Raw genomic sequence first — 184,592 nt, forward strand, 5'->3', positions numbered from 1 at the left:
TGTTCATTTATTTAATCGTTTGTCAGACAATTAAATATAATCATTTAATTGATAATGAACAACTTCTTTTTTATTTAGCTAAATGCACCACGGGTGGTTTTAATATAATTGTACTCTCCGATTACCGGAACCATCATAAACTCAACACGGATTTACCAGAGGTTAGAGAACTACGCCTGTCAGTTATTTAACATTATTTGTGAATTTCTTTTTATTTATTTCCTAAGGAATTATTTTCTATTGGAATATATATGTATCTTTGTAATACAAAATATAGCAGTAAATAAATATGAAAATTATAAAAGACAATTGGACATATCTACTGGGTGCTTTACTGGGAGCAGTGGGCGGATATCTATATTGGAGATTTATTGGATGCAGTACCGGTACTTGCCCGATAACTTCATCTCCCACCATAAGTACCTTATATGGTGTATTACTGGGAGGTTTACTGGGAGGAATTTTCAAGAAGAGTAAAGTAAAAACAAATAATAAAAATGAATAATATGATAGGTTTTTTTAGCCGGTTGTTTGGATTGGGAAATAAAGTTGATTTTAAAGCTCTTTTGGAGAATGGCGCTATACTTCTGGATGTTCGCACAAAAGAGGAATATAAACAGGGGGCGGCAGTTAATTCAATTAATATACCGTTAGATAGATTGAATAGTAATCTATCAAAACTGGAGATGGGTAAACCTATTATTGCCGTATGTACCAGTGGTATACGTAGCCGGGACGCGGTAACGATATTGAAGAATAATGGATTTAAGGAGATATACAATGGCAGAAGTTGGACTAGTTTTAAATGAGGGGCAAAATGGATAGCATATTAAAAAATTGGAATCTAATCCGGATAGTTCGTTTGTTATTGGGAATAGCAGCCATTATCTATTCTATAACTTCTAAAAATTATATTTTTCTGTTTCTGGGAGGGATGCTCCTTTTCCAGGCAATTATGAATATTTCCTGCTGTGGCTCCGAAAGATGCCATACCGGCAATAAACAAAAAGAGAATATCTATGGCGACCAGATAAAAAAATATAAACCGGATTAAAATGAAATATACAATATTATTATTTCCATTAGCCGTATTATTACTATTATCCTGTAATAATAAAGCAGAATTAAGTAATCAGATAAAAGAAACGATTAAAAAAGAGAATAAAATGACAACAATACATTTAACAAAAGCTGAATTCTTAACAAAAGTTGCTAATTTTGAAACAAATCCCGCCCAGTGGAAGTATCTGGGGGATAAACCGGCATTGATTGATTTCTATGCAGACTGGTGCGGTCCCTGTAAAGCTATAGCTCCGGTACTGGATGAGCTAGCTACAGAATATGGCGACCGTATATATATTTATAAAATCAATACGGAGACAGAGCCTGAGCTTGCCGCGGCCTTTGGGATAAGAAGTATTCCGTCACTACTGTTTGTGCCGAAGACTGGAGAGCCTCAGATGGCTACGGGAGCACTGTCTAAACAGCAGTTAAAGGAAGTTATCGATAATATGTTATTAAAGGAATAACAGGTATAAATATAAGTTTATGTTATATGGCAGATAAGATGAATAACCCACAAATAAGTACATTATGCCAGATCCGGGATGTGTACAGGGAAATATATGAATTTGAATTAACTTTTCAGCAATTATATAATCTTGGGCTGAATGAGGGGATGCTACTATGCTCCCTGAACACTCAGAAATATTCTTCAAATGAATTAGCAGGCATACTGGGACTTAGTAACTCAAATACATCGAAAGTGATAAAGTCGATAGAAAAAAAAGGGCTTATCAAACGTATTGTCGGGAAAGATGATAAACGTCAGATGTATTTTGCTCTAACTCAAGCAGGACAAAAAAAGCTGGAATCGATAAAATGTGCCGAATTTGAGATTCCAGAAACCCTAAGAACTATAATCAAACCAATGTAACACAGGTTGGTAAGATAATAAAACAATAACATTAAGGAAAATAATTAAATAAAGATAATAATCATATCATATAAATCAGGATGATTAAAGGGGATTCGTTCCAAAAGATTACCAGGAAATAACAGATTGGAATTTAACACTTCAAATACTGTCTTAATTTTATGAATATGCAACTCAAGGGCACTTGCAACCAGATGTATTTTATTTTTCTTATCCTGGAAATTCGGGAAAATTCTATATTGATTATCGAACAGGAGAAATCCATCAGTAAAAAAAAAGAGAAACCAATTAAATATAACTATAATTGGACAAACGACTCATGGACTATAACGGATGAAACAGGGATTATATATAATTTTACACTAGTGTCCACTAAAAAAACAGATTCTTAATAATTGAATGAATTGGAATTATGAGTACTATTGATTTTCAGTATTTTAAAAAATTGAAATATTCAATTTTGACAATTAAGTACTAAGTGTAAATTCAAATCCGTTTACTCTAAAATAAATAATAAATTACTTATTATCAATCAAATACAGATGTTTGTGCGATTCTTAGTGGACACTAATGATAATTTTTTTGGCAACATACGCCATTGACAGCCGGTTTTTACTAAGTAAAATAGGGCGTTCCATATTTCTTTCAAATCATGCTTTCGTTTTCGCTCTTCGAATAACAAAACTTTTTTCATATATTGCCATTGGGTATCGGTTATATCGGTCGGATAAATTTTATTCATTGTAATTTTAATGACTTGGTAATCTTAAAGTTACGAATAAATATCTACTTAAACAACTGATACCCAATATATTTTACTGCGATTTGTCCATTTTTAAACAGGTTCTTAATATTTTGGTAAAATTTAAACAGACTCTAAGAGATTGCGGAAAATGTTGGGTCTGCCTCAGAAAAAACTGACATCCAAAGATTCTGTTCCGGCATCGGGCATCTTAGAGCAAGATATTAATTTGCTGTGTAATTCCTAAAAAGAATCGCCTGCGATACAATAAATTTCTATAACTTTACCTTGGATTAACATAATGACATATTTTTATAATTGTTCTTATTGTCAAATATAATAATATCAGCCATGCATCCCTTTTAGGTAATTTCTAGAATGGGACGCAGGCCATTCGTTTTTATTTATCTATCACATGTTTATTCTAACTATGAGGTTATTCTTGAAATATGTTATTATTATAATGTTATGGATAATCAGCATAACAGTCAAGGCTGAATTAACCAACAACATGTTTGATATCAGGCATATTGGTTACTCAGAAGGCCTTAGTAGTCAACGTGTGTTTTCTATTGTTGAAGATAATCATGGCGTAATATGGATTGCGACCAAAGTGGGTATAGACCGCTATAATGGTCAGACTGTAAAAAGCTATACCTTGCCGGGAGACTTTCATTATGGCGATATGGCCGGGCGCAGGCTTCGCTTGCTATACAATGAGCGTTACGGAGGGCTGTGGGCATACGACCATACCGGAAGGATATATCGTTACTCTGTCTCGAACGACTGTTTTGAACAAGATTTATTTCTAGGAGAGTACATTAGTGGAGAAATTATTCTCAATAAATTATGTTTGGATCATAACGGGACATTATGGTTCGGACTAAGCAAAGGGCTGTATAAGAAAGAGGCAGATGGGCGTATCAGTTCTATTGTCCCCGAACAGTATGTAAATGATATTATTTCTACAGGTAAATCGCTCTTTGTCGGTACTTCTAAGGGGGTAATGAAACTTTCACATTCCGGATTGAGTCAGCCGTACTGGCTGATAGAAGGAAAAGACATACAGACTTTGTTCTGCGACGTTGCTAAAGATGAACTCTGGGTAGGGACTTTCAACAATGGCTTGTGGGTAATGAACCTGACCACTTCCAGTCTGCTCTTTCTGGAAGGACAAGGTTCCGGTTTTCTTAATCCCATACGAGACATCACCATTTACGACACTCATACAGTATTGGTAGGAATAGACGGAGGAGGAGTGTACACAGTGGACAGAGACTCGAAGAAGACTCATCTGCTGATGAGTACCGAAGACAGTACCGACATTTTCTTACGGGGCAATGGTATTTATGCCGTCACCAAAGACCGTCAGGGAAATATCTGGATAGGCAGTTATTCCGGAGGTGTATCTGTCGCTATCTTATCAAGATACCCTATCACAATATTAGCACATGAAAGGGGAAACCCTCAGTCGCTGGCAAACAATAATGTCGATGATATAGAAGAAAACTCTAATGGGGACTTGTGGTTCGCAACCGATGACGGAATCAGCATCCGGAACGCCTCCTCGTACAGGTGGAATCATACGCTGAAAGGTAACGTAATAATTACTTTATGTAAAGATGAAAAAGGCTCGGTATGGGCAGGAACCTATGGTGATGGCATCTATCTTCTGAATAGCGGGGGGCAAGTCATACGGCATCTCACTAAACAGGGAGGGGAACTGACGACAAATTACATATTTTCCATCAGGCAGGATATAGATGGCGACTTATGGGTCGGAGGTCTGGATGGAGATCTGCTAATAATGGACAAAGAGGGACAGCACAAAAAGTCATACAATATAAAATGGGTTCACTCTATACAGGTACTGGATCACGACCAGATAGCGGTAGCTACCGTAAATGGTTTTTGTCTGGTGAACAAACGCAGCGGAGATATACAACGCTACGCTACTTTTCAGGAATTTCTGAATCAAAATGCCAGCGCTTATATCATTTCTATGCTTTTCAATGATGACGGTACCGTTTGGCTGGGTACCGAAGGTGGTGGATTAAACCTGTACGACATGCATACCCGCAAGGCAAGGACATTCACCACACAGGAGGGGCTTCCATCCGACGATGTATATAGTCTGCAAAAGGATTCCAGAGGGCGTTTGTGGGTAAGCACAGGAAAAGGGCTCGCACTGATCGAAAACTTTCAGGTATCGAACCTCAATTACTTAGGAGACATAGATAAGGAATATAACAAGTCGTCATTTGTCCGGCTGGCAGACGGAAAATTTGCCTATGGGAGTACAAATGGTGTTGTCTGTATTACGCCCAATGCCATTGCTGCCACAAACTATCAGGCTCCATTGCGATTTACCGGCCTGACGATAGAATACTTAGACACTGACCAAGAAAAACGTTTACGTCCTGTTATATACGACATGCTGACTAACGGTACTGTCCGGCTTGATTACAGCCACAACTCATTTGCCATTACATTCGAATCAATCAACCACCGTTTCCAGCGCGACATTGCCTACCAGTATATCCTCGACGGATACGAGAAGTCATGGAGTAATTTATCACCCAATGGCATGGTACGATATACAAACGTCTCACCGGGTTCCTATCTCCTCAAGGTACGTAGCCTGCGCCAAAGTAATAAGGAAATAATATCGGAGCGAACACTTATACTGGAAGTGTCGCAACCCTGGTGGAATTCATGGTGGGCCTGGATGTTTTACATTTGCATCGCAGCGATCATTTTTTACTTTATTTTACGATACAACAGCAATCGGCTTCAGAAAAAGTACGATGAAGATAAAATAAGGTTCTTCATCGATACCGCACATGATATCCGCACACCGGTAACACTTATTATGGCACCGCTGGAAGACCTCAGCAAAGAAGAAGGACTTCCCGATAAACTACAGTATTTCCTGGAACTGGCGCGCAACAACACTCACAAGCTGTATACACTCGTCACACAACTACTCGAATTTGAGAAAGTGGATACTCATAAAAAGCAGCTTATATTAACCCCGCTAAACCTCAACGATATTCTTGCAGAAGAGATTGCCAGTTTTCAGCCATTTTGTGATAAAAAACAATTACATCTAAGTCTTTCCTTACCCGATGAAGATGTTTACATTATGGCAGACAAGCATATGGTAGAGATTATGTTGGATAATCTGGTATCCAATGCCTGCAAATACACAATGCCTCAGGGTGAGGTCTGCTTAAGTTTGAACTCTACCAAACGAAAAGCGATTATAGAAATTAAAGACAGCGGTATAGGTATTCCCAAAAAGGATAGAAAATACTTATTTACTGATGTTTACAGAGCAGAAAACGCACGAAGATCGCAGGAAGGGGGAACCGGATTCGGTCTTTTGCAAGTGCATCGCATAATAAAGATGCTACAGGGAAAAATCAGCTTCCGGTCGGAAGAGAATAAAGGAAGTATATTTACGATAACGCTGAAAAGGACGGATTCCGTTCCCCAGCCAGTAAGTAAGCCGACCGTCACTTCGAAGGAATCCTTGCCTGCCGAAATTACCGATATTACGGAACGTGAAAGCAGCGAAACAATAAATATAAGCAGGCAGGGAGAAATGAATACATTGCTTATCGTAGAGGATAACGAGGCTCTTCGCTATTATTTGCGCAAAACTTTCGAATACGATTACCGGGTAGTTGATGTTTCTGACGGACAAGAAGCACTTTCCTACCTCACAAATGAATATCCCGACCTGATACTGTCCGATGTTATGATGCCCGGCATACAAGGCGATGAACTTTGCAAACTAGTGAAAGACAATCCCGATACATCGGGGATACCTTTCGTCCTCCTTACAGCAAAGGTCAGTCACGATGCAACAGTTGAAGGACTAAAGAAAGGTGCAGACGATTATATTCCCAAGCCTTTCAGTACCGAGATACTGAAACTAAAAGTACATACCCTCATCCAAAACAGAAACAGGCAAAGAGACTTCTTTATGCGGCAAGTTATAAAACAAGTTGAAGCAGACAAGCCCTCCACAGATAGTCAACAAAGCCGGATAGAAATAGAAACTACAGAAGCCTCTGACAGTAAGACGGACGAATTGTCCATAAATATTCAGTCGGAAAGTGACCGTAAATTTGTTATACAAGCCACTCAGCTTGTCATCGAAAATATAAGCGATACCGATTTTAATATTAACACCTTGTGCCGCGAAATGGCTATGAGCCGAACCCTTTTTTACAGCCGGCTCAAGTCATTGACAGGAAATGGCCCCCAAGAATTTATTCGGATTATCCGGCTTCAAAAAGCAGCCGAATTATTAAAGGAGGATAGAAACGTGACGGAAGTTGCTCTTGAGACTGGATTTGTAAATACTAAATATTTTAGTTCTTTATTCAAGAAACAATTCGGTGTTCAGCCCAGCAAATATTCAGAATAAAATCTATGCACACAAAACCGGACTATTTCCTATTTTAGTATAAGGCTAAACATAAAAATTGTCAGCAATCAAACCTTATATGTCAGCAATCAACCCATCATTTTGCTGCATAATTTCAATCTTTGCATCAAGCTTTCAAGAAAAAACAGAATAAAGCAATGTCTGAAGAATGTAAGGACACATTTTATTACTGACTATACTTCAACAGCTATGAAAAATAAGTTTAACCCTAACTATCTGTAATATGAGAAAGGTAATAATCTTACTACTATTATCAATGTGTTCAATGCAGCAAGCCTGCTCCTCCAATGATGGGTATATAGAATCCGAAGAACCTGAAAAATCTCTCTTCAAAGACGATTTTGACTCCTTCAATGAAAATGTGTGGACAAAAGAAACTCATGAAGCTGGATGGGTCAACAACGAACTGCAAGCCTACGATCCGGCATATGTATCAGTCGGTATGGACGAAGGCAAATCAGTACTGATTCTGACAGCCGAACGTAAAGGAAACAAGATTTTCTCCGGACGGGTAAATTCGCAAGGAAAGAAGAGTTTCAAGTATGGAAAAATAGAGGCAAGCATAAAACTGCCAAAAACAGCCAACGGCTTATGGCCTGCATTCTGGATGATGGGAGATAATAATAAACACTGGCCACAATGCGGAGAAATAGATATTTTGGAAATGGGTGAGCGCAATGGAATAGCTTCGGGTACCTCCGAAAGATTTGTAAATACAGCCATCCATTTTGGGGAGAATGTCGAAACCCACCGGCAAGAATATCATGCCGCAAATGTTGCTAATAGCTTACAAGACGGTAAATATCACACCTACACATTAGATTGGGACGAAAACAGCCTCACAATAACTATTGATAATGTCAAATTCCACTCTTTTGACATAAGCAAGGTCAGCGGACGCTATGGATATTTCCAAGACAACTTCTATATCTTATTCAATCTTGCCGTAGGGGGCGACTTCCCCGGAATCCACAATATAAACGATATTACGGCACTGAAAGATGGAGAAAAAACACACATGTATATCGATTGGGTAAAAGTATATTAATCTTAATTATATATTCTATGAAAGTAAGAAATTGCAAGTATGCATTACTCTGTGGAACATTGTTTCTCTGCCTGTTGGGAAGCGTTCCACAAATGAAAGCAGCAAAACCGGATCATTCCGAAATTACACAAAAAGACAATAAAGTCACAGGAACAGTAAAAGATGATCTTGGGCCTATAGTCGGAGCCTCTGTTGTCGAAAAAGGAACTACCAACGGAACTATGACCGACACAGACGGTAAGTTCAGCTTGAATGTTCAGTCTGGTGCCACTCTTGTCATCAGCTACATAGGCTTTAAGACCCAGGAAGTGAAAGCTGGTAATACTCCTTTAGATATTACTTTGGAAGAAGACAGCAAAATGCTTGACGATGTAGTGGTTACTGCATTAGGTATAAAGAGGGAGCGTAAAGCATTAGGCTATGGCGTAGATGAAGTAAAGGGTGATGCCCTAACAAAAGCGAAAGAAACCAATGTCATCAATTCTATGGCAGGGCGTGTAGCAGGACTGGTAGTCAGCCAGACTGCGGGCGGGCCATCCGGTTCTACGCGTGTCATCCTGCGTGGTAGCACCGAAATGACAGGTAACAATCAGCCTTTATATGTTATTGATGGTGTGCCTCTTGACAATACTAATTATGGCAGTGCCGGAACAGCAGGAGGCTTCGACCTTGGAGATGGTATCTCAAGCATTAATGCCGATGATATTGAAAATATGTCTGTACTGAAAGGCCCTGCCGCCTCTGCACTGTACGGTAGCCGTGCCAGCCACGGGGTTATCCTTATCACTACTAAAAAAGCCGGTGAGAAAGACAAATACAGTATAGAATATAACGGAACATTGACTTTCGACACACAGTTAGCCAAATGGAACGATATACAGCAAACATATGGTATGGGTAGCAATGGAACCTATAGCATCGATGCCGTATCGAATACGAATAAGAGTTGGGGTCCTAAAGCGGATGGAAGTAATATGCTAAGGTATTTTGACGGCGTAGAGCGTCCTTACCTCATCATACCTGACAATACTTCAGATTTCTTCCGTACAGGACTTACAGCCACTAATACAGCCATTGTCAATACAAATAGCGGCAATACGGGTGTACGCTTTACTTATACTGATATGCGTAACAAAGATATCGTACCAAAGACCCACATGAGCCGCGACATCTTCAATCTGCGTACCAACACTACCCTATCTAAAGTAGATCTCGACTTCAGCGCTAACTATACGCGTGAAGATGTGAAGAACCGTCCTGCACTGGGCGACAGCAAGTCGAATATCGGTAAAAACCTGATGACCCTCGCTACTACTTATGACCAGGAGTGGTTGAAAACCTATCAGGACGCAAATGGAGAATATTCGAACTGGAACGGTATGGACCCTTACAACGTGAATCCGTACTGGGATGTATATAAGAATTCCAATAGTTCTAAAAAAGACCAGTTCCGCTTCAATGGTAAAGTACTCTGGAACATCAATAAGCACCTGAAATTGCAAGGTACGGCAGGTACTGAGCTTAACTGGTTTGCCTTTGAAGATTACAAGGCTCCTACTACACCGGGATTCGAAGCCGGACGCTTACAAATCAGCAACTTCCGAAACCGTATGTACAATTTTGAAGTACTGGCTCTTTACAACAACAGATGGGGTGATTTTGACCTCAACGCTACCCTTGGTGGTAATGTTTATAAAGTGAATAACCAGACCACTGTAACCACAGCACAAGACATGCAGATACGAGATGTAGTGACGCTGATGAGCTTCAATGAAATAAGTGTTGAGCCAAACAGCTATCGCAAGCAGATCAACTCTGCTTACGGAGCAGTTAATGTAGGATGGAAACATATGCTCTACCTTGACGCTACCCTACGTGGCGACCAGTCGTCAACCCTGCCTATAGGAAACAATGTGTATGTTTATCCGTCATTCTCTGGTAGTTTCGTATTTTCCGAACTGACCAAAATGGACAATATCATGCCTTATGGAAAGCTCCGTATGTCTTGGGCACAAGTAGGTAGCGATACTGACCCTTATCAATTAGGCTTGGTGTACACAAAATCAAAATATGCTTATCCCGGTTACACCATTGGTTATATCAACAATAATACAATTCCTAATCAGAAGCTGAAACCGACAAAGACCAATTCTTTTGAAATAGGTTTGGAAACGAAATTTCTGAAAAATCGAGTTGGCCTTGACTTCACTTACTATACACAGAACAGTAAAAACCAGATTATGGGTATGGCCAGTTCATGGACAACAGGTTATACCAGCCGTCTGATCAATGCCGGTGAAATAGAAAATAGAGGTATAGAGATTGTGCTCAATACACGCCCTGTAGAAGTAAAAGACTTCTCTTGGGATTTGAACCTGAATTTCTCTAAGAATAGCAACAAGGTAAAAAAACTTGTTGACGATATGGATATGTTCGAACTGGAAAAAGCTGCTTGGCTAGATGTACAGGTGGCAGCAAAAGTGGGCGAAAACTTCGGTTCTATCATTGGTCCTGATTTTAAGCGTAACGACAATGGAGACATCCTTATCGATCCGCAAACAGGTTTGCCTCAGTATGACAAAAGCAACCATGTTTTGGGTAATGCTTCGTGGGACTGGACAGGAGGCCTCCTTACTACCTTCACTTACAAGAATCTATCGCTCTCCGCAGTCTTCGACGTAAAAGTGGGTGCCGACCTCTATTCTATGTCAGCTCGGGCTTCTTATGAGTCGGGTAAGAGCAAAGAAACGCTTGAAGGGCGTGAGGGATGGTATAAATCAGAAGAACAGCGTCAGGCTGCCGGCATAGCCAAAGGCTCTTCTTCATGGAATCCGACAGGTGGTTTTATTGCTCCCGGTGTCATTGATAATGGTGATGGTACCTATCGTGAAAACAATATCTATATTAACCCCGAAGACTACTGGATGAGCGTCAGCAGAAATGCTCCGTCAATGTTTATCTATGACAACTCGTATGTGAAGTGTCGTGAAATAACGATGAGTTACAACGTGCCAAAACCATGGTTGAAGAATGTTGTTAAGGGACTTACCCTCTCATTTGTTGCACGTAACCCGTTCATCGTATGGAAGAATATCCCTAATATTGACCCGGATTCCAACTATAATAATACGACAGGAATGGGACTGGAATATGGTTCGTTGCCATCGCGCAAGAGCTATGGATTCAACGTCAATGTAAAATTCTAAAAGGATATCAAATTTTAATTCATCGATAAAGAATATATACAATGAAATACAATAAATATATTACAATAATATTGGCCGCATGTGCCATGCTCTTTACTGCATGTAGTGACGAGTATATGGAAAACATGAATACCGATCCATCGAAGGCAGCCTCTATTGACCCTAATGCACAGCTCACTACTGCGCAACTACAGACTTATGGCAGCCTCGATATGGAGGAAATTCATCGCAATTATCTCTATGCGTTCAATCAGCAGCTTATGGGATGCTGGAATACTACAAATTATGGAGGGCGTCATACACAAGATAATTCAGAAATGAGCCGCGTATGGACATTCTTTTATGCTAATGCCATTAAGAACATCACAGATGCACAATACCGCACAGCTGATGATCCGAATAAAGTAAATATCAATTCAGCCCTGAGTATATACAAGGTTTATCTTATCTCAATCATTACCGACATTTATGGAGATGCTCCATACAGTGAGGCAGGCAAAGGCTTACTTGAAGATATATACACCCCTCGCTATGACAAACAGGAGGATATATATAACGATTTCTTCCTTGAGTTGAGTGCTGCTACTGCTAACCTCGATGCAAGTAAAGATAAGATTACGGGTGATGTGATTTTCAATGGAGATGTAACAAAATGGAAAAAGCTGGCCAATTCGCTTCGCTTGCGCTTTGCGATGAGAATCTCTGATGTTGCTCCGCAAAAAGGGCAGGAAGAATTTGAGCGCGCACTGCAAGCCGATGGTGGTATTTTAGAAAATGCATCAGACGACGCACTTATCAAATATATGAATATATCGTTCAGCTTTGGACAAGAGGCATATTCCGATTATCGCGGCAATGCCATGTCACAGTTGTTATTTGGCAATGACCCTGCTAATAATCCAAGCTATTTGTGTTCTACGTTCTTCAATCAGCTATACAATACTAACGACCCTCGTACTTTCAGAATTGCACGCTGCTACTATGACGGACTTATGAGTTCTACAAGCCCTGACAACCGCATCGATTTGACAGATGAAATGATAGAGAAGAACATCCCGTTCCAACCGCGCGATCCGGGAGCTTATTCTTGGGAACCATGGCCATCAGGTTATGATAGTGACATATTGAAAGAACTGGCCGAAAATGATCCTTCGATCTCTGCCAGCGTTGCTCGTGAGACTGAGCCAAAACTCGCCAACAATTTCCTCAAAGGAGACAATCCGGGTGTAGTGATGACTTCGGCTGAAGTGAAATTCTTATTGGCAGAGGCTGCATTGAAAGGATGGAATGTTGGTAGTGCTTCTGTTAATGACCTCTATAAGCAGGGAGTACGCGCAGCAATGGACTTTCTGTCTGACAATTACGGTTGTGAAGTAGTCTCTAATGATGATTTTGAAACGTTTTTCCCGAATATAGGTATAGGCTATACCAATGAGCAGAAAAAGGAAGCCATTAACACACAAGCATGGATTCTGCATTTCACTAACCCTTCCGAATGTTGGGCTAATGTTCGCCGTTCGGGCTATCCCAAACTGAAATCGCCGGCAGATTACGGCTTCGGTCAGTTCCTTACCGGCGGTTCTGAAATTCCTGTGCGCCTTTGTTACCCTGTACTTGAATCGTCTTACAACAAAGCGAGCTATGATGAGGCATTGAGCCGTATGGGCGGCACTAACAGCTGGAACACACCTGTATGGTGGGATATTGCGAAGTAATTATAAAAAAAATAAAAGTCAAATATGAAAAAGATATATTATATACTGCTTGCTATGCTTGCGATGGGGTTTGCATTCACAGCCTGTAGTGACGAAGATCCGTTCTCAACTGCTACAGCAGATGATGAACCACGTATACTCGACCCTATCTTCCCCGACCGTGAAAACGGAAATCTACCTGTTATCGCCAATATTAGCCGCGATGCAAATCTTACGATGAAACTGACAGTTACGCCGGCCGACCATACCACTATCTCGTGGCTAATCGACGGCCATGAAGTTCAGACTGGTACGGAACTCGACATTAATCTCAAAGCCGGTACATATCAATTCAAGGTAGTAGTCTCCACCGAATCGGGTAAATCGACTTATCGCGAAGGTGTCGTACAAGTTAATCCTCTGTCTGATGATCCGTGGGCAACAGAAGTTGGATTCGAAAGAATCATTGCACCTGGTACAACAGCTCGTCTCTATGGCAATAATCTCGACAAGGTGAAAAGCATAGTTATCGACGGAAAAACCATCACTGACATTACTTATATCGAATCCGAAAGCGGGAACTATATAGAATATACCGTACCAACCGACCTGACAGAAGGAGAACATCGTGTGATTCTGGTAGATACCGGTGGTAGCGAGTTTGGCGGCAATGTGGTTACAGTTTCCAAGGCGGCACTCATCACATCAGGAGCCGACCGAACCAATGCCAACAGAGAGTGGGTTATGACCGGTATTAACCTTGATCAGATCGCTTCTCTCGCATTTGCAGGACAAGACATCACTGAATTCATTCGCCAGACAGCAACAGAAATTGCAATTATTTGCCCGTCTCTTGCAGATGGAGAATATAAACTGACAGGAAAGACAACAAATGGAGATAACATTCAATTCTATAGTGCTCAAGGTGCTACCACAGAAAAAACAGTTACTGTATCTTCAGAAACAGTTCTTTGGCAAGGGCATCACTATGTATCATGGGATCTTCCTGATGGTAATCCTAATAAAACCTTCAACCTGATCGGGAAAGACGTATTTGCTACAATAACAGCTGGTGCCATCTTAAAGATTCATTATTCAGCAGCCTCCGGTGATGAGTATCATCAGTTACGTACAACCAGTGGCTGGTGGGACGATCTGCCGGGTACTTCTGTGATAGAATTCTCAGAGGATGGCATGAAGGAAGTACAACTTACACAGGAAGTCTTGAATAAGATACAGGCAGAAGACGGATTCCTCTGCGTAGGGCATGGCTACTATGTGGATATGATAACTGTACAGTAATAACTGTTAAAAGAATAATATTTTCGGATATGATACTAAAAAAAATACTGTTAGTCCCGGTATTGGTAGCGATGGCTGCCTGCTCTAAGCAGGCAGTATCTCCTGCCATCCCTGAAGATTCCCAGATAGAAAAGCAGGTAGAGGAAGTCCTCTCAAAAATGACACTTGACGAAAAAATAGGTCAAATGACAGAACTGGCCATTGACGTATTGGGTGATTTTGAGAATGGTGAATTCAAGTTAGATGATGCCAAACTTCATAAAGCTATTGCGGAATTTAAGGTCGGCTCATTCCTAAATGCTCCGGGTCCCGTTGCACAAAGCAGGGAGAAATGGCAGGAAATTATCGGTAAGATACAAGCTGTATCGATGAAAGAAATTGGTATTCCATGTATCTATGGACTGGACCAGACTCATGGCACTACCTATACATTAGATGGCACGTTGTTCCCACAAAACATCAATATCGCTGCTTCGTTCAATCCCGAGCTGGCATACGAGGCGGCGCGTGTCACTGCTTATGAAACTCGTGCTGCCAATTGTCCTTGGACTTATTCACCTACTGTGGATATGGCTCGTGATCCGCGATGGTCACGTGTTTGGGAAAATTTTGGCGAAGACTGTTTGGTTAATTCCATAATGGGAGGCGCTGCTGTTCGCGGTTATCAGGGAGATGACCCTAATCATATTCCTGCCGACCGTATTGCTACATCAGTAAAGCACTATATGGGCTATAGTATGGCGCGCACAGGTAAAGACCGTACACCGGCTTACATATCCGTTTCTGACCTGCGCGAAAAGTGCTTCGCTCCTTTCAAGGAGTGTGTCGAAGCCGGAGCTTTGACTATTATGGTCAACAGCGGTTCTGTTAACGGAGTGCCGGTACATGCCGACTATGAGTTGCTTACGAAGTGGCTGAAAGAAGATCTCAACTGGGATGGCATGCTACTAACCGACTGGGCCGATATCAATAATCTTTATACACGCGAACACATTGCAGCAGACAAGAAAGAAGCCATTCAAATAGCTATTAATGCAGGCATAGATATGGCAATGGAACCTTACGACCTCAGTTTCTGCACACTGTTGAAAGAACTGGTACAAGAAAACAAAGTGCCGATGAGCCGTATTGACGACGCTGTTCGCCGTATCCTCCGTCTCAAGTTTCGTTTGAACCTCTTCGAACGCCCCAATACCTTATCTGAAGATTATCCGCTTTTCGGTGGTAGTGAACATGCAGAATTGGCACTTCATGCAGCTGAAGAATCACAAATCTTACTTAAAAATAAAGATAATATATTGCCTTTAGTGAAAGGTAAAAAACTTCTCATAACTGGTCCTAATGCCAATTCGATGCGCTGCTTGAATGGTGGATGGAGTTATTCATGGCAAGGACATCTGACAGATAGATTCGCCGGCAAATATAATACTATCTACAAGGCTTTGTGCAATAAATTCGGAACAGACAACGTTCGTCTGGAGCAAGGGGTAACCTATAAGCCAGAAGGCAGCTATACAGAAGAAAATGAACCGGAAATAGAAAAGGCTGTTGCTGCTGCTCGCAACGCGGATATCATCATCGCTTGTATTGGTGAAAACTCTTACTGCGAAACGCCAGGTAACCTCTCTGATCTTGCTATCTCAGCTAACCAAAGCAAGCTTGTAAAAGCACTGGCCTCTACGGGAAAACCTATGATCCTGATACTTAATGAAGGTAGGCCTCGTATCATCAATGACCTGGAACCACTGGCAAGCGGTATCGTAAACATTCTACTACCCGGAAATTATGGTGGTGATGCATTAGCCAATATTTTAGCCGGTGATGCCAACCCCAGTGGCAAGATGCCTTACACATATCCGCGCAACCAAGCGGAACTTACTACCTATGACTACAGGGTAAGCGAAGAAATGGACAAGATGGAAGGTGCATATGACTACGATGCGGTGATTTCTGTACAGTGGCCTTTTGGTTACGGACTCAGTTACACTACGTTTGAGTATAGTAATTTTCAAACAAATGCAACTTCATTTACCGCAGAAGATGAACTGAACTTCTCCATAGATGTTACTAATAGCGGTACACGTATCGGAAAAGAGGTTGTTATGCTGTTCAGTCGCGACTTAGTGGCATCTCTTACCCCGGAGAGTCGCAGGCTACGAGCTTTCCAAAAAGTGGAATTACAACCGGGTGAGACTAAAACAGTCACAATGCTCATCAAAGGTAGTGACCTGGCTTTTGTCGGTGCTGATGGAAAATGGATTCTGGAACAAGGAGATTTTCGTTTGCAAAGTGGTAATCAGACACTAAATATTACATGCAACAAAACACATAAATGGGATACTCCAAATAAATAAAGTATCATTTAAAAGCTTTATTGTTGAACAAGTCAACTGACAAAACGAAGAAGGTGTCTCACAAGGATGCCTTCTCCGTTATATAAGTTATCTTGATTTTTTAATATTAAGCCCATAGAGTTTCGGTATTAATAATCAGCCGCTATTTACAATCTATAACGACTGATTAATTCTATAATTTGGTGTTACAATAATAATTTCACAGGATTCACCTGAAGCTATTCACAAAATATTTTCCTGTAATATTTATCCGCTTCGAGTTGGTACAGGATGCCCGAACCCATTTGTCTTGCTGTCATTTTCTTTATACAGCTACATCTTTGCATCAATTATGTCTTTTTCCAATAATATTTCGATTGGAGCATCTTCATCACCGAAGTTTACCAATGCAATTGTATTTCCTAAATCTGTTTGGGAAGCTACTGCCTTCACATGTTTGGGCATATTACTTCCAGGCATAAGTGATAATCATTGATTTTTGTTTAAGGAATATCATTATATCTCTAAATCAATCAAGACTTTTTACTCTTTTCTGGGGGGCACTTTCCGTTAGAAGGGCGGAACGGTTTACTTTGGATTTAACGGGACAGTTTCAAAAGGATTTCCCAACTACACAAATGATCCAAAAAGTACTTTTTTAACAAATTCGCGTATATTAATTGGATATCTGATAAACATTTTTAGAACCTGATGGTTTATCATTATAGAAAACTAAACTTATGAAAGAAGGATTGAGCGAAAAGTTGATAACGGCAATACTGGACTATTTGCCAAGCAATAAAAAACTTGTATCTTTTCTGACAGATTTGCTTGATCTAAGCAGAGAATCAGCATATCGCAGAATTCGAGGAGAAATATCTTTTTCTTTAGAAGAAGCAGTAACAATTTCAACTAAGCTAGGGCTATCGTTGGATGAACTAATCGGACAAAGCAATAAGAAAAGGGCTTTTTTTGATTTAAATTTGGCAAATGAAAGAGATGAAACTGAAAAATACTCCAATATACTAAACAGTATAAATAATATATATGTAAGAATGTCTAAGGCCCAAAATGCCCAGATTATTATTTCGAATAACAGAATCCCGATTCCCCTTACCTTAAATTATGAATACACAAAAAAATTCAGATATTACAAATGGGTACATCAAACACATAATGTTCCCATCAACTTCTACTTCTCAGATTTAGAAATACCCAGACAGTTAAATGAGGATTACAAAAAATACATATACAATTATATGAATGTCAAAAATATTACGATCATTTTTGACAAAAATGTATTTATTAGTTTTATCGAAGAAATCTTATACTATTATGATCGCAATCTTATCAAGAAAGAAGAGCTGAAGGCTATTCAAAGTGAACTGTTTCAAATACTCGACGATCTGGAAAGAATGCTTCTGACAGGAAAATATAAGGGTGATACAAATATTCATATTTATTTATCTTCTCTCAATATAAGCTCTAACTGTACTTATCTCGAGTATGACAATAGTGCCTGTGCTCAGTTCTGGATATATACGGTAAGTCCTATTATCGTATATAATAACGAAGTTTGCCAATTACAAAAAAAATGGTTGGAATCGCTTATGAAATACTCTTCGCTGATTACAAAATCGAATGAGAGTTTACAAGCAGATTTCTTAAATGAACAAAGAGACCTGATTAAGAGTATGGAGCGATAATCATAATTTATACCGACAACTCCTTATTATTCAGATGAAGTTGCTCCAGAAAGCCCCGTTGTCTGATAAAAAAATCTGTACGTACTATTTCATTCGACAATGATATCAGTGTAGAATACTTCAATATAGACCTTGTCCATAATTTTTGCTCTTCAAAAACATTTTTACTATGAATGATAACAGGATTTATCCCTGATGACCAAAAAAGCGTAGACTCCTTTCCGTCATATTCAAAAAGTACATAGTTAGATTCTATATCCAGAGCCGACACATAGATTGAAATATCCGTCCCCTTTTCGCTTCTGCCTGTATGTGACAAATATTCAAGTCGGTCAAGCATAGCCTGCAAATCTTTTTTCAGTTCTAGCAGTTCGTCTTCGGTGAGCAAATTTCTCCGGTAATAGAACAGAATTGTTTTCACTGTAGCTTGAATAATATTATCGTCGAAAATAATCGTCAGGTCTTTTACCAGTTCGGTAGTACGTGCATACTCCTTATGTATATCTATCACCTTTGCTGGAATAACCAGATCCGAGAATTTAGAATTGATAGCTAAATTCTTAGTTTGATGAACCCACTTGAAATAATTTAGTTTAGACAGTTTTTCGAATTGCATTAAAAGAGCGATCGGTAATTTATTTCCTACAACCGTAGCCTTTGAATGGTTTGCCTCAAATATATTACTATATGTATTGATAGTGTTCTCTAGCATTGTCACATAACTATCTGTCGGAGACTGAAAATTAGTCTTATTAATATAGAAAGACGCTTTATCTTTATTCATGAAACCAAATACATCGTCTATCGAAATATCTAGTTTTGATGATATCAACGCTGCTTCTTCTAACGTATACGATATTTCATTCCTGACTCTGCGATATGCAGATTCTCTACTGGTATTCAATATCTCCATCAGGAAAGGAACCACTCTCTTACCTTTCGGCACATGGCTCTCTATTATAGCGTTAAGCCGTTCATTAATTGGGGTCTTCATAGAATTGTTTTGTATACAGAAGTTGAGTAATCTTAATAAGATAAATTTTGAAACAGCTATAATCCGACAAATTATGTAGATCAATTACCTCTAAAGGGAAATATATCTTAATTCCCTTCCATTATTCAATTAATGAAATCGCACCCTAGCACTTCATGCTTATTGAGAGCATTGAATTCTACAAAAGGGTTAGTTCATCACTATTAATCCCACAAGTTGTCACTTTATGCAAAGAAAAGATTATACTTAGAGTCTGTTTAAATTTTATTCGTTCAGATTTTTAGAGCCATTTTGGGAATAATTTATTCTTTTTTGAGGTGATAATAGCGGGCTATTTAAGCCGATAAAAGGGATAAATTAAACCAAAAGAGCCTAAAAATGAATGAAAAAGAATCTATAATAAAATATTTTGGTAAAATTTAAACAGGCTCTAATTATTTTAAAACAAAGTTATGTTTTTCGAACAATGCCAATATTGCACTTCATGAAACAAAAATAAATAAATTTCCCATTAACACACATATAAAAAATATTAATTATCGATAATGACAATAATAGCAAACACACAAACAACTATCAAACGAAATAGACATCATTTTATACACTATTCCCACATATGAACAATTCATGAAATTAAAACAAGGGATCCTTACCATTAACGATTAAAGAAACATAAGCAATTGTCATTAAGCGCAAAATATTAAATAAAATATTAATTATAAATATGTTATATCGACTAATATAATATAAAAACACAATCATCCTTAAGTTTAAACTATTCACTTATCAGCGCTTTAAAGACAAATAAGAAAGTAATTAACAAACTAGTAATAAACAGATTATATAAAAAGATTGTTAATTATTATATGAATGCGAAGAAGAAAAATATGTAGTTTAAAAGCAAGTCATAAAATGCAAATAAACAAGCAACATAACACTAAATACGACAATAGAAAACAAAATAATGTCAATATATGAACCATTTGACCAAACTAAAGATAATACTTTTGTACTAATCTATTTAGCAGAAGACAATAACGTTTAAAAATAGAAGACTAAGAAGACAATAGTATTTTAAAGAAGACAAATATCATTAAATTTTGAAACAATCAAAAGACAAATTACAGTTTTTTCTCATAATCATGCATCACTATAGCACATAGTGGTAGTTATCACCGTTAAATAAATGTATTAAAAAAACAGAAATAAACATACATAGCTCAATGCCTGAAGAGAAACGAGGGTGTATTACCATACTGACAACCAAATAGTTGTCATAATTTTCAATATTTATCTATCCTTCATTACCCTACCTTCTGCTTGCGAAGCTAGAAGTCAGAAACTTCAGCGCTTTGAATTCACAAAAAAGACAAAAATAAATAACTATATGAATTTTAATACTTAACTAAACTAGTAAAAAGAAAATGAAGACAAAACTATCGGTCTTATTATTAAATGCTTTTTTAATAATCAGTAGTTTGGGCGGGATGAAAGCTCAGGTAACTATCGGTCACTCCGAAGCACCGGAAAAACATGCTACTTTACAAATTAAAGACCAGACGGCGACCAGTACGGGCGGTGTTACAGCCAAAAATGGGGGACTTTTACTTCCGCGTGTAGAATTGGAGAATAAGTACCAGTTACTACCATTTTATCAGGGAGATACAACAGACACAGATTACAAAACAGTAACTAAACCGGCACACACAGGACTGATCGTTTACAATCTGAAAGAAAGCGATGAAGACGAATTATGTCTTGGATTTAACCAATGGGACGGTGGACAGTGGAATTGTTTCCAGTCTAAAATGGGAAATGCAATGGCTACGCTGGGTAGTTGCGACTCGCTGCAATTCGAAGGTTTATATCAAAACGAAGTACCATTGGATGGCGGAAACTATATGACTATTGCACTACATGTATCAAAAGCAGGTGCATATACCGTTACTGCAACTACAGAATCCGACAACGGATACTATTTCACAGCAACAGGCGTATTCATGGCTACCGGATATTACTTTATTTCGATACCGGGTGCAGGAACACCAAAAAATCATACCGAAGATAAGCCTACCGGTGACAAAATGAAAATAACTTTCAACGGTAAGGTTATGGATAAGTGTGACAAGTATGTAGATGTGAAAGACTCTTCGAAAAAACCATTATATACGATGGATTGTGCTACTGCTAAGGCAAATGGTATATATACACTAAATAAACCGTTGGACAAGGCAACGAACACAATTACATTGTTTCTGGATGTGGATATAACCGCTGTAGGTGCAACCTATGTTATCGAAACAGATGTTGTAGATGGTATATCCTTCAAAGGATCAGGACAGTTAAACTCTGTGCGTCAGGAAGTAACGCTTTATCCGGCGGACGGTTCTGTACCGACAACTACTGATGACAAAACTTTGATAATCAAATCGAATAGTACACGATCTGTTGCAACCTGTAAGGTAAAAGTAACCACTGTAATACCTAAAAAGAAAGTATTTGTTATAGGCGATACATCCGCATACGGCTACAACTTCACTGTACCGGGCGCACGGTCGAACCAGATAGTAACAAGTACAGCAAACTTTGGTGTGCTTCCTACCAGTACGTTCAAAGCAGAAGGTTTCGAATTTGTATTGCCAAATACATCTCACAATACAACGCTCAATGCAACAGAATTGGAAACAGTAAGAACTCAGCTATTAACGAACAAAGTAGACATCTGTGTACTTACACACAATGTATATATGACTCAGGAACTTTCCAATATAGTTGTAGAATATCTGAGAAAAGGAGGAGTTGTGATTGCATACAAACAACATAACTATGACCTGACTCCATTCTTTAAAACTCTTTTCAGCGATGAAGATGGAGCAATAAGCACAGGTACTATCAACGGAGCCGGTGCCGTATATCAGATGACAACAGCTGTGAACGATATGATTACAAATGGCCCTTTCGGTGATGTACGCGGCGAGTACTGGGGAGAAGACTCTTCGGTAACAGCCCGAGCTTCCGGCCTTCCAGGCTCAGCAATAGATGTGTACACTGCCGGTTACGACTGGTCGAATAATACAGCCAATACCGGTACAGTAACAGGTTTCAAACATAAAACACTCAACTTTGTTTGGTTTGGCGACTGTGGATTCCTTTCGGGAGATGGTGGAACGAGCACAACCGCCTGTCCTCTCAAAAACTCAGGAGCGCCGGACTACAAGCCTGCAACAAAGACTGGATTCGGACGTGGAACAGCAGCAAACAGAAAAACAGTAAGTAACGCCATCATTTTTGCCAACACACTGGCATGGGCACTTACTCAGGCTGAATTTAACGGAATAAATACAGTGAAATAAATCTAATCCAGTTAAGATTATAAGCAGAAGAGGCGGAAAGAAAATTCTTTTCGCTTCTTTTTTTGTTATCAGACTATATCAAATTAATCTCTATTTTTTCTTAACAAATTATAATTTTAAAGAATCAATGAGTACATTTAATACCTGATAACTGTTATCTAATAAATTCAATGAAAAACAATTTTTAGATCATGAAAAAAATCACATCAATTTTACTGAGTTTATTTACTGCAGGGACATTGGCTTTATCGGCACAAGGTCTGATAAAAACTCCTACCCCTGTCCGCCCTGCCGGACAGACAGATGTACTCGAACTAAAAACCGCCCCTATCTCCACTGTACGTGTAGCCTTCATCGGACTGGGCATGCGTGGACCCGGTGCCGTGCAACGAATGACGCACATCCCGGGAGTAGAAGTAGTAGCATTGTGCGATGTCCTCGAAAAAAACACAAAGAAAGTAAATGACATGCTCGAAAAAAGAGGTTTCCCTAAAGCTCAGGAGTTTTACGGAGACACATCGGTTTGGCGCAAAGTAACAAAACTGCCCGATGTAGACCTTATATATGTAGCCACCGACTGGAAATCGCACGCGACTATAGGCATACAGGCGATGAAAGACGGCAAACATGTAGCTATAGAAGTACCATCGGCTATGACTATGGACGAAATATGGGGTCTGATAAATACTTCAGAGCAAACGCGTAAGCATTGTATGCAACTGGAAAACTGTGTATATGATTTCTTTGAACTCACCACACTGAATATGGTACAACAAGGACTGCTTGGTGAGGTAATGCACGGCGAAGGAGCATATATACACGGCCTGCAACCATTCTGGGATGAGTACTGGAACGACTGGCGCATGGACTTCAACAAAAAACATCGTGGCGATGTGTACCCGACACATGGCTTAGGCCCTGTATGTCAGGCTATGAATATACATCGCGGCGATAAGATGAACTACCTTGTGTCGATGGATACAAAAGCGGTGAGCAATCCTGCCTTCCTCAAAAAAGACAGAAAAGAAAATATAGATGCCAAAAATTTCCGCAACGGCGACCACACCATGACAATGATACGTACCGAAAAAGGCAAAACGATCATGATTCAACACGATGTCACATCTCCGCGCCCATACAATCGTATGTACCAGATATCGGGGACTAAAGGGTTTGCAAACAAATACCCCGTACAAGGATTTGCTCTGGGTGGAGACGAGATAGGTTCTGACATTGCCCCTAACCACGAAGACCTCAACGCACACAGTTTTGTGTCGCCTGAGGTAAGAAAAGCATTGATGGAGAAATACAAACATCCTATTGCAAAAGATATCGAAGAGCAAGCTAAGAAAGTAGGCGGACACGGTGGTATGGACTTTATCATGGATTACCGCCTTATCTACTGCCTGCAAAAAGGGCTTCCACTCGATATGGATGTATATGACCTCGCCGAATGGTGCTGTCTGATACCGTTGACCGAAATATCCCTCGATAATAACTCCGCACCTGTAGAGATTCCTGATTTCACACGAGGAGGATGGAACAGATTGCAAGGATTGAAGTTCGCAGAATAAGATATGCAGAAACTCAGGCGAAAAGTGCCTGAGTTTCTATATTTAACCGGCTCTACCTTGCTACCAATACCGTAACACTTACCGAAGTAGTACTCGATAAGGTAGCTACTACATGGGAAGTTATCAACTTTTCTACTGAAGAATCTTCCGAAGAAGGCTCTAATGGTAGAGCTGCACAGGCTATCGATAACGATGAGTCTACATTCTGGCATTCTAACTAGACTAGTGGTTCCTCGCTACCTCAACACCTCGCATTCGATCTTATGCAGGAAGTAGTACCTACAACTCTTATATACTATGACCGCTTAAATGATACCAGAGGTACTACACTGGCCAAAGTGGAAGGTAGTCTCGACAATGTTACATGCACGATTTTGGCACATTCCCAGCCGAAGCGTCTAATAACGGCGCTAAGACTTGTCCTTTGTATAATGTAACCAAAGTACGCTATATCCGTTTTACTGTAACGACCTCTAACTCGGGACATGCTATGATACGTAATATCTAAATCAGAGCATTGGTACAAGAACAGACGGTATTGTAGTACAGAACAAATACAGACCGGAATATATGGCTGCTTCATCATTGGGGCAGCCATATTTGTTTAGAGAAAGAGGAATCCCTACCGGAAACAGGATACGAATAATCATAATAAATGGCTTCATTATTTGGAGAATATCTGCTATTTTTGTTTCGCAATCGATATATTTCATATTAGAACAGCAAACCGGCACAAAAATGAGAGAATACATCGACCTATTGTTTCCATCGCTCAACGATGAACTGATTTCCGTAATACTCCTTATTACAGGTTTACTTGCCGTAGTATCTCTGGGCTTGTTTATTACGGGGAAAGTCTATCCGCAAATGAATCTGGGCGAACTCAAATCACGTACAAAGTCATGGTGGATCATGTCGGCCATACTGTTTGCAGCTATATTTATAAGCTACAAGCTATCTTATCTGTTCTTTGCATTCCTGTCCTTTGTGGCATTCAGGGAATTGTATTCGGTACTCGGTTTTCGCAATTCAGACCGCAGGGCAATCTTCTGGGCTATTCTGGCAATACCCATCCAGTACTATCTGGCATATATAGCATGGTACGGTGCATTTATCATATTCATTCCGGTTGTCATGTTTCTGCTGTTGCCTATACCAATGGTACTCAAAGGAGAAGTACGGGGAATCACCAAGTCTATGGCATTGCTGCAATGGATACTCATGCTGTCGGTATTCGGTATCAGCCATCTTGCCTACCTGCTATCCCTACCCGATCTGCCCGGATTCAATGCCGGGGGTCGCGGGCTGCTTATGTTTCTTATCTTTCTCACCGAGATAAACGACATCATGCAGTTTGTATGGGGAAAACTTCTGGGTAAACACAAGATAGTACCGAATGTCAGTCCTAACAAGACATGGGAAGGCTTTATCGGCGGTGTTGTAAGCACCATTGCCATCGGTTATTTCCTTGCCTTTCTTACACCGCTATCCATACCACAGGTATTACTCATAAGTGCCCTTATTGCTATCGGCGGATTTGCCGGCGATATAGTGATCTCAGCCATAAAGCGAGACAAAGGCATAAAGGACATGAGCGATACCATACCCGGACACGGAGGTATATTCGACCGTATAGATTCCCTTGCATATACGGCACCTATCTTCTTCCACTTTGTTTATTATGTAGCTTACTGATACCGGCATGAAGAAACGTTTCCTACAATCATTCTTTCTACGCATTATATATAAAGGTTTCTTCCTGTGGTTTCTGAGATTGATAATAGGTGTACGTTTTGGTGATAACAAATGCCTGAAAAACGAAGAACAGTTCATTATACTGGCAAATCACAGCAGCCATCTGGATACGCTAAGCCTGCTGGCATCGCTGCCGGGTAAAACAATATGGAAGGTAAAACCTGTTGCCGCCGAAGACTATTTTGGCAACACCAGGCTTAAAGCCGCATTCAGCAACTACTTTATCAACACACTGCTCATCAGCCGAAAAGGAAACAAAGAAGGAGATAACAACCCCATAAAAAAAATGCTCGACACATTAGACGAAGGCTACTCGCTCATACTATTCCCCGAAGGTACACGCGGCACTTCCGGCCATATGGACGAAATGAAACCGGGAATTGCACGCATCCTTTCCGTCCGCCCACACATCAAATATATACCTGTCTATCTGACGGGCATGGGACGTTCGCTGCCCAAAGGTGAAATATTGGTGTTGCCCTACGAGGCATCGGTTAACTACGGTAAACCTACATTAGCCAACAGTAGCGATATAGATGAAATCATGCGACAAATAGCTTCAGACTTCAGAGAGATGGAAGACAGATACCGCATGCCTGTTGACGAAGATGAAGACTGAATGTCGTATCCGATGAGGGCGATATACATAATTATTTCTTACATTTGCCATACTGACTAACGAACCCTGATATGAAGAAAGGAAGCATCCTCATTGTCGACGATAACAAGAACGTGCTGAGCGCTCTGCGCATACTGCTCAACAATTACTTTGAAGAAGTACACCTGTTGTCGTCCCCCAATATGCTAGTCTCCATGCTCAGGGAAAAGAGTCCCGACATCGTATTGCTCGACATGAACTACTCTGCCGGCATAAATACAGGCAATGAAGGCCTGTACTGGTTGTCGGAAGTGAAAAAGATAGACGCCGAACTTCCTGTCGTATTGTTCACAGCATACGCCGATATAGAGCTGGCAGTGAAAGCACTGAAAGAAGGTGCCAGTGACTTTGTGGTCAAACCCTGGGACAATGCCAAACTGCTGGCTACACTGCAATCGGCTCTGGCTCTGCGCCAGTCGAGGAAAGAGGTGCAGAAGCTGAAAGAGAAGCAAAATATTCTCAACTCGGAGCTGAACAAGGAGAACGATGTCTGCTGGGGCAAGTCTGAAGTCATGCAGAATCTGCTGTCTATCATAGAAAAGGTAGCCCGTACCGATGCCAATGTGTTGATAACCGGAGAGAACGGTACAGGAAAGGAGGTTATCGCCCGTAAGATACACAGCATGTCGCTGCGTTCATCCGAAACGTTGGTGAGTGTAGACATGGGAGCCATTACCGAGACCCTGTTCGAAAGTGAACTCTTTGGGCATGTGAAAGGTGCATTTACAGATGCGCGCGCCGACAGAGCAGGAAAATTTGAAGCGGCTGACAAAGGCACGCTCTTTCTGGACGAGATAGGTAACCTGAGCTATACGCTACAAGCTAAACTACTTACTGCCCTGCAATCGAGGCAGATAGTACGAGTGGGTAGCAATAAACCGATCCCTGTAGATATACGCCTCATAAGTGCGACTAACCGCAACCTGTTCGAATCTGTCAACAATAATGAATTCAGAGAAGACCTACTATATAGGATCAACACTATCCAGATAGAAGTGCCGCCACTGCGCAACCGCAAGGAAGATGTATCGCTGCTTGCCGGATTCTTTCTCAGACAGTTCTCCAGAAAGTATAACAAACCGGGACTGTACCTGAGCGATGATACTATAGCCAAGCTCGAAAGCTACTCGTGGCCGGGAAATGTACGTGAGCTGCAACATGCCATCGAAAAAGCCGTTATACTGAGCGATGGTACAGAACTGCGACCATCAGACTTCTATATGCGGGACACAGGTGATCAGCAAGTTATGATAGAGTCCATTACGTTGGACGAAATGGAAAAGATACTGATAGAGAAGGCGTTGAAACGATATGATGGAAACATATCCGCTATTGCTTCCGAACTGGGGATAACCCGCCCTACCCTATACAACAAGATGAAAAAGTACGGACTTTCATAAAACATACATGTTCAAGTCGATAGAATATAAGCTCTTCCTGTACGTCTGTCTGCTCATAGCAGCAGTTGCAGCAGCGACCTATCTCTTCATCAAGGCAGAATATGTATATGCCATAAGTTCAGTTTTTGTGGTCTTGCTATCTCTCTACAAGCTGTACAGGCACTATCTTAGGTTCAACCAGAATATACTGTTCCTGCTCAATGCGCTCGACAACGGCGATTATTCCTTCAACTTTACCGAAGACCGCTTATCGCAAAGAGAGAAAGAACTCAACCGGATGATGAACCGGATCAAGGATATACTGAGTCGTGCGCGCAAAGAGGTTATCGAAAACGAAAAGTACCTGAGCATCATTGTAGAAAGTGTATCTACAGGTATTATTATATTGAATGAAGACAATAATATAATGACTACCAACAGTGCTGTAAACCAGATACTCGGACTGCCTGTCTTTACCCACCTCAATCAACTGAACGTAATAGATAAGAACCTACCTGACACATTCCGCTCGATAGAACCGGGTAACACCGCATCGCTAAAGATAACTAACGAACGCGAAGAGAAGCAGATAAGCATACAGGCATCTAAAATAACAATGAAGAAGGGCGTGATGAAAATAATCACCCTCAGCAACATAGGTAATGAGCTGGAGGCCAAAGAGATGGAGTCATGGATACGGCTTATCCGCGTGATGACTCACGAAATAATGAACTCCATAGCCCCTATCACCTCGCTTAGCGAAACGCTACTCTTCTCCTACAAGGCAAAGCAAAATGTAACGCAAGACGAGTCTGTACAAAATACGATAGAAGCCCTCGATACGATCAATACCACAGCAAAAGGACTTATAACGTTCGTAGAATCGTACCGCAAGTTCACCGGAATACCTAAACCGCAATTGCAGGATATAGACCTGATACCATTGCTGGAAAAAACAGTATTACTGTCGTCATACGAAATCAAGAACAAAGACATAGAAATAGAGATTCGCCCGCACGCTCCGTCTTATATGCTGAGCGCCGACGAGGCACAGATTACCCAGATACTCGTCAACCTGATAAAGAACGGTATAGAAGCTATCCATCAGGATAAAAAAGGCACAATCGTCATAAAGACAACCGAAACGGACAACCGTCTAAGTATCGACATCAGCAACAACGGTGAACCGATAGCCGACGATATAGCACCTCATATTTTCATTCCTTTCTTCACCACTAAAGAATCGGGTAATGGCATCGGACTGAGTGTATCACGCTACATAATGAGGCTGCATGGCGGCAATCTGAAACATTATACCAAAGACGGGTGGACTGTTTTCAGTATGACATTCTGATCCGGTTATCTTTTTTAACTAAAAGCTGACAATCTTTACTAGTTTACTAGTTTTTAGTGTACTAGAAAAAAGGCATTTGAACTAGCAAGCTAGAAGGCTAAAAAACTAGTAAACTCCATTTTAACTAAAACCTTACAAGAGTTACAAGTTTGACTCGCCTTCGCTTCGTCGATTTTGACTCCGTCGATTTTCAATTCAATTCAATTCATCGCCCTACGGGTAGTTACAAGTATTTAACTTTGCATCTTCGCGTCTTTGCGTGAGACAATTTTAACTAAAACCTTACAAAGCTTGCATACTTTCCTTTATTTCTCACCTATTTGGCTCTGCCGATTTATCAATTCAAAGATCGCTTTCCAATGTTAACTATTGACTGATCACTGTTAACTGAATATATCCTATAGATAAACTTATTCCCTGAAAATAAGAAGGGGAGCAAAAGAATATTCAATATGAAATTCTAATGCTTCCCCACTCTCCAATCAACCTTAAAAGGAAAGTATATTATTCATTATGTATTGCATCCACAGGGTTCTGATTAGCTGCTTTCCATGTCATCCAGCTTATCGAAAGTAATGTCAGAAGCAACACCATACATCCTGCTAAGAGGAATACCCACCAGTCGAGACTGATCTTATATGCGAAATTCTCGAGCCATTTATTCATTGCATAGTAAGCTATAGGTGAAGCTATTGCCAATGCTATCGCTACATAGATCAGCGATCCGGTATTGAGGTTCAACAATATCTCACCTACAGTAGCACCATTCACTTTACGGATGGCTACTTCTTTGCGCTTTTGTCGTACAATGTAGAGCGACATGGCAAATACTCCCATGACCATGATAATGATGGTAAGTGCTGCAAAAGCAGACATAATGGCTACTGCTTTTTGTTCTTTCTGATAATTGTCACTGATAATATCGTCTGTAAACTTCGCACCGCCCAACATCTCTCCACCACTGTAGTTCTTATATTCGTTCTCTACCAGTTCGGCTGTTTTATACCGGTCTGCACCTGCCGATATTTTTACAATAATATTCCATGCCCTTTCATTCTCTCTAAGCATACGAATACGAAGAAGCCCTGTTTCGTGGTGCAAAGTTTTGACTTTGAAATCGCTGAGAATACCGGCAATCAGGAATTTTTCCTCACCACGTACTGATCCGAATATAGCCTCCTGCGTAGCCGGGTCTGGGCGAAGGGCATTGTAAGCTTTACGATTTACCCAATATGTATTTTCGGTAGGTTGCACATCGGTAGGGTCGATAGTAATGCCATAAATTTTAAAAAAAGCAGAGTCTACATACAATTCCTGAAAGCTGAATTGTTCACCATCCCTTTCGTACGACATGTTATTGCCTCCATCGAGAGGTGTTCCGCACGTATAAGAGACCAACTCTACACCGGGTATAGAATTCAGCTTTGCTTTGAAGCCGTTCAGTTGTTCCTGATTCAGATCATTGTTAGCCATTTCCAGAATGCCTTCTTTATTGAAACCCAGATCGTAAGTCAACAAAAAATCGGACTGCTTCTGCATAAAGAAACAGCATGTCAGCAGAATTATAGAGACTGTATATTGGAAGATTATCAACACCTTAGAGTAATTGGATTTCACCTTTCGGCTCAGTGTACCTTTCACCACTTCTATAGGATTGAATCCCGATATTACAAGTGCCGGAATCAGTCCGGATATGATAGAAATAGACAGAATAAAGATCAAAGAGAAACCGATAAATGACGGTGTTATTTTCTGTGCCAGTTCCAGTTTTGTATTCAGGCTATTGTCGAAAAACGGCTCGGTAAGAAAAGCCAATGCAAGCCCAATAAAAAACGTAATAAAGGTTATGACAAAAGATTCGGCAAGCAGCTGCACTATCAGATCGCGACGCTCACAGCCCAGTAGTTTTTTTATAGCAGTTTCTTTTCCTCTGAATCCCGACTGGGCAACCGTAAGATTTACATAATTGAGTAAAGCTATGATAAGGATAAGAAAGACTATGCCGATATATACATTTATAAGGGTACCGCTATTCAGGCGCAGGTCGCCATAGCCCGATCGTTTAACATTCAGATAGACATCCTTTAGTGGTATAAGTTTCAGATCATTGGTAAATCCGTCTCTATAGAACCAGATATCTTTTTTCAGCAAGTCTAGTATCATCGGTATTTTAGGCTGTATATCAGCACCCTCTTTTGTTAAGAGGAAAATAGAGAATCCAAAATTACCGGAGGTTTCAAGTACCCAATTTCCCCAATAATTAGTAATGGAATTATAGTTCACTACAAAGTCGGCATCGGGTAAAGTAGTATTTTGGGGAATATTCTCCATAATGCCGGTAACCGTATGTTCCAGCCCGTCGATCACCATTGTTTTTCCGACAGGACTAGTACCGGCAAATGCTTTGTTGGCAAAATCACGAGTCAGTACGACCGATTTGCGGGCTGCCAATACCTGTGAAGGGGTTCCCTCTATCAGATCGAAAGTGAACACACTGAAAAATGTGGAATCGGCAAACAAACCTGTTGCGTTAATTATGCTCTCACCCTTCTTGCCTACCGACACCGGACGCCCATGAGTGCGGACATATGATTCTACTTCGGGACACTGATCTTTGACAAGCTGAGCTACGGTATTGCCAAAATTATATTCATCATCGTGTGTCATCAGAAATATGCGATCCCTGTTTTTCTGAAAATTGTCGTATGATCTTTCCTGCTGTACATAGATACCCAGTATGATCACAAACATAAGTGATACTGAAAAACCAAACATGGATACAAATGTGTACAGTTTGTTTTGTAACAAAAACTTCGCGTATATTTTCAAATCTGCAAACCTCATCATTTTTTATTTTGTGTATAAAATACAAAAGGGGCAAAAAACACACTTAAAAACGCAAAGTATATCTTATGCGCCCTTTTGTAGAGAAAATATGGAAACTATTATAAATAACTACATTCTGCTTTCGACCTCCGTTACTATCTGTCCGTCGAACAGATTTATAGTACGGTGGGCGAACGAAGCATCGTGCTGCGAGTGGGTTACCATCACGATGGTAGCACCCTCTCTGTTCAGTTCGGTGAGCAAGTCCATCACATCTTTTCCGTTCTTCGAGTCCAGATTACCGGTAGGCTCATCGGCAAGTATCAACTTCGGATTGGCTATTACGGCACGGGCTATGGCTACACGCTGCTGCTGTCCGCCCGATAGCTGATTGGGAAAATGCCCCGAGCGGTGTCCAATACTCATCCGCTTCAGTGTTTCTTCGACTCTTTGTTTTCGTTCCGATGCTTTTACTTTCAGGTAGGTAAGCGGAAGTTCTACATTCTCGAAAACGGTCATTTCCTCTATCAGGTTAAAGCTCTGGAACACAAAGCCTATATTTCCTTTTCGGGTGAGTGTGCGGTCTTTCTCTTTGAGGTTGCCCACTTCGGTTCCGTCCAGAAGGTAATTGCCCGAAGTCGGATTATCCAGCAATCCGAGTATGTTCAGCAATGTAGACTTGCCACAACCCGATGGCCCCATGATAGTGATAAATTCACCTTTGCGAACGTGCATCGATATGCTGTTCAATGCCATAGTTTCAATCTCTTCCGTACGGAATACCTTTCTTAAATCTTTAATCTGTATCATAACATTTATTTTAAATTTTTTTATTTATTATTCGTTTTTCAGTGAATCTACCGGATTGGCTGTTGCCGCGCGCCAGCTTTGCCAACTGACGGTAACCATCAAAATGATGAGGACTACCATCCCGCTCAGCAGGAATACCCACCAGTCTATGGAAGTTTTGTATGCAAAATTATCGAGCCAGCGATTGATAATGTAATAAGCGACAGGCACCGCAATGACAAAGCATATAGCAAAAATCTGCATATACGTTTTGTTGAAGAGCAACAGCACCTCCTTCACAGATGAGCCTAGTACCTTACGGATACTTATTTCTTTCTGTCTGTATTCGCACTCAAAAACAACCAGACCGAATACTCCTGCAACAGACAAGATTATAGCCAACAGGCAAAACAATGTAATAGCAAACTCCGATTCCTTCTCCCGTTTATATAAGTGATTGAACACCTCATCGTAGAATTCCACTTTTGCAGGATAGGCCGAATCTATCTCTGCAATCGTTTTCTCTACAAAAGTTGCAATCTGTGCTATATTAGCTCCGGCTTTTATCTTTACATAAGAATACATCTGCTGATTGTGATCATTAAAAACAAAAACCATATCATCTACCTGTCGTCTGAGTGAAGCAAACTTAATATCATCTATCACCCCCAAAACCTGTCCGTCCCCATCTTCTCGCATCCATTCCACATCAATAAAATCGCCGGGACTGATATTATATTTTTTATGTAATGTTTTATTTATCAGATATGATACCTTATAGCTGTCAGCTTTTTCTACATTTTCATCAGGCAGCTGACCTTCAAGTACTTTTATACCCATCACTTCCGGAAAATTCCACGATACGGATATAGAATAGAACCCGATATGATTATCACCATATTTTGCTCCCCATGTACGGTAGTTGTCGCTCGCTCCAAATCGTTCCTGAGCAAAGGCGACATCAACGATATCGGGATTTTCTTTCAGTTTGTTCACATAGGTGTTTTTGTTTTTTCCGGCTAAATTCTGGTTTAGCTCTACTATGGCTACCCTTTCGGTATCATAACCAAGCGTATATTGCTGCATATATTTGTTCTGCTTGTAGATAAATGCCGAAGCTATAATCAGGACAATGGATATAAAGAACTGAATCCCTACCAGTGTACTCCTCAGCTTTTTGCCTGAAGCAGATAATCCGAAAGAACCTTTCAGCACCAGAGCCGGAGATTGTGAAGTCATATAATATGCGGGGTGTATAGCTGCCAGAATGCCTACTGCGACAGCCACCACGCCAACAAGAATTATCAGAATCAGATTGTCGCCAAACGAAATATTATCGGAGTTGATAAGATGGCTCGATCGTGTAGTGTACAGAACGTACACTATCAAAATAGCCATAACATAAGAGATCAGAGCTGCAATGACGCCCTCACCCAGCAATCCCATGCGTAGCGAAGCATCTGTACTGCCAAGCACTTTTCGCGTATTGATACTCTTTATGCGCATCGGTGCCAGAGCCATATTGAAATTCATATAATTGATAGCTGCAATAAAGATTATAAGTATGCCGATACATATAAGAATAACCGGAGTGAGAGGATTCCCGCTTTTTACAACTAACCCATCCTGAAATTCGTTTCTAAAATATATCGATTCCAACGGTGTAAGCTCTGCTGATAGGTCTGTCAAATCAACCTTACTAAAATCAAAATGTTTATTGAAATTTTCTGCAACATCAGCCGCATCAACACCCTTATCAAGCATTACATAGCAAATATTATTCTGACTCTGATAGTCATTAACAGCATAATTATCAGACATCTTCGTATATATAGCATTGTGTAACTGTGTGTTTTCAGGAAAATCTTTATATACACCGGCAATCGTAAGTGATCCTCCCTTTTGCTTACCCCACAGCTGGCCGGTTAATAATATCTGTTTCCCTATGGCTGATTTATCTCCGAATATCCGTTTTGCCATCGATACAGGTATAATTACATTCTCGGGAGCATTCAGGCAATCGGCCTGTCCTTCAGTCATTACGAAATTGAACATCTCCGTAATCTGAGGATAACAGGTTACAAATTCTTCCTTAAAACCTTTCTGAACCCCGTTTTCCTCTATCATAAAATAATTCACACCCAGATAAGGAACAAGGATAGTTGCGGCTTTGATATGCGGAGACGATTGTATAAAGTCATCGATAAACCCGCGCGAATGAATTATGGCAAACTGGTCACCTACTTTAAGGTTTCCTTTATCCAGCCTGTATATCTGCGATGCATTCGGGTGGCACTTTTCGTAGCTATATTCAAAGTTTACCTTCATTATTATGATGAGAAAGGCGGCAAAGGCTACTGTAAGTCCCAGTATATTTAATACCGAAGAAGTTTTAAACTTCCTCAGAGTGTATAAGAAATTATTTAATAATGCTCTCATAATTATTCGTTTTTCAGTGAATCTACAGGGTTCTGGTTCGCTATTTTGAGGCAGTTTATTACTACAATTAGTTCGATAAAAAGCAGGATAATCAAACCGCAAAGAGCAATCAACAATGGTGATATGGAAACCTTCTCGCTAAAATTCTCCATCCATTTGTTGCTGATAACCACTGCCGTTATACCACCAATAACAATGGCCAGCGGAGCTATATAGAGGATATCTTTTACGAATAGTTTCAGTATGTCGGCAAGGGTAGCTCCGTTTATCTTGCGCACAGCTATTTCGGATGTACGGCGTACAATCTCGTTGTTGATGTAACCGATCAACCCGATGAGAGTAATCAGTATGGTTATAATACCGCCTATAGTTATAGCATTACGGAAACGCTTCTCTCCGGAATACATCTTTACCATATTTTCGCTGTAAGGCGATAATACGACTTCACGTTCGGGCAATGCTGTTTTCAACACCTCATATGCTGCTTTTATGTTTTCGCTGTTTATTGTATTCAGCTTTACTAATAAGGTAGAGGCCGGAATTTCGGCATAAAGCAATATAGAAGGTCGCATATCCTGATTACTTATCGCCCCCAGACGGATATCGGGAAATACGCCTACAATACGACACAAGCCATGTTCCGATACATTTACATCCTTACCTACCACTTCGTCCCAACCGGCAAGGGCTTTCATTTTGTCTTTGAATAATTTGCTGACCAGGATGTCGTTCTTTGTACTGTTTTTATCAAATCCTACTCCTTCGATAATCGGGATTTCCATCAACGGGAAATAGTTTTCATCAGCCCTGTACATATCGGCTATATTAAACAAGTCTTCGTTTCCGCCCGGCAAGCTAATATTATTACCCGACATACTATTAAAGGGTAAATTGCTTGCTGTGGCAACTGTTGTTACCTGTGGCAATTGGCTCAATTCATCAACCATAGCCTGCACTTTAGCTTTCGGTACGCCAAAGGCATCCATATACATCGTATTCTGATAAGTATATCCCGGATTGTCGTTGATCATTACCTGATATTGCCTGCTGACAACGACAAGGAGCAGAAACAGGAAAGAAGCAGCCACGAACTGCACAAACAACAGGACGAGCTTCCAACCTCTACGAGACTGTGTAAAATTGCGAAAGACTGTTGCTACCGGAATCCTCGATAGTATATATGATGGTACAATAGCTGCAATAAGGAATATGAATACGCAAACAAACAACAGGAACAGAGATGAACGCAGATTGAACAGTGCACCCAATGAAGCTGATAACAGATCTGTTATCACCCCCCTGAAAAAGGATACAAGCAAAACAGCCAACAGCAGGGAGAGAAAGAAGTGAAGCAAGGTTTCGGCAAATATCAGCTTGGATACATCTTTTTCGGTTGCCCCATAGCATTTGTAAACGGCAATCTCCTTCGAGCGCCCTACCAGTGCGGTGATCACGATAAGTATATAATTGAGTACAGCCGTAACGATCAAAGCAAAGGCTATAATAGAAAGTAACAGGATCAGCCGTTTTACGTCAGGCGAATCGCTGTGCAGCGATGTCAGGGGGAACAACAGGTATTTCATCGAAAAATTATGCTCTTTCTCGAGCCGTTCTATATCCTGATATTTTTCCTGCATCTTCCGCATTGCCGGATACAGGCTTTCGCGCTGTACATCATGACGCAGTTTTACATAGGCTATATAACGGTCGTTTCCAATCCAGTTCTCACGCCCGTCCCTGCTAAAATTAGGCAATGAATTTAAAGACACAATTATATCGTAACGTGCATGTGAATTTTCAGGTACATCTTCAAATACACCTCCAATCGTAATTGCTTTTCCGGGACGCGACTCCAGTTCAATCTGACGATTTACGACATTACCTCCCATCTTTTTTGCCACCGATTCAGAAACCATTGCATACAATGGGCGCGACAGGATTTCTTTGGCATTACCTGCTATCATGGGACGAGGCAATACCTCGAAGAAACAACTGTCAGCCATAATAAAACTGGCTTTATAACGGTTTTTATCATTATCGGAAAAAACGGCATCGTCCCAAGCCAGCCAGGTAAAGCGTGTGGCTGCTTCTATCTCCGGCATTTCTGCTTTCATACCCGGAGCAACAGCTCCACTTACCTGTCCCCATTCCTGTGGTCCCGATTCGCGGCTTTCCATAGCAGACCACACCTGACAGATACGATCGGCATCGGGATAGAAATCATCGAAGTTGCGCTCGAAACTTACCTTTGCCAGAAGAATAAGACCGACAGCCAATCCTGTACCCAGCGTTATTATCTTGATTATATTACTATTTCCCTTCTTGAAAAACGAGCGTAAGGCTAATGTCAGATTTTTCATAGCGTGTGTGTTACTCTTTTCCTTATTTCAATATAAGTTCCTGTACATCACCATAGGTATCGTAAGACGAAGTAATTACTTTTTCACCCGGTTCCAGACCACTGGTTACTTCATAATAGTTAGGATTCTGGCGTCCGATCGTGATGTTGCGTCTCACAGCTTTATCTCCGTCTGCTGTTACTACAAATATCCACTGTCCTCCTGTTGTCTGATAGAAAGGCCCTCGCGGTATCAAAACAGCTTCTGCCGGCTGTCCGAGTTGCAGATTGATGTAATAAGTCTGTCCGGCACGTATATTATCGGGGCGTTCGCCTTCGAATACAAAATCAGTCTTAAACTGCTTATCCCTCACTTCGGGATATACCTTCCTGACACGAAGTGCAAAGTTTTTATCCTGACGCTCAAATGTAGCATCCAGTCCGGCTTTTACGCGGTCGATGTAATGCTCATCGATCGTTGCTTCCACTTTGTAGTCAGACAATACGCTGATTTGCCCGATACGTTCACCTGACGATACAGTCTGTCCGATTTCTACATCGAGTATTCCCAACTGCCCGTCAACAGGTGCTTTTACATTCAGATTATCGACACGCTGGCGTACCAGTACCAGATTCTGACGGATATTGTGCAGACTTTCCTCCATCTGGGAGATCTGAATACCACGATAAATTGAATCCTGCTTCTGACGTTCCACGACAAGCTTACGATCGTTTACGGCATATTCATAGTCTTCCTTTGCCTGCAAATATTCTTCTTTAGAGGTAAGGTTTTCGGAATAAAGTTGTTTGTACTGTTCGTACTTCCTTTTTTTCCTGTCCACTTCCATATCCAGTTTCAGTTTTTCTTTCCGCAGATTCAGTTTTTCCTGTTCCATAGCCACCTGTGTGTTTCGCAAGAAATTCTGTTTCTCAGCTAACTGGGCTTCACTATCGAGTATATTCAAGCTAAGCATAGGGTTTGTCAGGCTAATAATAGTTTGACCTCTGCTCACTTCAGAACCTTCCTCTACAAGTTTTTCGGCAACCATTCCTCCTTCTATTGCACTCAGATGGATCGTATTTATAGGTAATACTTGTCCATTGATGCGCACATAGTCGTTGAACATACCTTTCGACACATCCTGCACCGTTACTTTCTCTTTTTCCACATTGAGCTTCGAGGCATGGTTTCCGAATATAATCCATCCGATAATCAACAGAATCACAGCACCTCCGGCGATAAATGGAATATGTTTTTTTGTTAGTCCTTTTTTCTTTTCTATGATCTTATCCATAGTATTTAGTTTTTATATATTTATAAAGATTTGTTTCTGTCTTATTGTACAATAAAAGGGATGCCTCTGTAATAATTGACAAGCCTGTGTTTTAGTTCATATTTCAGGCGTGCGTTCACTTCATCCACCCTTGCCTGCAACAGGCGGTTGGCACTGGTGTGCAAGTCGATTGCGCTTATCAGTCCTTCGGTATATTTGCGCTGGTTTACATTGTGTGCTATCGTCATGGCATCGGTCTGTTTTTTTGCCTGATAATATTCATCGGCCTGTCCGTTCATATCGGCTATAGCTTGTTCTATCTCGCTGTACACTGCTCGCAACGTTTCGTCTCTCTCATTCTCGGCAATAACCAACTCCGCTTTACTCTTTTTCACCTGAGCCGAGCGTGAGAAACCTGAGAAAATTGGGATGGACAGATTGAAGCCGACATAATGTCCGCGTCTATCCTTTATCTGATTTTTAAAAGATGAATATTCACTACCGTCCATGTAGCGGGAAAAGTTAGTGCTAATCCCTGCCCCAACAGAGATAACAGGAAATAAACCGCCCTTGGCTACCTTGTACGATAATTTCTGTGTTTGCAGGGAAGATTCTGCCGCCATTACTTTGGGATTGTAATACTTTGCTTTTTCGAAAAGAGACAAAGCCGAATCTTCCGATTTGGTTATCAGTTCATCCATCGACATTCCGGCTATCATCAGATCTTCATCTATAGGGAAGTTCATTTTTTCTTTCAACTTTATAATGCCTATTACCAATATGTTTTTCTGGCGGGTAAGGTTATAATTATCACTTGCCTCTTTCGCTACCAGTTCTGCTACATCGGCGGCACCTTTCATACCCAATTCTTCCATACGCTTTATGCGTTTTACATTCGATGTGCTTTCTTCGAGTTGTTGCTCAGCCAACGTTACCATTTCCATGTAGTACGACACATTGATAAATTCTTCCATTGTTTCGTATGCCAAAATATCTATGGTTTCCTGCAACTTCTGTTTTCCCATCAACTTATTCATTTTCTGCAACTTTACGCGTGTGATGCCAGACAGTCCGTCAAACAATGTCATAGACGAATTTAAACTGTAACCGTTACTGAACGAGTTTCTATCGATATAGGCATTAGTCTCCGAATCGAGTCCTCTACCAAACTGGAAAGAGGCATCTGCTTCAGCTTTAAGTGAAGGCAACAGCTTACCTACAGCTTCGAGATAGTTCTGATGATAAATGCTATTTTCAGCATCTTTTTTATTCTTTTTCGGACTATTTTCGATTGCATAACGCATGCACTGCTCTAAAGTCCATTTCTCCTGACTGTTAATAGTAAGGCTTAAAATAATAGCGACAGTTAATAATAAGTATTTCATAAGTCTTTGCTTAGTTTCATTTTACTAATATTGAAACCAAATCCGTGCCAAAACAGATAAAATACACATTATCAAACAATTGATTTCTCACAAAAGAACAGGGAGTGTAAAAATATTTTACACTCCCTGTTTAATTCTGTTACATTTTTATGATTCAATTTCATTAATTAAGGTTTGCTGTACTGATTTATATACATAATAAAGGAGATTCGCCACGAAGTGGCAGGTTAGTTCAGCCCAATATGAAGCGTTGGGTCAGGTAATAGTAGATGTGTTTGCAGGCTGTAAGCCCAAGTTATATTCAAGACAAATTAACCTGCGCCTTCAGCGCGCCTATTTAAACCGTTTTGTGATCCCAACGCTTCGCATTGGGCTGAAGTAAGGCAGGCTTTCAGCCCTGACATATCAGTTCTTTCAATAAGGCTCTGCTTATTTTACCCGTTTCGGTCAATGGAATGGCATCTATCTGAATTACTTTCTTTGGCATATAGTATGCGGGCAGTTTATCAGCAAACAGGGATTCATCAACCCTTTCTTGTGTAACCAGCACTACTATTTCACCAAACTTAATATCGGGCAATGAAGTAATGGCAAACGGACTTTTTATATACGGTTTTAATGAAGCTTCCACTTCTTCGGCCTGTATTTTTACACCTCCACTGTTTATAACATTATCCTTACGTCCCAAGATACGAAAACTACCGTTCTCGTGTATCTCGGCAATATCATTAGTGTACAGCCGCTCGGCTGAAACTAACGGTGCATCTATAATCAAAGCATTATCGTCCGAAAGGGACAGTGCTACATTATCGAATGGGATATAATTACCGGAAGTGTCAGTTCCGTTCAGTTTTTTAAGGGCAATGTGCGAAAGGGTCTCGGTCATGCCGTATGTGGAATACACATTGTTAGGAAACGATTTTAATTGCGTCTCCATTTGAGCGTCTACCGCACCGCCACCTATTATCAGATTCTTTATTTTCATCAAACGGGCGCGTTCAATATCATCTTGCAAGCTATTATAGACCTGCATGGGAATCATTGCCGCAAAGTCGAAAACCGTATCTGTGTCTCTCAACGGATTGCCCGATGGAGGTACAGGATAAAGATCGAGTCCGGCAATAAGGGAGCGCACCACCATCATCTTTCCGGCTATGTAATCGAGCGACATACACAACAAAGCTTTATCGCCATCCTTTAGTCCTAGAAACGAACAGGTAAGCTTCGCGCTCTGCATCATACGCGATTTTTCCACAAGTATTTCTTTCGGCGCACCTGTAGAACCTGATGTTTGTACTTTAAGAAACGGAGAGCGCGAAAACCAATCTTTCAGAAACAAATACAACTGATTGTGAAAGTCCGATTTGAGAGCAAAAGCGGGAACTCCTTTACTCCTGAAAGTATCGGGCAGATACACCCCGCCCTCGATCGTTATCGTTTGGCGTTTTATATAGAGTTGATACATTATTATTCTATGTCTTTTACCGAAAACACCCTGCCATCGGGATCGTACCACAGGCAATCACCTTTTATATGCAAAGGCATTTCCACATTATTCGTATAAAGCGCACCCGTACCCAGTCCTTGCGGCATAGGATTATCGAATGTTGCGCACCACTGAGCTATGGCATTCAGTCCTATATTCGATTCCAGTGCTGACGTTATCCACCAATGGATGTCCATTTTCTCTGCCAACGCTATCCACTCGTTGCAACCGCTGATCCCGCCATGTAGGGTGGGTTTCAGTATTATATACTGCGGACGGATAGTTTCCAGCAACCGCTTTTTTTCGTTGGGATCATTCACTCCGATCAGTTCTTCGTCCAGTGCTATGGGCAGAGGTGTTGAAGCTGTGAGCCGCGCCATTTCGTCCCATTGTCCTGCCCTGATAGGTTGCTCTATTGAATGCAGGTCGAGTTCGGCAAGGCGTTTCAGCTTATCTAAAGCATCTGACGGAGAAAAAGCCCCATTGGCATCTACCCGCAAAGTCAACCGGCGAATGCTCACATGCTGACGTATATAACGAAGTAAATCCAGTTCTTGTTCAAAATCTATTGCTCCTATCTTTAGCTTTATACAGCGAAAACCCTGTTCCAGCTTCGATTCTATCTGTTCCAGCATATAGCTGTAATCGCCCATCCATATCAGACCATTGATGGGAATGCCTTTCTCTCCTTTGGCAAATGCAGTATCCCATAACTTAAAACTACCTTGCTCTAATTGCCGCAAAGCTGTTTCCAATCCAAAAAGGATAGATGGAAACGGGCGCAGGGCTTCGGTATCGAGCTTTCCCTCTTCTTCAAGCTTGCGACAAAAATGCTTTAAGTTCCGTTCGTAATCTTCATTATAATCGCAACTCAGATCGAACAAAGGGGCGCACTCTCCTACTCCCCACCGTTCGGGAGAGAAAACGGAAGTAACTACTACATACCATACCTTATGGTCGTGATACACTCCGCGCGAAGTTCCTGCCGGACGTTTAAATTGGAGTGTATAGGGAATGATTCGGGTTTTCATAGGCCCCTCCTAGCCTCCCCAAAGGGGAGGTATCTATTAAAACAATATTTCATTCTATAAAAAGTCCCCCAACGGGGGATTTAGGGGGCTCACGGAAATTTAGGGAACTTTTTGAAATCAGGTTTACGCTTTTCAAGGAATGCGTGTTTGCCTTCCTGCGCCTCATCTGTGAGGTAATACAACAGTGTGGCATTTCCTGCCAGCTCCTGAATACCCGCCTGTCCGTCGAGTTCGGCATTAAGCCCCATTTTGATCATGCGCAATGCCATCGGACTGTGCTGCATCATCTCGTGCGCCCATTTCACAGTCTCATCTTCAAGTTGGTCGAATGGAACGACAGTATTCACAAGTCCCATTTCCAATGCTTCCTGTGCTGAATACTGACGGCAAAGGAACCATATTTCGCGGGCTTTCTTTTGTCCTACGATACGTGCCAGATAGGATGAACCGAATCCTGCATCGAAGCTGCCTACACGTGGGCCTGTCTGTCCGAATATAGCATTTTCGGATGCAATGGACAGGTCGCAAACCACATGAAGAACATGACCGCCACCAATGGCATAACCGTTTACCATAGCGATAACGGGCTTAGGCAGCGAACGTATTTGTTTTTGTACCTCAAGTACCTGCAAACGCGGAACTCCGTCTTTACCAACATATCCCCCTTTACCTTTTACGTTCTGGTCGCCGCCTGCACAGAAAGCTTTATCGCCCGCTCCGGTAAGCACTACGACATAGATGTCCTGGTTTTCGTGGCAGATGCGCAGTGCATCGCTTATCTCCATTGTTGTAGTCGGCGTGAACGCATTGCGGTAGCGTGGACGGTTGATAGTTATACGACCTATACCTTCGAAATAATCGAACAGTATATCTTCATATTCTTTTATGGTTTCCCATTTTCTTGTTGCCATGTTATTTTAATTTGAAAATTTAACTACACTTTGTTCCGTTGAACGTTGTTTGAAAATTCGGAAATTAGCAAATAATTCTTCAATTCTCGAATCTGCTAATTTACTAAATTAGTTTATGATAATACTCTTTAAACACCTGCTTACTAACCTCCATATCGGTAGTTACTTCCAGTATCATAGATTTGTTGATCGTTTCATCTGTCAGTATAGCCAGATTAGTGTTCAATTCTTCCTTGTTGTTTGCCGACAGATATTCAAATCCTGTTGCTTCTGTCCATTTACGGGCATCACCTGTATGGGTTGCCGCTACATATCGTGTGAGAGACGGAGCCTTATTCAGTCCGGGTAGCAGATGGAAAATCCCACCTCCTCCATTGTTAATGAGCAGAATACGCAGATTCTGAATATGGCTGATATTCCACAATGAACCTATAGCATAGAAGAAACTCAGATCGCCTATCATCAGATATGTAATACCTTTGGACACTGAAGCAAAGCCAACAGCCGTCGGCAATGAGCTTTCGATACCGTTAGTGCCACGATTACAGAAAACCTCTATAGATGGGTCTTGTGTGTAAAGTTGCACATTACGCACTGTAGAACTATTGGCAAGATGAAGCATTGCACCCTGCGGCAAAGCTTTTATAAAAGCCCCTGCTACCTGCAAATCCGAAAAAGGTGTATTCGCTGATGGTTCTGTTACAGCATCCGAAGCCTTTTTCCATAAGTTGAAGTATGGCTTTTCCGCATCTTCCGTAATAGCAACACACAAGTCATTCAGAAACTTTTCATTATCTGTCTCTATCAGATCGGTCAGCGACTGAAACAAATCCGCGACCTCGCCCGATTGTGTCAGATGCCAATGAGTTTTTGGTTTATTCGCTCTGAGATATTGTTTCAGGCGTTTCGATACGATATGTCCACCCAATGTAATTACCAGATCGGGCGCATAATCAGCTTTCTCATCTTCGGGCATGGCATACAGCCACGCATCGAAATCAGATACAAGTAATGGTGAAACACAGTTTGACAGATACTCAGTAAAGACTACACAGCCGCCACGTTTTACCAGATTCTCCAATGTCTTTACCAGCTCTGGCGACTTGAATAATTGCCCTACAACGATCATTCGCTTAGACGATGTAGACCATTTCGCCGCAAAAGGGTTTATATCTACAGACTTATTGGTGCGAGCATAGTGGATGCGTCTTACTTGCGGCAGTACTTCTACCGAATAGTCGAATAAGGGTTCGGATATAGGTACGTTAATCTGTACAGGCCCTGCCGCATCGGCAGTACAGGCTATCAGTGCTTCGTTGATCAGGCGATTGCAAAACCATTCGTCCTGCGCAGTGTTTATTTCCGGCAGATTGACGGCCTTTTTCACCATTGACCCGAAAGCTCCCGGCTGTGGCAATGTCTGCCCGTCCATCTGTCCGATCCACTCGGAAGAACGGTCTGCCGACACTACTATAAGCGGTAATTGCTGATAATATGCTTCTGCAACTGCAGGTGCAAAATTGAGCAGTGCCGTACCCGATGTACAACAAACAACAACAGGTGCTTTGACACACTGGATTATACCTAAAGCGTGAAATGCAGCGTTGCGCTCATCTACTATCACATGGCACTCAAAAAAACGGTTCTGCGAAAAGGTTTGCAACAGAGGAGCATTGCGCGAACCGGGCGACATCACCACATGCTTTACTCCGTATTCTTTGAGTAAAGCTACTGTTTGTAGTACATTTTTCTTTATTGAAAAAGACATATCAAAAATATTTGGCCCCCTAAATCCCCCAAGGGGGAATTAAACCAACGGAGGCATTTATATTATTCGTCCACAAAAGTCCCCTTTGGGGGATTTAGGGGGCTTATTATACTTTTTATCGTCTGCAATTTATTTTCTGTCTCTTCCCATTCCGATCTCATCTCAGAGGATGGCATCATCCCTCCTCCTGCATAGAGACGAAGCTGTTCTCTACCGATCTGCATACATCTCAGATTTACATACAGCCGGCTTTTGCCCTCGATATCCAATGGCCCTATAAAACCGGAATAGTATCTACGGCCGTACGATTCATTTCTCAGAATGAAATCGAAAGCTCTCTTCTTTGGGAAACCGCACACAGCCGGACTCGGATGCAGCAGATCCAGCAAGTCTCCTATCTTGCAACCCTCTTTCAGTCTGAAGGAGAACTTCGTTTTCAGATGTTCTATATTACCGGCACGAGCCGTAAAAGGGCCGTTCTTTACAATCTCACCGCTTACTTTATCCAGTTGCTGCTGCATATAGTCGACAACGATCTGCTGTTCTTTCCTGTTCTTATCATCCCAATCCTCTGTCGAAAGCACTTTAGTTCCTGCCAATGCTACGGTCTTATACGTATCGTCTTGCTCCGACACGAGCAACTCCGGCGATACGCCCATCCACGCTCCGGTTTCGGGTGTATTGCACAGGAAGACGAAATTGTCGGGATATTTGTTGCACGCTTTTCGGAATGATGTTCCTGCCGAAAATCCATCGGTGCGCTTTACATCGAAAGTACGAGACAGAACTATTTTCTGGAATTCACCATTCTCCAATGCTGTATGAAATGTCTTATAAATAGAACTATATTGATCGAATGAGTCAACAGAGGATTGGTTACTTATATCTATCTGAGAAGTATTATTATCAAAGCTTTCGGTCGTAAGATACTTATAGATATTACGTTCTCCGTTGATGCACTTATCGGGGCGAATGAGTATTACAGGCGTATCTGCCGAAATATGAAAAGGTGCTATAACAAAACCTTTCTCCGGATTCAGTTCTGGCAGCGTATTTAATTTTGCCGCAGGCACCGATGTTTGTAATACAAGGTTAAGTTCCTGCTCACGAGCAAGCCTGTATATGGCAAAGCGTATATTTTTTTCTATCAAAGTGTCAAAAATTCGATAATCGAAGTCTTGATTTAATTCCATTATTACATCATTTATATCAAATAACAAAAGTACAAAATAGAAGACTGTTTATCCATATCAATCCAACTTTTTTATTGTCTAAGTGTTATTTCTATAAGATAGCTATATTTCGCATTCTGCCGGTATTGAATAAACAGTTCACGACTTAGCTATAATATATTACCATTTTTCTATCTGTAACAAACAAAAACAATACATTTTCTATTTTACGATCTATTATACAGATTTTATCTTTCGGAACGAAGCCCACACAAAACACATAAAAATAATCTACAAGCAATAATTAAAATCTATGAAACTAAACACCTCATATATTTGTTTTATTTACAAAAGCAATTTGTATTTCACACAATTAAATTGTGCGATTTTAATTTTAAAAGATGACCATGGAATTTGACTTAGCGATTATCGGTGGTGGACCGGCCGGTTACAATGCAGCAGAAAAAGCTGCCTCAAACGGACTAAAGACAGTACTTTTTGAAAAAAAATACATTGGAGGTGTATGTCTCAATGAGGGATGTATTCCTACAAAAACACTTTTGTATTCAGCTAAAACACTTGACAATATTAAGGCTGCCGGCAAATACGGCATCACTGTAGAAGGTGATCCGGCATTCGATATGGATAAGATTATCAGTCGCAAAAACAAGGTTGTAAAAAAACTAACGGCAGGCGTAAGCTATAAACTATCAGCTAATGGCGTAATGGTAGTTAGCGACACAGCCCTTATAGAAGGCGAAAAAGACGGGCTGATCAATATATCGAGTGGAAAAGAAAGCTATCAGGTAAAATATCTATTGCTTTGTACTGGATCGGAAACAGTTATTCCTCCTATCAAAGGATTATCAGATATAGAATACTGGACTTCAAAAGAGGCTCTGGAGTCGAAAGAATTGCCGAAATCTCTTGCCATCATAGGTGGAGGGGTTATCGGTATCGAGTTCGCTTCTTTCTTCAACAGTATGGGTGTAGATGTGAACGTGATAGAAATGATGCCGGAAATACTCGGGGCTATGGACAAAGAAACATCGGCCATGCTTCGCAAAGAGTATGAGAAGAAAGGTGTAAAGTTCCACCTGAACACCAAAGTGACCGAAGTGACCAAAGACGGCGTAGTGGTAGAAAAGAAAGGTAAAACCGAAACCATTGCTGCCGACAAAATACTGGTCAGTGTTGGGCGTAGAGCTATCACTAAAGACTTCGGACTGGAAAAACTGAATATTGAACTCGACAGGGGCGGTGTTAAAGTAGATGAATACATGCGTACAAATCACCCGAAAGTATATGCTGCCGGAGACGTAACCGGATTTTCGCTGCTGGCACATACTGCTATTCGCGAAGGGGAAGTAGCTATCAGCCACATTGTGGGTGAAGACGATAAAATGAGCTACAAAGCCATTCCGGGTGTAGTGTACACCAATCCTGAGATAGCAGGCGTGGGTAAAACAGAAGAAGAACTAGCTGCAAACGGCGAATCGTTCCGTGTGCTGAAACTGCCAATGGCTTATGCCGGACGCTTTGTTGCAGAGAACGAAACAGGAAACGGCCTCTGCAAAGTTATAGTAGACGACGGCGACCGCATCATCGGATGCCACATGCTGGGTAATCCAGTATCGGAACTAATAGTAATAGCAGGCATCGCCATCGAGAACGGCGACACCATAGAAGAATTCCGCAAGCATGTATATCCTCACCCTACCGTAAGCGAGATCATACATGAGGTACTATTCTCTTAAATAATATTTCAAGATTATGCTTTGTATCGACAACACATATACCGACGCCTATTTCAATCTGGCCTCAGAAGAATACCTGCTAAAGAATTTCTCTGAGGACATATTCATGCTATGGCAGAATGAGCCGTCAGTAATAGTGGGTAAATACCAGAATGTGTTGGCAGAGATCAATCTCGATTTTGTAGAAAAAAACAATATAAAGGTAGTCAGACGATTTTCGGGCGGAGGAACCGTATTTCATGATCCGGGCAATCTTAATCTCACTTTTATAGAGAATAACAGGAATGTGAATTTTGATCGCTTTACCGAGAGGATCATAGATATTTTGTCCAAACTGGGCATACACGCCGAATCGGACGCACGAAGAGCAATAAATATCAACGGACTTAAGATATCGGGAAGCGCGCAATGCGTACACAAAGACAGAGTCATGTTTCATGCTACTCTACTTTTCTCATCCGACCTCAGTAGCCTGATTACCACATTGAAAAGTGATCCTAAGCAACTAGAAAACAAGCAGGATAACAGAGTGTACGTAAAATCGGTGAAAAGCCCTGTTACCAATATCCTCGAACATCTTGACAAACCGCTGGATATTACTTTTTTCAAGAAGTATATAATGAACTACTTCCTCAACGAGAACCCTGACAATAAAGGCTATAAGCTCAATGAGAATGATATATCAGCAATCCGTACCCTTGAAAAGAATAAATATGCAAATCCTGAATGGAACTTTCATGGAAACTATAGCCCCCTAAATCCCCCGAGGGGGACTTCGGTTGAACAAAGAATTATTAACAAAAGCGTCTCTACTCCTCCCTTAGGAGAGGTCGGGAGGGGCCAATAACTAAAATATAAACCATGTCAAAATTTGAAATTAAAATGCCCAAACTGGGCGAAAGTATTACAGAAGGAACCATCATATCGTGGTCGGTAAAAGTAGGCGATACGATAGAAGAAGATGATGTGTTGTTCGAAGTGAATACGGCTAAGGTAAGTGCGGAGATACCGTCGCCTGTTGCCGGAAAAATACTCGATATTTTATTCAAAGAAGGCGACACTGTTGCCGTAGGCGTAGTAGTAGCCATTGTACAACTCGAAGGTGAAGACGGTGACACTGCCGAAGAACCGGCTGCACCTGCCAAACAGGAAGAAGCTCCGGCTGCTGCTCCTGCATCCGTATCGGATGAAAAAGTTACCAAAAAGTCGGAAGACAGATGGTACTCTCCTGTCGTACTGCAAAAAGCAAAAGAAGCAGGAATCGGCCAGGACGAACTCGACTCCGTAGCAGGAACAGGATTTGAAGGCCGCCTGAGCAAACGCGATATCGAACGCTACATAGACAATAAGAAGAAAGGCATTTCTACCCCTGCTCCTGCTGCTAAACCGGCAAAAGCGGAGAAACCTGTCACTGCACCTGCACCTCAACAGGAGAGTGCACCGAAAGCTGTACCTGTAGCAGTATCGGATGGTGATGAAGTAATCGCAATGGATCCTATACGCCGCATCATTGCAGACCGCATGGTGGCATCCAAGAAAATATCTCCGCACGTAACCAATGTTATCGAAGTGGACGTAACCAAACTGGTACGCTGGCGCGAAGCGAACAAAGACGCATTCAAGAAACGCGAAGGTATCAGCCTTACTTACATGCCTGCCATAGTGGAAGCTACAGCCAAAGCGCTGAAAGATTTCCCGCGTGTAAACTCATCAGTAGACGGCTACAACATTGTAGAGAAGAAACATATCAATGTCGGTTTTGCCGTATCGCTTAACGATGGTAACCTGATAGTACCTGTAATAAAAGATTCAGACAAACTCAGTCTGAGCGGACTGGCATCTTCGATAGATGCTCTGGCTAAAAAAGCCCGTGCCAACAAGCTAATGCCGGACGAAATACAGGGCGGTACATTCACTATTACCAACTTCGGTTCGTTCAAAAGTATTTTCGGCACGCCGATTATCAATCAACCCGAAGTAGCCATATTGGGTGTAGGTATCATCGAAAAGAAACCATCTGTAGTGGAAACTCCCGAAGGCGATGTAATAGCCATACGCCATAAGATGTATTTGTCACTGTCTTACGACCACCGTGTGATAGACGGTATGCTTGGAGGTAACTTCCTGTATAGCATCGCCCAATATCTGGAAAATTGGAATAAATAATAATACCGGCCCCTCCTTACCTCCCCAAGGGGGAGGAATAAGCCCCTCCTTGGAGGGGTTGGGGAGGCCTAACTTAAAGAAATATGAAAAAATACAATATAAAGACAACAGATAAAGAAACGCTGAAAAAGTGGTATCACCTGATGACGCTCGGGCGGGCTATCGACGAAAAAGCCCCTGCTTACCTCCTGCAATCGCTGGGATGGTCATACCATGCACCTTATGCCGGACACGATGGCATACAGCTCGCTATGGGACAGGCATTCACCAAAGGTGAGGACTTTATGTTCCCTTATTACAGGGATATGCTCACAGCCCTTTCGGCAGGAATTACTGCAGAAGAACTGATACTGAACGGCATATCGAAAGCTACCGATCCGGCAAGTGGAGGACGACACATGTCTAACCACTTTGCCAAGCCCGAATGGCATATAGAGAATGTATCTTCTGCCACAGGTAACCACGACCTGCACGCAGTAGGTGTTGCCCGTGCAATCAAATATTACAAGCATACAGGTGTAGCCATTACTTCACATGGCGAATCGGCCATGTCCGAAGGTTATGTGTATGAGGCTATCAACGGCGCATCACGCGAACAGTTGCCTGTAATATTCGTCATTCAGGATAACGGATACGGAATATCCGTTCCGAAAAAAGACCAGACAGCCAACCGTAAAGCCGTAGATAACTACTCAGGGTTGAAGAATCTAAAGATTGTACACTGTAACGGTAAAGACGTATTCGACTCGATGAATACAATGGCCGAAGCCCGCGAATATGCAATAAAGAATCAGGCTCCTGTACTTGTACACGCTAACTGTGTGCGTATCGGCTCACACTCCAACTCGGACAAGCATACGCTCTATCGTGACGAAAACGAATTGAAGTATGTAAAAGATGCTGACCCGTTGATGAAGTTCCGCCGTATGCTACTGCGTTACAATCGCTTTACAGAAGAGGAGCTGAAAGAGATAGAAGCCGCAGCCAAGAAAGACCTCAGTGCAGCAAACAAAAAAGCGCTGGCCGCACCCGATCCCGATCCGGCATCTATCTTCAAATTTGTTACTCCCGAACCATATCAGCCTAAAAAATATGTAGACGGCACACACAACGAAGACGGAGAGAAGAAAAATCTGGTAACAGCTATAAACGAAACACTGAAAGCCGAATTCCGTCACAATCCCGATACTTTCCTTTGGGGACAGGACGTTGCCAATAAAGATAAAGGAGGTGTATTCAACGTATCGAAAGGCATGCAGCAGGAATTTGGGGAGGGACGTGTATTCAATGCACCTATTGCCGAAGACTTCATTGTAGGTACAGCCAATGGTATGAGCCGCTTCGATCCTAAAATACGTATTGTGATCGAAGGAGCCGAGTTTGCCGACTATTTCTGGCCTGCGATGGAACAATATATAGAATGTACACACGACTACTGGCGCAGCAATGGTAAATTTGCCCCTAACATTACGCTCCGTCTGGCTTCGGGCGGATATATAGGCGGAGGTATGTACCACTCGCAAAACCTCGAAGGTGTATTAGCCGGACTGCCGGGTGCGCGTATCGTCTATCCATCGTTTGCCGATGATGCAGCAGGACTGCTTCGTACGAGTATGCGTTCCGAAGGTTTCACCGTATTTATGGAACCTAAAGCTCTTTACAACTCTGTAGATGCTGCAACGGCTATACCCGACGATTTCGAAGTTCCGTTCGGAAAAGCGCGTATCCGTCGTGCAGGAAAAGACCTGAGCATTATAACATACGGGAATACAGTGCTTTTTAGTCTGGGCGTAGCCGAAAAACTGGCCAAAGATGGATGGGATGTAGAGGTTATAGACCTTCGCTCTCTCGTTCCGCTTGACAAAGAAACGATTGCCGAATCGGTAAAGAAAACCAGCAAGGCACTGATAGTGCACGAAGACAAGGTATTCTCAGGTTTCGGAGCCGAGATAGCAGCAATGATAGGAACCGAGTTGTTCCAGCATCTCGATGCACCGGTTCAGCGTGTAGGTTCTACTTTTACTCCGGTAGGTTTCAACCCAATATTGGAAAAAGCCGTTTTGCCGGGTGAAGACCGCATCTATGAGGCAGCTAAGAAGTTATTGGAATTCTAAATAGTGTACTAGTTTGCAGTTTACTAGTATACAAGCCTTATATTTTTGATAATATAAATTGTATAAACTAGTACACTTTAATACTTACTAAACTTATATACAATGAAAAAAATCGGATTATTTTACGGAACAAGTACAACTAAAACAGCAACCATAGCAAAAAAAGTGAAGGCGGCGTTCGGAGATATCCAAATAGATATTATCCCTGTAGAAGATGCTTGGAACAAAGACTTCGAGGGCTATGACAATATCATCGTAGGCGTTTCCACATGGTTCGACGGCGAACTGCCAACCTACTGGGACGAAATAAGCCCCGAACTGGAATCACTAAAAATGAAGGGAAAGAAGATTGCCATCTTCGGACTGGGCGATCAGGTGAAATATCCCGAAAACTTTGTAGACGGAATAGGTTTGCTTGCTCAGACTTTCGAGTCGGCAGGAGCAAAAATAGTTGGTCTCACTTCAACAGAGGGATACCAGTTTGAAGGCTCTCTGGCACTAAGAGACAACAAATTCTTAGGGCTGGCCATAGACTTTGAGAATCAGCATGACCAAACAGACAAGCGCGTCCAAAACTGGGTGAAACAGTTGGAGAAAGAGTTTAATTAAAATCCTTCCTCAATTCTTCTATACGGGCAATCTTTGAGGTTGTCCGTTTTTTTTATCGCCTTTGAGTGAATACAAAAGGGTTACTTTTTTAACTAAAACCTGACAATGCTTACAAGTTTGACTCGCCTTCGCTTCGGCAATTCTTAATTGGCTAACGCCGAACGTTGTTTCTTCGCCCTACGGGTAGTTACGAGTATTTTTCTTTGCGCCTTCGCGTCTTTGCGTGAGACAATTTTAACTAAAACCTGACAAAGCTTGCATATTTTTCTTTATTTCTTACTTATATCAAAGATCGCTATCATTCGTACACTGGTACATTGATACTCTATAGATAAACTTTTTCGGTTCTCTTCATCTTCCCTATTTATCTCATATTATTTTGATATTCAAAAGAATCTAATCCGTTTCTTCCAAAAAGAATATATCTTCCAAAGGCTTACCAAAAACGCGTGCAATTTTCAGTGCCAATACAGTAGAAGGCACATATTTATTTGATTCCATTGCATTGATTGTCTGCCTGCTTACCGAGACTTTTTTTGCTAACTCTTCCTGCGTAAGATTATTTATAGCCCTTTCTACTTTTATATTATTTTTCATCCGGAAGTGTTCTTGAATACCTAAAAAATAAATAATTGAACCTTACAATAAATATCAGGAGAATAGTAACCGTATTAAACATCAGAACATTTATAAAATTAAGACCGTATATGAATAAAACAGCAAGCAACAAGATGACATAATTTATAAAGACAGCCCACATCAAAGAGGATAACCGTAGGCTCGATACAAATTCATCCTCTATCTTTTCTTTAGAGAAAGCCGCTAATAAACCGCCAACAATCAATAAAAACAGAGTAATTGTCAAAGTCATATCTACACTGCTAAAAGAAGCCGGATTCCCAGACTTCATCCATGTAAGGAACTTTACATCTACAATCCAGAAACCATCAAAATAATTATTGAATATTATTCCAAACAGGAATGCAGCCAGCAGAATGATAAATCCTATCATTTTGCATCTGTGGGGAAATAAAAATTTTGTAGCCATACTCATGCATATTTAAAAGTTAACACCACAAATGTAAAGTAAATTTTACATAAAGACAAATATTTTTTACATATTTTGCAATAATATTTTTTAGTGGCCCATGCAACTAAACTGCCCGAAATTGCATCTATCTTCACAACAGAACATTTACAAGCACAATAACGTTATATAAATAAAAAAGAACTTATGAAATTTCTAAAATTACTTACACTGGCAGTTATTGCCACATTCGCACTACAAAGCTGCAACTCGGTTAAAACCTTAACTAAAGAACAATTAGCCGATAAATGGATATTGAAATCGATAAACGGACAAGATGCAAAAGAAGCATTCCCGAATAAAACGCCTCATGTCACTTTCGACTTTGCCGAAGGAAGAATGTCGGGTAATGGAGGTTGCAACGGATTTGGTGGAACTTTCTCTCTTGATAAAGATGAATTTACCGGATCGAAAATGATTTCGACCATGATGTTCTGCGGAAACGAAGAATCTACTTTATTCAAATTGCTAGACGGGAAATCCAAGCTGGCAATAAAAGGCGATGAACTTACATTCTCACAAGATGGTAAAACAACATTGGTATTCTCGCGCGCTCAACCGTTAGGCGTAGCCGATCTGGCCGGAGTATGGAAACTGCAATCGTTGAACGGAAAAAGCGAGGCCGAAACAGATACGAAGAAAATGCCAACGATGGAATTAAACTTTGCTGAGAAAAGAGTTTCGGGAACTACCGGTTGCAACAGGTATAACGGCACATTTACATTAGAAAACGATGTACTGACTGTAAACCCTCTTGCAACTACACGTATGGCCTGTATTAACAACATGGAAATGGAAGCCGAGTTTGTAAAAACATTTACAGGCAAAATAAACTTAGTAAAAGAAAGTGACAACCAACTTATAATGAAGAAAGATGGTAAAACCATCATTATATTCGGAAGAGAATAAAATATATCTATAATAAAGCAACAGCCCGCATATTCTGTAATATCCGGGCTGTTTGCATTTTGTTATCCCCTTTATACCATCTGGCAATACGATGCCCTTACTACCCAATACTGAGCCTTAGAATCCATATCGAACGGATATTCGACCCACTCGTTAAGCGATAAGGTTACCTTTCCCTCCTTCTCTATATATACGCCTAGCTTCATGCCTTCGGGGTCTACCATCACTCCCAGTTTATCTATAATCCTGTGTACATTCTCCTTCACTACATTTTCCAGTACAAGGATATCCCCGTTGTGATAATTAAATCCGGACGGAAGTATATCCTGATTATCGATCTCAAATGCCAGCAATCTGAATTTTGAACTATTGGGTACTATGATATACGGCAAATGATAGAAGAATTCTTCATCCGTATATTGATTTATATAATCGTTAATATATAACGCAGGAATATAAGAAACTTTTTGCAACTGCTGGGCTATTTTAAGCTTCTCTGTTTCCAGTACCAATTCTGCATTATAGTGCAAAAGTTCATTCACCGACAGGTCTTTTTCAATGATATCAGCCAATGGAATGCCAAAATATTTAGCAATCCGTATTATTACTTCTATCTTAGGCTCAGCACGAAACTCTTCGTATGAGGATATATTACCTCTGGTAAGCTGGAACAGATCAGCAAAAGCCTGCTGACTAAGTCCCCTTACATTTCGTATCTTTTTAATATTTTTTCCTATTTGCGACATTTTTTGCTAAAAATATTTGCACATTAAAAATTTATTAGTAATTTAGCTAAAAATATTTGCAAACATAAGAAAATAAATGAAGAATAGAAAATGAAAAGCGAAAAATTAATTTTTCAATAAAATTATTCTCAAATTTGAAAACACCAATTTATAACTCATAATTCATAACTTATAACTTTATAAATATGTATTTCAAGAAAATAGAATCGTACATTTCCAAGCTCGGCTATTCTGTATCTTACCAGAATGAGAAGGAAGGCATATTTCTCATCGAGAGTGAAGCTGACGGAATCAAAAACCTGATTATCGGGGTTGCGCCTCCCATCCTGATAGTGGAACAATTTATCTTCAAACTGAAAAGCGATGATAAAGATATCTATAAAGCCTTACTCAAGAAGAACAGGGACATTATACACGGGGCATTCGTTCTCGATGAAGAAGGCAAAAAAGTCATATTCAGATACACATTGCAGATAGAGAATCTGGACATGAACGAATTTGAAGGGGCACTAAACTCACTGGGATTATTACTAAGCGAATACTACGAACAGATTATTGAATTTTCTAAAAGATAAAATTATGAATATTTTTAAAAGACTTTTGAGAATCGGACAGGCAGAAATACATTCTGCAGTCGACAAAATGGAAGATCCGATCCGCATGACGGAACAAGGGATAAGAGAAATGCGTGAAGACCTCGATAAGGCACTGGAAGCACTGGCACAAATAAGAGCTATGGCTATCCGTACCAAAAACGATAAAGCCAAAAAGCAAACAGGCGCTCAGGACTACGAAAACAAAGCCGTATTGCTGCTCACCAAAGCCCAAAAAGGCGAACTGGAACTCGAAACAGCAGAGAAACTTGCCAAAGAAGCACTGGCACTGAAAGAAAGCCTTCTGGCAGAAGCTGCTACACTGGCCGAACAACAGGTGGTACACGAAAATTCGGCTGATGAGATTCAGAAGAATGTGGAAATTCTCAAATTCAATATCACCAAATGGGAGAATGAACTGAAAACGTTGAAGTCGAGAATAAAAGTGAGCCGCGCCACGAAGGAAGTGAACAAACAGATGGCACAGATAGACAGCAACAGCACTATAAGCATGCTCGAGCGCATGAAAGAGAAAGTGGAAGAAGAAGAAGCGCTGGCTCAGGCTTACGGTGATATAGCCAAGAAAAGAACGTCTGTAGATGAAGAAATAGACAAGGCTATAGGCGAAGACGCCGGAAAAGTGAACGAAGAACTCGACGAAATAAAACGTAAACTGGGGATGCTGTAAACCAATGGCATAATGAGCTAATGTGCCGATATGCCAATAAAAATAATGTATCAATTTTAAAATTATTTGAATGTTAGATTTTTCAATTAATTTATTGGCATATTGGCATATTTAATAAAAACATTTACTTTTGACCTTTATATACTATGACCGAATTTTTACATAACTTGATGCACCCTCTACCCAACGCTGTAATGACAGTCATAATGGGTATTATAGTCGTCTTCTGGCTGTTCACATTTCTCAGCGGAGCCGGATTCGATGCTCTCGATGTTGATTTTGATCTGGACGTAGACGCCGATGTTGATGTAGACGTGCCCGAAGTCAATATATATCCCGGCACCGAGATCGATACCGACGTAGATGTAGACGCCGATGCTGACACAGATGCAGATGTTGCAACAGATAAAGAACCCGGATTCTTTATGAAGTTCCTCAACTTCATGAATGTAGGAAAAGTTCCGTTCATGCTCATCATATCCACGCTGAAGCTGTTCATGTGGATCGGTTCACTCATAACAACATCATTCATTAATGTAACAGGTTGGGGACTATGGTCATTGCTTATATTATTGCCGATAGGATTTATCGGGCTGTTTTGCACAAAACTGGCAACAAACCCTATGGTAAAGATGTTTAAAGCAATCGGGTATAAAGGCGAAGAAGCAATTGATTTTCTAGGGCGTTCGGGCAAAATGCTATCCAACATAAAAGATCAGAAAATAGGCACTGCCGAGTTTATCGTAGACCAGAACCCGATAAAACTGAATGTGATAAGTATCGACGGCGAAGAGCTCAGATATGGCGACTATGTACTGATAGCTGACGAATCGAACGATAAGAAGATATACTATGTAAGTAAAGAAATAAGCCTAAGAAACTTATAGGAACTACATACATATTTGTGAGAGACACAATATTAAACTTTTAGTAATGTTATTCTTATTGATTACAGCCATTATCGGCTTGTTAATGTACCTTTTTGGGCTAAAATTATCAATTTAAACAAATAAAAAATAATTAACTCATAAACAAAACTATAAAACTAAAAAAACACTATGGAACAAATCATTATTATTGTTGTTGCTGCTGTAGTCTGTATTCTACTGATTATTTTCGGACTTCTGGCATCCTTTTACAAAAAAATTCCACAAGGGAAAGCCATTGTCCGCACCGGAGTAGGCGGCTCGCATGTTGCTTTCAACAAGGGAATGTATGTAATTCCTGTATTCCACAAAATGGAGATTATGGATATCTCCCTCAAAAAAGTACAGATAGAAAGAATGCAGCACGACGGACTGATCTGTAAGGACAACATCCGCGCCGACATCAAAGTAGCATTCTTCGTGCGGGTAAACAAGTCGGTAAACGATGTTATCAACGTAGCACAATCTATCGGTTGCGAAAGAGCCAGCGATATATCTACGCTGAAAGACATTTTCGAAGCTAAATTCTCGGAAGCGCTGAAAACCGTAGGTAAGAAATTCGACTTCATAGAACTGTACGAAGCACGCCGCGAATTTCGTGACGAAATCATCAACATCATCGGAACTGACCTTAATGGCTATGTACTCGACGACTGTGCAATCGACTATCTGGAACAGACAGAGTTACAATTTCTGAGCCCTGAAAACATCCTCGACTCGGAAGGTATCAAGAAAATCACCGACCTGACAGCTGCTCAGAACATCAAAGCCAATCTGATACGCAGAGAAGAAGAAAAGGTAATCAAAAAACAAAACGTAGAAGCACGCGAAGCCATTCTCGAACTGGAAAGACAACTTGCCGAGAAAGAAGAAAAGCAAAAACGTGAAATAGATAACGTAAAAGCACGCGAAGGCGCCGAAATACAGAAAGTACGTGAAGAAGAGCGTCTGAAATCGGAAACTGTACGCATCAGTACCGAAGAGAGCCTTGCCGTACAGGAAGAAAATAAACTTCGCCAGATCATCATCGCTGAGAAGAACAAGCAACGTACCGAAGCAGTTGAATTTGAGCGCGTAGAAAAAGATCGTGCACTGGAACAAACAGAACGCGAGCGCATCGTTACCCTTGCTCAGATAGACAAAGAACGCGTGATAGAGGTGGAAAGAAAGAACATTCAGGACGTGATCAAAGAACGCGTACAACTCGAAAAAGGCGTTGTAGAAGAACAACAGAACATGAAGGACATCGAAGCCTTCCGTACTGTAGACCGCCAGAAACAAGTAGGTATCACTACCGCAGCACAGGAAGCCGAACAAAGATTGATAGAAACAGTAAAAGCTGCCGAAGCAAAAAAACTGGCCGCCGAACAAAAAGCAAAAGAATTGCTTATCGATGCAGAAGCACAGAAAGAAGCATCTAATAAACAAGCCGAAGCGCGTAAAACGCTTGCCGATGCTAAAGCTCGCGAAGATGCTACTTACGGACTTGCTGAAGCTGAAGTGATCAAAGCAAAAGCTGAAGCCCTTGAACAACAAGGTACTGTAGAAGCTACTATCATCGAGAAAAAAGCGAAAGCCGAAGCTGTTGGCATCGAAGCAAAAGCCGAAGCCAAGAAGAAAGAAGGACTGGTAGAAGCCGAAGTAACTAAAGAAAAAGCCCTTGCATCTGCAACCGGAGAAGCGAGCATCATAGAGAAAACTTCACTGGCAGAAGCTACCGGTATAGAAGCTAAGGCTGAAGCTAAACGCAAAGAGGGATTGATGGAAGCCGAAGTGATTAAAGAAAAAGCACTGGCGGAAGCAGCCGGAATCGACGAAAAAGCAGCAGCCATGAAAAAACTGGATGGCGCAGGAAAAGAACACGAAGAGTTCAAACTTGCCCTACAGAAAGAAAAAGACGTGGAACTGGCTCAGATCAGAATACAAAAAGACATTGCAGACGCACAGGCACTTGTATTGTCAGAAGCGCTTAAAAACGCCGATATCGACATCGTGGGTGGTGAAACAATGTTCTTCGACAACATTGTTAAACAGATATCCAATGCCAAAGGCTTTGACCGCTTAGTGAACGAAAGCGAAAACGCTACGCAGATCAAGAGAGCCCTTATCGGCAACGGAACATCGGAAGGCGACCTCATCGAACGCATCAGATACTTTGCCAAACAAATGGGTATATCTACCGAAGATGTGAAGAACCTGAGCATTGCCGGACTTATCCTGAAAATGCAGGCACAGGCTACAACTGAGGATGACAAAGGATTCCTTAGCAACCTGATGAGCATGGCCAAATCGATGGGTATTTCCAACAAGAAATTAAGCTGATAAATTATATTTAGTCCTGCATCGTGCAGATGTATGATGCAGGGCTTATAAATATGGAAAATTTAATATTGCTTTTCTTTTGGATATTGTTTCCGATAGTAGCTATAGCTGTTTTTTCAAGTGGTACGCAAAAGGCAAAAAGAGTTTTGTTGTACATAACCGTAATTGGCTGTGTCACGTATATTCTATGCAATGTTTTCGATATTAAATCGAAATACGAGATGATCAATATCGGCTTCGGGATGTTTTTCTATCTGCTTATACTTATCCTGATAGCCTATATACTTGAATTAATAGAAAACAAAACGGCAAAAACAGTCTACACAGTATTGGTTATTGTTCCTGCCGCCATAATCATACTAATCGGTAGTTTCCTTATACTGCTATGGAGTACAGATTCTAGTGATATCGAACTAAAAAAATCGTTTATCACAGGTGATTATACAACATATAGAAAGGTAGAAGCATGGGAATACACGACGGAAGAAGTTTCTATTAATATCTACAAAGATATGCCTGTTCTCAGTTTTCTGCACCGTAAGGTATATGAAATGGATGATGTAAACATAGAACTCGACACAGTGATACTCACATCAGAAAAGAATATTTTATCATTAACGCTCTCAAGAGACAGTATAAAAACAATACGTCTCGTTGACTTAAAGTAAGTAGAATTTATATAGTTTAATTATATGCAAGATTTGGAACAAAACAAAGCTGCTGAATCACTGGAAGCAGGCACTTATGAAATCATAAGAAAACGCCTGCAAACCCAGAAAGACGCGTTATCTACCCGTCTCAATTCACTGAATGAGGCGCGCAAAGACGTGTTCACTTCATCAGACCTCACCCTGATAGCAAACCAACGCATAAATACGGAAAACAACTGTGTTTCGAGGGGCATTATGGCTCTGGGAAACCTCTATATATTCGGGTACAATGTCCATTTCGGATTGCGCACCGATATACAGCTGAGTGATGTTTTCAGCATCTATACACTCGAAAACAATCAGTTTGTTCCGCAGACTTTGGAGTTGATAGACGATCCTGTATTCATTACCGACTATAAAAATCTGTATAAATACTACAGGGATTCGATCTTTTCCAAATTCAGGCGTACAGAGAACTATCTTTACATGGTTTTCCAGACCAGCAAAAGCATAGATGGCCTCAAAGCCTTCAAGTGGCTGATAAAAGGAAACAAGCTGATCTATCAGGACGACCGTAGCATACACGAAGTAGTAAAAGCGCCACAGTTTGAGTTCAAGTGGATAAAGACTACCCTCGAAGACCGTCGTCTGGGTGTCTATCCGCACGTATCTATCCTCGATAAAGTCTTCATCGAAGCTGTAGGCGGTGACATTACTTTCAAAATAGAAGATAATACACAGACGGGAAAAGGCATATATTCCGAAAAGGTAGAGAATAAAGACCAGCAACTCGACGATGCCGAATACTACTATGCCGATCTGGGAAATCTCATTCTGGTAAGGATAAAACCGTATCAGGAAGATTTCAGGACATTTGTATTCAACACACGCACCAAAGAGGTACTCAATATAAAGATGCTCAACGATGCAGGAATACTCCTGCCCGACAATCATGGTATCATATTTCCCAACGGGTATTATCTCCAAAATGGCGACCACAAGATATTTGAAAGCGAACTGAATAATCTGGAATTTTTCCGTAAAGTGGCATCACCTAACGGCGAAGACTTCCTTTACATATTCTACCAGAACGAGCGGAATATTTACGTCATCATGTCGTACAACATCATCCGTCAACAGGTAGAGACACCGATTATCTGCAACGGATTCACCCTGTCTCACGATGGTACGCTGATATTCTTCCGTAGCGAACAAGAGGCCTCCAGGCATCATCAGGTACAGATATGGCAAACCCCCTACTCTGCCCGCCTGATAGAAAATTATGAGAAGAAGGACAACATTCTTTACAAAATCGGCAACAAGGACATTGTAAAGGCAATGGCTGAATGTCAGGAAGTCATTCACCTGATCAACAAGGAAGATACCTACGAAGGTCTTTATGAAGACATTGTAAAGAAATCGAATGATATTGTCGATGCTTACTTCTGGGTATCGGACGAAGCTACGTATAAACTGGCTGAACCACTGGTAGAAATAAAAGAGATTGCCAACACAGCCATCGACGAGTTCGAGAAGGTCAAAGCACAGAAGAAATACGCAGCAGATATACTGGAAGCAACAGTTAACAAAGTAGATGCACTGCTATTCTCTATCAAAAATGCAAAATTTGATTCGCTCGATAAGCTGGTTAAACTATTGGCCGAAACCCGCAGAATGCAGGGTGAAGTCATAGAACTTAATAATCAGAAATACATAGACACCGGCAAAATAGAAGAGCTGAAAGAAACGCTGATAGCCACAGCCGGCAAACTGTCGGACAAAACTGTCGAATTCCTGTTGCGCGATGAAGCTTTGATTCCGTACGAAACAAAAGTAGCAGATCAGAAAAAAGAAGTCGAAAGCGTCCTGAAAGTAATAGATGCCAACAAGATAGAAGAGAACTGCAAGTTGATATCTTCCGAACTGGAATTGCTTATAGACATACTCAACAGCCTGAAAATAGACGATACTACCCAAACCACTAAGATCATCGAAAAAATATCACTGATATTTGCATCGCTGAACGAGGTCAGGGCGCAACTGAAAAAGAAAGTAGATTCGCTGAAAAACAAGGAAGCCGCCGGAGAATTCCGTGCTCAGCTTACCTTGCTCGAACAGAGCATCGTCAACTATCTGGAACTGGCTACATCACCCGAAAAGAGTGATGAATATTTCACAAAGGTTAGTGTACAGATAGAAGAACTGGAAAGTAAATTTGCCGACTTCGACGATTTCATTGTTATTATATCCGACAAGCGGAACGAGGTAGTAAAAGTATTCGATGCGCGGAAAGCACAGTTGATAGAACAAATCAACAGACGCACTTCTTCTCTCGAACAAATCGGTCTGCGTGTACTGAAAAATGTAGAAAATAAGGCACAGTCTTTCAAATCGAAAGAAGAAATACAAGCTTTCTACTCTACCGACCTCATGGTCGACAAAGTACATAAGCTGGTTGAAGACCTGAAAAATCTGGGAGACGTATCGAAAGCCGAAAATCTGGAGAACAGCCTCAAGACTTCCCTCGAAGATGCGCTGCGTATATTGAAAGATAAGTCGGAGCTGTTTGTAGACGGTGAGAATATCATTGCACTGGGTAATCATAAGTTTGCCGTAAACAAGCAATCACTCGATCTTACAGTGGTAAGACGCGACGACAGGCTGCTCTATCACCTTACAGGGACTAACTTCTACCACGAAATGCAGGATGGCGATATAAACCGCTATCGCGATATATGGGAGCAGGAAGTAGTTTCCGAAAACAATCTGGTTTACAGAGCCGAATACCTTGCTTATCTGGCATTCAACGAAAGTCTGAAATCAAAAGACTTCAATCTGCAACAGTTTATTTCGGGGCGGGTAGAACAGAGCTATTCCGAATCGTATATGAAAGGCGTACACGATGCTGATGCGATTACGATCTTCGAAAAACTTACTTCGATACATCAACAGTTGGGACTGTTATCGTTCCGTCCGCAGGAACGTGTCGCTGCACAGTTGTTCTGGCACAGCGTAGATCCTGAGGATAAGAAACTACTGAACGGACTGATTGTCTCTGCTAACAATGTATTGAAGGCATTCCCTGCATCAGGAAATTATCAGTATGTTATCAGAGAGATACAGGAAATGTTTGTGAAATGGAACACGCGCTTCAATTTCTCTAGAATGAGTCCTGAACAAATAGCAATATATCTGTTCTGTGAATTTGCCGAAAATCCTGAATTTACAGTGAGTGAACAGGCACAGGAGCTGGAAAAAGAGTTTACAGCTTACTTGAAAAAACAGAAGTTGACCGAGAACTTCAAAACTGATCTTGCCGAAGATTCGTTCAGCGATGTAGAGCGTTTCTATCTGGTACGCAACTGGTTGCTATCATTCATCGACCTATCGGAGAAATACAACAAGTATAAAAAATACGTGGGCGAAACATCTTGCCTGCTATTATTGACCGATTTCCGCTACGAGTTGAGGCGCAGTCCCGACCAGATCGAGATTGCCGACCTCAGAGGTAGTCATCCGGTGATCGTAAACAATTTGTATTCGATAGATTATCACGACTTTATTCAGAAATTGACTCATTTCTACGAAATCAGTGTACCTACATTCAATGAATTTACACAACTGAAAGACAAGATGATAGCATCTTACAGGAAGTCTCTGAAAATAAACGAACTGAAACCACGTGTACTTACATCTTTTGTCCGCAACAAGCTCATCAACCAGACGTATCTGCCGTTGATAGGTGCTAACTTGGCTAAACAGCTCGGCGTGGCGGGAGACAACAAACGTACGGCACGCATGGGTATGTTGTTGCTGATATCGCCTCCGGGATATGGTAAAACCACCCTGATGGAATATCTGGCAAACATAATGGGGCTGAACTTCGTGAAGATCAACGGGCCTACCATCGGTCATTCCATCACATCCATCGATCCTGCCGAAGCCAAGACTTCGGGAGCGCGCGAAGAACTGAAAAAGATAAATCTCGCTTTCGAGATGGCTGATAATGTAATGCTCTACGTAGACGACATCCAGCACTGTAGCTCGGAGTTCCTGCAAAAGTTCATTTCGCTTGCCGACGGGCAACGCAAAATGGACGGTATATTTGAAGGAGACAGTAAGACCTACGATTTGCGCGGCAAACGCTTCTGTGTGATCATGGCGGGTAACCCGTACACCGAAAGCGGCGAGAAGTTCCAGATACCGGACATGTTAGCCAACCGTGCCGATGTGTACAATCTGGGTGATGTGATCGGAGGCTCCGATACATTGTTCAAACTCAGTTTGCTGGAAAATGCAATTGTGGAAAATCCGTATATGCAGAAGATAGCAAGCAAAAGCTTTACAGACTTCTACAATCTGGTAGACTATGTGGAAACGAAAAGCGAAATGATGCCCGATCTCGAAGGCAACCATATGCAGCAGGATGTAGACGACTTCATTGCAGTAGTGAAAAACAGCCTGTCGATAAGAGATATAGTATTGAAAGTGAATCAGAACTATATTGCCAGTGCAGCCATGCAGGATACTTATCGTACCGAGCCTTCTTTCAAACTGCAAGGATCGTACAGGGATATGAATAAGCTGGTAAGCCAGATTGTTCCGCTAATGAACAAGAAGGAGATAAGCGAACTGATTCTTACCCACTACGAAAGCGAATCGCAAACACTGACAGCAGACAGCGAAGCAAATATACTGAAACTAAAAGAGATAGCAGGTCTATTATCAGGTAGTGACAGCGAACGCTGGATACACATCAAAGAGATATTCAACAAAAATAATAAATTTGGAAGTATCGACCAGAATAACCAGACAGGACTGGTTATTGCCCAACTGGCAGAGTTTAACGACAATCTGGAAGGTATCAAAAAAGCTATTACAAAAAAGTGAATCATTTTTAACTAACTTCACAAACAAGGAAAGGCTGCCCCTATTGGAGCAGCCTCACCTTTTCAATAATACATGAATAACCTCCCTATCATTCAGCAGGGCTATTAAGTTCTTATATTGCCACGCCTTTTAAGGCGTGGATAAAGGATTATCTAAAAAAAGGACTTTAGTCAAAATTTGGCTAAAGCCAGTTCCAAATTCTCAATCCTGTTCCTCCACTTAAAAGTGGAGGCAATTAAAGATAAAAAACTTAACAGCCCTTCCTATTCAGGGTTTCATACCTAAAGCCTCTGTATAACCTTTATTTTTTGTGCAATTAGCAAACTTCATGTTGTCAAGGAGGTCTGTCATTGCTTTTTTCACCACCTCAGTATCAGGGCGCACCTCACGTATCTTTGCAAAACTACTCCGGTCTGCCTTTGTGTATTCCACAATCACATCCCAGTTTTCGGGTGTAGGAATAATAGCCATACATGCCCGCTCAGCCATCTTCTTATACGGCCAGAAATGCCAGCCTATATTATTATTTTCGAGCATACGCCTCATACCTCCAACCCATTCGTCCGTATTTTCACCTGTTTCACCCATATACATCGGCAGGTTAACGCTGTCGCGGAAATTTATCAGATCCCCTATATGAGAAGCCAATGTATCGCACTTGTAGCGATGACAGGTGTACATCAGATTATCATCGAACTTAGAGTCTTTAAACACCTTAAAGTTGTTGTTCCACTGCGCACCACCGAGCAAGACGATATGATTCTTATCTACTGTGCGTATAGAATCTACACACCTTTTGTAAAGCGGCTCTAACTCTGTATTCAGTTTATCATAGTCGGGTCTGAAATAATGGGCAATAGGCTCATTTACCAGATCATAACCCAAAATGATAGGTTCATTGGCATAACGTGCAGCTATCTGTTTCCAGATATCACAGAACAGCTTTTTGCTCTCTTCGTTGACAAACAGCCAAGGATAACCGTAACTATCGTCGATATTATCTCCTGTTTGCCCACCGGGTGCTACGTGCATATCCAGAATCACATAAAGCTCTTCCTGACGGCACCATTCCAGCAGTTGATCGAGTATCTCAAATCCGATCTGCCCTTTATCTTTTCCCATATAGTTGTCATCGGTAAACAACTTATAGTGAAAAGGCACACGAACCGAATTCATACCTGTTCCCCTGATGTATTTTATGTCTTCATGCGTTATATAATTCTTTCTGAATTCCTGCCAGAACCAGTTTGTAAAATCGGGTCCGGTCAGTTCACTGAACGCATCATTTATCAGCCTGTAGGAATTTACATCCTTAAAGAATAACATATATCCTTCGGGATTAAGCCAGTTACCGAGATTAATACCTTGTATCAGAAATTTCTCTCCATTAGGCTTAATCAGATTCTTACCCTCTACCCTGATATATTTATTTTCCTTTACATCTGACTTTTTAGAAATAAAACTCAAAAAAAGAAGAGGCAATAGCAGATATATTAACTTTTTCATTTCAAATATCAGATAATTGTTTTCCTGAGAAAAAAGTAGCAGATTTGTACAATCTTCACAAAAATTAATCTGCTACTCTTTCACCAACCCTAAATAATTACTTTTTCTTGAACCACTCCTGAAGCACGTAGAAAGCCAGCTTACGGTCGCCACGATCGGAGATAACACCCTTCCTGTTAAATCCGTCCTGAACGTTAGGCAACAAGCGTCTCGATGATCGGAAATCTTTCAATATCCAAGGAGAGATACCTGATACATAAGGCATACGCTCATCTATCATTCTCAGTGTTTTACGATACAGTTCTGCCTGATATTCTTCTGTCCATATCTGGCTTACATCACCATGATGACCGAAGACTGCCTCGCCGCCAAACTCGCTTATCATCAACGGCTTTTCGTAATCTACTTCCCATTTCACACGATCGAGTTTTTCGTTTGTGCCGTCATACCAGCCAACATACTGGTTTACACTGATAATATCAACATACTCACTCATATTGTCGTTAATAGAAAGAATCTCCTTCGATTTGTCCTTACGTTCCATTGCCATACTGATAAGACGTGTATTGTCTTTTTCGCGGGCATATTTTGCCAACGATGACAGGAATTTGTCGCGAGGATCGCTATGAGGAGTTTCGTTTGCTATAGACCATACGAAGATATTAGCACGATTCTGATCGCGTTCTATCATTTCGTCCAATTGGTTCAGTGCATTTGCATACACATAGTCTTTCTCCCAATGGATAGTCCAGTACACCGGAATTTCCGACCATACCAGTAAGCCCATCTTTTCAGCCAGACGTACCATTTGTTCGTTGTGCGGATAGTGAGCCAGACGCACATAGTTGCAACCCAGATCTTTTGCCCAGTTCAGCAGTGTGCGGTCTTCGTCCTCACTGAATATTCTGCCATTGCGGAAAGCCGCTTCTTCGTGAATGCTTATGCCTTTCATGAAAATTTGTTTTCCATTCAGGAATATCTCACGACCACGCGTTTCTATTGTTCTGAATCCTATCTCATCATTTACCTTATCGGTAGCTGACGATACTAAAACGTCATACAACTTAGGCGACTCTGGCGACCACAGGCTAGGTGTAGCCTTCACTTCTACAGAAGCCATACCCGAAGCATCGGTAGTCAGAGTTTGTTTTATTTTCAGTTCAGGAATCTCAATAGTCACTGTCTGTCCGGCTGTTTTAGCTGACATACGGGCTTTCAGTTCCAATGTATTTGTTGTACCTTTCTTCAACTGAACTTTGTACGACTGAATAAAAGTCTGAGGCAGTTCTACCAGCATCACATCGCGAGTAATACCTCCATAGTTGAACCAGTCAAAATTGTTTGTAGGTACGGCATCAGCACGACGCTTATTGTCTACTTTCACGACCAGCTTGTTATTACCTGATTTTACAATATCGGTAACATCGAAATTGAACGGTGTGTAACCACCTTCGTGTTCTCCTACCTTCGTTCCGTTAAGGTATATCTTCGTATCGTAGTTAGATGCTCCGAAGTACAGATATACTTTATTGCCCGACTTGGGTGTGTACAGGAACTGCTGTCTGAACCAGATTGTTCCCTCATAAAGGAAAAGATTGTCGGAATGAGTATTCCAGTCTCCCGGAACGGGCATTACCGGCGCCGTATCGAAGTCGTACTCCTTCCATGTGCTAACATTATCTACCTGATGGTCTTTGAAGAATCCATCGGGATTCGGCATACGCCGATAATCATAGTACCCTGTTTCGAGTGGGTCTACTACATAGTGCCAATAGCCGTTGAGACTGATTCGGTGCCTGTTGTAAACGTTTTGCACAAGCGGATCGAGCCCTTGTGTAGTCTGACCGAAAGCCAGCAGATTACAGAACAAGACAGCGAACACCAATAATTTACTTTTTAGTCGCATTGTATTATATTTTTTAGTTAATTAATTCAATGTTGTCGAAATAGAATATTCCCGGACTAGCCTGTACATTTGAGGCATACGACCCTCCGAATTGTATCACCCATGTATCGAAGGTGGTAATGGCTGCGCTGCCTGAGAAATCGAATACCAATTCTACCCATTTACCAAAGTCTGTAGATGTCAGTGTCTTAGTAACGATTGCAGTCTCCGATGTTTTCTTACTGTTTACCAAACGTACTTCTACTGTCGGTTTCAGATTCACCCCGTCATAGTTGTTGGTAGTTGGCAGATAAACGTGCATTTTCAGTTTATTCTTATTTTCCAGATCGAATGTATAATTGCGTGTCAATGTAAGCTGTTCGTTGCTGCCCGTTCCGCGTACTATACGTACAATAGAATCTGACGGATTCGGGTTTGTCATGCTTACATTACGTACAACTGAGTAGGATGGAAGCCCCCATGTATTATTACCCATACCGGACAATACAAATGTCAGGGATTTAGAGACTTCTTCAAATCCTTCGTCTATCGTTTCTTCTTTCGGAGGATCTACTTCTGCCGGTTTCTCAGGTTCAATAGGGTAACCTTTCGGTACAAGCAGATAGTGGTCTTCCCACTTAGCGGTAGCACGCGATGCAGGGTACGATTCTTCGTGAACTACGCGCAGATAGTTTTCACCGATAGAGTCTATTCTATATTCGATATCGGATGGTTGATTTCCTCTATAGAAGAACATATAAGCTCCGCCTGTAAGTTTCAGATAATAAACATCTTTTCCGCTCTGTTCGCGTTTTGTTATCGACCATTTTTGTGGCTGCGTACCCGGTGTATAGTTTACAATAAAGTCTCCTTTTGGCGATGATGCCACTCCCGTTACCGTACCCATTTCTTTCAGTTGGTTAATGCGGTATTGTGCAACGCCGTCAATAGTACCTCCATGAGAGTATGATTGTCCATGATTTTCGTAAACGCATTCTGCGCCCAATAGTTTGAATGTTATTTCATCGTCATACATTCCTGTTCCTGCATAGAAAAGCGGTGCTTTCTTGTCGTCAGATTCCTGTCCGGTCTGACGTTTCCACAGACGCACATGACCTGTGCGAAGCGAATCGAGTACCCATGTTTTACCATTCAGAGCTGCAACTCCACCTGTTAAGAAATCATATACGGGATCGCTTACCAGTGCCATATTGTCCTGTGTGATTTTGATATCACGGGATACAGTTACTTCTTTTGCTCCATCGTAATATGTCATTTTCACTGTGTATGTACCTGTGAAAGCATAGCCTGCATATACAGTGTCTCCTACTGCCGACTGCCCGTTTCCTAAGTCCCATTTAGGAGGCAGTACATCTCCTAACAGGCCGTTTATAAACATAAAGGAATTGTCGTCGGCCATATCTACAACCTTGATACGTCCATCGTCCGGAATTGGTTCAAAATCCATTGCCGGATTATCGGGTGAACATGCCCACATACATGAAAGGGCTATGATGACAAGTGATATTATTTTTTTCATATCATTTTATATTTAATCAGTTACGGATTAATAACCCGGATTTTGCTGCAATTTATAATTACTATTGATAATCTCGGATGTAGGTATCGGCAATAAACCTTTAGCCGCATAATTGAACTTCTGTGTATATACATCATTTCCGGAAGGATCTGTTTCGTCGATCTGCTGTTTTGCATAATCTATACCTCGACGCATCAAATCCCAGTAGCGAAGTCCTTCACAGGCAAATTCAAGATCGCGTTCTGCATAGATAAGATCTAAACTAACCGAAGGTACACTTGTTGCATTACCCATAGAACGTTGACGAACTTTGGTATAATAATTCAATGCTTTACCAGTGTCACCTCCTTTAAGATTAAGTTCTGCTGCCATCAGCAGAATATCCGAGAAGCGGATAACAGGATTGTTGTACGGATAATTTACACGCACATCGCCTTTGTTTGACTGAAATTCTTTCAGAGCTGCCCATTTGCGTGGGAATATACCTGAATCCTGATAACCTGCTTTATAGCTCACACCTTCTTCTTTCGGTACCACAAAAGATGCTGCTTTGCGTGCATCGGCATCGCTGAACGTTTCGTAGTAAGCTTTAGATATAGGTGCAAACGACCAACCATCAGCATAGTGGGATTTGTCGCCTGCATTGAGGCGCATAGACCACAACAGTACCGAAAGGTTACCGTCCGCTACTTCGCGGTTCGAATTGTCCCATCCCTGATATGATTTTTCAGAGTGTTGAATTTCAAATACAGATTCTGCATTATTTGCATTCTTCGGAGAGAATAAATCACCGTATTTAGGCAATAGTCCGTGACCACTGTTGTTGATAAGGTCTTCGCTGATGCTGATTATATTTTGCAATGTGATATCACCCATCTGAGTTTGATTATAATAACCGGTGTAGTATAACCACGAGCGTATCAGTAATCCCTGTGCGGCGCTCTTTGTCACTCGTCCCAATTCTGTTGCAGGAAGATTTTTGTATGGCTTCAATACCTGCATAGCCTCTTGCAAATCGGCTGCTATTTGTCCGTAAACGGCCTCGGGAGAAGCTTGCTCCTGAGTGTATTCTTTACTTGACAACGTTTTGGTTATCAGTGGCACATTACCGAACAGGCGTACCAGATCGAAATAGAAATAAGCACGCAGGAACTTAGCTTCGGCAGCATAGCGGGCACGATTTTCTTCCTTATCGAACTGTGCATCCGGCAATTTCTCAAGAAGCAGATTGGCACGATAGATACCCGAATAGTATTTTTTCCACAGTGAGCGCACATTGGTAACATCGCCATTAAGCGTACCTCTGTTGAATCGCTCCATAGTAGCTCCGTCAGTGGCATTGTCGCCTCCGGCATAACAACGGTCACCCATAACTTCGCTGATCCATTCGAACGGAATACTACCCGCTCCTGTGCCCGGTGTATTTACAGCACCCCATTGCAGTACATCATATACCGATACCAGCCCCGAGAAGCATTCCGAATCGTTCTTATAATAATTTGTTTCCAGTTCTTCTGTTATCGGCTTCAGATCGAGTATGTCGCCGCAAGCCGTCATAGACAGGAATCCTGCCAAAATGATAATATATTTTAATCGAGTTTTCATATTCTTGTATTATTTAGAGTTCGGGTTAGAATGATAGATTTAAACCAACTGTAAACGTCTTAGGCTGAGGATATACACCCCTGTCGAGTCCCTGAGACATTACTCCGCCTGTCACCTCTGGCTCGTAACCTGTGTATTTAGTGAACGTGAGCAGATTGAGTGCCGAAACATATACCCTGCACTGTCTGATATGGAATTTTTCCAATTGCTTGAATGTATATCCCAACTGTATATCTTTCAGGCGAAGGAACGATCCGTTTTCGAGGAAGAAATCGGACGCGGTAGTAAAGTTCCCGTTCTGATCGTCGGAAGTAATACGCGGGTACGAATTTGAAGTTCCTTCACCATGCCAGCGATCCATTACAGTTGTCTGATAATTACTTGTCTGCAAATCCCAGCGGCGTAGTCCGTTAAATATCTTATGACCGGCAAGTCCTGTCCAGAACATATTGAAATCGAAACCTTTATATCTGGTAGAGAAACTAAACCCGAAGTTGAACTTAGGATGCGGGCTTCCGCAATATTCGCGGTCGAGCACATCTATTACTCCATCGTCGTTTTTATCTTTAAAGATCAGGTCTCCCGGTTTTGCCTTAGGCTGGATAACTGTTCCGTCAGAACTCTTATAGTTATCTATCTGCGCCTGATTCTGGAATATTCCCAATGTCTTGTTCAGATAGAAATATCCGATCGGTTGTCCGGGTTCCATCATCAGCAGGTTTTGCATCTGTATTACACTACCGCCTGTGATATATCCGCTTTCGTTACCTACTTCCAGTACCTTATTCTGGTTGTAAGAAATATTTCCGGTAACATCTATCGACCAGTCTTTTTTCAAGTCTTTACGATATCCCAAGCTAAACTCTATACCCTGATTGCGTACACTACCGGCATTGCCCCAAGGAGCAAGGTTACCAATATACATAGGTGCAGGGATGATCACCAACAGGTCTTTTGTAGTCTTACGATATAAGTCTATAGTGGTTGTAAAATCGCGCAGGAAACGGGCATCGAAACCGATATTGAACTGCTCTGATGTTTCCCATTTCAGGTCAGGGTTTGCCGTACGTCCCGGTGCTGCACCGATAGCCTGCTCATCGTCTCCGAAGTAATAGTTTTTACCCCATGTGCTGATAGTAGATACATATTGCCAGTCATCCAAAGCATCGTTACCTGTTTGTCCCCAACTAACGCGGGCTTTCAGCATATCGAGCCATTTTACGTTTTCCATGAATTTTTCGTTCGTCACATTCCATCCTGCCGATATGGAAGGGAAATGTCCGTAACGGTTGTTAGGCCCGAAGCGGTACGAACCGTCGATACGATAGGTAGCTGTCATCATATAGCGGTTGTCGAAGTCGTAGCTTATACGTCCGAAGTATGAAAGGAAAGCTTTTTTGAAGGCTCCGCCACCTGCTCCGTCACTACCTTGCTTCTTAGCCAATGCGATATATGCATATGCAGGATCATCGTATAAAAGACCTTGTTTGCTTGCCGATACATCAGTACCATTCTCTTTACGGACAGAATTACCTACCATTGCCGAGAAATTATGCTTATCTATCTTATTCATATAAGACAAAGTATTATCATTATTAAAGCCAAAGATTTGATTCATGGACTTACTCACGCCCGTATCATTAGTAAAGTTGGAACTGTTGAGACGATAAAGTGGTGTATAACCTCTCGATTCGTTGTATGTAATAATCTGATTAAGATTTGATCTCAGTGTAAATCCTTTGTAAGCCAACTGAGCGAATCCGGTCAGATTGATACGTGTATAGCTGGATGAACCGTGCGTATAATAGATACGTGCAACCGGATTCACTACTTCGGTAGCTACATAAGGCGACACGCCAAAGTCCCTCATATCGTCGTACACCGGAGTGATAGGGTCTATATTGATAGCTGAAGATATCGGTCCTGAATTACCCTGATTGGATGCAATAGATTGTCTTTTTACATGGGATACGTCAGAGTTTGTACCTATTTTCAACAAACCATTGAAATAATTGCTTTCAAAATTCAGACGTGCAGTATAACGCTCATACTTCGATTTGCCGGGTGCAAATATACCTTCCTGCATAAAGTACGACATGGATGTATTATAGAGAGATTTTTGGTTACCACCCATCAAGGATAGTTGATGATTGGTTATAGGTGCATTTTTATTGGCTATTTCACGCTGCCAGTCAGTACCTTTACCCATAGCGGATATTTGCTCTTCGGTATATGGTAATGCCTTACCCGAATTGTATGCAGATTCGTTCATTATGCGCGCATAAGCAGTCGCATCGAGCAGGTCGAGATAACGGCGAGGATTTTGTATACCATACGAACCACTGTATTCAATGCGGTTTTCGCCCTCTTTCCCTTTTTTCGTTGTTATCAATACGACTCCATTCGCACCCTGTGCTCCGTAAATGGCGGCAGAAGCAGCATCTTTCAATACTTCCATCGATTCGATATCTGAAGGGTTAAGAGATTCTATACCTCCCACAGTAACATCGTTTATCTTATTGGTGGTCATAATAAATCCATCTACAACATAAAGCGGCTCAGTACTGTTATTCGTACCTGCACCACGTATGCGGATACTGACTGCTGCGCCGGGCTGTCCGCTATTGTTCATTACCGTTACTCCGGGTACGCGCCCCTGCATTGCCTGATCGGCACGCATCAGTCCGGTCTGAGCCAGATCTTTAGACGAGATGGATGTAATAGCTCCGGTTACAAGGCTTTTCTTTTGCACTCCGTAACCGATAACAACGACTTCATCGAGTTCGTTATTTTCTTTCAACTGTACATTGAGTTCTCCGGCAGCAGTTATTCTGATTTCCTGCGGCGAATAAGCCACATAACTGAAAACCAGCGTACTATTGAGCGGAACATTCATTGTATATGCACCGTCGATATCTGTTATCGTACCTACGGCTGCTCCTTTCTGTACCACAGACACACCTATAAGGGTTTCTCCTGTTTGTGAGTCTGTTACGACACCTTTTACGGTTACCATCGCTCCTGTATTTGTGGCTTGTTGCTGAGCAAAAAGGCTACAACATGAGCAGATCAGTAGTAATACCGACAAAACAAAAATTCTGTTCATAATATTAGTATCTAATTGATTATTAATTTCTTTCGTTTAAAATTGAGCTAAAATTGTCGTTTGCTTCCAAGTTTAATTTTTTTCGTAGTCTGTATTTTGCCATTTCTACGCTGCGGAACGAGATATTGAGCAAATTGGCTATTTCTTTGTTGCTTAGATTTAATTTGAGATAGGCTAACAATTTAAGATCGCCCTGCGATAGTTGGGGATATTTTACAGCCAGCCGTTCGAGCAGTCCGCCGAAAACCACATTGAAGTATTTTTCAAATATTTCCCAGTCTTCGTTATTGTCGAGCTCTCCCTCTATTTTCTTTATTACTTTTTTTATGGTTTGCTTAGCTTCTTTACTTTGTTCATATTTTTCTGCTTCCTGTATTTCCTGTTTCAGTTCATTCATCAAGTTGTTGCGTTTTACACCGTTCATGGTGATAAAGGCAAGCCGCTTGTCTTTTTCCTGCAATTCTATTTCCAGCTTATCTTTTTCCAGTTCGAGTATCAGTTGCGACTGAATCAGGTTTTCTTTTTCCAACTTGTCTACCTGCGCCTGTTTGATCCGCTCGATACGTCTTTTCTCTTTATCGGTTTTGCGTTTGTAAAAGAGAGAGATAAGCAGTATAATAAATCCTAAGATAAAAGCATATACAAAAATCATCGGGGTACTTATATACCAAGGCACATCTATCTTTACGGAAACCTGTGCCGGCTGACCATCCAGATCGTTCGCATTACGCAACTGAATAGTATATGAGCCCGATTCGAGGTGTGTGAGTGTCAAGTAATTATCGACAGTCTCTTTTACCCAGACCGAATCTATTTCAACTATGCGATATTCTATCACACGGTCGGCATTCAGATTTACAGGATATATGTTGATAATCTTCTTATTGTTAGGAAGTTCAAACTGTTTCTCATCAAAGCCGTAATACACAGGGCTGCCTACACCATAAGCTTCCATCATTCTTATTTCCAAACGATTGGATTGATTTTTGCTTAATTGTGAGAATGCTATTCCACTCTGATAGCCTACAGCGTATGTATTCATATCCAACTTGTTGACAGCAGGCGAAATACGTTTGTTGTAGATGTGAGAGAATATACCGGCACTTTTCTCCAGTTTGTCTCCTTTTCGTACTACATAACCTATATCGCTCGGGGTCTGATACCAGAATACATTATCGAACTGAGTTAGCGATAACAAATCGGAACCCGAAATACGGAACAATTCTGACAAGCCTTTATCCACTGCCAGCTCCTGATCCTGCACATTGTACATAAGAGGGGAAGAACCGTCGTAGTACACAATGTGGTCGTCAAGCATTGTCATCAGCATAAATTCCTTGTTCTCAGACGAGGCTACATGATATTGCCTTATATCTTCTACCGAAGTCATGTCTTTGGATAAAGTAAGGCGTACAAATCCATCGCGTGGAATCATCAACCACAGATAGCCGTACTTGTCGAACAGAATATGACGCGAAGCTCCTTCATAGTTTTTTATTTTACTGACGTAATTGAGCTTACCGTCGACCATCCGGTACAAGCTAAGGCCATAATAGTCGCTCCCGACAAAACAAGTCGGGTCAATGAATGACTGAGTCAGTGCCGTTGTTCCACCTTCCTTAATCCGTACAGGCGTGTCTCCGCTGAGTCTGAATAGTCCTAAGTCGTGATTATAAATCAGTTCGCCACCGATATTATACATAGCCCATACCGATCCCGAAGTGCCATCTATCTTATAAAAATCGCCTTTGGATGTAAGTTTGAATACTCCCTGATTGGAACCGATATAAATATCGTTTTGCAGAGGCACTACGCTTCTGACAATACCGATAGATGGCTTCGGTGTATAATAGCTTTCTTTTCCTTCCATATCCAACGTGGCTACTCCTGCATCGAGCCCCATCCATATGTTTTCGTAGTTATCTATTCCTACGCTCAACACTGTAGATGTAGGCAGTCCGTTGCCTTCTCCTGCATTCTTTATAATATTTCCGCTCTCGTCAAGAATATACAAACCACCACTGGTAGTACCTACAAGATACTGTCCTTTAGGGGTTTCTCTGGCTGTAAATATTTTAGCCTTACCCAATATGGCATTTGCCTGCACATTGAGTGGCGTCAGTTTAGTATAATCGTCGGAAAGTACAAATACGCCTTTGTGTTCGAGAAAAAGCAGTATCTTTTTATCAGATGCCCTTCTTACAGCATATATGATACGGTCGTCTACAGATGTTATTTTCTGAAACTTCTTATCTGCATCCATCCTGTAAAGAAGATCTTTGGACTGTACCCATACATCACCCGAAACAATGTGCATATAGCTGAAATTGTCAAGCCCTTTGATCGTGTCTACTTCCTGTGTGTTGATATTATAGCGAATGATCATCTGATGCGACTGTGCATAGACATTACCGCCATTGTTGACAGGAGAATCGACACGCCAGAATTCGACTGACAGATTCTTAGCCGTATTTATCCATAAAGGGGTGTATTGGAATTTTCCAAATTTATCCTGTGTCCATTTCCCGAACTGGTTAACCGAACCGCTGTATAGCGTATTTGTCTTGGAATCGAAATACAGGCTTCTCATAATGCTGCCTGTACCGGGATTGCAAACTTCCCAGCGTACTCCGTCGTAAACGCCCAAACCATTGTTCGATGCAAAAAAAACATACCTTCCATTTCCGGGCGCAATGCTCCATATCTGCGACTTCTCAAGACTTCCGCATTTGTCCTGAAATGTCTCCAGATATGTATTACCCTTATCTATGGGTAATTGCGCCATTCCGTTGATGAAAGGAATAGCTAGTAATAAAAACAATATGAAGCTTTTTTTACCAACCATTTTGTTTATTCTTTATTCTGATTCTGCTACTGCTATTTTAGTATTCGGATGTAAAGTGCTGTAATATTCTCCTACAACGGTAGGCAGACCATTGGCATCTATCAGTGCACAAGGCCACAATCCCGACATGGTAGGCGATGCATTGAACCACGCATAACGGTCTACACCTTCCATTGCTTCGATCTGTGGAAGAAGTGTCTGTGTGAAAGACAGCATTTGTGCGGGTGTATAGCGGTTCTTGGCAGGATCGCCCCCTGTATTATCATCTCTTACACCAAATTCGGTAATCCATATCTTTTTGCCCCAACGCTCATAAACGGCTTTTAACGGATCGGTAAATAATGTAGCTGTATTCGGCTGATAGATATGTACTGCGATATAATCTACACGTAGGTTCTGCTCTGCCACTCCGTCCATAAACTGCACCATCCAACTGGTTTCGGACAATGACGGATAAGATGTAGCAGGACTGATCAGCTTTATACCCGGATTGAGGTTATCGCATATAAATTTCCATTTCGTCAGCGCCTCGCTAACCGACATATTTGCTTCTCCTGTCAGGTCGGGTTCATTAAATCCGAGTACATAATGTATCTTTCCTTCTTCGTAGAGTGCATTCAGTTTGTCTATGTTTGCCTGAGTTGCCGTCGCTCCGTTCCAGAACATCGGTACGAATTCGCAATTCTGGGGCATATCTGCCATCTGGTCTTCGGGGATAAATGTCCCCCATGTATAAAACCAATGGGCTTTCATGTTGATGACATTTTTCCACCATACGCCTACTGTCGTATTGGTGCTCATACCCATTCCTTTTTTTACAGAGGTGTCTTCTGCCGGAACTTCGGGAGTCTCATCTTCTGCCGGAGCTTTTACCGGAGGGGTAATTTCCGAACTGTCGCAAGCTACCATAAAGAATACCATACATAATACCATCAGTTTGAGACCGATCTGATACGGTAATGTGTGTGTTCGATTATTTTTCATATTATTTCTGTTATTTCTTATTATTTCAGGTTTAGAAAGCTTCTTCCCCCTTTCCGAAGAAAGAAGCTTCTCTTTATTTTTTTAATATGCTATGCTACCCTTGTAGCCTACATTTACGAGAACCGGTTTATCTGTATCCCAACGCCACACGTTAGCCATATCGAAATCGCGGGCGCGGTAAAATCTTTCGTACAGGTCGGCGGCTTTCTTTACAGCTCCGTCCAATCCGCTCTTATTGTCTACAGGCACATACGAGCTTAGTGCTCCTCCTTCGAAATATTGCATTTCAGACACATAGTTGTCTGCATTCGCTCCTGTGCCATTGGCTGCCGTACCTGCTACCGCATGAACCGTAGTTCCGTTAAGTAGAACATTGCTCACGATACTCTTCGATACATAACCATTATTCTGGAAAGTGGACGATATACCAGCAATAGGTAAAGCTGTAGTAGTAACACCTGATAATGCCGCGTTGCGAACAACACAATTCTCTATAACGCCTTTTCCTGTTCCGCAAATACCGCCTCCGCTAGATGTATTGATGGTTCCTCCAACAGTGATCATTGGTGACGACATATCTGCGCCTTGTCCTTCTACCAGACAATTACGGATATTTGCTCCAACTCCTGCAATACCACCACACATAAATACATTATTGAGTCGTCCGGTGAACATACATTCGTCAATACTCATATTATCGTTATTGTTTGCGCCGAAGATACCTCCTACTCCATTCACTCCGCCTACTGTAGCGCTAATGCTCATGGTAGACAGACAGTTTCTGATAGCCACTGCCGATTCTCCGCGTCCTACTATGCCTGCAATGCGGGTTTTAAGAGCTCTTACTGAGATGCTTCCTTCTGTCGTACAATTTGCAATTACAGATGCTCCTGTTTTGGCACGTCCTGCTATTCCGCCAACCATTCCGCAAGTAGTTTCTATAGTCAGATTAGCATATACATTCGATATTTGTCCACCCGTAATTTCGGCTGCAATACCACCCAGCAGGTCTCCGGTATTGGTAGATTTCAATGTACCTTTTACAACGATGTTGTCGATAATACCCACACTATGGTCGCCCACGATAACACCGAATGCCGATGTGGCTGTGATGTCTACATCAGGGAATGAAATATTTTTAATATTTCCCGTATTGGTTGTGATCAATCCGCCTTTGGTCGCGATAGATCCATATTTAAGCCCTTTTATCTGACGATTGTTACCATCTATATTTCCTGAGAATGACGGAATCGGTGTCCATGCAGGAACCAATGTGCTTAGATTTACATCTGCGATCAGTTTATAGCTTTTGCTAACTTCCTCGCGAATACGATTAAACTGGCTTGCATTAGCTATCAGATAAGGATTGTTTACTGAACCGTCTCCACCTGCAAATTCAGAATTTTCTACCATTCCGAAATTACTGTAATATTGTCCGTTTATAGTAAGACTTCCATCTGCATTGATCAGTCCGCAAGGCCATAGTCCTGCCATTGTTGGCGAGGCGCTAAACCATGCATAACGCTCTACAGCTTCCATACTTTCGAGCTGAGGGATAAGGACTTCCATGAATGCCAATATCTGCTCACGTGTGTAACGGTTTTTAGTTGGATCACCTCCTGTATTTTCATCTCTCACCCCAAATTCGGTAAGCCATACTTTCTTACCCCAACGGGCGTATATATTGCTGATAGGATTGGTAAACAATGAAGCTGTATTCGGCTGATAGATGTGTACGCCTACATAGTCGACACGCAGACCGCGAGCTATTGCTGCATCCATGAACTGTACCATCCAACTGGTTTCTTTCAGCGATGGGTAAGATGTCACCGGACTTACCAGTTTTATACCGGGATTGAGGTTCTGACACAGATATGCCCATTTTTCAAGAGCTACTTCTACTGTCATATTTGCCTCCTCTTTCAGGTCGGGTTCATTGAATCCAAGCACATATTTTATTTTACCTTGCTCATATAGTGTATTCAGCTTAGCAATGTTAGCATCTGTAACAGCACTGCCACTCCACAGCATAGGTACAAATTCGCTGTCAGGCGCATTTGCCTGTTGCGCATCGGGAATAAATGTACCCCAAGTGTAATACCAGTTTGAATTAAGGTTGCTTACATTCTGATACCATACGCCATTTGTCGTACTGGTACTCATTCCAACACCTTTTTTAGAAGAGCTGTTAACGGCAACTTTCAGTGTTGCAACTCCATCTGTATTATCTTTTGCTGTCCGCAGGTCTGAATTTTCACATGAAGAAAGCGCGATGGCCAGAACCAATATGAATGCGATGTGATTCCATAAGGAAAAAGCATTCTCAGCATAATTTCTGATTATATTTCTCATGATAAATTTTTTGTATTAGAAAAGCCGGGACTTCTCCTTAATATTACCTCTATAAACAGAAGTCCCGACCGGTTAAATTATCTTTTTCTGACTAAACTTAGAGTTGTCGGTGAAATAGTTCCATTGTATCCTACATTTCTTAGTACAGGTTTACCTGCATCCCATTTCCAGATAGTCGTAAAGTCGAATCCTAAAGACTGATAGAATGCCTGTGTGAGTTCAGCTGATGTCTTAGGCGCTCCGTCAAGACCGGCTGCATCATTATCAGGAGTATATCCGCTGGCTACACCACCTTCGTAGTACAATACACCCGAAGAATAGTTATTAGCATTAGTTCCTCCGCCATTGGCAGCCGTTCCGGCTACACCATGTACTGTAGTACCATTGAGTAATACATTGCTGACTACGGAATTTTTAATGAATCCATCATTCTGGAAGGTCGACACGATGCCCGATATAGGTAATGAAGTAGTTGTGACTCCTGTAAATGCAGCATCGCGAACGATACAGTTTTCCATTGTTTTCTTACCTGTTCCGGCGATACCTCCCGTACTTGATGTGTTTATAGAACCTCCTACAGTAATCATAGCCGAAGCTATGGTTGCACCTTGTCCTTCTACCACACAGTTACGGATATTGGCTGCTACACCAGCTATACCACCACACATAAATACATTGGTTATTTTTCCGGTAAACATACATTCGTCGATGCGCATATCGTTATTGTTGTTTGCTCCGAAGATACCTCCAACACCGTTAGTGCCACTGGCTGTATTATTTATACTCATAGAAGACAAACAGTTTTTAATTACTACACCAGTTTGTCCACGACCTAATATACCTGCAATTTGTCTTCTGGATGCTGTTATAGTTAATGTACCTTCTGATGTGCAATTCGAAATTGTACTTGGAGCTGTTATTGCCCTTCCAACAATGCCTCCAGACATATTACACGATGTAACTATTTCCAGATTTGCATATACGTTCGTTATCTGTCCTCCGGTAATTTCACCAACAACACCTCCAAGTATATCTCCTGTGTGTGTTGAGGTCACAGCACCTTTTACTACCACGTTTTCGATAGTTCCTGTATTATGGTCTCCTACAATAACGCCAAACGCTGCTGTAGCTTTGATATCGATACCTGTAAATGCTATATTCTTGATATTACCTGTATTATTGGTTATAATACCTCCCTTAGTAGCGATAGAAGCATAAGTTAGATTTTTCACCTGATAGCCACCTCCATCAATCGTACCGGAGAATGTACCTATTGGTGCCCATTTATTTTCTTCCGGTAACGTTGCCAGATCGACATCGGCTGTCATCTTGAAGTTCTTATCTGCGTAATCACGTATTTTGCTAAACTGTGTAGCTTTAGATATCAGGAATGGATTTGCAGCTGTACCGTCTCCACCATCGAATTGTTCTTCAGCAAACAGTTTGATTGCTTTCTCTACTGACGCAACTTTACCCAACGTTACTTTCACGCTCATATCAGCACTTATAAATCCTGTCTGAGGTGTAAGAACTAACGAAGCTCCCGATATAGAGGCTGTTACGTTTTCCGGTTGCTGTACGATTGTAGCCACAGCTGTAGCCGGAGTATAATTCAGCGGTTTGGTAACAGTAGTTGTTATTTCAGATATAAGAGATGGGAAATTGGTAAATACCAATATATCGGCAGGAGTGGAAGACGTGATCGTTCCTGTATTCTTCGCTGCGATAGCCGACAGATAATTTTCGCCTGTAACGTTCATATCAGCAGCATTACAGTTGGTTATTGTTCCTGCATTTACAGCAACAAGACCTGCTACATATTCAGTACCTGTAACCGAACCTGAGATAGTAAGATTGCTGATCTTAGCAGCAGCAGTCGTGTAACCAAACAATGCTACATTTGTAGTCCCTGTAATATTAATACCCGAAATTGTTTTTCCATTACCGTCAAACGAACCTGCAAACGGAGCAGCTTCTGTACCCAGAGGTTGCCATGAAGCACCGTCAAGATTGATATTCTCAGTTAGTTTAAAGTTCTTATTTGACAGGTATTGTACTTTTTTCAGCAATTCTACACTGTTTATTTCATAAGGAGCTTCGGCAGTTCCGTCTCCATTTACAAACGGTGAAACAGTAATAGATACAGGTACTTCAGTACGGACACCAAAAGTTACAATAAGGTCGAGAACTCCACCGATAAAGCTGTCACCCGGCGTCAGCGTAAGTACGCCATTTCCGGTTTTCTTATCTATTGTTATTTTTACATTCAGTCCTTCAACCGGATTTTCAACTACAATACTGGACATAAACGGATCTACTGTGAACGGAATATCTACAGCTTCGGTCAGTCCATTTATACTATTGTATTTTTCATCCATTGTGAAAGTGATAGGCGCATTCGGGTCTGTATCTTCAGCCACCGTAAAAATCTGGCTGCAATAGTAAGATTTTCCGTTTATCTGCACATCTATCTTTAATGTAAAGTCACCCAATTCGATAGGCTTTCCTTCGATCGGGATTTTTACAGAACCATCGGCAACCAGTTCTACCGACTGTTCAGATATATATACACCATTTATTTCCTTTGCTCTCACTTTGGCAGAAGCTCCGCCACCCTGATAATGCAAATTGAAAGTATTGTGAGAAGACATCTGTGCGTTCTGCACAAAGCTTCCCTCAATAGAAGAGTTTTCGCAATCGATTTCAAATCTCACCGATTCGGTTTCATCGTCCTTTTCGCAACTGGCAAAGGCCAATAACAGAAAAAGACAACAAACTAGCGAGTGTAATTTGAGAAGTGTCATTTTTTTCATAGGTATTTGATTTAAATTTTAAAAGTTTTGTTTAGACTTAAAAATCTAAATGCAAATATTGTCAGAGATGCTGTTTTTTAAAAGAAATACACCCCTACAAATGCCCTACAAATATAAATATATAACCCTACAAAACAACAACAAGAGATGAAAATATAAACATAAACACCCCATATTAAACACTTTAACTAAAAGCAAAGGCACAACACTATGCTCTACAACACAAAAGAAGATGTTCTAAAAGCATTCATCTGCTTCATTGCTTGCTTCATCAGTCGTAGGTCACATACTTTAGTATGCTCCCGTCCTCCTGAGAACCAGCGGCTTCGCATCTAAACACTAGTAAAACACCTTTGATTTAAATAGCAAAAGAGACTACCCCTTTTACTTTCGGGATAGTCTCTTGAAAAAATTTATGCTTTAGAACAATCTTTACTTATTATATAATGTATAGGCTATTCCCATTTCGAGTCCACGCAATTCTGCCAATCCTCTGAGGCGGCCGATACATGAATATCCCGGATTAGTTTTCTTATGCAGGTCGTCTATCATCTGATGTCCATGATCGGGACGGAAAGGAATCGAGATATTACGTTTTTGTTGCACTTCCAGCAGTCCTTTCATTACGCCGTACATATCTACATCTCCTTCGAGGTGATTGGCTTCATAAAAGTTGCCTTCTGCATCGCGCTGCGTCGCACGCAGGTGAACGAAGTTTACACGATCGCCCAGACGTTTTATCATATTCGGCAGATCGTTGTCAGCTCTTACACCAAACGAACCTGTACAGAAACACAATCCGTTAGACATATTAGGTACGGCTTCCACCAACTTGTTAAAATCACTCTCGGTACTCAATATACGAGGCAAACCGAGTATAGCATAAGGCGGATCATCGGGGTGAATAGCAAGCTTCACTCCCACCTCATCGGCTACAGGAGCTATTTCGCGTACAAATTCTATCAGATTTTTGCGCAGTGTTTCGGCATCTACATCCTTATATCTGTCGAGCTGCGCCTGAAACTCCTGTAATGTAAAGCTTTCTTCTGCACCGGGCAGTCCTGCTATCATATTGCGTACAAGCAAGTCTTTATCAGCCTGCGACATGCTTTCGTAACGGGCTTTTGCTTTTGCTATTTCTTCTGCTGAATAATCTTTTTCGGCTCCGGGACGTTTCAGTATAAAAAGTTCGAATGCCATAAATGCTGCACGTTCGAAACGCAGTGCTTTTGATCCGTCCGGCATTGTGTATGCAAGATCGGTGCGCGTCCAGTCCAGTACAGGCATGAAGTTGTATGTAACGATCATCACTCCGCATTTAGCCAGATTGCGGATGCTTTCTTTATAATTTTCAATATACTGTTTGTAGTTGCCTTCCTGCGTTTTTATATGTTCGTGTACAGGAATACTTTCTACTACAGACCATGTAAGTCCTGCTTTTTTAACTTCATCTACACGTTTTTGTATTTCTTCTACTGTCCATACTTCACCGTTTTTGATGTGATGCAGAGCAGTTACTATACCTGTTGCTCCGGCTTGTCTTATATCGGCAAGAGATACGGGATCGTTTGGTCCGTACCAGCGCCATGTTTGTTCACTTAATATCATGATTTGAATTATAAGTTATGAATTATAAATTATGAATGAAAAAGTTAGATGGAGAATGCATCGAAACCTCCGTCGATAACGAGGATAGTCCCCGATACAAATTTAGAAGCGTCACTGATCAGATAGTGAAGAGAGCCAAGTAGTTCGTCAGCTTCACCGAAACGGCCGTATGGCGTGTGTGCCAGAATGGTTTTGGAACGGTCAGTATATGATCCGTCAGGATTCAGGAGCAGCGCTCTGTTCTGATCTGTGATAAAGAAACCGGGAGCCAATGCATTCACACGAAAATTTTCTCCAAATTTGAGGGCAAGCTCACCTGCCATGTATTTTGTAAAGTTAGCTACTGCTGCTTTTGCCGCACCATAACCTGCTACACGAGTCAACGGACGCAATGCCGACTCGGATGCGATATTGATAATATTACCTGCTCCACTGTCAACCATTGCTTTGGCAAATACGATGGTAGGTATTACTGTACCGAAAAGGTTTAGGTCAACTACTTTTTTGAAAGCATCTATTTCCAGATCGAAGATTGTCTTATCCGGCGGGATAGTTGCACCCGGCATATTTCCTCCGGCAGCATTTACCAGAATATCAATTCTACCGTAAGCTTTTACAATATCTTCACGGTTTTGCTCCAGTATTTCTTTTTTAAGTACATCGGTTACTAAAAACATGGCCTCTCCGCCGTCTGCTTTTATTTTGGCCACGAGTTCATTTCCTTTATCTTCTACCCTGTCGAGTATTACTACTTTGCATCCTTGTTTTGCGAGATACTGAGCCATATCGGAACCCAGAATACCGCATCCTCCGGTAATCAGCACTACTTTGCCTTTTACACAGAATAAATTGTCGTTCATAATCAGATAGTTTTTAGAGTTTATAATTGTTATAGAAATCTACATTTTCTTTTATCAGTATGTCGATAGGCATATAATTGACCTTTTCGGGTATCTGCTTGAACAGGAAATAATTTCCCATTGCTTTCACCGCATCGTAGCCTTGCAGTTCGGGACGCTGCGAAAGGATGAATGATACCTGGCTATTGCGTAAGGCTTCCATGTTCTGTTCTATGGCATCGTGCCCTATCAGCCTGATTTTTTCGCACAGTGATTTATCCATTTCCGCCAGCAATCCAATCAGCTCATATATACGTGAATTCAAAACAATACCACCGACCAGACCGGAGCTGTTTTTAATTATATTTTCCAGTTCTTTGAGGCTCTGGGTATGATTGTCGGGATCAACTTCTATGTGATGTATGCGTCCTTTATAATTATTTTTTTGCAGATAGTCCATAAAGCCCTGCTCGCGGGTCTTCATCTGTACCGATATTTCTTTGTACTTGAAGCGTATGTGTGCAAAGAAAACATCGGCATCGAACCCAACCTGCCCCAAAAGCAATTTAGCCGCAATAGTACCACTTGCAAACGAATCGCCTCCAAAATAAGACAGGTCATTCTGCCCCGAAATTCCGGAATCTATATAGATATATGGTATTTCCCTTTCGTCCAGTTCCTGCGATAGTTTGATAACATGCTCGCCAAACAGAGTGGCAATGAGAACACCATCGAATTTTTTTTGTTTAAACGCTTTCAATGCCTTGTTGAATGAACTGCGGTCGTATTGGTCGAATTGAAAAAATTCGGTACTGATATTGAACTTCCGCAACTCGACAGTAGCTCTTTCTATACCATCGCATACCAGCTCCCAATAGCTACCTTCCGAGTATGAGGGAGTAATGGCGGCAAAACGGTAACTACGTTTAGATGCCAGAAAGCGAGCCACCATATTGGGCTCGTAGTTGATCTCTTTCAGTACTTTCTCTACCTTAGCTTTCTTTTCGGGCGACACCTTACCTCTGCCATGCAGTACTCTGTCGACTGTGCCGGGTGATACTTCAGCCAGTTTGGCTATATCTATTATGCGTATATTTTTGTTATCTTTCATTCGGTTTAATCTAAAATAATAGTACTGTGTGCGCACACACCATATATTATTACAAATGTATCACTAATAATTATTTAAACAATATGTGTGCGCACACAGAAAAAGCATAAACATATATATATCATTGATAATAAAACAATTATAAAAATATTAAAAATTTAAAAATGTTATAGAACATATTAGATGTTCAATTATTTGCTGCGCGCAATCACAGATTGCTTGCCATACTTTGCCCAAAGCGGCAAAGTATGCAAAACGCTTTTGCGCCACGCTTCATAGGACGACCCGTTAAAGGGCTCAAAGGCTAAACAAAAAAACTCGCTCATGGTTTTTGCATAATACGAACCAACGGCTAAGCTCAAACACGTTTTTGTTTTACGCCTTTCTCTCCCTACGGGTACCCCGTCCATAAAGCTAACGGCGCGGGCTGACGCTCGATTGGGGGAGACGATAGCCCTGCTTTGTCAGCGCGTCCCGACTTTGTGCATTAGCTACGCAAGCGGGCACCTGTCCGGTGAAGGCGGCGTAGGAGGGGATGGGGCGATAGCCCGTTCGTCCCTTTCAGCCGACAAGCCGTTGACAGGTCGCTGAGGAGCGAAGCACTAGAGTTTTGTTTACTTTTGGGCGATGCAAAAGTAAAAACAAGCACGGGAGTGCGCGTTAGTAATAAACTGGTCTTATAAAGATTAAATGAAGATGGAGGTTATGCGTAGAAAAAAGGAACGTTTATTCAATACAATATCAAATACGTATCTGACATAAATATTTATGAAAAAAAATAACAAAGGGGCTGATCCATCGCGGATTCGCCCCCTTCTGAGTGTGTTAACCTATAATACAAACAAATCTAATCAAAGTCGTATATAAAGAATATTCCTGCCGGAAAATGAGTGTGATGCTTATAATTATTCACCAACACAGGTTCAGGCTTGCTAAAGTTGAAAACGCTGATGTTGTTAAGCAGGAAATTTGTTCCATATCCTTTTATCGTAGTCTGATATACCTCGCCACTGACAGGATGAACAGCCAGATTGTTGTAGGCCATACCTGCATCATTCATATGTTCTTTGGCATCGGTCAGATATTCAGATGTTCCTGTACTGAAAATATGACGATATATCTTTGTAGAAGCATTGCTATAATAGATAGTATCACCTTTGGCACTGATGCCCGGAGTAGCCCCAAAGCCTGCACCTACTTTCCCTTCCGTTACTTCATTGGTCTTGATTACGGAATAGTCTTTTGCGTTTATTTTCAAAATCTTATTCGGTGTTCCGGTTGTAGATACATAGAGATTACCGTCAGCTGTTTTAATTACACCCGAAACGGCGGCATCGAGTTCTATCTTGTGAGAAACTACAGTTTTTCCGGCTTCCAGTACAAGGATCGATCTACTCGCAGGAACAAATACTTTATTCTCGACTACTGCCATCCTGTTTTTCAGAGCGCCCTTAGTTCCGTCTACAAATTTTATCGTGCCGGTAGTGGTATTGAATAAATAAACACCGTTGCCATCCCTGATAAAGATATTATCAGTGCCTAATACTGCGATATGTGTCGGCCAGCTGAGAACAGATATTTTATCGTTGTATGCCACTTCTTTTTTCAATGTTTCGGCATTGGCAATAATCAACATACCATCGCTGTCATACTTACCAATATTGCTTTTTCCATTTTGCGAAATAATATACATTTTCCCATTCCCAATAAAAAGATCCTCTGCACCGTTACCAAGTTCTGTTCCATTAGCCTTCCAGTACACACTGTCAGTAATTTCGCCGTTAGGAGAGATAAATGTAAGAAAACTGTTCTCCTGAAAAGCACTACCTTCATTGAGTATAAATGTTCCGTTGCGATACTTTCCGTAAACAGTAAGATTGACTTTTGTAGACGATTCTCCGTTCGGATTTATACAGGTCAGCGTCACGATATAGTTGCCCGGCTCTTTTTTCACAAATTTGAAAAGGGAATCGGTAGCCAAAGATTCCGATGTAGATTTAAGGTCGTCATTTACAGACCATACGAATTTGCTTTTCGAATCACTTGTCACATTTGCCTTGAGGTAAATAGTATCTCCCTGTGCAACAGACGTTATACCGGAAAGATTGACGATAGCGGTCTCAGGCTTAGCCGTATCAGGTGTTGTAACAATATCATCATCGTCTGAACATGAAGCAAATCCAAGAAATAATGCAAATGCAGTGTAATAAAGTAATTTTTTCATTTTAGTTTTTATAATACTATTTATATTTAACAATCACATATAGCTTATTATCTAATCTTAATTGCCTCCTGCTTTAGCTGGAGGATAGGATAATAATCGGAGAAAAGGCTTCAGCCAAAGCAGCTTCGACTAAAGTCGTTTTCTACTCGCTTAATTATCCACGACTTAAAAGTCGTGGCAACTAATATGCTTAATAATAAAATTTCACATTTTCTCTGTAAATAAAGTGTTACTATCAATTTCTTGTAGGGATTGATTTTCCTAACAGATGCAGGTCTTCGGCTCCGGCTACTTCGGTAGATACTTCGCCAAGCCATCCGGCCTCCTGATTTACGCCTGTATATACTTTCACAAAGTCGATACCGGGCAAGTGTACCTTGTTTCCGTTTTTGTCTACTGCCCAGCTGATGTCGATAGCCGATTCATCATCACTGTTAGGTGCATTATCGGCATAGCCCCAGTCGTAAGCATAGAGTACCCAGTATGAACCCTGCCCGCTTTCGTCTATGGCATTATTAGGAAGCAATGTACCTTTAAAGGTGATCTTATCTTCCGTTATCCAGCTTGGATAATAGCTTTGGCGATGAAACATATTTTTGGCTTTATAACCCGAATTACCCTGATTGTCTTCCCACATTATATACTCATCTGTGGCCTCTTCGGTTTCATTTTGTGGTTTATAGTAGGTAATCTCATAGTTTTTTATCGTTGCAGGTTTATTATATTCACTACCCGCTATTTCGTACCATTCGTCATCATCCGGCTTTCCATTACCATTTTTATCATAAGCTACCATGATAATACCCGGCTCGCAGTTACCTCCTCTGCCCGGCGCTTCGGGATTCGGATTTGCAGCTGACCAGAATGCATTACCTTTTACACGAAAATCACGTTTACCCGGTACATTTACTATTGTATGGTCGAAGCCGAAAGTTACATATCCGCCAAAGCCGCCAAGATGTATCATCGATGAGTTTGGTCCTTTAATAGCGTCTTCGGCTTTTTTTCTAATTGTCTCTTTTGTGTCGCCATCTTCGCATGAAGGCAATTCGTTCACAAATTGTCCTACAGCAGGCAGATAATCAAAGACTGTAGCGATGTAAGCACTATATTCGGTCGCTTCTTTGCTTACTGTTATTTTAGTTTCTGCTTTTTTCTCTATTGAGCCGCTCTTGGCTGTTAGTGTAAACAGATAATCTCCTGTTTCGAGTGCCAGAAATTGCAGGTCTTTAGTCTGGCTTACAACTGAATCTTTTATGTTCAATGCGGTATTACTCATTGTCCATGTAAATGTCCCATTAGTAAAACCTTCGATTACAGGCTCTACTGTCTGTATTTTACATCTGTCTGTACCATACTGCGCCTCAACCCCTTTTATTTCGTTGATTGCAGCAGGTGGTGTAACAGGCGGTGTGATATCATCATCGCTACAAGCGGCAAAGCCGGTAAATAAGGCCGTAAACAATACGAGCCGTACATACTTTTTTAAATCATTCCTTTTCATTTCTCAGATAATATTTTAATAATTAATGCAAATTCTTATTTATAGACAAAGGCAAAGTGTGCCGGTATATTTCCTGCCAATACACGCCATTTCATTTTTCCTTCGGGAGAGAAGCAATAGACATAGCCTGTAACCACATAATTTTGTGCATCGGTAATGTATATCTCCTTCGTTTCGGGATGAACGGTCAGCCCGTATGGTATCACAATCCGTTTGTCGGTACCGTCCGTAATTATCCTATCAGAGATAATCTCCTTCGTGCGGGTGTCTAATATGCCGTATGTCACTGTGTTCTGTCCTGTATTGTAGCTGAAAGCCACACTGTAATAATAAAGGGAATCACCACTCATATACATTCCGCCGACAGGTATATCCAGTTTTTGTTTCACTTTGTTTGTTTTACTGTCGATAACATACAGATTGGGTGGCACATTGTAGTAATCGCCGCGTGAACTCACATAGATATCGCCGCGTTTGTCGATCTGCATGCGGTGAGGGTTGATACCTACCTCTATCTTTTCTATCTCGGTAAATGTATTCAGATCAACTACCGATACTGTACGGTCATAATTAGGTACGCGATAGCCTCCCGAATTGGCGACATACAATTTTCCGTCATTTATCACTATCTCTTCAGGCTGATAGCCGACCGTCACCTTGCGGGTGATTTCAAGGGTTGTAGTATCTATTTCGGCTACAAATCCGATCTCGGCATTCGGATTAACTTCTACTTTTCCTGCATAGGAACTGATATATGCCTTGCCATCGTGAAATGCCATATAACGGCAGTTAGGCACACTGATGCGTTTAATATGCTTGGCAGATTTTACATCCATTACTTCTATAAAGTTGGAGCAGTTGATAACAGAGTACAGCTTACTACCGTAAATCTTTATATCATTGCCCACATCACCCAACTCCTTCACAATCTCCGGATTGCGTGCCGAAAATATGTCGCGATGATACACGCCCGTAGCATAATCGAAATAGTCGATAGATGCGCGGTTCATCCCCATATTGCCCTCATTGAGCACATAGAAGCCTTGTATATTACCTTCGAGTATAGAATCGGCGGATGGTGGTGTCACCTGTTCTTTTTCTTCTTCGAAAATATAGATATCGTCCCTACATGAGGCGTATTGCAGCATCAGCACAGCAATGGCTGCGAATATCAATAGTTTTCTGTTCATATTTCCACGCTTATTATAAATTTAAAATTGCGGCCGGGCATCGGATAATTGAGAACAACTTCATACTGCTGATCGAAAATATTATTTATCTCAACAGCCCCTTTGAATTTGTAGCCTTTGTATCTGATCATTTTCTGTAACGACATATCGTGTGTGTACCAAGGTTCTATATGATTTTTAGGTATGTTATTTATAGCACCGTTGTAGCGTTCGCCGATGTATATAAAGCTGTAATTAAGCCCCCAGTCGTTATATTGCGCATTGAATATCGCTGAACCACTGTGCCAAGGGGTATAGGGTATCTGGTCACCGTACGAGCTTAAGGGTTCTCCATTGATGGCTTTCTGAAAATCCTGCATTTTCGAATAAGAATATGTCAGGTTCAGATTGGTTTTCACTTTCCCTATATGCGCTTGTACGCCGCCGACCACGTCTATACCTTTGCCTTTCATCTTTCCCATGTTCGTCATCATCCAACGAAACTGGCTTCCGGTAGGCGCAGCAATGATTTTGTCGGTCACATTCAGATAATAGGCATCGACCTGTAGTGACAATCCGTCGAGAATCGCATTTTTCCGAAAAGGTTTGTTATAGCTGAATCCGACATTATACTGATTGGTGTATTCGGGCTTCAGGTTGCTGTAGCCGACCTGTGTATAGTACAGATCGTTGAAAGTAGGCATACGGAATATACGCTTGGCAAAAGCCCTGAAATTGAGATCGTGCCGGCTGAAAGGCTTATAGCCTAAAAACACAGCGGGTGTAAACACATGCTTGTCGGGCGACTTGGTATTATAGCGTACTTTCTCCTGCACAAAAGAACCGACAATGCTTGCCTGTGCTTTCAGTTTCCCCAGATTGAGGGACGATGCCAGTGAAGCAAGTGTAGTATAGCGTTGTGGATAGGTAAATTTAGTACCCACGCCTTTCATCGTGCCATTCAGCTTGTTGTACTGAAAATCGACCGACAGGGAAACATCCCAAATGGGGAGGATATTATACATATTCACAACGGACAGATAGGCTTCCTGCTGATAATATTTATTATCTACCTGTGCTTTCTCCGTTACATTCTCGTTCAGAAATTCCACACTATCGCGTGCTATGTAGTGTGTGTAGTCGTAAGCAAATTTAGCACGTGCCTGAAACTTGTATTTATCGGTAAATTCTTTGTTGAAACTAGCCTGTGCAAAGAAGTTTTTGTCACGCAGACGCTCTCCGTTAGACCATTCCGTATCTGTAGCTACACTTTTTATATATCCCGGTAATCCTCTGTCGGAATCGTAATAGTAAAGCTTGGCTTCCCAATAGCCTCTGTCTACAAGCCCGTACAATCCTGTCTCGACACGCAATGCTTCTATGTCGCTATTCTGGCGGACAGCAGTGGTATCGTAAGCAGTTGAGCCATCGAGATTCTTGCGTTTGTAGCGAAATTTATATTCTCCATTGGATTTGATAAATTCAGAACTAAGGCTTAGATTTATCTTATTGGTAAGCTTCTGTTCCCATCGCACCGATGGATTAATCAGGTTTATAGATCCGGCTTTGTAACGAACCAGCAGGTTAGTCTTCTTGCCATCCGCAAATTGCGGCTTTCGGGTTTTCATATATACAGATGCGGCTGAAGCAAAGTCTTTTGCAGGTTGGAAAATTTCGCTCTTTTGTCCGTTATACAGCGATATCTCTTCCATATCGTCGAGTGAAAATTTGCCCAGATCGACAGTTCCGTTCTGCGCATTGCCCAGTTGTATGCCATCGTAGAATACACCCACATGCTGAGACCCCATATTGCGGACATTCACAGTCTTGAGTCCGCCCATACCACCGTAATCCTTTATCTGTACTCCGGCAAAGTAGCGTAGGGCATCGGCTACATTGTGACTATTAAGCTGTTCGAGTTGGACTCCCGACAGCTTCTGAGAAGGTATGACTTCCTGAAAAGGTTTGGCAACAATCACTATCTCGTTGAGATGTTGTAAACTATCCAACTTGTGTTGTGCCGACGCAGACAAAAACAGATTCAACAGCAGGGCTGCGAAACCAAATTTTTTAAAATACATTTTTAAGCCGATTGAACATTATCAATAGCTTACAGAAAAAATATTGAAGATTGAGTGAGTAAGAAACAGGAGTAAGTCCCGATTGATATTCTTATCAGTGTTCTTCAGCTCCATTTCCCCGAAAGCTTTAAACTATATATCAATCTTGGCAGGTCTTCTGACTTACTCTATCTCCGAACGTCCTTCCCAATATTCAGTGAACAGTGAGCAGTTAACAGTTAACAAAAGAATGATAACTATAACTGACGACTGATGACTGTCAATCAGTGGAATTTGGTTTTGTTCGAAGACTTTTTTCAATTGCTTGTTAACTGATGACTGTTAACTGCTCACTGAAAAGAGCTTACAGCAGCGGGTCTGTTCAGGATTTTCACCTGATTCCCTTTTCATCACTTTTCCGAAGAAGCGGAAATTGTGACACCAAAATCTGGGTACAAAGGTAGTGGTTTATTTACGAATTAAACAAGTATTTTTTCGTATTAAATTTTTGTTTTTTTGTATACATGTGAGGTACAAATATTTATTACTTTAATTTGTAGTTGAAGTAACATGTTCAATTATTTACTGCGCGCAATCACTGATTGCTTGCATTCCTTTTGGCCTAAGCCCCAAAAGGAATCAAAAAGTCTTTTATGCCACGCTTCATAGGACGACCTGTAAAACGGTTTAGGAACTGTTTAAATTTGACCGAAAATATTTCATTTAACCCTGATTGTTTACAAACCACGCAAATAGCGCCAATGCAATAAGACCTGCAATAACAGCCAGTGTAATCTTAACCTTACTATACGGTCTGTCGCCGGTGACACGCCCCGTACGTCCGTTCACAAAGAAGTGATATAGCTTGTTGCCATACGTGTAAGACGACATATAGACAGGCAACAGTATGAGCTTGAACTTAATGTTGCTGAAACGTGTCTTTTTAGAATCTACACGCTGACTATCGCCACCGATATCGCGCCGGATCGCATAATCGATCTCCGCTTCCATCCTTCGGCGTGCATACTCGTATCCGGTAGTCATGTTCATCACATACTTTTCGGTAACAAAGCCACTGAGAAAACGGTTATCGGCATCCACCATATTCATCGTATCCCAGTTTTGTATCTTGCTCATCACATCGGACGGTATCATTCCCGAAGCAGGAACCATCACATCGTCGAAAAACAGCGATATATGCCCGCTGCGGTACGACCATCGTGTGCGGACTACGGTCTGCCTGTTCTTACCGCTTCCTACAGTCGTTGTATAACTGTCGCCACGCTGACCTGAATAGTCGGTATTGGTCTGCGCATCGTATGTCCAGCAAGGAATATATACACCTTGAAGCTTATTGGAATAAAGAGCTCTCTGCTTTAGTTTATTGGGGGCAAACCACAGGCTTTTGATCCACGTTTGCATATGACTCTGCATCTCGTTATCCGCCACCTTAAACGGCAACAGATACGACGGACGGATCAGACGCTCCATGTGTACGTCCGATTCGATGAAGGGCATGCTGCAATAGGGACACTCAGCCGACTTCATACTTTCATCGAATGTGGATTCTGCACCGCACTTGCGACAACAGATCACTTTGGTTGCCTGCGTATCGAGCAGCTCAATGTCCTTTGCATATTGCTCGAAATCGAGTTCTTCAACTTCGTCTACAACTTTGGCATTGATGGGCGTATCCGCCCCGCAGTAATCGCAATGAAGAAAAGTAGTACCCGGCTTATATTTCAGGGCAGCGCCACAATGTATGCACTGATAGGTGTCGCTGCCCAGTGATATATTTTCGGTTATATCTGACATGTTTTTTTAGTCTTGTTTTGGAAGCGGTGGAGGTGTTGTTGCCCACAGGTCTTGCAGGTCGGGTTGTCCACCTGCCGGCACCCAGTCGGCCAGTCCTTGTTTCCACACAAGAGTTTCACGCGTAATCACCTGTTTTTGGGCAAGCTCGGTCAGGCTGCTTTTATTGAAAGGCCCCGACTGCTTACCGTCTACCGCCACATAATATGCTACTGTGCCGGGTATTGGCGGAGGCGTAGCCTGTGTATTTTGTGCATTCTGATTGTTCTGCATCTGGTTAGACATTGCCTGTGTCATCTGGTTGGCCATAGCCATACCAGCACCTAGTCCGATACCCATACCGGCCGTACCTGAAGGATTTTCAGCAGCGGCTTCCATAGACTTGGCAGCTTTCAGTTTCATCAGTTTATCGAGGTCTATCTTGTCAAGACGGCTCAGTTCGAATATTTCTTTTTTCACCTCTTCCGGCATCGAAACGTTTTCGATGAGGAATTTAGTAACGTCCATACCATAAGCTGTGAAATCGTCTTTCATGTAGCCATAAATGGCCTCCGACAATTCGTTGAGGTTGGCAGCATAAGTCTCTACCGGAAGTTCTGCTTCTCCGGCTGCATCCGTAAAACGGGTTACGATAATGCTTTTAAGCTGTTCTTTGATATGTTCGGTGGTGAATGTCTGGTTTGTACCTACTATTTCGCGGATGAACACAGGAGCATCGGTCACCTTGAACGAATACAACCCGAATGCTCTGATCTCGACCATACCGAAACGGTTATCGTTAAGGATTATAGCATTCTTGGTACCCCATTTCTGGTCGATGAAGTTTTTTGTACTCACAAAATACACTTCTGCCTTGAACGGACTGTTGAATCCGTATTTCCAACCTTTCAGCGTGGTCAGGATAGGCAGGTTCTGGGTATTAAGGGTATATGTTCCGGGAGAGAATGTGTCGGCAATCTGTCCTTCATTAACAAATACCGCCATTTGCCCTTCGCGGACAATCAGCTTCGCATTGTTTTTGATCTCATTGTTATACCTCTCGAAACGATAAACGATCGTATCCTGTGTATTGTCAAGGAACTCAATTATGTCTATAAGTTCGTTTTTCAGTCTGTCAAAAATACCCATGTGATATAAGTTTTTGTGTTAGTATTATTTTTCTTCAAATATAAGTGATTTTTTGCCTTGTGGGGAAATTATAGTGATGGTTTTAATTTTTATTTTAAGATTATATTCAATGAATAATTCTGAAATAGTTTATCTATAAGATATCAATGTACTAATGATAGCGATCTTTGAAGAAGTGAAATAGTGTACCCAAAAGGAGGTAAAGGTTATGAAAAGTAAAAACTATATAAATTCGTTACTTTTTAGTTAAAATTATATCACGCAAAGACGCGAAGGCGCAAAGAAAAAATACTTGTAACTTGTAACTACCAATAGGATGCAGAAACAGCGTTCGGAGTTAGCCAATTGCATTCGCCCCTACAGGAGAAAAGTAATGGAACAAAAAAACAATGTAGATCCGTTACATTCGTTACTTTTTAGTTAAAATTATCTCACGCAAAGACGCGAAGGCGCAAAGAAAAATGTACGATTCTTTGAACAGAATACAGAAGGAATGTCTATGCCAGTAAGAGATGAAAAGTAATGGAACAAAAAACAATGCAAATCCGTTACATTCGTTACATTTTAGTTAAAATAAAAGAGAATTGAAGATTAATCTGCTTACTATCAATAAAAAAATGTAATGTTTATCACCTTTTAGGTTGTAAAGTATGAAAAAGAATTATAACTTTGTTAGGATTAGATTAATACCTCATATATGAAATTCTTAACACTTCTTTTTGTTCTGTTCTTTTTATCCGGTTGTTCCAATATGCTGCCCGAACCCGACCTTCATCTGAGGCTGAAAGGTCAGAAGCAGACAATCAACAGTATTATCTCGAATGGGGAAGTACTCCCCCACTCTGTGGCTGCACTCAACAAGGATCAGGAAATAGATTCGTTTTACCAGTTGTACCAGAATGGAGAGAACAGTTTGCTAAAAGTATCGGAAACTCATTTATGGAACAGTGAGCCTAGCGACACTACGTTTGTGTACTATTTTGACAAATATGAAAATCTGTTTGCTTTTCAGGTAAAGGTCACTTTATCGAACGACAGCCTGTACAATTCGGCAACTGCCTTTTATGACAACTATATGGAAATAGTATCGCAGGAATATGCCACTATAGACAACTGCGACATACCAATGGATGGTACAGATACATTGTATGTCGATTTTTCCAAATACCGTCTTCCTACCGATGTAAAGACTTTCGCAAAGGAGAAAAAGATTATTCTGCGGAACCGGTAGACAGGGAGTTCTGTAAAGGGGCTATAATATTCAGAATATTGGCGGTTTTAGCCAAATCAATTCGACTAAAGTCTATTATATCCAGAATCTTAATCCACGCCTTAAAAGGCGTGGCAACTATGAGTTTAAAAGTCACAGCATAAGAGAGTTTTAATTCCTATCTTTCAGCAACCAATTGCACCAGTTGTCCATGCCTGTGCCTTTTGTAGCAGAGACTTCAAAGAAGCATAGTTTATGGTTTACTTTCAAGGCATTTTCGCGTAGCTTGTTTATATCCGTATCCAGATAAGGAGCTAAGTCTATCTTGTTGATAACACAGATATCGGCTTCCTGAAACATATACGGGTACTTCAACGGTTTGTCGTCTCCTTCGGTAGTGCTGATAATCACCACTTTCTTGTCCTCGCCCAGATCGTACATGGCAGGACAAACCAGATTGCCGACATTTTCGATGAAGACCAGTGCATTATCGTCCGGATTCAACTTTTGTAATGCCTGCTTGATCATATCGGCCTCCAAGTGGCAACCCATACCAGTATTTACCTGATAGGCAGACACTTCAAGAGCAGCTATACGGTCGGCATCGTTTGTGGTTTGTTGGTCGCCTTCTATCACATACACAGGTACTTGCCCCTTGATGCGACGGATAGTTTCTTCCAACAGGGAAGTCTTACCCGAACCGGGCGAACTCATAAGGTTGAGGCAAAAGATGTTCTTTGAGTTGAAATAACCCTTGTTCTCATCGGCGATTATATTGTTGCGCGACAGGATATCTTCTTCTACGGCTATGATCATCTTTTCGTCTACCGTATATTTCTGTTCATTGGTTTTGTCTTGTTGGCTCATATCAGTCTTTGGTTTTATTTTTTACGACTATCGACTTTATCCTCAGCTCTTTGCCTTTGAGTATGCTTACACAATACGATCCGCAATGCGGACATGGTGAAAACAGGACATCGACAGGGAAGACTGCTTCGCAATCGCCGCATCGGCCTTCACCCGCTATATCGTGGCGTACGATACGGGCATTGTTGAGCATAGTGCCTTTTACAGAGCTTTCGAGGGCAAACTCGAGTGTATGAAGCTCTACTCCGGCAAGGCTGCCGATCTCGAGTTCGAGTTCTTCTATCTCTGTAGCCTGATGCTTTCGCGCCTGTTGTTCGGCTAGTTGTACAATGCTTTGAGCTATAGATAATTCGTGCATAATGGTTTATAATCTTCTCGATGCGGCTACAGCCAGTTGTCCGGCAGCTATACCGCTATCGTTGCATGGTATCTTACAGGGAATGTATAACGGGATTCCCTCTTGCGAAAATAGTAAATGTAATTGTTCCGTCAAACGTTTATTCTGAAAACATCCGCCCGACAACACAACTTTGGTCGTACCGGTCTGGCTGAGAAGGAGTTTCGATTTTTCCAAGATAAGGTATGCCAATGAGTTATGCACCTTAGCTGAAATTTGCCCTGTATCAACACCATCGGCCAAATCGCGTAATACCCCTTCAAACAAGGAGCGTGACGAAATGACAGGGTTTTGATAGTCAACTGTATATCGGCTAACCATATCGTTATTTGCTGACTGTTCCAACAAAACAGGAGCTTCTGCCTGACGAGTAGCTACATCGCACAGACCAAGCAGAGAAGACAGAGCATCGAACAAACGCCCTGCTCCGGAGGTCAGAGGTACATTTATACCCTTATCTATCATAGTTTTGAGCATATCTATCTTTGTATGTCCTAACCGCTCGATAAAGGATTGAGGTATGTCAAGTCCGTAATGATAGAGATAAGAAACCGCCATGCGCCATGCCTCATCCGAAGCCTTGTCTCCACCGGGCATAGGGACATATTCCAGATGTGAAAGACGGGTATATTCCTTCTTGTCGCATAGGAAGAACTCGCCGCCCCATATTTTGCCGTCGTCACCCAATCCTGTTCCGTCCCACACGACAGCTATTACGGATTCATGGATTCCGTATTCGAGCATACAGGCAGCAGCATGGGCGTGGTGATGCTGTACCCTCTGCAATGGTATGGAATGAGCCAAAGCCATTTCTTCGGCTTCGCGGCTCGACATATAGTCGGGATGCAGGTCGCAAGCCAGTTGCTTCGGACTGAAACGGAAAAGATGGCGGAACCGCTCCAAAGATTCTTTATAGAAACTGAGTGTCTCCCAGCTTTTGAGATCGCCTATGTATTGGCTTTGTATAACAGTATCGCCTTTACCCAATGCAAAAGTGTTTACTTTCTCTGCACCGAATGCCAGTATACCGTCAGCATTCACGTCTGCAAAGAACGGTTCGGGTACATAGCCGCGCGAACGCCTTATCAGACATGGCTTATCAGCACAGACATGAAGTATAGAATCGTCTATACGATTGTGTATAATGCGATTGTGATGTAATATAAGGTCTACCTTTTCGCCGAACTGCCCTTCAGCCTCATCGGGTGATATGACAATGGGCAATTCGCTCAGATTACCACTTGTCATTACCAGTGCAGGAGAGCTTAAATGCTTGAACCAGTCGTAATGTAGCGGCATATATGGAAGCATACAACCCAAAGTATTCATGCCGGGATTGATTCCCGAAGCCAGTGCTTTGTGTTGCTTCAGCAATACGATAGGTCTACGCCACGACATGATGCTTTCTCGCTCCACATCGTTAAGTTGTGTATATTGTCGAAGATACTCCTCATCGCGGAACATCACTGCAAAGGGCTTGGTATCTCTGTGCTTCACTTCTCTCAGGCGATTTACAGCCTGTTCGTTCGTCGCATCGCAGATAAGGTGATAACCGCCTATACCTTTAGCTGCTATCACTTTACCTGATGACAGTAGTTTTACTGACAAGGCGAGTAATTCTTCATAGCCTGTATATTCTACACCATCATACGTTGCATAATAAACAGGGCCGCAATAGTTACAAGCTACAGGCTGTGCATGGAAGCGCCGATCGTATATATCGGTATATTCCTTTTGACAGTCGGGACACATAATGAATTCAGCCATTGTCGTATTCTTCCTGTCGTAGGGTAAGTCTTTGATAATGGAGAATCTGGGCCCACAATGCGTACAGTTGATAAAGGGGTAACCTATCCTGTGAGCTTGTGCCTGCCTGTCGTGCAAACAATCGGCGCATACAGCTATGTCGGGAGCTACCTGTGTAACTTCGTCCGACAGTGATTGACTTGGAATGATCTCAAAGTCTTTATAACCGACATTATCCTCTATTTCAGTGATATGGATATGATGAATAGCCGCAACTACAGGATGCTCTTCCTGTATACGCTGTACGAACCTATTACAAGCTTCTTCTGTTGTTTCGAGACGAATAACAACACCATCGTTGGTATTGGCAACCGTACCTTTCAGCCCCATCTGTTTTGCCAGCAGATAGATAAAGGGACGGAAACCCACCCCTTGTACAAGGCCTTGTATGTGTATTTGTGTTATCACTATTTGGCTTTTACCAGCTTTGACGAGATGAAGAACAGAAGCATGAAGATGAAGGACACAAAGAATAAGAAGCCGTATAACTCCATAGTATGCTCATGGTATACAATTCCGGATTCACTATCGTAATGATTTCCGAAATCATTATACTCCATCTGCGAACGGCTATAGAACATGATCCCAAAGAAGATAGTGAACAGAGAAAGCAGCCCACCCAGAAAATACAGTATATACTTTGTCGGCTTCATCGATAGGAATCTATTTTATCTCGAAAATCTCATCTCTATCCAGTTCGTACCAATAGCGAATAGCCAGTTCACGCACATATTCCCAATACATCGGCGCATGCCCCCATCGCTTGACAGCTCCGGTTATCTCTGTTCTTATCATATTTAAAACCTCGTCCTTTATCTTGACATGAACAGACCTGTCATTTGTATGGAAAACAGCTTCGGGGAGCGGGCTATCAGTTGCTTGGGAAACAATCAGTCCATGCCCGAATGTTGCACTGGTACTTACCTGCAAACCATCGTTGAGACAACTTACCGGAGGCTTGTTGCCAGCCAAAGATGTAATACTTACACCACCTGCTTCGGCACTCAATCTGCTAAGGGCATAAATACCCATCTTAACTCCTATAATTGCATAAATACCCAGATGCCCATGCAACTCGTTTGTTAACACTCCGGCTCGCCATTCTTCAACTCCATAGCGTTCTATGGTTTTAGCTACCATAGGCCTCATGTCTGTAGAATATACAGCGGGTTCCAACGGGAAGGATTCAAATATCATAGATATAGATTTTATTTATGGTTCATCTTTTATTGTTATCAAACAAGATCTGGACTATGGTTAAGCGCCCTCCGGCAGAAAATGTTGTCTAACTAACCGATTTACTGATACATATTACATTACGCATATATAGAAAAGGGCTTGCAGAACAATTTTCGCCAACAACAAAGTTAAACAAATAATCGGTTTTTGTAATCCATATGACTATTTCTTAAAAATATAATTGTTATATTTGAGATTGTATTTATCTCACACTAAAACCTTTAATGCTATGTGCCTAGCCGTACCAGGAAAAATCATAAGTATAGATAATTCTATCCCCGACCTTACGATGGCTAAAGTGGATTTTGGCGGTATGCTGAAAGATATCTGCATACAATGGGTAGAAGCATCCGTCGGCAGTTACATACTTGCACATGCAGGAATGGCCATATCGGTGGTTGATGAAGAACATGCCGAAGAAACGCTCGCCGACTTCGAGGCTATCGCACGATCTTTAGAAAATCCCGCAACATGAAGTATCTGGATGAATATAGGGACAAGGAGCAGGTAAAAATGCTTGTAAATGCAATACGGAAAACCGTAACACGCTCATGGTCTGTCATGGAAATATGTGGCGGACAAACTCACTCCATAGCCCGCTATCGCATCGAAGATATGTTACCACCCGAGATAAAATTATTACATGGACCCGGTTGCCCGGTATGTGTAACCCCGATAGAAACCATAGACCTTGCACTGGATATTGCCAGACGCCCGGAAGTTATTTTCACTTCGTTCGGCGATATGATGCGTGTACCCGGAACTATGGAAGATCTGCTGAGTGTGAAAGCTAAAGGTGCGGACGTCAGGATGCTATATTCCTCATTAGATGCGGTAGAGCTGGCAGAAAAAAATCCTGATAAGGAAGTGGTCTTCTTTGCCGTAGGTTTTGAGACTACTATTCCGGTACATCTTACAGCCGTAAGAGAAGCGCAGCGCAGAGGCTTGACAAATTTCTCCATCCTGGCATCGTTCTTTACAGTGCCTGCTGCAATAGACACCATATTGTCCGATCCTGAAAACAAGGTGGACGGATTTCTTACAGCAGGGCATGTATGTGCTATAATGGGAAATAAAGATTACTATCCGTTGGCTGAAAAGTATAATCGCCCGATGGTAGTTACAGGATTCGAACCGATCGACTTATTATATGGTATATACAGGTGTATCCTCCAACTAGAAGCAGGAACGGCAAATGTAGAGAATGCTTACAAACGGATAGTACCAGAAAATGGTAATTCCGCATTCCAAAAGCTTATGAGCGAAATGCTGGAACCATTCGATCAGGAATGGCGCGGAATCGGGCAAATACCACTAAGCGGGTTAAGGCTGAAACCCAACTATAAGCAATATGATGCCGCAAAGAAATTTTCGACGGCAGATAAAATAAATAATATAAAGGTAAACAAAGCCTCTCTGGAATGTATAGCCGGAGATATAATGAAAGGGAATAAACAGGCTGCCGATTGTCCGTATTTCGGAAAAGACTGTAATCCGGAGCATCCGGTAGGTGCACCGATGGTATCGTCCGAAGGTGTTTGTGCAGCATACTATAACTATAAATAATATGGAGTTGAACTGTCCTCTACCCATCAGCGACAACGATCGCATACTGCTTGGTCATGGCAGCGGAGGGCGACTTACGCACCGACTGATATCCGACATATTCTATCCTGCATTCCGCAATCCGTTGCTGGAACAGGATCACGATGGCAGTATATTTACCGTAGAGGGTGGTAAGATGGCTATATCTACCGACTCCTTTGTGGTAGACCCGATATTTTTTCCCGGTGGCGACATCGGCGATCTGGCTATAAACGGCACAGTGAATGATCTGGCTTGTTGCGGGGCAAAACCATTGTATCTTACAGCCGGATTTATTCTCGAAGAAGGTTTCCCTATGACTGATTTGCAACGCATTGTAAACTCAATGAAGGAAGCTGCCGACAAGGCCGGAATATACATTGTGTCGGGTGACACCAAAGTAGTAGAGCATGGTAAATGCGATAAGATATACATTAATACTACCGGTATAGGAATTGTAGACAGCAATACAAATATATCACCCAAGAATGCTGCCGAAGGCGATGTGATCATTTGTAGCGCGCCGATAGGTGTACATGGCATTACTATACTTTCTACACGCGAAAGTCTTGGCTTCGAAACCAATCTGAAAAGTGATACGGCAGCACTTAACAAGATGATAGCCGGATTATGTACCGGAATAAATGAAATACATGTATTGCGTGACCCTACCAGAGGCGGACTCAGCAGCACGCTGAACGAAATAGCACAAGCCGCCAATGTAGAAATAGAACTGGACGAAGCGTCGCTCCCTATTCCCGATGCTGTACGTGCCGCATCCGAAATACTGGGATTAGACCCTTTGTATATAGCCAATGAAGGCGTTGTTCTGATCATACTCCCCAGAAAGTATGCTGCCGATGCGCTGAATATCATGCACCGCTTTTCTGAAGGCAAATCAGCTGCTGTTATAGGACAGGTGACTACCAGAGGTAAAGCCGGAGTAAAAATGAAAAACCTGTATGGCGGTCATCGCATTATTACCATGTTAAACGGTGACCAATTACCACGAATATGCTAAAGACAAAAACACATAATACAAATAAGATCAACTAACTTAAATACTTTGTAAATATGGAAAACAAGAAACTATCCGTTTATGAAGAATGTCAAAAGAAAGGAGTCTCGCGCCGCGATTTCCTTAAATTTTGTACAATGATGGGAGCTTTACTCGGGCTAGAATCTACCGGTGTTGCCCAAATAGTGGAAGCTATGGAGAAAAAGGCACGACTACCGATTATCTGGCTACATTTGCAGGAATGTACCTGTTGCAGCGAATCATTTATCCGTACCGCCCACCCTATTCTGGCCGACCTCTTGTTCGACCAGATATCGCTGGACTATACCGAGACACTGATGGCTGCTGCGGGCGATCAGGCAGAAAAGAGTATGCATGATACAATGACCAAGTATAAAGGTGAATATATACTGATGATCGAGGGTTCTATCCCTACCAAAGACGAAGCGTACTGCTGTATAGGCGGACGCAGCGCCAAGCAGATAGTGGAAGAGGCTGCCGAAGGGGCAAAAGCCGTTGTAGCATGGGGCAACTGTGCATCGGCAGGATGCGTACAGGCTGCTAATCCGAATCCGACCGGGGCACGTCCGGCACACCGTATTATTAAAGGTAAGACAGTAATGAATGTGCAGGGTTGCCCTCCTATAGCAGAGGTCATGGCGGGAATAGTTGTGCATCTGCTTACATTCGGCACAATACCACAACTCGACAGTTTAGGACGTCCTAAAGCATTCTATTCGCGCCGTGTACACGACACCTGCTATCGCCGCGCTAATTTTGATGCAGGGCTATTTGTAGAAAATTTCGATGATGAGAATGCTAAACGTGGCTACTGTCTGTACAAAGTAGGTTGTAAAGGGCCTAACACATATAATGCCTGCGGTATCATCAAGTGGAACGAAGGTACAAGCTATCCTATACAGAGCGGACATCCTTGTATCGGTTGCAGCGAAGAAGGATTCTGGGACAAAAGTCCATTCTACAAACGTAACCCTACAACTCATGGCTTCGGCATAGAAGCAACAGCCGATCAGGTAGGGCTGGCTTTGGGAGTAGCTACCGTTGCAGGAGCAACCGCACACGCCATAGCTACCAATATACGCAAGAAAAAACTCATCGATAACGAAGAGCCTGTAAATGAGAGCAGCGAACACAGTGATAACCAATAAACACAAAAAACTATGGCAGAAAGAATAGTCGTTGACCCGATCACCCGTATCGAAGGTCACTTAAGAATAGAAGCAGAAATAGAAAACGGCGTAATCAAGGATGCTTTCAGTTCGGGCACAATGGTTCGCGGTATAGAGACCATCGTTAAAGACCGCGACCCGCGCGATGTATGGGCTTTCGTTGGACGTATTTGCGGTGTATGTACATCTACACATTCCCTTACTTCGGTGCGTGCAGTAGAAAACGCACTGGACATCGTGATACCACCGAATGCCGAGATGGTACGCAACATTATGGCAAATGTACTTTTCATGCACGACCATGTAGTGCATTTCTACCATCTGCATGCCCTCGACTGGGTAGATGTGGTAAATGCCTTGAAAGCTGATCCTGCCGCAGCTGCGGCGGCTGCTCAAAAGTTATCGACATGGCCTAAAAGCTCGGAAGGGTATTTCAAAGGAATACAAGACAGAATTAAGAAATTTGTCGACAGCGGACAACTCGGTATCTTCGCAAACGGTTACTGGGGACACCCTGCATATAAACTCACTCCCGAACAAAACCTGATTGCCACAGCTCACTATCTGGAAGCATTGGAATGGCAAAAGGAAATAGTAAAAGTACATGCTGTATTCGGAGGAAAGAATCCGCACCCTAACTATCTTGTAGGCGGTATGCCGGCCAGCATCAACCTGAATGAAGCCAATGCAATTAATGCCGAAAGGCTTGCATTTGTAAGGGAAAAACTGGAAGAAGCCAAACGCTTCATCGATCAGGTATATATTCCAGATATACTGCTCATCGGCAGTGTATATAAAGACGATTGGGGTAAAATAGGCGGAGGTGTGCATAATCATCTTGCCTTCGGCGACTTCCCTATGAATGGTTCCGACCCTGAAAGCTATAAAATACCACGCGGTATTATCCTCGACAGGGATCTGACAAAGGTGCATCCGGTAGACGCTACTTCACCCGAAGAAATACAGGAATATATATACCACTCATGGTACAAATATACCAAAGGTGACAGCGCAGGACTGCATCCGTTCGATGGAGAAACTGAACTCGAATACACAGGCCCTCGTCCGCCATACAAACATCTGGACGTAACGGACAAGTACAGCTGGATAAAAACTCCACGCTGGAAAGACAAACCAATGGAAGTAGGTCCATTGTCGCGAATGCTGGTTGCTTATGCCTCTGGAAAAGAGCCGCAAAAATCGCTGATAGACGACACATTGAAAGCGCTCGACCTGCCTGCCGAAGCACTATTCTCCACACTGGGCAGAACTGCTGCCCGCGCATTGGAATCGAAACTGAATGCCGACTGGGCACTTGAATGCTACGATCAGTTGATAGCCAATCTGAAAGGTGGTGACGATCGCATGGTAAACAATGAGAAATGGGAAGAAAGTTCATGGCCTAAAGAAGCAAAAGGCGTGGGACTAACCGAAGCTCCGCGCGGTGCTCTGGCTCACTTTGCCATAATAGAGAACAGCCGCATAAAGAACTATCAGATGGTGGTGCCTACAACGTGGAATGCTTCGCCTCGCGACGAAAAAGGGCAGTTATCGGCTTACGAGTCTGCTTTGGTAGGAACTCCTGTCCACGATCCTAAACTGCCGTTGGAAATATTACGCACTATACACTCTTTCGACCCTTGTCTGGCTTGTGCAGTCCATCTGTACGATGAAGACGGTGACTATGTACATCAAATGGATACATTCTAAACAGATTCAACTATGAGAAGTCGTAGAGAAAAACTAAGAGAAGTATATGTCTGGGAACTGCCTGTACGAATCTATCACTGGGTAAACGCATTATGTATCGTTATCCTGTGTATTACGGGATTCCTTATTGCCGATCCGCCGTCACTGATGAGTGAGACAGAAGCCAATTTCAGGTACTGGTTCGGTACGGTACGCTTTATTCACTTTGTTACGGCATTTGTATTCTTCTTCAATTTTATGTTTCGCATTTACTGGGGATTTGTAGGGAATAAGTATGCCAGCTGGAAGAACTTTATCCCATTGAAGAAATCGCAATGGAAAGAGCTGATAGAAGTGATAAAGGTGGATGTATTCATGATCAAAAACAAGCCTGTAGACAGTATCGGACACAATCAGGTTGCCAGCAGCACTTACTTTATCATGTTTCTGGCATTCCTTATACAATGTATCACCGGATTCGGATTATACGCCCAGATGAGCAAAGCCGCATTGCCGAAGCTTTTCGGATGGATGGTGCCGCTTATGGGAGGCGATCTGATGGTACGCCATATTCATCATTATGCTATGTGGTTCTTTATTCTCTTTGCTATAGGGCATATTTACCTCGTATTCTATCACGATTATATCGAGCGGCGTGGTGTGACTTCGTCCATGATAGGCGGCTGGAAATTTGTTGAAGAAGAAGTAGCGGAAGCGGAAGAAAAGAAAGAAGCAGAAGAAAGAGCAAAGAAGATGGAAAAACAAGCATCTGCTAAAATAGCTGTGGAAGAATGAATACACTGATACTTGGCGTAGGAAATTTATTACTGAAAGACGAAGGTGTGGGAATCCATGTGATTCGCGCACTGGAACAAGAAAATTTACCCTCCGGCGTCCATCTTATGGATGGCGGAACCGGAGGGTTTCACCTCATCAGTTGGATAGAGAAGTACGACCGCATCATAATGATAGATGCTACACTGGACAAGAATCCGCCCGGAACAGTACGTGTGTTAAGACCGAAATATTCATCGGAGTTTCCCCCATTGATGAGTGCCCATGAAATAGGTCTGCGCGATATGATGTCTATCATGGAACTGACCGAAACGATGCCCCTGATAGATCTGATTGTAATATCTGTTGAAGATATCAGTGAAGTGGGTATGGAGCTGACACCGGCGGTAAAAAAAGTTATACCCGAAGTTGTGGAAAAGATAAAGCAGATGACTCTATAAGAGAAAATAGAGTCATCATGAAACAAATCATAACCATTTCATTATTTTTCCTTTTCTCTTTACAAGGATTTTCAACAAATCAGGTGAAAGATTATCTGATCCTGGATAATGATACATTGTATCTTTACAATTCTCCTTTAGAACAGATCAGTAATATATCAAGTGATATTTTCGAACTGGAACAACCCGAAATTTTAACATCCAGTTGTTGGAGGGGGTATTATGCGGAATGGAGAATCATAAATAACACACTATACTTATCGAAGCTTTTTGCCTGTTACACCGACAAGGTAATAAATAAAACCATTGAGAAAATCCTAAAACGAAAGTTCACCAACGGATTGCTTAAAGCCGATTGGGTGAATAGTCCGTTATGGTGTGGAAAAGACTTAGTAGGAGAAAAAACACTGTACCTCTCCATTTACAGATATGAACGCAGGCTTCTGATGGAAAACGGAAAAGTAATAGACATAAAGGAATATAACTACCTTCCATGTGATTATGAAAATAAAAATGAGCGATTGAATTTCGTATTGAAGTCTATCAATTGGAAAGAGTTCCCAGCAGGCTCTTATCTCAGCTTTGAAGCCGAACTAAAGATAGATTATTCGGGTAGAATAAAAGATATCAAGATAATGCGATCGAATATCCCAAGCTTCGACTACGAGATCATAAAAGCATTGGGGGCACTCCCTTGCTGGCCTGTATATTATAGAGAAGGTAGAATATACAATCCTGTGGATTGGATAAGGATAGAGGTAAAGTATGATGAGATTAAGAAATACATCCAATAAACAAATAGCAGCCATGTTCCGGTAATTTCATTCCAATACAATAAATTATCAGAATCTACTTTTTAGAACTTCCTCTAACCCCCTCAATCACATTCATTAATCTATCTAAAGAGTTGATATCGTATCGCAGCTGATTTCGGATATGATTAAAATCCAGTTTATTGACAACACGTGTAGTTGCATGATACTTCTTAGTGTACGACTTACCAACCAGCCTGTAAATATTATCAAGGTCTTTTGCCGGATGAACCCTTGATTCGGGATCGATCGAATAAGGATCGAAACCCAGCCTATCCTTTATAAATTTACCACTGGCAAGGCGCTTATCTATTTTCTGAAAATGGCGTGTCTCTGCCATAAACCATGCTTCGATCTCATGGATGGCTATAATAATATCGAAGTAAGGAGCTTCTTTCTTAAATTTGTGAGGTAAATACCGTAGCCCTTTCTCCAACCGCTCCAAATCTTCTACCGGAATTGGATAAAGATCCCTTACGCCAATGATCTTTTCATAACCCTTTTCGCGCAGATTGACTATGTTATCCATAATTTCCGATTTCACCCTGTTGTCGGCACCACAATCGAAAATAAGCACCTCGAATTTTGGATTACGCGAAAATGACATATTCCTTACAATTTCCTGTTTGGGAATATTCGTTCCCCCACGAAACTGTTTCTGAATAATATTTATAGACTGTGTCCCGAGTATTTCTTTAATCAGGCGATTTATAAAAATTTGCTCGGTCTGTCCCTCAACAAAAAAGGCAATTCGTTTCATCAATCGTTATCTTCTTCATCTATTGAACCAAAACCATTTTTATAAAAATCGGTAGTCAGGAAATCAAAATTATTAAGCCCTGTGTATTTGAAGTCTTCAAAGTTATCTTTTGCATTTATATGATTGTAATATACCGACCGCGACGACTCCACCCTGTCTATTACCGTCCAGTATTTCAACGGAATCTGATTCATCACATAGCGGTCGTTGGTAGTCATAAAGAATTGCAGGTTAGAGTTATCAATCCTTCTGACAACTATATCCATCATCCTTCGGGAAGTATCGAAGTCCAGCCCTTCACCCATATCGTCTATAAGCATGCACAGCGATAAATCGCTCAAACGTGCATAACTGAGCATAATCAGCAATGCCAGCGAGCGAAACATGCCTTGCGACATATCGTGTTGCGTAACCATGTATTCACCCTCTTCTTCGATACAGATTCCATACAAGCCGTTTTTTTCCAAGATATCAATACCTGTTACGGAATACCCCAGATCGCGCATGCCTGACATTATATCATTAACGAAGCTTTCGCCATACGTTTCGCGGCCTCTGTAAAAAGTGTAAATAAGGACTTCCGTACCTTCAATACCCGGATCTCCCCCATCTATGCGTGTATAGTCTTTTACCTGTTTATTTTTTTCAAACTGATTAGCAAACAGATAGTTTCTCAGCGACAACCCCCATTTAACAAATTCCCTGAAATACGGCTTTCTATCTGCATCTTGTGCACATATTACCAATCGGTGATCTTCAGCCGCGAACGGAATATTTTGTCCTTCGGCACTCAGTAGCACTCCTTTATCCCTGTCTAATAAGACTTTATCATTCATGGATAATATCTCGTTAGATACTTTACGGTCTTTAAATTCAAGAATATATTTATATCTGATATCTTTTTCCGTAAAAAGGACTTCAAAATTCTCAGATGGACTTATTGCATTCCTCAGGTCAGTTTTCCCCGACAGCAGGTTGGCTAACTCACGAATAACGTTTAGTGTACGGCTTTTACCGGAGGCATTTTTACCCACCAGCAGATTTATATTATCGAAATAAGCATATGTGTTTCCCGTACCTATAATATGCCATTCGCGCGGTTCCCCCGCATAGCGGGTATATTTCAGAGCGTTTAGTATCATACTAATTCAGATTTTTACAAAAATACCAATTCTTAAGTGACAAATATCATTTTTCCAGCCAAATATGATATTCCTCGCTTATTTTCAGTTCAAATATACACGATTTAACTTACATACCCTCATATCGGATTGTCATATTAAAATTGTATCTTTGCAGCAAAAAGCTAAGGATAGGGCATAAATGGCGGATTGAATTTGATGAAAAAATATAAAAATCTAATATTCTATATTTCTATAATCGGAATCTTTGTTGCATTGGTTTACCTGATGTTAAGGCTTGGCAGGCTAAATCTGGAAGCACAACTGAATGTATATGGACTAGCTCCTAAAAGTACAGCCTGGAAAGATTTCTTACGGCATCTGACCGATGATCTGGCTGCACCGATGGCTATCCTGCTACTCCAGATAGTCGTTATCCTGCTTGCAGTAAGGATTTTCGGGTGGATATGCCAGAAAATAGGGCAACCCACCGTTGTCGGTGAAATCCTTGCCGGAGTTGTGCTTGGCCCTTCGTTGCTCGGATTATATTTTCCGCAAGTATCCCATTTCCTTTTCCCCGAATCTTCGCTCGACACCATACGTTTTCTGAGTCACATAGGGCTTATCCTGTTCATGTTCATTGTGGGCATGGAGCTGAATCTGAAAACGATAAAGAACAAAGCCAATGATGCTCTGCTGATAAGCCATACGAGTATTGCCGTATGTTTTGCTCTGGGGGTAGCAATAGCCTATTACCTGTTCGGAAAGTTCACCCACGAAACTACAATTTTTCTTCCTTTTGCCCTCTTTATGGGAATAGCAATGAGTATTGCGGCATTTCCGGTGATGGCACGTATAATACATGAAAAAGAGATCAACAAAACACCACTGGGTGCTACTATCATAACCTGTGCCGCCATAGACGACATTACGGCTTGGTGCCTGTTGGCTGCTGTAATAGCCATTGTTAAGGCCGGGTCATTTGTCAGTTCTTTATTCATCATCCTGCTTGCCGTCGTATATGTTGTCTTTATGTTCAGGGTGGTACGCCCATTTCTGAAAAAGATTGCCGATATGCAATCCTCCAACAGGGTTATAAGCCGTTCGGCTATCGGTATATTTTTCCTTATTTTATTCCTTTCGGCGTATGCTACCGAAGTGATCGGAATACATGCCCTCTTCGGGGCATTTCTGGCAGGTGTAATTATGCCGCCGAATGTCAATTTCAGAAACCTGTTCACCGAAAAAATAGAGGATGTCTCTTTGGTGCTGCTGCTGCCATTGTTCTTCGTATATACCGGATTGCGCACTCATATAGGCTTGCTGAACGAACCCGGATTGTGGATGATTTGCGGCGCTATCGTATTCCTTGCCATCATGGGTAAGTCGATGGGGAGCGCGTTAGCTGCCCGGTTTGTCGGAAACAGTTGGAAAGACAGCCTCACTATAGGTGCACTGATGAATACCCGAGGATTGATGGAACTTGTGGTACTCAATATCGGGCTCGATCTGGGAATACTCACACCGGAAGTTTTTGCAATGATGGTTGTAATGGCACTGACTACCACATTTATGACATCTCCATTGCTCAACCTTATAGATAAGGTGTTTAAGCGGAAACAAAAAAATCCGGAGGTTAAGGAAGAGAAAAAATATAAAGTACTCGTTTCATTCGAAAATTCGGAAATGGGACGTAAACTACTATTCGTAGCCAACAGTTTTATACGAAAAAAGCAAACAGGTTCAGAACTTACAATGCTACACCCGTCGGAGGGTAACCTGCTCTACCAATATGGTATAGAAGAAGAAGAGAAAGACCTTTTCAGACCGGTATGGGAAGAAGCCCACAGCCTGCAACAAAACTTTATTCCCATGTTTAAAGTTGTAGGAGATGTAAGTACCGGAGTTGTGAAAATTGCAAACAAAGGCGATTACGACCTGCTACTGATAGGATATAAAGATTCTCTGTTTTCGGATAATGTTTTTGGTCGCTTTCTCGGATTTTCGAACAGGTTGATACACATACCGAATTATTTTCTGACAAAATTCGGCAACCAGAAAAAGTGGAGCCGTATGTTGATGGCACCCCTCGATGAGAGTACCCGTACCATAGTTTCCAAAAGCGATATGCAGGTTGGCATATTTATTGATAAAGGATTAGTAAGTATGCGGAATATTTTTATTCCGGTATTCGACGAAGACGATATCTTTGTAGGAGACTTCATGCAGCGGCTTGCTGAAAATTCATATGTAAGGATTACACTATGGGATGCAATAGGACTGATGGACACGTCGATGGAATTTATAAAATCGGTACGGGAGATCAAAGCTATAAATCCTTATCTGTTCCAGCTTTGGAACAACAATATTCCGGTAGACAGCGACATACTGAAAAAACAGGATTTGATAATGATCAGCCTGAACAGTTGGATAGAACTGGAAGACCGAAATCCGAAACTGATGAAAGACGCTCCTTCTACACTGGTATTGACCGACTAAAAAATGCAGGTAGGAATTAACAGGAAAATTAAAGAATGAACAGCCGGGAGATAATATCACTTAAAAAAAACATATTACTTAATCTGTCAAAAAGGCAGTTAAAAGACGCTTTTGGATCGTTAGCAAAACTAACTGTCAGTACACAGGACTGGAAAATATCGGAAACATTGAGCGAACTGGAGACGAATTATAAGTATATGCTTCATTATCTCTTCGAAGGTGTGGAAGATCCCGAAAGAGAAAATGTATATAAAAATTTGCTCCGGTCATTGTATGAACTGACTGATGATGCATCTGAAGAGCTACTGAGAATAGAATCTACAAATATCTTCTACGAAAAGTACCGGATAAACTCGTTAAGGGATAATTCTTTGACCGATTATCCTAATCAACTGAAAGACATTGCAGATTCACTTTCATTAGTCGATCTGCTGGAAGAAGGTGACGAGAAAAGAAACAGGAAACAGGAACTTGCCATACGACGCGAGCGTATCGGCTCCGATATGTTCAACACGATATTTGTATCTCCGCGAGCTGATGAAAAGGAATTACAGGCTTATCTGGCTTTCGTGTCCAACAACGAACTGCCTATGCGTGAAAAAAGCCTGTTTGTATCAGCACTTACTCTGAATCTGTTTCACCGCTTCGATGCCCGCAAAGTACAGGTTTTGATGCAAGCTGCTTCGTCCGACAACATGCAGTTGCGCGAAAGAGCTATTGTAGGATTGGTAGTAGTCATGCAAATGTATGATATACGCTGGTCTCTGTATCCCGAACTACAAAGCCAACTGGATATAATGTCTGAAAACCCGCAATTCAAAAAAGCTGTCCTTCGCATTATTATACAACTGATACGCTCACGCGAAACCGAACAGATCAGTAAAAAGATAAGAGAAGAGATTCTGCCCGAAATGATGAAATTCAACAATCTGGCAGGAAGGAAACTCAACATGGAAGAACTTATGGGCGGCGATTCGGACTTTTCGGAGAAAAACCCTGAATGGCAAAAAGAACTGGAAGAATCGGGGCTGGGTAAGAAACTACAAGAATATTCCAACCTGCAAATGGAAGGTGCAGACGTTTTCCACTCTACATTTTCAGGGCTGAAAAGCTTTCCTTTCTTCTCCGAAATGGGAAATTGGTTCCTACCTTTCGAGCCGTCATATTCCGAAATCGCCATGCTCTTTCCGGATGACAACAAAAATAATTTGCTAAAGACAGCTGTACTAGACTCAGGGCACATGTGCAATTCCGATAAGTACTCGTTTTGCCTCAGCCTTGCGCAGATATCTCAGTCGCAGCGCGAAATGATGATGGGACGTATGGGTGCCGAATCGGAAGAGATAAAACAGTTGCAAAAAGAAGCGCAGGCATTGAATCCGACTATAGATGACGAAGTGGTTTCCAACCAATATATACAGGATTTATACCGCTTCTTCAAACTGAATCCGTACCGTAGCAGTTTTTTCGATATATTCAAGCTCAGTCTTAATTTCTACGAGAAGAAGTCGATAGCACCGCTTATATCGGATATTGACAGTATGAAGAAAATAGCGCATTACTGTTTCGATAAAAACAATTTCAGCGAAGCACTGGACATTTTTCAGAGACTGGCTGCATTGGATGACCGCAACGATGACCTGTGGCAGAAGATCGGTTATTGCAAGCAGATGCTCAACGATCAGGAGGGAGCTTTGGATGCTTACCTGAAAGCCGATTTCTTAAGACCGAACAATTCGTGGATCATCAGACGAATAGCACAGCTTTACCGCAGCCTGAAGAAACCAGACTTGTCGCTGGACTACTATAAAAAGGCTTCGAAACTCAATCCGGACAATATCAGTACCGAACTGAATATCGGACACTGTTATCTGGAAATGGGCAATTATGAGGAAGCTCTCAACACCTACTTTAAAGTAGAATTGCTCGATTCGAAAGGGACTAAGGCACAGCGTCCACTTGCATGGACTGCATTTCTGCTGCGCAAATATGACGTATCGCAAAGATATTATAAACAAATACTGGCAGGTAAACCTACCGAGCACGACTATCTGAATGCAGGGCATGTGGAACTATGTATGGGAAACAAAAAGGAAGCAATAGAACACTACAAGCAGATCATATACAAAACAAATGATTTCGAACTATTCGAATTGCTGTTCGATGCTGATCAAGACACCTTGAAAGAGCATGGTGTGAATGACAGTATATTCCCGTTCCTGTTCGACCAGATAAAGTATAGTGCAAGTTAATCAGTCTCCCCGACCGAATAAATTTTGTAATAAAAAAATGCAAAGAAAACGATTGCATCATCTTTTACCTATATTTATCCACTTACTTAACCCGACAACGGCAAAAAATTATTATTTTTGTTACTTACATTTTGATTTTGATACTACAATAAGAAACTAAAATAAAAACAAAGAGAAGCATGGAAAACAATGATTTGCTATTGCAAGTAACGGCTAAAGCCAAAACATGGCTGTCTGACAAATACGATGCCGACACAAGAAAAGAAGTACAGGCATTATTGGACAAAGAGGATAAAACAGAGCTGATAGAAGCTTTTTATAAAGACTTAGAATTCGGTACAGGTGGTCTTCGCGGCATTATGGGCGTAGGCACCAACCGCGTTAATATATATACTATAGGTGGTGCTACACAAGGATTGTCGAACTACCTGCTGAAAGAATTCTCAGCCCTTAAACAAATAAAAGTAGTTATCGGGCACGATTGCCGCAACAATAGCCGCAAATATGCAGAAATTTCTGCTGAAATATTGTCAGCAAACGGCATTAAAGCATATCTTTTCGAAGACTTGCGCCCTACCCCTGAGGTTTCTTATGCCATCCGCAAACTGGGAGCTCAGAGTGGTATTATGATCACAGCTTCGCATAACCCTAAAGTATATAATGGCTACAAAGCATATTGGGACGATGGTGCACAGGTAACCCCTCCACACGATAAAAATATAATTGCAGAAGTAAATCGCGTAAATGTAGAAAACATCAAATTTAAAGGCAATAAAGACCTGATAGAAGTGTTGAAAAAAGACATGGATGATGCCTACATTGCCGATCTGAAAACACTTATGCTATCCCCTGAGTCTGTAAAAAGACATGGTGGTATAGGCATCGTGTACACTCCGCTACATGGAACAGGACTTACCATTATACCGAAAGCAATGAAAGCATGCGGGTTTACCAATATTATTAATGTGCCCGAACAAGATGTATTGAGCGGTGAGTTCCCTACTGTAGTATCTCCTAACCCGGAAGATCCGGCTGCTATGGCAATGGCTCTGAAAAAAGGTGAGGAAACAAATGCAGAACTTGTATTTGCTACCGACCCCGATGCCGACCGCTTTGGTGCTGCTATCCGTAACGATAAGGGGGAGTTTATCCTGTTGAACGGAAACCAGACAATGCTCGTACTTATATATTATATAATTACCCGCAAAAAAGAACTGGGGCAACTTACCGGTAAAGAATATACAGTACGCACTATTGTTACCAGTGCCCTTGTACAAACCGTATCGGAAAAGAACGGCGTAGAAATGTTTGAATGCTATACAGGCTTCAAATGGATTGCCTCCGTAATGCGCGACCTTGAAGGTAAACGCAAATACATAGGCGGCGGTGAAGAAAGCTACGGATTCCTTGCCGAAGATTTCGTCCGCGACAAAGACTCTGTTTCGGCCGCAATACTCTTCGGAGAAATAGCTGCATGGGCTAAGGACAATGGAAAAACTCTGTACGAAATGTTGCAGGATATCTATGTAGAGTACGGTTTCTCGAAAGAGAAAGGTATCTCTGTAGTAAAGGAAGGCCGTACAGGAGCAGAAGAGATAGAAGCAATGATGAAGAACTTCAGAGAAAACCCGATCAAGCAGATTGCCGGTTCTAAAGTAACCCTCATCAAAGACTTCGTTACCCTGAAAGCCAATGATCTGGAACTGAACGAAGAATATACACTCGAAATGCCGACAACATCTAACGTACTGCAATACATGACCGAAGATAAGACTAAAGTTTCAATCCGTCCTTCGGGTACAGAACCTAAAATTAAGTTCTACATTGAGGTACACAGCAAACTAAAATCAAGAGCTGAGTTTGACGCCGTAGATGCAGCTGCCGACAAAAAGATAGAGCAAGTATGTAAAGATTTAGGAATTTAACAACTCCAACATTATAAATAACTTAGCCGGATAATCAATTTATCCGGCTTATTTTTTCATAAAAAAAGTCATAATTCACAAAAAAAGTAGTTCCTTTGCATGAATTTTTCAGGAATGAACATTCATTCTACACTATTATCCTCATTAGGTATGGTATCTATAGCAGATATACGGCATAATGCGGGGAGCAAAATGCGGACAGAAGTACAATGCCCCTGCGACAATACGGAAAGTATGAACCTCAATGCAATGGTACATATAATAAAGAACAGGTTACTCATTCTTATAAACAATCGTGAACATAATAAAGGAAAAATATGTTATCTAAAAACTAGCTGCTTATTCTTATTAAGCAACAGATCGCCCAGACTGATTTATATTTTTAATAACTCAAAAATCACAACAAATACATTTTGACATTAAAGAAGTGTGAATGAAATGAACGAATGTTCATTTATTCGCATAAAAAATGTTAAAGAATCGATTTTTAATAAAGATATTGGCAACTTATTATAAGTACACTTACTATATTTGTCCCCGATTTAAATATTTATTAAATGGATGAAAAATGTAAAAAACTAGGCAACCCAAATGATGATATAGGATATCTTATATGGAGGGTAACTAAGTACTGGCAACGGGGCAAGCATAAACTGCTGGATGAATTCGGCCTTACAACTGCACAGTTGGAATTACTTGGAGCTATCTGTCATATGTCGAGCCACAATATAGAAGCTACACAAATAGCATTGTCGCAGGAAACAGAAATAGATCCTATGACAACATCTACAGTATTGCGAAACCTACAGAAGAAAGGCTTGATCAGCCGGCGCGAAAGCACGACCGATACAAGAGCCCGCATAGTGGAACTGACAGATGACGGTTCGGAACTCTTTGCTAAAGCAATAACAAAAGTAAAGGAAGGACAAGATCTATTATTCGAGAATATAGACAAAGAACAACTAAAACAACAGCTCCAGCTTCTCTTACAGGAGATGGACAGACTAACTAAAATAAACAACAACAATTAAATAAATTTTATTAGGTATGAACGTGAAGAAGATTGTTTTTGGAGCAATGGCTCTGTTAATCATGGTATCTTGCGGTGGTGGCAAGAACGCCAATCCTTTTGGAGGAGGTGACGAAGGACCTCAGGCATATAAAACGACTGTCTTAGCAGAACAGTCAATCGAACTGGAAACAGTATATCCTGCCACTATCAAAGGTCAGGAAGATATAGAAATAAGACCGCGTATTGATGGATTTATCGATGCAATACTTGTGGACGAAGGATCTGTCGTTAGCAAAGGGCAAACTCTATTCAGAATCAATTCACCTTCAGCCGACCAGGCTGTAACTACAGCAGCAGCAGCTGTAAAAAGTGCTGAAGCTCAGGTAGAAACAGCACAGCTGAATGTGGACAGGATCGCTCCTTTGGCTGAAAAAAACATTGTTAGTGTTACACAATTGTCAACATATCAGAATGCTTTGCTGGCAGCAAAAGCAACACTGGATCAGGCTAATGCTCAGCTGACTAATGCGAAAGCAACAAAGAGTTGGACAAATGTAACCAGCCCGGTTAGCGGAGTAGTAGGCACTATTGACTTCCGTCAGGGAAGTTTGGTGAACTCAGCCAATACGTTGACAACAGTATCCAGCATTAACAATGTATTTGCTTACTTCTCTATCAACGAAAAGGAGTTTGTAAATCTGTTAAGCGGATTGGAAGGAAAAACTCAGGCTGAGAAAATTAAAAATATACCTGATATAACCTTGAAAATGGCTGATGGTTCCATATATCCGGAAAAAGGTAAGATCAAAACCATTACCGGACAGGTTAACGTAAATACCGGAACAGTAAATCTGCGTGCCGAGTTCCCTAACTCGCAAGGCATACTCCGCAGTGGCTTTAGTGGTAACGTGTCTATCCCAAGACATCTGCAGAATGCCATTGTTATTCCTCAGGATGCTACTAAAACACAGCAGAACAAATATCTGGCATACAAAACACAGGGCGACACCATAGCTGTACAAACACTAATCTCAGTTATTGCGACTCCTGACGGAAAAAGTTATGTTGTAACAGACGGACTCAAAGCCGGAGATCGTATCATCGTAGAAGGTATGGTGACAATGGCTGATGGTAAGAAAATCATCGTAGAAAAATAAATCCGGAAAATAAATAATAAAACAAGATTACAATGTTAAAAACATTTATAGAAAGACCTGTATTATCCACCGTTATCTCCATCATCATTGTGGTGCTGGGTATAATCGGTCTGGCTACACTACCGGTAGAACAGTATCCGGATATTGCGCCGCCTACAGTGCAGGTACAAGCATATTACACCGGTGCCAATGCCGATGTGGTAATGAACAGTGTGGTAATCCCCCTCGAAGAGCAAATCAATGGTGTAGAGGGTATGACATATATGACATCGTCGGCTAGTAATGGGCTGGCTCAGGTCAGAATATTCTTTAAACAAGGAGTAAATCCCGATATCGCAGCCGTAAACGTACAAAACCTTGTTGCGCGTGCCACTCCATTGTTGCCGACTGAGGTAACGCAAGTAGGGGTAACCGTACAAAAACAACAGAATAGTACATTGCTGGGATTAACGCTATCGACTGACAACCCCGACTATGACGGAGAGTTTATACAGAACTATGCAAATATCAACATCCTGCCACAGATCAAGCGTGTTTACGGGGTTGGTAACGCCAGCGTGTTCGGGGCAAAAGACTACTCCATGCGCGTATGGCTAAAACCGGACATAATGGCATCGTATAAGATTTCTCCTCAGGAAATCATTGGTGCATTGCAGGATCAGAATATCGAAGCAGCTCCGGGTGAGTTGGGAGCTAACAGCGACCAGTCGTTCCAGTATACAATGAGATATACAGGAAAGTTGAAGACTGCCGAAGAATTCGGGAACATCATCGTACGTTCTCAGAATGGGCAAATATTAAGGGTAAAAGATGTTGCAGATGTAGAATTGGGATCACTGAACTACAGTGTTGTTTCACAGACAAATATGGACCAGTCTGTATTTGTCCAGATCAACCAAACTGCGGGTTCTAATGCGCAGGAGGTTATCAACAATGTGAAAGCTGTATTGAATGATGCTGAAAAAGAATTACCTAAAGGGGTAAAGATCAACTACATCATGGACTCCAGCGAGTTCCTTGATGCCTCCATCGAAAAAGTAATACATACATTGTTAGAAGCATTCGTACTTGTATTTCTTGTGGTGTTTGTGTTCCTGCAAGACATCAGGTCTACCATCATTCCGGCTATTGCCGTACCGGTAGCTATTGTGGGTACATTCTTCTTCTTACAGATATTCGGATTTTCTATTAACCTGCTGACTCTGTTTGCTCTCGTACTTGCCATTGGTATTGTGGTGGACGATGCCATAGTCGTCGTCGAGGCCGTCCATGCTCAGCTCGATGCGGGAGAGAAAGACCCGAAACAAGCTACTTTAACAGCTATGGGTGAAATTGCACCGGCCATTGTATCCATCACACTGGTTATGTCTGCTGTGTTTGTCCCGGTCAGCTTTATCGGGGGAACGAGTGGTATCTTCTTTAAGCAATTTGGTCTTACTCTGGCTATAGCCATCCTTATATCGGCAGTCAACGCTTTGACTTTGAGTCCGGCTCTCTGTGCCTTGTTCCTGAAACCTCATGACAATAAGCATGAGAAGAAAGGCTTTATGCAGCGTTTCTATCACAACTTCAACATCATGTTCAACAGTGCAACACAGAAGTATAAAAAGAGCCTGCAATTTTTAGGAAAACGCGGACACCGTTGGATCACAGTTGCCATCATAGTTGTAGCTTCAGGTATATTATTCGGTCTGATGAAGCTCTTGCCTACCGGTTTCGTACCGAACGAGGATAGTGGTGGTGTAATCGGATTTGTTACACTTCCTCCCGGAGCATCTCTGGAAAGATCCGACTCTATGGTGATGCAGGTTGTAAAAATAGCTCAGGAAATAGAAGGCGTACAATCTGTAACCAATATTACAGGGGTAAACTTCATGGCCGGTATGGGAAGCTCGTATGGTACTATAATTGTAAAAATGGAACCATGGAACCAACGTAAACTTTCGACCAATGAGGTAACAGCGTTACTTAAAGAAAAAACAGCTCATATAAAAGACGCTACATTCTTCTATGTTGCCACTCCTACCCTTCAGGGATTCGGACTTGGTGCTGGAGTTGAAATGGAATTGCAAGACCGTATGGGTGGCGATATCAATAAATTCTATGAAATTACGACCAACTTCATTGCTAAATTGCAGCAACGAGATGAGGTAATGATGGCTATGACCAACTTCAACCCTGGTTTCCCTCAAAAAGAGATCAGTGCGGATATACCGAAAATCAAAGCTGCCGGACTAACATTATCTCAGGTGATGAATACCCTTCAGGTATATGTCGGAAGTTCATATATATCTACCTTCAACCTGTATGGAAAGCAGTTCCGTGTAATGGTACAGGCTGCTCCTGAATACAGAAGTAAGTTGGAAGACCTGAACGGATTGTTTGTACAGACAGCAAGCGGAGATATGGCGCCTATTACAGAATTTATCCATGTAACTGATGTTAGTGCACCTCCTACTTTGAGTCGTTTCAATATGTACTCATCTATGGACGTAACTATCATCCCAAATATGCTGGAAGGTAAAAGTACAGGGGACGTTCTGAAAATCATTGATGAAATGTATCAGGACAAAACGATTTTCCCAGAGGGATATACATACGAATATGGAGGAATGACCCGTGAAGAAGCAGGAGCAGGAAGCCAGACCATACTTATTTTCGGTATCTGTATCATCTTCGTTTACTTGCTGTTGTGTGCCTTGTACGAAAGTTACATTATACCACTGGCAGTATTATTCTCTCTGCCTGTAGGTTTGGCGGGCGTATTCATCTTCCTGATGATATTCGGTGTGTCGCAGGGTATTGTAAATAATATTTATGTCCAGATATCGATGGTCATGCTCATCGGACTATTGGCGAAAAATGCAATTCTGATTGTGGAATACGCATTGCAACGCCGCCAGCAGGGTATGAGTATTGTAGAAGCCGCCGTAAACGGAGCTGTAGCACGTCTTCGCCCGATCTTGATGACATCGTTTGCTTTCATCGCCGGATTGTTCCCGCTATTTATTGCAAGCGGAGCCGGAGCTATCGGTAACCGGTCTATCGGTATCAGTGCCATCGGTGGTATGTTTATAGGAACAATGATTGGAGTCTTGGTTATTCCGTCACTCTACATCATATTCCAGACACTTCAGGATAAAATAAGTAAATCAGGTATGATAAACTCGAACGATGAGTTTATAAACAAACAAGGTAAATGATTATGATAAGAAAATATACAAAAGGTGTGATTCTGTTGGGAGTAGTACTCTCAATGGGACTCACCTCCTGCGGAGTCCTGAATTCAAAATATAAAGCACCTGAAATAGATACTCAGGACATGTTCAGGGGAGAGAACCCGACAGATACAACAACGATTGCAAATATTCCATGGAGAGAATATTTCAGAGATCCTGCCCTTCAGGCATTAATAGACGAAGGTTTGGCCAATAACTACGATCTGCGCATTGCATATACACGTATTCAACAGGCCGAAGCCGGACTATATGTAGCCAAATCGGCGTACTTCCCCACTGTGGCACTAGGTGGCCAGGTTACACATACGCAAGTAAGTAAGGGTCCCGATGGTAAAGAAAGAGTACTGGGCTACAATGGCGGAGACCAATGGGCACTGGGATTTGTGGTGCAATGGGAGGCTGATATATGGGGAAAACTCAATAGCAAAACCAAAGCGCAATATGCAAATCTGGTAAGTACATACGGTTATCGCAATCTGATACAGACATCTCTGATTGCTAATATAGCAACTACCTATTACTCGTTGCTTGCACTGGACGAACAGTTGATCATCACACTGCGCACAATAGAACTGTTGCAGGAAAGCACCTCTACGATGGATGCCATGATGCAGGCCGGATTACTCAACAGAGCCGGAGTAAAACAAAGTGAAGCACTCTTACGCAGTACAATGGTTAGTGTTCCAAGTTTGGAAAATCAGATCAGACAACTGGAAAACTCACTGAGTATTCTGGTAGGACGTAAACCCGGATCTATAGCCAGAACCACACTCACAGAGCAGACTGTGCCTAACGAACTGGAACATGGTGTTCCGGCTCAGATGCTGGCTAAGCGCCCGGATGTATTACAGGCTGAAATGGGCTTCAGATACGCTTTTGAGATGACAAAGGTAGCACAGAAATCGCTGTATCCGTCATTAACTCTTGGCACGTCAAGTGTCGGTTTCGCATCCAATACGCTATCGCAGTTCTTCAAACCTACAAATATTCTAGCCAATATAGTAGGAGGACTGACTCAGCCTATCTTTGCAGGTAATCAGCTGAGAGGACAATTGAAGGTAGCTAAGGCTCAACAGGAAGAGGCTTTGCTTACATTCGAACAAACTGTATTGAAAGCAAGTCAGGAAGTATCAGACATCATGTACGCTTACGAGTCTTCACTCCGTAAGAATGAAAACCGCAGTAAACAGGTAGATGCTCTGGCTATAGCTGTAGACGACACCAAACTATTGCTGAAAGCAGGTGAAGCTAACTATACCGAAGTGTTGAATGCTGAACAAAACCTGCTTCAGGCCGAGCTTGGACAAGTAAGTGACAAACTGGAACAGTTACAAACCTCTGTGAATCTGTACAGAGCACTTGGAGGTGGTATAGAATAACAAGATCATCTGATTAACACATAGATATCAAAGAGGGGATTTTCTGAAAAGAGAATCCTCTCTTTATTTACTCAAAAAGTAAGTAACTGTTTAAATTTGATTGGCAATCTTATTTTGTATTATTTCAAATATATATTTTTCTTTTTATTCGCAGGTTTAGCAGGCTAAACCAAGAGTCAAAGAATAATCTGAAACAGTTATATGAAATATTTTCGGTCAAATTTAAACAGTTACTAAGAGGTATATGCTTTTATTGTCTATATTTACAGACCTAAAAAAATAAGAAAAAAACAGCAACATCGAATAAAAACATGAACAAGTATTATCTTTCCCGAAATTACAATGGTTTTGGCAGTGCCGGAAATAAAGCAAAAAGTGATATAGAAGTAATCCTTACCGATCAGGGATACAAAAATGCCGGCATAAAGCAAACCACACATTTAGGGAAGGTAATGGCGTTCGTTTCCACCTTACGTGGAGCTTTAAAAGCACCATTCTCTATTAAAAAGGGAGGAGTACTGGTACTTCAATATCCGTTGAGAAAGTATTATAACTTCTTGTGCAATATGGCTCATCTGAGAGGCTGCAAGGTCATCACCATCATTCACGACTTGGGATCATTTCGCCGTAAACGCCTTACTGAGGAACAGGAAATAAAGCGGCTCAACCACTCCGATTATATCATTGCACACAACGACAGCATGAAACAATGGCTTTTGCAACATAAATCCACATCACAGATCGGATGCCTGCAAATATTCGACTATCTTTCTCCTACTGAGACAAACAATAAAGAGATTCCGGAACTACCTTATACGGTGATATATGCCGGTTCTTTGCCATACCGTAAGAATGCCTTTCTGTATATGCTCGGGGAATATATCCACTCATATAACTTCGATATATACGGAGGTCAATTCGAAGAAGATGCTGCACCTAAGCAATCAAATTACACATACAAGGGCTATATTCCTACCGATGAGTTCATTGCTACCGTCAAGGGGCATTTCGGACTTGTGTGGGATGGCGATTCTGTCTCGTCATGCACCGGAAATGCAGGGGAATACTTGTTATATAACAACCCTCATAAAACATCTTTCTACATCCGTTGCCTGTTACCGATCATTATTTGGGAAAAGGCAGCAATGGCTCCTTTCATCAAAGAAAACGGTTTGGGGCTCTGTGTAAGTTCTTTGGAAAACCTCGATTCTATCCTTGCATCACTCACCAGAGAAGAGTATGAAACGATGAAGAATAATGTAGCAAGAATGAGCGACCGCCTTGCTTCAGGGTACTACATGTCACAGGCTCTTGATGAAGCCTGTGAATATATAGCTAAGCAATGAGCTAATTATTAACAGATAATTCTCCCAGAATTTCTTTCGACCTTCTTATGGCAATATTAATATTATCACAAATATTGGCTTCACCTATCTTGGCAGGTATCTCTGAGGTCTCAATCATCTTGTGGACGTCCGGCCTTACTCCCGACAGGATTACATGAATACCGTCCTTCATCGATTTCTTACACAGATTTTCCAGATTGTGTAATCCTGTAGAATCAATAAACGGAACCTTACGCATCCTTATAATACGGACTTTCGACTTATCTCCTATCTGACGCATGCTTTCATCAAACTTATTGGCAATACCGAAGAAGAACGGCCCGTCTATTTCATATACTTCTACATCGTCAGGCAATGTCAGTATTTCATCATCCTGTGTATATTCACTCTCATCGGTCAAGTCCAATTCTTTCTTTATCACCGATACATGAGTCACATCATTGATACGTTTCATAAAGAGTATTACTGCCAGTATCAGCCCTACTTCGATAGCAATAGTTAAGTCGAATATTACAGTAAGTAAGAATGTTATCAACAAAACTGCTACATCGGACTTCTGGTTACGCATCAGGTTCTTGAATGTACGCCACTCACTCATATTATAGGCTACAATAACGAGCACTCCTGCCAGACAAGCCATCGGTATATACTGTGCCAACGGCATCAACAACAACAGGATGAGCAACAAGACCACTGCATGTATAATACCCGCCACAGGGGTACGGCCGCCATTATTGATATTGGTCATAGTACGTGCAATAGCGCCTGTAGCCGGAATACCACCAAACAGAGGAGTTATAATATTGGCTACTCCCTGCGCTATCAGTTCTGTATTCGAATTGTGCTTTTCTCCACCTATCACACCATCGGCTACTGTAGCCGACAATAGCGACTCTATCGCCCCCAGCAAAGCTATAGTTATAGCTACCGGAAGCAGATCCTGAATAGCAGCCATATCTATTACCGGCATTTCGGCTTCGGGTATTTCGGCATTTATCATAAAACGGTCGCCGATAGTATCTATTACTGTTATGCCCAGATATGTTTTCATCAGATATACAACGATTGTGATAACAACAATAGCGACAAGCGAGCCGGGTATTTTCTTGACTACACGCGGCGTCATCACAATAATAAATATACTGAGAAAACCAATGAGGGTATTCCACCAATTAATAGTATCGAAATGTTTAAAATACATGACCCATTTCCCGATAAAGTCGCCCGGTACTTTTTCTCCCCCAAACGTAAGCCCGAAGATATCGGCTATCTGGGTAGTAAAAATAGTAACGGCAATACCACTCGTAAATCCGACTATAATAGGATACGGAATAAATTTTATTACCTTTCCCAGCTTGAATATACCCAGTAACACCAGTATCACTCCGGCTATTATCGTTGCTATAAGTAATCCTTTTACCCCATGATTCTGCACCACACCATATACAATAACAATGAAAGCGCCGGTGGGCCCACCTATCTGCACACGGCTTCCGCCCAAAAAGGATACTATGAAACCGGCAATGATAGCCGTAATTATTCCCTGCTCGGGAGTAACGCCCGAAGCTATACCAAAAGCCAGAGCCAGAGGCAGCGCTACGATACCCACAATGAGACCTGACATCAGGTCATTAACAAACTTCTCTTTATCGTACGTTTTCAGTGATATAAACAGCTGGGGAGTAAAGTCCTTTAGGATATCTTTTTTCATAATATTTTTAACAAAATGAAATTAACAAAATTTAAATATTATCACAAAAACATTAAGATACTAATAAATAAACGATTGTCCAAATCTACCGGCACCCCTATTTAGAACAGGTCTAATTTATTCGTTTTAAAGCCATTATTATACATATACTTACGGGCACAAAGGTATAAAATCCTTTCGCTTTAATTTCTTAAAAGGGATATTAATTATTAACTTTGTTGGTATATCAATAGAATTAAACTATCATCAAAAAAAATTATGGAAAAAAGTATCAAAGGAACAGAAACTGAAAAAAGTCTGTTGAAATCGTTTGCCGGAGAATCTCAGGCACGTATGCGTTACACAATGTTTGCAAGCCAGGCTAAGAAAGAAGGCTTCGAGCAAATTGCAGCTATCTTCCTTGAAACGGCTGATCAGGAAAAAGAACACGCAAAACGTATGTTCAAATTCCTTGAAGGCGGTATGCTCGAAATAACAGCAATGTATCCGGCCGGAAAGATTGGCTCAACAGAAGAAAACCTTATCGAAGCTGCTGCCGGAGAGCACGAGGAGTGGGCAGTAGATTATCCTATGTTTGCTGATATTGCAGAAAAAGAAGGATTTAAAGAAATTGCAGTAATGTATCGCATGATAGCTAAAGTAGAAAACATGCACGAAGACCGTTACAAAGCGCTTCTTGCACGCGTACAGAGCAACGGAGTCTTCACTCGTACCGAGTCTATCGACTGGCAATGCCGCAACTGTGGTTTTGTTATCAACAGTAAGACTGCACCTAAAACTTGCCCTGCATGTCTGCATCCACAGGCATACTTCGAGCCATTGAAATGGAACTTCTAAGAAAGTAGTTATTCATACAGAAAAGCCGTAAATATCGTTTTACGGCTTTTTTTGTATATAATTCTTTTATATATTTATCTATATAAAGGCTAGTAGAGATTCGCTTTTCAGTTAATAACCAACGGTCACAGGAGCGTAGCGTAAGTAATAAGAACTGTAAAAGTTGTAATATTTGTAAGGTTTTAGTTAAAATGTAGCGTGTTAGCTCGTAGGGGCGAACCTATGTGTTCGCCCGAAGATCGGATAAGCGGGTAGACACACAGATCTGCCCCTACGGGAGAAGAAAGAAAATTTTAAACTAGCAGGCTGGTAGACTAAAGACTAGTAAACTGTCATTTCTGTCAGGTTTTAGTTAAAATTGGTAATTAAGAAGTTATTTTTTTAGACATCATACACTATGAAGATTTCATTTTTTACAATATTCAAATGGTTTGCACTAATCATATTAGTTGCTATATCCTGCATAATTGTCGGCTTATGCTTCTATCTCATTAAAGACTTTTTTCATATAATCCCATTGTATATTACACTTGCTGTCATACTGCTTGTAATATGGGGCTGTATATGGTCTTTGAACGTGATAAAGAATAAAACACTCCTTATTGTATTCGCCTCAACCACCCTCATCACAGGAGCTGCCGTTTTAGTGAATTATTGCTACGACAGATATATCGACAGTATTCCGACCCTTAGCGATCAGGGAGTAAATTTAAGAGAATACCAGCCATTTGATAAAAATACTAAAGCTGTAAAACTATCTGAGGTCTCTACGTTGAGACTAACCGACAGCCTGCCGCTTATTGACGGAGCTACAGCACTGTATCCGTTGTACGCTGCCTTTGTGCAGGCAACCTATCCCGAAAAAGAATATCCGGTAAACAAAAGCGAAGTAGGATGCGGCACTACACCGAAGGCATACAACAACCTGATAGACGGAAAGGTTGATCTCATCTTTTGTGCAAAGCCATCCGATGCGCAGATAGTTCAGGCTGCAAATAAAGGGAAGACTTTCAGACTGATACCAATCGGACGTGAAGCTTTTGTGTTCTTCGTTAATAAGGAGAATCCGGTAAAGGAGCTAACCATACAGCAAATAAAAGATATATACTCCGGTAAAATAACAAACTGGAAGGATGCAGGTGGGCGAAACGACGATATAAAAGCCTATCAACGTCCTAAAAACAGTGGTAGCCAGACTATGCTTGAGCATATTATGGGAAATACACCATTGGCTAAACCATTGGAGACTGAGATGGCAGGCGGAATGGGTGATATTATAACTTATACTGCCGATTATAAGAATTACAAAAATGCGATCGGCTATTCGTTCCTATTTTTTGCTACGGAGATGGCAGGTAATAATCAGATAGAACTGCTAAAAGTAGATGGCATTTATCCATCGCGCGAAACGGTAAAAAGCGGACAATACCCTTTCACAGGTGATTTCTATGCTATAACTACGGATACGCAAAATCCGAATGTACAACGACTCATTGACTGGATATTATCGCCACAGGGGCAATATCTGGTAGAGCAGACAGGCTATACACCTATCCAATAAGACTACAAGTCCTTAATCTCCTTACACAACTTGAATACGGGATCGTCATCGGGATAGAGCAAGTTATCGGGGATACCATTAAAGTCGTGCCCCCAGAATGAAGCATCATTGGGTATCTCAAATTTGGCTACCAACCGATTGTTGAAATCCAATTCGCTCTTGGCATCATAGCTATCTGTTATACCATCTGTACTCACCAGATATCCTTCCTGAAAATAAGGGCGAAGGGCTGTAGGCGGACTGATACTCAACAGACGTATATTAACCAGATCGTGCTCTGAATTTACACTGATACGGTTAGTCAGGTATGGAAGGGCAAAGATATACACAAAGCCTCTATCGGTAGTATTATTGGACAAGGCAAATGATGAAGCCACTCGTAGCGAATGGGTAAAATCGAGAAACGGCGTTGGACACACTTCGTAGTGCTGGAGAATACTCCACTGAACATTCTTTCTCTTCCTTACCTCCTTATAGCCTTCTATCTTCCCTGCTTCGAACAACTCCGCTAAACGCTTCCCCTTCTCCTTCAATACTCTAAAACGATTGGCAAGTTCGGCCTGAGGTAAGTAATCGCCACGATAGATAGTCGGATAGAAAGACGATACCCCTGCCTTGTTTCTGTAGTCGGTTGTCTGACCGCGATAGAACAGCAGGTAATCCTTATTCATAAACGACAGGCGGGCAGCATGCTCTACCAACTCTCTGAATGTAGCTATCTTATAGGCAGCACTTTCCCCTACCCTTTTCTCCTTCGGATTGCCGAAGTGATAGAACAATTCGGGTGTCAATACCGGCGTTATGCGTCTCATGGTTATATGGTTTGTGTCTATTTTCGCCCAAAGTCGGCAGGAATCTCCCCCCACTCACTTGTCTTCCACTTGATGATCTGTGTCGTATAAGAATTCTCACGAAGCCATTTTTCAGCCCTTTCGATAAGATAGAACAAAGATTCATTTTCGGGAACGCGTTCCAGTTTAGTTTTACACTTCTTCTCTGCTACCCATTTTATGGCATTCGCACTATCGGAATACAAAGGAATATTGAATCCTTTTTGCTTTAGTAATGCCAGACCATGTACAAGGGCGAGAAACTCCCCTACATTATTAGTCCCTTTCTCGAAAGGCCCCTGATGGAAAATCTGCTCACCTGTCTTCACATATACTCCTCTGTATTCGAGCAAACCGGGATTGCCGCTACATGCAGCATCTACCGACAGGCTGTCTTTAATGATTTCGGGATTATTGTGAACGGTCGTTCTCTTCTTTTTTTCGGCATTTTTCCCGACATATAGCCAAGGGTTGTCATTGAAGGCTCTTTCGGCTTCTTCTTTAGAGGGAAATGACTTATAGATAGCACCGTCGTATCCGTCTACCTGAGCCTTTGCCTCATTCCATGATGCGTACACACCGGGCTTTACGCCATTCCAGACTGTGTAAAAATTCTTTTTTGCCACTTCTTATGCTATACAAGGATGTTATGAATATCTAAATAGTATATGCAAATTAACGAATAAATGCGTAAACTAAGAAACATCGGTACTGAATTGCAGTAAAAACAGATTAATGAAAACGAAGAAGTTTATCTATACATCAGTTAGCAGTCAACGGTTAACGGCATAACAGAATAACAGAAAAGCGATCTTTGACAAAATAGAAAATGTGTAAGCAATGTAAGGTTTTAGTTAAAATGATCATGCGCATAACACTCTGTATATGCTCATTTCAGCATGTGGCATCAAAAAAAATGATTTTTGAAATATTTTTTAACATAATTATTCATGTCAGTTCAATTTTAAAGTGCAAATTCGCATTGTGAACGATTGTTTATTTTGATATTGGATATGAAATATAGTAGAGAATACATATTAAGAAGAGCCTTTGATGTCTTTATGAATAAGGGCTATGACAGCGCTTCTATCTCAGTTTTGCAGGAAGAGCTGAATATGTCGCGTGGTGCGATGTACCGGTATTTCAAGAATAAGGAAGAATTGTTCTTTGCAGTTGTAGACGAATACTTTTTCAATCTGTTCGAAAAAATACTCAAAAGTATAAAAGATGATCTCACTGCAAAGGAACTGATTGAATTAATACATCGGAGACAAAAGTTGTTTTTGAATGCATTTACCAGAGCCGGAGTTACTCATACTTTCTTCTTAAACTATACAGCACTAATGATTCAGGCAGCAAAATATTACCCAAACTTCATCGACCGTTTTGGAGTAATAAACCGCACATTCCTGGATCATTGGAAGACAGCTCTGGAAAATAGCATTGAAAACAAGGAGGTACGGGAGGACATAGATATTGAAATCATGTGTATTTTATTTAACAACACCAGCGTGAAGGAATCGTCTGACAGGAGCAGTGATGACTCTATGTTTACAGTGAATATACTGCGCGATATGGAGAAACGAAAAAAAGTAATGGATTACTTATACTCTCTGATCAAAGTGTAATATTCTGTTGAAAATTTAAATGCACCGACAATAAAACCCCTAGTATCGCCCGAAACGGATGAATGATTGTTCACTTACGATAAGTACAGTTATAACAAATCAAAGAACAGCAAAATGACAGAAATAATCGCTATCCTTATGCAAAAAGGGGCTTTAAGCAAAGGAATTCAAAATAATACTACAGTAAATATCTTCGAACTGGAAGATGACAGGGTAAAAGGTGTGGAAACGCTGAAACTGGAAAATACGGAGACCAACTATTTCTCACTACTGATGGCTCTGAAAAAAGTAACGCTTATATATGTCGATTCTATAAGCAACGATCTGAAGAATGTCTTGAACAAGATAGGCATTAATATTAAAAACAAGGATGAATTAACAAACGACCGATTTATCAGCCAGTTTATATTCGATTAAACGACAGAGTTTTATGCCAAGACTTTATTTACTTACATTTTTCATTATCTTCTCGACAATCTTATCAGCCCAGGATGAGTTAAGATATATAGTCGACGACAGCCTGCGACAAAAGTACGACAAGGCTATGGAAGACCCGAATATATTTAAGCCACGACATCTGGAGATAACAGAAGAACAGGCTATAAAAATGACGGATAGGCTGCCCTCTTTTGCAGTATATCGCGATACATATTTTGTAACAGGAGTGCCACTCAACAGAGAAATCACTAAGAATTCTGCTGACGCCACATTTCAGATAAGTATCAGGCAGCGACTGACAAAGAGCGTGCTTCCATTCAAAACATTTGCATATCTGACATATACGCAAAGATCGTTCTGGGATATATATGCTACATCGAGTCCGTTCAGGGATACGAATTATAATCCGGGATTGGGATTGGGTAAGTATTTGTTTTATGACAACAAAGTTGTGGGGGCGGTATTTGCACAGATCAAGCATGAATCGAACGGACGCGACGGAGATGAGTCCAGAAGCTGGAATTACCTGAGCCTGTCAATGAAATATTACTTCAACGCCCGCTTCAATTTTTCGGGAGAAATGTGGGCGCCATGGGTCGACGGTGAAAACAATAAGGATCTTTTAGATTATCGGGGGCTCGGTTTTGTTTCTATCAACTATATCAGCAATAAGCACAAGTGGTGGTTGTCGGCCGATATAAACCCGAGAAAAGGAGTTATAAACATGAATACCACGGTAACGGCAGCATTCCGTATCTCGGAAAGATCGAATCAGTATTTGTTTGCACGTTTTTATCAGGGTTATGGTGAAAGCCTGCTGGACTATAACAAATATACGATGAATGTCAGAGTAGGAATCTGTATCAAACCGGATTTTTACAATCTCTTTTAAATTGCATCTTCCTCCCAAAGAAGATCATACAAGCAGACTAAATTAATTTAACAACAAACTATAAAATACATAGACATGAACATATTGAATAATTTCCGGTTCAAGACCTGGCATTTTATACTGTTATTCGCTATTATGTTTGTTTCGACAAGTATTTTAGCCAATATCAAAATAGGCACAATTCCTCCGAAAGTAGAGAACAGCCATTGTATTGAAATAAGCGACAAGACATTCTCTGATGCTATTTCGTCCAATATATCTTTCGTATTGTTATACAAAGATGATTCCGATCTATGTAAAAAGATGGAATACAATCTTAATATACTATCGGCAAAAAAGGAAGGTTCAGCCGGTTATTATAAACTCAATATAGAGAAATATCCGGGCAGATACAGCAAGTATAACATATCGGGAACACCTAGTATATTGGTATTCAGAGATGGAAAGGAAATAGAACGGATAATGGGAGTTGTTCCCGTAGAAAATCTGGAAATCATTTATAACAGAGCAGCAAAATGAAAACATATATCAATCCTGAATACAGCAGGTTATCGAATTTTATAAATTCTATCCCTGAAATATTCATCCAGCAGGGTGAAACTATTTATGATGCGCGAAATACAATCAAGATATTTCGGGAACAAGGTTTACTTATAAACATTAAATCATTTAAGAGACCTATATTCATAAACAGATTTGCTTATAAGTATATACGTAAATCGAAAGCCGAACGGTCTTTTCTGAATGCCTTAGAAGTACTGAGAAGAGGAATAGGCACTCCCTCGCCCATAGCGTATATAGAAACAAGCCGGAACGGATTGCTGTGCGAATCATACTATGTTTCGATACATGAGCCTGTGGACGGTACGATGAAAGAGATATACAAACAGTCTGAAGATCAGAGTAAAGATCTGATACAGGCGTTTACGCTTTTTACGGCCGAAATACATCAGAAAGGTATATTCCATAAAGACTACCCACCAGGTAATATCTTATATAAAAAGACCGGCAATGAGTATCGGTTCTATCTGGTAGACCTCAACAGGATGAGTTTTAAGAGACCGAATATACTTGACAGTTGTAAAAGTTTCCGCCGCCTTAGAGCTAGCAGTAATACGCTGAATCTGATAGGCGAAGAATATTCGAAAGTACGGGAGTATGACGAAAAATCGTGTCAGAAACTGATACATATGTACAATCACCGCTTCTGGAAAAAGCACTTGGTACGCCATCCGGAAAGCAGATATGAATTTCAATAATACAATATATATTATATGTTTATTAATCAAATCGGACATTACATTCCTGAGACCAGAATCCCGAATGATTACTTCACCGAAGTAAACGGACTATCCAGCGATTGGATCACTCAGCGAACAGGTATCTCAACCCGGTCGAGGGCGACAGATAAGGAAACGATGAACTATATGTGTGAGGAAGCGGTAAAGAATGCCCTACCTAAGCTGCCTTACGACATTAAGGAGGTAGACTTGATTGTATTTGCGTCATACACACCTTCGGACACCATTGCTACTACCGGACATTATATACAGCGGGAGTACAATATAACTGATGCTAAGGTATTTCATATATCTTCGGCTTGCTCTTCGGCAATAAATGCTATGGAAATTATCCGTGCATTCTTCTATTCGCAAATGTCGTCGAAGGCATTGATGATATGTGCCGACCGCAATTCGACATACTCTGACGATAGCGACTGCATGTCGGGACACCTGTGGGGAGATGGCGCTACAGCGTTCTTCTTTTCAGACACAGCATGTTCTTCTGACGAGGCTCAGGTCATAGACATTATGACGCAAGGGCTCGGACATATCGGACAAGGGCCTAACGGAGTATTCCTCGAGCCTAAAAACAGAGGATTGCAAATGCCGTATGGTAAGGATGTCTTTATGCAGGCATGTACTTATATCGCTCAGAATACTAAAGACATTACTGAATGGAATGGATATTCTGTCGATGATCTTACTTACTTCATCGGGCATCAGGCAAATATGCGGATATTGAAGAATGTAAGCAAACAACTGGATATGCCGGAAGAAAAGGTATTATCGAACATAGAAGAGTTGGGTAATACGGGATCGGCAAGCGCAATGCTGGTATATGCGCAGAATAAAGAAAAATTTAAGGCAGGAGACCTGATTTGCATATCAGTATTTGGCGGAGGGTATTCTGCCGGAGCTTGCTTAATCAGGCATCCTGAATATTAACAGTTAAGAATAAAATTATTATATTAAAATAGATTGGTTATGGTTTATCAAAGGACTTTAAAAAACAGTTTTACACTGGAAGGAAAAGGGCTGCACACTGGACTGAACGTACGCATCACATTCAATCCTGCACCGGAAAACCACGGTTACAAAATCAGACGTACCGATGTACCCGGACAACCCATAATTGACGCTCTGGCAGAGAATGTTTCTGCAACCCAACGTGGCACCGTATTGTCGGCCAATAATGTACAGGTAAGCACAGTTGAACATGCTCTGGCTGCCTTGTATGCCTGCGAAATAGACAACTGCCTTATCGACGTAAATGCTCCGGAAGTACCTATACTGGACGGAAGTTCCATACTGTTTGTGAGCAAAATAAAGGAAGTAGGTGCTCAGCAACAGACTGCTCCGCGAAAATATATAACATTCAAGCGCAAACGGATAAAAGTGGTGGATAAGGTAACCGGCTCCTCAATGCTGTTGCTACCAGACGATTCGTTCAGCATACAATCGCATATATCTTTCAATTCTACATTGCTACGCAAGCAGGATGCCCAGATGAATGATTTGTCGGAGTTTACGCGTGATTTTGCGTCAGCACGCACATTTGTCTTTGTGCGTGAAATAGAACCACTGCTCAGCAATAATCTGGTAAAGGGCGGAGATTTAGACAATGCTATCGTTATATACGATAAGCCGATCGAGCAGGAGACATTCGACCATCTGGCCGATGTGATGGGTGTGAAACGTAAGGATGCCAGCAAGTTGGGATACATTATGAACAAGCCCCTACTCTACCCGAACGAACCTGCTCGCCATAAGTTGCTGGACATCATTGGCGATCTGGCTCTGGTAGGTCATTTTATAAAAGGTAAGATTGTAGCCAACTGTCCGGGACATAAGATTAACAATCTGTTTGCTCGGGCTATACGCGAAGCTATAGCTGCCGAGAAGAGACCTAAAGTGACAGCTGATATGCTGGCTGAGCCTATCCAGACCGGACAAAGTTTTTATTGGACACGCCCTTAATAGTTGAGATTGCAATGAAACATATATTGAGTTTTATATCGAATAACAAGGCTATCCTGACAGGGATGTTGTTAGGACTTATAGCCGGATATGTTTACTGGTATTACTTTTCGTGTTACTGGGGTACATACCCCATGTCGGCCGAATGTTGGGTAAATTGCTGCTATGGCACTATATCGGGAGGGTTCTTAGCCAGCCTGATAAAGAAAGATATGTAAAATATTTTCAGTACATATTGGACGCAATTCATAAAAGTATTATCTTTGCGTCCGATCGGGGAATTAGCTCATCTGGCTAGAGCGCAACGCTGGCAGTGTTGAGGTGATCGGTTCGAGTCCGATATTCTCCACAAGAATAGAATCCTCAGGCAGAAATGTTTGGGGATTTTTATTTAATTTTTTCAAGTTCAACAATTATGGGTATGGTATCATTCTTATATTTTGCTTTTACAGGTTTATAACCATCTTGCTTTATCCAAAACTCATATGGCCCTCCAAATATTCCTCCTGTAGTATATCTAAACTCAAAATGACCAATAGAATCAGTCTGAGTTAAAACATATTCGTATTTTGACGATGGAATATTGTGTATATCAATATTGGCTAAAGGTGATTTGGTTTCCTTATCCAAAACTATACCTTGAGCATATCTAAAACTATCGCAAGAAAAAAAACATATAAGAACTAGAATAGAAAACAGGTAAAGTATATTTCTCATAATTTACATTTTTCAATGAAGTTAACAATTTTCTCCCAATCCTCACAAAAAGAGTTCGATACTTTGGTGCTGTGCTCCACAGAAAATATCCCTGCATTTGGAAAAGTGCAGGGATTATTTTTTTATTCCATAAAATACTGTGTCTTGAAAATAAGTATTGTAAGGGAGATTTGTATATACCTGCTCATCTTTAATAACATTTTGTTTCTCTTTATCTAAGAAAAATATATGGTTATCCACGACATCTTCACTCTTAGAATTTTTATACTTGTAAATATGTTGTATCTTCCAACCAATAAATTTAGGAGTAAATGCTGATTCTAAAGAATCGCATATCGCTTGAAAGTGCATCTCTTGCTCCTTATTTGATTTTACTTCATCTTCAGAATATATATCAGTATATTGTTTGCTAAGTATTTCCATTGCCTCAAAAGCTCCTCGTCTTTGATTATATTCTTTATAAAGCTTTGTGTGTTTTACTGATGTAAATGCTGAATCTAACTCTCCAAATAGGATTGGTTTATAGTTGCTTTTTTTATTTATATTAATTATATAGTCTTCAACTTTATTTTGAGCGATTTCCTTATTGTTTGGATTGTGACATGATAAAAAGCATAGAATACATAAAATCGTAAAATATATTTTCATTACCTATGGATTTAAAGTTTTTATAAAGCTAACAATTTTTCCGAAATTTTCACAAAAAAGAGTTCGATACTTTAGAAGTTATGCTTCATTAAAAAAAACTCCTATATTTGAAATAATAAATAAACCCTTTTATTTTCACTTCTCATATAAACATATAATTATGCCTCCATTTTACGATATTTATGGATTATCGAAGAAAAGAGATAGAGAAACAATAGAAAAGTTTCTCGATTATTTTTGCTATCGCGATGAGATAGAAAACTTAGGTAAGGATGAAGGCATTTTCATTTTAGAAAGTGAGGATTATAATATACAAGAGGATTTTATACCTGTTAAAACTCTTTCAGAAGTAATAGATTTTGGTATCAACAATCCAAATCAGGCTTTTGCGTTTTACCTTAGTCAGCCTCTCAAAAATGTAGAAAGTGTTATCTTATGCTTCACGTATGATAATCAAATAGTATTGGGAGTTTCTGTGGAAGTAAACAGGATTGAAAACGATCGATTTATTGATAATTCTGCCATTTGCGATCAACTAGCAGCGACAATCGTCAAACTAACGTCTGCCCATAAAACGATCATGGGCTTGGAACTACCTCCTCCGCGTAGCGAATCGGAGTTAGATGAATTACTTTTATAAACTGTGAGACGTAATGTTTATATCCGAATACAAATAAAAATTGTATTTTTGCCGAAGTAAAAGCTAACGATCACAACAAAGATATGAGTAAGATTATTTTCAGATATGGGGCTATGGGCTCCAGCAAGTCAGCACACTTGCTAATGACCGGATACAACCTTAAAGAGAGAGGTAAAACTGTTGTTTATGCCAAATCGAGCATCGATACCCGAGATGGTGACTTCATCACTACCAGAGCCGGAATACCTCCAAAGAAATGTATAACTATACCTGAAAATTCAAATCTGCTGGAAATGTTCGGTTATCTGGATAATCAATCTGTAATTATGATAGACGAGTGCCAATTTCTATCAGAAGAAGACATTGACCAGTTGAACAAACTATGTATGCAAAAAGACTTAGTCCTTATCTGTTATGGGCTGAGAACCGATAGTAACGGTAATCTTTTCTTAGGGTCGAAAAGACTATTTGAGGTAGCCGACGTAATAGAGGAAATAAAATCGTGCTGCTCGAGGTGTGCAAGAAAAGCAACTATGAATCTATATCTGGGAGAAAAAAAGGATGTAGTACTTATCGGCGACAGTGGATATCTGCCGGTATGCAGGGAGTGTTATTTTAAACAATAAAATAACACTTATGCTACAACATTTGAATTGAACGCGTCTTTCTAAGATCAGAAACATCCTACTTATTTTGTCCGGGAGCATATGGCTTAGCCGACTGGCTACCTGTAATTTTCTTTGCCTGTCCGGGAGGAATTCCGTTCTTATTTGTATGTACTGCCCTACACGATGATGCCGATAACAAGACTACAATCAATGATACAAATAAGACTATTTTTTTCATAATTTCACTTTATTATAACTATATCTGTATATAACATTATGGTAAAGCTTATTGTTTACTTCAACAATTCATATAACACAGGGAACTCAACATCAAAATGGCGTGGCTGATCATATCCGTATTCCAATCCGGCATATATACAGTTTTTCAAACTTGATTTCTCTTTTTCAGACAGTTTTGATACTGTTTGGGAGAAAGCGGGTTCATCAAGTTTATAAATAATCTGGACGATAATAAAACCCAGATCATAACAACCAGATCCTCCTCCACAATCAAATTCAGTCAATCTAACCAGTGAATCTTTATCCTTATCCAGAGTACCCTCTATAAGCCTGCGTAACTCTTTATTTTCAGCGTAGCTCTGATGGGTATACAATGTGTCGGCAATATCTATTCCGGCCACATTATCTTGTTTGCAACCAATAAAGAATAGAACAATAAAAGTAAGAGTTAGTATTCTGTTTTTCATTCAGGTTATATTTAACAGTCCATGAAGATAATTCTTTTCTGTATATTTCCAATAAAAGAGCCCCCATATCGTCATTCCCCTTACGAAACAAAACCATGCGAACTTCACAGCTCACATGGCTTCACACTTCACAAACTACACAAAACTTGCGGTTCTTCCTTAACTATTAAAAAAATCTAAACTAGTGCTATTAATTTATTAAAACTACAATAATCACTATTGGGGGCATTTATACTCGTGTATATCTTAATTATTTATTATCTCAAAAATCGGAACGAATTTCAAGCATATAAGGGGGGCGAATTATCTGAAAAAATAACTATATTTGATGTTACTATTCTGTTGCTATTTTTCAGATTCTCGAATGAATTATACCTTTCCGCCACTCTCCAAATATTATCCATTCCTCTATGGTAAAAGTAGTATAAGATTGTCGCTAAAACAGTCTTTTTTGTGCATTTTTTAAGGTTTACGTGTGTCTTTTTTAACATATTGATACGTTTTCTATTTCGCATATCATAATATAGGCACTGATATGCTTTATGATTTTCTAATAAAGAGGTCAATAATGCAGATAGTTTCGGAAATCGAAACAAAATGGAAAATAAGTTTTTGCGGATTTCAATAGATGGAACAATGTAGGTCTTCTATAAAAGATAATAAGCCATATAAAAATTCAGTCTACACCTTTTGATATAACTTTATATCATTGGCAAGACAAAATTTATATATATCCGGGTATATCGAGGGATACCGGCTTTCTTTAGCGGATGAATATCAGACAATCATCTGGCTGGCTCTATTCTTTACGCCTTCGGCATAGCCTGCAAAAAAGAATGGAATATTATCTTCCGCTCCGTTCTCGAAACGTCCGCGTACTTTTTCATATGCTAATAAAGACATCTCAAACTCCGGTTGTCCGGTAACAAGTATGGGCTGATCGAGACGGTCGTACCAAAAATAACGTCCTCCGAAATTCTGACGGGCTACTTCAAATATATACGAACCTATCTTTATTATCATTTTCCGCTTGGTTTCATTATCAGCCTTATTATAGAAAGCCGTATTCATTTCTATCACCTGATCCAGTACATGCAGGCTTTCCACACTAAAGTCTAAATGAGCAGCATCGCTAAACTGCTTAACCAAAGCATTGGCATTAGCCAGCATATCTCCACCAAACTGAGCCTGATCTGTATCAGAGATCTGTACTATATCTTTCTTTTTCCTGAATATATCAAATAGTCCCATATATAAGTATTTGTGCTAGTGTCCGTCAAATATACAAATTTAAAGCGTATTGATCAGGGTGCGCTGGTCATTAAAAAATTTTGCCCGTTCTATACCCCCGCTCACTGATATAAGTGTAGAAAGCCGTTTCAACGAATCTATCCATTTCTTAAACCGGTCAAATGTTGCTACATCTTGCGATACGAACGAATTTAAGGTAAAAGCTTTCACATAACTCATATTCACCGTATCAGTCTGCAAATAGCTGTATGTAGCATCAAAATTGATACCTGAAAGATAGAATTGCAGGGTATTGCCCGAATCGTATTGCCCCTTGATGGCTATAGCTTCCATCCGGTCTACACACTTCAGCAGGTCTTCTTTCAGTGCGGCAACATCTTCAGTTGTTATATAACGGATATTTGCAAAAAACTGAATATCGTTTATCAAATACTGAAACAATAGTCTGTCCCATACATAATATGTGTAATCTACATACATCAGTTCTTCTTCATATCTGCGCAACACATCGTACAGGTCTTTTGGCATATCGATATCTTCGAGTGACTGAACATCGCGACTGAGCTTAAACGACTGATACATCCACTTGAAAGTAAAGAACTTGGTGAGATAAGTAAAGTTGAGACACAATGTCTGCGGTAACAGATTTGCCGATGAACCTATTTCGGTATATGAATCGTTTCGAGCCACCTTCAGTGCCGTTACATAATACTCCATCTGGGCATAATCTTTCGGGGTAGGATTTACATACTCCGTCAACTTCAGCTGGAACGGCTTATTGCGTGAATCGTCTGCTCCGATAATCGTATCGAGGGAAAGACCGAGTTCCATAGCGATGGCAGCGGCTTCATCGAACGAAAACAGCACCTCGCCCCTCAATCGCCTATACATGGCTTCTTTGCCGATATGCAAAATATCCATCAACAGGCCTGCCATATGTTTATTCTGCGGTACACGTTCTCTGACCGCATTCAACAGATTTTTATGGAATATATCGTTCTTCATTCTTTTAGTTACGAGTTGTATTTTTTACACCTTTGCGAGAGACAATTTTATCTAAAGTTGACAAACTTGACACTTTATACACGATATCTCAACCTTACTATTTTTCATCTTTATAGAGGTTACCCATATATCTGCCCGTTTTTTCAGGGCTTTGCAACACCCTCCCCATTAGAGAGAGTCAGGCTGAGGTCTATCAACAACAGAAGCATACGTAAAGATAACACAATGATAGCATTTTTTTATAATTGAAATTTATTTTAACAAAAAAGTGTATATTTGCGAATACTTAACAAACAACATCATAATTATGAGAAAACTTATACCTTTTATATTTGTATGCGCGCTTTGCTTAGGCTTTGCGGCTTGTGGCGGGGATGATGACGAGGAAGAAACTTATTTCAGAGTTAAAGGAGCCACTGAAGATCTCGCTTGGTTTACAATAGAACTAGAGAATAATGTGACACTTACAACTCTAAATATCGAATCTAATACAAACTGGGAATTAGTGAAAAACGGAAAGCTACTATCTAGCGAAGGTTATTGGTTTGTCGATGAGGTAATAGAACCTAACGAATTGTTTAGATTACTTGGAGACGGAAATAAGACAGTAAATATATATTTAGAGAAAAATATTAATCCATCAGATAAGACACATACAATAAAGGTTTACTACGGAAACAATAGAACAAAAACAATTAGCATAATCCAAAAAGGGACAGGATCAGCAAACTGATTAAAGCAAAAGAAGGCAAAGAGGAACTGCTCTCTCTTTGCCTCTCAATATGCCACTCTCACATATTATATCTGCCTGATAAGCTTTATGGTCCCCGGCTTTTTCCCTAAAGGATCGTACCCGTCTATTTCTGCCGCATAGTATAGGTCTCCATTAAGCTTTACCAACGATCTACCCAGATCCTTGTACTCCTCCGGACTCAGATAACAGTTTACTATTGTATAGTGTTTCTGATTGGTCAACAACAGAAGCATACGTAAAGATAACACAATGATAGCATTTTTTAATAATTGAAATTTATTTTAACAAAAAAGTGTATATTTGCGAATACTTAACAAACAACATCATAATTATGAGAAAACTTATACCTTTTATATTTGTATGCGCACTTTGCTTAGGCTTTGCGGCTTGTGGCGGAGATGATGACGAGGAAGAAGAAGTTTATTTTAGAATAAAAGAAGCTTCGGAGTACGGTAAATCAACTATATATGTTACTGTGGACAATGATGTATTAATGACTACTCTGAGTGTTGAAACAAACCTGAAAGACTGGGGACTAGTAAAGGAGGATACCAGAGAATATTTTTGGTCTTTTGAAGAAGATATAGCCTCCGATTTACGCACCATCAAAGGAAGCGGAAATAAAACCGTAAATATATATTTTATAGAAAACACCAATCAACAGGATAGAGCAGCGCATCTTGATGTGCTCTATGGAGATAATGTCAAAAGGACAATTGTGTTAACACAAAAGGGTATAGGATCAGCAAACTGATTAAAGCAAAAAAAGGCAAAGAGGAACTGCTCTCTCTTTGCCTCTCAATATGCCACTCTCATATATTATATCTGCCTGATAAGCTTTATGGTCCCCGGCTTTTTCCCTAAAGGATCGTACCCGTCTATTTCTGCCGCATAGTATAGGTCTCCATTAAGCTTTACCAACGATCTACCCAGATCCTTGTACTCCTCCGGACTTAGATAACAGTTTACTATTGTATAGTGTTTCTGATTGGTCAACAACAGAAAATAGTTACTCATAATAGTATCAGGCTCATTCCTATAGTTCAGTTTTTGTCTGTAGTTTCCGTCATACTCATCCGACACCAAAGCAACAGTAGCTGTCCTACCCAGTCTCAGATTCAGCTCTTTCACCCCTGATTTATACCAGAAACGTTGCCCTTTGTCAAAATACTCTTTGGATAGCATCTCTTTATAATCGTAGTCATTTTCCCATGCTTCGTGATCTGCTATTACCGGAACCTCCATAAACACAAGTCCCAGCAATTTATGCAGTTTCGAGTTATATAGTTTCTTATACCAGCAGTAAGAAAAATTTGACGTTTGTGTCTGTTTGTTTACATCCTCGCTACCTGTTTCAAATGTTCCGCCGCCATCATCCCCTGTGTTTAGCTTAAGTTCTGCCTGTTCGTTTTGTTTTGCGATGCTCTCTACATACCCTTCCTCGCCGGTATCTATGGTAAATCCCAGTTCATACACAGACGGGAGGTTAAGCGGCTGATTAGATAGTTGGTTTATATTGGCTTTTTCATCCAAGTCTATAACCGCAGATGTATTTCTCGCAATTTCCTTTGCTTTTATATCCAGATTAAACCTATTTCCGCCGACATTGTATAAGGTAAGATTAAATGCCTTGCAGAAATTATCTATCCAGTCGTTTATTTTTACTTCGCTTGGTAGCGATTTCATTAAATCAATCTGATTTTCAACAAAAGCACCCTCGTCATTCTTATCCCAATCCATTGCTTCTGTACTACTCCCGTCATCATCTATTTTCAACCAATCCCGATAATGATTAAACGGCTCTATTTCCAGACTGAAATCTATACTGTATCCAAATAAACTATTATCCCATTGAAAAAAGATATCGGTCTCTTTCTCTTTGTACTGCGAAAATTTATAGTTGGCTAGGGTTAACAGGTCTATTTTATCTTCTTTATCGAGCCAGACAACCTGACTGACTATACCTCCGGCTGATATATTATTATTTCTCCATGTATGAGTATCTGCATTCTGCAGGTCTACTATAAACTTCCCTTTTTTATCCCAGTTCCTTTTTAAATAGCTAGGACTATACACAGCCGAATATGTTCTGTCTGTTACCCCGTTTCCGCCATCAAAGTCCCACGAGCGTCCGCCTGATATTGCCATCGGATTACAGTAGTCTACATTCAGAGGGTTTCTGAAATTTTCGTCCGGATGTTTGCCAAAGGCAAAACCACAAAGGAAATTCTTGTCTATTTTCGGGTCTATAAAATTGACTCTGTGATGTTCCGGGAATACAGCTTCATCATCTTTTATATCCTGATTGATATTATCCAGAGCGAATTTGTTTATAAATTGAATTTCGTTCAACGATTTATCCAGATTCTTCACCAGATGTATCTCTATAGGTGAGCTATCCAAAGTGCCTGTTCTTACTCCTATTCTTTGACTATGAGTCAACAACTGTTCATCAGTCAACATACTTAAGTCTACATTGAATCGTATCTTGTACAGACCTGATCGCGGTATAGTAATAGTAGTTTTATTTCTTGTTGTTATATTCCCTCCGTTATCACTATGGATAGCCATTTGACTATTTTGTGAGTCAAACAAATTCACAATATACCGACGGCTTTCCGCGTCTGTCACATATTTATTTTCAAAGGTTTTTGTATTATTCCTATAATGTTTCCATTCTCCACCTATCCAAATTTTACTCACTCCCCAGTCAAACTCATAATCACTCGGATTTTTATAACTCACATATAACTTCGATAATCTTTCATCTGCCAGCGCTGTGCCCGACAGATTATATCCCGCCTGTTCAAAGATATTTTTCAACATCTCTACACAATTTACAGAAGGATAAAAATCCTCTAAACCCAAAGTCACACTATTATCGTATATATCTTTACCCGTAAATTCTCCATTCTCCTTTGGCGACTTAGGGAGTAATCCGTACAAAACGAGTGGGAATATTACCGGAGAATCTTCTGCATTATTATATTCCGAAATACTATCGAATCCCTTAAAATTATTGAGTTCCCACTTCCCTGCCTGATTCATCATCGTCTCCCCGAATATATCTTTCACAGTTTTGGGAGCAGGGACGCCCAGATTACCTTTGTACGATTTCTTTGTAATACTGCTCAGACGAAACTTTCCATCAAAGATCTTCACACCGTCCACCAACAGTTGAGCATCGTAAAGCTGCGAAAACTTCCCCCTCACCTCTTCAGTGTTTGTATAGCCGAAAATAGTATTATTCACCGCCGTAGCAGGCAAGGTAATATCATACGATTTTTGCGCATCTTTTGTACTTAGTTCCGCCGGATTCAGAAACTGACGTTTGAGATATATCGAAAACGTTTCCGGATTTTCTATCTCACATAATTGTTTGTTAATGTAGAGTTCTATACTTGCCATAATTCCATAATTTTAAAGTTTTTACCATACAGATAAAGTTTTCCGAATCCGATAACAACTATTTACCTTTAATTACCGAATAATTCAATTCCCCGTTATTCTCCATCAGCTTATTCAGACACACATAGCGCTGAGCATCAATAGAATGATTGTACCGATCTATCGGTGTATTCGTCGCATTCCCGAATTCATCCGTTTTCCACCGGTAGTTGCGATATTCATTGATAATATTCGTGCTGCCTTTCGTTATATGCTTTTTGTACCTGTTCAGTATCGATATTCCCGTAGTGATGCTATCCTTCCCTTTTTCGGCAGGCTCTACCTTCCAGCCTTTCGATGCTATTTCCCTGATACTCTTCGGCTCGGCGCTATCGGCTACCACAGGCGTATCGCGTGGAATATCCAGTTCTTCGAGTACCGAAGCAATCATCATATTATCGTACCCCTTTTCGTATAGTAATTCATCTATCCACAGTTCGCCATCCGACAGGCGGATATCTACAATAGCTGTAGGATCGTTCGTGAAGCCGAAATCCATACCCAGCCACCGTTTTTTATACGTATCGGGCATCTTTTCCACAATATCCCAGTTACGCATTACTCCTCCCTGACGCGTTCCGGTAAGCCCTTCCCCATACACCTGCCACCACTCGGCATCGTTGCGGTTCGACTCTATTTCTTTTATCTGAGCTGACGATAAATACTGGTTGTCCTTGTATGTAGAATGTATGAGCTCTACCTCAGGCTGAGTTAACACCCTTTCATCGAGCCAGAATTCAAAGCATGGATTACAATCCAGAAAAATAGTCTCCGTAGTACGGATTGCCAACTGCCTGTATATTTCATAATCTATATTTATACATTCGTTTATATACAATATATTACGTGAAGGCCCATGTACTTTAGATGGGTTATCTGCCGAAAAGAACTCTATCATCGATCCCTTTATCATATAAATTTTATCAGTAGCATTCCAGTTTTTTTCATCCCAGCTATTCATCTGTTGCAGGATTTCCTTAAAATCGCGGATACATCCCTTTTTCAGATGCGGAAGAGACTCGGACACGATAGAAATAGTCTTGGGCGAAGAAGCCTTATCGGCAAGCGTAAATAATAACTGCAACACACTGTAGGTCTTAGAAGACCGGGTAGAACCTTTATTTACAATATAGCGTACCCCATTGTTATAAGCATCCATATTTCTCGAAAACACACTCGTTATATTCATGTTTTTCCTTTATAGATAAAATCCTTTGTATTTCTTCAACATTTTCCATCTAAAAAATACATAACCGTAATTATTCACAATTATCAGCCTTTTAATAAGAAATTTTAGGTGCTAAAACTTTACCAAGCAAACAAAATACTGTACTTTTGTGTTGCATTTTTAAAAGCGGTAACTATTTGAGTGTAAACACTTATAAATATATTTTAACAAGCATAAATTTGCTTTATATTAATCGATTATAGATCAACAGAATAACCTATATATAAACAATTTAATTTAATCATGGCTAATCAGAAAGAAAAGCTTTTCTCAGACTTCCCTGCGGTTTCTACCGAAGAGTGGATGGCAAAGATCACGGCTGACCTTAAAGGCGCCGATTTTGAGAAAAAACTTGTTTGGAGAACAAACGAGGGGTTCAATGTAAACCCTTTTTACAGGAGTGAAAACCTAGAAGGCCTGAAAACGACCGATTCGCTTCCCGGAGAATTCCCTTACATTCGTGGCACAAAAAAAGACAATGAGTGGTACACTCGTCAAGACATTTGTGTAAAGGATTTTAAGGCAGCAAATGCTAAAGCTCTCGATGTGTTGCACAAAGGAGTGAACTCTCTTGGTTTTAATATCGACGGAGATGATGTTAACGTAGAAAACATCAAAACACTGTTGAAGGATATTCACCCGGAAGCAGTAGAACTCAATTTCAGCACATGCTACCGTAAATCTTTAGAGCTGACCAAGATACTGGTTGAATACATTAAAGGTTTAGGCGTAGATGTGATGAATTGCTATGGCTCGGTAAACTACGATCCGTTCAAACCGCTTTTGAAAAAAGGGCGTGATGCAGAAGGATGGGTAGAAAAAGCTGCTGAAATAGTAAAAGCTGCTGCACCACTTCCTCGTTTTCGTGTATTGGCTGTTAATGCACATGCATTGAACGATGGTGGTTCATACATTTTCCAGGAACTGGGCTATGCTCTGGCTAACGGAAATCAAATATTGAGCGCACTTGTTGAAACAGGTTTAGATGCCACACTGGTAGCCAAGAAAATTAAATTTAACTTCGGTATCGGCGGAAACTATTTTATGGAGATCGCCAAATTCCGTGCGGCACGCTGGTTATGGGCTGAAATAGTAGAAGCTTACAAACCAATTTGCCCGAACGAATGTCCTAACAAGACACAGGAAGGCCTTTGTCGCTGTGCGGCTAAAATATATGCTCATGCACAGACATCTACATTCAACAAAACAATCTACGATGCACATGTAAACTTGCTTCGCACACAAACAGAAGCCATGTCTGCCACTATCGCAGGCGTTAATTCACTTACTGTGCGTCCGTTTGACGAAACATATAAAACATCGGATGACTTCTCTGAGCGTATCGCTCGCAACCAACAGTTGCTATTGAAAGAAGAATGTCACTTCGATAAGATCACAGACCCATCTTCAGGTTCATATTATATTGAAAACCTTACTAAGTCTATCGCTGAACAAGCATGGAAATTATTCCTCGAAACAGACGAAAAAGGTTTCTACGAAGCATTGAAAGCCGGAACAGTACAGACAGCCGTTAAAACATCTGCGGACAACCGCTTCAAAGCACTGGCTACCCGCCGCGAAGTTCTGCTGGGAACCAACCAATTCCCTAACTTCACCGAAAAAGCTGAAAGCAAAATCGTTGAAAGAGAAGCTTGCGGATGTGGATGTGGAAAAGATGCTCCTTACATGCCTCTTCCTACCGACCGTTTGGGAACTGCATTCGAAGAAATGCGTCTGGCTACCGAGAAACATGGCGCTCCTACAGTATTCATGCTTACAATCGGTAATCTGGGTATGCGTCTGGCTCGTGCTCAGTTCTCAAGTAACTTCTTTGCTTGTGCTGGTTACAAGGTAATTGACAACTTAGGATTTGAAACTGTAGAAGAAGGTGTAAAAGCTGCATTCGACAAGAAAGCAGATATCATCGTTCTTTGTTCGAGCGATGACGAATATGCTACTTATGCACCAGAAGCACACAAACTGATACAAGGTAAAGCTCACTTTGTAGTAGCTGGTGCTCCTGCATCTATGGACGAACTGAAAGCTCAGGGAATAGAACACTTCGTGAATGTGAAGAGCAATGTTCTTGAAACGTTGAGGATGTTCAATGCCAAATTAGGAATCAATTAATTTTAGTTTCAGAGCTTGCAAGTGTACTAGTTTACTAGTAAAAACTAGAACTCTTGAACTCTAGAACTCTTTAAATAAAAAAACATGAAACCAAATTTTAAAGATATAGACATTAACAAAGCAGGTTTTGCAGCAACAAATGCGGCAAAATGGGCTGCTGATAATGGCATCGAGGCTAATTGGACTACTCCTGAGTTAATTCCTGTGAAGCCTGTATACACAAAAGAAGACCTTGAAGGCATGGAGCACCTTAACTATGCTTCAGGTATTCCTCCGTTCCTTCGCGGACCATACTCAGGTATGTACGCTATGCGCCCTTGGACAATCCGCCAGTATGCAGGATTCTCTACTGCTGCCGAATCGAATGCATTCTATCGCCGTAATCTTGCTTCGGGACAGAAAGGTCTTTCCGTTGCATTCGACCTTGCCACACACCGTGGATACGATGCCGACCACCCTCGCGTAGTGGGTGACGTAGGTAAAGCAGGGGTTTCGATCTGTTCGGTAGAGGACATGAAAGTATTGTTCGAAGGGATTCCATTGAATCAGATGTCAGTTTCGATGACAATGAACGGTGCTGTGCTTCCTATACTTGCGTTCTACATCAATGCAGGACTTGAGCAGGGTGCTAAACTGGAAGAAATGGCGGGAACAATCCAAAATGATATCCTGAAAGAATTCATGGTGCGTAATACTTATATCTATCCGCCAGAATTCTCAATGAAGATCATCGCTGATATCTTCGAATACACATCACAGAAGATGCCTAAATTCAACTCTATCTCTATCTCGGGTTACCACATGCAGGAAGCCGGAGCGACAGCAGATATCGAGTTGGCTTACACCCTTGCCGATGGTATGGAATATCTGAAAGCAGGTATCGACGCAGGTATCGATGTAGATGCTTTTGCACCTCGCCTGTCGTTCTTCTGGGCTATCGGTATGAACCACTTTATGGAGATCGCTAAAATGCGTGCCGGACGCTTGCTGTGGGCGAAGATCGTAAAAAGCTTCGGAGCTAAGAACCCTAAATCGCTTGCACTTCGTACTCACTCCCAAACATCAGGTTGGTCGTTGACTGAGCAAGATCCTTTCAACAATGTTGGCCGTACTTGTATCGAAGCAATGGCTTCTGCATTAGGACACACTCAATCACTGCATACAAATGCTTTGGATGAGGCTATCGCATTGCCTACCGACTTCTCTGCCCGTATAGCACGTAACACACAGATATACATTCAGGAAGAAACTTATATTACTAAGGAAATTGATCCTTGGGCAGGCTCTTACTATGTGGAAACACTGACTAACGAACTTGTTCACAAAGCATGGGAACATATTCAGGAGATACAGAAATTGGGCGGCATGGCTAAAGCCATCGAGACCGGTCTTCCTAAAATGCGTATCGAAGAAGCTGCTGCACGTACTCAGGCTAAAATCGACTCAGGAACTCAGACCATCATTGGTGTTAATAAATACCGCCTAGAGAAAGAAGACCCTATCGACATTCTTGATGTGGACAATACTGAAGTTCGCCGTCAGCAGATCGAGCGTCTGAACGACCTGAAAGCTAAACGTGACAATGAAGCTGTGAAGAAAGCACTTGCTGCTATCACAGAATGTGTTAAGACTAAAAAAGGCAACCTGCTGGAGCTTGCTGTTGAGGCAGCTCGTCTTCGTGCTACATTAGGAGAAATCTCTGATGCCTGCGAAGAAGTAGTAGGACGTTATAAAGCAATAATCAGAACAATTTCAGGCGTGTATTCATCAGAAACTAAGAAAGACCCTACATTCCAGAAAGCGCAGGAGCTTGTGGAACAGTTTGCGAAGAAAGAAGGTCGTCAGCCTCGTATCATGGTCGCCAAAATGGGTCAGGACGGACACGACCGTGGAGCAAAAGTAGTGGCAACCGGTTATGCCGACTGCGGATTCGACGTAGATATGGGACCATTGTTCCAGACTCCGGAAGAAGCTGCCCGTCAGGCTGTAGAAAACGATGTGAACGTACTGGGAGTATCTTCTCTTGCCGCAGGACACAAAACACTTGTGCCGCAGGTAATAGCAGAGTTGAAAAAACTTGGTCGCGAAGACATCGTGGTAATTGCCGGAGGTGTAATCCCAGCTCAGGACTATGACTTCCTGTACAAAGCGGGTGTTGCAGCTATCTTTGGCCCGGGTACTTCAGTGACTAAGGCTGCTGTGCAGATAATGGAAATATTGTTGGCTGAGTAATTTTAGTTGATTATTTAGATAAAAGAAACTCCTGCTTGTAATAGGCAGGAGTTTCTTGTTTTAAAGTTCCGAATTGGAAGATTGATTTATACAACATTTTCATTTATCTTTAGACGGAAACTGACAAACTAAATGCTATGAGAAAAATTATCATTTTCTTTCTATCTGCATTACTAGCATGCTCTTGTAATAGTAAACAAAATAAAACTACGGAAAAAGCAATATCTGATACCATCCCGACTGGTGCGATACCATTTATATATAATTACAAAATGATTGTATTGAATGGTATATACCAAGACTCTATTCCGATGAATCTTATATTCGATACCGGCTGGGTTGGATTAACTGTATCAGATAGCTTAAGAACTAAAAATGAAAAAGGAAATATGTTTTCCAAGAAGCTGAAAATAGAAAATTTGGAATATATATGGGACAATGCATCCTATCTGGAGGATAACAAAATGAAATCTAAAGGATTTAACAAAATGGGAGCATGTGGTGCTTTTGACTGGAAAATATTTGAAGGTAAATTATTAGAAATATCATACCGCTATAAATATATTAAAGTATTAGAGAATACTGAAAACCTGTACGATTACGATTCTATCAAAATGGAGAAAAAAGATGATAACAGGCTTGGTTTGCCTGTTACCGTTCATGTACAGGGGAAAAAAATAACAGAATATGTTTTATTAGATACCGGTCTTAACGATAGAATACATTTTAATGATAACATTACGCAAAAATATAATATTTTAAATAAAACCGGCAAAGAGGGGAGTTGGGGATATCCAGTCGAGTGTGATACAATAAAATTAGGCAAGTACTATTTGGCAGAAGAAGACCAACTTGTTGGTTTTCAGAAAAAAGGAGGAGGAAGGAGAATGCCTTTTAATGGTATCATAGGTAACCGTTTATTAGAGAAATTCTCGATTGTACTGGATTTGAAAAATTATTACCTATACTTGAGACCTATCGAATAAAAAGAGTCTTTGAGCTTTATGGTGAACCGACCTAACATAAAATACATGAAGATAGATATAGTTTTAATACAGTTTATTATTATGTTGAGGGTAAAGATCGCCCAGAGTGGGCTTTATCAGTTTCTTATGAGAAAGATACACACAAAGTAAGTAGCATTGATGTAGAAAGTGCTGCAGCCGCTCTTTTAAAACAAAAGAAAATTAAAGACACAATCTATATAAATAAACATGCCGATGAAATAAGGAAAATATTTGGTCCGAAAGAATATGGTCATGTCAACCAGCTACAATATGAAGAAGATGGCTTTGAAGTTGTATTCTATTGTTACGATTTTCGTGATTATAAATGTTCTAATTATATAATATATTGGTAGAATTAACATTATAGATTCATTTTTAATAGTTTCTATTAAAACTATCTCTATATTTTTCACTACTTTCGCTCCCTGATTTTTTAATATCTAAAAACTAAAAGGGATGAAATTGAAACTTATATTAATTACAGGCTTATTGATCAGTGCTTTATCGGCAAATGCACAAAGTGTGACGGGCAAATGGAAAACTGTAGATGATGAAACAAAAGAAGCGAAGTCGATAGTAGAAATTACCGAGCGAAACGGAAAGATATACGGCAAGGTAGTTGAAATCCTTAATCCTGCAAAGAAAGCGATAAAATGCAATAACTGCTCGGGCGGTGATAAAGACAAACCTGTACTCGGGCTTGAAATATTGAAAGGATTGAGTAAAGACGGAAAAGAATACAATGGCGGAAAAATCCTTGACCCCTCTAACGGTAAACAATACAAATGTACTGTAAGCTTTGATGGCGACGATAAGCTCAAAGTGAGAGGCTATGTAGGCATTTCAGCTTTCGGAAGGACTCAGGTGTGGACACGTGTCAAATAACCGGAAAATCTAAAAGACTAGTGGGGAAGCATACCAAACTTCCCCACTAGATAACAATCGTAGCCAATAATATTCACCGGGATTGCGTTCAATGAAATGAGCCTCATCTCTTGTCTCCCATGGTGAGTATGCATAGAGCAGGTTATGCACATCGAACAGGATTACGAATCCCTTCCATTCCGGAGGTTGGTTCTTTCCGGAATGGCAAAGTATTCAGTTTATGGTTGTTTCTGTTATTTTACAGTAAACGGTATCTTATTCTTGGTATCGGCAGATGAGGAACCAATCTGGAAAACAAAATCGCCCGCTTCTACTACTCGTTCGTTTTTCAGGTTAATGAACGACAGGTCATCCAAACTCAATGTAAAGGAAACGGTTTTGGTCTCTCCTGCTTTCAGTTCTACCTTTTCAAAGCGACGGAGTCTTTTAACATCGGGAACCAGTGATGCAAACAGGTCACTCGAATAGAGTTGTACAGCTTCTTTACCGTCTCTGCTGCCTGTATTAGTCACATCTACTGAAATAACGATATCCTCTTTCGATCCTAAAGCCAGCTCCGATTTGTTTATCTTCGGATTGGAGTATGCAAATGTAGTATAGCTAATGCCGTATCCGAACGGATATTCGTAATTATAGTCTCCTTCATAGTTGTATGCACCTTCGCTCTTTTCCTGCTCTTCGGCATACTTGTGGAAGTAAGGAACCAGTGAGTTAGGATAAGCAGGATATGTGTATGGAAGTTTACCCGATGGGTTTACATCTCCGATCAGAACGTCGGCTAGTGCATCTGCTCCATAGATTCCCGGCAGATAAGTCTGTACGATAGCATCTACTTTAGACGAGAATTTGGAGATCACACGCGGACGTCCTTCGCTCAGTACAAGTATAACTTTTTTACCCGATTCCAGCATTTCCTGAGCCAGCTCTGTTTGCAGGTCATTCAGATAAAGATCGTCTAAGTCCCCCGGCTTTTCACAATAAGAATTCTCCCCCAGACACATTACTATATAATCTGCATCTTTAGCCGCTGCAACAGCTTCATCAAAGCGGTCTTTGTATTCGGTTGCATACTCCGTCACATTCTTATAGCTTACACCCGGAACGTAAGTGATGTTTTCCTTGCCGAATCTCGACTGTATGGCAGTCAAAAGGTTATGATAGTTATCTGCAAACTCATCTATCTTTTCACCTTGCCATGAGAACGTCCATCCTCCGTTCAGAGAACGTTTGCTTACGGCATTGGGTCCTGTCACTAATATTTTTGCACCCTTCTTCAATGGTAACAGATTACCTTCGTTCTTCAACAGGGTAATACCATCCGCTGCTGCATCATAAGAAGCTTGCTGATAAGCTTTAGAATTAAATTCAGGATAGTCTTTGCTATATGTATTCGGCACTTCGAACAGGTTCAGTCTCAATTTCAGAGCAATAACTCGAGTGGCAGCATCGTCGATACGCGACATCGGAACAGCGCCCTCATTTACCAGTTCTGTCAACAGGTTGCAAAACTCTTTATAGTTGATAGGTATCATCGACATGTCTATACCGGCATTTATACCTTCCTTAATAGCCTCTTTTACAGATGACACCATTTTATCACGGGTGTACAGCTTATTGATGTCTTCCCAATCGGTAACGATCATTCCTTTAAAGCCCATTTTCTCTCTGAGCAGAGTGGTCAGTAGTTCGTAACTTGCATGTACAGGCACATTATTGACAATACCTGAGTTGATCATTACAGTATGCACCCCTGCATCCACAGCAGCTTGAAATGCAGGAACATGATATTCAAGCAATACATTTTCGGGAATATATGCAGGCGTACGATCTTTTCCACTGATAGGTGCAGAATAGCCTAAAAAGTGTTTCATACAGGCAGCAACCTTTGTAGGATTACCCACATTGTTATCGTCTCCTTCAAAACCTTTGATCAATTCGCGACCAAATACAGCTCCAATATACGGGTCTTCACCAAAACCTTCGTACTGACGGGGGAAACGCGGATCAATTCCTAAATCGAGTACAGGAGAGAAATTCCAAGGCACATTACTCGCTCTGGTTTCATAAGCGGTGATTTCTCCCATCTTACGGGCGTGAACCGGATTCCACGATGCGGCAACATTTATCTCCTGAGGGAACATCGTTGAACCGGCTGTATAAGTAGCCCCATGTATCTGGTCGAGACCATAAATTACAGGAACTTTCATACGTGTTTCTTTCATTGCCACTTCCTGTATTTGTCCTACAATTTTAGTCCACCACTCGGGTGTACGTGCCCGCGTATTGGGAGCATTAAGTATAGAACCTACATGATAATCGACAATAGCTTCGCGCAGTTTTGCCTCATCTATCTGAAGTGTACTTGCAGAAGGCCTATCAGCACCTTTACAAACGACATCTATACTAATCTGAGACATCTGACCGATTTTTTCGGCAAGTGTCATTTTAGACACGATCTCTGCTGCTTTTTTATCTACATTGTCCTGAGCATGTAAGCCAGATACAAGTCCTAAAGTTGTTGCTATTATCACTAGCGTTTTTTTCATAATTTTCTATTTACAAGTTTTGCATATTTTGAATATGCAAATATAGCTAATTTATCGTATGTTAAAAACGCTCTATTATCTCCATACACATACGTCTGTTATGATAAGGGCATTTCCAGAATCCGGCCTTATCATCTTTATGGTGGACACTCCTATCAGGGAAACCAACCTTTCTTCTTTTTGAAGATACGATTGAAATTTGACAGGTTATTAAATCCACATATCAGGCTTATTTCGGCCACACTGTGGGTAGTATCAACCAACATACGGGTTGCATGCCCTAATCGTATACATCCAATGAGTCTATAAAATTACGTCCCGTACGTTGTTTTATGAAACGGCTGAATGCTACATCGGTCATCCCGACCAAATTGGCAACATCAGTCAGCCTCACTTCCTTATTATAATTTTCGAGCACAAAGTTGTACGTTGTACGCCCGTTCTATCCGCCGGCTATCAAAGTTTTGTTCATGGGAATTGAACGACCGGCTCGACAACTCACGCATGGGAGACAATGACAAATCGTACAGAATACCCAATAGTTTCAACACCGAATGTGCTCCCTCAGCTTCGGAAGCAAGAGAATACAGGCGGTCTTTTATTTTTATTTTCTATATTTTCGATACTATCCCCTACTACGCGCTTGGCTACGGCTCCGTTCTCAATAAAATTCAGTTCGTATTCGGCATGAACATAGATCGGAAACGTAAATTGCTTTTTGATTCTGGAAAATATCATAAAGCAATCTTGTTGTGAAAGAGGGGTTACCTTTCTTAATATAGAATCTTTCATATGATGAATATATAGTCTGTTACAACAATGATTACATTATAAATGTATAAACTTTCTTTTTTATAAATAGAAAAAATTAATATATTTAACGGTTCAAAGTTATAGATAAATTTATAAGAAAAACTTTATAAAACACATATTATAACAAAAGCTTACAATAGCTAAAAAAAGCTAACAACAATATCCGATCCGTTATTTTTTTACTATATTAGAGTTGAGTATCATTCATTCACGAAAGAAAAAAAGTACTTTACAACAACATGAGAGTAGAAATCTGAAATATTAAATCAGGTAAAATACATAACATTTATACATATATTATTTACCTTTGACCGATTTTCAATCAACGAAATATCGCACAAAACAAATAGAGAATTAAACACTTAATACAGAAAGTTTTATGAAAAAATTATTTATTAGTCTGGTTATGCTGGCAGCAATAGCTATGACCGCTTCTACACAAGCACAAGACATCGTTATCAGTGAAAGAACAGCTGCAAAAATTGAAAGCATAAAAGCTAAAGCAGCTAAGGAAGCCGCCGATGCGGACAATAAGATGCAAAATGAAATTGAAAAAGCTAAAAAGAAAGTAGAAGAAGACACGAAAAAATCTGCTGAAAAAGCTAAGCAAAAAATGGAAGAAGACACCAGAAAAGGTGCTGAAAAAGCCCGTCGAGACGGAGATAAGGCTATTGCTAAAGCAAAAGAGAAAGCCGAGAAAGCAAAAATAAAAGCTCAGGAAAAGGCTGATAAAGAAATTGCTAAAGTAAGAGCACAGGAATCTATAAACTTCTAATTTACTGAATACTTGCTTATTTAACAATGTAATAAAAGCCTATCGGATCCGATAGGCTTTTATTTATTATCATCACGTTAATAGTTCTTCATATACTGTCATTAACGAACGTGTACACTTATCATCTGAAAATTGCTTAACGTATTCAAATCCTTTTTCGACCATATGCCGACCTATTTCAGCATCTGACAGTAAGCGGTTTATCTGAAAGACTAACTCGTTTTCGTTTGCAGGATCAATATACACGGAATCGGGGCCGCCGGACTCTTCCAGACAGGAGCCTGTAGCTCCAATTACGGGAACTCCCGAGTTTAATGCTTCGATGATAGGAATACCAAAACCTTCGTACAATGATGGGTATATAAATATACGCGCCATCTGTAATATAGCCGGAAGGTCGGTCAGCGGCACTTTACTGATCAAATGTACGCGATCGGACAAGCCATTTTCGACTGCATACTGAATCACTTTATCCGCATATTCTTTTCTTTTACCAATAGCTACAAAATGAATATCGGGAACTTGTTTCAGAGCCTTTACTATCAGCAGGATATTTTTTCGCTCCTCTATACTGCCCAAAGACAGGAGATAATTTTCGGGAAGATCATATTTGCGCTTTACCTCTTCTTTCTTCATAGCAGTAGCCCGCTCTTTGAATACAGGGAAACAGCCCTGATATACAACTTCTATCTTGGACGGATCTATGTGGTAATGCTCTACGATATCTCTCTTGGTACACTCGCTCACTGCTATAATTTTGTCGGCAACTCTGCAGGCATATTTTGCTTTCGTATTGTATATCATCCTGTCTACCATCGAGTAAAACTCCGGGTATTTGAGAAAAATCAGGTCATGTATAGTCACAATACTTTTTACTCCCGAATGATTAATTCTGAAAGGCAGTTCGTTGCTCAGCCCGTGATATAAATCAATATGCTCTTTCTTTATATCTTTCACTATTCCCATAGTTCGCCAAAATGGCTTATGAGTATTTTTCAGAGAATATATATCTTCGCTCTGGCTGTTATCCATATCCGTGCCTTCAGGCAACTTCGGAATAAACAGTTTATATATATTGTCCGGATAATACGTCATCAGATTAGATATTACAAATCGGCTGTAATTACCTAATCCCGTAAAATTAGACACGGCTCGTTTCGCATCAAAACCAATTCTCATAGAACTTTTTTTATCCGTGATAAGGCGTCGCCCCGGGATATTGTTTAGTAAAACTGTCCCAAAATTTCTTCCGATATTCAAATGTCCTTTCCAAGCAGGTTGCTTCATCAAATTTTCTGGCTTGGGCATATTCTTTTACGATGAAGCTTATCATTTCATCACTTCCCCACAAACGTCTGAAATTGAAACAAGCTGCATCGAGACTTATCGGCTTGTCAAATTTCATTCTATTCAGGTCTACCAGATAAAATATATACTGGTCACCATTTTTCTTATATAATATATTTCCGGAGGAATAGTCTAAGTGAAGGATTTGCTTTTCATGCAGGGAAGCGGTGTACAGAGCAAACTGACGCAAAAAATCTTCACGTCCTGCCAAAGTACCATATTGCAATTCCCTCATCATACCATCAAATTCTTCATGTATAGATATGTACAAACTATATTTAAGCAAATAATATTGCTTCAGTTCCATATAAGCCACCGGATCGGGCGTATGAAAACCTCGCTCTTTTATTATATAGGCATATCGGTAAGAACGCTCGGCTTTCGATTTACGAAATGTAGCATACATTACCTGATTGATCCACAATGGTTTCTTAAATGATTTTACATTCAGTTTCAAACCATCTATATCAAATATCTTTATCAGATTTCTGCCTGAATAGACGACCTCTCCCGATTGCAGGAAAGACAATGGAAGTCTTTCTATAAACTTCCTGAGCCCTCCGTACTCCTCATTTATAACTACTTTTATTTTAGTCATTTTAAAATTCGGATGTAAAGTGGAACTTAATATCTTTAAAATCCTGCTGTGCCATCATCAATACGTAATTCGAATCGGCCAGGAACACATCCCTGCCCTCTTTGTCCAGAGCCATATACTGAGCTTTTCGCTTCTTGAAGTCGGCAAGTTGTTGTGCGTTGTCACTTTCTATCCAACAGGCCTTATACAAGTTGATGGTTTCCCACCGGCATTGTGCTCCGTACTCGTGTAACAGACGATACTGAATAACCTCGAACTGAAGCTGACCGACCGTACCGATGATCTTACGCCCGTTGAACTGATTGGTAAACAACTGGGCTACACCTTCATCCATCAATTGGTCAATACCTTTCTGCAACTGCTTGGCCTTCATCGGATCGGCATTCTCTATATACTTGAACATCTCAGGAGAGAAACTAGGCAACCCTTTGAAGTGCAAATCCTCACCAGAGGTAAGTGTATCTCCTATCTTAAAATTTCCGGTATCGGGCAAACCAACAATATCTCCTGCATAAGCTTCATCTACTGTTTCTTTCTTCTGTGCCATAAATGCCGTAGGAGATGAAAATTTCATAGCCCTGTTGAGGCGCATATGTTTATAGTTGACATTCCGCTCAAATTTACCGGAGCATATTTTTACAAAGGCGATACACGAACGGTGATTAGGATCCATATTGGCGTGTATCTTGAATATAAAGCCTGTAAATGCCGATTCCTCCGGATCGACAACGCGCTCTACCGCTTCTATCGGACGAGGCGACGGCGCTATCTGCACAAAGCAGTCGAGTAACTCCTTCACTCCGAAATTATTCAAAGCTGAACCGAAAAATACGGGAGCTATCTGCCCTTTCAGATATACATCCAAATCCAAATCGGGATATACCCCTTCTATCAGCTCGATATCTTCCCTTAGTTTAGCAGCAAGTTTGTCCCCGATATGCTTTTCCAGATCGGGATGATTTATATCCTTAAATCCGATAGACTCGGTTACCGTCTGCTTACTGGGAGTGTACAGATCGAGTTTTTCCTGAAAAATATTGTACACGCCTCGGAAACGTTGTCCGCTATCTATCGGCCAACTCAATGGCCTTACATTTATTTGCAGCTCCTCTTCGAGTTCGTCCAACAAATCGAACGGGTCTTTTCCATCCCTGTCCATCTTATTGACGAATATCATTACCGGAGTATGTCTCATACGGCAAACCTCCATCAGTTTGCGCGTCTGGGCTTCTACACCTTTAGCCGAATCGACTACGATAATAACACTGTCGACAGCCGTAAGAGTCCGATATGTATCTTCAGCAAAATCCTGGTGTCCGGGTGTATCCAGTATATTTATCTTGTAGCCGTCGTACTCGAATCCCATAACAGAGGTCGCAACAGATATTCCACGTTGTTTCTCTATCTCCATCCAGTCCGATGTGGCTGTCTTTTTTATTTTATTCGACTTTACAGCTCCAGCTACATGGATTGCTCCCCCAAATAATAACAATTTTTCGGTCAGGGTTGTTTTCCCTGCATCGGGATGGCTGATGATGGCAAATGTACGCCTCTTATGTATCTCTTGTTCCAGTTCGTTCATTGATTACTTTCTTATGAGTTGCAAAAGTAGTAAAAAAAGCGAAAAGTACCTGCCCGAAACTGTCGCATACTTAGGTATCTCAATAAATAAGATGTTTTACAGTTAACGATAAACAGTTATTGGCACCGGCAAACTATTATATATAGTAAATTCTTTTGTTTTATTCCTTTCTGGCTTAATGTGCCTTTGCCTGTAATAATTTTAACTAAAAGCTTACAAAGTTGTACAAGTTTACGAGTCTTTAGTATACCAGCCTGCTAGCTTAGAATTTTCTTATTTATCCGATCTACGGGCGAACACATGGGTTCACCCCTACGAGCTAACACGCTACATTTTAACTAAAACCTTACAAAGATTACAACTTTCACCGTTTTTATTACATACGCTACGCTCCTGTGACCGTTGGTTATTAACTGAAAAGCTAATCTCTATTAGCCTCCATATAGATAAACATCTTCATACATGATGAAATAAAAAAGCTTTTAGCTGCATAGCCGCCGATAAAAGTTAAAATTATTTTTCTAATAAAAAGAAAAAAGGCTTCCTTTTCCAGGAAGCCTCCGCGTATATTATAAATACTTATCAATCGTTTACAATCCTGAGTTCGGGAGTTATCTGGTAATTTGTGAATGCAGTATCTGATTTCTCTGCATTGCTTCCATCCTCGTCTCCGTATGTGAAGTTTACCGTCTGAACGATTATTTTATTCGAATTTATCTTTGAAGACACTTCGCTGTAATATTCCACCATATCTTCATAGGCAACCAACAGATTATCCAGCAGATTACCATCCTTATCATAGCTCAACAGATATTCTGTAATTTCTCCGTCAGTTATCACTTTTATGGTTAGTATCTTACCCTGATCGTTTGTGAATAGAATCTCCCCCATAGTAAGGTCGCTGAGATCATAGCCCCCAAGATCTTTAACTCTAGCCAGTTGCAAGCGGTCATATTCCTCCGGAGTAAGTCGGGGCAGACGTGTAAGATCAATATCTTTGAGCTTGGTACTCAAAGCTGTTTCCTGCAATTCGACATTCAGCGAACTGAGTTGTGGTTGTACATCTTTGACTTGTTTGTTTCCGCAAGAGAAAAGGACTACCGAAAGCAGGATAAAACCGAATAGATTTACCTTTTTCATTTTAGTAAGTAAAGCAATATTATATGGATATAATTAATAAGCCTTCAGGCTCGAAACATTTTTTATCAACCGTTATTATTAGTTAACAATTCTTTGATACAAATGTTCAGGCTATTCTCCCATTTTGGTATAGAAAGTCCAAATACAGCTTTTATTTTCGTTTTATCCAATACGCTATACTGTGGTCGTGTAGCTTTAGTCGGATATTGGTCGGTAGTTATAGGATTCACTCTACAGGCAATTCCTGCATCTTTATGTATCTGTAGCGTAAAATCATACCATGTAGTAACTCCTTCGTTGGAATAGTGGTAGATACCGGGCTTAAACTCTTTCGTTTCACTGAAATCCAGTATTTTAACAATGGCTTCTGCCAGATCGGCAGCATTAGTCGGTGTTCCGGTCTGATCGGCAACTACATTGAGTTCATCGCGTTCTCTGCCGTATTTCATCATTGTTTTCACAAAATTGTTCCCGAATATGGAATACAACCATGCTGTACGGATAATTATGCTATCGGGACAGGCATTCATAAGCCCTCTTTCACCCAGTTCTTTCGATTTACCGTACACTGATTGCGGATTTACGGCATCAGTCTCTACATAAGGCTTTGTCGCTGTACCGTCATATACATAGTCTGTAGAAACATGAATTACTTTCGCTCCGTTATTCGTTGCAGCAATACCCAGATTAACTGCCGCATCGCGATTTATTTTATAACAAAGATCTACATCGTCCTCTGCCCTGTCTACAGCAGTATAGGCTGCGCAGTTGACAATGTACTTTATCTCATTCTCTTTTACAAAGGCATCTATGGCTTTTGCATCGGTAATATCCAGCTCTGCCACATCGGTGAAGAAGAAACGAAAATTATCCTCATGACCGGCAGAGATTCTTCTTATCTCGCTGCCCAACTGCCCGTTAGCTCCGGTTACCAGAATATTCTTTTGTACCAGTTCGAACAGAAAAATATTTTTTGCCGTTTCAGCCTGATCATCAGCCTGCTTATTCCCAGAAAAGAATGCCATAGTTTTTTTGTAATTATAAGTTATAAATTATGAGTTATGAATAGATCTATTTAGAAAATATTCATAACTCATAATTAGTTTTTTATTGTTTTCCGCTAGTCTCTACTTCGGAGGCTATCTTCTTTACCAACCCTTGCAGCACATTACCCGGTCCGAGTTCTACAAACTCAGTAGCACCGTTTGCCACCATGTGTTCTACAGACTGTGTCCATTTCACAGGAGCAGTTAGTTGAGCTATAAGGTTTGCTTTTATTGTAGCCGGATCAGTTTCACCCACTGTAGATACATTCTGATATACAGGGCACAAAGGTGCTTTTATATCTGTAGTATCAATTGCAGCGGAGAGTTCCACTTTTGCAGGCTCCATCAGCGGAGAGTGGAATGCACCACCTACTTTTAGTTTCAATGCACGTTTTGCACCTGCTGCAAGCAACAACTCGCAAGCTTTTTCTATACCGGCATTAGTACCCGATATCACTACCTGCCCCGGGCAGTTATAGTTAGCCGGCACTACTATTTCATCGGTAATAGATGCACATATTTCTTCTACTTTAGCATCAGCCAGGCCTAGTACGGCAGCCATTGTAGACGGATTCATTTCACATGCTTTCTGCATTGCCAAAGCGCGTTTATATACTAGTTTCAGCCCATCTTCGAATGACAGAGCGTCAGCAGCCACCAAAGCGGAAAATTCGCCTAGAGAGTGACCTGCAACCATATCCGGCTTAAAGTCTTCGCCCATTGTTTTTGCTAATATCACAGAGTGAAGAAAAATAGCAGGCTGAGTTACTTTAGTCTGGCGAAGGTCCTCGTCAGTACCTGCAAACATAAGGTCTGTAATACGGAATCCAAGAATTTCGTTTGCTTTTTCAAACATTTCTTTTGCTACGGAAGACGTTTCGTACAGGTCTTTACCCATTCCTACAAACTGAGCCCCCTGACCCGGAAATACAAATGCTTTCATTTTCAATATTTAATAGTTAGAAATATCGTTCAAATTTCAGGGTGCAAAATTAGTAAAAATAAAATGATAAAGAGGAAATCTTCTTTTTTATTTAAATACTATGCTTCATATTATAACAAAAATGCAGAAAAGAATATACGGATAATAAATTAAAAGTTATCTTCACATATACGAAACATCAATGAAAGTAACACCATGAAACGCAGCCTGCTTACTTTACTTATAATTACCTGTACTACATCCCTGTACTCTCAGAATAAGATTCAGGGTACTATTATCGACAGCTACGACAAACGCCCTGTACATGGCGCAGTTATAATATACGGAACAGGTAAAACTGAAACCACCACATCGAATACAAAAGGATTGTTCTGGATACCGGAAACAGCAAATCAACCGATTCAGATACAATGTTTGGGTTATGAGAAAACGACAATATTACCATTGGCTCTGAAAAAGCAACCTGTAGTAGAACTCACTTTGGAACCGGTGTCGCTAGCCCCTGTCGAAATAAATGCAGATGCAGCTAAACGGCTTGTAGAGAAGGCGATCTACAACACGAAGAGTAAGATGCTGACAAATAAATATCTATCATACATAACCCACATTACAGAATCGGAACAGAGGACAAAGGAGAAAAGAGATTTTTATTTCAAGTATGCTGCTCTACACAAAAAGCGACAACCCAAAAAGGATGAGATACCATTCAGTTTCTGGTTAATCGATATTAAGCATGTTAACACACTCGGCGACAGCGCTAAGTCAAAAATATTGCAAGACGACACAGGCATAAGTGAATTTCACATTCAAAAAATAACCAGTAATTTCGATAACAGGTATGTAACCATATCACCTGCCGAAAACAATACACTTATCAAATTAGAAGCATATCCAGATAAAAATTCGAATTCACCAATAAAAAACACATATTATATAAATGCATCCGATACAACTATAGTTTCCGCCTTTGCCGAATCTATAGAAAATCGCATAGAAAACTCCCAATACAGAAATATATGGCTCAGAAAAATGAAATACCGACTACTAAAAATGAATTCTTCCATTAGCTTTTCTCGCCACGATGACCAAATATATCTATCAAAAGCAACATACAGCTTTACACATTCATTTATCGTAGATGATAAAGAGGAAATAATAACAACTACTTTGGATAATAATTATATAAATATGCTGGATTCATTAGACACAAAGAGATTGAAGTCAATAAAGAACAATACTAAAAGATTATTCAGAATATCAAGTGATCCCGCACCTGAATCGTCCGGTAATTAGCATCTGATTTATACTTTTTTATTATTACTCTCATTTTATCAAGTCGCACCATTATCCCCATAAAATAAAAACGCTTACCTTTGCCTCGGTTTTTTATTACACTATCATAGAAAGATAAATGAGAAATACTTCCCCAAGAGATACTGTGTTGCAGGATTTAAAAGCAACCCAACCGTGCGAGCTATTGGAATTCCTGATCGAGAAACAGGTACGCAAAAGCCGCAATGCAATAAAGTCATTGCTGGCACACAAACAAATAAAGGTAAACGGCAGGATTGCCACTCAATATAATCTCGAACTGAAAGCCGGAGATAAGGTCTCTGTCATGAAATTCGATCAGTCCCGCAAGGAGAAAAGACTTAAAGGCATGAAGATTGTCTACGAAGACAAAGACCTGATCATCATAGACAAGGAATCTGGCCTGCTATCTGTATCCACAGACAGAGAAAAGATAAATACAGCATACAGCATACTCAACGAATATGTAAAGAAAAAAGATAAAAACAGCCGTATTTTTGTCGTTCAACGCCTCGACAGGGAGGTCTCCGGACTACTTGTATTTGCCAGAAGCGCAGAATTGCAGGAGATATTCCAGAAAAACTGGGACAATCTGGTGAAAGCAAATATATACGCAGGTGTTGTAGAAGGGAAACCAAGTCCGGCAAAAGGCAGCGTTAAATCATGGCTGACCGAGAATAAAAACTTTGTAATGATGTCGTCCGCATTCGATAATGGTGGACTGGAATCTGTAACCGATTATAAAACAGTAAAATCGACCGGACGATACACTCTGATGGATTTCGAACTGAAAACCCGCCGCAAAAATCAGCTACGAGTGCAAATGCAATCGATAGGACATCCAATAGCCGGTGATAAGAAATACGGAGCGAAAACCAATCCGGCAAAACGTATCGCCCTGCATGTACGCGAACTTGTACTGAAACATCCGTCATCAGGAGAATTACTGGAGCTGAAAAGTACTGTACCGAAGGCTATACTACAAGTAATGACACCACCGGCACCGAAAAAAGAAAAACCCGCAATGGATTAATCTTTAAACAATAATATAATTATGAGTGAAGATATAAAACAAATAGGCCAACGCCTCAAAGGGCTGCGTGAAGCACTGGATATGACTCCCGAAGCTTTTGCCGCATCCTGCAATATACCATCGGAAGAATACCTGAAATACGAATCGGGGGAACAAGACCTTACTATCAGCATGCTGAAAGGAATAGCATCTGTACACAATATAGACGTATCGGTACTGATGTTTGCCGACGAACCGCGTATGAGCAGCTATTTCCTTACCCGTAAAGGTAAAGGACTTGCCGTAAATCGTGTAGAAGCCTATAATTACCAGACATTGGCAGGAGGCTTCAACAACCGTAAAGCTGAGGTGTTTGAGGTGACTGTTGAGCCTAAAGAAGAAAACAGTGCGATACATCACAGTTCGCATGCAGGACAGGAATTCAACATGGTGCTCGAAGGGCGTATGCTGTTACAGATAAATGGTAAAGACCTTATCATGGAGGAAGGCGACAGCATCTATTTCGATTCGAGCCTGCCACATGGCATGAAAGCACTTGACAACAAAAAGGTACGCCTGATTGTAGTTGTCCTTTAACTACATGACACTCTTTATCCGTAACTCTAAAACTTACAATATTATATAACTAACAAGATCATGTTAGAGAAATTCATAAACAAATCACAATTCACTTCCACTGAGGATTTTGCAAAAAATTATCACGTAAACATTCCCGACAATTTCAATTTTGGTTACGATGTGGTAGATGAATGGGCAAGAATAAACCCTGCTAAAAGAGCTATCTGCTGGGTTAACGATCAGGGTGAGCACATCGATTTCACTTTTGCAGACATAAAGGAACAAAGCGATCGTGCCGCATCATTTTTCCAATCGCTGGGTATAGGTAAAGGCGACATGGTAATGCTCGTACTCAAACGCCGCTACGAGTTTTGGTTTGCTGTTATCGGTCTGCACAAGATCGGTGCAATAGCTATTCCCGCAACACATCTGCTCACAAAAAAAGACATTGTGTATCGCAACAATGCTGCTGACATAAAAGCTATCGTCAGTGTCAACGACGAAATAGTGATACAGCATGTAAACGATGCGATGGCAGAATCTCCATCGGTAAAATACCGTATTATGTGTGGCGATGTAACTCCCGAAGGCTGGCTCAATTTCGATCAGGGAATAAAAGATGCCAACCCTTTTACGAGACCGCAACATGTAAACAACAACAACGATATATCCTTATTATATTTCACATCGGGAACCACAGGTGAGCCCAAAATGGTGATCCACAATTTCGCATACCCGCTAGGACATATAGTGACTGCCAAATACTGGCACAATCTGAACGAAGACAGCCTGCACCTTACCGTTGCTGACACAGGTTGGGCAAAAGCCGTATGGGGAAAACTATACGGACAATGGATAGCAGGAGCAGCCGTTATGGTCTACGATCACGAGAAATTTACACCTCATGCGATGCTACAGGTTATACAAGACTATCACGTGACTTCGTTTTGTGCTCCACCTACTGTTTTTCGCTTTATGATACGGGAAGATTTGTCACAGTTCGACCTGTCATCACTCAAATACGCAACCACTGCCGGCGAAGCGCTTAATCCATCGGTATTCAACGCTTTCTACGAAGCTACAGGTATAAAAATGATGGAAGCGTTCGGGCAAACAGAAACCACTCCGACCATCATTACCTTCCCTTGGATGGAACCCAAACCGGGTTCGATGGGCGTGCCTAATCCTGCTTATGACATGGATCTGATAGCTGCTGACGGGCGATCGGTTGAGGACGGAGAAGTAGGCGAAGTTGTCATAAAGACAGACCGTTGGATGCCGTTAGGTTTATTCATGGGATATTACCGGGATGAGGCATTGACCAAACAGGTATATCACGATAATGTATATCACACCGGCGATATGGCATGGCGTGACGAAAGCGGCTATTACTGGTTTGTAGGGCGTAGCGACGATGTTATAAAAAGTTCTGGCTACCGCATCGGCCCATTCGAGGTAGAGAGTGCACTGATGACACATCCGGCTGTTGTAGAATGTGCGGTAACAGGCGTTCCCGACGAGATAAGGGGACAGGTAGTAAAAGCGACTATTGTGCTGGCAGCCTCTTATAAGAATAGAGCTGACGATCATCTGAAACATGAGATACAAAACCATGTAAAACAGGTAACAGCACCATATAAATATCCGCGCATCATTGAATTTGTGGACGAATTGCCGAAAACAATCAGCGGAAAAATAAAAAGGGCTGAGATAAGAAAACAAGGATAATAAATAGACCGACTAATATACCAATTTGCCGACGGTTCAATGAATACTCATTATCATATTTTCAATAATAGTGGCACATTGGCATATTAGTGTATTGGCGTATCAGAAACATATTTTCTTTATATTTTATTGTGTTTTGTAAAGAATAAAAGATTATATTTGCACGCCTTAAAGTGTGTATATGTCTCAGTTTAGCCTCATCTTAAGGAAAGCGGGCACTGGATATATACGTATTTTATTTATTATGAATGAAATAGAAAACAATATATAAATAACAAAAGTAAAATCTAAGATGCAAAACAAAGGCTTTGTAATAACATTTTCCATTCTCCTTACATTGGTATGTTTATTCTATTTGTCTTTTACATTTGTCACCAGAAGTTACGACTCTAAAGCTGAGAAAATCGCTACAGCTTACGCTTCGGCTAATGCAAAAGACAATCAATCATTGTACGACGAATTGTATAACAGAGAGTACACACGTTACCTCGATTCAATGTCTACAGAAAAAGTCTGGTTAAACTTCACCGACGACATGGGATATACCCTGAAAGCTTGTCGCGAAAGAGAAATCGGACTGGGACTTGACCTTAAAGGAGGTATGAGTGTAATCGTAGAAGTAGATGCGGCAGCAGTTCTCCGCTCGTTGGGTGACCCCGACAATGAAGCTTTCAACAACGCGTTGAAAGAAGCTTCCGACGAAAACTACAAGGGAAGTAACAGTGACTATATCACCATATTTGTCAACAAGTTTAAGGCAGCTAACGGTAATGATAAACTTGCCGGAGTATTCAGTACCAAGCTCAGAGATCAGATAACTGCTACTGACAAAGACGACAAAGTAATATCGGTATTGAGAGCCGAATTGCAGAGTGTTGCAGACAACTCGTTCAATGTACTGCGTACACGTATCGACCGCTTCGGAGTAGTAGCTCCGAACATTCAAAAGCTTGACCGTGCAGAACGCATCCTCATCGAGCTTCCGGGTATTAAAGAACCGGATCGTGTAAGAAAACTATTACAAGGTAGCGCAAACCTCGAATTCTGGAAGACTTATAACAGTAACAGTTCTGAGATTCAAGGATATTTCAGCATGCTGACAGAGCGCTCGAGAGAAGCTCTGGCTAACAATGCAAGTGGAAATGCTACAGCAGACTCAACGAGTGTTGCTACAACAGACTCGCTGGCCTTAGCAACAGCAGTTGCAGATAATTCAAGTCTTGGATTTACCAAACCACTTGATCAACTGATCCAAAGAATGCCTTATGATGGAGCTATTGTCGGACAGGTAAACAGAAATGATACAGCGGCAGTAAATGCCATTCTGAACAAATATAAAGATCTTTATCCGGGCGACCTGAAATTTGCCTGGGGCTTTAAAGCAGAAGATCCGAAAGAAACATATTTTGCATTGTATTCTCTTCGCGGTGACGGAACTAAAAGAGGTCCGGCACTTGACGGAGATGTTGTGATCTCGGCTAAAGCCGATCAGGGACAACACGGCGCAGCATGGGTAGTAGATATGCAAATGAACTCTACTGGTGCTCAGCGTTGGGCTACAATCACAGGTGCTGAAAAAGGACGTGCAATAGCTATCGTACTGGACGGACACGTATATTCGGCTCCGAATGTAAATGACAAGATCGAAGGCGGACGTTCACAAATTTCGGGACGTTTCACTGTAGAAGATGCGAAAGACCTGGAGAACGTATTGAAATCGGGTAAGATGAAAGCCGGTGTACACATTGTACAGGAAGACGTAGTGGGTCCATCACTGGGTCAGGAGGCTATCAATGCAGGTATAGCTTCATTCATTCTTGCTCTTGTAATCCTAATGTTGTATATCTGTCTGGTATATGGATTTATACCGGGTATGATTGCAAATACAGCCCTGCTTATCAACTTATTCTTTACTATTGGTATATTAGCAGCCTTCGGCGCGGTAATGACACTACCGGGTATAACGGGTCTCGTGTTGGCACTGGCACTGGCTGTAGATGCTAACGTACTTGTATATGAAAGGACAAAAGAAGAACTCAGAGCCGGTAAGAATGTGAAAACAGCCGTAGTAGACGGTTACAGACATGCTTTCTCCGCTATATTCGACGGACACGCATCGCAGGTTATTACTGCTATCATATTGGCATACTTCGGTACAGGACCGATACAGGGTTTTGCAACAACTCTGATCATCGGTATCATTGCATCGTTCATCACTAACGTATTCCTTACGCGTATTTTCTATGAATATATGTTCGATAAAGGTAGACTTAGAAATCTTACATTCGTTACACCTATCTCGAAGAAAATATTCAGAGAAACCCATATCAACTTCCTGGGACTTACTAAACATATTGTTATTGTAACTGCCGTATTGATACTAGCCGGAGCAGCTTCATTGTTCATCAACGGACTGAATGGTGGTATCGACTTTACCGGTGGACGTAACTATATCGTACGTTTCGAAAATAAGGTTAATGCTGATGATGTAGAGAAAGTATTGATTCCTGAATTTGAAGGTTCTACAGTACTTGTACTTACCAGTGGATCGGCAAGCCAGTCTTCTACTACAAGCCAGGTACGCATCACTACCAACTATAAGGTAGAAGAAGCGACAGATGCCGTAGAAGCTGAAATCAGAGCTAAAATGACCAGTGCACTTGCAGCTAAAGGATTCCTGCCTGCCGGAACATCTATTGACAACTACATCCTGAGTTCCCAGCGTGTAGGACCAAGTGTTGCCGACGACCTGAAATCAGCTGCAACAATCGCCGTACTGATTGCGATTGTGTGTATGGCATTGTATATCCTGTTACGTTTCCGCGACATTGCGTTCTCATTGGGTACGCTGATCGCTGTAGCACATGACGCGATAATGGTTATTATACTTTACTCACTGTTGTACAAGATCATGCCGTTCTCGATGGAAATAGACCAATCGTTTATAGCAGCGGTACTTACGGTAGTAGGTTATTCGATCAACGACAAGGTTGTGATCTTCGACCGTATCCGTGAAATCAAAAATATGTATCCGAAGCGTAATATTACAGAAACGATTAATGAAGCCCTCAACTCTACATTAGGCCGTACATTGAATACATCAATAAGCTCGATGCTCGTAGTATTCTGTATCTTCCTGTTGGGTGGTGACACAATCCGTAGCTTTACGTTCGCTATCTTTATCGGTATCTTCATCGGTACATATTCGTCAGTATTCGTTGCTACTCCGATAGCATGGGCTATCTTCAAAAGAGAGAAGAAGAATAAAGACATGGTAGTTGAAACCAAATAAAACTTAAACTATATTATAATAAGGACTGGTCTTTAGATAGATCAGTCCTTGTTTTTTTATAGCAGAAAAAAGACCTTATCTGCATAAATAAAAAACCACGACCTTAATGAAAAGTCGTGGCAACTGATATATCTATGATTAAAAAGAATTGTCTGATCAGAATGGAACAAAATCGTTACCACCTCCCTGCATAGGCTGAAAGCCTGTTCCGGTGCTTTCCGGAACGCTGCTGCTACTGATTTTAGATGTGAATGGCTGACCTGCGCCAAAATTATAATCATCGTCTATATTCTGGAAACGGGCAAATTCACTTTTGAAACGTAAGAGCACATCACCTGTAGCCCCGTTACGGTGCTTGGCTATAATGATTTCGGCTAGTCCGATCAGTGAGTTACCTTTATCATCTTCAAATATCTTATAGTATTCGGGACGGTGAATAAAGCACACCATGTCGGCATCCTGTTCTATAGCTCCCGACTCACGAAGGTCGGATAGCTGAGGTCGTTTCCCCTCTGCTCCGGTACGTCCTTCCACCCCACGATTGAGCTGCGACAGGGCAATAATAGGTATATTCAATTCTTTGGCAAGTCCTTTAAGCGAACGTGAGATCATACTCACCTCCTGCTCGCGGCTACCATAGTGCATACCGCTTGCATTCATCAACTGAAGGTAGTCGATAATAATCATCTTTATACCATGTTCACGCACAAGACGGCGTGCTTTGGTACGAAGTTCGAATACCGAGAGGCTCGGAGTATCGTCTATAAACAGTGGAGCATCGTAAAGCTCCTTTATTTTGAAGTCGAGCTGCTCCCATTCGTAAGGGGCAAGCTGTCCGTTCTTTATTTTTTCACCAGGTATCTCGCAAGTGTTCACGATCAGACGATTCACTAACTGCACATTCGACATCTCGAGCGAGAACAAGGCTACAGGGTAATTGTAAGACACAGCCATATTCTTTGCCATAGAGAGTACAAATGCGGTTTTTCCCATCGCCGGACGTGCTGCTATAATTACAAGGTCTGAATTTTGCCAGCCCGATGTTATCTTATCCAATGCCATAAATCCTGTCTGCAAACCACTTAGCCCTTCAGGACGGTTAGCTGCGATTTCAAGGAGATTAAGAGCTTCTTTGATTACCGGATTTATCTGGGTAACATCTTTCTTTACATTTCCTTGCGATATCTCGAACAGCTTACTTTCGGCCTCCTGCATCAGGTCATCTACATCCGATGTTTCATCGAAAGCTTTATTAGTAACCAGAGAAGAGAAAGAGATAAGTTCGCGTGCCAGATATTTCTGGGCTATAATGCGTGCATGAAATTCGATATGAGCGGCTGAGGCGACCTTTTCGGTCAACTGCGCTACATATACAGGGCCACCCACTGCTTCGAGCTCACCATCTTTCTTGAGTTGTTCTACAACGGTGAGCATATCTATCGGAGCCTGACGAACTGCCAGATCTACAATAGCTCTATATATGGTCTGATGAATGGAATCGTAAAAGCTATCTGGTTTCAGTATATCGCTGACAAGTGAATATGCATCCTTTTCGAGCATAAGCGCTCCCAATACAGCTTCCTCCAGCTCACGAGCCTGAGGCTGTACCTTTCCGATATCGGGTATTAAGTTGGTTTCCTTTGATTTACGTCTCCCCTGATTCTTATTATTTGCGTCCGCCATCCTTCTGTTTTCTCCTACCTTTTTAAATTCAGAATCAAAGATAAAAGAAATAACACGTAATAGCTATTTTAGTTTTGAACAGGCGGCTGTTAATAACTTTTTTAGTTAAAGTTTCTATACTTACGGATTATACTTAGCTTCTTTCAATATAGTTTGTGCATCAGCATCTATAATATCCTGTAGGCTAAAGCCTTTCTTTTTAGCATACTGGTTCACTATCTGCCAGCCAACCCAGCATCCTACCCTACCCGGCGATTCCTTCGACACAGTGGCTGTGTATGGGGCATTATTGATGAATCGGGTTACAATCATATGATCGGTAGAATACAACTGATTCTGCTTTACAATCCCCTGCCACACAGACTTTTCATTCAGCTTACACCAATCATTTTGGGCAGCAGTATATCCGATAAGATCTGTAACATCTTTTTCGGGGAATAGTACAGATAAGGCATATAGAACTTTACCTTCGTTTACCATTGCCGACAGTAATGTCTGTCCTTCTTCTTCTGATTTTATCACATCGCTTAGCAACCATGCTTTTACATAATCGCGCACAATGTATTTCGGTTGCATCTGCTGACGCTCGTATGGCTGGAAGAAATCCCTGTAAGCGACATATTCGTTTCCAAGATATTTATCGGTAGAGATAGAGATAAGATTGTTTAGTATAATCACATTTTCCCTGAAACCCGATACGTGCATTGCCAATTGTGGTAATTTCCTGCCGGAAAGGTTTTCAGCAATAAGCGCGTTGGCTGCTGCTATTTCCTGCTCATAAGTTGATATATCGTCAAATGTTTTCAGAGCATCTTTATATATCTGCATCAACATAGGATGGGAAAAATATTCCCGAAGCGACGGAAAGAAAGTCACCGGATCACTATTATCCATAGCTATACGCCCGAAAGCAGGCAGCAGCAAGGGATATTCTGCTTTCAATGTCGATTCTTTTACAGAATCAGGTTGTTGCAGATAGTTAAATATATCTTTATCGAATCTGATTATAGTTGAGGTTTCCTGTTGTGTATTGTTATCACTTTTTACAGTTCCTGAGCAACCCACGATAGACAAAGTGATAAAAACCAACAGATAAGTTATATGTTTCATATGCATCATTTATTTCCTTTTAAGAATACTTCTTTGCGAAGATAGTTTATATTTCCTAATTTTGTACCGCTTTTGTAGTCTAAATATAAACGCGAATATCCGCGTTTTATTTGATTTATGAGACCAAACAATATAGCTACTGAGGCGTTTATACTTCAAAATAATAATCGATGACAACCATATTAGGTATAGAATCTTCGTGCGACGACACAGCCGCTGCCGTAATCAGAGACGGCATACTTTTATCAAACATCATATCGAGCCAGAAGGTACATGAAAACTACGGCGGTGTAGTGCCCGAACTGGCTTCGCGCGCACATCAGCAAAACATAATTCCGGTAGTAGATCAGGCGTTGAAAAAAGCAGGTGTCGACAAAAAAGACATTACAGCCATTGCATTCACGCGCGGACCCGGACTGATGGGTTCACTGCTGGTAGGCACATCGTTTGCCAAAGGTCTGTCCTCTGCGCTGAATATACCGATGGTAGATGTAAACCATTTGCACGCACATGTTTTGGCACACTTTATAAAAGAAAATGAGTCGGACGACAATCAACCCAAATTTCCGTTCCTTTGCCTGCTCGTATCGGGTGGCAATTCGCAGATTATTCTGGTAAAGTCGTACAAAGATATGGAGATCATCGGACAAACGATAGATGATGCAGCCGGAGAGGCTTTCGACAAATGCGCTAAAGTAATGGGACTGGGGTATCCCGGAGGGCCTGTAGTAGACCGGTTGGCTAAAGAGGGAAATCCGGACAGGTTCAAACTGAATAAACCTCATATACAGGGCTATGACTATAGCTTTAGCGGACTGAAAACATCTTTTCTTTACCTGTTGCGTGACGAGTTGAAAAAAGATCCCGATTTTATAGAGAAGAATAAGGAAGACCTGTGTGCTTCGTTACAGAAAACCATTATAGAAGTGCTGATGGATAAGCTACGTCGTGCAGCTAAAGACCTCGATATAAAGGAAGTTGCCGTAGCAGGTGGTGTATCTGCCAATTCGGGGCTTCGTAATGCTTTTGAAGATCACGCCAAACGTTTCGGATGGAAAGTATTTATCCCCCCATTCGGTTATACTACCGATAATGCTGCTATGATAGCTATGACAGGCTATTTTAAGTATCACGATGGAGATTTTTGTCCGATGGATGCCGCACCGTTTTCGAGGGTAGTGATGTAGATCTCCTTAACAACACAGAAAATACAATCTAAAATATGTCAATTTATCTCATAGCTATTCTTCTCATAACAGTCATCGATTTCGTCTGGTTGCAATACCTTTCTTACCGCAACCGCAGACGAATGAGTCCAGACATTCCGTCTCAACTGGAAGGAATATACGACAAAGAAGACTATGCCAAGCAACAGGCTTATCAGAAAGTCAATAGCCGTTTCGGTCTTTACACAAGCCTGGTCTCATTTGCAATTCTGCTTATAGCCTTATCATTGGGATTGTTTGGATGGCTTGATGAAGAATTAAGAAAATATATTGACAATGAGATAATACTCACCTTGTCTTTCTTCGGTATCATCTACGTTATCAACGAAATAATATCCCTGCCACTCGATTACTACGCTACCTTTGTAATTGAGGAACGATTCGGATTCAACAAATCGACCAAAGCAACATTCTGGCTCGACCAGCTGAAAGGATTATTTCTCACCATCATCTTGGGAGGAGGCATACTCGCATTGATTGTCTGGTTATACGAAACGCTGGGTGAGTACGCATGGTTATATGCATGGGGAGCTGTTACATTGTTTTCGCTCTTTATGACCTTGTTCTATTCTAATATCATCGTTCCCTTATTCAATAAACAAACACCGTTGGAAGCCGGAGAATTGCGCGATGCAATTGAAGCCTTTGCATCGAAAGCCGGATTCGGACTGAACAATATTTATGTGATGGATGCTTCGAAACGTTCGTCAAAAGCGAATGCTTACTTCACCGGATTCGGAGCAAAGAAACGTATCGTATTGTTCGACACCCTCATCAATGACCTCGACACAGATGAAATAGTAGCTGTACTGGCTCACGAAATAGGTCACTACAAGAAAAAACACACCTTGCAGGGCATGTTTGTATCCATTCTGTACACAGGTGTTATCCTGTTTTTACTGTCGTGGTTCCTCGACAATCAGGAGATCGCAACGGCATTGGGTGGTCAGGAGCCTTCATTCCATCTGGGAATGATTGCCTTTTCTATCCTGTTTACCCCTATATCACTGATAATCGGAATATTTTCGAGTGTGCATAGTCGCAAAAATGAATATCAAGCTGATGCTTATGCCGCCGGTTTCAGTTTGGCTGCACCTCTTATCAATGGGCTGAAAAAGCTTTCGGTAAAATCTTTAAGCAATCTCAATCCAGACCCATTATACGTATTTTTCCATTACTCGCACCCTACCCTATTGCAAAGAATGGAAGCGCTAAAAAAAATAAAGTGAAACCCGATTAAACTTTTATAATTATCTTTGGTCACATTATTATAGTTCAACATCAGTCTTTAATAATAATGCCTATGAAACGTTTTCTTGCACTCTCGCTGCTTGTCGCATTTTCCTTATGCATATATTCACAAGGGGATAAACAAAAAGTTGAAAAAGATATTTTCGGCAATACTATCATCACAGATGACAAGGGTAATAAAACCACTATAAAAAAGGATATATTTGGCAACACTATCATAGAAGACAATAAGGGGAATAAGAAAACAATCAAAGAAGACATCTTTGGTAATACCATCATAGAGGATAATAAGGGGAATAAGAAGACTATCAAGAAAGACATTTTCGACAATACAATCATAGAAGACAATAAGGGAAATAAAAAAACGATCAAAGAAGACATCTTTGGTAATACCATCATAGAAGACAATAAGGGGAATAAGAAAACGATCAAAGAAGACATCTTTGGTAATACCATCATAGAAGATAATAAGGGGAATAAGAAGACTATCAAGAAAGACATTTTCGATAATACAATCATAGAAGACAATAAGGGAAATAAAAAAACGATTAAGAAAGACATTTTTGGCAATACGGTTATAGAAGACAATAAGGGAAATAAGACCACAATAGGCAAAGATATTTTTGACAATACCATTATTGAGAACGACAAGGGACAAAAGAATAAAATAAGCAGGGATATATTCGGTTATTTACAATACGAGGAAAACAACAATGGTAAGGCTTCTTTGAAAAAAGATATTTTCGATGCCTGGACATTTAGCGATAATAACAACAACGAAATAAAATATTCGAAGGAATACTGGGACTATATGATGGACAGATTCGAGAACGATGATACAAAAATCTTCTCATGGATGATGAATCTGTGCCGGAATCTGAAAAACTACAAGGAAGAATATAAAGTGGATATATTTGGCTACCAGCAATTCACTAATAATCAGAACGAAAAAGCTTCTCTGACGAAAAATATATTCGACGAGATGATATACGAAGACAGTAACGGAAATAAGCTCACTTATTCACAAAATGTATGGAATACAATGATGAAACAGCAAGGCTCCGAGAAGAAAATATTTATGAACCTCGTACAACGCTATTTGTTTAACAATTAATGCTTACTGCTATGAAACAATACATTTATTCGACTATTGTATTAGTCATATTATCGGTATTAAATAGTAGCTGTACTATATCGTCGCCTCGCAATATTGCCAATATCAGGTATAATAACACAAAGGAACAGAATACTGTGGTTCAAAGCACAAAAGAATCTGAGGAAGAACAGCAGAAAAAGATTATAGAAGAATACAATCTGGATGAACTTATATCCGGAGACCGTAATGAAAAGACGAAAGTAAAGAAAGGCGCATTCGGAGTCACCATAAAAGATGAAAGGGGAAATGAAATAGCAGCAGAAAAAGATATCTTCGGAGCTACTGTTGTGAAAGATAAAGACGGAAAAGAAATAAAGATCAAAAAAGATTTTTCGGGAAAAACTATTATCGAAGATAAGGACGGTAAGAAAAGAACCGTAGAAAAAGACATTTTCGGGGATATCATCCTTAAAGACGAAGACGGAAATAAAGTAAAAGTGAAAAAAGATATCTTCGGCAGGACAATCATCGAAGATGAAAAGGGGAATAAAAAGGAAGTTAAGTCAGATATTTTCGGCAGAATGGTTATTGAATAAAATAATTTCACTCAATATTTATGGAATTTCAGCTTTTACTTTCTCTATTAATATCGAAGCGATATTAATAACCTTAAAAAAGTAACAGAAGCATGCTGAAAAAATTATTAATTACTCTCGTATCCTTATTTTTCACATTTCAATTGTCGGCACAACAAGCTGAGACAATCCACATCATGGTAGCCCTTTGCGACAATCAATATCAGGGTATAGTGAAAGTACCCAAAGGTATCGGCAACGGGCAAGACCCTCATACAAACCTGTACTGGGGGTGCGGATACGGTATGCGCACCATGTTCAGGAAAAGCGCCGACTGGAAAGAGGTCAGACGATACAAAGCCGATGATGTTATTCTGGAACGCATCGTATTCAAACACAAAACGAAGAATTACTATCTGGTGGCAGATGCCTATGACGGCAAATATATCAGTGATTGTACGATAGACTTTCTGGAATCGTGTGCCGGCAGCAAGAAAGACACCATCATGGTAGGCAAAACCGTAATCGGTATCAGTGGAAATGCCAAACTGGTATCGTATGTGGGACACAATGGTCTGATGGACTTCAAACTGGCTAATACATATCAAAACAAAGACGGCAAACAACGCGATGCCATTATCATTGCCTGTGCCAGCAAACAATACTTTACCCCTTACCTTAGATCGGCAAAAGCTAAACCATTGGTATGGTCGACACACCTGATGAGCGCCGAAGCCTACACTGTGCATGATGCCGTACGCACCTACATAAACGGCGGAACAGATGCTGCCGTACGTGAAGCAGCAGCAGCAGCATACAATCAATATCAGAAATGCGGAATCAATGCAGCCCGAAGGCTACTGGTAACGGGTTTTTAAACAAGCTATTCATCTTAAAAGAATATACCGGATTAAAGACAAAATGATTACCTTATTTTGTAAATTTGCAGCTTCATAAACTAAATTCAACGAAGCAGTATGAAAGCAGCAATAGTGACAATCGGCGATGAAATACTTATCGGCCAGATTGTGGATACCAATTCGGCATGGATAGCCCACAAACTTACTCTGGCCGGATATGAAGTAGAAGAAATGCAATCGATAGGTGATGATGCCTCACAAATAAAAAACACGATAGACGATGTCTTCGGACGGGTAGACGTTGTACTGATGACAGGCGGACTTGGCCCTACGAAAGACGACATAACGAAGAAAACCCTTTGCGAATATTTTGGCACAACGATGATATTCGATGAATCGGTACTCGAAAATATAAAGAATGTTTTTCCACATTCTACCCCTATAAATGAGCTTACATACAATCAGGCGTATGTGCCTAAAGACTGCACAGTGATACAAAACAGAGTAGGTACGGCTCCTGTTACATGGTTCGACCACAAAGGGAAAGTTCTGGTATCGATGCCCGGTGTGCCTTACGAAATGCGCTATGTGATGGAAAACGAAATATTACCACGCTTGCAGGAGAGATACACTACCGAAGCCTATCTGAAAAGTGTACTCACAGTCAGAGGTTACGGCGAATCGGCACTGGCAATACACATTGCTGACTTTGAAGATAATCTGCCCGAAGGTTTCGGACTGGCTTACCTTCCCTCTCCGGGAATGGTTAGGCTTCGTCTTTTTGTAAGAGGCGAGCATCGTCAGGCAGAACTGGATGAGCAAGTAAAAAAATTGCATGGATTGCTAGGCAATGCTATTATAGCTGACAAGGACATAAGCATCGAAAAAACATTAGGAGAACGCCTGTTCGAAAAAGGGCTTACACTCGGTACAGCAGAAAGTTGTACAGGTGGAAATATAGCTCACCTGATTACATCTGAGGCAGGTTCCTCCCACTACTTCAAAGGCTCGGTAGTATCGTATGCCAACGAGGAGAAAATAAATATACTGCATGTGTCGCAAGAATCGTTAAAGCAATTCGGTGCAGTAAGCGAAGCCGTAGCTACAGAAATGGCACTAGGTGCACAGAAAGCCCTGAATGTGGATTGCTCGATAGCGACTACCGGCATCGCAGGTCCTGATGGTGGTACAGAAGAAAAACCTGTAGGCACAGTTTGGATATCTACGACATATAGAGACAAATACGTAACAAAAAAATATCAGCTCGGCAAATACCGCGAAGCCAATATAATGCGTGCATCCAATCTGGGTATGTTGCAGTTAATGGATATGCTGGATGAATAAGATTGGAACCGGAAAATAATGCTAATCTGTAAAAGTTTAGACTAGATCTGACAGTTGGGTATTTTTTCAAGGTTGTATATTTGGGTTTTCTAAGCCATAATTTCTTGGAATAGGGATATAGT

At 41.0% G+C, this 184,592-nt stretch carries 140 protein-coding genes, 1 tRNA gene, 2 pseudogenes and 1 riboswitch; of the genes and pseudogenes, 79 read left to right on the forward strand and 64 right to left on the reverse strand.

The annotated features are described in order from the left end of the window. From M2448_RS11750 to M2448_RS11775, 6 genes are all read left to right on the forward strand, one after another. Positions 1 to 191, forward strand: a 191-nt coding sequence (locus tag M2448_RS11750; RefSeq protein WP_280646303.1) for a hypothetical protein, incomplete at its 5' end; no start/stop codon positions are given. Between the two features lie 98 nt (positions 192 to 289). Continuing rightward, positions 290 to 505: a DUF6132 family protein gene (locus M2448_RS11755; protein ID WP_280646302.1), complete on the forward strand. Its 216-nt coding sequence runs from the start codon at positions 290 to 292 to the stop codon at positions 503 to 505. A gap of 1 nt (position 506) precedes the next feature. After that, on the forward strand, positions 507 to 809 hold the full coding sequence (locus M2448_RS11760) for a rhodanese-like domain-containing protein (protein WP_280646301.1): 303 nt from the start codon (positions 507 to 509) through the stop codon (positions 807 to 809). A gap of 8 nt (positions 810 to 817) precedes the next feature. Further along, on the forward strand, positions 818 to 1,054 hold the full coding sequence (locus M2448_RS11765) for a YgaP-like transmembrane domain (RefSeq protein WP_280646300.1): 237 nt from the start codon (positions 818 to 820) through the stop codon (positions 1,052 to 1,054). A gap of 1 nt (position 1,055) precedes the next feature. After that, positions 1,056 to 1,529, forward strand: a complete 474-nt coding sequence (trxA, locus tag M2448_RS11770; RefSeq protein WP_280646299.1) for a thioredoxin — start codon at positions 1,056 to 1,058, stop codon at positions 1,527 to 1,529. A gap of 26 nt (positions 1,530 to 1,555) precedes the next feature. Continuing rightward, complete coding sequence (locus M2448_RS11775) at positions 1,556 to 1,936, forward strand: winged helix DNA-binding protein (protein ID WP_280646298.1); 381 nt, start codon at positions 1,556 to 1,558, stop codon at positions 1,934 to 1,936. A 532-nt stretch (positions 1,937 to 2,468) separates the two neighbouring features. On the opposite strand, the gene M2448_RS11780 is transcribed toward M2448_RS11775, so the two are convergent. Then, positions 2,469 to 2,678, reverse strand: coding sequence for a transposase (locus M2448_RS11780; protein ID WP_280646297.1), 210 nt, complete (start codon positions 2,676 to 2,678; stop codon positions 2,469 to 2,471). Positions 2,679 to 3,141: 463 nt separating this feature from the next. Here M2448_RS11780 and M2448_RS11785 point away from each other — a divergent pair, with 463 nt between their 5' ends. The 6 genes from M2448_RS11785 to M2448_RS11810 all read left to right on the forward strand — a co-directional run bounded on the left by M2448_RS11785 (position 3,142) and on the right by M2448_RS11810 (position 16,741). After that, entirely contained in the window at positions 3,142 to 7,116 is a 3,975-nt protein-coding gene (locus tag M2448_RS11785; RefSeq protein ID WP_280646296.1) for a two-component regulator propeller domain-containing protein, read from the forward strand. Between the two features lie 244 nt (positions 7,117 to 7,360). Further along, a complete protein-coding gene (locus tag M2448_RS11790; protein WP_280646295.1) occupies positions 7,361 to 8,185 on the forward strand; it encodes a glycoside hydrolase family 16 protein in 825 nt (274 codons plus the stop codon). A gap of 17 nt (positions 8,186 to 8,202) precedes the next feature. Beyond that, positions 8,203 to 11,391, forward strand: coding sequence for a SusC/RagA family TonB-linked outer membrane protein (locus M2448_RS11795; RefSeq protein ID WP_280646294.1), 3,189 nt, complete (start codon positions 8,203 to 8,205; stop codon positions 11,389 to 11,391). A 41-nt stretch (positions 11,392 to 11,432) separates the two neighbouring features. Then, the gene (locus M2448_RS11800; RefSeq protein ID WP_280646293.1) at positions 11,433 to 13,106 is read left to right on the forward strand and encodes a SusD/RagB family nutrient-binding outer membrane lipoprotein; all 1,674 of its coding nucleotides are present in this window, start codon (positions 11,433 to 11,435) and stop codon (positions 13,104 to 13,106) included. A gap of 24 nt (positions 13,107 to 13,130) precedes the next feature. Then, the gene (locus M2448_RS11805) at positions 13,131 to 14,387 is read left to right on the forward strand and encodes a hypothetical protein (RefSeq protein WP_280646292.1); all 1,257 of its coding nucleotides are present in this window, start codon (positions 13,131 to 13,133) and stop codon (positions 14,385 to 14,387) included. A 29-nt stretch (positions 14,388 to 14,416) separates the two neighbouring features. Beyond that, entirely contained in the window at positions 14,417 to 16,741 is a 2,325-nt protein-coding gene (locus M2448_RS11810) for a glycoside hydrolase family 3 N-terminal domain-containing protein (protein ID WP_280646291.1), read from the forward strand. Positions 16,742 to 17,053: 312 nt separating this feature from the next. Here M2448_RS11810 and M2448_RS11815 read toward each other — a convergent pair whose 3' ends face one another. Continuing rightward, a complete protein-coding gene (locus M2448_RS11815; protein ID WP_280646290.1) occupies positions 17,054 to 17,200 on the reverse strand; it encodes a hypothetical protein in 147 nt (48 codons plus the stop codon). Positions 17,201 to 17,460: 260 nt separating this feature from the next. On the opposite strand from M2448_RS11815, the gene M2448_RS11820 reads away from it, so the two are divergent. Next, positions 17,461 to 18,426 carry a helix-turn-helix domain-containing protein gene (locus tag M2448_RS11820; RefSeq protein ID WP_280646289.1) on the forward strand — a complete coding sequence of 322 codons (966 nt, stop codon included), beginning with the start codon at positions 17,461 to 17,463 and terminating at the stop codon, positions 18,424 to 18,426. A gap of 7 nt (positions 18,427 to 18,433) precedes the next feature. Here the strand turns inward: M2448_RS11820 and M2448_RS11825 are convergent, their stop codons facing one another. Then, the gene (locus tag M2448_RS11825) at positions 18,434 to 19,420 is read right to left on the reverse strand and encodes a hypothetical protein (protein WP_280646288.1); all 987 of its coding nucleotides are present in this window, start codon (positions 19,418 to 19,420) and stop codon (positions 18,434 to 18,436) included. A gap of 1,424 nt (positions 19,421 to 20,844) precedes the next feature. Here M2448_RS11825 and M2448_RS11830 point away from each other — a divergent pair. From M2448_RS11830 to M2448_RS11855, 6 genes are all read left to right on the forward strand, one after another. After that, complete coding sequence (locus tag M2448_RS11830) at positions 20,845 to 22,773, forward strand: hypothetical protein (protein ID WP_280646287.1); 1,929 nt, start codon at positions 20,845 to 20,847, stop codon at positions 22,771 to 22,773. Positions 22,774 to 22,964: 191 nt separating this feature from the next. Then, complete coding sequence (locus M2448_RS11835; protein ID WP_280646286.1) at positions 22,965 to 24,347, forward strand: Gfo/Idh/MocA family oxidoreductase; 1,383 nt, start codon at positions 22,965 to 22,967, stop codon at positions 24,345 to 24,347. A 738-nt stretch (positions 24,348 to 25,085) separates the two neighbouring features. Continuing rightward, positions 25,086 to 26,042, forward strand: coding sequence for a phosphatidate cytidylyltransferase (locus tag M2448_RS11840; protein ID WP_280646305.1), 957 nt, complete (start codon positions 25,086 to 25,088; stop codon positions 26,040 to 26,042). A 7-nt stretch (positions 26,043 to 26,049) separates the two neighbouring features. Continuing rightward, positions 26,050 to 26,721, forward strand: a complete 672-nt coding sequence (locus M2448_RS11845; RefSeq protein ID WP_280646285.1) for a lysophospholipid acyltransferase family protein — start codon at positions 26,050 to 26,052, stop codon at positions 26,719 to 26,721. Positions 26,722 to 26,792: 71 nt separating this feature from the next. Then, entirely contained in the window at positions 26,793 to 28,160 is a 1,368-nt protein-coding gene (locus M2448_RS11850) for a sigma-54 dependent transcriptional regulator (RefSeq protein WP_280646284.1), read from the forward strand. A 7-nt stretch (positions 28,161 to 28,167) separates the two neighbouring features. Beyond that, a complete protein-coding gene (locus M2448_RS11855; protein WP_280646283.1) occupies positions 28,168 to 29,493 on the forward strand; it encodes an ATP-binding protein in 1,326 nt (441 codons plus the stop codon). A gap of 504 nt (positions 29,494 to 29,997) precedes the next feature. On the opposite strand, the gene M2448_RS11860 is transcribed toward M2448_RS11855, so the two are convergent. From M2448_RS11860 to M2448_RS11910, 11 genes are all read right to left on the reverse strand, one after another. Continuing rightward, positions 29,998 to 32,340 carry an FtsX-like permease family protein gene (locus M2448_RS11860; RefSeq protein WP_280646282.1) on the reverse strand — a complete coding sequence of 781 codons (2,343 nt, stop codon included), beginning with the start codon at positions 32,338 to 32,340 and terminating at the stop codon, positions 29,998 to 30,000. Between the two features lie 108 nt (positions 32,341 to 32,448). Beyond that, positions 32,449 to 33,129 (reverse strand): ABC transporter ATP-binding protein, encoded by a 681-nt coding sequence (locus M2448_RS11865; RefSeq protein WP_280646281.1) that lies wholly within the window; start codon positions 33,127 to 33,129, stop codon positions 32,449 to 32,451. A 27-nt stretch (positions 33,130 to 33,156) separates the two neighbouring features. After that, on the reverse strand, positions 33,157 to 35,547 hold the full coding sequence (locus M2448_RS11870; protein WP_280646280.1) for an ABC transporter permease: 2,391 nt from the start codon (positions 35,545 to 35,547) through the stop codon (positions 33,157 to 33,159). A 2-nt stretch (positions 35,548 to 35,549) separates the two neighbouring features. Next, complete coding sequence (locus tag M2448_RS11875; protein ID WP_280646279.1) at positions 35,550 to 37,907, reverse strand: ABC transporter permease; 2,358 nt, start codon at positions 37,905 to 37,907, stop codon at positions 35,550 to 35,552. A gap of 22 nt (positions 37,908 to 37,929) precedes the next feature. Next, the gene (locus M2448_RS11880; RefSeq protein WP_280646278.1) at positions 37,930 to 39,180 is read right to left on the reverse strand and encodes an HlyD family efflux transporter periplasmic adaptor subunit; all 1,251 of its coding nucleotides are present in this window, start codon (positions 39,178 to 39,180) and stop codon (positions 37,930 to 37,932) included. 41 nt (positions 39,181 to 39,221) lie between these two features. Further along, complete coding sequence (locus M2448_RS11885) at positions 39,222 to 40,544, reverse strand: TolC family protein (protein ID WP_280646277.1); 1,323 nt, start codon at positions 40,542 to 40,544, stop codon at positions 39,222 to 39,224. Between the two features lie 391 nt (positions 40,545 to 40,935). Beyond that, on the reverse strand, positions 40,936 to 42,060 hold the full coding sequence (locus M2448_RS11890; RefSeq protein WP_280646276.1) for an AMP-binding protein: 1,125 nt from the start codon (positions 42,058 to 42,060) through the stop codon (positions 40,936 to 40,938). Continuing rightward, a complete protein-coding gene (locus M2448_RS11895) occupies positions 42,012 to 43,061 on the reverse strand; it encodes an o-succinylbenzoate synthase (protein ID WP_280646275.1) in 1,050 nt (349 codons plus the stop codon). Before M2448_RS11895 ends, M2448_RS11890 begins: the two co-directional genes overlap by 49 nt. 89 nt (positions 43,062 to 43,150) lie before the next feature. Next, entirely contained in the window at positions 43,151 to 43,972 is an 822-nt protein-coding gene (menB, locus tag M2448_RS11900) for a 1,4-dihydroxy-2-naphthoyl-CoA synthase (protein ID WP_280646274.1), read from the reverse strand. A 103-nt stretch (positions 43,973 to 44,075) separates the two neighbouring features. Beyond that, a complete protein-coding gene (menD, locus tag M2448_RS11905) occupies positions 44,076 to 45,740 on the reverse strand; it encodes a 2-succinyl-5-enolpyruvyl-6-hydroxy-3-cyclohexene-1-carboxylic-acid synthase (protein ID WP_280646273.1) in 1,665 nt (554 codons plus the stop codon). A 62-nt stretch (positions 45,741 to 45,802) separates the two neighbouring features. Further along, positions 45,803 to 46,933, reverse strand: coding sequence for an isochorismate synthase (locus tag M2448_RS11910; RefSeq protein WP_280646272.1), 1,131 nt, complete (start codon positions 46,931 to 46,933; stop codon positions 45,803 to 45,805). Positions 46,934 to 47,319: 386 nt separating this feature from the next. On the opposite strand from M2448_RS11910, the gene lpdA reads away from it, so the two are divergent. The 5 genes from lpdA to M2448_RS11935 all read left to right on the forward strand — a co-directional run bounded on the left by lpdA (position 47,320) and on the right by M2448_RS11935 (position 53,558). Further along, entirely contained in the window at positions 47,320 to 48,669 is a 1,350-nt protein-coding gene (gene lpdA, locus M2448_RS11915; protein WP_280646271.1) for a dihydrolipoyl dehydrogenase, read from the forward strand. 16 nt (positions 48,670 to 48,685) lie between these two features. Next, positions 48,686 to 49,516 carry a biotin/lipoate A/B protein ligase family protein gene (locus M2448_RS11920; protein WP_280646270.1) on the forward strand — a complete coding sequence of 277 codons (831 nt, stop codon included), beginning with the start codon at positions 48,686 to 48,688 and terminating at the stop codon, positions 49,514 to 49,516. A 14-nt stretch (positions 49,517 to 49,530) separates the two neighbouring features. Continuing rightward, positions 49,531 to 50,835, forward strand: coding sequence for a dihydrolipoamide acetyltransferase family protein (locus M2448_RS11925; RefSeq protein ID WP_280646269.1), 1,305 nt, complete (start codon positions 49,531 to 49,533; stop codon positions 50,833 to 50,835). Positions 50,836 to 50,918: 83 nt separating this feature from the next. Then, complete coding sequence (locus M2448_RS11930; protein WP_280646268.1) at positions 50,919 to 52,949, forward strand: alpha-ketoacid dehydrogenase subunit alpha/beta; 2,031 nt, start codon at positions 50,919 to 50,921, stop codon at positions 52,947 to 52,949. A gap of 102 nt (positions 52,950 to 53,051) precedes the next feature. Then, positions 53,052 to 53,558 (forward strand): flavodoxin, encoded by a 507-nt coding sequence (locus M2448_RS11935; protein ID WP_280646267.1) that lies wholly within the window; start codon positions 53,052 to 53,054, stop codon positions 53,556 to 53,558. A 396-nt stretch (positions 53,559 to 53,954) separates the two neighbouring features. Here M2448_RS11935 and M2448_RS11940 read toward each other — a convergent pair whose 3' ends face one another. Beyond that, complete coding sequence (locus M2448_RS11940; protein WP_280646266.1) at positions 53,955 to 54,155, reverse strand: helix-turn-helix transcriptional regulator; 201 nt, start codon at positions 54,153 to 54,155, stop codon at positions 53,955 to 53,957. Beyond that, positions 54,145 to 54,606, reverse strand: coding sequence for a hypothetical protein (locus M2448_RS11945; RefSeq protein WP_280646265.1), 462 nt, complete (start codon positions 54,604 to 54,606; stop codon positions 54,145 to 54,147). Before M2448_RS11945 ends, M2448_RS11940 begins: the two co-directional genes overlap by 11 nt. Positions 54,607 to 54,792: 186 nt before the next feature. On the opposite strand from M2448_RS11945, the gene M2448_RS11950 reads away from it, so the two are divergent. Then, a complete protein-coding gene (locus tag M2448_RS11950; RefSeq protein ID WP_280646264.1) occupies positions 54,793 to 55,554 on the forward strand; it encodes an META domain-containing protein in 762 nt (253 codons plus the stop codon). Positions 55,555 to 55,625: 71 nt separating this feature from the next. Here M2448_RS11950 and M2448_RS11955 read toward each other — a convergent pair whose 3' ends face one another. Then, positions 55,626 to 56,300, reverse strand: coding sequence for a helix-turn-helix transcriptional regulator (locus tag M2448_RS11955; RefSeq protein ID WP_280646263.1), 675 nt, complete (start codon positions 56,298 to 56,300; stop codon positions 55,626 to 55,628). Positions 56,301 to 56,485: 185 nt separating this feature from the next. Here M2448_RS11955 and M2448_RS11960 point away from each other — a divergent pair, with 185 nt between their 5' ends. The 6 genes from M2448_RS11960 (at position 56,486) to M2448_RS11985 (ending at position 66,369) form a co-directional block, all read left to right on the forward strand. Then, on the forward strand, positions 56,486 to 56,875 hold the full coding sequence (locus M2448_RS11960) for a YbjN domain-containing protein (protein WP_280646262.1): 390 nt from the start codon (positions 56,486 to 56,488) through the stop codon (positions 56,873 to 56,875). 4 nt (positions 56,876 to 56,879) lie between these two features. Next, positions 56,880 to 57,581, forward strand: a complete 702-nt coding sequence (locus M2448_RS11965) for a PspA/IM30 family protein (protein ID WP_280646261.1) — start codon at positions 56,880 to 56,882, stop codon at positions 57,579 to 57,581. 146 nt (positions 57,582 to 57,727) lie between these two features. Then, positions 57,728 to 58,468 (forward strand): OB-fold-containig protein, encoded by a 741-nt coding sequence (locus M2448_RS11970; RefSeq protein WP_280646260.1) that lies wholly within the window; start codon positions 57,728 to 57,730, stop codon positions 58,466 to 58,468. Positions 58,469 to 58,639: 171 nt separating this feature from the next. Then, the gene (locus M2448_RS11975; protein WP_280646259.1) at positions 58,640 to 60,829 is read left to right on the forward strand and encodes a hypothetical protein; all 2,190 of its coding nucleotides are present in this window, start codon (positions 58,640 to 58,642) and stop codon (positions 60,827 to 60,829) included. 53 nt (positions 60,830 to 60,882) lie between these two features. Next, complete coding sequence (locus M2448_RS11980) at positions 60,883 to 61,497, forward strand: hypothetical protein (protein WP_280646258.1); 615 nt, start codon at positions 60,883 to 60,885, stop codon at positions 61,495 to 61,497. Between the two features lie 24 nt (positions 61,498 to 61,521). After that, positions 61,522 to 66,369 carry a DNA repair ATPase gene (locus tag M2448_RS11985; RefSeq protein WP_280646257.1) on the forward strand — a complete coding sequence of 1,616 codons (4,848 nt, stop codon included), beginning with the start codon at positions 61,522 to 61,524 and terminating at the stop codon, positions 66,367 to 66,369. A gap of 267 nt (positions 66,370 to 66,636) precedes the next feature. Here M2448_RS11985 and M2448_RS11990 read toward each other — a convergent pair whose 3' ends face one another. The 18 genes from M2448_RS11990 to M2448_RS12075 all read right to left on the reverse strand — a co-directional run bounded on the left by M2448_RS11990 (position 66,637) and on the right by M2448_RS12075 (position 98,460). Further along, complete coding sequence (locus tag M2448_RS11990; RefSeq protein WP_280646256.1) at positions 66,637 to 67,875, reverse strand: glycoside hydrolase family 5 protein; 1,239 nt, start codon at positions 67,873 to 67,875, stop codon at positions 66,637 to 66,639. Positions 67,876 to 67,972: 97 nt separating this feature from the next. Next, positions 67,973 to 69,781 (reverse strand): glycoside hydrolase family 2 TIM barrel-domain containing protein, encoded by a 1,809-nt coding sequence (locus M2448_RS11995; RefSeq protein ID WP_280646255.1) that lies wholly within the window; start codon positions 69,779 to 69,781, stop codon positions 67,973 to 67,975. Between the two features lie 13 nt (positions 69,782 to 69,794). After that, positions 69,795 to 71,300 (reverse strand): hypothetical protein, encoded by a 1,506-nt coding sequence (locus M2448_RS12000; RefSeq protein ID WP_280646254.1) that lies wholly within the window; start codon positions 71,298 to 71,300, stop codon positions 69,795 to 69,797. Positions 71,301 to 71,327: 27 nt separating this feature from the next. Beyond that, positions 71,328 to 72,905, reverse strand: a complete 1,578-nt coding sequence (locus M2448_RS12005; protein ID WP_280646253.1) for a RagB/SusD family nutrient uptake outer membrane protein — start codon at positions 72,903 to 72,905, stop codon at positions 71,328 to 71,330. Between the two features lie 25 nt (positions 72,906 to 72,930). Beyond that, the gene (locus tag M2448_RS12010) at positions 72,931 to 76,011 is read right to left on the reverse strand and encodes a TonB-dependent receptor (protein WP_280646252.1); all 3,081 of its coding nucleotides are present in this window, start codon (positions 76,009 to 76,011) and stop codon (positions 72,931 to 72,933) included. 22 nt (positions 76,012 to 76,033) lie between these two features. After that, complete coding sequence (locus M2448_RS12015) at positions 76,034 to 78,856, reverse strand: hypothetical protein (RefSeq protein ID WP_280646251.1); 2,823 nt, start codon at positions 78,854 to 78,856, stop codon at positions 76,034 to 76,036. A 12-nt stretch (positions 78,857 to 78,868) separates the two neighbouring features. Then, positions 78,869 to 79,840, reverse strand: coding sequence for a glycosyl hydrolase (locus tag M2448_RS12020; protein ID WP_280646250.1), 972 nt, complete (start codon positions 79,838 to 79,840; stop codon positions 78,869 to 78,871). A gap of 81 nt (positions 79,841 to 79,921) precedes the next feature. Beyond that, entirely contained in the window at positions 79,922 to 82,192 is a 2,271-nt protein-coding gene (locus tag M2448_RS12025) for a glycosyl hydrolase (RefSeq protein ID WP_280646249.1), read from the reverse strand. A 77-nt stretch (positions 82,193 to 82,269) separates the two neighbouring features. Next, positions 82,270 to 85,005, reverse strand: coding sequence for a GLUG motif-containing protein (locus tag M2448_RS12030; RefSeq protein ID WP_280646248.1), 2,736 nt, complete (start codon positions 85,003 to 85,005; stop codon positions 82,270 to 82,272). Between the two features lie 432 nt (positions 85,006 to 85,437). After that, entirely contained in the window at positions 85,438 to 86,613 is a 1,176-nt protein-coding gene (gene uxuA, locus M2448_RS12035) for a mannonate dehydratase (protein WP_280646247.1), read from the reverse strand. Positions 86,614 to 86,657: 44 nt separating this feature from the next. Next, complete coding sequence (locus M2448_RS12040; protein ID WP_280646246.1) at positions 86,658 to 87,473, reverse strand: SDR family oxidoreductase; 816 nt, start codon at positions 87,471 to 87,473, stop codon at positions 86,658 to 86,660. A 13-nt stretch (positions 87,474 to 87,486) separates the two neighbouring features. Next, positions 87,487 to 88,563 (reverse strand): LacI family DNA-binding transcriptional regulator, encoded by a 1,077-nt coding sequence (locus M2448_RS12045; RefSeq protein ID WP_280646245.1) that lies wholly within the window; start codon positions 88,561 to 88,563, stop codon positions 87,487 to 87,489. An 847-nt stretch (positions 88,564 to 89,410) separates the two neighbouring features. Beyond that, positions 89,411 to 90,787 (reverse strand): DUF5074 domain-containing protein, encoded by a 1,377-nt coding sequence (locus M2448_RS12050; protein WP_280646244.1) that lies wholly within the window; start codon positions 90,785 to 90,787, stop codon positions 89,411 to 89,413. 235 nt (positions 90,788 to 91,022) lie between these two features. Next, a complete protein-coding gene (locus M2448_RS12055; RefSeq protein ID WP_280646243.1) occupies positions 91,023 to 92,291 on the reverse strand; it encodes a cell surface protein in 1,269 nt (422 codons plus the stop codon). A 35-nt stretch (positions 92,292 to 92,326) separates the two neighbouring features. Beyond that, on the reverse strand, positions 92,327 to 93,481 hold the full coding sequence (locus M2448_RS12060) for a DUF5074 domain-containing protein (protein WP_280646242.1): 1,155 nt from the start codon (positions 93,479 to 93,481) through the stop codon (positions 92,327 to 92,329). Then, positions 93,478 to 95,541, reverse strand: a complete 2,064-nt coding sequence (locus tag M2448_RS12065) for a TonB-dependent receptor plug domain-containing protein (RefSeq protein ID WP_280646241.1) — start codon at positions 95,539 to 95,541, stop codon at positions 93,478 to 93,480. Before M2448_RS12065 ends, M2448_RS12060 begins: the two co-directional genes overlap by 4 nt. 129 nt (positions 95,542 to 95,670) lie before the next feature. Then, positions 95,671 to 95,981: riboswitch (cobalamin riboswitch) on the reverse strand. Positions 95,982 to 96,243: 262 nt separating this feature from the next. Continuing rightward, complete coding sequence (locus tag M2448_RS12070; RefSeq protein ID WP_280646240.1) at positions 96,244 to 97,335, reverse strand: hypothetical protein; 1,092 nt, start codon at positions 97,333 to 97,335, stop codon at positions 96,244 to 96,246. Positions 97,336 to 97,341: 6 nt separating this feature from the next. Further along, complete coding sequence (locus M2448_RS12075; RefSeq protein ID WP_280646239.1) at positions 97,342 to 98,460, reverse strand: SPFH domain-containing protein; 1,119 nt, start codon at positions 98,458 to 98,460, stop codon at positions 97,342 to 97,344. 697 nt (positions 98,461 to 99,157) lie between these two features. Between M2448_RS12075 and M2448_RS12080 the strand changes: the two genes are divergently transcribed. Continuing rightward, positions 99,158 to 99,691, forward strand: a complete 534-nt coding sequence (locus tag M2448_RS12080) for a hypothetical protein (RefSeq protein ID WP_280646238.1) — start codon at positions 99,158 to 99,160, stop codon at positions 99,689 to 99,691. A gap of 150 nt (positions 99,692 to 99,841) precedes the next feature. Here M2448_RS12080 and hypB read toward each other — a convergent pair whose 3' ends face one another. The 5 genes from hypB to M2448_RS12105 are packed head-to-tail and all read right to left on the reverse strand — an operon-like array spanning position 99,842 to position 103,937. Further along, entirely contained in the window at positions 99,842 to 100,537 is a 696-nt protein-coding gene (hypB, locus tag M2448_RS12085) for a hydrogenase nickel incorporation protein HypB (RefSeq protein WP_280646237.1), read from the reverse strand. A 1-nt stretch (position 100,538) separates the two neighbouring features. Further along, positions 100,539 to 100,895: a hydrogenase maturation nickel metallochaperone HypA gene (gene hypA / locus M2448_RS12090; RefSeq protein WP_280646236.1), complete on the reverse strand. Its 357-nt coding sequence runs from the start codon at positions 100,893 to 100,895 to the stop codon at positions 100,539 to 100,541. Positions 100,896 to 100,901: 6 nt separating this feature from the next. Next, a complete protein-coding gene (gene hypF / locus M2448_RS12095) occupies positions 100,902 to 103,151 on the reverse strand; it encodes a carbamoyltransferase HypF (RefSeq protein ID WP_280646304.1) in 2,250 nt (749 codons plus the stop codon). Continuing rightward, the gene (locus M2448_RS12100; protein ID WP_280646235.1) at positions 103,148 to 103,393 is read right to left on the reverse strand and encodes a hypothetical protein; all 246 of its coding nucleotides are present in this window, start codon (positions 103,391 to 103,393) and stop codon (positions 103,148 to 103,150) included. Before M2448_RS12100 ends, hypF begins: the two co-directional genes overlap by 4 nt. Positions 103,394 to 103,403: 10 nt before the next feature. Continuing rightward, positions 103,404 to 103,937 carry an FmdE family protein gene (locus M2448_RS12105; protein ID WP_280646234.1) on the reverse strand — a complete coding sequence of 178 codons (534 nt, stop codon included), beginning with the start codon at positions 103,935 to 103,937 and terminating at the stop codon, positions 103,404 to 103,406. Between the two features lie 271 nt (positions 103,938 to 104,208). On the opposite strand from M2448_RS12105, the gene M2448_RS12110 reads away from it, so the two are divergent. From M2448_RS12110 to M2448_RS12145, 8 genes are read left to right on the forward strand one after another with little or no spacing between them, the layout of a single operon-like run. Beyond that, on the forward strand, positions 104,209 to 104,454 hold the full coding sequence (locus tag M2448_RS12110) for a HypC/HybG/HupF family hydrogenase formation chaperone (protein ID WP_280646233.1): 246 nt from the start codon (positions 104,209 to 104,211) through the stop codon (positions 104,452 to 104,454). Continuing rightward, a complete protein-coding gene (gene hypD / locus M2448_RS12115; protein ID WP_280646232.1) occupies positions 104,451 to 105,545 on the forward strand; it encodes a hydrogenase formation protein HypD in 1,095 nt (364 codons plus the stop codon). The genes M2448_RS12110 and hypD overlap by 4 nt, the downstream gene beginning before the upstream one ends. Position 105,546: 1 nt before the next feature. Continuing rightward, entirely contained in the window at positions 105,547 to 106,584 is a 1,038-nt protein-coding gene (gene hypE, locus M2448_RS12120; protein WP_280646231.1) for a hydrogenase expression/formation protein HypE, read from the forward strand. A 53-nt stretch (positions 106,585 to 106,637) separates the two neighbouring features. After that, positions 106,638 to 107,750 carry a hydrogenase small subunit gene (locus tag M2448_RS12125; RefSeq protein ID WP_280646230.1) on the forward strand — a complete coding sequence of 371 codons (1,113 nt, stop codon included), beginning with the start codon at positions 106,638 to 106,640 and terminating at the stop codon, positions 107,748 to 107,750. Between the two features lie 12 nt (positions 107,751 to 107,762). Further along, complete coding sequence (locus M2448_RS12130; protein ID WP_280646229.1) at positions 107,763 to 109,481, forward strand: nickel-dependent hydrogenase large subunit; 1,719 nt, start codon at positions 107,763 to 107,765, stop codon at positions 109,479 to 109,481. Positions 109,482 to 109,493: 12 nt separating this feature from the next. Then, complete coding sequence (gene cybH / locus M2448_RS12135; protein WP_280646228.1) at positions 109,494 to 110,255, forward strand: Ni/Fe-hydrogenase, b-type cytochrome subunit; 762 nt, start codon at positions 109,494 to 109,496, stop codon at positions 110,253 to 110,255. Beyond that, positions 110,252 to 110,695, forward strand: a complete 444-nt coding sequence (locus M2448_RS12140; protein WP_280646227.1) for a HyaD/HybD family hydrogenase maturation endopeptidase — start codon at positions 110,252 to 110,254, stop codon at positions 110,693 to 110,695. The genes cybH and M2448_RS12140 overlap by 4 nt, the downstream gene beginning before the upstream one ends. Before the next feature lie 17 nt (positions 110,696 to 110,712). Continuing rightward, positions 110,713 to 111,489, forward strand: coding sequence for a hypothetical protein (locus tag M2448_RS12145; protein WP_280646226.1), 777 nt, complete (start codon positions 110,713 to 110,715; stop codon positions 111,487 to 111,489). Positions 111,490 to 111,544: 55 nt separating this feature from the next. On the opposite strand, the gene M2448_RS12150 is transcribed toward M2448_RS12145, so the two are convergent. Both M2448_RS12150 and M2448_RS12155 read right to left on the reverse strand, forming a co-directional pair. Next, positions 111,545 to 112,267 (reverse strand): DUF4276 family protein, encoded by a 723-nt coding sequence (locus M2448_RS12150; protein ID WP_280646225.1) that lies wholly within the window; start codon positions 112,265 to 112,267, stop codon positions 111,545 to 111,547. Then, positions 112,267 to 113,409, reverse strand: a complete 1,143-nt coding sequence (locus M2448_RS12155) for an AAA family ATPase (protein ID WP_280646224.1) — start codon at positions 113,407 to 113,409, stop codon at positions 112,267 to 112,269. The genes M2448_RS12150 and M2448_RS12155 overlap by 1 nt, the downstream gene beginning before the upstream one ends. A gap of 198 nt (positions 113,410 to 113,607) precedes the next feature. On the opposite strand from M2448_RS12155, the gene M2448_RS12160 reads away from it, so the two are divergent. The 8 genes from M2448_RS12160 to M2448_RS12195 all read left to right on the forward strand — a co-directional run bounded on the left by M2448_RS12160 (position 113,608) and on the right by M2448_RS12195 (position 128,197). Then, entirely contained in the window at positions 113,608 to 115,887 is a 2,280-nt protein-coding gene (locus tag M2448_RS12160) for a cation:proton antiporter (RefSeq protein ID WP_280646223.1), read from the forward strand. A 35-nt stretch (positions 115,888 to 115,922) separates the two neighbouring features. Then, a complete protein-coding gene (locus tag M2448_RS12165; protein WP_280646222.1) occupies positions 115,923 to 118,139 on the forward strand; it encodes a hypothetical protein in 2,217 nt (738 codons plus the stop codon). Positions 118,140 to 118,318: 179 nt separating this feature from the next. Then, positions 118,319 to 120,064: a phospho-sugar mutase gene (locus tag M2448_RS12170; protein WP_280646221.1), complete on the forward strand. Its 1,746-nt coding sequence runs from the start codon at positions 118,319 to 118,321 to the stop codon at positions 120,062 to 120,064. A gap of 557 nt (positions 120,065 to 120,621) precedes the next feature. Next, complete coding sequence (locus tag M2448_RS12175) at positions 120,622 to 121,095, forward strand: MarR family transcriptional regulator (protein WP_280646219.1); 474 nt, start codon at positions 120,622 to 120,624, stop codon at positions 121,093 to 121,095. A 16-nt stretch (positions 121,096 to 121,111) separates the two neighbouring features. Further along, positions 121,112 to 122,233, forward strand: a complete 1,122-nt coding sequence (locus M2448_RS12180) for an efflux RND transporter periplasmic adaptor subunit (protein WP_280646218.1) — start codon at positions 121,112 to 121,114, stop codon at positions 122,231 to 122,233. A gap of 32 nt (positions 122,234 to 122,265) precedes the next feature. After that, positions 122,266 to 125,436 (forward strand): efflux RND transporter permease subunit, encoded by a 3,171-nt coding sequence (locus M2448_RS12185; protein ID WP_280646217.1) that lies wholly within the window; start codon positions 122,266 to 122,268, stop codon positions 125,434 to 125,436. A gap of 2 nt (positions 125,437 to 125,438) precedes the next feature. Next, positions 125,439 to 126,851, forward strand: a complete 1,413-nt coding sequence (locus M2448_RS12190; RefSeq protein WP_280646216.1) for an efflux transporter outer membrane subunit — start codon at positions 125,439 to 125,441, stop codon at positions 126,849 to 126,851. Positions 126,852 to 127,162: 311 nt separating this feature from the next. Beyond that, on the forward strand, positions 127,163 to 128,197 hold the full coding sequence (locus M2448_RS12195) for a galactofuranosyltransferase (RefSeq protein WP_280646215.1): 1,035 nt from the start codon (positions 127,163 to 127,165) through the stop codon (positions 128,195 to 128,197). Between the two features lies 1 nt (position 128,198). Here the strand turns inward: M2448_RS12195 and sulP are convergent, their stop codons facing one another. Next, positions 128,199 to 129,908: a sulfate permease gene (gene sulP, locus M2448_RS12200; protein WP_280646214.1), complete on the reverse strand. Its 1,710-nt coding sequence runs from the start codon at positions 129,906 to 129,908 to the stop codon at positions 128,199 to 128,201. A gap of 258 nt (positions 129,909 to 130,166) precedes the next feature. Here sulP and rbr point away from each other — a divergent pair, with 258 nt between their 5' ends. Further along, positions 130,167 to 130,745 (forward strand): rubrerythrin, encoded by a 579-nt coding sequence (rbr, locus tag M2448_RS12205; protein ID WP_280646213.1) that lies wholly within the window; start codon positions 130,167 to 130,169, stop codon positions 130,743 to 130,745. Between the two features lie 397 nt (positions 130,746 to 131,142). Then, positions 131,143 to 132,306: a substrate-binding domain-containing protein gene (locus M2448_RS12210; protein ID WP_280646212.1), complete on the forward strand. Its 1,164-nt coding sequence runs from the start codon at positions 131,143 to 131,145 to the stop codon at positions 132,304 to 132,306. Positions 132,307 to 132,308: 2 nt separating this feature from the next. On the opposite strand, the gene M2448_RS12215 is transcribed toward M2448_RS12210, so the two are convergent. Together M2448_RS12215 and M2448_RS12220 are read right to left on the reverse strand one after the other, a co-directional pair. Then, positions 132,309 to 133,118, reverse strand: a complete 810-nt coding sequence (locus M2448_RS12215; protein WP_280646211.1) for an FRG domain-containing protein — start codon at positions 133,116 to 133,118, stop codon at positions 132,309 to 132,311. 17 nt (positions 133,119 to 133,135) lie between these two features. Beyond that, positions 133,136 to 133,762 carry a ribonuclease H family protein gene (locus M2448_RS12220; protein ID WP_280646210.1) on the reverse strand — a complete coding sequence of 209 codons (627 nt, stop codon included), beginning with the start codon at positions 133,760 to 133,762 and terminating at the stop codon, positions 133,136 to 133,138. Positions 133,763 to 134,149: 387 nt separating this feature from the next. Between M2448_RS12220 and M2448_RS12225 the strand changes: the two genes are divergently transcribed. The 9 genes from M2448_RS12225 (at position 134,150) to M2448_RS12265 (ending at position 139,703) form a co-directional block, all read left to right on the forward strand. Next, the gene (locus M2448_RS12225; protein WP_280646209.1) at positions 134,150 to 134,764 is read left to right on the forward strand and encodes a TetR/AcrR family transcriptional regulator; all 615 of its coding nucleotides are present in this window, start codon (positions 134,150 to 134,152) and stop codon (positions 134,762 to 134,764) included. A gap of 114 nt (positions 134,765 to 134,878) precedes the next feature. Then, a complete protein-coding gene (locus M2448_RS12230) occupies positions 134,879 to 135,181 on the forward strand; it encodes a hypothetical protein (protein ID WP_280646208.1) in 303 nt (100 codons plus the stop codon). Positions 135,182 to 135,194: 13 nt separating this feature from the next. After that, a complete protein-coding gene (locus M2448_RS12235) occupies positions 135,195 to 136,094 on the forward strand; it encodes a phospholipase A (RefSeq protein ID WP_280646207.1) in 900 nt (299 codons plus the stop codon). 75 nt (positions 136,095 to 136,169) lie between these two features. Beyond that, positions 136,170 to 136,613, forward strand: a complete 444-nt coding sequence (locus M2448_RS12240) for a thioredoxin family protein (protein ID WP_280646206.1) — start codon at positions 136,170 to 136,172, stop codon at positions 136,611 to 136,613. After that, positions 136,610 to 137,353, forward strand: coding sequence for a lipopolysaccharide kinase InaA family protein (locus M2448_RS12245; protein ID WP_280646205.1), 744 nt, complete (start codon positions 136,610 to 136,612; stop codon positions 137,351 to 137,353). The genes M2448_RS12240 and M2448_RS12245 overlap by 4 nt, the downstream gene beginning before the upstream one ends. A gap of 15 nt (positions 137,354 to 137,368) precedes the next feature. Next, positions 137,369 to 138,322: a ketoacyl-ACP synthase III gene (locus M2448_RS12250; protein ID WP_280646204.1), complete on the forward strand. Its 954-nt coding sequence runs from the start codon at positions 137,369 to 137,371 to the stop codon at positions 138,320 to 138,322. A gap of 39 nt (positions 138,323 to 138,361) precedes the next feature. After that, the gene (locus M2448_RS12255; RefSeq protein WP_280646203.1) at positions 138,362 to 139,354 is read left to right on the forward strand and encodes a UDP-3-O-acyl-N-acetylglucosamine deacetylase; all 993 of its coding nucleotides are present in this window, start codon (positions 138,362 to 138,364) and stop codon (positions 139,352 to 139,354) included. 14 nt (positions 139,355 to 139,368) lie between these two features. Then, entirely contained in the window at positions 139,369 to 139,572 is a 204-nt protein-coding gene (locus M2448_RS12260) for a hypothetical protein (protein WP_280646202.1), read from the forward strand. Positions 139,573 to 139,629: 57 nt separating this feature from the next. Continuing rightward, positions 139,630 to 139,703 (forward strand) — tRNA-Ala (locus M2448_RS12265). A gap of 38 nt (positions 139,704 to 139,741) precedes the next feature. Here M2448_RS12265 and M2448_RS12270 read toward each other — a convergent pair. After that, on the reverse strand, positions 139,742 to 140,071 hold the full coding sequence (locus M2448_RS12270) for a hypothetical protein (protein WP_280646201.1): 330 nt from the start codon (positions 140,069 to 140,071) through the stop codon (positions 139,742 to 139,744). Positions 140,072 to 140,185: 114 nt separating this feature from the next. After that, positions 140,186 to 140,719 carry a hypothetical protein gene (locus tag M2448_RS12275; RefSeq protein ID WP_280646200.1) on the reverse strand — a complete coding sequence of 178 codons (534 nt, stop codon included), beginning with the start codon at positions 140,717 to 140,719 and terminating at the stop codon, positions 140,186 to 140,188. A 160-nt stretch (positions 140,720 to 140,879) separates the two neighbouring features. Here M2448_RS12275 and M2448_RS12280 point away from each other — a divergent pair, with 160 nt between their 5' ends. Together M2448_RS12280 and M2448_RS12285 are read left to right on the forward strand one after the other, a co-directional pair. Further along, the gene (locus M2448_RS12280) at positions 140,880 to 141,359 is read left to right on the forward strand and encodes a hypothetical protein (protein WP_280646199.1); all 480 of its coding nucleotides are present in this window, start codon (positions 140,880 to 140,882) and stop codon (positions 141,357 to 141,359) included. A gap of 83 nt (positions 141,360 to 141,442) precedes the next feature. Beyond that, positions 141,443 to 141,985 carry a hypothetical protein gene (locus tag M2448_RS12285; RefSeq protein ID WP_280646198.1) on the forward strand — a complete coding sequence of 181 codons (543 nt, stop codon included), beginning with the start codon at positions 141,443 to 141,445 and terminating at the stop codon, positions 141,983 to 141,985. Between the two features lie 58 nt (positions 141,986 to 142,043). Here the strand turns inward: M2448_RS12285 and M2448_RS12290 are convergent, their stop codons facing one another. The 4 genes from M2448_RS12290 to M2448_RS12305 all read right to left on the reverse strand — a co-directional run bounded on the left by M2448_RS12290 (position 142,044) and on the right by M2448_RS12305 (position 144,930). Continuing rightward, positions 142,044 to 142,205 (reverse strand): quinol oxidase subunit 4, encoded by a 162-nt coding sequence (locus M2448_RS12290; RefSeq protein ID WP_280646197.1) that lies wholly within the window; start codon positions 142,203 to 142,205, stop codon positions 142,044 to 142,046. A 55-nt stretch (positions 142,206 to 142,260) separates the two neighbouring features. Next, a complete protein-coding gene (locus M2448_RS12295; protein ID WP_280646196.1) occupies positions 142,261 to 142,674 on the reverse strand; it encodes a hypothetical protein in 414 nt (137 codons plus the stop codon). Positions 142,675 to 143,451: 777 nt separating this feature from the next. Beyond that, positions 143,452 to 143,925: a hypothetical protein gene (locus tag M2448_RS12300; protein ID WP_280646195.1), complete on the reverse strand. Its 474-nt coding sequence runs from the start codon at positions 143,923 to 143,925 to the stop codon at positions 143,452 to 143,454. 39 nt (positions 143,926 to 143,964) lie between these two features. Then, the gene (locus M2448_RS12305) at positions 143,965 to 144,930 is read right to left on the reverse strand and encodes a hypothetical protein (protein ID WP_280646194.1); all 966 of its coding nucleotides are present in this window, start codon (positions 144,928 to 144,930) and stop codon (positions 143,965 to 143,967) included. 307 nt (positions 144,931 to 145,237) lie between these two features. On the opposite strand from M2448_RS12305, the gene M2448_RS12310 reads away from it, so the two are divergent. Next, entirely contained in the window at positions 145,238 to 145,663 is a 426-nt protein-coding gene (locus tag M2448_RS12310) for a hypothetical protein (protein WP_280646193.1), read from the forward strand. A 65-nt stretch (positions 145,664 to 145,728) separates the two neighbouring features. Here the strand turns inward: M2448_RS12310 and M2448_RS12315 are convergent, their stop codons facing one another. Continuing rightward, positions 145,729 to 145,932 (reverse strand): hypothetical protein, encoded by a 204-nt coding sequence (locus M2448_RS12315; protein ID WP_280646192.1) that lies wholly within the window; start codon positions 145,930 to 145,932, stop codon positions 145,729 to 145,731. Positions 145,933 to 146,015: 83 nt separating this feature from the next. Between M2448_RS12315 and M2448_RS12320 the strand changes: the two genes are divergently transcribed. Continuing rightward, positions 146,016 to 146,438 carry a hypothetical protein gene (locus tag M2448_RS12320; protein WP_280646191.1) on the forward strand — a complete coding sequence of 141 codons (423 nt, stop codon included), beginning with the start codon at positions 146,016 to 146,018 and terminating at the stop codon, positions 146,436 to 146,438. Between the two features lie 65 nt (positions 146,439 to 146,503). Here the strand turns inward: M2448_RS12320 and M2448_RS12325 are convergent, their stop codons facing one another. Next, a complete protein-coding gene (locus M2448_RS12325) occupies positions 146,504 to 149,092 on the reverse strand; it encodes a hypothetical protein (protein ID WP_280646190.1) in 2,589 nt (862 codons plus the stop codon). A gap of 58 nt (positions 149,093 to 149,150) precedes the next feature. Further along, on the reverse strand, positions 149,151 to 150,320 hold the full coding sequence (locus M2448_RS12330) for a terminase large subunit (protein WP_280646189.1): 1,170 nt from the start codon (positions 150,318 to 150,320) through the stop codon (positions 149,151 to 149,153). A gap of 282 nt (positions 150,321 to 150,602) precedes the next feature. Between M2448_RS12330 and mutA the strand changes: the two genes are divergently transcribed. The 4 genes from mutA to M2448_RS12350 all read left to right on the forward strand — a co-directional run bounded on the left by mutA (position 150,603) and on the right by M2448_RS12350 (position 156,613). Further along, the gene (gene mutA, locus M2448_RS12335) at positions 150,603 to 152,489 is read left to right on the forward strand and encodes a methylmalonyl-CoA mutase small subunit (protein WP_280646188.1); all 1,887 of its coding nucleotides are present in this window, start codon (positions 150,603 to 150,605) and stop codon (positions 152,487 to 152,489) included. An 84-nt stretch (positions 152,490 to 152,573) separates the two neighbouring features. After that, the gene (gene scpA / locus M2448_RS12340) at positions 152,574 to 154,721 is read left to right on the forward strand and encodes a methylmalonyl-CoA mutase (RefSeq protein WP_280646187.1); all 2,148 of its coding nucleotides are present in this window, start codon (positions 152,574 to 152,576) and stop codon (positions 154,719 to 154,721) included. A gap of 137 nt (positions 154,722 to 154,858) precedes the next feature. Next, on the forward strand, positions 154,859 to 155,707 hold the full coding sequence (locus M2448_RS12345; RefSeq protein ID WP_280646186.1) for a hypothetical protein: 849 nt from the start codon (positions 154,859 to 154,861) through the stop codon (positions 155,705 to 155,707). 477 nt (positions 155,708 to 156,184) lie between these two features. Beyond that, positions 156,185 to 156,613: a DUF2147 domain-containing protein gene (locus M2448_RS12350; RefSeq protein WP_280646185.1), complete on the forward strand. Its 429-nt coding sequence runs from the start codon at positions 156,185 to 156,187 to the stop codon at positions 156,611 to 156,613. Between the two features lie 233 nt (positions 156,614 to 156,846). Here M2448_RS12350 and M2448_RS12355 read toward each other — a convergent pair whose 3' ends face one another. After that, the gene (locus M2448_RS12355; protein ID WP_280646184.1) at positions 156,847 to 159,159 is read right to left on the reverse strand and encodes a glycoside hydrolase family 3 N-terminal domain-containing protein; all 2,313 of its coding nucleotides are present in this window, start codon (positions 159,157 to 159,159) and stop codon (positions 156,847 to 156,849) included. Positions 159,160 to 159,314: 155 nt separating this feature from the next. Then, positions 159,315 to 159,951 (reverse strand): annotated as a pseudogene (locus M2448_RS12360) (AraC family transcriptional regulator). Positions 159,952 to 160,351: 400 nt separating this feature from the next. Between M2448_RS12360 and M2448_RS12365 the strand changes: the two are divergent. Continuing rightward, positions 160,352 to 160,747, forward strand: a complete 396-nt coding sequence (locus M2448_RS12365) for a hypothetical protein (protein WP_280646183.1) — start codon at positions 160,352 to 160,354, stop codon at positions 160,745 to 160,747. Positions 160,748 to 160,819: 72 nt separating this feature from the next. Here the strand turns inward: M2448_RS12365 and M2448_RS12370 are convergent, their stop codons facing one another. From M2448_RS12370 to fabD, 6 genes are all read right to left on the reverse strand, one after another. After that, the gene (locus M2448_RS12370; protein WP_280646182.1) at positions 160,820 to 161,926 is read right to left on the reverse strand and encodes a glycosyltransferase family 1 protein; all 1,107 of its coding nucleotides are present in this window, start codon (positions 161,924 to 161,926) and stop codon (positions 160,820 to 160,822) included. Between the two features lie 10 nt (positions 161,927 to 161,936). Then, positions 161,937 to 162,692, reverse strand: a complete 756-nt coding sequence (locus M2448_RS12375; protein WP_280646181.1) for a lipopolysaccharide kinase InaA family protein — start codon at positions 162,690 to 162,692, stop codon at positions 161,937 to 161,939. 1 nt (position 162,693) lies between these two features. Then, the gene (locus tag M2448_RS12380; RefSeq protein WP_280646180.1) at positions 162,694 to 164,274 is read right to left on the reverse strand and encodes a peptide chain release factor 3; all 1,581 of its coding nucleotides are present in this window, start codon (positions 164,272 to 164,274) and stop codon (positions 162,694 to 162,696) included. Positions 164,275 to 164,856: 582 nt separating this feature from the next. Beyond that, positions 164,857 to 165,414 carry a hypothetical protein gene (locus M2448_RS12385; RefSeq protein WP_280646179.1) on the reverse strand — a complete coding sequence of 186 codons (558 nt, stop codon included), beginning with the start codon at positions 165,412 to 165,414 and terminating at the stop codon, positions 164,857 to 164,859. A gap of 65 nt (positions 165,415 to 165,479) precedes the next feature. Beyond that, positions 165,480 to 166,439 carry a dTDP-4-dehydrorhamnose reductase gene (rfbD, locus tag M2448_RS12390; RefSeq protein ID WP_280646178.1) on the reverse strand — a complete coding sequence of 320 codons (960 nt, stop codon included), beginning with the start codon at positions 166,437 to 166,439 and terminating at the stop codon, positions 165,480 to 165,482. An 82-nt stretch (positions 166,440 to 166,521) separates the two neighbouring features. Beyond that, positions 166,522 to 167,403, reverse strand: coding sequence for an ACP S-malonyltransferase (gene fabD, locus M2448_RS12395; RefSeq protein ID WP_280646177.1), 882 nt, complete (start codon positions 167,401 to 167,403; stop codon positions 166,522 to 166,524). Between the two features lie 195 nt (positions 167,404 to 167,598). Between fabD and M2448_RS12400 the strand changes: the two genes are divergently transcribed. The 5 genes from M2448_RS12400 to secDF all read left to right on the forward strand — a co-directional run bounded on the left by M2448_RS12400 (position 167,599) and on the right by secDF (position 175,325). Next, positions 167,599 to 168,696, forward strand: a complete 1,098-nt coding sequence (locus M2448_RS12400) for a carboxypeptidase-like regulatory domain-containing protein (RefSeq protein WP_280646176.1) — start codon at positions 167,599 to 167,601, stop codon at positions 168,694 to 168,696. Positions 168,697 to 168,814: 118 nt separating this feature from the next. Continuing rightward, positions 168,815 to 169,747 carry an RluA family pseudouridine synthase gene (locus M2448_RS12405; protein ID WP_280646175.1) on the forward strand — a complete coding sequence of 311 codons (933 nt, stop codon included), beginning with the start codon at positions 168,815 to 168,817 and terminating at the stop codon, positions 169,745 to 169,747. A gap of 21 nt (positions 169,748 to 169,768) precedes the next feature. Then, a complete protein-coding gene (locus M2448_RS12410; protein ID WP_280646174.1) occupies positions 169,769 to 170,323 on the forward strand; it encodes an XRE family transcriptional regulator in 555 nt (184 codons plus the stop codon). A gap of 60 nt (positions 170,324 to 170,383) precedes the next feature. Then, the gene (locus M2448_RS12415) at positions 170,384 to 172,033 is read left to right on the forward strand and encodes an AMP-binding protein (RefSeq protein ID WP_280646173.1); all 1,650 of its coding nucleotides are present in this window, start codon (positions 170,384 to 170,386) and stop codon (positions 172,031 to 172,033) included. Positions 172,034 to 172,325: 292 nt separating this feature from the next. Then, positions 172,326 to 175,325 carry a protein translocase subunit SecDF gene (gene secDF, locus M2448_RS12420; protein ID WP_280646172.1) on the forward strand — a complete coding sequence of 1,000 codons (3,000 nt, stop codon included), beginning with the start codon at positions 172,326 to 172,328 and terminating at the stop codon, positions 175,323 to 175,325. A gap of 156 nt (positions 175,326 to 175,481) precedes the next feature. On the opposite strand, the gene dnaB is transcribed toward secDF, so the two are convergent. Together dnaB and M2448_RS12430 are read right to left on the reverse strand one after the other, a co-directional pair. Next, entirely contained in the window at positions 175,482 to 177,008 is a 1,527-nt protein-coding gene (gene dnaB / locus M2448_RS12425) for a replicative DNA helicase (protein ID WP_280646171.1), read from the reverse strand. Between the two features lie 120 nt (positions 177,009 to 177,128). Further along, positions 177,129 to 178,118 carry a DUF2268 domain-containing putative Zn-dependent protease gene (locus tag M2448_RS12430; protein WP_280646170.1) on the reverse strand — a complete coding sequence of 330 codons (990 nt, stop codon included), beginning with the start codon at positions 178,116 to 178,118 and terminating at the stop codon, positions 177,129 to 177,131. A 170-nt stretch (positions 178,119 to 178,288) separates the two neighbouring features. Between M2448_RS12430 and tsaD the strand changes: the two genes are divergently transcribed. The 6 genes and pseudogenes from tsaD to M2448_RS12460 all read left to right on the forward strand — a co-directional run bounded on the left by tsaD (position 178,289) and on the right by M2448_RS12460 (position 184,470). Further along, complete coding sequence (gene tsaD, locus M2448_RS12435; RefSeq protein ID WP_280646169.1) at positions 178,289 to 179,305, forward strand: tRNA (adenosine(37)-N6)-threonylcarbamoyltransferase complex transferase subunit TsaD; 1,017 nt, start codon at positions 178,289 to 178,291, stop codon at positions 179,303 to 179,305. A gap of 35 nt (positions 179,306 to 179,340) precedes the next feature. Next, complete coding sequence (locus tag M2448_RS12440; protein ID WP_280646168.1) at positions 179,341 to 180,573, forward strand: M48 family metallopeptidase; 1,233 nt, start codon at positions 179,341 to 179,343, stop codon at positions 180,571 to 180,573. A gap of 131 nt (positions 180,574 to 180,704) precedes the next feature. After that, positions 180,705 to 181,241: pseudogene (locus tag M2448_RS12445) on the forward strand (hypothetical protein); the annotation flags it as partial. Positions 181,242 to 181,720: 479 nt separating this feature from the next. Then, positions 181,721 to 182,287, forward strand: coding sequence for a hypothetical protein (locus M2448_RS12450; RefSeq protein WP_280646167.1), 567 nt, complete (start codon positions 181,721 to 181,723; stop codon positions 182,285 to 182,287). Positions 182,288 to 182,379: 92 nt separating this feature from the next. Next, the gene (locus M2448_RS12455; RefSeq protein WP_280646166.1) at positions 182,380 to 183,144 is read left to right on the forward strand and encodes a hypothetical protein; all 765 of its coding nucleotides are present in this window, start codon (positions 182,380 to 182,382) and stop codon (positions 183,142 to 183,144) included. 99 nt (positions 183,145 to 183,243) lie between these two features. Beyond that, positions 183,244 to 184,470, forward strand: a complete 1,227-nt coding sequence (locus tag M2448_RS12460; RefSeq protein WP_280646165.1) for a CinA family nicotinamide mononucleotide deamidase-related protein — start codon at positions 183,244 to 183,246, stop codon at positions 184,468 to 184,470. Positions 184,471 to 184,592 lie beyond the last annotated feature (122 nt).

The sequence above is a fragment of the Dysgonomonas sp. PF1-14 genome, assembly GCF_029892965.1.
In the GTDB taxonomy this organism is placed as follows: Bacteria; Bacteroidota; Bacteroidia; order Bacteroidales; family Dysgonomonadaceae; genus Dysgonomonas.

What these genes read in the sequence shown, in the direction of transcription:
- M2448_RS11755 (WP_280646302.1), top strand. Translation starts at nt 290, where the DNA reads ATGAAAATTATAAAAGACAATTGGACATATCTACTGGGTGCTTTACTG.
- M2448_RS11760 (WP_280646301.1), top strand. Translation starts at nt 507, where the DNA reads ATGATAGGTTTTTTTAGCCGGTTGTTTGGATTGGGAAATAAAGTTGAT.
- M2448_RS11765 (WP_280646300.1), top strand. Translation starts at nt 818, where the DNA reads ATGGATAGCATATTAAAAAATTGGAATCTAATCCGGATAGTTCGTTTG.
- trxA (WP_280646299.1), top strand. Translation starts at nt 1,056, where the DNA reads ATGAAATATACAATATTATTATTTCCATTAGCCGTATTATTACTATTA.
- M2448_RS11775 (WP_280646298.1), top strand. Translation starts at nt 1,556, where the DNA reads ATGGCAGATAAGATGAATAACCCACAAATAAGTACATTATGCCAGATC.
- M2448_RS11780 (WP_280646297.1), bottom strand. Translation starts at nt 2,678, where the DNA reads ATGAATAAAATTTATCCGACCGATATAACCGATACCCAATGGCAATAT.
- M2448_RS11785 (WP_280646296.1), top strand. Translation starts at nt 3,142, where the DNA reads ATGTTATGGATAATCAGCATAACAGTCAAGGCTGAATTAACCAACAAC.
- M2448_RS11790 (WP_280646295.1), top strand. Translation starts at nt 7,361, where the DNA reads ATGAGAAAGGTAATAATCTTACTACTATTATCAATGTGTTCAATGCAG.
- M2448_RS11795 (WP_280646294.1), top strand. Translation starts at nt 8,203, where the DNA reads ATGAAAGTAAGAAATTGCAAGTATGCATTACTCTGTGGAACATTGTTT.
- M2448_RS11800 (WP_280646293.1), top strand. Translation starts at nt 11,433, where the DNA reads ATGAAATACAATAAATATATTACAATAATATTGGCCGCATGTGCCATG.
- M2448_RS11805 (WP_280646292.1), top strand. Translation starts at nt 13,131, where the DNA reads ATGAAAAAGATATATTATATACTGCTTGCTATGCTTGCGATGGGGTTT.
- M2448_RS11810 (WP_280646291.1), top strand. Translation starts at nt 14,417, where the DNA reads ATGATACTAAAAAAAATACTGTTAGTCCCGGTATTGGTAGCGATGGCT.
- M2448_RS11815 (WP_280646290.1), bottom strand. Translation starts at nt 17,200, where the DNA reads ATGCCTGGAAGTAATATGCCCAAACATGTGAAGGCAGTAGCTTCCCAA.
- M2448_RS11820 (WP_280646289.1), top strand. Translation starts at nt 17,461, where the DNA reads ATGAAAGAAGGATTGAGCGAAAAGTTGATAACGGCAATACTGGACTAT.
- M2448_RS11825 (WP_280646288.1), bottom strand. Translation starts at nt 19,420, where the DNA reads ATGAAGACCCCAATTAATGAACGGCTTAACGCTATAATAGAGAGCCAT.
- M2448_RS11830 (WP_280646287.1), top strand. Translation starts at nt 20,845, where the DNA reads ATGAAGACAAAACTATCGGTCTTATTATTAAATGCTTTTTTAATAATC.
- M2448_RS11835 (WP_280646286.1), top strand. Translation starts at nt 22,965, where the DNA reads ATGAAAAAAATCACATCAATTTTACTGAGTTTATTTACTGCAGGGACA.
- M2448_RS11840 (WP_280646305.1), top strand. Translation starts at nt 25,086, where the DNA reads ATGAGAGAATACATCGACCTATTGTTTCCATCGCTCAACGATGAACTG.
- M2448_RS11845 (WP_280646285.1), top strand. Translation starts at nt 26,050, where the DNA reads ATGAAGAAACGTTTCCTACAATCATTCTTTCTACGCATTATATATAAA.
- M2448_RS11850 (WP_280646284.1), top strand. Translation starts at nt 26,793, where the DNA reads ATGAAGAAAGGAAGCATCCTCATTGTCGACGATAACAAGAACGTGCTG.
- M2448_RS11855 (WP_280646283.1), top strand. Translation starts at nt 28,168, where the DNA reads ATGTTCAAGTCGATAGAATATAAGCTCTTCCTGTACGTCTGTCTGCTC.
- M2448_RS11860 (WP_280646282.1), bottom strand. Translation starts at nt 32,340, where the DNA reads ATGATGAGGTTTGCAGATTTGAAAATATACGCGAAGTTTTTGTTACAA.
- M2448_RS11865 (WP_280646281.1), bottom strand. Translation starts at nt 33,129, where the DNA reads ATGATACAGATTAAAGATTTAAGAAAGGTATTCCGTACGGAAGAGATT.
- M2448_RS11870 (WP_280646280.1), bottom strand. Translation starts at nt 35,547, where the DNA reads ATGAGAGCATTATTAAATAATTTCTTATACACTCTGAGGAAGTTTAAA.
- M2448_RS11875 (WP_280646279.1), bottom strand. Translation starts at nt 37,907, where the DNA reads ATGAAAAATCTGACATTAGCCTTACGCTCGTTTTTCAAGAAGGGAAAT.
- M2448_RS11880 (WP_280646278.1), bottom strand. Translation starts at nt 39,180, where the DNA reads ATGGATAAGATCATAGAAAAGAAAAAAGGACTAACAAAAAAACATATT.
- M2448_RS11885 (WP_280646277.1), bottom strand. Translation starts at nt 40,544, where the DNA reads ATGAAATACTTATTATTAACTGTCGCTATTATTTTAAGCCTTACTATT.
- M2448_RS11895 (WP_280646275.1), bottom strand. Translation starts at nt 43,061, where the DNA reads ATGAAAACCCGAATCATTCCCTATACACTCCAATTTAAACGTCCGGCA.
- menB (WP_280646274.1), bottom strand. Translation starts at nt 43,972, where the DNA reads ATGGCAACAAGAAAATGGGAAACCATAAAAGAATATGAAGATATACTG.
- menD (WP_280646273.1), bottom strand. Translation starts at nt 45,740, where the DNA reads ATGTCTTTTTCAATAAAGAAAAATGTACTACAAACAGTAGCTTTACTC.
- M2448_RS11910 (WP_280646272.1), bottom strand. Translation starts at nt 46,933, where the DNA reads ATGGAATTAAATCAAGACTTCGATTATCGAATTTTTGACACTTTGATA.
- lpdA (WP_280646271.1), top strand. Translation starts at nt 47,320, where the DNA reads ATGGAATTTGACTTAGCGATTATCGGTGGTGGACCGGCCGGTTACAAT.
- M2448_RS11920 (WP_280646270.1), top strand. Translation starts at nt 48,686, where the DNA reads ATGCTTTGTATCGACAACACATATACCGACGCCTATTTCAATCTGGCC.
- M2448_RS11925 (WP_280646269.1), top strand. Translation starts at nt 49,531, where the DNA reads ATGTCAAAATTTGAAATTAAAATGCCCAAACTGGGCGAAAGTATTACA.
- M2448_RS11930 (WP_280646268.1), top strand. Translation starts at nt 50,919, where the DNA reads ATGAAAAAATACAATATAAAGACAACAGATAAAGAAACGCTGAAAAAG.
- M2448_RS11935 (WP_280646267.1), top strand. Translation starts at nt 53,052, where the DNA reads ATGAAAAAAATCGGATTATTTTACGGAACAAGTACAACTAAAACAGCA.
- M2448_RS11940 (WP_280646266.1), bottom strand. Translation starts at nt 54,155, where the DNA reads ATGAAAAATAATATAAAAGTAGAAAGGGCTATAAATAATCTTACGCAG.
- M2448_RS11945 (WP_280646265.1), bottom strand. Translation starts at nt 54,606, where the DNA reads ATGGCTACAAAATTTTTATTTCCCCACAGATGCAAAATGATAGGATTT.
- M2448_RS11950 (WP_280646264.1), top strand. Translation starts at nt 54,793, where the DNA reads ATGAAATTTCTAAAATTACTTACACTGGCAGTTATTGCCACATTCGCA.
- M2448_RS11955 (WP_280646263.1), bottom strand. Translation starts at nt 56,300, where the DNA reads ATGTCGCAAATAGGAAAAAATATTAAAAAGATACGAAATGTAAGGGGA.
- M2448_RS11960 (WP_280646262.1), top strand. Translation starts at nt 56,486, where the DNA reads ATGTATTTCAAGAAAATAGAATCGTACATTTCCAAGCTCGGCTATTCT.
- M2448_RS11965 (WP_280646261.1), top strand. Translation starts at nt 56,880, where the DNA reads ATGAATATTTTTAAAAGACTTTTGAGAATCGGACAGGCAGAAATACAT.
- M2448_RS11970 (WP_280646260.1), top strand. Translation starts at nt 57,728, where the DNA reads ATGACCGAATTTTTACATAACTTGATGCACCCTCTACCCAACGCTGTA.
- M2448_RS11975 (WP_280646259.1), top strand. Translation starts at nt 58,640, where the DNA reads ATGGAACAAATCATTATTATTGTTGTTGCTGCTGTAGTCTGTATTCTA.
- M2448_RS11980 (WP_280646258.1), top strand. Translation starts at nt 60,883, where the DNA reads ATGGAAAATTTAATATTGCTTTTCTTTTGGATATTGTTTCCGATAGTA.
- M2448_RS11985 (WP_280646257.1), top strand. Translation starts at nt 61,522, where the DNA reads ATGCAAGATTTGGAACAAAACAAAGCTGCTGAATCACTGGAAGCAGGC.
- M2448_RS11990 (WP_280646256.1), bottom strand. Translation starts at nt 67,875, where the DNA reads ATGAAAAAGTTAATATATCTGCTATTGCCTCTTCTTTTTTTGAGTTTT.
- M2448_RS11995 (WP_280646255.1), bottom strand. Translation starts at nt 69,781, where the DNA reads ATGCGACTAAAAAGTAAATTATTGGTGTTCGCTGTCTTGTTCTGTAAT.
- M2448_RS12000 (WP_280646254.1), bottom strand. Translation starts at nt 71,300, where the DNA reads ATGAAAAAAATAATATCACTTGTCATCATAGCCCTTTCATGTATGTGG.
- M2448_RS12005 (WP_280646253.1), bottom strand. Translation starts at nt 72,905, where the DNA reads ATGAAAACTCGATTAAAATATATTATCATTTTGGCAGGATTCCTGTCT.
- M2448_RS12010 (WP_280646252.1), bottom strand. Translation starts at nt 76,011, where the DNA reads ATGAACAGAATTTTTGTTTTGTCGGTATTACTACTGATCTGCTCATGT.
- M2448_RS12015 (WP_280646251.1), bottom strand. Translation starts at nt 78,856, where the DNA reads ATGGTTGGTAAAAAAAGCTTCATATTGTTTTTATTACTAGCTATTCCT.
- M2448_RS12020 (WP_280646250.1), bottom strand. Translation starts at nt 79,840, where the DNA reads ATGAAAAATAATCGAACACACACATTACCGTATCAGATCGGTCTCAAA.
- M2448_RS12025 (WP_280646249.1), bottom strand. Translation starts at nt 82,192, where the DNA reads ATGAGAAATATAATCAGAAATTATGCTGAGAATGCTTTTTCCTTATGG.
- M2448_RS12030 (WP_280646248.1), bottom strand. Translation starts at nt 85,005, where the DNA reads ATGAAAAAAATGACACTTCTCAAATTACACTCGCTAGTTTGTTGTCTT.
- uxuA (WP_280646247.1), bottom strand. Translation starts at nt 86,613, where the DNA reads ATGATATTAAGTGAACAAACATGGCGCTGGTACGGACCAAACGATCCC.
- M2448_RS12040 (WP_280646246.1), bottom strand. Translation starts at nt 87,473, where the DNA reads ATGAACGACAATTTATTCTGTGTAAAAGGCAAAGTAGTGCTGATTACC.
- M2448_RS12045 (WP_280646245.1), bottom strand. Translation starts at nt 88,563, where the DNA reads ATGAAAGATAACAAAAATATACGCATAATAGATATAGCCAAACTGGCT.
- M2448_RS12050 (WP_280646244.1), bottom strand. Translation starts at nt 90,787, where the DNA reads ATGAAAAAATTACTTTATTACACTGCATTTGCATTATTTCTTGGATTT.
- M2448_RS12055 (WP_280646243.1), bottom strand. Translation starts at nt 92,291, where the DNA reads ATGAAAAGGAATGATTTAAAAAAGTATGTACGGCTCGTATTGTTTACG.
- M2448_RS12060 (WP_280646242.1), bottom strand. Translation starts at nt 93,481, where the DNA reads ATGAACAGAAAACTATTGATATTCGCAGCCATTGCTGTGCTGATGCTG.
- M2448_RS12065 (WP_280646241.1), bottom strand. Translation starts at nt 95,541, where the DNA reads ATGTATTTTAAAAAATTTGGTTTCGCAGCCCTGCTGTTGAATCTGTTT.
- M2448_RS12070 (WP_280646240.1), bottom strand. Translation starts at nt 97,335, where the DNA reads ATGTCAGATATAACCGAAAATATATCACTGGGCAGCGACACCTATCAG.
- M2448_RS12075 (WP_280646239.1), bottom strand. Translation starts at nt 98,460, where the DNA reads ATGGGTATTTTTGACAGACTGAAAAACGAACTTATAGACATAATTGAG.
- M2448_RS12080 (WP_280646238.1), top strand. Translation starts at nt 99,158, where the DNA reads ATGAAATTCTTAACACTTCTTTTTGTTCTGTTCTTTTTATCCGGTTGT.
- hypB (WP_280646237.1), bottom strand. Translation starts at nt 100,537, where the DNA reads ATGAGCCAACAAGACAAAACCAATGAACAGAAATATACGGTAGACGAA.
- hypA (WP_280646236.1), bottom strand. Translation starts at nt 100,895, where the DNA reads ATGCACGAATTATCTATAGCTCAAAGCATTGTACAACTAGCCGAACAA.
- M2448_RS12100 (WP_280646235.1), bottom strand. Translation starts at nt 103,393, where the DNA reads ATGAAGCCGACAAAGTATATACTGTATTTTCTGGGTGGGCTGCTTTCT.
- M2448_RS12105 (WP_280646234.1), bottom strand. Translation starts at nt 103,937, where the DNA reads ATGATATTTGAATCCTTCCCGTTGGAACCCGCTGTATATTCTACAGAC.
- M2448_RS12110 (WP_280646233.1), top strand. Translation starts at nt 104,209, where the DNA reads ATGTGCCTAGCCGTACCAGGAAAAATCATAAGTATAGATAATTCTATC.
- hypD (WP_280646232.1), top strand. Translation starts at nt 104,451, where the DNA reads ATGAAGTATCTGGATGAATATAGGGACAAGGAGCAGGTAAAAATGCTT.
- hypE (WP_280646231.1), top strand. Translation starts at nt 105,547, where the DNA reads ATGGAGTTGAACTGTCCTCTACCCATCAGCGACAACGATCGCATACTG.
- M2448_RS12125 (WP_280646230.1), top strand. Translation starts at nt 106,638, where the DNA reads ATGGAAAACAAGAAACTATCCGTTTATGAAGAATGTCAAAAGAAAGGA.
- M2448_RS12130 (WP_280646229.1), top strand. Translation starts at nt 107,763, where the DNA reads ATGGCAGAAAGAATAGTCGTTGACCCGATCACCCGTATCGAAGGTCAC.
- cybH (WP_280646228.1), top strand. Translation starts at nt 109,494, where the DNA reads ATGAGAAGTCGTAGAGAAAAACTAAGAGAAGTATATGTCTGGGAACTG.
- M2448_RS12140 (WP_280646227.1), top strand. Translation starts at nt 110,252, where the DNA reads ATGAATACACTGATACTTGGCGTAGGAAATTTATTACTGAAAGACGAA.
- M2448_RS12145 (WP_280646226.1), top strand. Translation starts at nt 110,713, where the DNA reads ATGAAACAAATCATAACCATTTCATTATTTTTCCTTTTCTCTTTACAA.
- M2448_RS12150 (WP_280646225.1), bottom strand. Translation starts at nt 112,267, where the DNA reads ATGAAACGAATTGCCTTTTTTGTTGAGGGACAGACCGAGCAAATTTTT.
- M2448_RS12155 (WP_280646224.1), bottom strand. Translation starts at nt 113,409, where the DNA reads ATGATACTAAACGCTCTGAAATATACCCGCTATGCGGGGGAACCGCGC.
- M2448_RS12160 (WP_280646223.1), top strand. Translation starts at nt 113,608, where the DNA reads ATGAAAAAATATAAAAATCTAATATTCTATATTTCTATAATCGGAATC.
- M2448_RS12165 (WP_280646222.1), top strand. Translation starts at nt 115,923, where the DNA reads ATGAACAGCCGGGAGATAATATCACTTAAAAAAAACATATTACTTAAT.
- M2448_RS12170 (WP_280646221.1), top strand. Translation starts at nt 118,319, where the DNA reads ATGGAAAACAATGATTTGCTATTGCAAGTAACGGCTAAAGCCAAAACA.
- M2448_RS12175 (WP_280646219.1), top strand. Translation starts at nt 120,622, where the DNA reads ATGGATGAAAAATGTAAAAAACTAGGCAACCCAAATGATGATATAGGA.
- M2448_RS12180 (WP_280646218.1), top strand. Translation starts at nt 121,112, where the DNA reads ATGAACGTGAAGAAGATTGTTTTTGGAGCAATGGCTCTGTTAATCATG.
- M2448_RS12185 (WP_280646217.1), top strand. Translation starts at nt 122,266, where the DNA reads ATGTTAAAAACATTTATAGAAAGACCTGTATTATCCACCGTTATCTCC.
- M2448_RS12190 (WP_280646216.1), top strand. Translation starts at nt 125,439, where the DNA reads ATGATAAGAAAATATACAAAAGGTGTGATTCTGTTGGGAGTAGTACTC.
- M2448_RS12195 (WP_280646215.1), top strand. Translation starts at nt 127,163, where the DNA reads ATGAACAAGTATTATCTTTCCCGAAATTACAATGGTTTTGGCAGTGCC.
- sulP (WP_280646214.1), bottom strand. Translation starts at nt 129,908, where the DNA reads ATGAAAAAAGATATCCTAAAGGACTTTACTCCCCAGCTGTTTATATCA.
- rbr (WP_280646213.1), top strand. Translation starts at nt 130,167, where the DNA reads ATGGAAAAAAGTATCAAAGGAACAGAAACTGAAAAAAGTCTGTTGAAA.
- M2448_RS12210 (WP_280646212.1), top strand. Translation starts at nt 131,143, where the DNA reads ATGAAGATTTCATTTTTTACAATATTCAAATGGTTTGCACTAATCATA.
- M2448_RS12215 (WP_280646211.1), bottom strand. Translation starts at nt 133,118, where the DNA reads ATGAGACGCATAACGCCGGTATTGACACCCGAATTGTTCTATCACTTC.
- M2448_RS12225 (WP_280646209.1), top strand. Translation starts at nt 134,150, where the DNA reads ATGAAATATAGTAGAGAATACATATTAAGAAGAGCCTTTGATGTCTTT.
- M2448_RS12230 (WP_280646208.1), top strand. Translation starts at nt 134,879, where the DNA reads ATGACAGAAATAATCGCTATCCTTATGCAAAAAGGGGCTTTAAGCAAA.
- M2448_RS12235 (WP_280646207.1), top strand. Translation starts at nt 135,195, where the DNA reads ATGCCAAGACTTTATTTACTTACATTTTTCATTATCTTCTCGACAATC.
- M2448_RS12240 (WP_280646206.1), top strand. Translation starts at nt 136,170, where the DNA reads ATGAACATATTGAATAATTTCCGGTTCAAGACCTGGCATTTTATACTG.
- M2448_RS12245 (WP_280646205.1), top strand. Translation starts at nt 136,610, where the DNA reads ATGAAAACATATATCAATCCTGAATACAGCAGGTTATCGAATTTTATA.
- M2448_RS12250 (WP_280646204.1), top strand. Translation starts at nt 137,369, where the DNA reads ATGTTTATTAATCAAATCGGACATTACATTCCTGAGACCAGAATCCCG.
- M2448_RS12255 (WP_280646203.1), top strand. Translation starts at nt 138,362, where the DNA reads ATGGTTTATCAAAGGACTTTAAAAAACAGTTTTACACTGGAAGGAAAA.
- M2448_RS12260 (WP_280646202.1), top strand. Translation starts at nt 139,369, where the DNA reads ATGAAACATATATTGAGTTTTATATCGAATAACAAGGCTATCCTGACA.
- M2448_RS12270 (WP_280646201.1), bottom strand. Translation starts at nt 140,071, where the DNA reads ATGAGAAATATACTTTACCTGTTTTCTATTCTAGTTCTTATATGTTTT.
- M2448_RS12275 (WP_280646200.1), bottom strand. Translation starts at nt 140,719, where the DNA reads ATGAAAATATATTTTACGATTTTATGTATTCTATGCTTTTTATCATGT.
- M2448_RS12280 (WP_280646199.1), top strand. Translation starts at nt 140,880, where the DNA reads ATGCCTCCATTTTACGATATTTATGGATTATCGAAGAAAAGAGATAGA.
- M2448_RS12285 (WP_280646198.1), top strand. Translation starts at nt 141,443, where the DNA reads ATGAGTAAGATTATTTTCAGATATGGGGCTATGGGCTCCAGCAAGTCA.
- M2448_RS12290 (WP_280646197.1), bottom strand. Translation starts at nt 142,205, where the DNA reads ATGAAAAAAATAGTCTTATTTGTATCATTGATTGTAGTCTTGTTATCG.
- M2448_RS12295 (WP_280646196.1), bottom strand. Translation starts at nt 142,674, where the DNA reads ATGAAAAACAGAATACTAACTCTTACTTTTATTGTTCTATTCTTTATT.
- M2448_RS12300 (WP_280646195.1), bottom strand. Translation starts at nt 143,925, where the DNA reads ATGGGACTATTTGATATATTCAGGAAAAAGAAAGATATAGTACAGATC.
- M2448_RS12305 (WP_280646194.1), bottom strand. Translation starts at nt 144,930, where the DNA reads ATGAAGAACGATATATTCCATAAAAATCTGTTGAATGCGGTCAGAGAA.
- M2448_RS12310 (WP_280646193.1), top strand. Translation starts at nt 145,238, where the DNA reads ATGAGAAAACTTATACCTTTTATATTTGTATGCGCGCTTTGCTTAGGC.
- M2448_RS12320 (WP_280646191.1), top strand. Translation starts at nt 146,016, where the DNA reads ATGAGAAAACTTATACCTTTTATATTTGTATGCGCACTTTGCTTAGGC.
- M2448_RS12325 (WP_280646190.1), bottom strand. Translation starts at nt 149,092, where the DNA reads ATGGCAAGTATAGAACTCTACATTAACAAACAATTATGTGAGATAGAA.
- M2448_RS12330 (WP_280646189.1), bottom strand. Translation starts at nt 150,320, where the DNA reads ATGAATATAACGAGTGTGTTTTCGAGAAATATGGATGCTTATAACAAT.
- mutA (WP_280646188.1), top strand. Translation starts at nt 150,603, where the DNA reads ATGGCTAATCAGAAAGAAAAGCTTTTCTCAGACTTCCCTGCGGTTTCT.
- scpA (WP_280646187.1), top strand. Translation starts at nt 152,574, where the DNA reads ATGAAACCAAATTTTAAAGATATAGACATTAACAAAGCAGGTTTTGCA.
- M2448_RS12345 (WP_280646186.1), top strand. Translation starts at nt 154,859, where the DNA reads ATGAGAAAAATTATCATTTTCTTTCTATCTGCATTACTAGCATGCTCT.
- M2448_RS12350 (WP_280646185.1), top strand. Translation starts at nt 156,185, where the DNA reads ATGAAATTGAAACTTATATTAATTACAGGCTTATTGATCAGTGCTTTA.
- M2448_RS12355 (WP_280646184.1), bottom strand. Translation starts at nt 159,159, where the DNA reads ATGAAAAAAACGCTAGTGATAATAGCAACAACTTTAGGACTTGTATCT.
- M2448_RS12365 (WP_280646183.1), top strand. Translation starts at nt 160,352, where the DNA reads ATGAAAAAATTATTTATTAGTCTGGTTATGCTGGCAGCAATAGCTATG.
- M2448_RS12370 (WP_280646182.1), bottom strand. Translation starts at nt 161,926, where the DNA reads ATGAGAATTGGTTTTGATGCGAAACGAGCCGTGTCTAATTTTACGGGA.
- M2448_RS12375 (WP_280646181.1), bottom strand. Translation starts at nt 162,692, where the DNA reads ATGACTAAAATAAAAGTAGTTATAAATGAGGAGTACGGAGGGCTCAGG.
- M2448_RS12380 (WP_280646180.1), bottom strand. Translation starts at nt 164,274, where the DNA reads ATGAACGAACTGGAACAAGAGATACATAAGAGGCGTACATTTGCCATC.
- M2448_RS12385 (WP_280646179.1), bottom strand. Translation starts at nt 165,414, where the DNA reads ATGAAAAAGGTAAATCTATTCGGTTTTATCCTGCTTTCGGTAGTCCTT.
- rfbD (WP_280646178.1), bottom strand. Translation starts at nt 166,439, where the DNA reads ATGGCATTCTTTTCTGGGAATAAGCAGGCTGATGATCAGGCTGAAACG.
- fabD (WP_280646177.1), bottom strand. Translation starts at nt 167,403, where the DNA reads ATGAAAGCATTTGTATTTCCGGGTCAGGGGGCTCAGTTTGTAGGAATG.
- M2448_RS12400 (WP_280646176.1), top strand. Translation starts at nt 167,599, where the DNA reads ATGAAACGCAGCCTGCTTACTTTACTTATAATTACCTGTACTACATCC.
- M2448_RS12405 (WP_280646175.1), top strand. Translation starts at nt 168,815, where the DNA reads ATGAGAAATACTTCCCCAAGAGATACTGTGTTGCAGGATTTAAAAGCA.
- M2448_RS12410 (WP_280646174.1), top strand. Translation starts at nt 169,769, where the DNA reads ATGAGTGAAGATATAAAACAAATAGGCCAACGCCTCAAAGGGCTGCGT.
- M2448_RS12415 (WP_280646173.1), top strand. Translation starts at nt 170,384, where the DNA reads ATGTTAGAGAAATTCATAAACAAATCACAATTCACTTCCACTGAGGAT.
- secDF (WP_280646172.1), top strand. Translation starts at nt 172,326, where the DNA reads ATGCAAAACAAAGGCTTTGTAATAACATTTTCCATTCTCCTTACATTG.
- dnaB (WP_280646171.1), bottom strand. Translation starts at nt 177,008, where the DNA reads ATGGCGGACGCAAATAATAAGAATCAGGGGAGACGTAAATCAAAGGAA.
- M2448_RS12430 (WP_280646170.1), bottom strand. Translation starts at nt 178,118, where the DNA reads ATGAAACATATAACTTATCTGTTGGTTTTTATCACTTTGTCTATCGTG.
- tsaD (WP_280646169.1), top strand. Translation starts at nt 178,289, where the DNA reads ATGACAACCATATTAGGTATAGAATCTTCGTGCGACGACACAGCCGCT.
- M2448_RS12440 (WP_280646168.1), top strand. Translation starts at nt 179,341, where the DNA reads ATGTCAATTTATCTCATAGCTATTCTTCTCATAACAGTCATCGATTTC.
- M2448_RS12450 (WP_280646167.1), top strand. Translation starts at nt 181,721, where the DNA reads ATGAAACAATACATTTATTCGACTATTGTATTAGTCATATTATCGGTA.
- M2448_RS12455 (WP_280646166.1), top strand. Translation starts at nt 182,380, where the DNA reads ATGCTGAAAAAATTATTAATTACTCTCGTATCCTTATTTTTCACATTT.
- M2448_RS12460 (WP_280646165.1), top strand. Translation starts at nt 183,244, where the DNA reads ATGAAAGCAGCAATAGTGACAATCGGCGATGAAATACTTATCGGCCAG.